Here is a 167,931-nt window from a genome sequence, read left to right on the forward strand (position 1 = left end):
CCGCCGCAAACTGGGACGCGCCGGCAAATACCACCGTACTCATCAGCAGGGCCTGCAGGGGTTCCAGTCCTTCCTGTGTGGCCGCCAGCCCGAAGGCCGCCCCGAAGGCGATGACAAACAGGGAGATGGGCAACAAGCGGAAGAATTCCGCCCGTACCCGGGTCGGCTGCAGGTGATAGGGGTAGCTGGGGGTAGTCATGTTAGGAATCTAACAGAGTTTTCAGATACGGGCAGCGGGTATACGTACATGCCGCAGCCAGCGCTCGTATGGGCCTTTACGGGCGTTGCTAACGGTACTGCAACATGCGTGCTAGACTGAAAAGGTGCACAAATCATGGACTTTATCACCTGAGTGAGGGAGGGTAACACCATGATTAACCAGAAACTTCGGGATTTTCTCGACAGCAATGCCGTGAAGTATGAGGTGGAGGTCCACGAACCAACCATCGATGCCTCGCGGACCGCCCAGGCGGCCCATGTACCGGGCCGCGAATTCGCCAAGACCGTCATCGTCAAGGCCGATGGCAAGCTGTTCATGACGGTACTGCCATCCACGGATCAGGTACACCTTGACCAGTTGAAGCAGTCCATGGGCGCCAGGCAACTGGAACTGGCGGATGAGGACGAGCTGCACGCCGCCTTTCCCGACTGCGAAACCGGCGCCATGCCGCCCTTCGGCAACCTCTACAACATGGACGTGTTCGTCAGCGAGCACCTGCGCGAGGACGACCACATCGTGTTCAATGCCGGCAACCACAGCGATGTGATGCGGATGAGCTACCAGGATTACGACCGTCTGGTGCATCCGCAGGTGCTTCACTTCTGAGGCCTGTACGGCCAGCCCTCCAACAGGGGGCTGGTCGTGTAGGGACACTCATCCGATACCGGCATCTGGCGCGGGTTCATCCGATTGGCCTGAAACCTGCCCAGGATCAATACAGGGCTCGGGGAAACGGTCCATGATGTATGAATACAGGACTGGCTATGGAGTATCGGGATGAAACTGCGCTTTCTTGGGGGCGTCGGCACGGTAACCGGTTCGCGGTACCTGCTCAGTGACGACAGGCATCGGGTCCTGGTGGACTGTGGCATGTACCAGGGCGTGAAGACACTCAGACGTCGTAACTGGGCACCGTTCCAGGTGGATCCCCGCACAATCGACGCCGTGGTACTGACACATGCCCACATCGATCACACCGGCTACCTGCCGGCGCTGGTCAAACAGGGATTTCGAGGCACCATCCATTGCACCAGGGCCACCCACGAACTGTGCAAGGTATTACTGCCCGATGCCGGCTTCCTCCAGGAGGAAGATGCCAGATACGCCCATCGCAAGAAATTCTCCAGGCACGAGAACCCGGAACCCCTGTTTACCGAGAAAGACGCCTATGAGGCCCTGAAGTATTTCGAGTCACGGCACTACCACGAGTCCTTCGAACCCGTGCCCGGGTTCAGCGTGACCTTTACCCCGGCCGGGCATATCCTGGGTTCCGCCTGCGTCCATGTCACCCACACCGGCCATCGCCGGACCGTGGTATTCAGCGGCGATCTGGGGCGCCAGGATGACCTTATAATGCGACCTCCGGAGCCCATCGATCACGCCGATGTGCTGGTGTGTGAATCCACCTATGGCGACCGCCGCCACGCCGACACGGATCCGGAGAAGGCGCTGACTGACATCATCAGCCAGACCGCCGGCCGGGGTGGTGTCGTACTGATGCCGGCATTTGCCGTCGGCCGCGCGCAGATGCTCCTTTACCTGGTGCACAAACTGATGGCTGAAGGCCGGATTCCGAAGCTTCCTGTCTACCTCAACAGCCCCATGGCCATTCGCGCCACCGAAATCTTTTGCCGGCACCACAAGGAACACCGGCTGAGTCAGACACAATGTGAACTGATTGATGAGAACACTGTGTTCGTGCGCTCGGTGGAAGAGTCCATCGAACTTACCGGCAGGAAATTCCCCGCGGTGATTATTTCCGCCAGTGGCATGGCCAGTGGCGGGCGGGTCCTGCACCACCTGAAGACCCTGCTGCCCAATCCCCGCAACAGCATTGTCTTTGCCGGCTTCCAGGCGCCGGGCACCCGTGGCGACGCCATGGTCAACGGCGCGGAGTCGGTCAAGATTCACGGCGAATACTGGCCGGTCAAGGCACAGATCCACAACCTGGACTCCCTGTCGGCCCATGGGGACTACGAGGAAATCCTCACCTGGCTGGAAAAGGGCTCACTGAAACCGGAGCGGGTGTACGTTACCCACGGCGAAATGGTCGCCGCGGATGTGATGCGCAAACACATCCGCGAACGTCTGGGCTGGCACGCCGAGGTACCGGAGCTGTTTGAGGAAGTGGACATCTGAGTCCTACAACTCCTCCGGTTCAGGTGGCCGCCCCACCTTGATCCCGGTCAGGTTCTCCTTCGACAGCCCCCGGAACAGGGCCACCATCATCGAGAACACGAGGATGAACATGGGCAGGCCCACCACGGTGATCACCTGCTGCAGGGCGGTCAGTCCCGCCTCACCGGCCAGCACGATCAGCATCGCCGCCAGGGCCCCCTCGGAGACGCCCCAGAATACCCGCTGATGCCATGGCCCGGGGTCCGGCGTGCCGGTACACAGCATGTCCACCACCAGTGACGCGGAGTCCGAGGACGTGGCGAAGAAGATCGCCACGATCACCACCGCCAGCCCCTGGATCAGGGTGGCCGCCGGGTAGTTGTCGAAGAACGCGAACATGGCCAGGGGAATGCTCTCCTGCACGGCGGCGGAAAGGGAACCCGCCTGGGCGCCGAGGGCGGCCCGGGCCTCGGCGCCGATGCCGTCGATTTCCATGGCCGACCAGCCAAAAATGGCGAACCAGATCAGCGTGAAGATGGACGGCGCGAACAACACCCCCAGGACAAACTCGCGGATCGTGCGCCCCCGGGATATCCGCGCCACGAAAATCCCGATGAAGGGCGACCAGGTGACGGTCCAGGCCCAGTAGAACACCGTCCAGCTTCCCTGCCAGCCCCATCCCCCCTCTTCATGGGTGTACTCCGCCAGGGCATCGTTCCAGAAGGCCATGGGCAGGATATTGGAAATGTAGAGGCCGAATGTCTCCACGATCGCCCGCAGCAGGAACACCGTCGATCCGGCCAGCAGCACGAAGATCATCAGCCCCACCGCCATGCCGATATTGATGTTGGACAGCAGCTTCACACCCTTGTCCAGGCCGGCCACGATCGAACAGACCGCTACCGTGGTAAGCACCACAATAATGACAACCTTGCTGGTCACGGAATCCGGCACCCCCAGCAACTCGCTCAGACCGGCGTTGATCTGCTGGGTGCCCAGGCCGATCGACACCGCCACGCCGAACAGGGTGCCGAGGATGGCAAAAATATCCAGGGTCTTCCCGATCGGGCCATAGATACGATCGCCAATCAGGGAATAGAACACCGAGCTGAAACGCATCGGCAGATCATAACGGTAGATAAAATAGGCGAATGCCAGACCCGGCAGCGTGAAGATGGCCCAGGTGTGCAACCCAAGGTGGTAGATGGCGAAGCTCATGGCATCGTCGGCCGCCTCCACCGTATAGGGGTCCACCTCCGGTCGTGGTGGATTGGCAAAGTGCGATATCGGCTCGGCCACACCCCAGAACATCAGCACGGTGCCAATGCCACCGGCAAACAGCATGGTGAACCAGGAGATATTACCGTAATCCGGCCTGGCGTCGTTGCCGCCCAGTCGGATGGAGCCATAACGACTGATGGCCACCCACAACAGGAAGGCGACCCAACTGGTCACCCCGAAGATAAAGAACCACCCAAGGTTGGTCACGATCCAGGCCCGCCCGGCCCCGAAGGCCTCACCGATGGGCCCCGGTGCCACCAGCAGCGCGACCAGAAAGGCCACCATGATGCCGGCGGACACGAAAAAAATGGTCGGATTGGTCCTGAGCCCGAGCTTTCTCGCCAGTGCTTCCATCACCTGCCCTCCCCTTTGTTATTACAGGCTCTTTGCTGAAAGGTAGGAGTCACAAAGGCAACAGGCCAAATAATGAGCAAAATTTCATATTCTGGATGACGTCATATTATTGCCCACCGGACTCGCCGTTACCCTCCAGCCATTCCCGGAACCACTGTTCACGCAGGTTGACGGTCTGGGAGTACCAGCGATGGTCACGGATAACCGCCTCGTCCATATGATCCCGTGCCGTGGGCATGTGGGCCCGCATGGGGATGCCGGCCTCCACATGGAGACCGATGCGACGCCGGGCCGAGTGGCGGGCGGGACCATAGCTGATCCGGTTGGCCTGGGCAGCCAGGTTCTCCGTGCGCGTGGCGAAACCGATAAACTGCTGGGCCAGGTCCGCCTGGTCCGTACCCCGGGGGATGGCCCAGCTATTGAACCCCACCAGTTGCCCGTCCCAGATCACGGAAATCGGCGCGCCTTCCATCACCTGGGCCTGGAAGAAACGTCCGTTGTAGCCGGAAGCCATGGCCACCCTGCCGCTGGTCAGCAACTCCACCGGTTCGTCACCCCGGGTCCACCAGACGATCTCCGGACGGATCCCGTCCAGTTGCCGGAACGCCAGGTCCAGCCCCCGTCGCGTACTGAGCAGGTCGTAGAGTTGCTCCCGGGGAACCGACAGGGACAGCAACGCCCACTCCAACAGACCCACCGGCGCCCGCCGCAACGCCCGCTTGCCGGGGAAGGTCTCCAGGTCGAAGAAATCCTCCACCCGTCGGGGCTTCACCCCGGGAAAGGCCCGGTCGTCGTAGGCAATGACAGTTGAGAACACGATCTGGGTGATAAAGCAGGGATCGATGGCGCCGGCCATGAAGTCCTGTTCCGGTGGCGTGCCATCCGGGGCCGGTTCCAGGATGTCCGGGGGAATCGGGTCCAGCAATCCTTCATCGCAGGCGGCCCGGGCATCCGACTGGATCATGTCGATGACATCCCATTCCACCCGTCCACTGGCCAGATGATCGCGGAGCACCTGCAGGCCGCCATCGTAGGCCACGGTACGCACCTCGATACCGGTCTGCTCGGTGAACGGTTCGAAGTAGGCCGCCCGCTGGCTGTCCTCGTAGGCCCCGCCCCAGGTGGCCACGGTCAGCACCCGGTCTTCATCAGCCAGTGCCAGGGCGGGCAGGCACAGCAGCGTGGACAGCAACCTAGGCAGCCTCATTCTCCTCCTCCCTCAGGTCATGGACGATTTCCAGGTAGGCCCGGATCACCGCTTCCTCCGGCACCACGCCAATCAGGTGGCCGTCGTTTCCCGTCAACGGCACCGCCTCCCCCAGGAATCCCCGCAGCAGCTCCATGGAGCGCCAGACGGTGGTGTCCTCCCGGAATCGCGTCACATCGGTCATGACGCGAGAGTCTATGGCGATATCGGCGGGCGCGGCCACCAGTTGCTGGAGCCTGACCATCCCCCGGAACAGGCCGGCACTGTCCAGCACCATGGCCTCGGTACGGTCATCGTCCACCAGCCGTTGTCGTACCGCCACCACCGTTTCCCCCAGGCGCGCGGTGGTGAAGGCGCGGGTGTGGTAGTCCCGGATCGGATGGTTTTCCAGGATCGCCTTGTCACGGCCCAGGGACAGGTCAAATCCCCGGGCCCGCAACTGCAGATCAAACAGCGAGCGCCCCATCACCCGGTAGGAAATCAGGTTGGAGAACACCACCGCCACCATGGCTGCGATGGTCAGGTCGTAACTGCGGGTCAACTCGAACACGATCAGGATGGTGGTGAGCGGCGCCCCGATCACCGAACTGGCCAGGGCCATCATGCCGCAGATGGCGTAGACCTCCAGGCCGGAATAAGGCAGCGGTAACAGGTACGGCAGCACCAGGCCATAGAAGGCCCCGAACAGGATGCCGATCAGCAACGCCGGGCTGAACACGCCTCCCACAAAACCGAAACCGATGCACAGGGCGGTCACCAGCAGTTTGGCGGCAATGATCAGGGCCAGCTCCCCCACCCCGAAGGCCCCTTCGATAGTGGCAAAGCGCAGGGTTTCCTGGCCGATGCCCAGCACCTCCGGTATCCACAGGGCCACCAGCCCCAGAATCCCGCCTGCCGTTGCCGGCTTCAGCCACGATGGCACCGGGTAGCGACCGGCCAGGGACGCACTCGCCCGCAACAGCAGCATGAAGGTCACCGCCAGGCCCGCACACAGCACGCCCTCCAGGGCGAACAGCACGAACTCGTAACTGTGTTCCACCCGCTCGAAACTGACCAGGAACAGGGCCGGACGATCGAAGATCACGTTGGCGATGATGTAGCCCGTCGCCGAGGCCACCGTCACCGGCGCAAAGGCCCGCAGGGAGTAATGGCGCAGGATCACCTCATGGGCGAACACCAGCCCGGCAATGGGCGCATTGAACGCGGTGGCAATGGCCGCCGCCACCCCGCAGGCAATGGCGATGGAACGCTGGTGGCGCAGGTTGAGCCGGATCCGGCCGGCAACGTTGCCGAACATGGCCCCCAGGTACACCAGCGGACCGTACTGCCCCACCGATGCCCCACAACCCAGGGACACCAGCGCCGCCAGGGTCGAGGCCAGGCCACTGCGGAACCTGGGGGCGGGACGGCGGGTCTGGGCCGCCAGGATGGCATCCGGCGGGGCCAGCGCCCGGCGCTCGCGCACCAGCCAGCGGACGATCAGCCCCACCAGCAGCCCCCCGACCGTCGGCACCGCAACCGTCGCGGCCACCACCAGGGCGTGATGGTCCTCCGCCTGGATACGGGCATAGGGCGATACCAGCAGGGCATCGTTCAGCCACAGCACGGCATCCACGAATCCGATAGCGGCCAGCGATGCGATGCTGCCCACCACCACCGCAACCACCGTCACCATGGTGATCTGATAGACCGTTCTCTGAACGTCCTGCCTGTCCATCGTACTCGTGTGCCACTCGGGGGAACGCTGTTATTTCAATGTAGCAATGGCAGACGGTCAGGACCACACGGCTCCGGAGGACGGCGGAAAAGCGGATGAACCTTTACCCCACGGGTAATTGCCGCCATGTCCAGGCCTGTAGTATATTTAGTTCACATGTGAAGTATATTGGAGAACCATGGACAAGCGCCTTTTCTACTTGCTCAACATGGCCCGTCACCGGGTCTACCGGGTGGCGGACCAGCAGTGCGAGGAAACCCTGGATGTGTCCGTCACCCAGCTTGGCGCCCTGCTGGTGGTCGCCGGCAATGAAGGCTGCCAGATCAAGGAAGTGGCCCGAAGCCTGAACCTCAACAACTCGGCCCTCACCGGCCTGGCCGGTCGCATGGAACAGCGCGGCCTGCTCGAGCGACGGGCCTGCGAGGAGGATGGCCGCTCCAGTCGCCTTTACCTGACCGACCTGGGGCGACAGAAGATTGATAGCGCCAGACCCATGATCCAGGCGTTGAACGACCACATGACTGAAGGATTCAGCGACGACGAGATCACCGTGATCCTGCGTTTCCTCAATCGCCTCGTCGACGAATTCTGATTGCCACGAAGGAGCCCAGCAATGAGTGCACAGGAATCCGCCTTGCAGGACGTTGTCCGGCAGGATGTCACGCTGACCACCGACGGTGGCCACAAAATCAGCGTCCGGGTGTTCCCGGCACGGGAGGCCCACTCCGTGGTTGTGGTTGCCGGAGCCATGGGCGTCGGCCAGCACTGCTACGAGAAGTTCGCCCGTTTCCTTTGCAACGAAGGATTCACGGCCATCACCTTTGACTACTTCGGTAGCGGTGAGTCCCTCTCGACAACCTTGAAGGACTGCCCGGTCCGCCTCACCGAATGGGGCACCGAGGACTGCCAGGCGGTTCTCCAGTTTGCCCGCGAGCACTACCCCGGCCAGCGCCTGCACTGGATCGGTCACAGCGTCGGCGGGCAACTGCTGGGCCTTACCCCCAGCGTCAATGACCTGGATAACATCATCACCATTGCCTGCGGCAGCGGGTACTGGCGCGAGAACGCGGCTCCCACCCGGCGGGTGGCCTGGTTACTGTGGTTTTTCCTGGCCCCGGTCAGCCTGCGACTGCTGGGCTACTTTCCGGGCAAGCGGCTGAACATCGTCGGTGACCTGCCCCCCAATGTCATGCGCCAGTGGCGGCGTTGGTGCCTCAATCGTGAGTATGCCGTGGGCGCCGAGGGTCCGTCGGTCCGCCAGCAGTACGCCGCCGTGCGGGTTCCCATTACCACCGTGGCCTTTACCGACGACGAAATGATGTCCCGGCGCAATACCGAATCCCTGCACGGGTTCTTCAGCAACGCGCCGGTGACCCTGCGCTTCATTGATCCGGCCGACATCGGCGAGAAGCACATCGGCCACCTGGGCTGGTTCCGGGATCGATACCGGGATTCCCTGTGGCGGGCGCACTTGCTTCCCCTGCTGCAGTAACCGCCACGCCCCCGGGCAGGCGTTACCAGGTAATCAACCGAACACCACGGTATGCATCAGCCGTCCGGGCAATAGCGTAAAAACCCCCGCCCCGATCAGCGCATACACGAACAGCGACGCCATGATGGTTCCATGGCGCCGCCCGTTCCCCCGCCTCAGTTCCAGCATCCCCCAGACCAGGCTGACCAGGGTCACCACTGACAGGATATGCACCGGACTCCATCCTCCAACCAGTTGGATGGAATGGATAAAGAACGAGGATATGGCACCGACGGCCATGGCGGAGATCCAGGTCCAACCCATGATCCGATGCAGGCGCGAGCCTCTTTTCAGGACAAGCAGTTGCAGCAGGCCGACCACGAGCGCAAGGATCACCGCCGCCACGTGGATCTGGATCGGCAAGGTCGTTGCCAGCAGAGCATTCAGGTTCATGGCCCCTCCTATTCATATGCATCTTTTTGCATACTATTGCGGAACCCATAATTATGCAACAATATGCATATTAAATTTTCCGGGAGATTCCATGTCGCTGAAATTCGCCGTGCTCGCCGCCCTTCATGAGCAGCCTGCTACAGGCTACGACCTGACCCGCAACTTTCGCACCCGCATGGCCAACGTGTGGAACGCCAGCCACCAGCAGATCTATCGGGAATTGTCGAAGATGACGGAGGAAGGTCTGCTGGCCATGGAGGACGTCCCCCAGGATGGACGGCCGGACCGCAAGCTCTACCGGCTGTCGGATGCCGGCATCGCCGCCCTGGAAAACTGGCTGTCCACCCCCCAGGGACGCCCACCGACACGGGACCCGCTACTGGTCAAGCTGTTTGGCGGCGACCTGGTGGATCCGGCATCCTTACGGGAAGAGATCGAGCGGCAACGCCGGAACTGGCTGGAAGAACTGGAGCGCTATCGGGACATTGAAGCCGAATACTTCTCGGAACCGGACCAGGTGCCCTACCGCTACCGGCTGCAATACCTGGCCCTGAGAAAGGGCATTGTGTCGATGGAAGCCAACCTGGCCTGGGCGGATGAGGTGATGGCGTTTCTGGAACACTAAGCGGGGAACTGACACAACAGGGGTCACGGCTTCCAGTTCGCCAGCAGCACCCCGGCCATCAGCACGCCAACCCCCAGCCAGATCTCCAGGCCGAAACGCTCACCGAAGAACAGGTACCCCAACAACAACCCCGCCGGGGCGATCACGAATCCGATCTGACTGAGGAATACCGGCGACGAGCGACGCTGGAGCTCGAAGAACCCCAGATAGGCCAGCGCCGACAGAACGGCCTGGGCGACAAGTACCGGCGCAACCTCCCATCCGGAAACCAGGACATCACCGGCACGCCCGGAGGCCATCAGCACCACGCCCAACAGCAACGCACCACTGAGCAACATGCCCGGTGCCAGCTCACGGGCGCCTGCCCCCACCGGCCAGGCCACGGTGCGATAGACATTGCCAATGGCCAGTGACAGTGGCACCAGCAGGCCAAACAGCATCCATGGCAGGGCGTCCACGCTGATACCGTTACTGTCCGGAACCAGGATACGCAGGCATCCCAGCACCCCCAGCAACAGCCCCGTCAGCCGGAGCACACTGACCCGATCCAGGCGGATCATCACCGACAAAGCGTAGGTGATGAGGGACGGCAATGCGTAGAGGGTGGACGTGAGCCCCGAACCCACCTGGGCCACCACCAGGAAAGCGACGGCGTTGGGAATGGCAATTGCGGTCAGACCGCTGACCAGGAAATACCGATAACTACCCGCGGGCAGTCTGCCATGGGTTGGTCGGCTCCACAGCCACAACAACGCACCGCCGCCGAGGGCCTGCCAGAACGCATAGGCCATGGCGGACATACCGGCCTCCATGGCAATTCTCGCCAGGGGCAGCATCAGGGCGATCAGGAAACCGACGGCCACCAGCAGCAGGTAAGCCAGGGGATCTCTTCGGGGTGCGGCGATGGACACGTTGGCCTGCATGGCAATAACTCCGTAGCAAGTGAATGAGCCTCCATTGTCATCGGCACCGGATCCCACATCGCCCCGCTTTTTGGAAAAACACTTTTTACCTGTGGCAGACTTGTCCTCTCCCACCACAGCAGGCAACGCCATGGACCGACTAAAGGGCATCGAATACTTCAGGCGCATCGTGGAGCTGGGCTCCTTCACGGCGGTGGCCGATGAGTTCGGCTGCTCCAATGCGGTGATTTCCAAGTACGTGCGCTTCCTGGAGGACTGGACCGGTGTCCGCCTGGTCAACCGCAACACCCGCACCATCCGCATCACCGAAGAAGGCCTGGCGTTCTACGACTACTGTTTACAGGTGCTGACCGGCACCACCCAGATGCTGGATTCGCTGGGCGAGCAGGACACCCTTGACGGCACCCTGGTGGTGGCCTGCCCCGTCTCCCTGTCGGTCCGGATCCTTGCACCGGCCCTGTTCCGCTTCCAGCAGAAGCACCCGGAACTGGTGGTCAGGCTGCGACTCAGCGATGAAATGACCAACCTCATTGCCGAAGGCGTGGACCTGGCGATCCGGGGAACCGGCACCCTGGACGACTCCACCCTGGTGGCTACCCGGGTAGGCGATATGCCTCGCTGCCTGGTGGCCTCCCCGGATTACCTGAAGCGCCACGGCACACCCCGGTCGGTGCAGGAACTGGCCACGCACCGCTGCCTGATCTTCAGCCTCAGCCAGGACAGCCAGCAGTGGGAATTCGGCGATGGCGAGGAGCGCCAGACGGTTGCCGTCAACGGACCCATCATCGCCGACAATTCACTGATGTTGATTGAAGCCGCCAGGGCCGGCCTGGGGATCGCCATGGTGCCCAGTGGCTACGTGCACTCGGAAATCGCCACCGGGGACCTGGTCAAGGTGGGACTGACCCCGGCGCCCGCCCCAAGGACCATCTACGCGGTCTACCCGGCCCGCCAGCACATGCCCCGCCGGGCCCGGCTGTTTGTCGATCACCTGAAGGAAGAACTGGCGCCAGGCATTTCGTGAAAAGTCCTTTTCCGGATCGGGCCTGTATCCGGGTCCTGTAAACCGTCAGTCTGGCTTCCGACATCGCCGCTTCCCGAGCCGGGTTCACCGCCGGGAAGCGGCATACCCAGACCAAACCGGACAGGAGATTCCCATGCAACTGATCGACGCACTGAACTGGCGCTATGCTGCCAAGCGGATGAATGGCCAGGCCGTACCCGACGACACCGTGGACACCATCGTGGAGGCCGCCCGGCTGGCACCGTCATCCTATGGCCTGCAGCCCTATACCGTGCAGATGGTGAAGGACCCGGCGCTACGGGCCACCATCCAGCAGAAGGCGGCCCCGCAGCCACAGCTCACCGAGGGTTCACACCTGCTGGTGTTCGCCGCCTGGAACCGGATCACCGACCGGGAAGTGGACACGTTCATTGACCTGATCGCCCGCGAGCGGCAGCAGTCCAGCGACGACCTGCAGGGCTACGCCAATACCATCAAGGGCACCGTCAACGGCCTTGCCACCGACACGGAGAAGGCTCACTGGGCCGCCCGCCAGGCCTACCTTGGCCTGGGCATGGCACTGGCGGCCGCCGCCATGGCCCGGGTCGACGCCACCCCCATGGAAGGCTTCGATCCCGATGCCCTGGATCAGGTGCTGGGTCTACCGGAACAGGGCCTGCACAGTGTGGTCATCGCCACCCTGGGCTACCGGGATACGGCACAGGACACCCTGGCCACCGCGAAGAAAGTCCGCTGGCCGCTGGAGCAGTTCCGCCAACAGGTGGGATGAGAACGCCCGGACTCAGGCCAATGCCCCCGCCGGAGAAAAGGCATCAAACCGTTCCGCCAGGAAATCAATCAGCGCATTGAGACGGCGGGGGCGGAACCGGGTGTTGGGATAGACCAGCCAGACGCCACTGTAGGGGTCGTGAAACTCATCCATCACCGACACCAACTGGCCGCTGTCCAGGGCACCCGTCAGGTAGTAGTCCGGGAGCTGGACCAGCCCCAGCCCCCGGATCGCGGCGTCCAGCAACACATCCCCTGAATTGGCCCGGAAGTTCCCGGAGACCGGCAGCCGTTTCCGGTCTCCCCCTTCGTACACATTCCAGAAATCATTGGTGCCCCGCAGGCAGTTGTGCCGGGACAGGTCCTCCAGGGAGGTTGGCACCGGATGACGGTGGAAGTAACCGGGACTGCCACAGATAAACTCACTTCGATCGCACAACCGCCTGGACAGCATGGACGAGTCCTCCAGCTTGCCCATGCGGATGCCCAGGTCAAACCCCTCCTCGATCAGGTCCACGTTGCGGTTGGTGAGGAACAGATCGATTTCAATGCCCGGATGCAGGGCGGCAAACTCGTTGATAAAGGGCCCCAGGAACCGCTGGCCGAACGAGGTGGCGCAGGTTACCCGCAGTTGGCCGGTCAGGCGACCGTGCTCCTGGTTCAGGGTGCCTTCCGCCGCCCTTATGCGGTCGAGGGCGGCGGCGCATTCGGCGTAGAAGGGCTCTGCCTCCCGGCGCAGCCTGACCGTGCGGGTGGTGCGGAACAGCAGGTTGACGCCCAGCTCCTTTTCCAGGGTGGCCACCTGGCGACTGATATGGGAGGCGGATACCCCCAGTTTTGCGGCGGCGGCGCTGAAGCTGCCCTTCTGGACCACCTCCACAAAGGCCTCGATGGATTCCAGGTGTTTCATGGTACGGCTGCCATTGACTGCAAACAGGGGATTATTGTCGCTGAGCAATAATGATAAAGATAGACACACCACCGTGAAAAATGTCACTGGTATTCTTGCATCATGATCTGGCCATGAAAGCCAGCCAGACAACCATTTCCCGGGAGTCGTTTTCATGCAGCAACCTGAACAGATTGCCCAGAACAAAGTGTTTAACGGCGTGGTGACACGCTACCGGCACCCGTCTGACTCCACGAAGACAGACATGACCTTCTCGATCTTCCTGCCGCCCCAGGCCGATCAGCAACCGGTACCGGTGCTCTACTGGCTGTCGGGCCTGACCTGCACCGACGAGAATTTCGTGCAGAAGGCCGGCGCCTTCCGCCTTGCCAGTCAGCTCGGGCTGGCCATTGTCTGCCCGGACACCAGCCCCCGGGGCACCGACCTGCCCGGCGAGCACGACAGTTATGACTTCGGCTCCGGTGCCGGCTTCTACGTCAACGCCACCCAGGCCCCCTGGAACGAGCACTACCGGATGTACGACTATGTGCTGGAGGAGCTGCCGGCCCTGATCAACGAGCACTTCCCGGTCAACGGCAAGCGCTCCATCAGCGGCCACTCCATGGGCGGCCATGGCGCGCTGGTGTGTGCCCTGCGCAATCCCGGCGCCTTCGAATCGGTTTCCGCCTTTGCCCCCATCGCCAACCCAAGCCAGTGCCCCTGGGGCCAGAAAGCCCTGGGCGCCTACCTCTGCCCGGACCGTGACGACTGGCAGCAATGGGACGCCAGCAGCCTGATCCGCCAGGGTGCCAGCAAGCTGCCCCTGCTGGTGGACCAGGGCACCGCCGACCAGTTCCTGGAGGAGCAGCTGTTGCCATCGGCCCTGCAGGAAGCCTGTGCAGAGGCGGAGCATCCGCTGGAGCTGCGGATGCGGGAGGGTTACGACCACAGCTATTTCTTTGTATCCACCTTTATCGACGACCACGTGCGCTATCATTCCAGGGCACTGGGCCTGGAAATTTCCGAACACTGAGGAGACATGCCATGATCAAATCCCGCGCTGCGGTTGCCTTCGGGCCCAACAAACCCCTGGAAATCGTTGAAGTGGACGTCGAGCCCCCCAAGGCCGGCGAGGTGCTGGTTCGCATCGTCGCCACCGGCGTCTGCCATACCGACGCCTACACCCTCTCCGGCGCCGATCCGGAAGGCCTCTTCCCCACCATCCTTGGTCACGAGGGCGGTGGCATCGTGGCAGCCGTGGGCGAAGGCGTCACCTCCGTGGAAGTGGGTGACCACGTGATTCCCCTGTACACCGCCGAATGTGGCGAGTGCAAGTTCTGCACCTCCGGCAAGACCAACCTGTGCGGCTCGGTCCGGGCCACCCAGGGCAAGGGCGTGATGCCGGACGGCACCAGCCGCTTCAGCTACAACGGCGAGCCGCTGTACCACTACATGGGCACCTCCACCTTCTCCGAATACACCGTGCTGCCGGAAGTGTCCCTGGCGAAGATCCCCAAGGAAGCGCCCCTGGACAAGGTCTGCCTGCTGGGCTGCGGCGTTACCACCGGTATCGGTGCCGTGCTCAATACCGCCAAGGTGGAGGAAGGCGCCACCGTGGCCATCTTCGGTCTGGGCGGCATCGGTCTGGCGGCCATTATCGGTGCCAAGATGGCCAAAGCCGGTCGCATCATCGCCATCGATATCAACCCGGCCAAGTTCGAGATTGCCGAAGAGCTGGGCGCGACCGATTTCGTCAACCCGAAGGATTACGACAAGCCGATCCAGGAAGTGATCGTAGACATGACCGACGGTGGCGTGGATTACTCCTTCGAGTGCGTGGGCAACGTCCAGCTGATGCGTTCGGCCCTGGAGTGCTGCCACAAGGGCTGGGGGGAGTCCATCATCATCGGCGTGGCCGGCGCCGGCGAGGAGATCAGTACCCGCCCGTTCCAGCTGGTCACCGGCCGGGTCTGGAAAGGCTCCGCCTTTGGCGGCGTCAAGGGCCGTACCGAGCTGCCGGAATACGTCCGGAAGGCGGAAAGCGGCGAGATCCCCCTAGACACCTTCATCACCCACAACATGAAGCTGGAAGACATCAACGAGGCCTTCGAGCTCATGCATGAGGGCAAGAGTATCCGGACGGTGATCCACTACTGAGCCAACGGTACAAAAAAAGCCGCCGGGCATCCCCACCCGGCGGCTTTTTCATTTCACCCGGTTTTCCGTCTGATCAGTTGGCTGATCGACTGCCTGCCGTCACAAGCCCGCGACGATGGAAGATCAGCGCCACCGCAATCGCCGGAACAATCAGCACCGCACTGATCACCGACAGTTGCAGGTTGCTGAGGGGCACCGGCCCGCCGCCGGGAATCGCCAGCAACAGCCCCCCCACGATCAGGGCCAGCCGCACCGGCCATTGCAGCACACCACTGGCTGCCAGGTTACCTACCCCCAGCAACCAGCCCTGCATGGACCCGGCAATCAGCACCACGCCGGCCAATGCCTGCAGGATGACCACCAGCACCTCATTCCAGCTGCCCTGGAAGATCAGCGCCGGGTTCAGCACGAACAGGAAAGGGATAAAGTAGATCACACTGCCCAGGCGCATGGCCTGGAACCCCGTTTCCATGGCCCGGGAGCCGGCGACAGTCGCGGCCGCAAAGGCCCCCAGGGCCACCGGCGGCGTGATGAAGCTGAGCATGCCCCAGTAGAGGATAAACAGGTGCACCGCCAGCGGGTCCATGCCACCACCGTTAACCAGGGCCGGCGCCAGGGCCACGGCCAGGAAGATGTACGCGGCGGTCACCGTCATGCCAATGCCAAGGATGAAACTGGTCAGCGCGCCCATCATCAGCAGCACCAGCGTATTGCCGCCAGCCAGGTAGATCAGGTCGTTGGCGATGGTGCCGGACAGGCCGGTCACCGACAGCGCACCCACCAGCAGCCCGACCCCCGCCAGGATCGCAATCAGTTCTGCAAACAGCTTGCCCGCATCAAAGAAAAAATCCTTCACGTCTTGCCAGACCCAGCGCTGGTACGGCAGCACCTGGTTGATCACCAGCAGCAGCGCGGTGGCGTAGAACGGGGCGGTGGCCTCCTGGCGCAGGAAGAACAGCATCCAGATCAGCAGCACGAACACGAAGATGAAGTACCAGCCCTCCTTGAGGGTCTCCTTCAGGGACGGCAATTCTTCCACCGCCAGGCCCTTCAGGTCATGGCGCGCGGCGTAGGCGTCGATCTGGATAAACAGGCCCAGGAAATACAGCACCGAGGGCACCACGGCCGCCAGCGCGATGGTGCCATAGGGAATGTTCAGGAACGCCGCCATGATAAAGGCGGTGGCCCCCATCACCGGCGGCATCAGCACGCCCCCGGTGGAGGCGCAGGCCTCGACACCCGCCGCGTAGGACTTGCCGAAACCCACCCGGCGCATGGCGGGAATGGACATCACCCCGGTGGTCATCACATTGGTGATCACGCTGCCGCTCATGGAGCCCATCAGCCCGCTGGAGAACACCGCCACCTTGGCGGGCCCGCCACGGACATGGCCCAGCAGCGCAAAGGCCAGGTTGATAAAGAACTTGCCACCACCGGTTTTCTGCAGGGCCACGCCAAACAGCAGGAAGCCGATCACCAGGTTGGCAAAGGCCTGCAGGGGAATCCCCATGATGCCTTCCCGGCTCATGGCCAGGTAGATGGCGGTCTGCGAAGGCGACGACGGGAAGCCCTGGATCGGCCCCGGCACCATGTCCGCAAAAATCGGGTAGATACTTGCCAGCCCCACGATAATGGCGATGGGTAGCCCCCCGGCCCGACGTATGGCTTCCACCACCGTGATCCAGAACAGGAAACTCATCACCACCGCATACTGGGGTGCGGCGTATTCCCAGCCCCGGTCCAGGATCTGCTCCGCGTTGAACACGAAGAAGCCACAGATACCGGCGGAGGCGAGAAACAGCAGGATGTCGTACCAGGGCACACGATCCCTGGCTGAGTAACGGTTCATGGGCCATAGCAGGAACACCAGCGGCAGCATCAGCGCCACCACTGTGTAAAAGAACTGGCTTTCCACCTGCGTGACCACGTTGATCAGTTGCAGGTTGAACAGGTAATCGATGGTAAACAGGGTCAGCGCCAGGGTGAACAGGCGCGGTACCCACGGCCAGAAGCCGCCCGGTCGCCGGATGCCGGACACATTGTCCTTCTCAGGCGAGGTTGCGGGTGCTTGGGTCATGATGCAGCAACTCCTTGGAGCAAAACCGACGGCAGGCCAACGGACCTGACGCCACCAGGATGGCCATCAGGGACCAGGGCCCCTGATGGCGTTCGACCGCCGGAAAACTCAGCGGAAGATCGGATTCATCCCGGCTTCCTCCAGCGCGGCCGCACGGGCTTCCATCCAGGCACTGCGAAAGGCGTCTTCATCATCCGGCGTATCACCAGCGGTGAAGCTGTCCCAGGTATCCAGCAGGATCTGCTGGCGCTTCACCAGCCTGTCCTGATGCGCCTGCATCTCATCGGTCCAGTGGCCGATCTCCTTGTAGTAATCCACCACGGCGTCGTGGAACGGGATTACCCACTGCATGTTCTGGCTTTCCAGGGCGTAGCCCTCGTTACCCGGGGCGGCGTCCTTGTACTTGTCATAGTCCTCGGTGAAGACCTTCACCATGCTCTTGACCAGGGTGTCGTCGGTGTCGGCGTTGGCCACCACGATGGGATAGGGGTAGCTGGAACCAATCCAGGGATCGTCTTCACTGATACCGGCACCGGAGGTCACCTTATGGGGCTGGAAGTACGGGGCGACTTCCTTCAGCCGTGCCCAGCCTTCCTTGTCCTCCGGATCCAGGGTCAGCCAGGTGATACCACGGGGACTGGCCGCCAGTTGCTGGGGGCCACCGGCCACGCTGACGGTAAACGCAGTGTCACTCTGATCGGCAATAATGCCCTCGAAGGACCGGCCATAGCCCGGGAATTCGACGCGCTCCACGTCATCCCAGTCAAGATCACCGAACGCCAGCATGGCTTCCGTTCCCAGGTTCAGGGCATCGTCACCGCGAATATAGGACACTCGTTTGCCCTTGAGATCGTAGGGTGTTTCAACGCCAATATCGCCGGCAACGGCTATACTCAGACCAAAGCTGGCGATGGAGGTGGTAACCACGCGGATGGGTTGCGGCCCCCAGTTTTCATCGGCGAACAGCAATACACCTTCAGCGCCGTAGAAGGCCGCGATACCGCAGGCACACAGCGGTACCCTCCCCATCTTGAGTGGGGTCATCCGGGACACATCGTTGTCGCCCGGCAGGATGCGCAGGGATACGCCATACTCGTTCTGCAGCAGGTTACCGATGGACACCATCTGGCTGTATCCGGCGGAGCTGGTGCCGTAGGCCGTCATTCCCAGGGTGTTGGGCAGATCAACACCCTCGGCACTGAAAGCCAGGGCGGGGGTTGCCGCAAGGGCGAACGCGAGCAGATGCCGCTTGATGGTAGGCATGGTGTACGTCCTCTTGTTTGTTGTATTTGTGATTTGTATTTTCGCTATGCGAAATGCCATTTTGATAGGCCAAATTCACTTTAGGACGTAATTGGACAAACTTCAATGCAGGGATGGAAAGTCCTGACGGGAACGCCACCGGTGTCAGCAGGTTTCAAGGGCCTCAATAATGGCCTCACACACCGCGTCCTGATCTCGCCCTGAGGCCTGTACCGTGATATCGGCATACTGGCGATACAGCGCCAGGCGTTCATCGAACAGCTCCGGGAAGGACTGATCCGGTCGTCGGGATATGCCACGTTTGCCATGATCACCGATGCGTCGCATGACCTCAGCCAGAGGAATATCCAGAAAAACAACCTTACCGTTTATGGCGAGATGGTCCATGGCGGCCTTGCTGTAGACCGCGCTACCGCCGGTGGACACCACCTGGCGCTGAACGTCCATCTGCAACAGGACATCCTCTTCCACCTGTCTCAGCGCCTGGTAGCCGTGGGCATCCACAATGTCCTGCAGGGTGGCCCCTGCATGCTGCTGGATCAGCAGGTCGGTATCCACAAACCCCAGCCCAAGCCGCTTGGCGAGCAGCACTCCAACAGTGCTCTTGCCGCTCCCTGGCATGCCGATGAGTATGATGTTGGTGTCCGTTGCAGCCATTCGCGCTCCACATCAGGCCCAGTTCAGGGTCTTCGGCTCGTCCAGATGTTCGCAGAACAGGTGCCCCACTTCCGGCACGGCATAGTAGCGGTCACCACGCTGGGGCCGGCGGGCATTGAATTCAGTATGGCTGATGCCCACCTCCCAGAGCTCCTCGCAGGCCCAGCCGTCGGGCTTGAGCTCGATGCGGACTTCCGCCCCGATCACGTTGATCGCCTCGATGCGGAACGGCAGGTGGGCATCCCTGCCGGGTTCCTGGGTCAGGCGCACTTCATGGGGACGCAGGTAGAGCTGGGCATCGTCGTCATCGCAGCCCTGGGGCAGGTTGACCCAGGCGTCGCCCTGGCGGATGGCGCCCTCGGTGATCCGGCCGGACAGCACGTTGACCTGGCCCAGGAAGTCGAACACGAAACGGCTGTCCGGGCGGGCGTAGAGTTCCAATGGTGAATCCACCTGCTCGATATGGCCATTGCTCATCACCACCACCTGGTCCGACAGCTCCAGGGCCTCTTCCTGGTCGTGGGTCACAAACACGCTGGTGAAATGCAGCTCATCGTGCAGACTGCGCAGCCAGCGCCGCAGCTCCTTGCGCACCTTGGCATCCAGTGCGCCAAAGGGCTCGTCCAGCAGCAGGATTTCCGGGCGCATGGCCATGGCCCGGGCCAGGGCGATACGCTGTTTCTGCCCCCCGGAGAGCTGTCCCGGGTAGCGGTTGGCCAGATGATCCAACTGGACCATTTCCAGCAGATCGTTGACTCGCTGCCGGATTTCCCGTTTGCCTGGGCGTTCGTTGCGGGGCAGCACATCCAGGCCGAAAGCCACGTTCTGGGCCACGGTCATATGCCGGAACAGCGCATAGTGCTGGAACACAAAGCCGACGCGGCGGTCACGCACATGCAGCCCGGTTACGTCGCGGCCACTGAACAGGATGTGCCCCTGCTCCGCGTGTTCCAGGCCCGCGATAATCCGCAGCAAGGTGGTCTTGCCGGAGCCGGACGGGCCCAGCAGCGCAGTTAGCTGACCGTCCGGGATCGTCAGGTCGATATCGTGCAACGCCTGGAAGCTGCCGAAAAACTTGTTGATGCCCTGGATTTCAATACTCATGGATAATCCTCAGATGCGACTCTGGCGCCATTCCGCAATGGCCTTGACCGCCAGGGTGATCAGTGCGATGCCCGCCAGCAGCGACGAGGCGGCAAAGGCCCCGACGGCATTGTAGTCCTGGTACAGCAGTTCCACGTGCAGGGGCAGCGTGTTGGTCTCGCCACGGATATTGCCGGACACTACCGACACCGCACCGAACTCCCCCACCGCCCGGGCGTTGGTGAGAATCACGCCGTACAGCAGGGCCCAGCGGATATTGGGCAGGGTGATGCGCCGGAACAGCTGCCAGCCGGAGGCCCCCAGCACCACGCCGGCTTCTTCCTCCTCCCGGCCCTGCTGCTGCATCAGCGGGATCAGTTCCCGGGCCACGAAGGGACAGGTCACGAACACCGTCACCATCACGATGCCGGGCCAGGAGAACATCAACTGGATATCGTACTGCCCCAGCCACTGCCCGACCCAGCCATTGTTGCCATAGAGCAGCAGGTACAGCAGGCCGGCCACCACCGGTGAAACCGCAAACGGAATATCGATCAGCGTGGCCAGCACCTTGCGACCGGGGAAGCGGAAGCGGGTCACCAGCCATGCCAGGAACACGCCAAACACCATGTTCAGCGGCACCGTCAGCAGCGCCACGAACAGCGTCAGGCCGATGGCATGGAGGGTGTACTCATCCAGGATATTACCGATGTACCCGGCCCACCCGTCGGCGAATGCCTGCACGAAAATCACCACCAGCGGCATGAAGAGCAACAGTACGGTCAGCACCACCGCCAGCCCGATAAGCGAACGCCGGACCAGGGGGCTGTCGCCCACGCGACGATGCCTGGGAGTCATACCCTACCCTCCGTGCAGGCGCTTGAGGTAGCGCCCCTGCCAGACGTTGATGACCAGCAGCAACAGCAGCGATACGCCCATCACCACCGCCGCGATGGCGCTGGCGGCCGGGAAGTCATATTCCTCCAGGCGAACGAAGATCATCAGGCTGATCACCTCGCTGACATAGGGCGAGTTGCCGGCAATAAAGATCACCGCACCGTACTCCCCCAGGCTGCGGGCAAAGGACAGCGCGCCCCCGGTGACCACCGCCGGCCACAGCGTGGGGAAAAGGATACGGCGAAACACCGTCCAGTCCGAGGCGCCCAGACTGACCGCGGCTTCCTCATCCTCCGGTGACAGCTCCTCAAGCACCGGCTGCACGGTACGCACCACGAAGGGCACGCTGGTGAAGGCCATGGCCACCACGATCCCCAGTGGCGTATAGGCCACCTCGATACCCACCTGGGCCAGCACCTGACCGTACCAGCCGTTCTCCGAGAACAGGGTGGCCAGGGTGATACCCGCCACCGCCGTGGGCAGGGCGAAGGGCAGGTCCATGATGGCATCCAGCAGGCGTTTGCCAGGGAACTCGTAGCGCACCAGCACCCAGGCCATCAGCAGCCCGAACACGCAGTTGAACAGCGAGGCCGCCAGCGCCGCCAGGGCGGTCACCTTGTAGGATGCCACTACCCGTGGGTCGGAGATCACGAACCAGAACTGCTCCCAGCCCATGCCAGCGGCACGGATCACCAGTCCGGAAATCGGCAGCAGCAGCACCAGGCTGATAAAGAACAGCGAAATGCCGAGGCTCAGACCGAACCCCGGCAATACCCGTTTGGAAACAGGCGCGCCCAGCCGTCTGGCCGGGCGCGCTGTCAGATCAGATGAGGCCATGGTTCAAGCAGGCACCCCTAGCGGCGTTGCAACTGGTCGAGCTTGCCACCGCTGGAGAAATGGGTCTCCATGGCGTTTTCCCAGCTCCCGGCGATGTCCTGGATGGGCATCAGTTTCAGCTCCGGGAACTTGTCCGCCACCTCGGCTTTCACGGCCTCGTTGTGAACCCGGTAGTTGAAGCCGGCCAGCATGCGCTGGGCTTCCTCGGAGTAGAGGTATTCCAGGTAGGCCTTGGCCAGGTCCTCGGTGCCCTGCTTCTCGATATTCTCATCGATCCAGGTGACCGGGAATTCCGCCAGGAAGCTGACCTTCGGCACCACCACCTCGTAGTTGCCTTCCGGGTTCAGTTCCGGAATGTTGTTGACCTCGGATTCGAAGGTCAGCAGTACATCCCCCAGGCCACGCTCCACAAAGGTGGTGGTGGCACCGCGACCGCCGGAGTCGAATACCTTCACCTGACCAAGCAGGTCGCTCAGGAAGGCGTCGATTTTCTCCTGGTCATCGCCAAACTCCTCCTGGGCGTAACCGAGGGCCGCCAGGTAGGTGTAACGACCGTTACCGGAGGTCTTCGGGTTGGGCATGATCAGCTCGACGTCGTCCCGCACCAGGTCGTCCCAGTTCTCGATATTCTTGGGATTCCCCTCTCGCACCAGGAACGCCATGGTGGAGTAGTACGGCGAACTGTTGTTGGGCAGGCGTGACGCCCAGTCCTCCGGAATCAGGTTGCCACGCTCGGCCAGGATGTTGACGTCGGTGACCTGGTTGTAGGTCACCACGTCGGCCCCCAGACCCTGGAGGATGGCGCGGGCCTGCTTGGAGGAACCGGCGTGGGACTGCTGGATGTTGACGGTCTCGCCGGTCTTCTCCTGCCAGTGTTCGGTGAACAGCTCGTTATACTCGGCGAACAGCTCACGGGCGATGTCATAGGAGGAGTTGAGCAACTCCCGCTCCTGGGCGGAAGCCGGGCCGGCCAGGGAAAAGGTCAGCGCCAGGGCGCCAAGCCAAAGGCCCTTTTTTCTGACAGTGGGTACAACAGCGTTCAGCATCATGTTCAGGGCTCCCTGTTAATCCAGATCTCTATATTCAAATGGAGAATAAAGGCGGTACTTTGTTAGAACGGAACGATAAGACACAGCGCACAAAACAGCAATGCCCCGACTAGATGATTTCCGCCTTTTGTTGGAACCGACGGTTATATAAGTAGGTTGCTCACCAGGGTCGTGGGTGAGTGACTACTACTCCCTGAGTACCGTTCGTTACTGAGTGCAGTCACGACATAAGATTTTGCAATCTTCTACAAAACCGGCGAAACCTTTTAACGCATCATCCGTATCATTCGTCCGAACTGTTGCCATTTTCCGGAACAACGTTATCGATAGGGAGAGTTAGATGACCGGGCATTACGATTACGGGCTTGTACTGGTTTCCTACCTGGTTGCCGTGCTGGCCGGATACAGCGCACTTTACTTCGGCGCGCAGATGACCCATGCGGTTTCCGGGCGCCGGCTATGGCTGGGGCTGGGCGCCTTTACCATGGGTACCGGCGTCTGGACCATGCATTTTGTGGGCATGCAGGCCCATAAGATGGAGATGGTACAGAGTTATGATCTGGGGCTGACCGTACTGTCCTGGTTTGCCGCCGTCATTGCCTCGGGTCTGGCCCTCAACCGCATCGGACTGCCCCGCATTTCAGCATTGCAGATCGGTATCAGCAGTGTCTTCATGGCCTCCGGTATCGTGGTCATGCACTACGTGGGGATGGAGGCCATGCGCCTGTCACCGGGCCTGATCTACAACTGGCCGTGGGTGACCGTCTCCGTCGTGATTGCACTGGTTGCATCGGCGGGGGCGATGGTCCTCAGCCGGCAGCTTGCCGATGCCGCAGGCGCCCGGGCACGGGTGCTGCACACGGTAGCGGCGCTGATCATGGGGGCCGCCATCAGCGGCATGCACTATACCGGCATGTTCGCGGTCAGCTATCCACCTGATGCCATGCCGCACCCGGACAACCTGGTCACCGGTGACTGGATGGGCGTGCCCCTGGCCGTCACCATCAGCCTGCTCCTGATACTGGCCATCGCGGTCATCATAATGGACCGTCGCGCCGCCCGGCTGGCCGCTGAACGGGCCGAAGCCGACCGCAAGCGTGTCTCCCGGATGGCCTTCCGGGATTCCGAAACCGGCCTGCCCAACCGTTCCGCGCTGGACCAGCAACTGCTGGATCGCATCGTGAAGTCACAGCAGGACGGCAGCACCTTTGCCCTGATCTACCTGAACATCCGTAACTTCCGGGAACTGACGCCACTTAAGGGTTCCCGGGGGATGCCGGAATGGCTGCCGGGCGTCGCCAAACAGCTCAGCAACCTGGTCCACGAGAATGCCAGGGGTGGCTGGCTTGCCCGATACTCCGAGAGCGCTTTTGCGGTGATTGTGGATGATCCCCTGGCCACGCATCAGCAGGCACTGTTCAGGCGCATCCAGGAACTGGTCACCAATGACCGCTCACTGGGTGACAACCTCCAGTGGGACGCGGGCAAGAGCCGGTTTCCGGACAGCGGCGCCTCCAGCCGCTCTCTGATCCGGGCGGCCATGGTCATCCGCAATCCCGGGGAGTTCGGTGACATTCCGAAAGAGACCACAGGCCGCGACAACCACACAGATACTGAAGAGACGGTTGGCGCCTGACTGTCCCACCGCCGCTGCCTGAACCTGCCGATGGTCAGGCAGCCAGCGACTCCCGCATCATATTCAGCAGCCCACCCTTGAGCACCATGCGGACCTGGCGGTCGCTGAGGTCATGGGTCAGCGGGTAAGTCCTGCCACTGCGCTGGTTCTTCGCCGTGATGGCCTTGCCGGTTTCCAGTGCCGCGGCCAGCTCATCCAGCGTCAGCGTGTCGCCCTGCTCGATGTCGTCGTAATCCTCCGGCGCCTCGAAGCGCAGTGGCATCACCCCGAAGTTGCACAGGTTCTGCCAGTGGATGCGGGAGTAGCTCTTGGCAATCACCGCCCGCACGCCCAGGTACCGTGGCGCCAGGGCGGCGTGTTCGCGGCTTGAGCCCTGGCCGTAGTTGTCGCCGCCCACAATCAGGGAGCCGCTGTCCTGGTAATCCATGGCCCGCTGGGGGTAGGACGCATCCACGCGAACATAGGTGAACTCGCTGATCTTCGGAATATTGCTGCGATAGGGCAGGATCTCCGAGCCGGCGGGCAGGATATCATCGGTGGAGATGTTATCCCCCACCTTGAGCAGCACCGGGGCTTCCAGGCTATCCGGCAGGCCGCCGAAGTCGGGCAGCGTGCTGATGTTCGGCCCCTTCTCCACCACGGTGAGTTCCGGGTGCCGGGCCGGTGGCCGGATATTGCGGTCATCCACATGGAAGGCCTGGCTGTCATCGAAGGCCGGGTAGTCCATGTCCAGGTCCCGGGGATCGGTGATCACCCCGGTCAGTGCGGACGCGGTGGCCGTCTCGGGGCTGCACAGGCAGACCTTGTCCTCCGGTGTGCCGGAACGACCAGCGAAGTTACGGGGCACCGTGCGCAGGCTGATCTGGTCCGTGGCCGGTGCCTGACCCATGCCGATGCAGCCATTGCAGCCGGTCTGGTGCAGGCGGGCCCCGGCCCCGAGCAGGTCCGTCAGGTAGCCGAGCCCGGCCAGGTTCTCCAGTACCTGTCGTGAGGTGGGGTTGATGTCGAAGGACACCCGCTCATGGACCTGTTGCCCCCGGACCATCATCGCCGGCACCACGAAATCCCGCAGGCCGGGATTGGCGGAAGAGCCGATGTAGGCCTGGTAGATGGACTCCCCGGCGACATCGCGCACCGGCACCACCTTGCCCGGACTGCTGGGCAGCGCGATCAGGGGTTCCAGCTTGCCCAGGTCGATCTCCTCGTACTCGTCGTAGGTGGCGCCGGCATCAGCCTCCAGGGGCTCAAAGTCGTCTTCCCGCTCCTGTTGCCGCAGGAAGGTGCGTACGGCGTCATCCGCCGGAAAGACCGTGGCGGTGTGCCCCATCTCCTGTCCCATGTTGGCGATCACATGGCGGTCCATGGCGGACAGGTGCTTCAGGCCCGGACCGTAATACTCGATCACCTTGCCGGCGCCGCCCTTGACGTCGTGGCGACGCAGCATTTCCAGGATCACGTCCTTGGCGCTGACCCAGTCCGGCAGTTTGCCGGTGAGCTTGACACCCATCACGCTGGGCATGTTCAGGTAGAAGGGCTCACCGCAGATGGCCAGGGCCACCGCAAGCCCGCCGGCGCCCATGGCCAGCATGCCCATGGAGCCGGCGGCGCAGGTATGGCTGTCGGACCCCAGCAGCGTCTTGCCAGGCTTGCCGAAGCGCTCCATATGCACCGCGTGGCTCACCCCGGAACCCGGCGGGCTGTACCAGATGCCGAACTTCTCGCAGGCGCTGCGCAGGAACAGGTGGTCGTCGGGGTTGCGGTTATCCGTCTGCAGGAGGTTGTGATCGACGTACTGGGCGGACAGTTCGGTGCGGGCGCGGTCCAGGCCCATGGCCTCCAGTTCCAGCATCACCAGCGTACCGGTGGCGTCCTGGGTCAGTGTCTGGTCGATCTTCAGGCCAATCTCCTGGCCCGCCTTCATCTCGCCAGAGACAAGGTGTGACTCAAACAGTTTCTGGGTCACATTGCGTGGCTGGGTCCTGCTCTGTTTCGACATGGGGTTACCTCCCGGCGCGAATCAGATATAGCCAGATTGCGAACACTGTATTCCTACAATATGTGGGACAAAGCCGCTCCGGACAACCCCTGCTACACCATCGCGACCGGATACCGCCATGAACGCGGGCGTCCCGGTGCCCGGAATTCAGACCCGGAACAGGGGGACCAGCTCGGGCGAAAAATGGGACACGTTGACCCGAAGGCACTCATCCGAGCCCCGGGTCACACTGAACGAGCTGCCCGGCATCAACAGCACATTACGGTCCGCCAGTCGCTGTATAAAGGGGTTCAGGTCGTCCATCGACGGGTGGCGCACCCACAGGAACATGCCGCCCACCGGCTCTATTTCAAAGCGCCAGCCAAGTTCCCGGAGCGCCTGCTGCGTCACTTCCTGCTGCACCATGAGCTTACGCTGGATGGACTGCATGTGCTTGAGGTAGGAGCCGTCCGTCATGATGGTATTGACGAACCGTTCGCAGAAACCGGGCACCGCCACGGAGGTGAGCAGTTTCAGCTCCAGCAGCCCCGCAATGAGATTCAGGTTGCAGGCCAGGTAGCCAATACGCAGGGAGGCCGACAGGGACTTGGAGAAGCTGCCGATATAGATCACCCGCTCCAGTCCGTCCAGCTCCGCAAAGCTCTGGTGGGGGCCGGAGGCGAAGTCGCCGTAGACATCGTCCTCAACGATCATGAAATCATGCTCGATGGCCAGCCGCAGCACATCGAATGCCACCCGGGCACTGACACAGCCGCCGGTCGGATTATGGAAGGTGCTGTTGCAATAGAAAGCCTTGATCCGGTGCTGCTCCGCCAGCCTGCCAAGCTCGGCGACATCCGGCCCATCCAGGCCCCGGGGTACGCCAATGACCCTGCCCCCCGCCATGCTGATCAGTTTGATCAGGTTGCCGTTACCGGGCTCGTCCACCAGCACCACATCCCCCGGCTTGATCAGCAGGCGGGTCACCAGGTCCAGCGCCTGGGTTGCCCCCAGGGTGGTCAGTATCTGCATCGGCGATACATGGAGCCGGATCTTGTTGTTCAGGTGCTGGCACAGCTGCAGTCGCAGGGGGCGATAGCCCTGGATATCGCCGTATTCCACCAGCGAACGGCGTTCCAGGCGGGCGGTACGGCGGATGGAGCGGGTCAGGATATCGGTGTCCCGCCACTTGGTGGGCAGCCAGCCGCAGCCCAGCTTGACCGCATCGGGATGCCCCTGCAGCAGGCGGAACAGTGGATCGCTGGGCATCTCCATGGATGAGGAGAACGGCATCATCACCGCCGAGCCGTCACTGCCGGAGCGGGTAACGAAGTAGCCGCGCCCCTGCTGGGCCTCGATGTACCCTTCGGCCACCAGCCGTTCGTAGAGCTTGACCACGGTGTGGTGACTGGCCCCCTCCGACGTCACGACCTGGCGAATGGACGGTATGCGCTGCCCCAGCTTCCAGTCGCCGTTATCCAACCGCGTTCTGAACTTGTCATAGAGCGCCTGAGTATCCATGTCACTGCCTCTTCCATGCCAGGAGTACGCGCAACAGCGCATCGCCTGGACTGTCGCCCCCCGACGTTAACTGTTCGCGGATTTATCCTAACAGTTGGCGGAAGATTTAGACCACTGTGCGCCTGAAAGGACGATAAAGCTGTCACGCTATAAGCCCGAAGTCAGAACAACAATCAAAGGAAGATGATGCATGGCGAGCCCTGAACAACTCAGTTATTCCAGTCACCCTGGATTTACCAACCGGAACCCGGAGGGAGTCGAACTGAAATGGGAACAGGCAGTTAGCGTTGTCGAACGGCTGATCATGGCGGCACTGATGGAGTGCTGCTCAAGCAGGCTGTACCACTCACTGAAGTACGCGGAGATCATCCATGATCTGACCTCCACGTGTACCCATGATCTGATCACGTTTTCCACCAAGGATCCCTCGGCGGGCAGTGAGATCGAGGTCCTGGCCAGGGCCTCCACGTCCTTCACGGCGGTCCTGCACTACCGCATCGCCAACTGGATCCACAGGAACCTGCAGGAACCCGAGAAAACCATGCTGGCCGCCCTGCTGTCGCGGCGGGGCAAGCTGCTGTCCGGGGCCGAGATCCACTACAAGTGCTCCATCGGCCAGCGCTTCGTGCTGGACCACGGCTACGGCACCGTGATCGGCGAAACCACCCGGATCGGCAACGACTGCTACATCCTCGGCGGTGTCACCCTGGGCAGCCGCGAGATTGCCGACAACCTCCCCACCCCCAGGCATCCGCAACTGGGGGATCGGGTCCAGGTAGGCATGAACGCCACCCTGCTGGGTCCTATCGAGATTGGTGATGACGCCTTCATCGGCACCGGCTGCCTGGTGTCACGGGATGTGCCCCCGGGTCACCGGGTCACGTTGCGGCGCGAACAGAACATCACCGTCATGAAGTAAGGAACAAATCATGAGAACAACACAGAAGCTTTACTACAAAGACCAGTACCTCACGGAATGCCAGGCCAACATCAGCCGGCTGTACACCGAGGCCGTCGAACTGGACCGGACGGTGGCCTTTCCCGAAGGCGGCGGACAGGAGGCGGACCACGGCATCATCCATACCCCGGTCGGTATGCTGCGGTTTGAACAGGTCAAGCGGATGTATGGCACGCCCTGCCATATTGAAGGCTTCAAGGGCGTCAAGACCGGCGGGGTGATCCTGCACCTGATCAATACCGACGACCTGCCCCTGCTGGCCAAGCTGCAGGTGGGCATGCCCGTCACCGTCCGCATCAATGCCCTGCGCCGCGCCAGGCTGACCCTGTCCCACTCGGCGAGCCATTTCCTCTATGCCGCCACCATGAACCATGACTACGAGCTGGAGGAGCGGACCATCGGCTGCCACATCAAGGAAGACTCGGCGCGATTCGATTTTCTCTCGGATGAGAAATTCGACGGTGACAGCCTCCAGAAGATCGAATCGGTGGCCAACTCGCTGATCGAACAGAACCTGCCCATCGAACTGGGGAGTCTTCCGGAGTGTCCCGATGCCCGTTACTGGCGATACGGCGGCCTGGAAATCCCCTGCGGTGGTACCCACCTGGAACGCCCCGGCGCCATCGGTTCCCTGAGGGTCCGTCGCAAGAACGTGGGCAAAGGCAAGGAACGGCTGATCTGTGAGTTTCCGGAAGCCTGCCCGGATGTCTGGAGGTATCACCAGGGAATGATCACCGCATGACAGAACGACTTCCGGTAAAAACCTACCTGTTCTTCGCCGCCCAGTCCATCAACCTGACCACGGCGGTCATGTCGGTGGCCATGGCGGCGGTGGTGGGGTCGCTGCTCACCGACGACCCGGCCATGGCCACCATACCCTACGGCTTCCAGTTCCTGTTCGTGATGCTGGTGACCTATCCGGCGTCCTGGTTCATGAGCCAGTTCGGTCGCAAGGCCGGGTTCATGGTGGGCAATCTTTGCCTGGCCGTCGCGGGGGTACTCGGCTTCCTGAGCATCCAGAAGGACGCCTTTTACCTGCTGGTGGCCGCCCACAGTGCGCTGGGGGCCTTTATCGCCTTCGCCAACTTCTACCGCTTTGCCGCCGCCGATGGCATTCCGGCCTCCCTCAAGCCCCGGGCCATCTCCCTGGTGGTGGCGGGGGGCGTGCTGGCCGCCTTCATAGGCCCGATGCTGTCCGACAACCTGCGGTCCGTGGTGGGCTATCAGGACTTTGCCATCAGCTACGCTTTCTTCGTGGTCCTGGCGCTGATTTCCATGGGCATTGTGCTGATGATTCCCAGCGATCCCGGGACCGCCGGGGATGCGCAGCGCGGGGCCAACGGCCGGATCTCCGCCTCCTCGCTGGCCGGTCTCCTGGGCCAGCGGCAGATCGTCCTGGCCATCGCACTGTCTGCCCTGGGCTACGGCATCATGAACCTGCTGATGGTCCAGGCATCGCTGCATATGAAGACCATCTGCAACGACTTCAGCGACGTCGGCCAGGCCATCCAGTGGCATGTGGTGGCCATGTTCGCCCCCTCCTTCTTTACCGGAAAGCTGATCCGTCTGATGGGGAACCATGCCGTGCTTTACCTGGGGCTGCTCCTGCTGGTGCTCAGCAGTGGCGCCAACCTGCTGAGCCAGGGCTACCCCATGACCGTGACCGGGCTGATCCTGCTTGGCCTGGGCTGGAATTTCACCTATGTGGGCGGTGGCGCCCTGCTGACCACACTCACCGGTTCCCATCCGGACGCTGTGAAGATACAGGGCATCAACGATGTCTGTATTTCAGTGATGGCCACCATCGGCGCCTTCCTGCCATCGCTGCTCCAGTACAGCATCGGCTGGACCGGCACCAATACCCTCAGCATGGCCCTGTGCCTCCTGGCACTGGTGGTATCGGTATCCCTCCTTTCCCTGGGCAACCGCAATCAAATGGTGACCGAGGTATCGCGCTAATGACGGAACTTGCAAGGTACAACGACCGCCTCTTCGCCAAACTCGAACTCAACAACCTGGGGGGCAGCCACAAATTCCGGGCCGCCCGCCACATTGTGCGCCGGGCCATCGAACGGGGCGACATCATCCCGGGCCGGACCACGGTGATCGAAAAGACCGGCGGCAACTTCGGCTTCGGCCTGCTGGCCGCCTGTTACCAGTATGACGTCGAGGTTGACCTGGCGGTTGGCCTGTCATTCAGCCCGCTGAAGAGAAAACTGCTGGAGTGCTTTGGCGCCCGGCTTATCGGCAAGGACATGCTGCGGGAGGGGGCAACGCCCCGCGAGGTCGTGGAGCACTACCTTCACCACCAGCAGGAACTGGGCAGGCACTACTATTACACCGACCAGTTCAACAACCTGGATGGCGTGGAAGCCCACCGTATGGGGACCGGCCCCGAGCTTGCCACCCAGTTGCTTGACCAGGGTGTGGGCAAACGCCTGCTGTTCGTTGGCTGCGCCGGCACCGGCGCGAGCTTTACCGGCATCACCCAGGCGTTGATCGATCACGGGTTCGATGTGGAGGCAGTCCTCGTTGAGCCCGCCGAGTGCGACATTCGCAAGGGTGTCTTCAGGGATCACCGGCTGGAAGGCATGGCCGTGGGCGTGGCACCTCCCTTCCTGGACTGGTCCCTGGTGCACGATGTCTACGGGGTGGACCTGAAGGAAACCCTGGATGCCCAACGCCACTTCTACATGCACAACGGCATCCATATCGGCAACACCTCCGCCGCCTGCTTTGCGGTGGCCAGGCAACTTCTCAACCAGGCCAGGTACAGGAACCGGATACTGGTGACCATGGCCTATGATTCCGGGCTCTGGTATGCGGACATGATCGAGGAAACGCGGGAGAAACGGGTGTCCATTTGAGCTATGGTATTGGCCATGGATACCAACGCCAGACTTCGTAAACAGCTCAACCGCCAACTCTCCGAAGCGACATCGTTCGAGCAGTGGTATGACATTGCCTGGAAGCTGGACGACCTGGACGGCAACCTCCAGTGGCGCGAGGACGGCCACACGGACATGCTGCACGAACCGCTGATCCGGGAACATATCCGCCTGATGCACCGGTACCGGCGGCAGGGCCAGCCCGCCGCCCTGACCCGGGTGCTCCAGGAGAGCCTCTATCGGCACCTGGGTGAGTTGTCCAACCCGGATCTCTACGCCGTGGCCCGCACCGGCACCAAGCGGATCGTGAGCGAGTTCCTGGACGAGGTCCGGCGGGGCATGAACTACATCTGCGACAAACCGCAGCCGGATCTGCCCGTGGAGCAGAAACTGGCCCTGTTCCGGCGGGCGGAGAAAGTGTTCGGGCGCCCGGCACTCATGCTCAGCGGCGGCGCTGCCTTTGGCATCTACCACTTCGGTGTCACCCGGGCGCTGTGGCATCGGAACCTGCTGCCGGACGTGATCGCCGGCTCCAGCATGGGCTCGATTGTGGCCGCCGCCGTGTGCTGCCGCGACGACCGGGAACTGGACGCCCTGTTCGACAACCCCGAGCAGGTCCACCGCCAGGCCCTGCGCTGGCTGAAACCCGGCGACATCTGGCGCCGGGGCCACGCCATGGACCAGTCCCAGCTACATGACCATATCCGCACCAATATCGGCACCCTGAGCTTTCGCGAGGCCTTCGAGCACAGCGGCCGGGCCATGAACATCTCCGTGTCCCCCACCCGCACCCGACAGAAACCCCGCCTGCTGAACGAATTGACGTCGCCGGATGTCACCATCGATTCTGCGGTACTGGCATCCTGCGCCGTGCCGGGCATCTATCCGTCGGTCACCCTGCAGGCACGGGACCTGTCCGGCGACGAGGGGGACGAGATCCCCTACATGCCCACGGAAAAGTGGATCGACGGCAGCGTCCACGGTGACCTGCCCCACCTGCGGATGGCCCGCCTGCACAATATCAACCGGACCATCGTGAGCCAGGCCAACCCCCACGTACTGCCCTTTATCAGCCATCACTTCGAGCGGGGGCTCGGGGCGTCGTTCAGGCAGGCTGCCTCGTCCCTGGTCCATGCCCATGTCTCAACCCTGCTGGAGCTGACCCGCAACACCTGGTCGTCCTCCGTGATCCGCCCCCTGCTCGAACAGGCCCACTCCATGGCCACCCAGTCCTACCTGGGAGACATCAACGTGCAGTTTCCCTTCAAGCCGACGCTGTACCGAAAAGTGCTCGCCAACCCCAGCGCCAGCGATCTGACCATGTACATCCGCACCGGCGAGCACGCCACCTGGCCCATGATGGCCATGATCGAGGACCAGACCCTGGTCAGCCGCACCTTCCGGGACTGTATCAACCGCCTGAAACAGCGGGCCGGGGCCGAGCGGCGGCGGATTGCCTGAGATGAAGTAAACCGGAATAAAAAATACCCTGGACCGGGATGGGACAGGGCCGGACCACCAACGAAAAAAAGCGGCCTCCCCTCAGGGATAGCCGCTTATTCAGCCGTCAACAGACTGATCCATCAACAGCACGGCACTCAGGCCGCATGCTTCTGTTCAAACCAGTCCTTGGTGCCGCCTTCATAGTCATACACATTGGTGAAGCCTTCGTCTTCCAGCTTTTTCGCGGCTTTCGGCGAGGCATCGCAGTCAAAGCTGGCGCAATAGACCACGATCTTGCGGTCTTTGCCACCGGCGACGGCTTCCACCTGTTCAAGGAATGAGGGTTCCTCCACCGGAATATTGATGGAGGTGCGGATATGCTCCCGGTTAAAGGCATCCCGGGGCAGCACGTTAATCAGGACGAAATCCTCGTGATCGGTTTCGTTCATGATCTTCAGGTCATCGCGGCTGATGGTCTTCATAAGTGCCTCCTTTTCAGAAAGCGGGACCAACAGATTGGCCAGATCGGGTAACTTCAACGCCAACCTGGCATTGCACATCAGATCCGACTGCCGGGCCCGTGTATTGACTCTTACCCCTATCCCTCAACCTAGTGTTGCCACACCCGATTTCAAGGCGGTTTAACCAGTTGTAACTCCAGTCTCAGGTACCGGATACCGGGAGAAGCGATTGCAGCCACTGATTGATCTGCCCCTGGTTCATGGCGCCGCTCTGGCGGGCCACTTCCCGGCCATGATGGAAAAGAATGACCGTGGGAATCGAGCGGATGCCGAATGTGCTGGCAGGCCCGGGGGACCGCTCGGTGTCCAGCTTGGCGAAGCGGACTTTCCCCTGCCAGCGGCTGGCCGCCTGCTCGAACTGCGGCGCCATCATCTTGCAGGGCCCACACCAACTGGCCCAGAAGTCCACCAGTACCGGCAGGTCACTGCGGCCGGTATGCACGGCGAAATTCCGGTCAGTCAGTTCCAGGATGCTCCCCGGCCACAGCGGCTGTTTGCAGGCGCCACAGTTGCCCCCGGCCGCCAACTTCTCCCGCGGCACCCGGTTCACCTTATGACAATGGGGACATACGACGTGTTGGGAATCGGTGGTCATTGATCTGCCTTCTTTGAGGTACCTCCGAACGACATAGGGGCGCCCCACGGGAAATCAAGCAGAAAGATCCGTAGCGCTCAAAGCTTGTCAACGGAGGTCAGTGAACCGCCCCATCCGAAGGCAGGTGGTCGACCAGATGGCGTAGTTTGTCCGGGTTGCGGATGATGTACACGGCCTGGATACGACCATCATCAATCTCCACCGTTGTGACCTGGGGAAGGCCATCCTCCTCAATGGTCAACCAGCCAGGCAAGCCGTTCACGTTAACCCGTTTGACCCATGGCGGGTCGACTGATTCCGCCCTGCGGGCCACAGCCGAGAAGAGGCGACAGATCCTGTCGACGCCCTGCAACAGTCGCAAGGCAGCGATGCGTTTGCCGCCGCCATCCGACTGCAGGGTGACATTCTCACTCAGTAGCCTTTGCAGGGCGGCTACATCACCGGTGCGTGCCGCCGTGAAAAAGCGGTCCGCCACTTCCCCATGCTCGTCCGGGGTAACCCGATAGCGCGGGCGCCCGGCCTCAACCCGTTTGCGGGCACGGCTCGCAAGCTGACGGCAGGTTGCCTCGCTACGGTCCAGACTGGCAGCCACCTGGCCGAAATCCAGCCCGAAAACATCGTGCAACAGGAAGGCCACGCGCTCCAGCGGTGAAAGCCGCTCCAGCGCCAGCATCAGGGCATAGGACACATCGCTGGCCAGGGCCTCCAGCTCCATCGGCGTGTCCGGGCTTTCCACCAGCGGCTCCGGCAGCCAGGGACCAATATAGGTTTCCCGCTGGTGCCGGGCCGACCGGAGTCGGTCCAGGCACAGACGGCTGGTGACCGTGGTCAGGTAGGCCCGCGTATCCTCCACCTCCCCATGATCGGTACCGTGCCAGCGCAGGTAGGCGTCCTGCACCACGTCCTCCGCCTCGGTCACCGAGCCCAGCATGCGGTAGGCGACGCCGGTCAGGTAGCGTCGCCACTGTTCAAACTGTTGTGTTGATTCGTCGTTCATCGTCAAGAGCTTCCCGCCCGGACTACTCCAGGACAACCGTCGCGTCCACCTCGAACAGCATGCCATCCAGTGCCAGCCGTGGTACCGGCACCAGGGTCTGGGCCGGCAGCGAGTCGCCGAAGGTCTGCTTCACCTGGCGGGTCATGACCTCAAGCATGGAAGGATCATAGTTCACCACATAGGTGTTGATCCGGGTCACCTGTTGCGGGCTGGCATCCAGCTCCGCCAGCACCGTCCGAAGGTTGCTGTAGGCCTGGGCCACCTGGTCCTCGAACGCTTCCGGCAATGTGCCATTGGCGGTCTCACCACCCTGCCCGGCAACGTGCGCAACCCGACTGCCGCCCGTGGCAACAACGGCGTGGCTGTAGCCATTAGGGGCAGGATCGTACAGGTCTGCCGGATTCACAATGGCGGTTTCCACCCCGCCCGCCTCTGCGGCACCCACTATCATGCTCATGGCTATCACTCCTGTCTGGAAAAACCTGGTGGCTTGGGACGACATAGCTCGAACTCCGGGGCGACGACGATCAGCGCGCATGCCTGGCCTCGTTAGGATGCACCGCTCGAAAACCCACACTGATCCGGTTCCACACGTTGATGGCGCCGATCAGCAGTGTCAGGTTGACGAACTCCTGTTCCGTGAAATGCGCCAGCCCCTGCTCGTAATCCAGCGTGGGTGCGCCGGTGTCCGGCAATCGTGTCAGGGCCTCCGTCCAGCCCAGGGCGGCCCGTTCCCGGGGGGTGTAGAGCGTGGACTCCCGCCAGGCGGACAGCAGGTACAACCGGGCTTCGCTTTCTCCCGCCGCGCGGGCATCGCTGGTGTGCATATTCAGGCAATAGGCACAGCCATTGATCTGCGATGCCCGGGTCTTCACCAGTTCAACCAGGCTGTATTCCAGCCCGCAGTCACGGACATAGTCTTCCAGCTTGACCATGGCGGCAATGGCATCGGGGGCGACCTGGTAGGGGTTCAGTCGTTTTTCCATGGTGGTGCTCCTCATTTTCGGATGGATGTGTTTCTACCAGGGAAGACGAGGCAGCCAACAGGAATGTGACATGGATTGCCAGAGACCCAACTACCTGCCACAGGTATCGCCTGGATTTTCATTGGCGCGAGATTGTTATAACATAACACCTTCATCAGCCACTGATCTGGAATGCCCCCTCATGCATACCCCCCGCATCACGGCGGTTCCCACCAACATCATCACCGGTTTCCTCGGTGTGGGGAAAACCTCCGCCATCCTGAACCTGCTCAGGCACAAGCCCGACAACGAGCGGTGGGCAATCCTGGTGAACGAATTCGGGGAGATCGGTGTGGATGGCAGCCTGCTCCAGGGCAGGCACGCCGAGGCAACCGGCGTCTTTGTGCGGGAGGTACCCGGGGGCTGCATGTGCTGCACCGCAGGCCTGCCCATGCAGATCGCCCTGAACCAGCTACTGGCAAAGGCCAGACCCGATCGCCTGCTGATCGAACCAACCGGCCTTGGGCACCCCTTCGAAGTGTTACAGAGCCTTTCCGCCGAGCATTACCGGGACGTGCTCTCGATCGGCAAAACCGTGACCCTGGTGGACGCCCGCAAGCTCACGGATGCCCGGTATACCGGACACGCCACCTTCAACCAGCAGATTGCCATGGCCGATGTAGTGGTGGGCAACAAGCAGGACCTGTATTCGGCGGAGGACAAACCACGGCTGAAAGCCTACGTGCAGGACCATGGCGCGCCCGGAGCAACAGTCACGTTCACCGAGCAGGGAGCGTTGGAGCCGGCATGGCTGGAAGGACCCACTGCGGCCCTGGCAGACGGCCATCACCACCATCACCATTCGTCCGCCCCCCCGGGAACACCGGTCGGAGCCGGCCCCATTCCCGACGGCGGCTTCCTCAGGGCAACCAATGAAGGCGAAGGCTATGAAAGCGTCGGCTGGCGCTTTGACGCCAACCGACTCTTCGATCACCAGAAACTGTTCGCCTTCCTGAGTGGGCTGGACGCCGAACGCATGAAAGCGGTCTTCATCACCGACAACGGCGTGTTCGGGTATAACCTGACCAGTGACAGCCTCACAGAAATGCCCCTGGATGATACCCTGGAGAGCCGGATCGAGATTATCGCCCCGAAGGTTGATCCGGACTGGGAGCAGCAGTTGCTAGCCTGCTCAGGCATCCCGGACCGGCACTGAGTGACCAACCAACAGACGCAACGCAACCACCCCATGCCCCATCCCTACTTCCTTGGCTGTCCGCAGTGGCAGCACCCGGACTGGAACCGGCTCCTGCCGCCAGGACAGAGCCCTCTCGCCCGTTACAGCCAGGTGTTCAACAGCGTGGAGGGCAACACCACCTTCTACGCCACCCCCTCACCCGAACAGTGTGAACGGTGGCGATCCCAGGTGCCGGACCCTTTCCGGTTCCTGTTCAAGCTCCCCCGCCAGATCACCCACGACCAGATGCTTGCCGGGGTCGACCAGCCGCTGCGGGCGTTCCTGACCCTGCTGGACCCGCTCCAGGACGTGCTGGGGCCCTTGCTGCTCCAGCTTCCTCCAGCGTTTGGGCCGGAGCACCTGAATAACCTCTGGCATTTCATCGATACCCTGCCATCGCCGCTCACCTGTGCCGTGGAGGTGCGACACCCGGCTTTCTTCGACAAAGGCCATGCGGAGCGGGACCTGAACCGGGGGCTGCGGGAACGGACACTGGCCCGTGTCTGCTTCGACACCCGCGCCCTGTTCGCAACCCCGGCTACGGACGAAGCAACCCGCGATGCCCAGCGCAAAAAACCGAGGTTGCCCCTCCACCTGCTGCCCGGCGACGCACCGCCGGTGATCCGCTATATCGGTCACCCGGACCTGCAGGCCAACCGCCCCTTCCTCCAACCCTGGGTTGACCGGTTCGCTGATTGGATCGCGGAAGGCAAGCAGCCGTATATCTTCATGCACATGCCTGACAGCGGCGACGCCCTGGCACTGGCCAGGTTATGGAACGAACTCCTGGGGCAACGGGTGCCTGCGGCGGACTTTCCCGACTTGAGTCAGGAAGCGCCCCAGATAGGGCTGTTCTGAAGGCCGAACCGCGCCAGGCCAAGGAAGGCCCATCGATACGGGCGTCCCTCCCCACTAATCCAACACCACCCCGATGCCTCTCGTACGCCCTATCCACTATATATGTTAGCTTGCTAAATTAAATTCCTGCCGATATTATTGTTAGCACGCTAATCAAACAATCCGCTCCGCTGCACCTCCCGACGCCACCGGAGCCACGAGATCCCGATCATGCCCATTCATACACATACGGGCGCCCTGCCGTCCGATACCGCCACACAAACCGCCCACCACAAACTCAAGCCATCTGTCGGTGGGGCCCTGGGGCGCGTCCACCGGTTGTGGCGCCAGGCCATTACCCATGCGGTATCCCCGCTGGAGCTGACCGAAAGCCGCTGGGCGGTACTGGTGCACCTGGACCACCTGGGTGAAGGCAATAGCCAGCAGGCCCTGGCCCATGCCCTGGCCATCGAGATGCCGTCCCTCACCCGCACCCTCAACCAGCTTGAACAGCAGAAGCTGATCGAGCGCCGCGCCGCCCCCAACGATCGCCGTGCCCATACCCTCTGGTTCACCGCGCAGGGCCGCCACCTCATGGCCGACCTGGAACAGCGTATCCAGGAAGTGAGAACCGCCATCTACGGCAACCTGGACGACCAGCAACTGGACCAGCTCGCCCGGACCATCTGTGCCATGGAGACCAACCTCCACCAGTACCTGGACACCCACAGGGAGGACTGCCAATGACTCCGGATCAGGCCTTTGCCCGCTGGGTGCGGCTGTCGCTGATCGCTTTCGTGATGGTGTTTGTCTATTTCCTGGTGGCCGACCTGTGGATGCCGCTGACACCCCAGGGGCGGGTGATGCACAGCGTGGTGCAGGTGGCGCCGCAGGTCAGTGGCCAGGTGGCCGAGGTACACGTGCGCAACAACCAGCATGTGGAAGCCGGCGACCTGCTGTTTACCCTGGACCAGCGCCCGTTCCGGCTAGCCATCGAGAAAGCCGAACTGGCCCTGGAAGCGGCCAGTGTCCAGAACGACCAGTATGATGCCGGCCTGGCGAACGCCGACGCCGCCCTGGCAGCCGCGAAGGCAAAGGAGGCGCAACTGGCCCGGGATGATGCCCGCATGCAACGGCTGAAGGCGAATGGTGGTGTATCCCACCAACAGGCGGACCAGGTGGCCGCCGAACACGAGGCCGCACAGGCCAACGTGCGGGCGGCGCAGGCCAGGGTGCATCAACTGTCGGTGCAGCGGGGCCTGACGGATGAACAGAACCTGCGCCTGCGACAGGCCCGCAATGACCTGTCCCAGGCACAACTGGACCTGGCCTACACCGAGATCCGGGCCGAACAGGATGGCACGCTCTCCAACCTGCAGGTGCAGACAGGCACCTACGCCCGGGCCGGCACTTCCCTGGCGGCGCTGGTGGGTGACCGGGCGGATGTGGTGGCGGATTTCCGGGAGAAATCCCTGGCCTATGTACGCCCCGGCGACCAGGCTGCCATCGTGTTCGACGCCATTCCCGGGGAGGTGTTCCATGCCAGCGTCGCCACCATCGATGCCGGCACACGACAGGGCCAACTACTGGCCGACGGGACCCTGGCGGCCCCCACCAGCACTGACCGCTGGGTACGGGATGCCCAGCGCGAGCGCCTGCACCTGGATCTGCCGGAGCACCGGGATCTGCTGCAACGCCTGCCCTCCGGTGCCCGCGCCACGGTACAGCTGTTACCGGCCTCCGGACCGGCTGCCTGGCTCGGGGAACTGCAGATCAAGGCCATCGGCCTGATCCACTACATCTACTGAGGTCACCATGGCCCGCTTCAAGCCGATACTGCTGGTCAGCAAGCCGTCGATGAACACCAACGACCTGCGCCAGTGCCTGCGGATCGCCTTTGGCGGTATCCTGGGATTCCTGTTCTGCAAGATCGCCGGCACCAACTACGGCGCATTCTATACTGTAACCCCCATGCTGCTCCTGGGCATGGTCCCGGTCCTGAATCCCCACGTGCTGAGGCAATTCCTGGCCGGCGCGGCCCTGGTGACCGTCATGGTGCTGGTGGTACAGGGTCTGTTTGGCGACAAGCCCGTGCCCCTCACGCTGATCGTGGCCGGGTTGTTTGCGCTGCTGTTCCGGGCCATGGCCCGTGGCCCCAATTTCCTGTTTGGTGCCACCAGCATCGTCAACCTGTCGATGTTGCTGCACTTCGCCAGTTACCCCAGCGCCGACGTGCTGGGCATGGTGACCACCTTCCTGGAGGCGGTGCTCGTCAGCCTGGCCATTGTGGTGCTGATGCACTGGCTGTTTCCCGAGGTGGAACCCCGGCCACCGCGACAGGTACCGCCCAAACCCGCCAGCAACCAGCGCCACGAGGTGATCCTGGCCACCACGGTGGCAACGCTGTCATTCATCGCCTTCCAGGTACTGGACCTGCGGGGATCCCTGTCCGCCCAGGTGGCCACCATACTGGTGCTGTTTCCCCTCAACTGGAAAGGCGCCGGCCCGGCGGGCTGGAACCGGGCCATCGGCACCTTCGTGGGCTGCAACGCGGGACTGGTGCTCCAGCTATTGCTGCTCAACCATTTTGACGTGCTGCCCTTCATCACCTTCGGCCTGTGGCTGAGCCTGATGGTCTTCGCCCGTTACCACATGCTGGAAGGCGGAATCTCCGGCGCGGGTTTCGCGGCACTGACCACCATGGCCATCCTCTTCGGCCAGTACCTGACACCCCAGACCGACCTGGTCTACAGCGACCTCTACCGCTTCAGTTCACTGGCCGTGGCGGTCCTGGTGTCTCTGATGGCGGTGTATGTCATGCACCACGTGTTGAACCGGTTTGCCAGTACCCGGTTGGTGGAATGAGAGAGTGGAGATCGGATGGTATGACGGATTGCGGTGGAAGCGGCCCTGGTCGCCAGGGCCGCGCATCGCAACGGATCACGTCGCAGTCAGGCCGGTCAGTTGGCCTGGGCGCGCCTGACCCGGGGGGTAAGTAACAGGTTGTCGGGCTTGAGCCGATCCTTCAGTGTTGGCAGCGAAAAGCCGACCTTGACGTTACAGGGTGCGGGTCCGGGTTCCCCTGGCAGGGACGCCACCCAAAGCTCCGTCCCATCGGTGTGGAACCCATTGACCGACTGTATGTCGGGGCAGGTTACCCCCTGGCTGGCCGCCTGGTTTTCACGTTCCTGAAGCAACTCGCGGATTGCGGCCTCCTGGAATTGCTCGAAAGCGTACCGGTCCCGGAACTGCTCATCCAGATCGATCTCCGTCCCGTCTGCCAGGTCAAGGTTCAGGAACCCCGACACACGTTCCGGGGACGGCATGGAGGCACACATCCACGAGGCCTCGTACGCCATGCTGAGAACGCCGTTGGCGAGGTGGATCTCCCGGGTATGAAACGCGACATCTCCCATGCCATCGCAACGGAACTGGCCAACCAGTTCCGATATCCGCTCATTGGCAGCGTCGGCCGCCGAGGGGTGGCTGGTGGACAGCACTTCAGGATAAACCCGGGTTATTTCCCAGAAACCAAACGGAAACCGATCATCCTGCATGGAGGTTTCCTCGGTCCGGAGTTTGTACTCGAATTGCCCTTCCAGCTCGGCACGGTTGCGCGTCTCCGCCTTTGCGTTACCAGACCTGAGCGAGGAATCATCCGCACTGGCCGAGGAATCGCACGCTGTCAGCAGGACGCTATTGGCGAGTAATCCAGTTACGAGAACAGCTTTTAGAAAATCCATTTATCGAACTTTGTTTCCAGGGGGACGATGCTACGTCCCGAACCAGTTTAGTGTGACCGCTATTATCCACATCCATGGCACATATGAACACCTTGTGGTCTCGCCCGAGGCCGACAGGTACCCGGCAACCATCAGAAAGTGTCGCTTAGAACCTCCTGCAGGTCGTTTTTCAGTTCTTCCGGCCCGGTGATCCAGAGTTCACTGTCCACGCCCGGGAAAACACCAATCTCCAGTCCGTCTTTGGTCATTCCCGGCACCCACTTCCGGAAGAAGTCCGGCAGAGAAATCGCTTTCGGAGACAGGTCCCCCGCCCCCTTCGCGTACTCGCTGGCAAACTCAGTACCTGGCCAGACCGGCAGATACGCCACACCGTCCTCGTCGGAGACGATCTTCAGGAAGTGGTTATCGGCATTGACCAGAATCCAGATCTCCCGCTCCTCGGCCACCTGGTCCAGAAAATAGTCGTATCGCTCCTCGCCATCCATCTCGAGTATCTGGGTTAACGGGTTGTCGCTCATAGTCGATCCATTGCGCCGTTGGTGTGTGATGTGGAGTCTAACGTAAATTGAGGAGTTGCCCTCTTCTGTCTGGCCGATATAGCGGAATCACCTATCTCACCATATGCCCCACATAGGCGGCGGTAAAGGCGGTTTCCTGAAACGCTTTCAGCCCGGTGTCGACGAACGGGATCGGCAACGGGTTGGCGGCCAGTGTGGACTTGATCAGCGCGGTCGGGAGCAACCTGACCTCCAGTTCGGGGCTGGCGATCAACTGGATGGCGGCCTCCAGCTTGAAGCTGATGGCGCCCCCGGCAAATTTGCCTTTCGCCATCCGCTCCCTGATGACAACGCCGGTTACTCCGTATTCGGCCATCAAGCCAGCAAAAGCCGCCTGGAACTGCTTCAGGTCTTCCCGGGAGTGGTTCTTGCCCAGCGATAGCTTGCGCACCTTGCACTCCGGCAGGCTGAACTGCCCCCGGTCCAGGTTCAGCAGGCAGACCACCGCATCGCTGCCGGTCAGTTCAACACCGCAAATAATCATAGCCTTCCCCTGATGGCTGTCAGCCACAGCACTTCTTGAATTTAACACCACTGCCACAGCTGCATGGGTCATTACGGGACGGACGTTTCGCTGTGGTCACCGGCGTGCCCTTGTTCAGCAGCACGGACAGTTCGGCAATGGATTCAACCGCGCCCTCACGGGTATCCACCGTAATGTTTGCATGCAGACTGGCCTCGGCCACCTGGGCTTCGATCTCCTGCCTGCGAGCCTCACTGGTGACCACGAGAGTGAGCGGGTACTTCCTGCTGCCGGGCTTCTGACTGGCCCTGGTCTCAAAGCCGCCATGGGCGGTGTGGTGCTGGCGCGCGTCCTGGCGGCCCTTGTAGAAAAATTTGTCTGACATGCTGGTGTCCTGGTGAACGGAGGAGTACCCGGGCGCTCAGGGAAATAGCCTGTCGCTGGGCGGAGCACGTTTTAGCATGCCTGTGGGGTTGGTGATATAGGCAGATGTGAAAATACCCGGACTCAGGCCGGTTTCTGTTCCGGCACTCCCTGGACGCTCGAAGAGACACTGAGCACCGTCACCATCACCAATATCAGCCCCATACCGAAGAACTGCAGACCGGCCAGGCTCTCGTCGAACACCACCAGACCGAACAGCGAGGCGGTGACCGGCTCAACCATCGCCAGGACCGAGGCTACGGCCGGCACAGTATGGTTCAGTCCAACCACATAGAGGATGAAGGAAAGCCCTGCCCCCAACACACCCAGCCCCAGGAACAGTGGCCAATCCGACGACATGGGAACCGACAGGGTCTGGCCGATGTCGCCAAACCCGATGAGGGTGGCTGTCAGTACCGCAAACGCAATGGACAGGACCGCCTGTGGACTGCCCCGTGGCGCGGCGTACTTGAATCCGAAGATGAACAGCGCATAGGACACCCCGGACAGCAGACCCGCGCCCACGCCAAGCGCCGTCAGACCACTGCTGCCGATATCATAGACCTGCGTCAGTAACACAATACCCACCATGACCACCGCGATGGCGACCCATTTCAGGACGGTGGGCGTTTCCAGCTTCAGGACAAAGGAGACGAGATAGACGAACACCGGGGCGCAGTACATCAGCGTGGCGGCAACGGTGATGCTGCCCTCGGAGATGCTCACGAAATAGAAGGCAAAATTGCCCGCTACGCCGAGCCCGGCCAGCGCGGACCAGAACCATAACCGTCGATCGGCCAGACCGCTGCGTTGCGGCCTCAGGGCCAGCCAGATGAGGACGAATACCATCCCGATCATCCCCCGGTAAAGGGAGACCACGAACGGATCCCAGCCGTGGGTCAGGAGCATCCCCCCGATCCCACCGGACAGTCCCCAGCAAAAGGCCGCCAGCGCCACAAATGCTGTACTCGCGAACACCATAGGAAACCCACCTGGTGCCGGAAAATGTAGTCAGCCAAGTGGGGAGTATTGCACCTACGCGCCGGGGGCGTATCTACCGGGTTCCCGAAACGGCAGGAGCATGGGAAGCGGATCCTACGCGACCGGTTTCAGCGCCCCGGGGCGGGTAAGCGCCGTACCCAGCACCAGAACAAATGCCGCCAGCACAAACACCTTGTTCACAAACCAGTTGGTGCGCCAGATGGACCACTCCGGGTCCGCCAGGAATCCGATAAACAGGGTGACAATGATCACGATCTCAACCACCGACATACCAATGGCCAGCAGGCGGGTATACCGGGGCCGCATCAGCAACGCCCAGGCCAGCCAGAGATGGGCCAGCGGCCACAGGTCCCAGAAGATGTAGGTGGTCCAGGCCTCACCACTGACCAGCGCAAAGCCAATCGGGAACAGGTATTTGATAAAGACGGTCCAGGCCACGAGGATCAGGAAGAAGTGTGCGAGAAAGGTGCCCCAGGGGCTCCGGGAATGGTCGGTCGATGTCATTGGATATCCTCACCCAGTTGCTTGAGGGCGCGCTGAATGGGACATTGTAACCATCAACCCAACGGACTCGCGAGGTACACGCCAATGGCTGATGAAGACACCCTCACCGCCCTGAAAACCGCCTTCACGTTCATGCCCCAACCCGTGGAAATCAACCGGTTTGACTACGGCGACGACGCTGACAGGGTTCTCGCCCAGGTCAATTTTGTGCGGGAAGTGCTGGTGAGCCACGGTATTGATCCGGACGAAGTGGCCGGGGAAATCAATCCGGACTCGTCACCGAATTCCTGCTACTGAGCCCAAACGGACCCGAGCACCCAGGAGATCCCATGCCCTACCAGTTTGACGACCTCAAACAGGGCTGCCAGACCCAATGGCGCGCCTACATAGAACATGACTTCGTGCAGCAACTGGGCAATGCATCGCTGGCACCGGAAGCGTTCCAGCACTACCTGAAGCAGGACTACCTGTTCCTGATCCAGTTTGCCCGGGCCTTTGCCCTGGCCGCCTACAAAAGTCCCTCCCTGTCGGACCTCCGCCAGGCCAAGGAGGGACTGCAGGCCATCGTGGATGTGGAGCTGGACCTGCACATCCGCTACTGTCGGGAATGGGGTATCACCGAGGATGAGCTGGCCAGCCTGCCGGAAGCACGGGCTACCCTCGCCTACACGCGGTATGTGCTGGACGCCGGCAACCGTGGCGACCTGCTGGACCTGCACGTGGCGCTGTCACCCTGCATGGTGGGTTATGGCGAAATCGCCAACTGGCTGAACAGCCGTCCAGGGACCCTTCGCGGTGACAGCAACCCCTACGACGCCTGGATCGCCATGTACGAAAGCGACGAGTTCCAGGAAGCCATGCAGGCGGAAATCCGCTGGCTGAACGAGAGCCTGGCCGATGTGTCCCCCACCCGGTTCCAGCAGCTCACCCGCATCTTCAGCGACGCCACCCGCCTTGAAATCGATTTCTGGGAGATGGGGCTGAAGCTGAGCGACTGACCCGGAAACCCGGGACGGTCACCCAGCAGCCGTCTTACACCAACGGTAAACCCGCATCGGGGGAATGTTCCGCAGTTCCAGGATACAACTGTCGTGTGGCCCCATAATGGGGTCGGTGATCCGGGCCACATCGCTGCGGAACTGGTAGGCAATGAAGCGACCACCCTCGGCCAGGTTGTCGTTCACCGCCCGGGCGACCCGGGTGCCAACGTCTGCCGGCATCTTTGAGAAGGGGATGCCGGAAATCACCACATCCGCCTTGTCCAACCGGTGCGACGCCAGGATCTCCGCCAGGTTTTCCGCACTGCCCAGGTGATTGATAAAACGCGGGTCGGCGATGTCGCCAAGCAACTCATGGAAGTGCGGGCTCAGTTCGATGGATAGCAGGCGGGCATCCTGGCCGAGGTTCTGGAGGAACGTCCGCGTGGTGCCGCCGGTGCCGGGCCCCAGCTCCACAACCCGTCTGACGTGCGTCAGTTCCGACGCATCGAGTATCCTGCGTTCCAGGTACCGCGAACTGGGAATGACCGAACCCACCTGACGGGGCTCACGCAAGAATCCACGGAAGAAGGCGCCCGGACTCGTTCTCCGGTCTGAATTGTCTTCCGGGCCAATACTTTCCCCGCCCATACGGCTCCCTCTGCCTGATTGTCTGGTTTATGAAACAGTCTTAACCATGAGACCTGTGTCCACTGCCGTCAATCATTACCCGCCTGCAAAGCGCATTTCAGTCATCCATATTGGCCGGTCGACCCATCGGACTCCCAACAGACAGACTCAGGCCGGTTCCAGAACCTGGCGATCCAGCTCCCTCGTCAACGTAGGCGGTAACTGGAGGGCGTTCGCCAACTGATCCAGCCAGGCCCGCTCCATGGGATTCTGGTCGTCAACAATCACAGCACTGACCAGGTAAACCTCCCGGGCCGCCTGGGGCGAGTCCGCCTGTCGGGCCAGAACATCAGCGTCCAGCGGTGCCTCGAACTGCTGCTGGATCCACGCCTGCAGTTCGTCATCGGCGCCAAGCTTCTCGATTTCCTGTGACAGCAGGGCTCGCTCGTTCGCATCAATATGACCATCGGCACGAGCAGCCATGATCATCGCCTGCAGGATTTCCAGGCCCCGTTGTTCCCGGGCCTGCCCCTGCAGTTGTTCCAGCGGCTGCCCCTGTCCGGTCTGGCTGTCCCCTCCAGTGGTGGCCGCGCCACCCTGATAGTTCTGATACGCCTTCCAGGCCAACACGCCGATACCAGCCAGCGCACCATACTTCAAAGCCTTGCCGCCCATTTTCCGGCCCCGTTTGGAGCCTACCAGCAGGCCCAGGGCCCCGCCGCCCAGAAGGCTTTTCAGGTCAACACCGCCAGCGGACCCCGAGGATCCCTTCAATTGGGAGGAAAGGTTGTCGACAACCCGGCCGACATCCAGCCCACTGGCGGCCCCCTTGCCGGAAGACTGGCCCGAAGCCTGGCCGATAAGCTGATTCAGAATCGAGGATACGTTCATGATGCCCGTCCTTCCTGGTGGTTGTGGAATGCGTCGAACCAGACTATGACCACCCCGTGAGACGGATAGTTCCGAAGGCACTGACCGTAAATCTCAATCGCATAAGCCGATCGTTTTTTTAATTGAACCAGCCCCGGTTTTTCGTTCAACATCTTCCATTGCAGGAGTTGAAGCCAGTTCCATTAGCCGAGATAGCGGGAGGTCGACCATGGCAGAAGAATCACTCAAGGACCAACTGAGCAACGCCGTGAAGAACGCGATGCGAAACAAGGACAGGACCCGGCTCGGTACGCTGCGCATGGCCCAGTCCGCCATCAAACAGATCGAGATCGATGAACGCCGGGAACTGACTGACGAAGACGTCCTGAAAGTACTGGACAAGATGCTCAAGCAGCGCCGGGATGCCGCCGCTCAGTACGACGATGCCGGCCGACAGGAGCTGGGCGACAAGGAAAGGGCGGAAATGGTCGTGATGGAGGAATTCATGCCCAGCGCCCTGTCCGAAGATGACCTGGATGCGCTTATCCGCACCACCATCAGCGCGACCGACGCCCAGGGCATGCAGGACATGGGGCGCGTGATGAACGAGCTGAAGCCCCAGGTCGTCGGTCGGGTGGACATGGGGCATTTGAGCAAGAAGGTGCGGGAGGCGTTGGCCGGCTGACTTCGGTCGCCGCAGAGTATGATGCCGGCAATAAGGAGATTTGAAGCTCGACTAGCCAATTACCTATCGCTAAACATTTCAGGGATACGGGCTATGACTATGTCCCTTGAAGGATTTCTATGATCTTTGCGCCTTCTGATCCGGCTTCCTTCTCCTGCAAAAGCCTCGCGAACTCCAGAGGTGTTCGGCCCTGCTCACCCTCTATATCGGGATCAGCACCGTGTTCCAGAAGAAGCTCAACAGCGAATGGATTTCTGTCCAATACCGCCGAATGCAACGCCGAAACACCGGAACCCGTTGCGGTATCGATAGCGTTCACATCAACGCCATTCTCCAGAAAATGCTCCAACAACTCCCTGGCCTGGGATTCATCCGGGTACAGGGCGGCGTAACGGGCACCGGCTTCAGCATTCAGTTGCTGAACCTCCCTCTCCGTCGGATGGAAGCCATACAGTGCCTTTTCAGCACCCCATTTGAGCGCTGCCGGGGAATCGTCGGAACTCATGTAGACGATCAACGTGACAGGGGAAGTATTGGCGAATTTATAGGTGAAGGCACCTGCCACACCAATCACCGCCACAAGCAGAAGAACCAGAAAACCTGCAATAAACTTTCTCATGGAGCCATCCTCAAACCCAGACCAGGTTACCCGCATAGAGGTCTGAAACCGCAAATGAAGGCAGTTCCCTCGGTAGGGATGCAATACCGGCGAGCAGCATCTCAAAGCGGGATTTCTGCTTCAGGGCAATCATCGCTCTCACCGAGTCGTAAATCTTCGCATCCGTCAGATCTTCCTCCGTAGCGTGGTTCCACCAGTGCTTCATGTACTTGCGCGTAATCTTCTTCACCAGCGCCCGAACGCTCGCACCCGGCTTTTTACGAATGATCGCGTTGATCAGAATATCGACAAATCCAACCAGGTAAGAGGCGTCCACAGCGACGATCAGCAACGCCTGTGCGTAGCGCCGGGCATCCAGATTCATGGACATCCCCTCAATAGCGCGCTTACGCTCCGGCCAGAAGAAGACAAAGACTTCCTTTGCCTCCTGATCGGTCAGCACCACATTCTGATCACTAATAACGGGAAGACTGAGCGAAACATCACTCATGCTAATGACTCCTTTCATAGCAGGGACTTCCGTCCGTCTGGAAGCCGTTGATTTGGCGTTGCGCAATGGCCAGACCACCAAGCGCATAGCGGAGATTAGCAAGAGCGGAATAGTGGTTCAATGACCTGGATCACCGAATACTACAAACTTAGCCTGCCCGGATTCCTGCTAACGGTTTTACAAATATTTTCAAACTCGCTTTCCCTTCCACTCTCCAACACCAGATCCCCTGCTACTCTCAATAAGGAACCTACAAAAACAAGGAGTCAGTCAGTGACCACCCGCCCGGATTACCTCGCCAGTGGTGAAGCCGCCCGTCTTATCCCCATCGTCCCCGACAGCGCCAGGGAGAATAAATCAGCGTCTGTCTTGCTCGCCGGCATGCGAGCAGTCCTGGAACTACGACAGTCGCTTCTCAAATCCATCGGCGTGCGTGTGGGCAAGACCTCCCAGCTTGAGGCTTGGACCGAGGTGGTGTTCAAAAGCCATGACAAGAAAGCCCCCTCACCCAAGGACCGGCCCGATGGGCTATTGATCCTGAGAACCGGGAAGCGGGAATGGAAGGCGTTGATCGAGGCCAAGATCGGCAACGATACCGTTAAGGAGGAACAGATCTCCAAGTACCTCCAGCAGGCCAAGGCCCACAATGTGGACGCCGTCATCACCATCACCAACCAGTTCGCCGCCCTTCCCACTCACCACCCGGTCAAGGTACCGAAATCCGCCACCAAATCCGTCGACTTGTATCATTGGTCCTGGGCGTTTATCCGTACCCAATGCCAACTGCTGCTGAAAAACGACGGCGTTGAGGATGAGGACCAAGTGTTCATCCTCTCGGAGTTGTTGCGCTATTTCGAGAGTGATCGTGCCGGCATCAGCAACTTCGATCAGATGAACAGCGAATGGAAGGACGTCGTCAACAAGGTCAAAAGCAACACGCCGCTGTCCAAAACCAGTGACGAAGTGCAGAACACAGTGTCCGCCTGGCATCAGGAACAGCGGGACCTCTGCCTGATCATGGCCCGCCTGACCGGCAGCGAGGTCACCCTCAAACTGAAAAACCAGCACCGCCTGGACGCCGCCAAACGGGTCAAGGACGATTCGGACGACTTCTGCAAGAACCAGGTCCTCACCTGTGCCCTTAATGTGCCCAACGCCGCTGCTGATCTCGAGGTTACGGCAGACGTCCAACGACGCATGATCCACTGCTCCATGAAGCTGGCCGCCCCGAAAGACAAGAAGAGCACCAAGGCGAGGGTGAACTGGCTGGTCCGCCAGCTCAAGAAAACGAACCCTGAGGGCATCTCCATCAAAGCGATCCGACCGGGTACGGCATTGCCGACCCAGAAGCTTCTAAAGGATCTACGGGATATCCCCGAGCTGCTGGAATCCGATACCTCCAAGAGCACCGCGAGCACCTTCGAGGTGGTGTATTCCCTCGACCTGGCCGGCAAATTTGGCGGTAGGAAGGTCTTTATCGAGGAACTGGAAAAGGCTGTACCTCACTTCTATCAGGAAGCCGGACAATGGTTACGGGCCTGGGCACCACCGGCTCCCAAAATTCAGCGGGAACGCGCCCCGGAACAGGAAGTGGAAATGGAGGCAGATTCCCAATAGGAACCAACAGGATACCCGCTTAGCTACATGCCGGTTTGCCTCTATCCTGGGCTACGACATCCTCTCGTTCGATGCTTCCGGAAAGGAACGGTTTATCGAGGTGAAGACCACCGCGTTCACCAAGGAGACGGACTATGAACAATCCCATCATTGCAGACAACAAGCCCCAGAAAGTCACGTTGGAGCAAGGGAAAAAGTACATGTTCTGTGCTTGCGGGCGCTCCAACAACCAACCCTTCTGCGACGGCTCTCACAAAGGTACGGGGTTCAGCCCCAAGAGCTTCGTTGCAGAGGAAGATGGCCACGCGTTTCTCTGCCAGTGCAAACACACTAACGATGCACCCTTCTGTGACGGTACCCACGCCCAGTTCGATAAAGGCCAGGTTGGCACAGAAGGACCAGGTTGAGTCCCGAAACCGGGACAGATCCAAACGACTCCAATTCAATTAAAAGCAAGTAAACGACAGGGCCTGGCGCAAATCATCGTGTTCAAATGCAGAAGCCATATAATCCCGTTGGGTGGCGCCAATGCCATACCGATTGGTCAGATCGCTCCAGGTCTTTACCGCCCCGGCCACCTCGCCAGCGATCTCTTTAGCTCGGTCGGCCGATAACCCATAGTAGCCGGCATTATCCATCGCCAGTTGCAAGCTGGCAGTCCGGTCACCGTACATATCGACGGACAAAGACAGAACCCTGGGCCCCACGTCTGCCGGTACCGGGTTCATGTCATAGGCTGGAGACAGAACCCAACCAGCGGCATCACGCAGGAAGCCATGGTTGCGCAGATGATCATCCGTGTTCGACACCAGAATATTGAATACCAGCTGTTCGTGATCGACTTAACCCTAATCTAAACGAAATTATAATTTCCCCTATAGTTGATAAAGGAAAGTATAGCTTTTTTACTAAGGCATGTTAGCGGGAAATAGGTACATCCGTTGCATCATCACTCTCCGGATTAACGCAAAGCGGGCAAAGCCCTTTTGCGAGAACCATCAGAAGCCACCCCGAAGCCCCACGGGACACAGATCACCTAGCCAGCGGTTACAGATGCCGCCCGGAAGCTCTAGTGATAAAGTTCCATCCCTAGTCTAGGAAGGATACGCATATGCTGCCCCGCTTCCTCCGCCCTTTCGCCTTCCTGACCATCGCCCTGACCTCGGTGGCATGCCAGGCCATCGATAACCCGGATGCACCCAATTATCTTGAAGGGTTCCGGTCCGAGGTTTCCTCCCATGAGAGAGCTATCTACGAGGACGCGCAGACCATGTCGGACTCGGTCGAGGCGTATCGCGGCTACATTGCCTTCCTTGAGGAAGAACTTGCAGCCGCGACGTCCGCACTGGAGGGTGAGCTTGCCGGTTCTGAGGGGGAGGCATTCGCTGAGTCCCAACACGCCTGGGAGACCTACCAGCAATCGGAGAAGGCCTTTGTCTCAAGCGTCTGGACGCCGCGGAATTTTGGCAGTTCATCGGCCTTCTCAAGGCTGGCCTTCTACGCTGACGTTCTCCGTTCCCGTATTGAACCGTTGCTTAAGTACCGGATGCAATTCTAGGGCGGTTGAAAGCGATATGTGCAATGGTTGCAGGGGCGGGTGGTTGAGGGTTCACCCACCCAATTGAGAACGAGTCCAGAGGACCCGAAAAGGTCCTCCGGGTGATTCCCGGGAGTAGAGCCCTCAGATCGCCTGGCCACCCGAAACTTCAATGCGTTGCGCATTGATCCAGCCAGCATCGTCGTCGAGAATGGCGGCGACAGCGCCCCCCACATCCTCTGGCTGGCCAACGCGGCCCAGCGCGGTCATGCTGGCCACATACTCGTTCACTTCCGGGGTATCACGCACGTAACCACCACCAAAATCGGTCTCGATCGCTCCCGGGGCGAGGGTATTCACCGAAATACCTCGTGAGCCCAGTTCTTTCGCCATATACACGGAAAGCGTTTCGACGGCTGCTTTCATCATGGCATAGGCCGAGAAACCGGGAAGCGCGAAACGCGTCAGGCCCGAGGACACATTCAGGATTCGCCCACCCTCTTTCATGACGGGCAGCAACTTCTGAGTTAGGAAGAACGGTGCCTTGGCGTGCTCATTCACCATGCGGTCGAATTCTTCCCCGGTGATGTCCTGATAGTCTTTGAACACCCCGCTGCCAGCATTGTTAATCAGATAGTCGAAGTTCGCTCGCCCCCAGTGCTCACCGAGTACCTCGCTGACCTGAGCGGTAAACCGGGGAAAATTCGCCGAATCGTTCACATCAAGTTGCAACGCCACGGCACTTCGACCCATTGACCTGATGGCTTCAACCACGGCTTCGGCCTCCTCCTTCCCGCTACGGTAGGTCAGGATAATATCCCTGCCTTTTTCAGCCAGATGCAAAGCCATGTTTTTGCCCAGCCCGCGGCTGCCGCCAGTGATCAGTACTATTTTACTCATGGTGTTATCTCCTTGATTCTGATTAAGAAAGCCCTGCTTTTTCCTGGCCTCAGAAGGCGTGACCGTGGGAGGTTACCGTCCGTATGATCATCTCGTTCACGTCCACCCCAGCGGGCTGGGAGATGGCGTAAAGCACCGTACTGGCCACGGCGTCCGGTGAAAGCGACGCGCCCCGCAGCTCCTGCAGAAGGCCTGCTGCACTGGGATCAGTAATATCGTGGCCAAGCTCCGTGGTGGTGACTCCGGGTGAGATAACGGTGACCCGGATACGGTCGGTTTCCTGTCGGAGGCCCTCGCTGATCGCGTGCACTGCGTACTTACTGGCGCAGTACACACCACAGGTTCCGGCAACGGCATGGGCGCCTGTCGATGCAGTATTGATGATCTGGCCGCTGCCCTGTGCTTCCATCACGGGTAATATCGCCGCGATGCCGTTGAGCACGCCTTTTACGTTGATGTCGATAATGTCGTTCCATTCGTCCGTTTTCAGGGCACTCATCGGGGACAATGGCATGATCCCCGCGTTGTTGAAGAGCACATCAACCCGCCCGTATTCACCCTGCGCAAACTCGACAAAGCGCTTTACACTCTGCGCATCGGTGACATCCAGGGCCTGGAAAGCGGCGCTGCCACCGGCCTCGGTAATGTCGCTGGTGATCGCTTCCAGCCTGTCGGTGCGGCGGGCTCCCAGCACAACTTTTGCGCCTTCGCCGGCCAGAAGTCTTGCCGTGGCCTCCCCTATTCCGCTGCTGGCGCCCGTGATGAGAACGACTTTCTCTTGTGGATGTGTCATTGCTCTGCTCCTTTTGACCTATGGCTTGATGGACAAGGCCAGATTAGCGGGACAGCCCGCCTTTGCGGATACACAGAGCTACAACGTTATTGCCTTTTTCTACAACCCCGTGGAGGTTGGTGCAGGCCACTGATAGAGTTAATACCGTCAAAGACGGACTATGACGATCGCCATGAGCCTACACCAGAGAGAAGAGCTAGCCGCCATTATTGCCAGGTTCTCCTGCGGAGACGGCATTCATACCACGGCCATCAAGGGCGTAAACTGCATCCGGTTCAGCGAACTGAATGCGCGCCTGCCCAGCGTCTACAACCCGTCGCTGTGTGTGATCATGCAGGGGCAGAAGCGCGTGTGGCTGGAAAACGAGATCTATGATTACCGGCCTTCCGAGTACCTGGTGGTCTCGGTCGATCTGCCCGTGATCGGAGAAGTCACCCAGGGCAGCGACGAAAAACCCTATCTATGCCTGCAGATCGAACTGGATCTGCATGAACTGACAGAGCTACTGGTGCAATTTGTTACGGTAAAAGAGGGCAGAACCGCGCCTGAACGCGGAATATTCGTCGGCACCATGGACGCTACACTGGAAGATTGTGTCCTGCGCCTGGCGAGGCTGCTGGATACGCCCGGGGACATCCCCTTGCTGGGGCCCATGATCAAGCGTGAAATCTACTATCGCCTGCTGAATAGCCCGTACGGTGAGGTGATCACCCAACTCGCCCGGCCCGGCAGCCATATGCAGCGTATTGCGGTGGCCATAGAGCACCTCAGGTCGAACTTCAACAAGCCTGTCAAGGTAGAGGACCTCGCCAACCAGATCGGTATGAGCGTCTCGTCCTTCCATTCCCACTTCAAAACCGTCACCGCCATGAGCCCGCGTCAGTATCAGAAGCGGTTCCGGTTGCTGGAGGCCCGGCAGATCATGATGGCGGAAATGCAGGACGCCGCCACCACGGCCTACCGTGTCGGCTATGAAAGCCAGTCACACTTCAGCCGCGACTATGCCCGCATGTTCGGCAACCCGCCGGGCCGGGATATCAAACAGCTCTCGGCAGCTACATAAGCATTCAGCCACCTGCCCGGCGGGCAAATACCTGGGTCCAGAACGGGGAGTTATGGACGTCATAGCAGTGCAAACCTGATCTGCTGTGAGATTTGTGAAATCCGTACCTGGAATACCGACTCAGAAATACCCCAATAACCGACCAAGGATCAGTACACTGATCCAGACGACCAAAGACAGCGCGGCCCCTGCCCTCACCGATGACGGCATGGGGGCGTTCATCGGGAGGCTCTGGATACTTTGGCGTTTCAACACCCGCCCGAGAATCAGGGCGTTCAACACACCCAACAGGACAAGAACCATCTTCACCTGGAATAACGGCGACCCGGCGTAGTCCACGGCCGCCGTGGCGAACAGGAGTGCTCCGCTGACAACCGCCAATCCCAGACCCATCGCCGAGGTGATTCGAAGCACATCGACAAACACCATCACCGGATAGTGGCGCCAAAGCCCCAGCAAACGCAGATCCAGCGGCACAATGCCGCCCACCAGTATCGACACCCCGAGAATATGCCCGGCGTTTACCAGCGGATATAGGAACGTGGAGTTGCGCAGGGCCACGACAAGGGCCCAATCCTCAACGGAGACTAACGCCTGCTCAATCATCCCCGGGGTCAGGATGTACGGTCGGGATACAGGTTGTAGTCCTTCCCGTCGATTACAACCCGCTCAGCCTTGACCAGCCGTTCGCCTTCCCTGGCCGAGCGGTGACCATGCACGGTAATCTCCCGGCCCACACTCAACATCTCCTTGGTGAGCCCGACACGGTCGTTACGCCAGGGCTGCCCCACCTCCACGACCCATGCCTCGCCATCCACGGTTATGGTGACCTCACCATGGGGATTGCCAAGGCGCACTGACTCGATAACACCGGTGATTTCAAATTCCTCGTCCGTTGCCCAGGCCCAACCGTGATGGGCGTGGGCGACAGAGGTGGCGAGAAAAGCAAGAACAGCAAACCAGAGCAGGTAAGCAGAACGAAACTGAGGCATAGCCAATCCTCTTATCGCAATGTGGTCCGGGCAATCACTCAAGCACTCGTCAATGCCCATGGCAATGTACGAGATTCCCATCCCTCCAGACTAGGACAGGTAAGTTGGAGATGCATGCCCCTACCATAGCGACAGATCGGTCACACCAATACGGATGGCACCGGGCCGAATTCATCAAACCGGCAGTTCGATGATGTCACCCGCCACACGGTCTTCGCTCACCTCCAGCCGCCCTACCGTGATGGGCAGGGTAAACCGCCGGGGCCCGGCGCCACCCGGATTGAAGTAGAGCACGTCGCCGATCCACTCGTTACGGGGTTTGTGGGAATGGCCGGCGATCACCACGCGGTAGCGACCCTGAGGGTCCACGTCGAGGGTTTTGACGTCGTGGAGCATGTAGAAAGCGTGGCCGAGGAATTCCAGATCCTGGACATCGGGCAGATCCGCTGCACGGCCGGTCTTGTCGATATTGCCGCGGATCGCCACCACCGGCGCAATCGCCTCCAGCGCGTCCAGAACCTCATCCCGCCCGACGTCACCGGCGTGCAGAATCCAGTCCGAGCCTTCCAATACCGCCAGGGCTTCGGGACGCATCTTGCTGTGGGTGTCTGCGATGATGCCGATTTGCATGCTTCAACCTTGCCAATAAGCCTTACTGTGTTCATCCATCGGAAAGAAATGCTCGATCCGCAGATTCTGGGCGGTGACATCCAGGGGCGTGCCGATGGTTGCAATGGTGGAAAAGATCCTGAGTTGCTGGTCACCCAGGTTCAGGGTAAAGGGAATCGCGGGATAGTCCAGGTGTTCCACCACATGGCTTTTCCAGTGTTGCGGGATACCGGGCACCGTCAGTGCCTGCTCCAGCAGTCGATTGGGCTGGTCCCGGAAGGGGCCGGCCAGATGCTCGTGGTAGACCCGTTGCAGCATGTGGCAGGCAATATTCTCCCAGTCGCCCACGAAGGGTTTGATGCCCTGGCTGTCCAGCAGCGACAGCAGGAAATTTGGCCGGGCCGGAAACTGGGCACCCAGCTCCACCATGCGTGCCATCATCGCCTGCATGGCCTGGTTGGCCATCACCAGATAATACTCGTGGTCGAACACCACCGCCGGGTACGGCAGGTGCCCCTGCAACAGGTGCTCAAGCGCCTCCCTGATCATGGCCATGCCGGGCGCGCTCAGATCCTGGTCGGAATAGACCTGGCTGTAACCCGCGGACGACAACAGGCGGTTGGTTCCGGCCAGGTCCGCCTGCAGCATCTGCGCCAGATGCAGGACCATGCCCTTGCTGGGCCTGCTGCGGCCGGTTTCCAGAAAGCTGATGTGTTTTGCCGACACCTCGCACGCCAGGGCGAAATCCATCTGGCTCAGGCGTTTACCCTGCCGCATTTCTCTGAACAGCGTACCAAAGGCGCTCATTGGGTTTCCTGTGAATTCGAAATGTTCATCCAGTATCCCGACCGGGGGTAGGCTGCACCATTACCTCACAGGTAATTGAGACAATCACCGACCGGGTAGAAGCTTCGTAGTGTAGTCCAACCCATTGTGAAACCCGATTGAGGTGATGCTGTGAAAAACTTTGTCCGTCAATTCAGTGTGAAGCAAATCCTCCTGAGCGATGTCTTCCTCTCCACGCCCCTGGCGTTGGCCCTGATTCTGGCCACTGGGCCCATTGCCCAATGGGCGGGAGGCCCCGGCGCCACCTTCTACCTGGTGGTTGGCATCGTGATGCTGCTGTGGTGCGTGGATATGGCCGTCGTGGCCATCAATGAACGGTGGCAGGAGAAATTTCTCAACGTGATGATTGCTGCCGATGTGACCTGGAGCCTGCTGTCCCTGGCCCTGATGGTGTGGTTCGCGGATAACCTGCAGCCCCTGGGCTGGGTACTGTTCGCCCTGAACGTGCTGGTCCCGCTGGACATGGCGTGGATGAAGCGGGTGGCTGGCAGTAAGAAGCCGCAACAGCCTGCGTTCAGTTAATTAATGGCTCTCGACAAGCTGACAGTGTGTGGCTGGGCCTATACCGCCAGCCACACACGCAGGAAAACCCTCTTGCCCCCTGGAACCCGATTTGGGTAAGTTAATACCCCAAATGGGTGGATTGAAACCGCAGGACATTCCCAAAACCGGGACTAAGTTACTTCCACCTGGAAAGGGATGAAAACAGCCAACTACAGTAGATCTTGGACTTCCCCCGGTTTCGTCTAACCCACGCCTTGAGAGCCAGGGTCGAATTCAGGTCTCGCTCCCGGGTACCGCAAGAGACACCACAGCGGTGGAAAACGTCTCAAGCGCGGCCTCCGCCATCTCGTCGTCCCGATCCGCGAGCCAGCTGAGCACCAGCCCATCCATGCCACTGCTCAATAGCCGTGCGAGTACCGGACGAGGTACGGTCCAACCAGTGCCGGTGGCGGTTTCAATGGCCTGGGCCAGCCTCTCACCCTGCTCGGCGTACTGGCGGTATTGCCATGCCGCCAGGTCACTCAACTCCTGGTCACGCAGGATAAAGGTGGTCAGCTCATAGGCGGCCAGCTGCCGGTCCGGATATTCCGTGGCATGCTTCCATACCCGTGAAAGACTCATTCGGATGCATTGTTCCGGGTCATCACCAAAATCCGGAACCGCGACGGCCGCGTCGACCATGTCGACGACCATTACCCGGATCAACTCCCGATACAGTTCCTGTTTGGATCGAAAGCAGTAGTGGAAAATCCCCTGCTGCATACCCGCTTCCGCACAGATCTCGCGAGTGGTTGCACGCCGAATCCCCAACCTGGCTATGGTGCGAAACGCCGCCTCGACAAGCTCCTGGCGTCGCTGATCCACCGGCACTTGTGCCATTTCTGTCCCCTTCTGGTCATTGGGCAAGGCCTCAGCATTTTTACCGGAAATGTTGATGCCTGGCGTCCCATCTAGCCTACCGCACTATCCGGGTACAGACCCTTCTTTGTCAACTGACTTGGTCAATTGACAAACTTCAGACCACTACCTATGTTCAGGAATAAGCTTGCGTCCTCCGGCACAGACAGAACGCAAGCGCTATTCCCCACCGCTGAAGGAGAAGATCATGTCTGTTATCGACCGTAGTGACACGGTGTGTGTCGTTGGCGCGGGGCCCGCAGGGCTCGTCGTGGCCCGCCAGCTTCGCCAGGCCGGTATCCCGTTCCAGGTGTACGAACGTCACAGTGATGTTGGTGGTATCTGGGATCCGGACAACACCGGCAGCCCCATGTACCGGAGTGCCCATTTCATCAGTTCCAAATACAGCAGCGGGTTCGTGGGATTCCCCATGCCCGGGGAATTTCCGGATTACCCCTCCTGGCGACAGATACTCGGGTACATCCGGGATTTCGCCCGGGCTGAGAATCTCTACCCGCACATCGCCTTTAACACAGAAGTGGAGCACGCAGAGCCGCTGAAGGATAACCGCTGGCGAGTCACCGTCGGCAATCAGCGGTATGACTACCGTGCCCTTGTCGTGGCCCCCGGGGTGACCTGGCATCCGAGTCGCCCGAGCATTGCAGGAGAAGACCAGTTTGCCGGCGACATCATACACTCGTCAGAGTACTTTGAGCCGTCCACCTTCAGGGACAAACGCGTACTCATCGTTGGCGCCGGCAACTCGGGTGTCGACATTGCCTGTGACGCCGCCGCCAATGCCGACGCCGCGTTCCTGAGCGTGCGGCGGGGTTACCGCTTCCTGCCCAAGCATGTGTTCGGGGTGCCGCTCGATGTCTTCATCAACCATGGCGGTCAGCCCCCTGCCGGCATCACCATTCCGGAGGACCCCAATGAGCTTGTCGATGCCCTCGTCGGTGACCTGACCCGCTTCGGGTTACCGGCACCGGACCACGATGTCCTCACCTCTCACCCCATCGTCAACGACCAGATCATTCATCACTTCAACCATGGTGACATCGCGGCCAGGCCCAATATTGAACGCCTGGAGGGCAAGGACGTGGTGTTCGCTGACGGTAGCCGGGAACCCATCGACCTGATCGTACTGGCGACGGGTTACGAATACCGCGTCCCCTTCATCGATGAAGCGCTCTTTGAATGGTCAAGCGGGCACCCGCAGCTCTACCTGAACATCTTTCACCGGCGCCTGCCCACCCTGTCGATCGTCGGATTTATCGAGTTTGCCGACGCCGCTTACGAGCGCTTTGAGGAGATGGCGCAACTCGTGGCCATGGACCTGTCGTTGACGGGAAGCGACCTGGAAACGTTTACCGACATGAAGCGCAACCACTCCCCCGATTTACGCGGGGGTGCCGAATACATCGATACACCCCGGCACGCCAACTATGTGGAAACGCACACTTACCAGCAGGTGCTGGGTACCATCCGGGAACAGTTCGGAGTGGCACCCCTGGCATACACGCCAGTTCCTGCGATGTGAATCTCGACGTGGACCTTCAGCGCCAGGCTGTCGCGGTTCAATGGTGCCGGGCACGATCACCCGAGCCTGGCGGGATAGGGGCTTCCTTTCCCCTCAATGGTGCCCACCTGGCCCATGCGCATGGCCGTGGGCCAGCTCTTCCGCATCGGCATCGCGTACTTCAATGATGTCGATATCGAAGGTCAGGGTTCTGCCGGCCATGGGGTGGTTGGTGTCCACATCGGCAAACTTGTGGCCGACCTTGGCGACGACCACATGGCGCGGGCCCTGCTCGGTTTTCACCTGGGCGATCATGCCCGCTTTCCAGCGTTTTGCCCCCATCAGATGCTTGATCGGCACGCGCTGCACGGCATCGGGCTTGCGAGGACCGTAGGCTTTCTCCGGAGAGACCGTCACGCTGAAGCTCTCACCGGCCTCGCGACCTTCCAGGGCTTCTTCCAGGCCCCGGATAATGCCGCCGTGGCCATGCAGGTAGGCGTTCGGCTCGCCGTCACGGGAGTCTTCAACGACGTTGCCCTGTTCATCACTGACACTGTAATGGAACAGGACCACTTGATTCTTTTCGATGGGCATAGGGTTTCCCTGTGACAGTTCAAAGACCGCCATTATAGCCAGCGGCGGCGTTGACTCCAGCGGCCATCGCGATCAGGCCGGCTCAAACCGTTCCTGCAGCCACGCCTTGATCTCGGCAGACTCGTACAGCCAGCGCTCACTGCCATCATCCTGACGAATCTTCAGGCAAGGCACCTTGACGCGACCGCCGCCAGCCTCCAGCGCGGCACGGTGCTGCGGGTCATGCTGGGCATTGCGGGTTTCAATGTTCAGACCCAGCCGGGCGATTTCCTTGCGTACCTTGATACAGAACGGGCAGGCCGTGAACTGGTACAGGGCGAGATCCTTGCTGGCCTCGTCGACGCGGGCCTGATCGTCAGCGGCGCGGGTGATGCCCCTGGGTGTGCTGAGCTTCTCACTGAGCAGCATGAAGGGTGTCAGGACCAGGCGCAGGGTGCGGAAAAAATAGCGAATAATGACTCTCATGGGTAAGGCTCAAACTCCGGATTGACGGTGGCCTGCCGGGTGTCGGCATCCAGGCTGGATTTGTGTACTTGATAGTGGCGCATGAGGATATCACTTCACCCGGTTGATCAGGTACCAACCGGGCCCGGATTGATAGCAAACCGCAAACCGGGACAAATCGATTTCTGACCAGTCCGGTTTTCGGGTTTTGGCCCTGTCCCAGCCCCGGGTCTGTCGAATAAGCTTACACACCGGTTTGGCGCAAAATCCTAACCCGTTAATTGATAACAACAAACAGCATTGGCGCTGAATATGCATTCTGTTCCCTCTACTCAGCGAACGGGAGACAGACCATGTTAAGCCGATCTTCTTTGCTATCGATTTTCGCCGCGATACTGTACCTCGGTTCGATCCAGTCACACGCAATGCCCATAGACCTACTGCTTGAGTCCAATGATGACAGTGATGCCGGCAGTGAACTCTTCCTGGCCAATTTTGACAGTTACCAAAGCCTGATAGATGCCACTATCAACAGTAGTTCGTTTTCTCAGCTGAACCTCAATTCAAACTTCAGTTCTGGCGGCCTGGCCTTCGACGGTTCGTCCTACCAGTTACTGCTTGAATCCGATGTGGACGGCGACGCCGGAAACGAAATCTTCCTGGCCAGTTTCGACAGTTTTCAAAGCCTGCTGGACGGTACTGTCGCCGGCAGTTCGTTTTCACAGCTGAACGTCAATCCAAACTTCAGCGCCGGTGGTTTGGCCTTCGACGGTTCCTCCTACCAGTTACTGCTTGAATCCGATGCGGATGGCGATGCCGGAAACGAAATTTTCCTGGCCAGTTTCGACAGTTTCCAAAGCCTGCTGGACGGTACTGTCGCCAGCAGCTCGTTTTCACAGCTGAACATCAACCCGAACTTCAGTGCGGGTGGTTTGGCCTTCGATGGTTCGTACTATCAGTTACTGCTTGAAGCCGATGCGGACAGCGACGCCGGAAACGAAATCTTCCTGGCCGGCTTCGATGGCTTACAAGACTTGCTGGACGGTACTATCGCTGACAGCTCGTTCTCACAGTTGAACATCAATTCGAACTTCAGCGCCGGCGGTCTTGTCGCCTATGCCCCTGGTGACCCGACGGAGGTGCCAGAGCCAGCCTCATGGGGGGTATTGATGTTCGGACTTGGGGCCCTGATGCTGAGGAGGCGCAGACCCCGTTGAGGGTATCGCGGCAGGAAACAGCTGTGTCCCGGTTTCACCTGGGAGGTCAGGGCAAGCAAAATTCGGGTTAAAAGCGTTCAAGCCCCCCTGAAATCGGCTTCTCATTACTCGGCTGAGAGCCTGATATCGCCGTACCAGGCCGTGGCGGTTTCCCCGGTGTTATCCGAATCCGACATGATGGCAATGCCGACCAGTGGGGGAGGGGCTTCCCCAAACGCCTTCCGGTAATCCGCCACAATATCCCGCTCGACCATTACCCATTTACCGGCCTGCTCACTACCGGAATTCACCGCCACCATCATGGTCTTGTCGGTGTAGGGATTGGGCACCATGCTGTTCTCAGGCAGGGTATTGGCCCAGATGTAGTTGAGGGCGTTGCCAGGCAGGCTCTCGTCAAACAGGACCTCCGCAGCCTTGCGCCTGGCCCGCTCGAAGAACCCGGCTTTGTCCGGCTGGAATTCGAACGCCACGTAGATCCGGGCCGGGTAGTCATCGCCGGATTTTTCCCGGGCGTCGCCCCGTTCGAACACGTTCGACACCTTCCAGCGCCAGCGCAGGATCATCGAGTCTGTGGGTTGCAGATCCAGCCGTGCAATCAGGCCAGAGGCGCCGCCGTCGGTCTGCGCCCGGACCACCTGGGTACCCTCGTCAGTGACCAGCTCGTAGCGGGTATGCCGGTCAATGTTGGGGAATTCCAGGGGCTCCCAGCCATCGGAGATAGAGCTCATTTGCGAGAACGGCACCAATTCCGGCTCCTGGGCAAGGAGCCACGCCGATGGCAGGCAGACAGCCGGAAGAAGGAACAGGATGGCAGTGCTGGTCAGTCGTCGCATCACGGTTCTCTCTATCTGGGACGGCCTGGCGATTGTCGCCCGGCTATACGATATGATGAGGAAGTCCGGGCATGATCACCCGAGCCTGACGAAGTATTGGCTTCTTCTAGCCTTGCGGAGTCAAGCATCACGTCGAGTCACCTGCTCCAGGATGGGCTGCCCCGGGCGCTGGGCCGTTTGTGGGCCTTTCGCCGCCCGTGATGTCGTGCTGGCTGGTGACCACCACCTCCCTTGGCCACCATTCGGGGTGGTTGTCACGGATGAATCCCAACAGCTTTTCCCGGACATTCATTTCGGCTTCCCAGCCGGCAAAGGGTTCGGAGGTCATGAGGTAGAACGAAACCGTCTGGGCCGCCGCGCTCTGCGCGGTGACATAACAGCAGAGCTTGTGGTGCTCGATGACGTTTTTCTCTGCCTCGGCGAACGCCTTGAACTTCTCCCTCAGGCATTCGACGTCGGCATTCAGGTGAAGCGCCAGCTCTATCATTCTGTACATCTTCGCAGTCTTGACCGACAGGTTCTCGAAGGGTTTGGAGGTGAAGTACTGGACGGGTACGATCAGACGGCGTTCATCCCAGGTCCTCAATCGAATGAACGTATAAAAGATGCCTTCCACATAACACCATTGATTTTCGAAGATGACCAGGTCACCAATCCGTATAGGCTTGGCGAGCGAAATCTGAAGTGAGGAGAGGATGTTGCCCAACACTGCCTGGCCGGCGATACCCAGCAGGACGGTCAGAATACTGGCCGACGCCAGGAGAGTCAGGCCCAGCGTCTCGAAGAGCTCGATCTGGGACAGTATGTAAATGGCGACCGCGACAATCGTCACCAGGATGATGCCCCGACGCAACGCCTGAAGCGTGGTCAGTAAGTGGCGCTCATCCCGGGGTTTGGTGTCATCGATTTCGCCCACGAGACGTCGCTGCACCTTTATCAACAGGACATCCACGAAACGCAGCGCGATCATACCGACGCCCCAGGCTGTGATGGCGATCAGCAATATGCGGAAAGAGGTCGTCGCCACGGCCGAGAAGGAGACCACGTAATTCAGCAGAATCTGCGCCACAATCGTCATGACGACCAGCGCCATTGGCACTTTGATCTGGCTGGCAAAGATGCTCGGGGAGCCGGAAGGTAACCATCGCGCACTGAGGCCGACTAAACGGATGACGAGCCATCCCACCAGCCCCGTCACCAGCAGGAAAACCGGAATGGCGATCCACTCCCAGATCTGGAGCATGCCGAACGTGGATTTGAAACGTTGCGGTATACGCTTTTCCAGCCAGGAAGGGCCGTATTCTTCGTACAGCACAGGAACCGGGGCCAGACTGTCCGGCGTGAACAACCAGACGGCGTCCTCGTCGCCCACGCGATAACGGGCCAGACGAATATCATAGGCCTGGCCCTCGGCACTGAGGGAGGCGATCTGGAGGTTGCGTCGTGGCTGCCCTGCCTGGGGATTCTGCCCCGCTGGATCTTCGATAACGGCATCCTTTCGCGCCGGCAAGTCGGAGGTATCGATCCACTCGCCACGCCGGAGCACCGCAGCCAGCTGCCTGGCTAACTCAGGTCCCTTCTCGCGTTGTTCGGCGGGAGGCAGATCGGAAAGATTGAGAAGGTGCGCCGCCGCCGAGAAATTCCGTTGTTTGGTGAGCTCGAGAAAGCCACGAACCGAATCGCGAGGCGTCAGGCGATCGAGCGTCTCGGGAGGCGTATCGAGACCAGTATTCAACGAATCGATGGAAAACCATCGCATCTCCTTGTCGTCTTCCGACGTCTGCGCCATGCACAGACTGGAAAACAGAAGAGCAACGGCCAACAGGCCCCATGTCATGTATTTGTTCATCCGCGCCTCCCTGACATCCGCAACCCTACCCACGTCCCTCACATCGGTGTAGCCGTCGCTTTCAACAGGTAAAGCATAGGAGGCAAGGCGGCGCACAGCCAATGGCGAGCAGGCTGACTTCACAGGTGGGCAGCTAAACCCGATGCTTTACCGGTGATGGATTCGCCACCTACCTTTCCAGTCCCGCCGAGCAGATCACCCGTACAAAACGAAACACCTGAAGCCCATGACGCCATGGAAGCCAGGCTTCACTATTCCAAATCGGAGTCATCACATCGTGTACAAACCCACGGCGATATACCCAAGACCCAAGGGGTATATGTTTCCGTGAATGTAGGGTGAACTCCCTTCCCCATCGATGAAAAGGTTTGGCTTCAGGCTGGGGCGGCCAACCAGCACAATGGATTCGCCATCGGCATGGAGCTCTCCCGCCAGCTTCTCCTTCACTTCATCCGGAACCCACTGGTCGTAAAAGCTTTGATTGACGATCGCGTCGCCGGTCACTTCGTGACCTTCGCTGCTTTGAACGATAGCGTCATAGTCTTCCTGACTAAAACGAAGCACGGCGACCAGCCCGGAATCGCCGTCCCTGCCTGTCGTATCAGTAACCGACCAGGCGACTGACTTTGGTTCGGCAGGCAGCTTTATCAGTTCATCCAGGTTTTCGACTGAATGATGTACAACGGGTTCGGTAGTAGTGTCAGTCATGGCGTTGTTGTCCTCACACCCCGCAAGCACAAAGATACAGAGTAATGTTAGAAGTTGAATTAAGCGTTCCATTGTTTTTACCTGCGACTGGCAACCGGCCTACGTTCAGTAAGCGGAAGATTAAATCCTGAACGCTGTGCGCCCATGTCGAACCCTTCCCAGGAATAACTACGCTGGAAGGTAGATTTATGCCGATACCCGTGGGCCAGTCCTACCACGACTAAGTTGCCGTTCTCCGAATCCGGGATGCCTGTGGCAATATCTTTCTGTCCGGGATTGAAGTTGTACTGGTCTTCTGCATGCAGTGTGAGCCGCATATTGAACTTTGGCCGATCAGCTTGTCGGTTTTCGACTGTCACCAGACCGCTGAGCCAGAGATAGTGAGCCCCAATCGTCTTTTGCCAGTTCTCCGTGGCTGGATAGGGAAATGCCCGCTTAACAGGATCAGGGATGGCCGGGTCGCTGGAACCGCAGGGAAGAGCCGGGCCAGTGAAACTGAATGACTCAGGCTTTCTATTTTCGCGCCATAACTCGATCGACCACCACTGCGCTTCAAGCACTGCATTTCTGAGCGTGGTCTGCCCACTTTTGTCGTTCGAAACATACCGCTCATAGGAGAATTCCCTCTCCTGTCCCTTTCCATTAAGGAAATGAGCATAGGCAGCTGTCGCGTCACTGAGGTCTGGCCTGGTCAATACTGCAAGTTCAAGCTTGGAGACCCATTTGTAGTACGACCAGTAATCGGAGACGCCAGGTTCTCGTTTGGGAAGTTCTGAAAACCCGGAGTCGTGCTGGATACTCTGAGGTCTTGTCGCTGCGCCAATCTTGTACCACTTATACGTGTAGGCGGTTGATGGCAAAAACCGGATAGGTTGGACTGGGGCGTCGTCTGACGTTCGGCGCAGATCCTGAACCGGAATATCGTCTGAAGTACGCTGTACACCACGATGGCTCAACTCCCGGTCTATATCAGATTCATTGGGATTCCCGGACGTGCGCGTCTCACGGGAACCCTTTTCCTCCAACGTCTTGCGAATATCGGCCTTTAGCTGCCGGATTGCTTCAATATCCATATCTACAGTCCGTTGTAGTGGCTTTGTGTTTCTGGAGAGCATGCATCGGCATGCGGGGAGAACGGTGCGGGAACAACAAGCGCTGGTGAGGATGGTGGCTTATCCTTGCCGATACTCCATATACAACCAGCAGCAATCTACCATGATCCGGTTTGACCGTCACGGCCAAAAGGCCACTGACTCTCACCCCTGGCAACCTCCGTTGACAAGCCCGGCGGATCAGGAAAGAATCCAGAGTCCGCTACAGCCATAGGATGGTGATAGGACGTGACCCGATGAACAAACTTCCTGTACTGAAAATCAACGCCAGGCACAGCCAGGTGAGCCGCCTTCAGATGTTATTGAACAATGCCAGCTCGCCGGGGCCAGGCCTGCATGGGCATCCTTGATGCGGTTTGGGGTTATTCGCTAGTTGTGTAACAGTATGACGGAAAATACTGCTCAAGGAGGAGAGCACCATGATTGTTCGCTACACCCTTTTCTATGCTGGCCTAATGATCGCGGCATCCGTTCTGATGTTTACCATCAATACTGTTTTTGACCTGCCGGGCAGCAATGGCGCCAGTATCGCCATGGTCATACTGATCGCCGTTTTCACCGGGCAGATATTCGCCAGGGAACAAAGCCGCGCACCCACCCGGAAGGAACGTCATCAACTCGCTGGCGCCTTCACCGCCGCTGGCGTGGCCATCTCCATTGTTCAAATCAGCCTGATCTTATGGCTGGCTCTCAGCGCCATGGAGCGGCAGCTCCTGCTGGACGACCTCGATAGTGAACTGGTCGATATCATGCTGGGCGTCAGCATTATCGTAACCCTGATCCTTTACGGCGTTACCTGGCTGGGCATTGGCCTCGGGGCCAAGTCGATGTTGAAGAAGCAGGCAAAACAGCGCGCGCAATGAGCCTAATGGAAACAACAGATCAGTTTTCGTCCAAGCTCATCAAAAGCTCCGACAACAGCCAAATCCCTTGTCTTCAGCTGATGAAAGACGATCAGCCGTTCGGCGCCCCGCTAAAAGGCGCTCTGATTGAAGCCCAATACCAGGTAGACGACGGGCGCCACCTGCTGTTTATCACGGATGACGTTCCCTACGAGGAAACCTTGCGCATCTACCTGATAGCCAGCAACGCGGAAGTCCTGGACTCGCTGGAATTCGGTGGCTATTTGGCAAACGGCACACTGGAAGGCCTTAACATCGTTGGCGATCAAACCATTGAGTTCCGCTTCATCCATAAAAAGCGTTGCAGGTTAACTATTGAACGTGACAGGGGTTGGAAAAAACCACTGGCCTTCAAGCCCGGAGTGAATCGGCCTGGTGGGTTAAAGAAGCGATATCTGGCGCTCGATTTCGTCTAATCAAGGAACGAAGACCGCATATTAGAGGTTGCCCAATGAAAACGATGTTAATGCTATTAATCCCATTCGCCGTATTAGCCTGCACCCCGGTATCCGACTCAGCTCCCGACCACCCGGATAACGTTCCGAAATCAGCCGTCTGGGTAGGCGGCACAGACGGTGGTGTTTTCGTTCAGATCGACAAAGGGAACAGCGACTACCGGGGCGTAGTGTATGCCATGGAGACGGGCGCCATATGGTATGAAGGCCCCCTTGAGTACTCGGGCAGCTCAGCGTTCGATTTGGACGACCCGCAAGTCTATGACGGATGGGATGGGGATGACCTGTATCTGACTGACGGCGAGACGCTGAGCGTTCCCGAGTAATTGCGTTGACTTAGAGAGCCCTGACCTTCGTCCTCTAGGGTGTTTGTCCCTGATTGTGGCTTGTCCCTTCCTTTTTCTCCTTTCTGTGGGCGGCTAGGGAGCCAGGTCAAAAATCTCCCTGAGCGCTGATGCATGTTCTCGGGGCCGGACGACCATCAGCATGTGCCATCTGCCATCAAGCTTCTCAAGCGTATCTTCTACCACCTGTTCAATGCCACTGTGATGCAGCTCGTATCTCACCACTGCGCTGTCATCACCTTGAAGCTCTACCGACATGTTGTCGATGTTGTCCACATCAAGGGAGTCCAATATGTATGGCAGATAGGAGGTGAGTGCTTGATCGAACGCCGCCCGTACTTCGAGGTCTGAGGCTTCCCCAGTGTCTTCCAAGGGTATCGTGTCGAAGAAGGATTCCAGAATAGGATGTCCCTTATGCCGAGATGTTCGCCTTGCTTCAATAAGAACGGGCAGAGCAAACTCCCGGAACGCGCCTACATCCCTCGGGTGTAGATAGCCAGCAGCGTCCAGGAACCTGGATTCTGCAAATGCTTGCCGGTATTCCTCAAAGATCATGGTAATCTCAACCACCTCTTTGTCCTCGGCTGAGGCGGGACCAATAAGCGCAAGTGATATCAATACAGCGGCGAGGAATCGGGTCATCCTGTCTTTCCTTGATCAGTGGGGCGGTGCTTAGGCGGCCTCCTGCCTTCGTGGGGTATTCTGCTGGAAAACCATAGGCTGATCAATTGTGTTTTCCTCTCGGGGGTCTGTCCATGATGGCAGAAGCAGTTTCCCCTCCCCCTCAAACCGCTACTGAACTTTTAGGGCGCCGTCAGGAATGAGACCCAACGAGGTATCCTGTTCAGCCTGAGCGATTACCTGGAACTGGTGGACTATACCGGGCGGATCATCCGTCCCAACAAACGGGGCCATATACCAGAGCACCAACCGCCAATCCTGACAAGACTGGGGCTGACCACCGAACAATGGCTTACCGAAGCCACGGAGTTTGAAGACCGGTACCAGAGCAACCGACGGGATCATCTGGATCGACGACGATCAGCGGCCTGACCTGGACCCGACTCCCCCACCCGAACCTATCAGTGGCATCCCCGCCGGGGCCAGACTCGTTCTGAAAACCGCAAAAGCGATCAATATGGGCCCGATTTGCCTGTTACCGAGCGTTTGGACTCCGCCAGCCAGGCTAGTGACCTCTCTATGCCAATCTGCGCCGATGGACGAAGGTGCGCTTCTCTAGCAGTGCCTATCCCTTATTGCCATCCATTTCGAGCAGTTGGGTCAAGGGGGTATCGCTCATGACGGGCCTGCCATGCCGGTGGGTATTGGAGGGGAGTCCAACGTAAAGTCCGGGCGGGCGCGTTGTTGATTTCCGAAGGTCTGTCTTGCAGGATCAAAGGCGGATGGATCATCGCCCGACCAGACACGATGTCTGGCGACACCCGGAGGCACTCATGATCGACGAAGACGATATGAAACACCTGGGGCGCTGCGTTGAGCTGGCGACCCGGGCCCTGGAGACCGGCAATCCACCGTTTGGCTCCGTGCTGGTGGATGAGCACGGCGACGCACGGTTTGAAGATCATAACCACACCGTCGGCGGCGATGACACGCAGCACCCTGAATTCGCCATCGCCCGCTGGGCGGCCGCCAACATGACGCCTGACGAAAGGGCGGCGGCAACGGTGTACACCTCAGGTGAACACTGCCCCATGTGCGCCGCTGCCCACGGCTGGGTCGGGCTCGGCCGCATTGTCTATGCCAGTTCCTCCGAACAACTCGCGGCCTGGCTCGACGACATGCATGCCCCGCCGCCGCCCGTCGCAATGCTTCCCATCCATACGGTTGTGCCCGGTGTGCCCGTGGAAGGTCCGTTCCCGGTGATGGCGGAAGCCGTTCGGGAACTGCACAGGCGGTATCAGGACAGCCAGACGTAAAGCGGTTGCGCCGCTTCCCCTCGTGCCCGGACGTTACTCGGCGGGAGGTGAACTCCCCCGCTAAGCCGCGCCCAACTGCGCGATCAGGTCGTCGCAGGAGCAGTCAATAATACTGACATTGCGGAACCCCATGTTTTCCAGGGCCGCGGCGGCCAGGGCTGCGCGCCCGCCGGTCGCACAGTGCAGCAGGATACGCTGGTCCGGATCCGTCGTATGCTCGGTGATCTTCATCTCCAGCACGCCCCGGGGGATATTGATGGTACCGGACGGGCGCTTCTCGCTAACCTCGCCGGGCTCACGCACATCGATCACCAGGGCATCACTGTTGTCAGCCATCAGCTCCCTGGCCGCCTGGGGTGTCAGGCAGTGCACCGAGGCCTTGGTGGCCGCGACAATCTCCTGCAGGGTTTTCAGGCTCATGATCCTGTCCTCTGTCTTGATGGATTGGTTTTCCAGAATAACAGTGCCAACAACGACCTCCTATAGCGCCGTAACAGACGCCTTTCCCTGATCGCAGCCAGCCATTGACCAACGAGTCTGCTAACCTGCTCATTCCACTGATGCCAACGGAGTACCTGCATGATCACAGTCCATCACCTGAACAATTCCCGCTCACAACGGGTTCTATGGATGCTGGAAGAACTGGGCGTACCCTACGAGATCCGGTTCTACGAGCGCGATCCCGAGACCATGCAGGCTCCGGAAAGCCTCAAGAAGGTACACCCGCTGGGTAAATCGCCGGTCATCACCGACGGTGACCTGGTGGTGGCAGAGTCCGGCCTTATCATCGACTACCTGGCCCGTACCTACGGCAAGGACACCATGCCCCCGCCCGACAGCGGCCAGGCGTGGCTCGACTACAACTATTGGCTGCACTACGCCGAAGGCTCACTGATGCCGCCGCTGCTGATGCGCCTGGTATTCGAAAAGGTCAAAACCAGCCCGATGCCGTTCTTCATCAAGCCCGTGGCCAAGGGCATCGCCGACAAGACCAATCAGTCCTTCATCGGCCCGATGATCGACACCCACATGGACTTTGTGGAAGCCCATCTGGCGCAGCATACCTGGTTCCTGGGTGACGACCTCAGCGCAGCCGATTTCCAGATGAGCTTCCCTCTGGAAGCCTCCGTCGCCCGGGGCATCGTCGGCAACAACCGGCCCAACATCACCGCCTGGGTGGAGCGGGTACATGCCCGGCCGGCATATCAGCGTGGGCTTGAGAAGGGAGGGGAGTATGATTTTGCCTGACGGCTGACCAGGCCGGAGCGGCGGCGAATTCGCAATAGGCAAAGGCCCGTGTACGACCTTCCCCAGTTGTCGATAGCGGCCAGGAACCCACGTCCTGTTTATTGACGACCACGGCAAGCAGTGCCTGAATATAAGGAACACCACCGTTCGGGGAAAACGGACATGAAGTGGCTCATTGTGCTCATCATCATCGCCGGGGTGGCCTATTGGCTCTATCGCGGCCAACGCAGGAACCGCATTGAAGACCCGGATGTCGTCACCATCGAGAAGAAGGACTACTACCTCACCCCGGATGACAATGCGTCCGAGGAAGCGCCGACTCCGGACAAGGACAATCCACGGCATTAAGAGGAGATGGGCCGATCCGCATCAACAGTAGGGCCGTACACTCTGGACACAATAAGGAGGCGGATCATGAGCAACCCTGTTATTGCAGACAACAAGCCCAGCAAGGTCACGCTCGAGCAAGGCAAAAAGTACATGTTCTGCGCCTGCGGGCGTTCCAGTGATCAACCCTTCTGCGATGGTTCCCACAAGGGTACCGGTCTCAGTCCCCAAAGCTTCGTTGCCGAAGAAGACGGCCACGCGTTTCTGTGCCAGTGCAAGCACACCAGCGATGCGCCCTACTGCGACGGTACCCACGCGCAATTCGACAAGGATCAGGTGGGCAAGGAAGGGCCCGGCTGACCCGGCAGGAGTCGCCCCCCCTATCTACTTACACCGCCCCACCCAGGCCTAAAGTCGGACCATCGGGTCCTCCCTGATCGTGCAACCAGCGCGAAACCGGGACAGACCTCTTTCTCACCTTTCGGGCGCCCAGGACCACGCATTTCCACGCGAATACCAGTACGCCGCTCTACCTCATCAATAAATCGTTCACCACCTGTCAATTTGTTTCGATCGATTGCCTGACGAATCAAACCATCGGAAATTGAGTTGGCACCGTCGGCAACAAAGTCACAATAGTTCTGAACCCGATCCTCTGGAGTTTGCCCGAGGCTGGCCAGGGTCGGCGGTTCATCGAGGAACCACTCCGCCCTTCCATACTATTTACGAAACGAGTCTGGCGGCCTGCGAGACGCTTCATCAGTTGGGGAATGGCGGACAGGTCATCCGTCGCGCGGACCACCAGATGGACATGATTGGTCATCAGACAATAGCTGTATACCTCCAGACCAAGCGTTATCTTCCATTCTCTGAGGTTCGTCAGGTAGTACTCATAGTCGCGAGTTTCCACAAACACGGCCTGGCGGTTGTGGCCGCGCTGGACGATATGATGAGGAAGTCCGGGCACGATCACCCGAGCCTGACGGGGCATTTGGCTTCTCCTTGCCTTGTGGAGTCAAGGCACAGGATCCGTCCTGTGCCTGGGGATTTGTGTTCTAGCCTACAGAGAAAGGCTTGAGTGCGAGCGAAGCCAAACTTTCAAGGACCGGCGCGTGGAAAATAGATCTGTCCCGGTTTTCAGTCCCGGTTTTCGGGGCATTTCTGGGAGTCGAGATTCAAGTCACAAGCCTTGCTTTCGGAACAGGCCCTCTTGAGTTGCATGGCTTACGTGGACCTGAATCCGGTCAGGGCAGGCATGGCTGAAACACCGGAAGACTCCGACCACACCAGTATCCAGGAACGGATCGCCCCAAGGTTCAATCTGTCAGAAGCTATCCAGACACAAAGTGAGCAGCTATTCCTGAAGCAGTTTCCCCTCCGCCTCAAACCGCTACTGAACTTTGAGGGCGCCGTCAGGAATGAGACCCAACGAGGTATCCTGTTCGGCCTCACCGATTACCTGGAACTGGTGGACTTCACCGGGCGGATCATCAATCCCAATAAACGGGGCTATATACCGGAGAACCAGCCACCAATCCTGACAAGGCTGGGGCTGACACTACCGAAGAATGGCTTACCGAAGACACCGAGTTTTAAGACCGGTATCAGACCAATCGTCGTGATCATCTGGATCGGCGACGATCCGCGGCCTGACATAAAGCAGCCCCTACCCAACTAACCCCTCTTTTGACTCCTACCAGGGCCAGACTAGACCTGAAAACCGCTAAATTGAGCGCTTTGGGCCGAATCGGCCCGTATTACAGCTATTGGCCTTCACCAGACGGTCAATCCAGCTTCGCCGGGATTCTTCGGCCGACGGATCAAACGGCCTTTCCTCTACGGTGTCTGTCCCTGATTTGATGTTCTGTCCCTGATTTACCTTGATTTATACCAACTATTCTGCGACATGTATATATAAAAAACTAATTATAGCGTCACTGTATTTTACAGTTAGATATCTTTAAAGTTTTTCACCATCAATAAACTACCGAAAAACATCAATAAAACTTATCATGGCATCACTCTTGCTTAAAAGGCCTTGGATCTATGAAAAACACTGACTCCTCGCAGATTTAAGATGTTCCGTGGAGCCGTAAAAACATATATCCAACTCTTATATGCAGGCAGTGCCATAATTATATCGGGAGGAGATATGGAGAGATTTATATTTTTTGCAGTAATTTTATTTACTGGACTTCTTTCCACACAAGCGTGGGCATGTAACGACCCACCTTGTGGGAGCCCAAGCCCTGACGAAGGACCGGGAGGCGACTATAAATATGAAATTACCATCGATACAGTGTATTATTGAGATCGATTGACAACAACTTATAGCCAAAATGATGTATTTTTGTATGCATAAAATTTATTGCTTCTGGCGAGCAGACAAATCTACCAAAGCCTCACATCTTATCGGCTCGCCAGCTTTCCTTTTCTCCATAGCCCAACTCTCATAACTCATCAACGTATCAAATAAATCATTCTGATAATCTCCCTTTTCAGACTGATAGCTATCTAAAAGATTTCTAGCTGACTCAAGGTATGATAACGCCTTTTGCTTTACAGCTAAGGCCGTTGACCTTGGCGCTGAAACAGATCTATGAGCTTCTAAACACGCCATCCCGTATAGTGACCAGCGATCATCTGGAGCTCTCTCTAGAACCCATGAAAAATTTTTCTTGGATGCTTGGTAAAAACTTTCGTTATCCGTTTCTATCCATAATATTAGATTAAGCAATCCTAGATCGTAAATAATGCTCGTTTTTATACTTTCATTCTTATGCAATTTCTCAGAAATTATAGCGTCTAAAGCACGCTCAGTATAATCTAGTGCTTCTCTATATTGGCCGGTAGCATCTAAAGTCATTGCAATTCCATATAGTGGCCTATAATCGTCACCCATAAATTTTAAAACTTTTTCGTAATTTGATCTAGATTCATAAAATCTGCCTTGATAAAATGTGGTTCGCGCCAACCCCAAATACCCTCTATAATTGTTCGGCGACACATTGATTGCCTTCTGATAGAAATCAGACGCCATGCTGAAATTTCTTGAGAGCAAATAATATTCGGCCTCACCCAAATACTTCTCGGTTTCTTCTTTAGATTTACAGTCTGAGGTTGCAATTTTCAAAAAACGAACCCAATTGCATGGTTTAGATATAGAAAAGGCAGAGACCGTAAAAGCTAGAAACAAAGCAAAGGTGATAGTAATACACCATATGATTACAGAAGCCGGAGCTCGTGAAATTTTCTGCTTTTCGAGGCCGATGCAAGAAAGTCCCACTACGACAAAACCGATGCCTGCAAGGGAGACTGCAATTAATGCAGCTCTGCTGGATCCAAGAAGATTAATAGCAAAAGCTGCAGCAATGGAAAGAGCAATTAGACCCCAAGCATATTTGGCCTGAGGAAGATTCTTCGTGGCTTCTTTCAGGGCATTTAGGCTATCCATTTCTCATCATAGTCGTTTGTGGCGTCTTCCAAGTTAAATTAGCACATAACCGAACACCGGGACAGATCCACTTATCTGAGCTGCGTAGTGTATGTCGATCAGAAGCGAATTAGGGCTCCCCTGGCGGAGACACAGGAAAACTCCGATCACACCAGTATCCAGGAACGGATCGCTCCGAGGTTCAATCTGTCAGAAGCGATCCAGACACAGAGCGAACAGCTTTTCCTGAAGCAGTTTCCACTGCCCCTGAAACCGCTGCTGAACTTCGAAGACGCAGTCAGGAACGAGCCGCAAAAGGGCATCCTGTTCAGCCTGAACGATTACCTGGAACTGGTGGACTATACCGGGCGGATCATCCGTCCCAACAAGCGGGGCCATATACCGGAGAACCAACCGCCGATCCTGACAAGGCTGGGGCTGACCACCGAAGAATGGCTTGTCGAAGCTACCGAGTTTGAAGATCGGTATCAGGCCAATCGTCGTGATCATCTGGATCGGCGACGATCGGCGGCCTGATGCCCCTTCCTCTCCCAATTAACTCCCTTCCTTGGCTACCGCCAGGGCTAGACTCGGCCTGACAGCCGCCAAACTAACCATTGTGGGTCGGGATTGGTCCATCACCGAGCTGTTGCCCCTCACCAGACGGTCGATTCAGCGTTCCCCGGGTTCTTGGATCGGTAGATCGAGCGGCTTTTCCTCTGAGGTGTCTATCCTTCTGATTCACTGCTTCTGATTTGTGATCTGTCGACGCCAGTATGAGATCTATTATTGCATGTAATCAAACCGATTTCCCTCGCCCTCTTGTTGCCTCTGACGCATTCGGGAGATCTTCATGAATCCCGGTGTTATTCTGAAACCCTGGCTTGTAATAATGTGCATACACCAGCTTTTCTTGCTTCAAAGTAACTGTCTCTACCTTCGACAAATCACTTTTAATGTCTACCTGAAGGGAGACTTGCTCTTCCACGCCTGAGTAGAACGGAACTATGGTCACTTCTTTGTCCATCCCGGATGACTCATTAGGTTCCCCCATGAAAACTACGCGGCCAACGAACACCTTTCTGCTATCCATGCAGAGTACGATTACAACACCTTTTAAGAAGGATTCAAACAGGCACTCAAGCATTGGCTCATCTCTCACTAATTCACCATAAAGATATATGGTGTATTCCCTGGACGCAGAGTTTCTTATTTTTTTTATATCGGATTCTGAGAGTTTGACGCCATCTTTACTGGCCTTGTCTCTTGCCACCTTCAGGCCTATTGCAAAAGTCTTCATGGTGCCGCGTTTTCTCGAAAAAGCACACCATACATAGGCAGCAATTAGGGAATTAATACTTCCTTCTATGATCCAGGCAAGCTTTGCCGTATCCTTTTCAAGAGCGTAAAGGATGTTCTCCTGAGCTTTATTATTCGCGTTCTCTGGAGCCCAAGCTGAGAATTGTTCTGCCAAATACCTACCTAGATCAATCGAAACATCAAATGGCCCAATAGGTTCTCCGCTACTGGTAAAAGGATTTGAAAAGGTGGGAATGCTGATCTGCGAAGGGACTATCGTTTGCCATAACACAAGTATGGCGAAGCCTGCTGCAACGCAAAGGATACCGTGTCTGGCGCAATGGAGGTAAAGAAGCTGCCCCTCAAATCGATGCAATATAAGGGAATGCCAAGGATGCTTTGTGGCTACGATGTAGCCACAGACCAGTATGGGAACCAGTAGGAGGGCAATCATCCTGTTTGATGGTCTAGTTAGTCCTCGACGCTCATCGGCGTGTCCTGCCCATGAATCCTCGCGGTCTCCCGCCCCTCGGTGGGATCCATAGTTACAGCGTAACACCCAACGGCCCTCATCGTAGGCTGGAAATTCTCTACAACGTCATAAAGGCGCTTGGATTCCTGTTTCTTGGACTCTGATTCAGATCCGATGAACCAGTCTTTGATGCTCATGCTACCTTTCTCCTTTTTCCTGAAGATAGTATGGGTATGAGTATCTGTCCACTTACCATCAACAGCATTTTCTATGCGGGGATACGATTCTCAGATAAGCGTAGACCAACTTCAAGAAAAATCGAAAAGAAACATCGATTCGTGCACATGCAGAGCCAACCATAGCAATTATGCATTAAATATAGGAATTAGATTGTCTCTGTCTATTGATATTTGGACCGGTATAGTCAGGATTCCTGAAGCACGGTCTGTAGCCATAACCTCATAGACTTGTGACGATAGGTCGAACAAGACAAAATCCACAAGCTACCATTGTGTGACATACAGAATGTGCTTTAAGTTCATTATTCGCTAGGACTCTACCGTTTACACGCTTGGTCTTGTACTTCCCTCGATACGTATGACAAACCCCAGCCTCAAACGGAGGCCTGTTCAAAGGCCTCTGGCCTGACGCCACCCAGATGGGTATGACGCCGAAGCCGGTTATAGAACACTTCGATGTAGTCGAACACATCCGCCTTGGCCAGGTCACGGGTTTTGTAGATCCGCTTTCCGATCCGTTCCCTTCTCAGGCTGTTGAAGAAGGACTCGGCCACAGCGTTCTCCCTGCAGTGTAAGCGTTCATTCCGCGACGTTCTGCCACCCCGCTGAGATTCGCCCTACAGTAACCTCACATTTTCCAACACGAGGTTACCCCTATGAGAAAGCACCGCACACCCGAGCAGTGGCAGGCCCTGGTCAATCAGCAGCGTTACAGTGGTCTGTCAGCGCCACAATTTTGCAAACAGGAAGGCATTGACTATGCCAGCTTCTGCAACTGGCGCAAGCGCCTGTCGGACCGATCGAAGGATGGGGCGGCAGGTTCCGATGAACCCGGTTTTCTGGATCTCTCGTCACTGATGGGCAAGCCGTCCTCTTCCGGTCTCCGCTGGAACATTGTGTTGAGCCTTGGCAACTGCGGACCTCTAGCAGTGTCTGATGAGATGGACGCCTCCCCTCTCGACACGGCGTCGCGATGCGCCAAACTTGTGGTGTCATACCCAGTCACTCGAAAGAGGAGGCGTCACAATGCAAGTTAAACTGATAGGTATTGATCTGGCAAAAAACGTCTTTCAGATCTGTGGCGTAAAACAGGCCGGCAAGGTGGTCTTCAACCGCCAACGTACCCGGGAGAAGCTTCTGGCGGAGTTGCGTAAGTATCCAGAAACACCCGTGGTGATGGAGGCTTGCTACAGCGCACACTACTGGGGGCGCACCCTCCGGGAAATAGGCCACCCGGTCCAATTGATTCCGCCCCAGCACGTCAAACCCTTTCTACGAGTCAACAAAACGGATGCCTGCGATGCACGTGCGATCTGCGAAGCGTCTCAACGTCCGGAGATTCACTTCGTTCCGGTGAAATCCGTTGAGCAGCAAGACCTACAGCTGCTCCAGCGCCTACGTAGTAGACACATCCGAAATCGCACGGCACTGGCCAACCAAATCCGTAGCATTGCCGCGGAATACGGTCTGGTATTCTCACCCTCGTTGAGACAGTTGCGCACCCAACTCCCCCGCACTCTGGAGGACGCGGAAAATCAACTGACCCATGTAGCCCGAGAAATGATTGCTGCGATGGCAGACGACCTCCGTGTGCTGGACCGGAAAATCGAGTACCTCACGCAGCGTCTGACCCAACAGGCTGGGCATTCCCCGGAATGGAAGCGCTTACAGAGTGTGCCCGGTATCGGCCCGATCGTAGCGGCAGCTTTACTTGCTGCCGTAGGCTCAGGGAAACAATTCCGGTGCGGACGCGATTTCTCCGCCTGGCTTGGTCTGGTGCCTCGCCAGCACAGCTCAGGGACGACGAAACGATTGTTGGGAATCAGTAAAAACGGGGACCGTGAACTGAGGGCGCTGTTAATTCACGGGGCCAGAGCGATCATGAGACGAGCGAAACACCGTGACGATCCCTTAGCCCGTTGGCTACTTGCCCTTATTAAGAAGCGACGGGGGCATAGGCCATCGTCGCCCTGGCCAACGAAAGCGTGAGAATCGCCTGGCGTGATTCGGTACGACGAGACATTCGACGTTCACAAGGCTGTCACCTGACAGCGAAACCCACAACCAGGATCCAGAACTCACCGGGTTACACCAGCCAACGGATGAAGCAACCGGTTACCCGGCCTTGGCAAGAGCCTGAACATTGGACAAGTCGCGTCGCAGCACGAGTGCCTGTATAGGCTGCCGGGGTCGGATCTCATCAAGGCGCGGGGCGCGTTGCCAAGACGCCCCAGACACGACGCCGGATATATGTCCGTGAACCACTCGCTTCATCGACAGGCAAACTTGACGTCGGGGAAGCGTCCATCTATGTCCACAAAAAGATTCAGCGTGGCATTTAAATTTTGGTCATGTTACCGTTGATGCCACTCTAGGGCACTCCGCATAGCGGAACACCCATCTCTGCCCGAGCGTAGATGGGAGACACTAATACAGAAGTGAAATTTCACTTTTTCGACAATGTCGAAAAGCTTGCACTACGCAGGCGCTAAGCGTCCAAACTAACGTGCCCTAGAGTACTTCAAAACTTAATTTCGCTCTTACGCCAAAGCACTTAAAAAGCGATTAATTCCACCCATGGAATAGCATTCCAACCCTACTTCACAACCAAAACCAAACAATCCTCGTTATGAACACGATAAAAAAAGACTTTGAAAATTCGTTTTCAAAAGAAAACCTTTTACTAATATATAACGAAGAAATTTCAGGAAGTAGATCTACTGGCGTTGATAACATTTCAACTAAAACTTTCGAGACCGACCTAGAGAATAATATAATCGCCGCTCGAAATAGGGTGCTCAACGGAAAATATCAATTTACAAGATACAAGCAAAAATTGATAAGCAAAGGCGAGAACAAGACCCCGCGAGAAGTTTGCATTCCAACAATCCGGGACAGACTAATACTGAAGGCCCTAAACCAATTTCTTCAGAAAAGGCTATCTGATAAGATAGAACAGCCTTTGCCTCAGTCAATCACAAAAAAGATAAAAGCTTCGATAAATGACAACCCGTACGACTGGGTCGTAAAACTTGATGTTGCGGATTTTTATCCTAGCATAAGACATGAAATATTGAACCGAAACCTTCGAAAATTCATCAGGCACGGGCCAGCACTACGCCTGATAGAAAAAGCCATCGAACAAAGCACGAAAAAATCTAGAAAGAATGAGTTAGGTATACCTCAAGGCCTACCAATATCCAACATCTTAGCCGCATTATACCTACGAAACGTAGATAAACACTTTCAGGAAAAAGATAATTTTTTTTACCAAAGATACGTCGATGACGTTTTGATTCTTTGCAGTAGCAAAGACGCTCAGGATATAAGCGAAAATGTAATAAAGCGCTGCAAGAACATTGGACTACAAGTCTATGATCCTCAAAAGAGACCGGATAAGTCTTTAAGCGTCCCTATAACGAATGAGTTTTCATATTTGGGTTATCGCTATAATCCGACAGAAAACCTTAAAGCGCTGGCCACCACAAGCAAAGCCTCTAAACAAAAATTGATCGATTCTCTGGTAGGTTTATTTACCGCTTATCAGAATTCGAAAAGAAAATCGCTAGGCCTTCTACAATGGAAGGTCAACTTAAGAATAACGGGGTGCATATCAGAAAACAAAGGTCGAGGCTGGTTATTTTTCTTTTCAGAAATTGATGATCAGAAAACGTTATTTCATCTAGACAATATTGTGAAATCTTTGTGCAATCATTTCAATGTAAGCATTGAACTGAAAAGATTCGCACGAGCGTGGCATGAGATAAATCACAATAGATGGAGAAATAAGTACTTTCCAAATTTTGATAAATATGACGTTAACGAAATGGCTTTAATAGTTGCCACACACCAAGGCGTAAAACCTGAAGACCTTGACATTAGCGATGAAGAGATAAAGGCAACGTTCTGGACTATCGTACGCAAAGAAATTAGAGAAATGGACGCTGATATCCAGCCCTTTAGCTAAACGATAGAACTTACGTCTCTATTGCGTCGCCATTTAGATATACCGGAAAATAATTAGTGACGCCTATCATGTCAGCAATGAACACCACTTCAATTGCTAAAAGCAAAAAAGGGAGCAAAAAAGGCACCAATCTCTGGAAGTGTGCTAATAAATAAATTTTCAACCTGACAAGCCCAGTGTAAAAATAGTCGCGCTCCATTTCCAAGGTAGCGAGTTGATAATCACTCCTAGTATGATTTTCCGTATCTGTTGTAATATCTGAGTACTTTTCTTGGTAAGAACTCAGATCAGCTTCAGTTAATTGTGCCTTCACTTCTCGATCTTTATCAATCGATCGAATCAGCTCTTTCAGCTTATCTCCACACTCCGTGAGCGTTTCAGCTCTAACGTCATATCTAGCGGTCCCGATAACTACCGAGTACACAAGCACCGAAACGGCGAGAAAAATCTGCATCATGTTAAGAACGTCTGGCTCAAATGCCAAATTTACACCCGAAGTTTGCACCAAAGGAACAAAAATCAAACCCAATGACAGAACCGTTGTAGTAAAGAACGCGAACTTTCCTTGCCATTGGAGACGAACCGCGGCATTGTATCTACACTTTGCAGTTACCCTCATACTCATTTGAAGTTTTTCCGCAGCGTCTTTGACAGGTCTCTCTCGCTCTCCTAACGAGAAAATCCAACTAAGAAATGATCTCAAATAACTCATAAAGTTCCTATAAAAATTGACAGGAAACGGAATGTGGAAAACACCAAAAACCTTTCAAGTAATTCCCGGCATGGGTTAACTATTTCCGAATGATGAAGTCATCTTCTCAGATAGACTTCTAACTCGCGATCTAGTCTTTGATCTCAAGAAGAGTTCGTCTAGAACATAATCTACAATCTCGTAAGAATCTATCAGATCGATTTTCGAAACACTACCAGAGTGGCTTCCCTCATTACCGACAAACCTTATCGCATGTAAAATGCCTTTTAATTCTGGATAATGTTTTTCAAAAAACTCGATCCTATGGTACAAATTTACTTTTTTCCCTTTAGAGTTAACTTTTGCAACCTTTAGGTTATCCAGAAGCAACTCAATAGCACGTCTTACTATATTTGCCGCCGAAGCTGGATCTGAGAATAACAGCGAAAACGATTTCAACAAAAGCTTTCTTACATCTTCTGGATATTGCTCGTTTAAAGTAAAGACAGGGAGGCTTGGAGAAAAGTACTCAGGATACAATCTCGCCGGGTGATCGGGGCCTCCTTGAGAAGTCTTCTTATATATCTCTGCTCGCCCACTAAAGCACACATTATCACCACAGCTGCTACAATCCAAAAAACCAACAAATCTCGACTGAATCCATGACGACTTTTCTATAGCGGTAGATAAAACGCCCAGAAATCCGAGAAATACATTATCTTCAAAATTGTCCATTTTGAAGCTATCGGGATCAAACTGCCTTTTCGACGTTTTAAACTTTATACTTTTGAAGTCAAGACGAAGAGCTTCCTTACCACAAAATGGGCATGGCCACGTTGGCAAAGAGGTAATTGAATAAGGGGCTGATCGCTTCCAAAGATCAGTATTTATCATATCTTAACCTTTTAACAAATAGCAAATCACCCATTAGCCGAAAGCGCCAATTTACATCTTGACTGTCGATAAACGTACAATCTGCAAACTGTTACCGGTCTCCACCACAAAAACCCCATACGGAGACACAATCAGATGATCAATCTGGGTCGTCCCATCCTCAGTGGGCAGGGTCACATTGCGTATCAGATGGTAGGTCTTGCGGTCGAGCAGGAAGTGAGCCGACAGGTTAACGATGGCCTCACCCACCCAGCCCTTGAATCGGGCGGACCTGAGCACAGCAACCAGCAGAAAGAGGGGAACGAGGAACCAGAGGTGTTCCAACAGCGGCTGCAGTACGACGGTCAAGTCCATTTTCTCGTCCAGGTCGGGATTGTTACTTATAGTTCACTCCACTCTAGAACATGTCGCCAGGCCTGTCTGAAAAAAATTGTAAAACGGCAATCAATTTACAGCTTTAGCACCACAAAAAACCCGCCCCAGCAAAGCCAGGACGGGCCAAAACCTCAAAACCGGTTTTCCCAGGCGATCACCCCACCATCAGGTAACCACCCACAGCAGCAAGACCAGCGCCCACACCACGGGCAACCCGGTTGTCAGCCTTCATCAGCAGCGCGCCAAGGCCACGACCAGCAAAGGTAATGCCGAGAGTGGCAATGGAGAACCCGGCCAGGTAAGCCGCCAGCATGGCGCCCGAAGGCATTTCCGTACCGTGGGCATAGCCGTGGAACACCATAAAGGCCATCACCAGGGACGCGCCTACAGCCGTAGGCAGTTTGGCCATGGCGGCAATCAGGATGCCGGCGACGATGACTGACAGGACGATGCCAGTCTCAACGCCCGGCAGGGCGATACCGGCGAACGCCAGGCCGGCGCCCAGGATCATGCCGCCTACCACGAACAGCGGAGTAGCGTTTTTCATGATGTTGCCCTGGCGCACGCTCCAGAAGCCGATGGCGGCCATGGCCAGCAGGTGGTCCAGACCCAGCAGTGGATGCAGCAGGCCGCTGGTGAAGCCGCTGGTGCCGTGGTCGTGGCCCGGGTGGGCGACGGCAGCGGTGGCGGTCAGCAGCAGGGCGGCGGTGGTGAGCAGTTTGGTGGTCAGTTTCATGGTTTACTCCTGGTTATCTGAATTCGTGTCCCGGTTTGGCTTATGCGCTTTCGGCCTGTTTGTTGGGTCTTCTTTCCGGCAGCATGCCTTTCTCGAGAATGAAGCTGATGATTTCTTCCAGCCCTACCCCGTCGTACAGGTTGGTGAAGACGAAGGGGCGTTCGCCGCGCATTTTCTTGCTGTCGCGATCCATGACGTCGAGGGAGGCGTGGACCTGTTCGGCGATGTCGATTTTGTTGATGATCAGCAGGTCGGATTTGGTGATGCCGGGGCCGCCTTTGCGGGGGATTTTGTCGCCGGCGGAGACGTCGATGACGTAGAGGGTCAGGTCGCTCAGTTCGGGGCTGAAGGTGGCGCTGAGGTTGTCGCCGCCGGATTCGACCAGGACGAGTTCCAGGTCCGGGTGGCGGCTCTGGAGGTCGTCGATGGCGGCGAGGTTCATGGAGGCGTCCTCGCGGATGGCGGTGTGGGGGCAGCCGCCGGTTTCCACGCCCAGGATGCGGTCGGCTGACAGGGCCTCGTGTTTTAGGAGGAAGTCGGCGTCTTCTCTGGTGTAGATGTCGTTGGTGACGACGGCGATGTTGTAGTGGTCTCGTAGGGCTAGGCACAGCTGGCGCAGCAGTGCGGTTTTGCCGGAGCCTACCGGGCCCCCTACTCCAACTCTCAAACAATGTTTCATTGTGATGCTCCTAATTCGGTGTTCGTTGTTTGGGATTCGGGGGCTGCTTTTCGAGCTCCGGGCGGGCTGCGACCCGATATCCCTTTCCGGGACACGCCGTGAATCCGTCCATGGAGGCTCTTCAAAAACGTCCTTGTTTTTGAAGGTCCCGGAAAGGGATCTCGGCCCACAGCCTTCGGACTTTGGTGCAGCCCTCCTTCATTGCCTAACTCCGGAATAGCCGGGAGTACTGTGTTTCGTGTAAGGCACTGGCCAGGGCCAGGCCCGGTAATATGGGCCCCAGTTCGTCGTCGGTTCTTGCCAGGGCATTGTCGACGGCGTCCACCAGTTGTGGCCGTAGTTGTTCGGTCAGGCGCTGGGCCGCTGTGTGGCCGAGCGGTAGGGCCTTGCAGGCGACCGCGAGCTGGTTTTCCAGCCAGGACCAGGCGAAGCCGAGCAGGGTCTGGCGGACCGGGACATTGCGTGTGTGGGCGCACCAGGCGAACAGGGTGACGTAGCCCGGGGTGGCCGGTAGCAGGTCCCGTTCCGGGGCCAGGTCCAGGTTGCGCAGCAGGGTGAGCAGCGCGGTGCCCAGGCGGGTGTCTTCGTCTACCAGTTCGGCGGTTTCCCGGGTGGCGTGCAGCCATTGATTCCAGTGGTTAATGGTCGCCACGTCTCCTTCGGCCCAGGCCTGTTGCAGTCGGGTCAGCAGGGGCAGTTCGCAGCGGCTGAGGCCGTCGTCGAGGACGCCTTCCAGCCAGTCTCCCAGTTCTGCCTCGTTGTTGACCCAGCCCAGTTCGAAGGCGCTTTCCAGGCCCTGGGACCAGGCGAAGGCGCCGATGGGCAGGGCCGGGCTGACCAGTTGCATCAGGCCCAGCAGGGCCAGGTCGGCCTGTGGGTCGGTGTCAGTGCGCATGGCTATGGCCGTGTTCATGGCTGTGGTCGTGGTTATGGCCGTGACTGTGTCCATGGTTGTGGCCGTCGCGGCCGGCTTTGTCGTAGGCGCCGGGTTCGGGGTCGAAGGGGGCCTGGTGGTGTTCCAGTTTGGCGCCCAGGCGTTCGGCCAGTTCTTCCAGCACGTGGTCCGGCGGGAAGCGAACCCAGCCTTTGCCGTCGCCCTCGACGCCGATGGCCAGTTGCACGTGGCGGTTGCCCAGGTGGTAGCAGAGCTTGGCCAGGGGCAGGCCCGCGTCGATGTGAGCGGTTACTACCGGCTCGTCGGCTGCTTTTATGCGGATGATTTCGCCGGTGTCGGCTTGCAGGCAGTCGCCGCTGCGCAGCACCGGGCCGCGGTCGAGGAACAGGCCGACGTCGTGGCCGGTGTCGGTGGTGGCCCGTAGGCGGCCGCGGATGCGCAGTTCCAGCGGCAGCGTGAGGGTGTCGTGGATTTCCGCCTGTTCCATGGGTTCGATGCGTTGTGTCAGTTCCAGCATTGGGTCATTCCTCAGAACAGGTGGTAGCGCTGGGCCAGCGGCAGTTCGGTGGCGGGCTCGCAGGTGAGCAGTTCGCCATCGGCGTGCACTTCGTAGGTTTGTGGGTCCACGGTCAGGTGCGGGCAGGCGTCGTTGAGTTTGAGGTCGCCCTTGCGCACGGTGCGGACGTTTTTGCAGGCAGAGAGCATGCTGCGCAGGCCCAGTTCCTTGCCGATACCCGCGTCCAGCGCGGCCTGGCTGACGAAGCTGAGCCGGGTCTGGCTGGCTGCACGGCCGAAGGCGCCGAACATGGGGCGGTAGTGGACCGGCTGCGGTGTAGGGATGGAGGCGTTGGGGTCGCCCATGGGTGCCGCTGCGATCATGCCGCCCTTGATGATGGTGGACGGCTTGGTGCCGAAGAACGCCGGTTTCCACAGTACCAGGTCCGCCAGTTTGCCCACTTCAATGGAGCCCACGTCGTGGGCGATGCCGTGGGTGATGGCGGGGTTGATGGTGTACTTGGCGATGTAGCGTTTGGCGCGGAAGTTGTCGGCGCCCCGCTCTTCATCTTCCGGCAGCAGGCCGCGCTGGGTTTTCATTTTGTGGGCGGTCTGCCACGTGCGGCACACCACTTCGCCCACGCGGCCCATGGCCTGGGAGTCGGAGGCGATCATGGAGATCACGCCCATGTCCTGGAGGATATCCTCGGCGGCGATGGTCTCGCGGCGGATGCGGCTGTCGGCGAAGGCCACGTCTTCCGGGATGTTGGGGTCCAGGTGGTGGCAGACCATGAGCATGTCCAGGTGCTCGTCGATGGTGTTCACGGTGTAGGGCCGCGTGGGGTTGGTGGAGGACGGTAGTACGTAGTCCTTGGCGCATGCGGTGATGATGTCCGGGGCGTGGCCGCCGCCCGCACCTTCGGTGTGGTAGGTGTGGATGCAGCGTTCCTTGAAGGCGGCCAGGGTGTCTTCCACGAAGCCGGACTCGTTGAGGGTGTCGGTGTGGATGGCCACCTGCACGTCGAACTTGTCGGCCACGGTCAGGCAGTTGTCGATGGACGCCGGGGTGGTGCCCCAGTCTTCGTGGAGTTTGAGGCCCATGGCGCCATAGCGGATCTGTTGTTCCAGGGATTCCGGCAGGCTGGCGTTGCCCTTGCCGAGGAAGCCGATGTTCATGGGCATGTCGTCGACGGCCTGGAGCATTTTGCCGATGTGCCAGGGGCCCGGGGTGCAGGTGGTGGCGTTGGTGCCGGTGGCCGGGCCGGTGCCGCCGCCGAGCATGGTGGTGATGCCGCTCATGAGGGCTTCGTCGATCTGCTGGGGGCAGATGAAGTGGATGTGGGCGTCGATGCCGCCGGCGGTGAGGATTTTGCCTTCACCGGCGATAACTTCGGTGCCGGGGCCGATGACGATCTGGACGTCGGGTTGGGTGTCGGGGTTGCCGGCTTTGCCGATGGCGGCGATTCTGCCCTGCTGGATGCCGACGTCGGCTTTGACGATGCCCCACCAGTCGAGTATCAGGGCGTTGGTGATGACGGTGTCCATGACGGTGTCGTCGGCCCGTTGGCTTTGGCCCATGCCGTCGCGGATGACTTTGCCGCCGCCGAATTTGACTTCGTCGCCGTAGTGGGTGGCGTCGCTTTCCACTTCGATCCACAGTTCGGTGTCGCCCAGGCGGACTCGGTCCCCGGTGGTGGGGCCGTACATGTCGGCGTAGGCCTGTCTACTGATTTTCATGTTGTTGCCTCGCTTTCTGGATTCTGGTGCCTGGAGCCGATGGGCTCATAACTCAGGTGCAAGAGCCAATCGGGTATCGCTTTCCGGGACACGCCGTGAATCCGTCCGTGGAGGCTCTTCGAAAACGTCCCTGTTTTCGAAGGTCCCGGAAAGCGATCCCCGATCGTCTCCCCAGGCCTTGGTTGCTGTCCTCAGAGTTTTCCCATCACGTCGCCGCGAAAACCGTAAATTTCTCTGCCGCCGGTGAACGGTATTAAGGTCACTTCCCTCGTCTGGCCGGGTTCGAACCGGATGGCGGTGCCGGCGGCTACGTCGAGGCGATAACCTTTGGCCTTGTCGCGGTCGAACCGGAGCGCCGGGTTGGTTTCGGCGAAGTGGTAGTGGGAGCCGACCTGGATGGGGCGGTCGCCGGTGTTGGCCACTTCGACGGTGATGCGTTCGCGGCCGGCGCAGAGTTCGATGTCGCCGTTCTGGATGTGGTATTCGCCGGGAATCATCGCTCTCTCCTTACACAATCGGGTTGTGGACGGTGACCAGTTTGGTGCCGTCCGGGAAGGTGGCTTCTACCTGGACTTCGTCCACCATTTCCGCCACACCATCCATGACGTCGTCACGGGTGAGCACTTCGCGGCCGGCGCTCATCATGTCGGCGACGCTGCGGCCTTCCCGGGCGCCTTCCATGATTTCGGCGCTGATGAGGGCGACGGCCTCCGGGTAGTTGAGTTTCAGGCCTTTGGCTTTGCGTCGTTCCGCCAGCAGGGCGGCGGTGAAGAGCAGTAGCTTGTCTTTGTCTCTGGGTGTCAGTTCCATCGTTTTGCTCCGATGTGTTCAATGTTCTTTGTTTACTCCCTCTCCCCTGGAGGGAGAGGGTTGGGGAGAGGGGGGAGAGTCCCGCTCCGGAGTTCGCTATCTTGGGCACCTTCGGCGCCTCCCCCTCTCCCCGGCCCTCTCCCTCGTTGGGGAGAGGGAGTGTTTACTCGTCTCTCGGCTCTGCCTCGCCTTGATCCCAGGCTTGCGGCCTTCTTGCTCCCTTTCCCCTGGAGGGGTGAAGGCGGTTAAAGCGAAGCATCGCTTCGCCCGCCTGAACGCCCTTTGCCTCTGGCAAAGGGCCGGGGCGCGGAGCGGGGTTGGGGAGAGGGGGGAGACTCCCACTCCGGAGTTAGCTATCTTGGGCGCCTTCGGCGCCTCCCCCTCTCCCTGGCCCTCTCCCTCGTTGGGGAGAGGGGATGGTGTTTCAGACGCTCTGCCAGGCCCGCTAGCTGCTATGTCAGCCAGATTCTGGGTACATGGGCCGGCTGGCCGGTCAGTCGTGGTCTCAGTATTTCCCAGGCCTGTTGGCAGATGGCCCAGGCTTCGTTGCGTTCGTTGCCCAGGTAGCGCAGCAGAAGCACACCGCCGCGCCGGGTTGCTGCCCAGCGGGGGTTGTCCGGGAGTTCTGCGCGCAGTTGTTCAATGGCGTTCGCCTCGTCTTCCAGCCCTACGGTCCACAGGGTGGCCTGGACGGTGTGGCCGCCCTGGCCCCATTTGCCTTTGAAGCGGCGGTGTTTGGGGTCGAGGGTCTGGCGTTCCTGCCAGACGGGGACGCCGTCGCGGGTCAGGTGGAAGCGTTGTTCCAGTTGGCCGGTGGCGAAGGGCAGTTCGCTGGCCGGGCGGCCGAGGGCGAGGATTTCCCAGCCGATGCACTGGCTGCGGCTGCCCATGTCAATGGTTGTGGTCTGGGTGCCCCGGGAGCCGTCGAAGGCGAGGGTTTCCTGGGGCAGGTATTCCAGGGTGCCGCCGTCTTTCACCGTCAGCCTTGTGTGCTGGGCCCAGGCGACGCCGTTGCGGTCGGCTTTGTAGAGTTTTGCCGCCGCCGGGGTGGTCAGCAGGGTGTGGGCGCCGGTGCCGACGGTGGCGTTGATCTGCAGCGCATCTCCGCTGACCAGTCCGCCCGGGGGATGCAGCAGGTAGACGTGGCAGCAACCGTGGCGGCCTTCCGGGTAGAAGGGGCGCTGTACCCGCAGCGGGCCACTATGGCGCGCTGTGGCCATGCGGGTGACCGGGCGGCCGTCCTGTTGCCGGCCTTCGAAGCCCAGGGTCAGGCTGGCGGCCCAGCGGCGGCCCTGGTCGAATCGGTGGCCGGAGTCGGCCTGTTCTGGCATCGGCTGGTAGATGGTCATACCGTCAGGTATTGCTTGATGAGTTCGTCGGACAGCTCGCCGATCTCGCCTTCGGCCATGCGGCGGCCCCGGTCGAGGATGGCGAAGCGGTCGGCGTATTTGCGGGCGAAGGGCAGTTTCTGCTCCACCAGCAGGACGGTCAGGCCATCCTCTTTGATCAGCCGGCGGATGACTTCGCCGATCTGGGCGACGATGTTGGGCTGGATGCCTTCCCCCGGTTCGTCCAGGATCAGCAGCCGTGGTTCGATGACCAGGGCGCGGCCGATGGCCAGTTGCTGTTGCTGGCCGCCGGATAGGTCGCCGCCGCGGCGGTTTTTCATTTCCTTGAGCACCGGGAACAGTTCGTAGATGCGCTCGGGGATGGCTTTCTGGCCGTCACCCCGGGCGGCGAGGCCGGTGCGCAGGTTTTCTTCCACGGTGAGCAGCGGAAAGATCTGCCGGCCCTGGGGCACGTAGCCGATGCCCAGGCGGGCCCGCTGTTCCAGCGGTTGCTTGATGAGGTCCAGTTCATCGGCAAAGCGGATGCTGCCGTTTTCCACCTTCTCCTCGCCCATGATGCATTTCATCAGGGTGGTCTTGCCCACGCCGTTGCGGCCCATCACGCAGGTGCACTGGCCCTGTGGCACGTCCAGGTCCAGGTCCCACAGGGTGTGGCTTTCGCCGTAGTACTGGTTGAGTTTCTCGATCTGCAGCATCAGGCTTCCTCCCCCAGGTAGACCTTGATCACTTCCGGGTCGTTGGAGACCTGGTCCATGGTGCCTTCCGCCAGCACGCTGCCCTGGTGCAGTACGGTGACCTTGCGGGCGATGGAGCGGACGAAGCCCATGTCGTGTTCCACCACCACCACGGACTGTTTGCCCGCCAGGCTGGTGAGCAGGTCGGCGGTGCGTTCCATTTCCTGTTCGGTCATGCCGGCGACCGGCTCGTCCACCAGCAGCAGGCGCGGGCGCTGCATCAGCAGCATGCCGATCTCCAGCCACTGTTTCTGGCCATGGGAGAGGATGCCGGCGAGCTGGTTGCGCAGGTCCTGCAGGTGGATGGTTTCCAGCACTTCGTCGATGCGCTCCCGGTGTTCCGGTTTCATGGTGGCGGTGAGTGTGGGGAATACCCGCTTGTCCGCCGCCATGGCCAGTTCCAGGTTTTCGAACACGGTCAGGGCCTCGAACACCGTGGGCTTCTGGAACTTGCGGCCGATGCCCAGGCTGGCGATGTCCGGCTCGTTCATGTGCAGCAGGTTGTGGCGACTGCCGAACCAGACCGAGCCGGTGTCCGGGGCGGTCTTGCCGGTGATGATGTCCATCATGGTGGTCTTGCCGGCGCCGTTGGGCCCGATAATACAGCGCAGCTCGCCGTCGTCGATGGTCAGGTTGAGGTTGTTGATGGCCTTGAAGCCGTCAAAGCTGACGTTGACGTCTTCCATGTACAGGATCGGGCCGTGGCGCACGTCCACCGGGGAATCGGTGGGCGTGAGGAAGGTGAAGACCTGATCCCGGTTGGCCAGTTCACTCATGATGCTCATGCGGTGGCCTCCGCCGTGGAATCGTTGGAAGGGGTGTCGTCAGCCTTGCGCCGGCGCTTTTTCAGTAGCCCGGCGATGCCCTGGGGCAGGAACACGGTGACCAGTACAAACAGCGCGCCCAGGGCAAACAGCCAGGCGTCCGGCATGATGCCGGTGAACACGGTCTTGGCGTAGTTCACCAGGATGGCGCCGATCACCGCGCCGTAGAGGGTGGCGCGACCGCCCAGGGCGACCCACACCACGATCTCGATGGAGAACAGGGGCGAGAACTCGCTGGGGTTGATGATGCCCACCTGGGGCACGTAGAGCGCGCCGGCGACGCCCGCCAGCATGGCGGAGACCACGAACACGAACAGTTGCACCCGTTCCACCCGGTAGCCCAGGAAGCGGGTACGAGCCTCGGCGTCGCGGCAGGCCACGCTGACCCGGCCCAGCTTGCTGGTGACGATGCCCCGGCACACCAGGTAGCCGATGGCCAGGGCGATGCCGGTGGCGATAAACAGCCCCAGCCGTGTGGCGTCGGTACGCAGGTTAAAGCCAAGGATGTCGCGGAAGTCGGTGAGGCCGTTGTTACCGCCGAAGCCCATCTCGTTACGGAAGAACGCCAGCATCAGCGCAAAAGTCAGGGCCTGGGTGATGATGGACAGGTACACCCCGGTCACCCGGGAGCGGAACGCCAGCCAGCCGAACACCAGGGCCAGTGCCCCCGGCACCAGCAGCACCATGGCGAAGGCGAACCAGGCCATGTCGAAGCCATGCCAGTACCAGGGCAGCTCCTGCCAGTTCAGGAACACCATGAAGTCCGGCAGGATGGGGTCGCCGTAGGTGCCCCGGTCGCCGATCTGGCGCATCAGGTACATGCCCATGGCGTAGCCGCCGAGGGCGAAGAAGGCACCATGGCCCAGGCTGAGGATACCCAGGTAGCCCCACACCAGGTCCACGGCCACCGCCAGCAGGGCGTAGCACAGGTACTTGCCCAGCAGGGTGACGGTGTAGGCGCTGACGTGCAGCGCGTGCCCTTCCGGCAGGGCCAGGTGCAGCACGCTGACGACCATCAGTGCCATGAAGAGAATGCCCAGGAACAACTGTGTAGAGCGTTCCTGCAGAGGTCTGGTTAGCCACATATCAGGGTGCCCCTTCTGACTGATTTCTTGATCCAATGCGGATTAACGGCGTTAGTGAGTCGGGACACGTCTATGCCTCCGCCGCGCGGCCTTTCTGAGGGAACAATCCCTTCGGCCGTTTCTGGATAAACAGGATGATGAACACCAGCACGATGATCTTGGCCAGGACGGCGCCCGCCCAGGGTTCGAGCAGCTGGTTGATGGTGCCCAGTGACAGGCCCGCCACCAGGGTGCCCCAGAGGTTACCCACGCCGCCGAACACCACCACCATGAACGAGTCGATGATGTAGTTCTGGCCCAGGTTGGGGCCCACGTTGGTGAGCTGGGACAGGGCCACGCCCGCCAGCCCGGCCACGCCGGAGCCCAGGGCGAAGGTCATGATGTCCACGCGGGTGGCCTTGATGCCCATGGAACGGGCCATGGCCCGGTTCTGGGTGACGGCCCGCACTTCCAGCCCCAGGCGGGTGCGTCGCATGATCAGCATCAGCGCGGCGAATACCACCAGGGCGAAGGCCAGCACGTACAGGCGGTTGAGGGTCAGCGACAGGGCGTCGTTGATCACCAGCGAGCCGCTCATCCATTCCGGGCTGACCACGGTGCGGTTCTGGGGCGAGATCACGGTCCGCACCAGTTGCTGCAGGATCAGACTGATGCCGAAGGTGGCCAGCAGGGTTTCCAGGGGGCGCCCCTTGAGGAACTGGATAACGCTGCGCTCGATGGCGATACCCGCCAGCGCCGCCACCAGGAAGCCGGCGGGAATGGACAGGATCAGCGCCAGGCCGGGCTGGCCCGGCAGCAGTTGCTGCATGCCCCAGGTGGTGTAGGCACCCAGCATAATGAGTTCGCCGTGGGCCATGTTGATCACGCCCATCACGCCGAAGGTGATGGCCAGGCCGATGGCGGCGAGGACAAGGACGGAACCCAGGGACAGGCCGAAGTAGAGGGTTTCGGCAGCCTTGTTCATCTTGAGTTTCTGTTCGATGGAGCCCAGGGCTTTTTCCGCCGGGGCCCTGAGTGCGGGATCTTCCGAGGCGACGGCGCTGTTGAGCGCGGCCCGGGCGCGGGGGTGCAGGCTGCCGGCCAGCACGTCGACCGCTGCCACACTGCCCTGCTCTTCCACCTGGTAGATGGCGACGGCCTGTTCCAGGCGGTTGCGGATGTCGGCGTTCGGTTCCTCGTCAATGCGGGCGGTGACGTCGTCCACGATAGCGTCATCCACCTTGCCCAGCAGGTCCAGGGCGGCGGCTTCACGGACATCCAGGTTGCTGTCGTACAGGTCCATCATCGCCATGACGCCTTCCAGCTGACGGCGAATGGCGTTGTTGACGGCGATCCGGTCCAGGCCCCGACGGGACATTTCCCCCAGGTTCTCGCCGGTCACGGCGTCGGCCACTTCCCAGTCACGGCCACGGTTGTTGAGTACGATCACGATCTGGCCGGTGTCTTCCACCCGGCTCAGGCGGTTGTTGCCGTAGGCGTCGAGCCAGTCCCGGGCCCGCTCATGGCCACTGGTGGCGATGGTCTTGATGACGGATTCCGTCTCGCGGGGGGAGGCATCGGCCAGTTGCTCCAGCAGCGCCTCGGCGGAGGTGTCCTGCTGGGCCGTGGCAGTGGCCGCCGGCAGGGTCAGCAGGACGATAAGGAGGAGTGTGAGCCATCGGGGGATGCTCATGGTGTCTTCCTGTCTGGTGTCTGGGTGAATGGAAGGTCGGGGAAGGTAGGCCGGGGCGGCACGCCACCCCGACCGGATACTGCTTACTCGGCAGCCATGGCCTGCTCACCGGCAGACGCACCGCAATTGCCTTCCTTCACGTTGTAGTTGCCGCAGCGCATGGGGGCGCGCCAGTCGGCAATCAGGTCACGGGAACCGGGCAGGAAGTCGGACCAAGCGTCACCGGCGACGGTGGCCGGGGTCTCCCAGACAATGGAGAACTGGCCGTTGTCCTGGATCTCACCGATCAGCACCGGCTTGGTGATGTGGTGGTTCGGCATCATGGTGGCGTAGCCGCCGGTCAGGTTGGGCACGGTGACACCGATGATGGCGTCCTTGACCGCGTCCACGTCGGTGGTTTCCGCTTTTTCAACCGCCTTCACCCACATGTTGAAGCCGATGTAGTGGGCTTCCATGGGATCGTTGGTCACTGCTTCCTCGTCGCCGGTGTACTCGATCCACTGGTCGATGAAGTCGTAGTTGGCGTCGGAATCCACGCTCATGAAGTAGTTCCAGGCGGCCAGGTGGCCCACCAGCGGGCCGGTGTCGATACCGGACAGTTCCTGCTCACCCACGGAGAAGGCAACCACCGGGATATCGGTGGCGTCGATGCCCTGGTTGCCCAGCTCGCGGTAGAAGGGCACGTTGGCGTCACCGTTGATGGTGGATACCACGGCGGTCTTCTTGCCGGCGGAACCGAAGGTCTTGATGTCGGAGACGATGTTCTGCCAGTCGGAGTGGCCGAACGGGGTGTAGTTGATCATGATGTCTTCGGCGGCCACACCACTGTCCTTGAGGTAGGTCTCCAGGATCTTGTTGGTGGTGCGCGGGTAGACGTAGTCGGTGCCCGCCAGTACCCAGCGCTCGACGCCGAGTTCGTTCATCAGGTAGTCCACCGCCGGAATCGCCTGCTGGTTGGGGGCGGCGCCAGTGTAGAAGACGTTCTCGGACGATTCCTCACCTTCATACTGTACCGGGTAGAACAGCAGGCCGTTCAGTTCCTCGACCACCGGCAGTACGGATTTCCGGGAAACGGAGGTCCAGTTGCCGAAGATCACGTCCACTTCTTCCTGGGCCAGCAGCTCGCGGGCCTTCTCCGCGAACAGCGGCCAGTTGGAGGCCGGATCGACCACCACCGCCTCCAGCTCGCGGCCCAGCAGGCCGCCGTTGGCGTTCTGCTCTTCGATCAGCATTTCCACGGTGTCTTTCAGGACGGTCTCACTGATGGCCATGGTGCCGGACAGGGAGTGCAGGATGCCTACTTTGATGGTGTCTTCCTGGGCATGGACCATAGAAGCGCCGGCGCTTAGTGCTGCCGCCGCCACAACGCTGGCCAGTTGTTTCTTGAATGTTGTCACGTGCATATCCTCGCTTTCTCAGTTGTTTGTGCGCTTCTTTGGCGCGGGGCGAATATCGTGCGTTCGCCTTGTGCACTGAGAATTGCAAGCGGTGTGCCATACTGAGGCCTGCATTTTTTATTGTTACATTTCAATCAATTACAGAAGACGGGCCGATCATCGGAAAATCAGGGGTTTCAGATTTGGTGCATTGCGCCCGAAAGATCGCACCGCCATGAAGCACAAAACAACCACAGAGCCCATACTTGGTGCGCTTGATTATCCGGCGCCCCAAATCGACGCAGGGCATGCCCCGGTCACTATCCGCTCTCCCTATGATGACGATAGATGCCCCGATAACTTGACCTGTGTCAGGCGCCACGTATGATCTGATCCGTGCATCTATAAGGAGTCTCAATGATTCTTCAGCCCCGTTCTGCCCAATACCGGCCAATGCCAGGCATGAACCCGGCCCTGTCGCACGTGCCTGCTATACACCTCAGCGGCCGCCTGCCCTATTTTCCCGACCCACCCACTGGTCGGCGGTAAGCCTGTTGGTGCCATGGCACCATGCCTGCAATACTGACGCCGGGGCATCGTAGGGACATGACGGAGCAGCGCGGCTGCCGCGCCCCGACAATAAATCAGAAGAACGGAATAACGAGGTTGCGATGACACTGTCGCTGGTGGTGTTACTACCCTTTCTCGGGGCCATAGCCGCGCCCCTGTTCGCCCAGGCCGGGCGAACGGCCATTGCCATAGCCTCCTCGGTGCCGGCACTACTGGCACTGGCCACCCTGTTCCCCATGTGGAGCACGCTGGCTGAGGGTGGCACCGTTGTGCAGACCCTGGAGTGGCTGCCACAGCTGGGGATCAACCTCAGCTTCCGGCTGGATGGGCTGTCGCTGATGTTCGCGCTGCTGATCCTGGTGATCGGCCTGCTGATCATCCTCTACGCCCGCTACTACCTGAAGCCGCAGGAGAACGTCGGCAAGTTCTACGCCATGCTGCTGTGCTTCAAGGGCTCGATGCTGGGCATTGTGCTGTCCAGCAACCTGCTGCTGATGATGGTGTTCTGGGAGCTGACGAGCCTGACCTCGTTCCTGCTGATCAGTTTCTGGAACCAGAAGCAGGACGCCCGCCGTGGCGCCCGCATGGCCCTGGCGATCACCGGCGGTGGCGGGCTGGCACTGCTGGCCGGCATCCTGCTGATCGGCCGCATTGTCGGCTCCTTCGAGCTGGACGACGTGCTGGCCGCCGGCGACCAGATCAAGGCCCATGCCCTCTACCCCTACGCCCTGACGCTGGTGCTGCTGGGGGCCTTTACCAAGTCCGCCCAGTTCCCGTTCCATTTCTGGCTGCCCCACGCCATGCAGGCACCCACGCCGGTGTCCGCCTACCTGCACTCCGCCACCATGGTGAAGGCGGGCATCTTCCTGATGGCGCGGCTGTACCCGGCGCTGGCGGGCACCGAACAGTGGTTCTACATGGTGACCTTCACCGGTATGGTCACCCTGCTGATCGGCGCCTATGTGGCGCTGTTCAAGCATGACCTGAAGGGCCTGCTGGCCCACTCCACGGTCAGCCACCTGGGCCTGATCACCCTGCTGCTGGGCATGGGCACGGAACTGGCGGCGGTGGCGGCGCTGTTTCATATCATCAACCACGCCACCTTCAAGGCCTCCCTGTTCATGGCCGCCGGTATCATCGACCATGAGACCGGCAGCCGTGATATGCGGCAGATCAACGGCCTGTGGAAGTACATGCCCCATACGGCGACGCTGGCGATGGTGGCGGCGGCCTCCATGGCGGGGGTACCGCTGCTGAACGGGTTCCTGTCCAAGGAGATGTTCTTCGCCGAGGCCCTGAGCCTGAACCTGCCCGGTATCTGGGCGTGGATTCCGCCCATCGTGGCCACCCTGGCGGGCATCTTCGCGGTGGCCTACTCGGCCCGTTTTATCCACGATGTGTTCTTTAATGGTGCGCCCCGCAACCTGCCCATCTTCCCGCCCCACGAGCCGCCCCGTTACATGAAGATTCCGGTGGAGATCCTGGTGGTGGCCTGTGTGCTGGTGGGGCTGTTCCCGGCGTTCTCGGTGGGCCCGCTGCTCTATGCCGCCGCCTCGGCCACCCTGGGCGGTCAGGTGCCGGACTATGGTCTGGCGGTATGGCACGGGTTCAACCTGCCGCTGATGATGAGCTTTGCGGCGTTCATCGGTGGCCTGGTGATGTACCACTACCGTCAGAAGTTCTTTGATTTCCACGACCGCTTCCGGGAGATCGACGAGAAAGCGGTGTTCGAGGCCGCCGTGTCCTGGCTGGTGGACCGGGCCCGCACCCTGACAGTGGTACTGGAGAACGGCTCGCTGCAGCGCTACGCCATGCTGCTGGTGGTCAGCGCGGTGGTGGTGGCCATCGTGCCGCTGGCGGGCATGAACCTGATCGGCAGCAACGGCCTGACCCCCATCGACGCGCCAACCGCCGTCGGTGCCGCCATCCTGATCTTCTGCACCTTCGCCACGGTCTATATCCGGCGGGAGCGGCTGACGTCGCTGATCATGCTGAGCGTGGTGGGGCTGTTCGTGTCCCTGACCTTTGCCCGACTGTCCGCCCCGGACCTGGCCATGACCCAGATCTCGGTGGAGGTGGTGACCATCGTGCTGCTGATGCTGGCGCTGTTCTACCTGCCGTCATGGACACCTTCGGAAGGGTCCACGGCCCGGCACACCCGTGACCTGGTCATTGCGGGCGTGGCGGGCCTGGGCATGGCGGCGGTGACCCTGGCGATGCTGACCAGCCCGTTCAGTTCCATTTCCGACTACTTTATCGAGCACAGCAAACCCGGCGGTGGCGGCACCAACGTGGTGAACGTCATCCTGGTGGACTTCCGGGGCTTCGATACCCTGGGTGAGATTACGGTGCTGGCAATTGCCGCCCTGGGCATCTACGCCATGCTCCGCGGCCGCGAGCTGCAGGCGCCGCCCACCGACGGCCTGGGTCACCCCTGGGCGCTGGACGCCCATCCCACCATGCTGCGGCAGATGTCGCGACCGCTGCTGCCGCTGGCACTGATGGTGTCGGTGTACATCTTCCTGCGCGGGCACAACCTGCCCGGCGGCGGCTTTATCGCCGGCCTGATCACGGCCATTGCCCTGCTGATCCAGTACATTGCCAGCGGCGACAACTGGACCCAGGCGCGGGTGAATGTCCGTTACCACAATATCCTGGCGCTGGGCCTGTTCTTCGCCACCGTCGCCGGCGCCGGCAGCCTGGTGTTCGACTATCCGTTCCTGACCTCCACCTTCACCTATCTCAAGTGGCCGGTGGTGGGCAAGTTCGAGGTGGCCTCGGCACTGGTGTTTGACCTTGGGGTCTACCTGACCGTGGTGGGCGCCACCCTGCTGGCCCTGGTCAGTCTCGGCAAACTGACCCCCGCCGGCCGGCCCATGACCCGAACCGAAGCACGGGAGGAGTCGTAACCCATGGAGATTACCTTCGCACTGATTATCGGGTCGCTGACCTTTGCCGGGGTGTACCTGGTGCTTCGCGCCCGTACCTTCCCGGTGGTGGTGGGGCTGACCCTGCTGTCCTATGGAGTAAACCTGTTCCTGTTCTCCACCGGTCGCCTGGTGACCGGTGGCCAGCCGATCATCGGCAGCACGGAGAACTATTCCGACCCCCTGCCCCAGGCGCTGGTACTGACCGCGATTGTCATCGGCTTTGCCATGACCGCCTTCGTGGTGGTGCTGGCCCTGCGGTCCAAGGCTGATACCGGAGATGACCACGTGGACGGCACCCGACGTACCGACCTGCCCGACGAGGCCACCATTGACCAGCCGCGGGAGGAGACCGGCCAATGAACCACTGGCTTATCGCGCCGATCGTGATTCCGCTGATTGGCGGCTTCCTGCAGGTATTCGTGGGCTACGCGCCCCTGAGCCTGCGCCGTACCCTTGGGCTGGTCACCACCGGCCTGTTGCTGGTCAGCGCCTTCTTCCTGCTGATGCTGGCCGACGACGGCAGTTACCGGGTCTACGCCTTCGGTAACTGGGCACCGCCGTTCGGCATCGTGCTGGTGCTGGACCGCCTGTCGGCGCTGATGGTATTTGTCACCGCGCTGCTGGGGCTGTTCTGCCACCTGTATTCCCTGGGTCGCACGGATGTGGGCAGCCGTCAGTTCCACGCCCTGTTCCTGTTCCAGTTGATGGGGCTGAACATCGCTTTCCTCACCGGTGACCTGTTCAACCTGTTCGTGGCCTTCGAGGTACTGCTGATTGCCTCCTATGGCCTGTTGCTTCACGGCGATGGCACCAAACGTACCGTGCCCGGTTTCCACTATGTGGTACTCAACCTGATCGGTTCGGCCATGTTCCTGATTGCCGTGGGCATGATCTACAGCGTGACCGGCACCCTCAACATGGCGGACCTGGCGGTGACCATCCCCACCCTGGCCGAGGATAACCTGCCCCTGGTGAAAGCCGGCGGCATGATCCTGCTGGTGGTGTTTGCCCTCAAGGCCGCGCTGCTGCCACTGACCTTCTGGCTGCCGAAGGCCTACGCCAGCGCCACGGCACCGGTGGCGGCCCTGTTCGCGGTGATGACCAAGGTGGGCGTGTACGCCATTATCCGTGTGTACACCCTGATATTTGGTGAGGATGCGGGTGCCCTGGCACACCTGGGCATGGACTGGGTATTCCCCCTGGCCCTGCTGACCATGGTGCTGGGCGTGGTCGGCATGATTGGCTCCGGCGGGCTGCGGACCCTGGTCGCCTGGCAAGTGGTGGTGTCGGTGGGCACCATCCTGGCGGCCTTCTCGCTGCTCAACGAGGCGGGCCTGTCATCGGCCCTGTTCTATATGGTGCACACCACCTGGGTGGCCGCCGGCCTGTTCCTGGTGGTGGACATGATCGCCGCCCAGCGGGGCTCCGCCGGCGACCAGATCATCACCGCCCCGCGCATGCCCAACCGGACCTTTATCAGCGTGATGTTCATGCTGGGTGCGGTGGCCGCGGCGGGCCTGCCGCCGCTGAGCGGGTTCTTCGCCAAGCTGCTGATCATGAACGCCGCCACCCCCGGTGTGGACATGGCGGCGCTGTGGTCGGTGATCCTGCTGGCCGGCTTCATGTCACTGGTGGCCTACAGCCGGGCAGGCAGTATCGTGTTCTGGCGTAACGTGCAGGGCCACATCGAGAACCCGGAGAAGCTGACCTTCCCCCACACCGTGGGTGCGGGCGCGCTGATCGCCCTGAGCATCGCCATCGTGGTGGTGGCCGGCCCGCTCAGCGAGTACACCGACGCCACCGCTGAACAGCTGAGGGACACGTCCGCCTATACCAGTATCCTGGAGGCGAAAATGGTCGGGGAGGATGAATCATGACGGCTGAACGTCTGGGCTTTCCGCAGCCCTGGCTGAGTGTTGCCCTGTTCGTGGTCTGGCAGTTCCTGGCGGACGGGGTATCCGGGGCCAGTGTGGTGATGGGTATTATCCTGGCTGTGATCATTCCCCAGATTACCCACCGCTTCTGGCCGGACAGCCCGCGCATGCGCAAGCCGTGGGTGATGATCCGTTACCTGGTGGTGGTGATCTACGACATCATCGTGGCCAGTATTACGGTGGCGATACTGATCCTGAACCCCCGTCGCCCACGACCGGCGTTCGTGTCCTATCCCCTGACGCTGGACCATCCGCTGGCCATTACCATGCTGGCGAGCACCATTTCGCTGACACCGGGTACGGTGAGTGCGGATGTGAGCGACGACGGCGAGTTGCTGCTGATTCACGCCCTGGATGTGGATGACAACGAGGAGCTGATCCGTGCGATCCACCAGCGCTATGAGAAGCCCCTGATGGAGATGTTCCAATGATGACCATCGCTCTCCATATCACCCTGGCCATGGTGGCCATTGCGGCCCTGCTGAACCTGTACCGCCTGGTTCAGGGCCCGGACGCCCCGGACCGGATCCTGGCGCTGGATACGCTGTACATCAACGGCATTGCGCTGATCATATTGCTGGATCTGGTTGTGGGGTCGCGGCTGTATCTTGAGGTCGCCATGTTGATGGCGGTGATGGGCTTTGTCGGCACGGTGGCCCTGGCCAAATACCTGAAGCGCGGCAGCGTTATCGAATAAGGAGTGACACCATGGATCTCACGAGTTTGCATCCCGTTGCCGAGGTGATTATCAGCGTCCTGCTGCTGACCGGCGGTTTCTTTACCCTGGTGGGCGCGATCGGCCTTGTTCGACTACCGGATCTGTACGCACGCCTGCACGCCCCGACCAAGGCGACCACCCTGGGCGTCGGCAGTGTTGTGATTGCCTCGATGATCTATTTCTCCCTGAAGAACGGGGATATCGCCATCACCGAGTTGCTGGTGACGGTGTTCCTGTTCCTCACCGCTCCCGTCAGTGCCAACTTCATAGCCAAGGCAGCCATGCACCTGAGGGTGGAGCGGTCTGAGGAGACTCGGGGGCATCCCTGGGATCAGTGACCTTGTTTATTTTACAGGTAAGACTGCTGGATTGGGTGCCTGGCTGGGGGACCAGGGGGAGCTTTTCTTCGCCGCAATTCAGGGGCCATCCCTGGCACCCGCCTTGCTCCGCGCCATCCATGGCGCTGCTACGAAAAGCTCCCCCAGGTCCCCCATCCGTCAGACTGATTTGCTGGTCGCTTATCGAAGAACGGACACCCGGCGACCTATCCGACAAGCGCTCGCAGACTTACCCCAAAATCCTCAGACCAGTACCTTTGCTTCCTTCCTGGTCTACCCGCTTTCAGAACAAACCACCAGAAAAAACGTTACCCGATAGCTCTGTAAGGTGTGGGGTATAGGGGGTGTTTTTCGCAGCAGCGACAGGGATGTCGCGGAGCAAGGCCGGTCCAGGGATGGACCGTGAATTGCGGCGGAGAAAAACACCCCCTATGCCCCACGCCCAGGCACCACATCATCAGGCTACAAACGAAAACCTCAAAGCCCGGTAAAATCGAAATCCAGTTCAGGAGTCCGGCCGGAAACCACGTCGGCCAATGCAGCCGCAGACCCACAGGAGTGGGTCCACCCCAGAGTCCCATGCCCTGTATTGAGGTACAGGTTGGTCAGCGGACTCTTACCGATATAGGGCACGTTGGAAGGAGTGGCAGGCCGCAACCCGGTCCAGAACTCGCACTGATCCCAGTAGGCCCCCTCCGGCATGATCTCCGCCGCCCGGCGCACAATCGCCTGGCAGCGCACCAGGCTCAGGTCCCGGTCATAGCCGCCAAGCTCGGCGGTACCCGCGATCCGTAAACGGTCACCAAGGCGGGAATAGACCAGCTTGTACTCATCATCCGTCAGGCTCACCTGGAACGCCGCTTCCTCGTTTTTCACCGGCGCCGTGATGGAGTAGCCCTTGGCCGGATAGATATTCAGGAAGAAACCCAGCTTGCGGGCGAAATGGGCGCTGTAGCTGCCCATGCTCAGCACGTAGCTGTCCATGCGCAGGGTACGGTGACAGCCGTCGGGGCCGATCACGCCGACACCCAGGATGCGGTCACGGGTGTTCTCGAACCCCACCACCTCGGTGTCGTAGAGGAACTCCACCCCGGCGGCTTCCGCCTTCTTCGCCAGCTCCTGGGTGAACTTGCGGGCGTCGCCGGATTCATCCTCCTTCGTGTAGGTGGCACCGGCGATCCGGCTGGCAATGGGTTTGAGTGCGGGCTCCAGCTCCAGGGCCTGGTCGGCACCAATCACCTGCCGGTCACAGCCCAGATCCTGCATGATACGGGTGGGCTCCCGGGCGGCGTCGAATTCCTTCTCGTTGGTGTAGAAGTGCAGGATGCCCTTCTCCAGGTGGTCATAGTCCAGATCCAGTTCCTTGCGCAGGGCCTGTAACCGGGTCCGGCTGTAGGTACCCAGGTTCACCATCTGGCGGATGTTCCAGGCCGCGCGTTTGGAGGTGCACTGGGTGAGGAATTTCAGGCCCCAGATCCACTGGGCCGGGTCCAGTTTGAGCCTGAACAGCAGCGGGGCGTCCGGCTGGCTCAGCCACTTGAGGACCTTCAGGGGAGCCGAAGGATTGGCCCAGGGTTCGGCATGGGACACGGAGATCTGGCCACCATTGGCGTAACTGGTCTCGATACCCGCCCGGGGCTGGCGATCCACCACCGTTACGTCATGACCCGACTGTTTCAGATACCAGGCCGTAGTCACACCAACCACACCGGCGCCCATCACCAGTACGTGCATAGTCGATCCCCTGTCTATTCTGGAAGTGTGGAATCCGACGCCTGTGGCGGGCGTCCTGGATCCCGGAAGAAAAGCCTGTTTCTTTATCCGCCGGACCGTTTCACGGTCCAGCCCTGGTCCTGCAGGATCGGGACCAGGATATCCCGCTGGTCACCCTGGATCTCGACGGTGTTGTCCTTGACGGTACCACCGGTGCCACATTTGGCCTTGAGCTTCTTGGCGAAATCCTTGAGGTCCTTGCCCGCCAAGGGGATGCCAGTCACCAGTGTGACGCCCTTGCCCTTGCGGCCCTTGGTTTCGCGGCTGACCCGCACCACGCCGTCGCCAGCCGGTGCGGTCTGCTCCCCGCAGGTGCATTCTTCCACCGGGTTGCGACATTCCGGACACATTCGGCCCTGTTCGGTGGAAAAGACCAGGCCACCGGTTCCGCGCTTCTTCACAGTCTCTCCTGTCAACAATCAGTGACCCGCACGGGGAGTGCCCACCGGGCGGGACGTGGGGTTCAGATCAGTTGCCCGGAGGATAACGGCTGAACATATCCGCGACCACCTCGTTGATCAACTTTTCGCGGGTTTCGGGGGACTGGTTCTGGTTGAGGTAGCGCTTGCTGGTGCCCCGCCAGACCACCTTGTTGGTATCGGTATCCACCAGGTCGACGATCAACTGGCCTTCCTTCACTTCCCGCACCGGGGGCGCTGTGGAGATGCCCCAGCCGAAGCGGTTAAAGCCGTAACCAAAACCATAGGAGAAGCCGGAGGTGTCGAGCCGGTCTACTTCATCAATGTGGTATCCCACCAGCAGGTCCGCGGAATCGGCCCCGGTCCGGGCGAGCCCTTTCGCTTCCAGCGCCCGGCTGACTGCGTCCTCCACCCGGGAACCATCCAGTGAGGTGTAGGCATTGTCGTCGGTCTCGCTGAATGCCCAGGTCTCATAGCTGGCATACGACGCCTGCGAATCATAGTCCGTGACGACATTGGACGCACATCCGGTCATCAACATGGCAACGGCCACCAGCAGCAATGCCGGACCAACCCTTAGTGGTTTCATGGTAGACCTCCCGTTCATAAGTCCTCCAGTATGTCCTTATGGTAGCCGCCCCGGGCGGAAACAGATCATTCAACCCTGTCCGGGTAATGGTAATCCAGTTGATTGGCCTCACAAAATGAGACCAGGGATTCCATCGCCGGTTCAGGCAGGTACACCGTCATGGTGACACCCTCGCCATAGACCGCCTCCGCCGGATCCGCGTCGTGTTGCTGGCACCAGTGCCGCAGGGGCTGCTCCAGGGCGAACGGCAGCGACACCACCACTTCCTCCATGGGCCGGTTCACCTCCCGCCCCACGGCGGACAGTACCGATTCCGCCGCCCCGGCATAGGCCCGCACGAGGCCCCCGGCCCCCAGCTTGATACCGCCGAAGTAGCGAATCACGATGACCGCCACGTCGCCCATGTCCTTGTGCTGGATCACGTTCAGGATCGGCTTGCCGGCGGTGCCCGAGGGCTCGCCGTCGTCGTTCATCGCTGCCTCCGCCGCCGAGCCGGGCTGGCCGATCTGGTAGGCCCAGCAGACATGACGGGCATCCGGATGGTCCTGCCAGGCCTGCTGCACCAGGGCCCTGACCTGGTCCCGGTCGTGGACCGGGGCAACCCGGGCGATAAAGCGACTCTTGCGGATTTCCGTCTCTTTTTCCAGAAAGCCCGCCGGTATCGGATAGCCGACGCTCACGGGCGCCTCCGGGTGGCCCCTTCACCCAGGCCGGGATCGTCGGCGCTGGTGAAGACCGGCAGCCGGATCTCAACCTGCAGGCCGCCGTCTGCCACATTCCGGGCCTCGATCCGGCCGTCATGGGAGGCGATGATGTCCCGGGCGATGGCCAGCCCCAGCCCCCAACCCTTGCCGCTGCGGGCCCGGTCCGCCCGGTAGAAGGGCTCAAACAGTTGGGACAGCATCTCTTCCGGCGCACCGGGGCCCTGGTCGGTAATGGTGCATGAGAGTATGCTTCCCTCCCGGGCCAGCCTGACGGTCACAGTCTTGCCTGGTGGGGTGTAGTCGAGGGCATTCTGGAGGATATTGTCCAGCCCCCGGCGCAACAGTTCGCCGTTGGCCAGCACCGTCACCTGCTGGCAGTCCTCACCCGCCTCGAAGTGGCAGTCCACCCGCTGGTGTTCGGCGTAGTCGGCGGCGTCCCGGAGCACGTCGTTGATGGCCCGCACCATGGTCACCGGTTCCCGCTCCAGGCCGTCGCCACCGCCGGATACCCGGTACAGGGTGAGGATCTGGCCGGTCATTTCCTCCAGGCGTTCGTTCTGGCGCCGGATGCTGGCCAGCAGTTCCGGCTCCATGCCACCACTGTCCGCCGCCAACTCGATAGCGACCCGCTGGCGGGCCAGCGGGGTGCGCAGGTCGTGGGAAATGTCCCGCATCAGCTGTTGCTGCCGGTCCAGCAGGTCACAGAGGCGTTCCGTCATGGCATTGAAGGCCCGGGCGGTGAGGCCGATCTCGTCCCGACGGCGGGCAATGCGCTGGTTGACCCGCAGGCTGAGGTCGCCACCGGCAATGGCCTGGGCAGTGCTTTCCATATGACGCAGGGGACGCGACACCAGGCGTGCGATCCACCAACAGGCGAAGGTCAGCAGGATCACTCCCATGGACAGCTCCAGCGCACGGGCAACACCCGGGGAGATACGCCCTTTCCGGTCCGAACGGGGCCAGGCCACCAGCCGCTGGTTCTCGTTGACCTCGATCACCGCCGGCTTGCGGTGGTACCAGGAACGCATACGCTCCTGCACGGAATCCGGCAGCTCGTCCTCGGCCTGGTCGACATCCACCAGCATCAGGTGCAGGTCCAGTTCATGGCCCTTCTCACGGAGATAGCCCCAGAAGGCGCCACGGTCGGTGCCCCGGTCCAGTCTGGCCGCCTTGATCGCCACGTCCCGCAGGCTTTCCAGGTCCTCGATGGCCTCCCGCTCACGTTCCAGCAGTTCCCGCGTCACCAGGTTACTGAGCACGATGGCGGCCGCCAGCGCCAGCCAGATCAGCAGGAAGATCCGCCAGAACAGCGGGAACATCAAGGGTCGTTTGCCGGTGCTCAAGGAAACTCCTGAAAATCAGTGGGTGGTCGTCTGATCGGTAACCCGGTAGCTGTAACCCAGGCCACGTACGGTTTCAATGCGGGAGGGATCTTCCGGCCCCAGCTTTCGGCGCAGGTTGCTGATGTGCATGTCGAGGGTACGGTCATAGGCAGCCAGACGACGGCCCAGGGCCCACTGCATCAGGTCGGTCTTACGCACCACGCTGCCGGCGTGGGCCAGCAGCACCTGCAACACCTCATACTCGGTGGCGGTCAGGTCCACGGTTTCGCCCCGCAACAATACCCGCCGCTGCTCCGGCTCCACCCGCAGGTCGCCGAATACCCGGTCGGCATCCACGTCTGCCTGGTGGTCCCAGGCCACCCGGCGCAACACGGCCTGGATGCGGGCCACCAGTTCCCGGGGGTTGCAGGGCTTGGGAATATAGTCGTCCGCACCCACTTCAAAGCCCACGATACGGTCGGTCTCATCCCCCCGGGCGGTCAGTAGCAGTACCGGCAGGTGGTTGCGGGCCCGAAGCTCCCGCAGCACCTCCAGCCCGGACATGTCCGGCAGCATGATGTCCAGCACCACGATGTCGGTCAGGCCCTCCGCCGCCAGTGTCAGGCCGTCGCCGCCCGTTTCCGCCTCGCGCACCTCGAAGCCCTGCCCCGTGAGATAACGGGCCAGCAGGGTGCGCAGTTCCTCGTCGTCTTCAACCAGTAGTACCCGGTTCTGCATCCGGTATTCCCCTTTGTGCTCCGGTACAAACCATACCACTCCACCGTACACCCGCGCAGCAGCGCCCGGGCATTTACAGATTTTTTACCACCGTCTGACAGGAGCTTACACCGGATTCCCTATCATGCTCATGCAACTTGCGCGATACCCCTTCGCGCCCAATGACGACACAGGAGTGATTCCATGAAAACACTGAAAACCGGTCTGTTCACCTCCGCCCTGGTTTCCGCCGCCCTGCTCGCCAGCCCCCTGGCCATGGCCGACCACCACGGTGACCGGGACGGCCACCACGGCAAGCGCCATGGCGACTTCTGCGAGAAAATGGAGAGTGGTGACTGGCAGGAAAAGCGCGAGGCAATGCGTGAAAAAGCCGACCAGCGCCACGAGGACATGGCCGAGCGCCTGGAACTGACCGACGAGCAGCGGGAAATCTGGGACGAGATGCGGAACGAGCGTCGGGAGAAGTTTGAAGAGCGGCTCGAACACATGAAGGAACGGTGCGAAAACCGCGACGGGGAGTGATCAGCCCCCGGCTTCTGTCGTAAAGTATCCCGGACAGTCTCACTAACACGGCCTCCCCGGAGGCCGTTTTTCCGGGAACCCCATGACCGAGCACACTCCCGCCCCGTCCGGGCTTGATATCTTGACAGTGGACAGTATCACTACCATTGGCCGCGACCACTGGAACCGGTTCGCCGGCACCGGTAACCCCCTGGTCAGCTACGACTTCCTGGAGGCACTGGAGGCAAGTGGCTCGGTCTCCCGGGACACCGGCTGGCAACCCTGCCACCTGAAATTCCATCTGGACGGCCACTGGATTGGCGTGGCACCCGCCTACCGCAAGTTCCACTCCATGGGCGAGTATGTGTTTGACTGGGCCTGGGCCGATGCCTGGCAGAGCCATGGTCTGCCCTACTATCCCAAGCTGGTGGTGGCGATTCCCTTCACCCCCTGCCAGGGGCCCAGGCTGATGATCCCGGGGCCGGCACGGGCAGATCTGGCGCCGGAGCAACTGCACCAGGCCCTGGACCAGTTGATGGTCAGGAAGGACCTGCATTCCTGGCACCTGCTGTTCCCGGACGAGAGGGACCAGGCCCTGCTGCACCAGGTGGACAGTCTTCACCGCACCGGCTGTCAGTTCCACTGGTTCAACCGGGGTTACCAGAGCTTCGACGACTTCCTGGCGCAGCTTACGTCCCGCAAGCGCAAATCCATCCGCAAGGAACGCCGACAGGTGGCCGAACAGGGCATCACCTTCGAGCACTGGGCCGGTGACGCCCTGCCCGACGATGTGCTGGACGACTTCTTCCTGTTCTACAACGCCACCTACCTCAAGCGGGGCATGCGCCCCTACCTGAACCGGGACGGCTTTCGCCTGCTGGCTGAGCGTCTGGGGAACCGGCTACGCATCATCACCGCGATACGGGAAGGCCAGCGTATTGCCGCAGCGCTGTTCATTATGGGAGAGGACACGCTGTTCGGACGCTACTGGGGCTGCCTGGAGGACTACAACCACCTGCACTTCGAGACCTGCTACTACCAGGGTATCGACCTGGCGATCCACGAGGGACTGGCCCGCTTCGATGCCGGTGCCCAGGGGGAGCACAAGCTGGTGCGGGGCTTCGAGCCGGTGCTGACCCACTCCTGGCACAACGTGGCGCACCCCGGGTTCCGGGATGCCGTGGCGCACTTCTGCCAGGAGGAAGCGGAGGGTGTGGCCCGCTATCGGGACGCCGCGTTGGATGCCTTACCCTACCGGCAGGAATCCTAGAGGCTAGTCGTCCTGATCGCTGTAGTGCCATTCCTGCAGGTGGGCAATGCGCTCCAGGGTACGCACCTGCTGCTGCTTCAGGGATTCGCTGAAACGGACCGGGTAGGCCTCCCGTGCCGGCGCCAGCCGCTTCTGTTCCTGTGGCAGCGCCGCCACCGCCCCCCGGGCATGGGTCACCTGATCTTCCAGGCTGGCGATGGCGCCTTCCACCAGCCGGCCATCGGTCATCAGCGGTTGTAACAGCGGTTGTAACAGCGGCGTTCCGTCCCCCGCTTCATGGGCCTCGGCAATCAGGTCGCCCTGCATGCAACCGCTGGCATCCACCTGCCGGAAGACCTGTTTGGGGCAGGGCCAGGAGCGTTTGCCGGTGGATTTCTTCATGCGGGGTTCGCCCCGGTAGGCGGTCAGCTTGTAGGCCAGCTCGATGGCCGGGGCATCGTTGGCCACCCCGATGGCGGTGCCGACACCGAAGCCATCTATGGGCGCGCCGGCTGAGACCAGCGCCTCGATCTGGTATTCGTCCAGCCCGCCGCTGGCCATGATGCGGATCCGGTCCAGGCCCGCCTCATCCAGCAGACGGCGGCACGCCCGGGCCTCGTCCCCGAGGTTGCCGGAATCCAGCCGGATACCGCCGATGTCCACCTCCGGGTTTTCCTTCAGCCAGCGGATGATGTTCCGCACGGCGCCCTGGGTATCGTAGGTATCCACCAGCAGCGTGGTGCCGGGATAGAGCTCGGCGTACATGCGGAAGGCGGCCATTTCGTCCTCGCAGGCCTGCACGAAACTGTGGGCCATGGTGCCCTTGACCGGCAGACCGAAATCCAGCCCGGCCTGGATGTTACTGGTGCCCGCCAGCCCGGCAACGCGATAGGCCCGCACGCCCCGCCAGGCGGAATCCAGCCCGTGCATGCGCCGCATGCCGAAGTCCACCACCGGGCGACCCTCCGCCGCCAGCACATGCCGCACTGCCTTGGACGCCAGGGCGGATTCCAGGTGCACATAGTTCATCACCAGGCTTTCCAGGATCTGGGCCTCGATCACCGGGGCACGGACTTCCAGCAGGGGTTCCTGGGGAAACACCGGGGTACCCTCGGGCACCGCCTGCACACTGCCGGTGAACCGCCAATGGCGGAGCCAGTCCAGGAAGCGGTCGTCGAAGCGTTCCAGTTGCCGCAGGCGTCCGATGTGTTCTTCCGTGAACCGCAGCGACTCGATCACCCGCGCCACCTGCTGCTGACCACAGGCCAGGATGAAGTTGCGGTGCTCCGGCAGCTTGCGGAAGAACAGGCTGAAGACGGCTTCGCCGTCCATGCCGGAACGCCAGTAGGCCTGGGCCATGGCCAGTTCATACAGGTCGACAAACAGGGGCAGGTCCTGCTCCCTGGGCATCAGTGGCTGCTCGGCCATTCCGTTACTCCTTTACAGGGGATAGACACAGGCTCCCGGTGTTCCCTGGAAACCGGGCGCCTTGGGGACAGGGTGTCCGGTGTTACTCCCGGACCAGATGGACGCCATCATCCTCCAGCGTCTGCAGTACCCTGGGGCCTTCCGCCTTGTCCACGGCACGGGTACCGTCCACCAGCAGGTCCACATCGAACCCCAGTTTGCGGGCGTCACGCACGCTGGCCTGCACACAGACATCCAGGGCCAGGCCCGCCACCACCAGCTTCCGGATGCCATGGCGGCGGAAGTAGTGCTCCAGCTCGGTGCCGTCGAAGGCGGAGTAGGCATCGGTTTCGAAGGAGGTGCCCTTGCTCACCCGGACGGTTTCGGGCGGCAACTGCATATGGGGATGGAACTCGGCACCGTGGGTGTCCTGGACGCAGTGTTCCGGCCAGGGCCCGCCACGAGCCTCAAAGCTGCAGTGCTCCCGCGGGTGCCAGTCACGGCTGGCGACAATCGGCCAGCCACGACCATGGGCCAGCGCGATCCACTGGTTAACGGTATCAAAGATGGCGTTACTGTCCGGGACCGCCAGGCTTCCGCCCTCGCAGAAGTCATTCTGGATATCCACCAGTAACAGCGCGGTATCGTGATCACTCATGGCAACCTCCTTTATCCATATCAACGAATATGGCAAGGATGTACTACTTAGGATGAGGGTGAATCCGTCAATGCTCAACCCCCAGTAGCCCCCTTTGATCCCGAGGCGGAAAAAGCTCACCTGGAACGTTTTTCTGCCGGATGCACTCCGTTTTCCGGATATTTCCGGCTACCGGCAATAATTTTACAATTACCTGTTTTAAAAGGACATTTTTATATAATGAGGTTGTTTTTTCGCTCCCTCACAACCGGCACGGCCCGATGCTTACAGATCTGTAAGCTTTTTCCTACACGCCATGGCGAGGATGTCTTATTTGACGAAACCGGTCGATGCGTAGAATAGATCCTGTACACGGAAGTCACCAAGGGAATGCAAGGGACTGACCGACGTAGGGAAAGCGTAGTCAAGGAGTGAGGGCTACTGCAGGGAGTGTAGCAGCGGATTGAGCAGGGAACCGCTTACCGCCGGCCAGGATGGCCAGCGAAGCATGGAGGCTCAAGGGATTGCCGACAGGGACTGTCGCCCAGGGATTTGGGCAATGCCGAAGGAACCGGCATCGGGTCTGGTCGCGGACAGGGGTCACAGGGAGCGTGGCCCCAGCCGTGGACCGGCTTTTTCCTTCCCCGTATCCGCCATGGCCGCCGCAAGACAGGGCGCCGCAGGTAGTTGCACGATTTTCCCGTCAGGCCATAACCCCGTCATCCGAGACGGAAGGCCCAGATTCGTAGTACATGGTTGGCAATCTTTATCAGTGGTGGTTTGTCGTGGTTCCGTGATGATGCAGCCCGGGAGCGCTCTCCGTCGGTCAGGCCGGCATTCGAAACCATCACCAATCAACACAATGCGAGCCATGAAACAGACACAACGACTTTTTGCATCACTGGTACTGATTTTCAGCCTTTTCGCCATGCAGGCACCGGCCTGGGCCGAGGAGCCTGCCGAAACCCAGGCTCCGGTGGTTAACATCAACACCGCTACGGCCGCCGAACTGACGGCACTGGATGGCATCGGCGAAACCAAGGCACTGGCCATTGTCGCAGACCGCGACACCAATGGTCCCTTCGAATCCGGGGACGATCTCACCCGAGTGCGTGGCATAGGTGATGTCACGGTGGAGAAAAACGCCGACCGTATCACCACACGCTGATCTCTTGCCCCGCCTTCCGGCGGGGCTTTTTTATTTCATCATGACTCCAGCACCGGACGTTGCCGGGCTACGTCTGAACCTGATATAGCAATTTTATCAATAGATTAGATGAACCCACCTTATGCTGGAGTTTTCCAAAACCTGGATCGACTACCGATGCTACTGTCCACGGCATACCGGCAGGAAGGTGCGTGTTATGTCCCGCCGTCTCCGTCCCCTCACACTCCTGACGTATGGTTGGCGACCTGCCACCTATCAGAGGATAGACAGATATACCCGTTACGGGTATAGTTTTGGAGACTGCCGGATATGAACGTCTTTAAGCGAAAAGACTTTGCACGATGGCAAGCAGGAGAGAAATTATCCGATACGGCCCTCTGCAATGCGGTCCGTGAAATGGAAAGCGGACTGATTGATGCCGAGTTGGGCGGCCAACTTTACAAGAAGCGGGTCGCCCGTCCAGGTGCAGGCAAGAGCGGCGGCTATCGTACGATATTATCGGCCCGTGTTGGTCACCGCTATGTGTTCCTGCATGGGTTTTCGAAAAGCGACAAGGCAAACATCACGCGGGACGAGAAAAAAGCGCTGCAGTATGCCGGCAAAGTGTTTCTGGATCTCTCGAACCAGGAGTTGGCGAAGGCATTGCAGGCTGGTGTATTACTGGAGGTGTGTTGTGGCGAGCAAAATCATTGAATCCCTGCGCGGTGACTTGGCCGCATTGCACGACGCAGGCGCAATCAGCAAGGTGACAATGCGCGAGTTCGACGCGATTTGTCCGCCGCCGGTGCGCGAGTTCAGTGCAGACGACATTAAACGCCTGCGTGAAGGGCTGCACGTCAGCCAGCCAGTGTTCGCCCATCACCTACACACCACCGCCTCGACGGTACGCAAGTGGGAACAGGGCGAAACGCGTCCTGCCGGACCAGCACTCAAACTGCTCAACATCATCGCCGACAAGGGGCTGGAAGCCATTATCTGATGCGTGTAAGGCGGAGGCATGCCCAGGCCATCTCCAGCCCACTTGAGAATATCAGATGCAATACCTGTAATGCCGAAGCCCGACAGGGCCACACTATTGCCGGGTGCCGGCTTTGAGTTCCAGATAGCCGCAGTACGCATTAAACCCGAAGGCGGAAAAGAAAAGCAGATAGAAAAGAGCACTGTTCAATTCCGGGCCTGAGAGGAACCAGACGATGCCCAGCGCGAGCAGAACGCTATAGAACAGAACGAGTACCAGCTTAGGTTTCATCGAGTTGGCAACTTTGAATGAGTTTTGTAACGGCTTCAACGCTTTGGGCATTTGAGGGTACTGAGCCCGTCTCTGTACCGGCATCGATACCAGAAACGTTAAACACCTGCACACTGTCCCCATACCGTCTCGCATGGAATCCATAGGTAAAGGGCAAGGACTCGTCCACTGCATCAAACGTCACCACTAATCCTTGCTTTGTACTGGACTGGCGGGGCGCCTCCAACACGGCATGCGCTCCCGACTCAACAAGCAACTTTCTATAGTTTTCCGCAATGACTTCAGTGAGATCGCCGACGCCCGCCTGCTCAATACCGTCCAGCAATGAATTATCAGAAGTAGGAGAATGAAATTCGTATGCTGTTCCCTCCCAATGGTAACCCTCCTGATCGTACGACAGCTGATATCGCACGTAGGAGTCACCTTCGGAATAGCTGATATCCGCGCTGGGTACTACGTTGGAGACATTTGAGCAATCAAGCGGATCTGCCATAGCCGTCATTGAGGACAACGTCAGAAGAAAACTGGCCAAACAACTCTGCCGTATTCCCCGCGACACCATTCCCAGAGCACTATTGCGGGTCATGGTTGCGCTTGTTGTATTTGAAGAACAGGAAGCTGCCATTGATCAGTGCCACGGTCCAAACACACCAAAAAAGCAACCCCTGCTGGTCCAAAGGTCTGGTCTCCCACACCCAGATCACAAACGCAAATATTGCACTGTATTTAGCGCAGACCAGCAGGATTCGCAGGCTCATTGAAAGTAAGGGGAGTCTTTGATTTGGGACCGTCTCTGCTGTTCCTGAATCGAGGCGTCAAGCTCGGAGCTGTTACCAGCGAATGCGACACCGATAACAAGCAAGGCCACACCTTTGGGCCCTAATCTGCCATTCCTGAGAATCTCAGTAATCACATCCTTGCCTGAACTGAGGGACAGAGTGGCCCCGGTTATGGCACCAATTTTGTTGACCGTCTGATGAAACCGGATGTCGTCAGCCAATTCTTCGTTGGTCAATGACCAAAGACCCCACTGGGGATTAACGAAGGTGGTATCCAGGGTAACTTTCACCAGCTTTGCGACAAACGCTTTGTTTGGCAACGACTTGATCTTCTCCATTGCCTCGATACGTTGCCTACGGTCCAAGTGCCTGTACAGGATAGTTGCACACATGGCCTCCACACCCGCCTCACCGGATTGCTCTGCAACAGTCGGAGATACATCAAGTATTCTGGCGAGGACTCTTAGCTGGCCTTGGGTATCGGTAGGCAGATGGTAAGGCAGATCTGAAACGCTTGGCATGTCAGTCATGTCGAATTTCCTTATTCGGTGTCTGAGCGCCCAAAGTAGCAGAGTGTTTCCGAAAACGGAATCTGACACACCTATGAATCGTGAACATCCTCACGGCTCGGGGTTAGCCAGTGATTCCTTGATAGACAGATTGTGTGAATGCAAAGGCTCCGCAGTTTCCTCGATCCTAGCATACAACCTCCTCCCAAAGTCGCCTGGACAGAGCCATGGGGTACCCCTATCGTTGTCATCAACGATTCACCGTCAGATGTTCCGCCATGGCCGATACCCTCAAGTTGTATCCAAGCAAGCCCGACAAAGTCTATTTCTACGGCACCTGCCTGGTGGACCTGTTCTACCCGGAGGCCGGCATGGCCGGTATCCGCCTGCTGGAGCGGGAGGGAATCGAGGTGATCTTTCCCCAGGACCAGACCTGCTGCGGCCAGCCCGCCTGGACCTCGGGATACCATGACGAAGCCCGTGCCGTGGCCCGGCGGCAACTGGACCTGTTCCCGGAGGATTATCCCATCGTGGTGCCCTCCGGCTCCTGTGGCGGCATGATGCGACAGCATTATCCCCAACTGTTCCGGGACACCCCGGAACTGGAAGCCGCCAGGGAGGTTGCCGGACGCGTCTGGGAGCTGACGGATTTCCTGCTGAATGTCTGCCATATCCAGCTTCAGGACCTGGGCGAGCCGGTGACCGTGGCCATGCATACCTCCTGCTCCGCCCGCCGGGAACTGGGGCTTGGCGGTACCGGTCCGGCGCTGCTGTCACAGCTGGACAAGGTCACGGTGGTGGAGCAGGCCCGGGCCGAGGAATGCTGTGGCTTCGGCGGTACCTTTGCGGTGCGGCACCCGGAAATCTCCGGCGCCATGGTATCCGAGAAGGTGGCCACCCTCACCGACACCGGCGCCCGTGAGTTCGTCACCACCGACTGCGGCTGCCTGATGAATATCGACGGTTACGCGGAAAAACAGGGTGCCCCCCTGAAAGGTCAGCATATCCTCAGTTTCCTGTGGCAACGTACATCCGGCGAGGACGGAGGGCCGGCATGAGCGGGCAGCCGACCCACGATCCGGACGTGCGGGAGTTCCATCCCCGCGCCCGGGCCGCCATCGACGACCCGCAGATCCGCCAGAACTTCCGTCGCGCCATGGACGGCCTGATGGGCAAGCGCAAGACCGCGTTTGAGGGTTGGGACCTGGAAGCGCTGAGAACCCTGGGGGCCGATGTACGCCGCAATGCCCTCGCCAACCTGCCGGATCTGCTGGAGCAGCTTGAGGAAAAACTCACCGCCAATGGCGTTCGCGTGCACTGGGCCCTGGATGGCGACGAGGCCTGCCGGATTGTCACCGACATCTGCCGGGCCCGGGATGCCCGCACCGTGATCAAGGGCAAGTCCATGGTGAGCGAGGAAATGCACCTCAACCACCACCTGGAAAAACATGGCATCGAGGCCCTGGAGTCCGACCTTGGCGAGTACATCGTCCAGCTGGCCGGGGAAACGCCCTCCCACATCATCATGCCCGCCATCCACAAGAACACCGGCGAGATTTCCGACCTGATGCATGAGCGCACCGGCACCGAGCGCTCCACGGATGTGGAATACCTCACCGCCAGCGCCCGCCAGCAACTGCGGGAGAAGTTCATGGGGGCGGATGTCGGCATCTCCGGCGTCAACTTCGCGGTGGCGGAAACCGGTACCCTGTGCCTGGTAGAGAACGAGGGCAATGGCCGCATGACAACCACGGTGCCGCCCTGCCATATCGCCGTTACCGGCATCGAGAAGGTGGTGCCGACGCTGGAAGACATGTCCGCCCTGCTCGCCCTGCTGACCCGGTCCGCCACCGGCCAGCACATCACCACCTACGTCAACATGATTTCCGGCCCCCGCCGGGGTGAGGAACTGGACGGCCCGGAAGAGGTGCACCTGGTGCTGGTGGACAATGGCCGCTCCGGCATCTATCAGGACGATGAACTGGTGGATACCCTGCGCTGCATCCGCTGCGGCGCCTGCATGAACCACTGCCCGGTGTATACCCGGGTGGGCGGCCACACCTACGGCACCACCTACCCGGGGCCCATCGGCAAGATCCTGATGCCCCACCTGGTGGGCCTGGACGAGGGTCGACACCTTCCCAGCGCCTCCAGCCTGTGTGGCGCCTGCGGTGAAGTCTGCCCGGTGAAGATCCCGATTCCGGACCTGCTGGTGCGGCTGCGCCAGGAATCGGTGGACGGCGACCGGCTGCATCCGGCGGTGGTCGACGGCCATGGCGCCAAACGGAACACCGCCGAGGCCCTGGCCTGGAAGACCTGGCAGTTTGTCCACGCCCATCCCCTGGCCTACCGCATGGGGACTGCTGTGGGCAGCCAGCTCAGGGCCCTGCAACCTTCCCGACTCGGCGCCTGGACCCGCTACCGGACGGCCCCGAAGCTGGCGGCCCGCACCCTGCACCAGCAGATGAAGGACCGACGCCCATGAACGCCCGGGACACCATCCTGCAGCGCCTGCGGAACCGCACCGGCGATGCCTTGCCAACCGCAGAGCGGGATTTTGCTGCCATGGAACGGCCAGACTGGAGCACGGACGAGAAACTGGCCCGGTTCCGCCAGGCCATGGAACCGGTACATGGGGAAATCCACGACTGCCGTGGCGGCGATTGGGTGGCATGCTTGTCCACTTTGCTGGCCCAACGTCAGGTTGACCTGATGCTGGTCGGCAATGGCGCAGAGCCACTGGCCACCCTGAAGGCGTCGCGGCAGGACCTGCCGGAACTGCTGATCTACGACGAACCGGTGGAAAGCTGGCAGGAGCACCTGTTCAATCAGGTGGGCGCGGGCCTGACCACCACCCGTGGTGGCATTGCGGAGACCGGGTCACTGATCCTCTGGCCCTCGGCGGAGGAACCCCGGCTCACGAGCCTGGTGCCCCCGATCCACGTTGCCCTGCTACAGGCTTCCCACCTCCACGGCACCCTGCGGGATGCCATGGCGGCGCAGGACTGGTCCGGTGGCATGCCCACCAACGCCCTGCTGGTGTCCGGACCGTCCAAGACCGCCGACATTGAGCAGACACTCGCTTACGGGGTCCACGGCCCCCGGGAACTGATCGTACTGGTAGTAGAATGATCCGAGGCGCCCTGCTCATTGCCTTTACCTCACTGCTGTGGGGTACCACCAGCATTGTGGCCAAATTCCTGTTCGCCGACACCGACCTGCAACCCCTGACCCTGGGGCTGTTACGGCTGGTGGTGGCCCTGCCCTTCTTCTGGCTGCTGATGAAGGGGGAGCTGGACCGGGCTGCAAAGGCATCGGGGGAACGCAAACGCCTGTGGCCCAAGCTGACCACCCGGGGCCTGCTGGTACTGGCCAGCCTGGGCCTGTTCCAGGCCTTTTACCAGGGCAGCTACCTGATGGCGGTGGACATGATCGGCGCCGGTATCGCGACGCTGATCGCCCTGTGCCTGCCGCCAGTGATGGTGGCCATCCTGGCGACACCGCTGCTGGGGGAGAAGCCCCGGCTGGTGACGGTGATCGCCCTGCTGGCGGCCATCGCCGGCACCGGCATGCTGGTGGCCAGCGATATTGATACCGCCGGCAGCTTCCGGCTGGCGGGCATCCTGATGGCCCTGCTGGCGGCCACCGTCTATACCGGCTTCAACATGACCAGCCGCTACAACTCGGCGGGCACGCCGGTGTTCACCACCGCCTTTGTCTGCTTCCTGGTGGCCGCCCTCCTGCTGTTGCCGCCGGTGTGGCTAAGCGGCGGATTTGCCGACCTGGCCAGCCTGGGGCTGAAACAATGGCTGATGGTCATCTATATTGGTGTGGTACCCACGTGCCTGGGCTATGTCTGTTTCTTTACCGGGATGAAGACCACGCCGGCCACCCTGGCGAGCATTATCGTTACCCTGGAGCCACTGTTCGTGGCGCTGCTGGCGTGGCTGATCCTGGGTGAGATCCTGGGCGTTATCGGCATTGCCGGCGCCATAATCCTGACCCTGGCGGTGATCGTTGCCTCCGCCAGCAGTCGTACCGCATCAACGGGAAAGGAGGACACCAACTGACCATGCAGTCCGGACCAGAGCAGGACCCCGAAGGCATCGCCTTCCCCCGGGACCCATCCAGCGGCCGCCGCAGCACGTCCGAGGCGTCTCGGCATATCCTGGCGGCGGCGGCCGGCGCCGTATCGGAGGACGCTGCCGAGGCTATCCGGCAGACCCGGAACTGGCGCAAGGGTTATGCGGATCATTTCCATCGCCTGGTGGAACTGGGCCTGGCCAGCCCGGAGGCAGCGGTGGCCATTGCCCGGGCGGCACTGGACGCCACCCGGCGGGAGTTCGTCTTCCACGGTGCCGATGGTGACCTGGGTATCGACGACGCCATGGCCCGGCCCAGGGATGAACTGACCACCCTGACCATCGACGGACGCAGCACCGAAGGGCCAGCCCCGTGGGCCGTGCCCGTGGATGGCGAATGGCTGTCCGGCGACCGCCTGCGGGTGCAGCTGGAACGCTGGGTGGTCCGGGGCGTGATGGAGCCTTCCGCCGCCGATGCCCTGCACCGGTGCCTGGACAACCCGGACTGGTTTGACCTGTCGGACCGTACCTTTGCCCTGCTCGGGGCCGCGTCCGAGGCGGGCCCCCTGGGCTGGCTGGCCCGCTGGCGGGCACGCCTGGTGGCCATCGATGTGCCTGCGACCGGGCCCTGGAACCGTATCCTTCAGGAAGTCCGCCAGGGCAACGGCGTGCTCCACGCTCCCGTCGCCGCCAGTGCCAGGGTGACTGAACAGGACCTGCACAATGGCTGGCAGGAGGGCCTCGGGGCCAACCTGCTGACCCAGGCCCCGGCCATTGCCCGCTGGCTCGCCGGGTTCGGGACGCCGCTGGATGTGGGCTGCCTGGCCTATCTGGATGGCGAGAAGCACACCCGGGTATCGGTGGCCATGGATACCATTGCCGAAGCACTACAGCAGGACAATCCTGATACCACCATCGCCTATATGGCCACGCCGACGGACAGCTTCGCGGTGCCGGACGCCGTGGCGAACCGGGTGATGACCGCGTGGCGGGAACGTTCCATACTGAAGAAGGCCGTGCAATGGCCCCTGGGTCGCCATGCCTTTGCCCCGGGCGTCACCCGGAAGTACGAGTGCAGCAACGGCAAGCGCTACGGCATTGTCGACAGCACCATTACCCAGCAGGGACCCAACTACGCCCTGGCGAAACGGCTCCAGCAATGGCGGGCCACGGTGGCCCGGGCCGACGGGCGCCATGCGGTGATGAATATCGCGCCCTCCACCACCACCCGCTCCGTGACCAGCAATCCGGCTCTGGCGGCGGGTTTTGCAGGGGCGGACCTGTTCAACGTGGAAGTGTTCGCGCCGGAAACCACCAATGCCCTGATGGCGGCGCTATGGGTGCATGAACTGAGGCACGGGAAGGCGGCATCCAGGCCGGACACCGCCCTGGACCATCCGTTCGAACTGTTCATGGACAACGCCATCCATGGCGGCCTGTGGTCGGTGCCCTACCTGCCGCGTACGGTGCTGCCCTTCGCGGCGGCCGCTGGCTTCATGCGGCAGCACCTGCAGGGCCGAAAACGCTAACGATGGCAGCAAGCCGGGGGCATCTCCGGCCCCCGGCGAAAGGGCAGCTATCGCGGATCAGTTGTCCTTGCGCTGGCGCTCCATCATGTCCGGCTGCAGAATCTCGATCCAGTAGCCGTCCGGGTCTTTGATAAACGCGAGACCTTTCATCTTGCCGTCATCCGGGCGCTTGACGAAATCCACACCCAGTTTCTCGAAGCGCTCGCAGGCCGCATAGACATCCGGCACGGCGACGCCGATATGGCCAAACCCCTGGGGCTCGTCGTTGCCATTGTGGTAACGGAAGTCGTCGTCGTTCTCGGTTCCCCAGTTGTGGGTCAGCTCCAGCATCGCCTCACGGCCAAAGGTGAAGGTGGTCCGGTGACCGTCGTCCCCGGGCACCATCTGCGCCTGGCGATCGTCCAGGTAACCCAGGAAATACAGGGTGAACTCCATTTCCGGGAAGTCCAGCTTGCGCACCAGGCGCATGCCCATGACACGGGTGTAGAAATCCATGGACGCTTCGGGATTGCGGATGCGCATCATGGTCTGGTTGAAGACATAACCTTCGGTCTCCGGCACCAGCTCGTCATGCAAACCGGGCGCCTGCTCAAAATGTCGGGACATGGGGGGCTCCATTTGGGCGGTGGGTTTGAATTATCCATTATACCTGCGATTGCAACCGGCGGATTTCAAGGGTGTCGGTGGTGCGCCTGGAGTCTGTGCGCTGGAAATCCCGTAGACTCCTGGCCTCCACCATCCCGGCGGGGCTACACTATGCCCTGTTTTTTCTACGGAAACGCTGACAGGGTCCCAGGCCCGGGCCGCCGCCCGCCGGATGATCCCAGCGACTCCCCAATGGATCCGGAACCATGGCGAACCCACAGCAACCTTCCACCTCCGGCCGGCGCCTGCTTGTCTTTTCCCTGTTGTTCCTGGCACTCACCGGCGCGGGACTGTGGGTGGTCTACCAGCAGTTCGCCGACCGCAGCCTGACCTTTGACTGGCGGCTGTTCTCACCCTGGACGCTGGCCACCGTAGGGGGACTGCTGCTGGTCTATTTCGCCAGCGACGGCCTGCGCCTCTACTTTACCCTGCGGGCCCTGGGCTACCGGGTCCGCCCGAGGGCTATTGCCCGCCTGGTGTTTATCAATATCTTCTTTTCCAACGTCACGCCCATGGCCACCGGCGGAGGTTTTGCCCAGATCTGGTACCTGCAACGGGAGGGGGTGCCCCTGGGCTTTGCCACGGCGGCGACCACCATACGCACGGTGCTGGCGGTCGCGTTTATTTTCTCGCTGGCGCCGGTGTTCCTGATGACCCTGCCGGCCCTGAAGAACCAGCCCCTGCTGGGCCAGATCACCTGGATACTGTCGCTGCTGATCGTGCTCTACCTGGGATTCTTCGCGGTGGTGCTGTTCCGCACCCGCTGGCTGATCCGGCCACTGACCGGGCTGCTTAGCCTGCTGGACCGGTGGCACCTGATCAGCCCGGCCAGGCACCGGCGCTGGCAGTTCAAGGCCCGGCGGGAAATGATGCGCTTCTCCCGGAGTTTCGGTTTCTACGTGAAGGGCGACCGCCGCTGGGTAGGGTTGTCAGTGGCATGCACCGCGGTGTTCCTGCTGAGCCTGTTCAGTTTCCCCTGGCTGCTGATGACCGGGCTGGATTACGATGTGTCATGGCTGAACTCCCTGGGCCTGCTGGTGGTCACCACCTTTATCATGTATTTCTCACCCACGCCGGGGGCATCGGGAATCTCGGAAGGGGTATTCGGCAGTTTCTTCCGGGACATCCTCAGCGGTAATCACCTGGTACTGGTGACCATCGCCTGGCGGGTGGTCACCATCTACCTGGGCATGCTGATCGGACTGGTGCTGTTGCAGAGGGATCTGGCGAGGAGTCACAGGAAATGATCCGCAATCCGCTGAAATGGCTGTTCTACCTCAACATCACGGTGGTGGCCCTGCTGTTGGGCTACAAGGCCTACCTGAACTACTTCCTGCCGGAATTCGAGGGGGTCCACACCCAACAGCTGGAAGCCATCCACCGCGCCGTTGACGACAGTGACCGGTTCCGGTTCGCGGTGGTGGGCAATATCAACAACTCCGTCGGCATGTTCGAGAATCGCATCATCCCGCGCATCAACGCCAGCGATGCCAGCTTCCTGATCTCCGCCGGCAACGCCGTGAATAATGGTGGTGAAGACAAGTACCAGGCGCTCTACGGCACCCTGGGGAAGCTGGAGATCCCCTACCTGCTGACCTTTGGCGAGAATGAACACAGCACCTTCGGCAGCTACCGGTTCTACGAGCACTTCGGCCCCCACTACTTCAGTTTCCGGGTGGCCGACACCCGGTTCATCTTCCTGGACAGTACCGGCAAGACCCCCTGGCGCTGGCAGATACGATGGCTGACCGACCTGCTGAAGGAGGACAGCTCGAAACACCGGATGGTATTCGTGGGCCATCCGCTGTTCCAGGTGGACGATGCCCTGCTGTTCGATGACGAGGACGACTACCTGCACCCGGAGGCCTTCCGGGAGGCCCTGCTGTCGCTGTTCCGCAAGCATCGGGTGGACACGGTGTTCTCGGCCAACATCGCCACCTGGTCCGAAACCGAGGTGGACGGTACCCGCTTTATCACCACCGGCGGTGCCGGCGGCCTGGTACTCAATACCGACAACAGTTTCTACCACTACCTGATGGTGACCGTGTCGGATGAGGGGGTCAGCACCGAACTGGAGCTGATCGAGACCCGCCAGCACCCGCTGCTGAAACACCTGGAGGCGTTCTGGTTCTTTATCTATTCCCTGTTCTACACCGGCTTCCTGAACTTCGTGCTGATTGTCAGCGTGCTGACTATCCTTGCCATCAAACTCTACACGGTGGTGTTCCGGGGCCGGGACTACTACCCCAACTATGACCTGGACCCGACCCCGTTTCTGGACCGCCCCCTGAAGGTCACCATGTTCACCAACAACTACCTGCCGTTCATTGGTGGCGTGCCCATTTCCATCGACCGCCTGCGTCGGGGCCTGATCGCCCTGGGAGATGAGGTGCAGGTGGTGGCCCCCGCCTACCAGGACCAGCCGGACCGGGAGGAACGGGTGCTGCGGGTGCCATCGCTGCTGTCCATGGGGGCCCGCAGCGAGTTCCGCATGGCCAACATCTTCCTGGGGCGGATCCGTCGCGGGGTGCGCGACTTCCGGCCGGATGTGATCCACCTGCATCACCCCTTCTGGCTGGGGTCCCTGGGCCTGTTCATGGCCCGTGTGCTCAACGTACCGGCGGTATACACCTACCACACCCGCCTGGAGCACTACGCCCACTTTGTGCCCCTGCCGGGCCTGCTGTTCCGCAACCTGATCTCCCATGCCCTGATCAAGCGCTTTGCCAGCCGCTGTGACGGGGTGATCGTGCCCACCTACTCCACCGAGGAATACCTGCGCATGATCGGGGTCAAGACCCCGTCCTATGTCCAGCCGACGGGGATCGAGTACGAGCGCTTCCGACAGGTGGGAGCGGAGGAGATCGAGGCCCTGCGTGAACGCCTTGGGCTGCCGGCGGACACCCGCGTCTTTGTCAGCGTGGCCCGGCTGTCCAACGAGAAGAACATCGATTTCATGATTGATGCCCTGGCCGGGTTGCGCCAGCAGTCCGACACGCCCTTCCACTTCCTGATGATCGGCGACGGCCACCAGCGTGACCGCCTGCAGGCACGTATCCGGGAGTTGGACATGGACGACTGCATCAGCCTGGTGGGGGCCGTGCCGCCGGACGAGATGGCGGTCTGGTACCGGCTGGGGGACGCCTTCCTGTTTGCCTCCAAGTCGGAAACCCAGGGCATGGTGATCCTGGAGGCCATGGCCGCGGGCCTGCCGGTGGTGGCGGTGCGCTCCAGTGGTATCGACGACGTCATCCACCATGGCGTTAACGGCTATAAGACTCCGGAACGTCACGACCTCTGGTGCGAGCGGGTCAGGCAGCTGCTGGACGATGACGGCCTCAGGCGGACGCTCTCGGACAATGCCCTGGCCTTTGCCCGGGACTACTCGGTGGAAAACTTCGCCGGCAACGTCCGGGAAATCTACGCCACCCTGCTGGCAGCCCGGCTCGACCAGGAGAAACAGCGGCGATTCGGTCGCGGATCCGGGGCCTGAGAGGGCCGGAAATGGCGTCTCGGTGATCGACCCGCGACCAGCGCTCGTATACTCTGGAACAGAGTTCGGCCCACGATTCCAAAGAGCCTGTCGGCATGAGCAAGATTCCCGTTGGCATCAGTACCTGCCTGCTTGGCAGGGAGGTCCGCCATGATGGCGGCCATAAGCATTCCCGCTACTGCACCCAGGTGTTGTCACGCTACTTTGATTTCCGTTCCATCTGCCCCGAACTGGAAGCCGGCCTGGGCGTCCCCCGCCCCGCCATCCACTTGCGGGAGGTCGATGACGGTCTGAAACTGGTGGAGGTGAAGGGTGGTGACGACCACACTGTGGCCATGCAGGGCTTTATCGACCAGGTCCTGCCCTCCCTGGCGGAGCTGAGGGGGTATATCCTGATGGCCAAGTCCCCGTCCTGCGGCATGGAGCGAATCAAGGTTCACAACGCCGATGGCAATGTCACCCGCCGGGACGGTCGTGGCATGTTCGCGGAGGCACTGATCCGGGAATATCCGCTCATGCCGGTGGAGGAAGAGGGCCGCCTCAACGACGACCAGTTGCGGGAAAATTTCATTGAGCGGGTCTTCGCCTACGATGACTGGATGCAGAATGTGGCCGGTGACCGGCTGACACCCCAGGCGCTGATCGAATTCCATACCCGCCACAAGTTCCAGTTACTGGCCCATTCGGAGAAGATCTACCGCCAGCTTGGCCCCATGCTGGGGGACCTGAAATCCGCCCCCCTGGAGGATATCGCGGGCCGCTACATCCACCGGTTCATGGAAGCCATGACCCAGCGTGTCAGCCGGGGCTCCCACGTCAATGCCATGCAGCACCTGATGGGCTACCTGAGAGAGGTGCTTGAGGACGAGGAACGCAAGGTGCTGCTGGAGCAGATTGATGCCTACCACCGCGGCGAAGTACCCCTGATCGTGCCGATGACGCTGTTGCGCATGGCCCAGCGCCGGGAACCCATCGATTACCTCAGCAGCCAGCATTACCTGTCGCCATACCCGGATGATCTGGGCCTGAGGAACCGGATCTAGTGCCGCCCTGTGGCGTGATGCCCAGCCTGGGCTATAGTTCAAGAGTCCGGATGTGAGTAGCACACCCGGTCACCCCCAAACCAATAACAAGGCTCCAGTACCAACCATGCGCCACTGTGTCATTGCCCTCATGCTACTGATGTGGGCACACACCGCTGTCAGTGACGACGTCCCGGACACGCTGACCTTTAACGTCAGCACCGGGGGGTACCCACCCTTCACCATTGTCCACGAGAACGGCACCGTCTCCGGTATCTTCTGGGACACACTTGTAGTTATCAGCCAACGGCTGGATATACGGCTGGATTCCATCGAGATACCGCCCAAGCGCAGTGACAACCTGCTTCGGGAAGGCTACTCGGATGTCACCATGAGGGCCATCGAGTGGACCACCACCCCGGATGAGTTTGTCTTCTCCGATCCGGTGATGATGACCCGTGATGCCATATTCGTACATGACGAAAGCCCCCATGCCATCGAGGACCTCAGCGACCTGAAGGGCACGTTACTGACCCGACTGGGTTTCCGGTATCCCTGGCTGACGGAGCACCTGGACACCGGAACGGTGACCACCATACCGGTGCAGAAACAGCGCCCCCTGTTCAAGCGCCTGTACCATGGCGGCGACCGCTTTGCGGGGGCGGTCAGCAACGCCCACGCCGGCTACTGGGTGCTGAAGAACCATCCCTCCTGGGACGATCACATCAGCGAGGCGCCCATTCGCCTGGACGAGGTCGCCTACCGCCTGATGTTCCCACCCCGCCACGCGGAGCTGGTTCCCCTCATCAACCGGGAGCTGGCCAGGATGCGGGAATCCGGGGAGCTGGCCGGGATTATCGAGTCCTATCAGTGAGGCAACCGGCATCGGGAGAGCGCGGGACTCAGAACCCGTAAAGAATGGAAACCGATGTCTCGGTATCGGTGCTCTCGGAATCCTGTGGCGGGTCGGACACGTGGGTGACGCGGTAGGCGATTTTCAGGGACAGGTCGCCAACCACGCTGGCCTGGACAGAGGTTTCCGATTCGGTGATGGTGTTGTTGTTCTCGAAACCAAACTCGGTACTGAGTTTCTGGCGGAACAGGGCATTCTCCGACAGGGCGAAATCAAGCTGCCCGGCCAGCCGGCCAATCACCTCTTCCTCATGCCGTTCGCCATCCTCATCCGGCTCGGCAAGCCGGTTATAACGGTAACCGGCACCCGCGGACAGGTCCAGGAAAGACAACTCGTCCAGTTGCCAGACCCGATGGCCATAGCCGGTGGTTGCGGAGGAGCGGAAATCGTAGCCTGAAAACCGGTCGTCCTCGTAATACCCGCGCAGGAAAAAGAAGCTGTTTTCCGAGAACTTGAGATTGGTCTCCGCCTCGCCCCGATACCGCTCGGCGGTGGTTTCGTCCTCGGCTTCGGTGTACGCCGAACGCACCTCGACCAGATTGCGCCAGCGTTCGCCGTCCTCCTTGAGCGCCAGCCGGCCCTTGAGGTTGGTTTCCTCGGTATTGCCCGTGGTGATGAGCACCCCGAGTTCCGCTTCCCCCTGCCAGCCTGCTTCCTGACCGGAAGCAGCCAGGGGGACCGCCGCCAGGATCAGGATGCTTACCGCTCTGCTCAGCTTCATGAATGCTCCGTTTCAGGAATGTGTGCCGGCCGGGGCCTCCCCCTGCGCGCTGAGGGCGGCCTGACGCTCGCGTTCCGCTTTCTTGCGGGCCTTACGCTCGGCAATGATACGCGCCGCCTCGCCACCAACATGAGCCTCGCCACGCTCCCGGGCCAGCTGGATCTGCCGTTCACGTTCCGCGAAGCGGGCCCGCTGCTCGTCGGTCAGACTGTCGATGCACTGGTGGCAGCTCACGCCCTGCTCGTACTCCGGTCGCTGCTTGTCCTGCCCGGTTATCGGACGGCGGCAGGCATGACACTGATCATACTCGCCACGTTCGAGACGGTGGTTGACTGTGACCCGGTCATCAAAGACAAAGCATTCCCCCTGCCACAGGCTGTTCTCTTCCGGCACTTCCTCCAGGTATTTCAGGATGCCGCCCTTGAGGTGGTAGACCTCCTCGAACCCCTGCTCCTTGAGAAAGGCGGTGGATTTCTCGCAGCGGATGCCGCCAGTGCAGAACATGGCGACCTTGCGGTGCTTTTCCGGGTCCAGGTTCTGTTTGACGTAATCGGGGAACTCCCGAAACGTATCCGTGGCGGGATTGACGGCATTGCGGAAGGTTCCGATTTCCACCTCATACTGGTTGCGGGTGTCGATCAGCAGTACCTCCGGGTCGGCAATCAGGTCGTTCCACTCGCCGGGCTCCACATAGGTTCCCACGGTCTGCTTGGGGTCGATGCCCTCGACACCCATGGTGACAATTTCCTTCTTGAGCTTGACCTTGGTGCGCTTGAACGGCTGGATGTCGACAAAGGACTCCTTGTAGTCGATACCCTCAAAGCGCGAATCCCTTGCCAGCCATTCCTTGATGGCGTCAATGCCTTCCCGGCTACCGGCAATGGTGCCATTGATCCCTTCCCGGGCCAGCAGCAACGTGCCGTGTACGTCTTTCGCCAGCATCCGATCCAGCAGTGGCTGGCGGAGTTGGCGGTAATCATCCAGTTCCGCGAACTTGTAGAGTGCGCAGACAACAACCGTCTGGGTCATGGTTTCTCCTTGCGGGCCGGAGCGTAAATCCGGAGCAATAAACGACAACACCGGGGACAGGCCCCGGTGCATTCAATAGCGGGCAGATTCTAACCAATCGCGATGGGAAGGCCAACGGCCATGGCGCGATGGTAACTCAGCGCTCACTCAGTCCTCGCCCAGCTCCCGCTCAACCACGGCGGACAACTGGCCCCAGTGCGGGCTGTTCAGGGGAATATTGTCCACCAGTACCGTGGGCGTACTGGCAACCTTCAACTGCCTGGCCACCTGCCGGCTGTCCTCGATGGCTTCCCGGTGCAGCTCCGACTCCAGGCAGCGGTCAAAACGACGGGTATCCAGCCCCAGGTCACTGGCGTAGCCGGAGAACATCTCACCGGGGTTGTCGCTGGTCTCCCAACGGTTCTGCTCCGCAAAGAGGCGGTCGTGCATGGTCCAGTACTGGTCCTGGTCCCCGGCACACCGCGCGGCCATGGCAGCCCGCACTGAATAGGTGTGCTGGGGCAGCGGCAGGTCGAAGAACACAAAACGGACCTTGCCCGGATCGACATATTCCGTTTTCAGCCGCTGGCTGACATCGGCAAACCGGGCACAGGCGGGGCACTGGTAGTCGGCAAACTCCCTGACCACCACCTCGGCGTCCTCAGGCCCCACCGAAATACCGTAGCGATCAAGTTCAGCGGGAAAGGCCGGTGTATCGGCCGACACATCGGGCAGGCTGTCCGAGTCCGGCGTCGGCGGGCGGGTCATGTAGTACAGGGCGGCGACCACTGCCACCACGACCACAACCAGTCCGATGTAGATAACGGATTTTCCGGAACCCTTGCGGGGCGATGGGCTCCCGGCGCTCTGGCGTCGTTTGGCTTCACCCATGGGCGATCTCCTGATCTCGGTAGCAGACGAACGGTGCGTTTTTCAGAAGCGCTATTGTGAGGCGTTTGGTAAAGGGGAACAACATTCCTTTGCCAGACTCGCGCTTCCTCAAGGAAAAACGGACAGGACGCCGCCAGGATACTCAGTCGTCGTTATCGCTGTCCGTTTCATTCTCGCTTTCGATCTCCTCCGCAATATATTCACCATTCACTTCCCTGTATTCCACTTCGACCCTTTCGCCCTCCAGGTCTGCAAAGGCAAGGCCTTCAAACCCGGTACCGGCATCAACCCGGATCACGGCTCCCAGTATGGTCAGGGTTCTGGTCCCAGGCTCATCGTTCAACGCGGTAACCCGGCCCTCAATCTCATACCCGGAGTCATCCGCCTCGCTCTCGCACTCGATTTCCAGTGCCTCCAGATACCCTCCGTCCGCAGAACGCTGGATACCCGAGACTTCCAACTGGATACGGCCAACATGTTCGGGCCCGAACCGGACCGGACAGGCCTCATCGTCATCATCGCCTCCGCGAATGGTGAAGGCGGTCAGGAGGATCTCGACGCCGCCGGACTGGAGCACATCACTGTCAATGCCATCGAGCCGTCCCTCGAGTTCCGCATCCGTGTCCCGGTACTCAATCTCGTCGGCCCGAAGCGTGAGCACACCATTGTCGTTGATGTAGTCGCCCTCCACCTGCAGCAGTACGCCCGGATTGATGTCCGATGACATCAAATCACCAAACTCAGTGCCTCCGTGGGTAGCCACTGGAATACCATTCAGAGCGAAGCTCCCACTGTCAACTTCCCTGGCGGCAAAGGCCCGGGTCACTACGCCGGCGATCTGCACATCGTCATTCAGCGATGCATCCAGGAAAGCCGATGGGCCGCCGTTACAGATACGACTCACGGTGAACGGGGCTCCGCTGACATACTCACCTTCCACATCCACTGGCATTCCGTCAGCCAGTTGCAGTGGGTCGCAGACCGCTCCCGACAGGATCTGTAATTCCAGCCCATCCACGAAATAACGTTGATTGGGCTCATCGCCGGTGACTGACAGGTTGCCCTCAAGCTCCTCACCGGTGTCCTCCGCTGTAACAGGCCCCACATAACTTGCCCGGAAACGCCCATCCGCCCGCAACCAGCCACTGACACGCAGAGTCTGGCCGACGCTGATCGTCGCCAGGTCCGCCAGCGTGGTCTGTGTCAGCGCATCGAGATTCACCTCGAAGCCCATGACCTCAATGCGCCCCTGCCGGGTTGTCTCATCCCAGGGCTGCGGAATCCCCGTTACCGGCCCGCGCAGAGTGTCATCGTAGCGGACCGAATCGGCTTCACCCTCGCCACTATCCCGCCATTCGCCATGGATCTGCAGGATCATGCCTCTTTCCAGGTCTTCTTCGGTGGAGACGCCGGCTTCTCCCTGAAAGTCGTCCATGCCCAGATTCTCGGTCACAAAGCGGATACCGTTGACAATAACGCTGCCAAAGCCGGATACGGGCCCGACACTCGAACCTGTTCCGCGGATACCGCCTTCGGCGACACTGCCGCCACCCGCGCCGCCACAACTGGCCAGCAACATCGTCAGTGACAGCAGTAACGGTATGGAAACCCGAGATTTCATGTTCATGATGGTCCCTCTCCATCCGGTCCGTTCTGGACAGGCTCTTCGAAATAGAACACGCTGATGCCAGTACGCACGGCCCCTGGGTCATCCCCATGCCCACCGCTCACATCCCGGTCTCGGGGCCCCAGCCAGCCATCGAGCTGTTCCAGGAATTGCTGGGCCTCATGACCCGCCACCTCGCGCCACTGCTCAATGGCTTCTGGTGGAATGTTGTTATAGCTCAGCGTCCGCTGGAAAAGCGGTGATTGTCCCTGCCTGGCGCTCACCAGATTGTAATCGATGGTTGATATCAGGTCGGATACATCTTCGCCGAAGATATGGAGCATCTCGGCATCATCCCCGGCAGGCACATAGGCACGCTTGCGAAGCACCAGCCCTTCAGAGCCTCCGGCGCCCTGGCTGACCACCCCCACCCGCAACAACTCATCCAGTACGGCCTTTGGCGTCATATCACCGCTGTACAGCCGAACCAGTTCACTGAAGCTGGCATTGCCCTCGAGTGGCAGCACCGAGGGGCGGCCTTCCGCATCCTGGAAACGGGTATCGTGCACCCAACCGGCAACCACCCGGGAGGCACGGTTGCCCTGGCGACTCTCCCGCGGCTGTAGTGGCTGGCCGGACAGTATTTCACGCTGCCGCTTGACCTCCTTGCGGGTCAGTCCGGTGAGTACCGCCGCCCGGGAGTCGGTCATTTTTCTGCGCTGGTCCCTGAAGTCTTCCAGTGCAGCCTCCACATACGCTCGCCGCATCAGCTCGGCAAAATCGCCAAATGGAATGCCATTGCGAAGAAGCAGACGGGCCAGTGGCCGAAGGATCCGGTAAAGGGCCCGGTGCAACGGGGTCGGGGTATGATCGGTCATGTTTGGGATTGTATTCCCATCACAGGGGAAACTGCCAGAGAGGGGCCGTGACCGGCCCCTCAATTACCCGCCTGGCTCAGTCATCGTCGTCATCGTCTTCGATATCGATCTCAGTGATGATATAGCTGCCGCCGGATCCCCCGAATTCGATTTCAACCAGGGTATCCGCGGAGATTCCGCCAAAGCTGGCACTGCCCCGGTTCAGGGTCAGCCCCATAATGCTGAGGGTGTCACCGGAAATCTCATCCACCCGGCCTTTCACTTCGAAGTCGCTGTTGTCGTCATCATCACGCTCGATTCTGAAGGCTTCCAGAAAACTGCCGGAGCTGTCGGACCGCTGACGCCCCTCGATTTCCACATACTGTCCCTGCGACAGGGACTCAAGGTCCTGGGTACGTCTACGGGCATCATCGTCATCATCGTCGTCTTCGATGAGGGAATTGACGGTAATGGCCACTGCCACACCGGACACCTGCATCCTGTTTTCCGCAAGATTGACGGAATCGATTACACCTTCCAGTTCCGCATCGCCGTCCCGGGGCTCAATTTCCTCGGCCGCAAGCAGGCCATCGCGATACCTGCCTTCCACTTTCACATACAGACCATCAGCCAGCTGGCTCTCGCGGAGACCATCATCAAATTCGGTATCGCCGGTGACCTGAACCGTCACACCATTGAGCGTAAATCGCCGGGCGCCCGCATCGTAGTCACCCACGATCGCGCCGGACAACTCCACGTCATCGTCGTCATCGAACCAGTCGTCGTCCCCTTCGATTTCCCGGGCGATCAACACGCCGTCACTGAGATAACCCTCGACCTCCACGACCAGGCCATTGCGGAGATCGTCGGCCCCCTCCAGGTCGTCATCGAATTCAGCCAACCCATAGTCCACCTGTAATCCATTGATGGTGAACGTCCGGGCCTCACGGTCCAGATCAGCGATGACACCCTCGACCTCTGTTTCGAGCTCATCATCATCGGTGAAACGGTCACCGATCGGGCGGATACCCACGAAGCTTGCCCGGAAGCTGCCGTCCCCCTGACGCCAGGCACTGACACGGACGCGGTAGTTCCCCGGTGCCCCGGACACGGTGGCGAGATCAGCGCCACTCCTGATCACGGTACGCCCATCCAGAACCACGGTCTGGCCAGCCACGGTCAACGAGCCGGTATTCTCGACATCGTCCCAGCTAAACGCCGTCAGGGCACCGCGAAGGGTGTCGTCGTACTCCACACTGCGGGCGCGGCCTTCATTCAGGTCATCGTCCCAGTCGGCCTTCACCAGAAGGATCATGCCTTTTTCCAGTTCGCTTTCCAGGGCGAGGCCGTCATCGCTGGTGATGCTGCCGCCCAGGTCGTCGGTATTGAAATAGGTTCCGTTGACGTAAACGCTGCCAAAACCGGATACCGGCCCTACGCTGGTGCCACTGGCCGAAGTGCTGCTATCACCAGAACCACCGCTCGAACCGGAGCCACCGCCTCCGCCGCAGGCGGCCAGGGAGCCCGCGAGCGCTCCGATCATCAGGGCCTTTACTGCCATTGTCAGCTTATTGCGTTCCATTATTCTCTCCACCGGTCTCGAGGTTGTTTTGCTTACCAGGCAGTACCGCCGAACCCGCCCTGCAGTTTGGGATTATTTTCCCATGCGTTATTGGGATTTTATTCCCAAAAAATAAAATGTCCAGCCATGGGACATGAACCTTTTGTTAACCTGGTATTCCCGGCGCTTTAACGCGCTGAACACACAATCCATCGGAAAGAACGACGCTGGGATTGCTAAAAGTCGGTCGAGGAAAACAGGGAAAGGCGAGAAAACTCACCAGGGTCTGGAGCCCCGGAGGAGTGGGGATTGACGGGGCCCGCACCGGCCCCGGGGTATCAGTCAGTGCGACACAAAGCCGTGCAACAGGCGATTCAGACGGTCCACTTCCCGACGCATGTCCTGGAGTTCGTCCAGCAGGTCCAGTGACATGGCAAGCCCGGGCAGGTTGATCTTCAGGTCCCGCTGCAGTCGTTGGGCCTTGCGCAGACGGGCCAGGGCCTGCAGGTCAAAGGCCCAGTCACGGGTATCGCCACTTTCCTCAACCGGCGCGATGATACCGTAACTCACCAGCTTGATGACAAACTCGGCATGGCATTCGCCACGCTCGCAGAACTCCCTCAGGGTGAAGGTGCCTTCCGCATCTTCAAGCTCAACGCTGACAATCGTTTCCGTGGTTTTCATCCTGCCCCCCTGTCAAACGTGCAGCTTCTGGCGTGGATTGAAGTGACTCTCCTCCTCGGCCAACTTTTCATACAATGAACGCGCTTCATGACTGTGTTGTTCCGGCATAACCACCTGCAGCACCACAATCTGATCCCCCGGATGCTTACCGGGCAGCCCCTTGCCCTTGAGGCGCAACCTGCGTCCGCTGTTGGAGCCCGGGGGGACCTTGAGCTTCACCTTGCCACCCACCGTAGGCACAGTCACCGTGGCGCCAAGTGCGGCCTCCCATGGCGCTACCGGAACGGTGATCAACAGGTCCCGACCCTCCACGGTAAAGTGCGGGTGGGGGGCCAACTCCACCTCAATAAACAGATCGCCATCGGGGCCACCGCCAATGCCGGGCGAGCCCTGCCCCTTGAGCCGGATATGCTGGCCCTCCTTCATGCCCGCCGGTATCTTCACCTTCAGGTTTTTCGGGCGGGCGATCATCCGACCGCGGTCGTCAAACTCATGGACAGTGTAGCTCAGCTGCTTTTCACAGCCATGAAAGGCTTCCTCAAGGAACAGCGCCACCCGGGCGTGGACATCCTCCCCCCGGCTGCGCATGGTCTGCTGGCGGAAGCCACCGCCAAAGCCACGGCCACCACCGAAGATCTCCTCGAAGAAATCACTGAACTGCCGGGCGTCGGCATCGGTGTAACCACCCCCGCCAAAGCCGGACGCACTCTGCCAGCCGGGCGGTGGTTCGAAGGAGCCGTCTTTCCGGGCGCCGTATTTGCGAAGCTCGTCGTACTCGGCCCGTTTTTCCGGGTCCTTGAGCACTTCGTAGGCTTCGCCCACATCCTTGAACCTGGCGTCCGCATCCGATTCCTTGCTGACATCCGGATGGTATTTCCGTGCCAGCTTGCGGTAGGCCTTCTTGATCTCCTCCGGGGTGGCAGACTCACTTACCCCGAGTACGGCATAGTAGTCCTTGAAGTCCATGTAACCCCTCGCTTGTGCTCAACCACGGTTTCTACCGTTCTATAGTTGACGCAAACGGAGAAATTACAAGTCGGTACAGGAAGGGAAATTGACGGGGATCAGGTTCGCCCCTTGCCGGCGACGGGACACGGGCAAGGGGCAGATAGCGGGTTACTTCCTGGCGGTGTAGTCCTGGTAGGACTTCTCTTCCACGAAACGGGACCCCAGGGCCAGGTTAACGTCCTTCTTGATGGCGGCGCGTTTGTCGTTGGTCACATAGACCGCGCGGGCCAGCTCGATAAAACGGTCACCGAAGTCCTGCGCCGCTTCCTGGTCGCGGATGTCATCCTCGATCTCCCAGAGCTGCTCGTTCACCGACTTGAGCTGGGCGCGCAGATCGGCAATGGCGGACTGGTCCGGCACCGCTTCATTCCAGGTGGCGGTCAGTTCATCCAGTTCCAGGCGCACGTTCCTGACCTTGGCCTCATCCTGGATGCGTTCGGACTTGATTTCCAGGATGGTGATCTTGTCCAGCACTTCTCCGAAGGACACGGGAACCTTGATAACGTCTGCCATGATGATTTTTCCTGTCGAATCAGGTTGGAAACCATAAAGCCGCCGCGCTGTTGACCAGCAGACGGCGGCTCGTGTGTCACGCTGGCGCGATCAGCCCTGGACGGGGGTCAGCCAGTCGCTGTGCTCGGGCAGTTTGCCCTTGACGGCATCGAAGTACCGGCTCTGCAGCTTCTCGGTCAGCGGACCGCGCTTGCCCTCGCCGATGATCCGGCCGTCCAGTTCGCGGATGGGCAGTACTTCCGCTGCGGTGCCGGTGAAGAAGGCCTCTTCGGCGATGTAAACCTCGTCCCGGGTGATACGACGCTCCTTCACCGGAATGCCCTCATCCTTGCAGAAGTCGAGGATGGTCTGGCGGGTGATGCCTTCCAGGCAGGAGGTCAGTTCCGGGGTGTGCAGCACACCATCACGGTAGATGAAGATGTTCTCGCCGGAGCCCTCCGCCACGTAGCCTTCGTTATCCAGCAGCAGGGCTTCTTCCGCACCACCGGAGATGGCTTCGTTCAGGGCCAGCATGGAGTTGATGTAGTTGCCGTTGGCCTTCGCCTTGCACATGGTGATGTTGACGTGGTGCCGGGTATAGGACGACGTGCGTACCTTGATGCCCAGTTCCTTGGCCTCCGGCGACATGTAGGAGGGCCAGCTCCAGGCCGCCACCATCACGTGCACCTGCAGGTTGTCGGCCCGCAGGCCCATCCCCTCGGAGCCCAGGAACACCATCGGACGGATATAGGCTTCGTCCAGGTTGTTTTCCCGCACCGCGCGGCGCTGGGCCTCGTTGAGCTGCGCCTTGGTGAAGGGCATCTTCAGGTTCAGGATATGGGCGGAGCGGAACAGGCGATCGGTGTGATCCTCCAGCCGGAAAATGGCCGGGCCCCGGTCGGTGCTGTAGGCCCGCACGCCCTCGAAACAGCCCAGACCATAGTGGAGGGTATGGGTAAGGACATGGGTCTTGGCATCGCGCCAGGGAACCATCTCTCCATCCAGCCAGATCAGGCCATCACGATCTGCCATCGACATTGTTGCTGCTCCTGGAAAAGGTTTTTCGGAAAAACGGCAGTTTATCAGGAAAAATCCCCGAACAGAAGTGTAGGATGCTAACCATAGCGACCATCCAGCATTACCTGCTGCCACATGTGTCGTACATACTCCCGCTCCTGGGGAAACGCATCCCCCGCCACCTGGCTGTTGAGGTTCTGCAGGGCCCGCCGGTGGATAGTGGAGCGCAGGGTAATGAAGGTTTCCCGCAGTTTCTCCGTATCTTCCCCGGGCAGCACGCCGGCACGGCCCAGCTCTTCAAGCTGGCGGATATTGTCGGACCACTGGGTCAGTTCCGGATGGGCCTCGCTGCAGGCCAGCATCAGGTACTGCACCAGGAACTCGATATCCACCAGGCCGCCGGTGTCGTGCTTGATGTGGAAGACCTTGTTCTGTTTTGATTCCGGGGTACCCAGGCTGGCCCGCATCTTCTCGCGCATCTCCACCACGTCGTTGCGCAACCGGTCCCGGTCACGGTGCTGGCAGAGGATGTCGTGCCGCAGACTCTCGAAGGCCTCCAGCGTACGGGGACAGCCGGCCACGCCCCGGGCCAGGGCCTGATGCTCCCAGGTCCAGGCATCGTTGCGCTGGTACTTTTCGAACGCCGGCAGGGTACTCACCAGCAGACCGGAGTTGCCGGACGGCCGCAGGCGCATGTCCACCTCATAGAGCTGGCCCGACGGTGTCTGGGTATTGAGGATATGGACGATACGCTGCCCCAGACGGGTATAGAAAACGGCATTATCAATGGGCCTGTCACCGTCGGTGGCCAGCTCCGGGTCGGCATCGTGCACGAACACCAGATCCAGGTCCGAGGTATAGCCCAGCTCAAGCCCGCCCAGCTTGCCATAGCCGATAATGGCAAAATCCTTGTCGCAGGCGGAACCATCCGACCGCAGCGGGTAACCGTGACGGCTCACCAGGTTGGCGAAGGCCACATCCACCACATGGTCCAGCACCACCTCGGCGATCCAGGTCAGGTAATCGCTCACTTTCATCAGCGGCAGTGTGCCTCGCAGCTCCGAGGCCGCCACCCGCAGGATGTGGGCCTTCTTGAAATGCCGCAGCGACTCCATCTGCTCTTCCAGGTCCTCATAGGGAATCCGCAGCATCTGCTGGCGCAGGTCGTCCTCCAGCTCCGCCTTGGCCGGCGGGTGGTAGAGGCTTTCCGCGTTCAGCAGTTCGTCCAGCAGCAGCGGCGTTTCCGCGAGCTGGCGGGCAATCCAGGGGCTTTCACTGCACAGGCGCACCAACTGGGCCCGGGCCCCGGGGTTTTCCAGCAACAGCACCATGTAGGCGGTACGGCGCAGGATGGCCTCCACCAGTTGCAGCACCCGGGACAGGGTTTCCGACGGCTGCTCCACATGGCCAAGGGCCTCCAGCAGCACCGGCATGAACTGGTTGAGGCGTTGCCGTCCCTGGGTCTGCATGATCTGGACGGTGCGGCTGTCCCGCAACTCATCCAGCAGGGCGAGGCTGGCCTTCGGATCCTCGAACTGGTGGCTGTCGAGCCACTGGATGGCGGCCTGGTCGTCCATTTCCGCCAGCCAGAGTTCGTGCCAGCCCTCGTCCAGGTCGGAGGCTTCCTCGTCGTCCTCGTCCAGGGCGATGATATCCGCGAAATGGCGGGAGACCCGTGCCCGGTGCTGGTCGAGTGCCTCCAGGCACGATGCCCAGTCCTCGAAGCCCATGATCAGTGCCACCCGGGCCTGCCCCAACTCGTCGTCCGGCAGCAACTGGGTCTGTTTGTCCTCCATGCCCTGAAGGGCATGTTCCAGGTTACGCAGGAACACATAGGCTTCCCGCAGCTCCACCACCACTGGCGAGGGCAGCAGTTCCAGTTCCTCCAGCTCCCGGAGGATGGCCAGCAGTTCCCGCTGCTGCAGCTCCCGGTCGCGACCACCACGGATGAGCTGGAACGCCTGCACCACAAACTCGATCTCGCGGATGCCACCGCCGCCCAGCTTGATGTTGTTCTCCAGCCCCTGGCGCCGGACCTCCCGGTTGATCATGGCCTTCATGGAACGTAGTGACTCGAAGGCGCTGAAGTCGATGTACTTGCGGTAGACAAAGGGGCGCAGGCTTTCCATCAGCACTCCACCCGCGTCGGGGTCGCCAGCCACCACTCGGGCCTTGACCATGGCATAACGCTCCCACTCACGGCCCTGGTCCTGGTAGTAGGTTTCCAGGGCGGCAAAGCTCAGGGCCAGGGCGCCACTCTGGCCATACGGTCGCAGGCGCATGTCCACCCGGAACACGAAGCCATCGGCGGTGATCTGGTCCAGGGCCTGGATCAATTTCTGGCCCAGGCGGATAAAGAACTGCTGATTGTCCAGGGAGCGGCGACCTCCCCGGGTCTCGCCCTTGCCCGGGAAGGCGAAGATCAGGTCAATGTCCGAGGAAATATTGAGCTCATGCCCACCCAGCTTGCCCATTCCCAGCACGATCAGGGGTTGCGGTGTCTCCTCCCCGGTCACCGGGTCGGTGCCGTAGGGGGTGCCCAGTTCCTCGCAGGCGCGGGGATACAGCCAGTCCAGCGCCGCCTGGATGCCGATATCGGCGAAGTCACTGGCCGCCGCCACGGTCTCGTGGTAGTCCGCCAGTTTCATGGCGTCCCGCCAGATCATGCGGAACTGGCTTTCCCGCCGGAAACGCCGCAGGGCCCGATGCAACGAGGGCTCGTCGGTAACATCGGCCAGGTACTGCTGCCAGCGTTGCCGCAGGCTGTCCTCCGTGGTCGGCTGGTTCAGGGGATGCGCTTCCACCGCTTCGCGGACCAGGTCGCCGTGCCGTTGCAGGGTCTCCCTAAGGAACGGGCTGCGGGCCATGGCACCGGCCAGGTCCGCTTCCCCCAGGCCGACGGACTCGTCGGCCCAGGCAGGCACGCCCTCCGGAAACACATGCCGCCAGGCGCCGGACACCTCATCCGCCAGTACTGCCGGCAGACCGCTCCACGGCTCTGTCATAACGCAACCCCCTGTATCTCTGTTATATTCAGTGGTGAGTCCCTGAATAAATCCTGGTGCGGGCAAGGCTGGCCAGGGTTTATTCAGGGGCTCCTTTACTGTATACGGAAGGAGCCCTCGCACAAGCCCCGGTTCCGGGGACGATAACAGGGTCCTCGTGTCCATCCCACAGGAGCTGCCGGGAATCCATCCAGAATGCTGCCCAATCGCCGCCCGCTGAACCCGGAACACCAACTGACCCATCTGCCGATGTCGGGCATCATCCGCAGTCGCCTGAAGCGGCTTTTCCTGTTCCTGATCGGACTGGTACTGACACAGACCCTGATCCTGTGGGCCGTGGAGCCATTGTCCCTGTGGAATTCCCTCTGGCTGACCATGACCACGCTGACCACGGTCGGCTATGGCGACCTGGCACCAACCACGGTCATCGGTCGCATCAGCACCATGGCGCTGATGTTTATCACCGCCATCACCCTGCTGACACTGATCATCAGTGACTACATCGAATACCGCTTCTATCGCCGGGAACGTATCCTGACCGGCCGCTGGAGATACAACATGAAAAACCACGTACTGATCATCAACACGCCCCGCCGGGGCGGCGAGCAGTATTTCATGCGGGTCGCCACCCAGTTGCGGGCGATTCCCGGCTACGAGAGCGTGCCGATCATGATCCTCACCCAGAAGTACGCCAATGGTCTGCCACCGGAGCTGAAGGACATTGGCCTGGTCCACTACCACGGCACCGGCGCCAGTGAAGAGGATCTCAAGGCGGCCCATGCCGGACAGGCACGGCATATCCTGCTACTGGCGCTGGACGAGACCGATCCCTCCTCCGACAGCTACACCTTCGACATTGCCCACCGGCTCAGCGAACTGAACCTGGCCAGCAAGATCACCGCGGAATGCGTCAGCGATAGCAACCGGCAGCGGTTCCGTGCCATTGGCGTCCGCTCGGTGATCCGACCGGTCCGGACCTATCCGGAAATCATGGTACGGGCAGTGGTGGCCCCGGGCACCGAAAAGGTGTTGGAGGATATGTTCAATTACGAGCAGGATCATCCACATAGGTATAACCTGACACTGGACGACCTGACCTGGTCTGATATAGTCAGCGCGCTGATCCGCCACGGTATCGGCACCGCGCTGGCCTACATCGACGACAACGACGATGTGGTCTGCCATCCGGAGCCGAATATTGAGGTGGAGGGCCGGGGCCTGATTGTCCTGGTCAAGTCCAGTGAGACACCCGATCTGTCCGTTGTCGAGGAGGCCCTGGAGCGCTACCGCCAATTCCTCGACAAATGGCAGGCCATGCACGAACACCCCGAGGAGCCCGCGCGATAGACGTTCGGCCGGCCCCTGACCTGATCCCGGACGGCGCCCATAGGCATTAACAACGAGGCTGCAGCGTGTCATTCCTTGATTCCGAGTTCTTCCAACCGCTCTACGAAGCCCTGGAAAACGACCAGACGGACGAGATCCGGGCGGCTGTCTCGGCCTTCAACGCCGCTGACCTCGCGGAATTTATCGAACATACCACCGGTGAGGACGACGACACCGGCCTGCGCGTGCTGCGGAGCCTGCCGGTGGAGCAGCAGGCCAAGATTTTCGGCTACATCAGCCCCGAGACACAGCTCACCTTTTCCCGCCTCATCCCCAAACGGGAACTGGCCGGCATCGTTACCGACATGTCGGCGGACGAACGGGCCGACTTCTTCAACATCCTCGACGAAAACCAGCAGCACGCCCTGTTCCAGTCCCTGGCCAGCCGGGAGCGGGAAGACCTGCGTCGCCTGGCCAGCTTTGAGGAGGGTACCGCCGGCGCCCTGATGACCTCCGACTATGCCGTGGTCAGTGCCGGCATGACCGTGGCCTCGGCCCTGGCCCTGCTGCGCAATACCGCACCGGACAAGGAGACCATCTACCAGGCCTATGTGGTGGACAGGGATCACCGGCTGCAGGGGGCCATTTCCCTGCGCAACCTGATCACCAGTGCCCCCGGTGCCATGGTGGACTCACTTATGGCCACCGGCCTGGTGTCCGCCCACACCCATACCGAACAGGAAGAGGTGGCCCGGCTGATCTCCCGCTACGACCTGCTGGCATTGCCGATTGTCGACGATGACGAGCGCCTGGTGGGCATCGTGACCTACGATGACGCCATGGACGTGGCCGAAGCCGAAGCCACCGAGGACATGCACAAGGGTGCCACGGTCGGCCGGCTGGAAACGGGCCTGAAGACGGCATCACCCTTTTCGCTGTACCGTTCACGGGTGCAGTGGCTGGTGATCCTGGTGTTCGCCAACATCTTCACCGGCGCCAGCATCGATCATTTCCAGCAGACCATCTCCAGCCACATCGCCCTGCTGTTCTTCATGCCGCTGCTGATCGCCAGTGGCGGTAACGCCGGCGCCCAGTCCGCCACCCTGATGGTGCGGGGCCTGGCCACCGGTGACGTCACCGCAAAGGACTGGGGCATGCTGCTGGGCAAGGATATCCTGGTGGCCACAGGTCTGGGCCTGACCATGGCGGCGGCGGTCACCGTGGTGGGCGTGGTCAAGGCGGGCCCGGATATCGCGACCGTGGTGGCGATTTCGATGCTGATTGTTGTGCTGATGGGCAGCATCATCGGCATGCTGCTGCCCTTCCTGCTGGATAAACTGCAGTTCGACCCGGCGACGGCCAGCATGCCGCTGATCACCACCATTGCGGACGTCAGCGGGGTGCTGATCTATTTCACCGTTGCCTCGGTGGTGCTGGGTCTGTGACGGCCCGCCCCGTCATCCTGTTACTCTTCGGGCAGCTCCAGCAGAGCGAGCTGTAGTTGCCCGAGCCTGGTGGTGCCGGCGGCCAGATCAGCCACATTCTCGCCCGAGTCCAGCGCGCCCTTCAACCAGGCCAGTTCACCGGCGAGCGTGTCTGGCAGCGCGTCCCGATCCGAAAGCCCCCGCAGGTCCGCCGTCAACGCCTCATCCACGGCCCCCGACAACCACGCCCGTGACAGACCGTGCAACACGCGGTTCACCAACGGATCCTGCTCCGCCAGCGGGACCGGCTGATGCAGCCCCGCGAGCGCATAACCCTGCTCCGCCTTGCTGATCAGGTTCAGGAACACAGGCACCCTGCCCGCCAGTGCCCGCGCCCAGTCCAGCAACGGCCCCGGGTCGCCCTGTTTCAGCTCAAGTTCCAGCTCGCACAGATCCCGACGCTGCCCGCCGGCCAGGATGCTGCCCTGATCGAGGGCGCATTCGATGGTGGTACCGCTCCCCTCCAGCATCCGTATGCGCCGCACAAAATTGGTCTCGAACACCGGCTGCAGTGCCGCCAGGTTCACATCCTGGCCCACCGGGGTGTCGGCAATCAGGCCGATGTTGAGCTCCCTGCCCATCAGGGGCCATTCCCACTCCTGACGCCGATGAGCACCATCCACGAACTCACCCTTGGTTTTCAGGGTCTGGATATACTTGTCACCTGCCTGACGAACGCGCAGGGCCACTTTCTGGTGGTTGAGGTCTCCGGCCGGGGTATCGTAGTAACGGTTAATCAGCGTCTTCTCAGCGCCTATACTGACACCGGTCTGGGCCGACAGCCACTCTGCGGCCTGGTTCAGGGCAACCGGGGTAAGACTCAGCTTGATTTCCAGTTCTTCTGCCATCTTTTCCACCACTCAAGAGAAAACCGAAGTCTATCGCCGATCGCCAGACTACCAGAGAAGGCAAGCCACGACCTGAATTTGGAGGAGAGGTGTCAATCAAACATTAAAGGCATGCCGGACCTACCAACCATGCATTGGCAGATCGACCAACAAACATCTATAGTCTAACGATATTTTTTTCGGAGCCTGACGTAATGAGTCATGATCACACCCACATTGATCCGTCTTCCCGAGACAAACGGGTTGCGCTGGCCATCTGGGCGAACGCCACCCTGACTCTGGCACAGATCGCTGGCGGTATCTTTGCCGGCAGCCTGGCTTTGATTGCCGACGCCCTGCATAATTTTTCCGACATGGCATCGCTCGTGATCGCCTATGCCGCCCGGAAAATCGCACGCCGTCCGGCTGACGCACGCATGACCTTCGGATACGGTCGGATCGAGATCGTCGCGGCCCTCATCAACTACACGTCATTGATCATTATCGGACTCTACCTGGTCTACGAAGGCGGCATGCGCATCATCGACCCACCGGATATCAAGGGCTGGTGGGTCGTCTGGCTCGGCTGTGTCGCTCTGGTGGTGGACACACTGACCGCCTTGCTGACTTATTCCATGCAGAAGGACAGCATCAATATCCGGGCGCTGTTCCTCCACAACCTCTCGGATGCTCTCGCCTCGGTTGCCGTGGTTATTGCCGGGGTCCTTATCCTGCTCTATGACATGAGATGGGTTGATCCTGCCATCACCATAGGAATCGCCGGCTATATTCTCTATCTCGGTCTGACGGAAATCGGAGGCACGATCAGAACGCTTATGCTGGCCAGTCCCACGAACATTGATACCGATGCGGTGATCCAGACGCTCTTGGACATTGAGGGTGTCATCGACCTCCACCATGTACACTTCTGGCAGATGGGAGAACATGATTCCTCGCTGGAGGCCCATGTGGTCGTGGAAGACAGCCTGTGGGACCAGCTCGAGAACACCAAATACCGGATAAAGCGGGTACTTGAGCAGGAGTTCGACATAAACCATTCAACACTGGAGTTTGAACATTCCGACCATATCCACAAGGACGCGAGAATCTATGGCCACGGCTGACCGCCCCAACACCACCTGCGGTGGACGCTAGCGGTCCGGGACAATTCCCCCTGTCCGGAACCGTAAAATCAGGGTCGAGGTTGCATAGGCCGAAAGGTTGCAATACCATGCTTTTCGCTCATAGCGCCGAAACGCAAACAGGATAGTTTGACCGTGCGACACAGACTCCCAGTAATTCTCTTATGTTTCTTCTTGCTGGTGTCAGCCATGGGCTGGGCAACTGACCTGGCGTCAGGACATGTGTCTCCTGTTGAGCACTCAAGTATTGAGTTGAGCGAAAACGCCGACAATACAGATTACTCGAAAGCCAAAACCGGACACGACCAGAACTGCCATTCAGTGATTCATGGTCTTGCACTCCCCTCGTCCAGGCTGACGACAACGTGTCGCGGTGCGAATCCATCCCCCGTGATTTACACCAGTTACCTTTTCTCACGCTTCATCGCGCCCCCCGAACGGCCTCCCAGAGCCTGACGCGCTCTCTCTGCACAGAATTCCAAAACCACGTCTCAGGTAATATACCCAGGAGTCATCCATGTCATATCGAACATGGCTCGCAACCATAGGCCTCGCCTGCGGATTGGCGAGCCCATGGTCTGCGGTCGCTTCCCAGACTACAAGCCCGGAAACAACCCTGCTCGAATTTGCCGAATCGGTGACGGCAGAACACTTCGATGTCCGTGCCGCGCGCGAAGAAGTAGATGCCGCCATCAGCCGACAAAACGCGGCTTCCCAGCCTCTCTACAACCCCGAGCTAAACTTCGAGGCCGAAAGCGGAGGCGAACAGGCGGCTTTCGGTAACGAAGTCAGCAAACTGGGCGTCGGTATCAGCCAAACCATTGACTGGAGCGACAAACGCGAGGTTCGTGCTCTGGCCGCTCAAGGCGATGTTCTGAGCGCGAAGGCGGAGCTTTCTCTGGTAGAACAGCAGATTGCGGCTAAGGCACTGAAGGCGCTGATTAGCTACCGCACATCCCAGCACCTTGTCGACCTTGCCCAGAGCCGGGTCGATGTACTGCAACGCTTTGTCGATCTGTCTGAGGACCGCAAGCGGGCGGGCGATATTGGCCAGACAGATCTCGACCTGGCACGCCTTGCACTGGCGGAAGGCCAAAGCACCCTGGCCGAGCAGAGAGTTCAGGCCAACGAGGCATTGCAGTCCGTTCGAGAACTTTCGAGCGGTACGCCGCGGGGCTGGCCCGGATTACCGGAAGATCTGCCACCACCGATAGAAAGCACCCGGCTGGACGAGCTCGCTAAGCGCCACCCCCGCATTGCTGCCCTGCGCAGCAAGCTAGCCGCTGCTCAGGCCGAAATCGATGTTGCCAAAAGCAACCGTAACGCTGACCCGGTTATTGGCGCCAGCGTCTCGAGAGACGGCGAGAACGACATCGTGGGCCTCAGTTTCAGCATTCCCCTGTACGTTCGCAATGACTATAGCGACGAAGTGGACAGCGCCGCCAGTAACGCCCTCGCGGTGGAAGCTCGCATGCACGCCGAATACGAACGTCTGCAGGCCCAACTGAAAACAGCGCTGGAAAACTACCAGAGCAGCCGAAATGCCCTGCAAGACTGGAACCAGGCCGTTAGTGGACGCCTGGACGAAGGTCTGGATCTTCTGGAGCGGCTCTGGCAGGTGGGTGAGCTCAATGCCACCGAGTACCTGTTGCAGATTCAACAACGCCTGGATACCCGCGCCTCCGGTTTACGCCTGCAGGCACAGACCTGGAGCAGCTGGACCAACTGGCTTGTTGTCAGTGGCGACTGGCAGGCCGGATTGAGCGAACTTGGGCTTTAACGTTTAACGGAGATTTGCATGAACATGCCGTTTCAGTTTTTTACATTGACACTCGTAGCAATGCTTGCAGGCGCTCCGGTCGGGGCTCAAACCAATCACGAAGAAAACGGCGAGCACGATCATGCCGCCGAGGAGGGCCAGCGCCAGGCTAGCGCCCAAATGTCCGAAGAAACCCATGAGGAGCCCGGCCATGAGGGGTCAGGCCACGAAGAGGAGGGCGAACACGAAGGTGAGGGGCACGAGCAAAGGGCCTCAGAAGAAGGGCATGACGCCGATGGACATGAAGAAGAACATAAAGAGGAAGGACATGCCGAAGAAGGCCACAATGAGGCCCCCCCGGGCGTGGTGGAGCTGAGCAGCGAATCGCAGCGCATGGCCAATATCGAGGCCAGAAAGCTTGAACTTCAGCCAGTGCCGGAAATCGTCACGGCCCCCGGTGAAGTCCAGCTGAACGACTACCGGTCCGCTCGCGTGAGTACAAGGATTCCGGCGCAAGTCGTTTCACGGATGGCGGAACTGGGCGACGTGGTCGAAAAAGGCGCTCCCCTTGTACTGTTGACCAGTGTTGAAATGGCCGAAGCCCAGGGCGCGCTCCAGATCGCTGCCCGTGAATGGTACCGCGTTCGCGAATTAGGCAAGTCCGTGGTCGGAGAGGCGCGCTATATAGAGGCCCGTGTCGCGTTCCAGCAGGCACAGTCCAGACTCCAGGCCTACGGCATGACCGAAACCCAGGTTACTCAGTTTTTGCGCGGCGAAGACGAGCTTCAACTTGGTCAGTTCAGGCTGCTTGCGTCAGTGGCGGGCACCATTATCGAGGATGATTTCGTGGTGGGTCAGTATGTGGAGACCGGAACACCGCTCTTCATGATCACTGATGAATCCAGCGTCTGGGTAGAAGCGACGGTTCAGGCCTCGGCCGCGCGCGCCATCGAACCCGGCGAACCGGCGAGGGTCCGCATAGGGGACGAGTGGCACCAGGGCACGGTCGTTCAGAAACATCATCGACTGGACGAAAGTACTCGCACAATGGGCGTGCGCATTGAGCTTGAGCTTGACGAGGAGCACTCACCGCACCCTGGTGAATTTGTTGAAGTGGCCATAGAAGCGGATCAGGGTGAACCCGGCCTGCTGGTTCCTGAACGGGCACTGAATCGTAACAGCGCCGGTGAATGGGTGGTATTCATACAGGAAGCTCCGGGCAAGTATCGGCAGGTCGATATCCGGAGATTGAAAGAGCTCTCCGGAAAAGTACAGATCGCTGGCGTTGAACCTGGCACCACCGTCGTGACTGACGGTTCGTTCTACCTTAATTCCGAAATTGCCAAGGGCGGTTTCTCCGTACACAACCACTAAAGGGGACCTCATGCTTAACGCCATTGTCGACTGGGCGGTGAGAAGCCGCCTGTTGGTTGTGATCGGCCTGTTCGCGGCCGTCATAGTAGCTGTTTTCACCATCCCCCGACTTAACCTGGATGCATTCCCGGACGTATCCAATGTCCAGGTCGTCATAAACACGGAGGCGCCGGGGCTGGCCGCCGAGGAGGTGGAGCAGCTTATCAGCTTCCCCATCGAAGCGACCATCTACTCGCTGCCAAGCGTCGAGGAGGTCCGGTCGATCTCACGTACGGGGCTGTCAGTGATCACCGTTGTCTTCGAGGAAGGCACCGACATCTACTTCGCCCGACAGCTTGTCTTTGAACAGCTTCAGGCTGCCCGGGAGCAGATTCCCGAAGGCGTGGGACAGCCCGAGATGGGCCCGAATACCAGTGGCCTCAGCCAGGTCTATGAGTATGTGCTGACCAGCGAGAATCCGGAAAAGTACGGCCCCATGGAACTGAGGAGCCTCAATGACTGGGTGGTGAAACTGCTGATGATGCCGGTCGAAGGTGTCACGGGGCTGCTTTCATACGGTGGAGAAGTCCGCCAGTACCAGGTCAAGCTGAATCCGGCCAAGCTGCTTTCCTACGACCTGACCGCTGATGACGTCACCGAAGCCATCAATGCGGGTAACCGCAATGCCGGCGGCTGGTATGTCAACCGCGGCAGCGAACAGTTGGTCATTCGCGGCGTTGGCTGGGTCCGGAGCGGTAAAGATGGCCTGCGGGATATCTCAAACGTACCGGTCAAGGAAGTTGATGGTACAGCCATCACCGTCGGGGACGTTGCCGAGGTGGCCTACGGCGGTGAGATACGTCAGGGCGCTGTCACCATGACCAAGAGAACCGCCGATGGCGAGGTTCAGGCCATGGGCGAAGTGGTCGCCGGCATCGTGCTCAAACGTTTCGGGGCCAACACCGCGGAAACGATTACCGATATTGAAGAACTGCTTCCCACCATCCAGAAGGCACTGCCCGAAGGTGTCAGGATCGAGCCCTACTACAACCAATCGGATCTGGTGTTCAGTGCCGTTGACACCGTGGTGGATGCACTGCTGCAGGCATTCGTCTTTATCGTCATCATCCTGGCCCTGTTCCTGCTGAATCTTCGGGCCTCTCTGCTGGTGCTGCTATCGATTCCCATTTCGGTAGGTCTGGCACTGATGGTCATGAGCTATTTCGGCATGTCGGCGAACCTCATGTCCCTCGGAGGGCTGGCCATTGCCATCGGTATGATGGTGGATGGCTCCATCGTGGTCATGGAAAACATCTTCAGCCATATATCCCGCCCGGACCGGTTCCACGACTCCGAACGGAGGCGAGAGCTCACCCCTGACGACAGCGGAACGGAAATCGACCACGACCAGGCTGAGCAGGACGATCCGCAAGGTGTATCGCTACGTATCGCGGAAGCCACCAAGGAGGTCGCCAGATCGGTGTTTTTCGCCGTCATGATTATCGTCGTGGTGTTCCTGCCACTGTTTACCCTCCAGGGAGTGGAAGGGAAAATGTTCACGCCGATGGCAATCAGCATTGTACTCGCGGAGCTCGCCGCACTGGGTACAGCGCTGGTGGTTGTGCCGGCACTGGCCAGCTACTTCTTCCGCCGGGGCATCCATTATCGTCCGAGTCCGATATTGAAGCCGCTGGAAGCCGGTTATCGCTGGTTGCTGGACCGCGCCATACGGTTTCGGAGCATTGTCGCAGGTACAGCAATCGTCATGCTGGCGTTTGCCATCTTCCTCATTCCCAGGCTCGGTACCGAATTCATGCCGGAGATGGAGGAAGGCACCATGATGGTGCGGGTGACGCTTGCTCCCTCGGTCAACGTCGATGCCGCGGTGGAAATTGCGCCCAAGCTGGAAAAGCGAATCATGAAATTCCCGGAGGTGACCTATGTGACCAGCCGCATTGGTCGTGCCGAGTTGGGCGGTGACCCCGAACCCGTATCCAACATCGCGATGTATATCGGGTTAAAGCCCGCGGAACAGTGGGAGTCGGCCGAGGACCGGGAAGGGCTCCAGGCACTGATACAGGAGGAGCTCTCAGTTCATCCGGGGCTTATCCTTAACTTTTCCCAGCCCATTGCCAACCGCGTGGACGAACTGCTCTCTGGCGTAAAGGCGCAGCTGGCCATCAAGCTGTTCGGGCCCGACCTGGACATTCTTGCCGAGAAGGGCCAGGCCATCGAAACCCTTGCCAAGTCCGTTGAAGGCACCCGCGATGTTCAGATGGAACAGATCGCCGGGGAGGCTCAACTGATCGTCCGCCCGGACCGGGATCGCCTCGCCCGCTATGGCATTTCAGTCGCACAGGTCATGGAACTGGTGTCTGACGCGATCGGTGGCCAGAGTGCCGGCCAGGTGATCAAGGGCAATGAACGGTACGACATCTACGTGCGCCTGGCTGAGCAGTACCGAAACAGTGCGGAGAGCATTCGCTCACTGATCCTTCAGGCACCCAACGGTGCCTGGGTCAGGCTGGAAGACGTCGCTGAAGTGGCGATTGAGGAAGGTCCGCCGCAGATCCGCAGGGATGACGTTCAGCGCCGGGTAGTCGTTCAGGCAAATATCGAGGGTCGTGACATGGGCGGCGTGGTAGCCGAACTTGACCGCCGGATTGCGGAAGAGGTGGACCTGCCGGCGGGCTACTCGGTGGTGTTCGGCGGTCAGTTCGAGAACCAGCGTCGGGCTCAGCAGACATTGATGATTGTTGTTCCCATTTCACTGGCGCTGATTTTCCTGTTCCTCTACTTTGCCTTCGGCTCAGTGGGGCAGGCGCTACTGATCATGCTAAACGTACCCCTTGCCCTGATCGGCGGGGTGGTGAGCCTCTGGATAACGGGGCAGTACCTGTCTGTACCGAGCTCTATCGGCTTCATCACGCTTTTCGGCCTGGCTGTACTCAATGGCGTGGTCATGATCAGCGCGATCAACCAGCGAGTCGAGGGAGGGTTACCTCCAGCGGAAGCTGCCTTTGAGGGAGCCCTTACAAGGTTACGGCCGGTGATGATGACAGCCTTCACCTCTGCACTGGGCCTGATACCGATGCTGATGGCGTCAGGGATTGGCTCTGACGTTCAGCGCCCGCTGGCATCCGTCGTGGTGGGGGGACTGGTTTCGGCAACGCTGTTGACGCTCGTGGTTCTGCCAGCGCTGTACCAGACCTTCTCACGGGGATGGATCAGGGACCACACACACGAGGTCTGACAGGCCTGACAGTCCGTGAGTGCTCGACAGTTTCCAGCCATGGATACGGAGCCTCACGGACACCCTGCTTTTCTCGCCGGGCCCCAGGGTCCGGCCACTTCCCGAAGCAACATTACCTGACTGGCGTCCGAAAGACGTAAAGGCCAAGCATTTCCGTCTTATCACTTACGCCCTGCAGAACCCCCCTCCAGAGATCTGCTCCGACAAGGGAGCCTTTTCACAAAAATGAAATATTAAGTTAACCATTTATTCATATTCTCTCCGCATAGTAGGCACCACGAACTCAATACTGATCGGTAACGATCGAATCTGGAGAGAAAGCGAATGAAAAAACAATTGCTTGCAGCAGCTATCGGCACACTGGTTGCCGCACCGTCCATCGCACTGGCGGATAAGGGCCCGACGGTATACGGCAAGGTCAATGTCTCTTACGAGAACTACGATAACGGCACCGACGACCAGTGGGAATTGAACAGCAATGCTTCCCGTATCGGCGTCAAGGGCGCCCTTGACCTGGACTTCCAGAATGTTCAGGCCATTTATCAGGCCGAGTTCGAAATCGATGTCGATAACGGCGACTCCGGCGGTGGCGAAACCTTCGATCAGCGGAACATCTACGGCGGTTTCACGCACGCCAATCTGGGTACGCTGATTGCTGGCAAGTTCGATACGCCGTTCAAGAAAGCACAGTTGGACGTGGACCTGTTCGACAATCTGGGCGGCGATATCAGTTCGATCCTTGGTGGCGAAGAGCGGGTCAGCAACATTATCCAGTACAGCACACCGAAACTCGCTGACGTCATCACCCTGAACCTGGCCATGATCCCAGGAGAAGGCGACGATAAGGCCGGTGAAACCAGGGACAACGCCGCCGACGCGTTCTCCTCTTCCGTGGTATTCGATAATGGAACTATCTTCGGCGCTGTGGCATACGATTCGGAAGTCACCACCAACATCTATGATGCTGACTTTGCCGGTATCGGCGAAGATCTCTACCTGGTAGACGCGGTGCGCGTCTCCGGCGGTGCCCGCATTCAGAACTTCGAGTTAGGGGCGATTTACCAGAAATCCGAAACCTCTGATGACGTGGCGGGCATGAGCTACGAGGACAGCTCCTACATTCTCAGTGGCGCCTTCAGCCTGAACCGTTTGAAGCTGAAGGCGCAGTATGGTCTGACCAGCATGGACCAGACTGACGACGACCTCACGCTGATGGCTCTGGGGGCCGACTACAAGGTGGGTGACAAGAGCAAGATCTTTGGCTACTACGCCAATGCGGAAGCGGATGAGAATACGTCTTCCCTGGAAGACACCTACTTCGGTGTCGGTTTCGAGCACAAATTCTCTATGTAACCGCCGGAACGTGAAGTCAGAATACAACTGCAGGCGCTACAGCGAAGCCTGACATGAGTTAACACAGGTGTTGCCGGGATCTTCCGATCCCGGCTTTTTCGTACTCACGCTAAAGGGGTTCTACCCTGTTACTGCGGACATTCCTAAAAAGAGGCACACTGTGCCAAAGGAGTGTTCATGTCCAGACGCAGAAAATATAGCCCAGAGTTCAAACGCGAAGCCATCGCTTTAACCCGTCAACCCGGTGTGAGTTGTCGCCAAATAGCATTGGAGATCGGCATCAATCCCAATCTCCTGTCTCGTTGGCGCAGAGAAGCGGATGAGGAGACAGACAAGGCCTTCAAAGGCTCTGGTTCTCCCAGAGACGAGGAGGTTGCCCGTCTCAAGCGAGAATTGGCTCGCGTGAAGAAGGAGCGTGATTTTTTGCGCGAAGCGGCAGTGTTCTTCGCAAAGGAGTCGTCCTGAGGTATCAGGCGATTCAACGTTGTCGCAATCATTTCCCGATACGTCTTATGTGCCGATGCCTGAAGGTGTCGGCCAGCGGTTATTACGCTTGGGTATCTCGCCCGCAGTCCGCCAGGGCAAAGGCGAATCAGCACTTGCTGTCACGCATCAGAGAGATTCATGACGATAGCGGTGGCATGATTGGCTCACCCCGAATGCACGAGGACCTGGTTGCCGAAGGCACGTCAACCAGTCTGAACCGTGTTGCTCGGTTGATGGCCAAACACGGCATTCAGGGTTGGCCACGCAAGAAGCGCGGACGCTTGGGGCGTCGATCTCATCGGCCACCGGGAATCCGGAATCATCTGGAGCGAAATTTGTCCGCTCTGGAGCCAGACACCAAGTGGGTGACGGATATTACGGAGATACCCACGCAGGAAGGAAAGCTCTTTCTCTGCGTGGTTCTCGACCTGTTCAGCAAGCTGATCGTTGGCTGGTCGATGCATCACCGACAGGATCGGCATATGGTGATAAGAGCGGTTGAGATGGCCGTTTGGCAGCGCCAGGGGAAAGTCCCGGTGATATTGCATTCAGATCGAGGCAGTCAATTTACCAGCGGAGACTATCAACGATATCTCGGCAGCAACCGCCTGGTGAGCAGCATGAGTGCAGTCGGCCACTGTGGCGATAACGCGGCCTGTGAGGGATTCTTCGGAATGCTCAAGCGTGAGCGCATTCACCATCGACATTACCGCACTCAGAACGAAGCGAGAGCTGATGTATTCGACTACATTGAGCGGTTCCATAATCCCAGGATGCGACGTAGGGTTGCCGTTCAGGATCAGAAGTTATCAGCCGTTTTAAAACCGTCCGTGGAAACGGGGTAGAACCCTTGCAGATGGCCCGGAATTCAGACTTATGGGGTTTCGCTGGAATCAGCAAGCGGAGTGGTAGTTGATGGGGACCGTTTGGTTACAGGGCGAGCAAAGGATTTACCCGAAACATACGGCAATAAATTTGCCTTCCAAGCAACGCCTTAGCAGCTGGAACCTTTAGCACAAGGCGCATCAGGTTCCAGCTACCAGGTTACTGCACTACATTATGAGGGTGACACACGCCTCCCTACATATTAAAAGAGGTAAGCGCCACCGATATTCAGCTCATTGTAAGCGGAATCGTAAACGTCACCTTCTTCGTCGTTACGATGAAGGCCTTCAACATACACATAGAGGTTGTCGGAAACGTTATGCAGGGCCTGGGCGGTGATGTTAGACGACTCCCTTTTACCGTCACCAGCACCGTCCACATCGTCTTCTTCCATTTCGTAAGACAGCGTGAAACGCGAGGCGCCCATGGTGTAAATCCCCTGAACGCCGATCAACTCCTCGCCCAGACCGGTGTTTTCTGCCACGTTACCAAACGACTCCGCAGACTCAACCGGGTCAGCGCCGAACGATTCACCAGCGGCTGCCACAGACTCATCCCCTTCCTGGGTGGAATAGAACGCATTCAGCGACAGTGCATCCGTTACAAAAAAGTCAACTCGGACACCATAGGTGTTTTCGTTGTTTGCGGCGCCATCATTTGAGTCCATAGCCAGCGCCACGGCAAACCGGTCATGCTGATATTTCATGCCCAACTGGTACGGATACTTGTTGTCACGGCTCTGGCCGTTTTCGTCCCGCTCGCTTTTGCCGTCAACCTGCATAACACCATGCAGGGTCAGCCCGCCGAAGCTCGGTGACACGTACTGAATCAGGTCGTCTTCGCCGGTAGTCCAGTTGGCATAAAAATTCCCGTTACCAACTTCATAGTACCAGTTGCCATAACCACCAATCAGGGTTTCATACTGGGAATCGTCGGAACCAACCCACACTTCACCGAAATTCCCGCGAACACCAAGATAGGCTTCGTCGGTTTCGATAGTTTCATTGGTCTCGCCTTCAGTTGGAAAGAAACCTTCCAGCTCAAGCTTTCCGAAAGCTTCGACTCCCGGCATGATTTCGTGGCTGCCACGAATCCCCAGAGTAGAATAAGTGTAGTCTGTCAGTTGACTTCCTGAACCCTCGAAATCCTCATGATCCGAGTTGGTGTACATCATCTGGACGTTACCGTAAATCTCCGGCATGGCGTCCAGGCGAGCGTTCAGCTCGGAGTACTCTTTGCTGGTCGCGGCCGACACGACTGTCGGAGCAGCGACCATGGCAAAGGCGATGGCTGATGCAATAGCTGTTTTTTTCATCTTATAGCTTCCTTTTGAGTTAACTCAGGTTTTTAGCGACGGGCCTGACCCGCCTGTCAGTCTCAGTACACCCGCCATCGCCAGCTCACGCTGTGAAAGCGGGGTGATGACGTCAGGCTTCTTCTCGCGGAGCCCTTCACAGTCAATCACTTACAAATCCTTCTTAAAGGATTATCTGGTTAAAGATTGTTGTAATACACTTTCCAGAATTTTGCAAATTTTTAACCAACATTTATTGGCAAATGATGGTAATTTCAGGTAAGGCATGTAAGTTTCGGCTTTACGTCCTTAAACAAGATCAAGGCCACTACCTGGAAAGGGTCTACAATTCAGAGAATTAGGGACTAAAGAATTGTGGGAGCCCTTCTGCCTCCACCCTAACCGCACCAGTTTAGAGCACCTTTTGCCGTTCCGCCTTGTTCCCGCACATTAAGTGAGCGAATCCAGAAGTGACGAGACTGTAACGTTAACACTTCGCAATCACAAGTTGGCTCAGACACTCAACAAAAAAGTCACCGGCCCGTCATTCACCAGGGCCACTTTCATATCCGCCCCGAACCGGCCCTTTCCTACCCGGGGCTCGCCCAGCTCGGCAACGGACTGGCGCACGAACTCGTCCACCAGGCGGCTCGCCACCTCGGGCGCAGCCGCGTCGGAAAACCCCGGTCTTGTTCCCGACCCGGTATCCGCCGCTAGCGTGAACTGGGGAACAATCAGGAGAGCGCCGCCACAATCCACCAGGCTGCGGTTCATACGGCCCTGTCCGTCGGGAAACACCCGATATCGAAGGATCTTGCGGAGCAGGGTTTCGACCTCGCCGGTTGTATCCTTGCGCTCAACCCCGAGTAACAGCAACAGTCCTTTGTCGATGCTGGCGATCGCCTCGCCGTCCACCGACACACTGGCCTGGGTTACCCTCTGGATCAGTCCCTTCATGACGTCCTTGAAACGGGGTTGGTTTGAAGACGGACCGGATTCTATAGACGGAGTTATCCGGGCGCAAGTGGCGTCACGGTCGGTGCTCTGATTTTGAAACTCGCGTGACCCAGATCACAACAAAGAGCCTCAGGCCAGCCGCGGCTCCGCCTGACGGGAGACGGTTTCCACCGCTCTTATCAGCGCGTCGACAATCGGTGGCTCCGAAGCCGAATGCCCGGCGTCCCGGATTACGCGCAGCTCGGCCTGCGGCCACGCTTCGCTGAGGGCAAAGGCGTTATCCAGTGGGCAGACCATGTCGTAGCGCCCATGAACAATCACCCCGGGTATATCCGCCAGCCGGTGCGCATTCGCCAGTAACTGGCCGGGCGCCAGGAAGGCGTTGTTCATGAAGTAGTGGCACTCGATGCGGGCAAGCGCAATGGCCGTGTGGGGATGGGCAAAATGCTCCACCACCCTCGGGTTGGGGTGCAGGGTCGCACACCGCCCTTCCCACACCGACCAGGCCTTGGCGGCCTGGATCTGCTCCAGCTCGTTGTCGCTGGTCAGCCGGCGGTAATAGGCAGACACCATGTCGGCCCGCTCGTCTTCCGGAATCGGGGCCACGTAGTCCCGCCAGTAATCCGGAAAAACGCGACCGGCACCGTGCTGATAGAACCACTGGATATCGTCAGGGCGACACAGGAAGATCCCCCTCAGCACCAGTCCCAGCACCTGCTCAGGGTGGGCCTGGGCATAGGCCAGGCTAAGGGTTGAGCCCCAGCTGCCCCCGAACAGCATCCAGCGATCGATGCCCAGGAATTCCCGCACCCGTTCCAGATCCTGCACCAGTGCCTGGGTGCTATTCCCCTCCAGTTCCGCCAGGGGCGTCGACCGGCCCGCCCCGCGCTGGTCAAGCAGGATAATGCGGAAACGCTCGGCATCGAAAAAGCGCCGGTACCAGTCCTCGCAGCCGCCACCGGGACCGCCGTGGATAACGATGACAGGTATGCCGTCGGGATTACCGGATTCTTCCAGGTACAGCTCGTGGGGAGGCTCCACCGCCAGCCGGTGGCGGGCATAGGGTTCGATGTCCGGGTAGAGGGTCAGCATGGGGGCTCCTTTTGGCACTACAAGGAGTCTAGCCGAGATTGGCGGGGGGATTCATTTTTATAAGCCTCTCGCCCTTGAGGGGGCCAGCCTGCGTCTGTTCTGCGCTTCGCTGGCCCCGTCAAGGGCGAGGGTGTCGACGTCACTAGCCGGGAATAACCCGGGGCTCAGCTCTTCTTGCCGGCCCGCTTGCGGTCGTTCTCGGTCAGCAGCTTCTTGCGCAGCCGGAGAGACTTGGGCGTCACCTCGACCAGTTCATCCTCATCGATGAACTCCAGGGCCTGCTCCAGGGTGTGGCGGATCGGAGGCACCAGGCCGATGACCTCGTCCTTGCCGGACGCACGCATGTTGTCGAGCTTCTTGGCCTTGGTTGGGTTGACCACAATGTCGTTGTCGCGGCTGTGAATACCGCACAACTGCCCCTCGTAGATCTCGTCACCCGGTGACAGGAACAGCTTGCCCCGGCTTTGCAGGGTTTCCAGCGAATAGGTCATCGCCGTGCCCTTGGCCATGGAGATAAGCACACCGTTCTGACGGCTGCCCATGGCACCTTCTTTCAGCGGTCCGTAGTGGCTGAAGGTCGAGGTCAGGATACCGCTGCCGGACGTCATGGTGAGGAAGGCGTTACGGAAGCCGATCAGGCCACGGGCCGGAATCACGTATTCAACACGCATGCGGCCCTTGCCGTCCGGGATCATGTTGGTCATGTCGCCCTTGCGCAGACCCAGTTGCTCCATCACCGGCCCCTGATGCTGCTCTTCGATGTCGACGATAACGTTTTCGTAGGGCTCCTGCTTGACACCGTCGATTTCACGAATCACCACTTCCGGGCGACCGACCGCCAGCTCGAAATTCTCACGACGCATGTTCTCGATCAGCACCGACAGGTGCAGTTCGCCACGACCGGAAACCTTGAACTTGTCGGCGGACTCGCCATCCTCGACCCGCAGGGCCACGTTGTGCAGCAATTCCTTCTCCAGGCGCTCCTTGATGTTGCGGCTGGTGATGTACTTGCCTTCCTTGCCGGCGAACGGGGAGTCGTTGACCTGGAAGGTCATGGACACGGTGGGCTCGTCCACGGTCAGGGCCGGCAGGGCCTCAACCGCGTTCTGATCGCACAGGGTGTCGGAGATGAAGAGCTGATCCAGGCCGCTGATGCAGACAATATCGCCGGCCTGGGCCTCGTCCACTTCCACCCGCTGGAGACCGGAGTGGCCCATGATCTTGAGGATACGACCGTTGCGCTTGTTGCCATCGGCACCAATCGCGGTCACCGGCGTATTGGTCTTCACCTTGCCGCGAGTAATACGACCGATACCGATAACACCCAGGAAGCTGCTGTAGTCCAGCTGGGAGATCTGCATCTGGAAGGTACCATCCGGATCCACCGCAGGCGCCGGTACGTGATCGACAATGGCCTGGAATACGGCATCCATGTTGTCGTCCATGGCCTCGTGCTCCATGCCGGCGATGCCGTTCAGGGCGCTGGCGTAGACCACCGGGAAATCGAGTTGCTCCTCGGTGGCGCCCAGGTTGTCGAACAGGTCGAAGACCTGATCCACCACCCAGTCCGGACGGGCGCCCGGACGGTCAATCTTGTTGACCACCACGATGGGGCGCAGGCCGGCATCGAAGGCCTTCTGGGTCACGAAACGGGTCTGGGGCATGGGGCCGTCGATGGAATCCACCACCAGCAACACACTGTCCACCATGCTCATGACTCGCTCGACTTCACCACCGAAGTCGGCGTGGCCCGGGGTGTCCACGATGTTGATGTTGTAATCGTGCCACTTCAGGGCCGTGTTCTTGGCCAGGATGGTGATACCGCGTTCCTTTTCCTGGTCATTGGAGTCCATGACCCGCTCGTTCTCAAGTTCCTTGCGGTCCAGGGTGCCGGACTGGCGCAGCAACTGGTCGACGAGGGTGGTCTTCCCATGGTCAACGTGGGCAATAATGGCAACATTTCTTAGCTTATCAATCACAACAGGTTTCCTGAGGCATGTCGGGCGACCTGAGAGGGTCCACAATGCGCGCCCGACCTGTCGGCCGGCCCACATACCGTCTCAAATCCGGAAAATGAATGCTTGTCACCGGCAGTGAGGCCGGTATCCTGCACTTGGAGTCTTCAACGAGTCTTTAGCAGGCGCGCGAAGTATATAGGAAACAGGGTGTCGTTAATATGAAGAAAAACGCCTATTCTGTTTCGGTGCACCTTAATGCCAGATGCACCACAAGTGATCACCCAGACCCTGATTTGCACCACTATAGTGCACAACAAAGGTCCCTCGACCAGGGCCTGCCCCAGCGGAGAGCGTAAAGAGCCCTCCCAGAGGCCGTGGTTGCGCTGTTCTGGCGCGCCAACAAAAAACTGGCAAGCAGTTTGCATTTACTTACGCAGCCGACTATCAGGGCGGTACGGAACCGCTGACACCGCTGATACCAACGATCGGACCGCAGCAACGCTGAACGATCCGGCACAACGAACACCGAAAATCGCCCGCAATCCGGGTTAACTTACGGAGTAAGCACAATGTCCAAAACGATTGATCTGATCAAAGAACACGAAGTCAAATGGGTCGACCTGCGATTCACTGACAGCCGTGGTAAAGAGCAGCACGTCACCCTGCCGGCCACCGAAGTGGACGAGGATTTCTTCACTGACGGCAAGATGTTCGATGGCTCTTCAATTTCCGGCTGGAAGGGCATTAACGAGTCCGACATGATCCTGATGCCGGACGACAGCACCTCCGTACTGGACCCGTTCACCGAGGAAACCACCCTCAACATCACCTGTGACATCGTGGAGCCCTCCACCATGCAGGGCTACGAGCGTGACCCGCGTTCCGTTGCCAAGCGTGCCGAGGAATACCTGAAGTCCACCGGCATTGCCGATGGCGCCCTGTTCGGCCCGGAGCCTGAATTCTTCGTGTTCGACTCCGCCCGCTGGAGCGTTGACATGAAAGGCGCCATGTACGAGCTGTACTCCGAGGAAGCCGCCTGGGTATCCGGCGAAGACTTCGAGCGCAACAACATCGGCCACCGTCCCGGCGTGAAAGGCGGCTACTTCCCGGTTCCCCCGGTGGACAGCCTGCATGACCTGCGTGGCGCCATGTGTGCCGCCATGGAGTCCATGGGCCTGGAAATCGAGGTTCACCACCACGAAGTGGGCACCGCCGGCCAGTGTGAAATCGGCGTTGGCGCCAACACTCTGACCCGCAAGGCCGACGAAGTACAGATCCTCAAGTACTGCGTGCACAACGTGGCCCACGCCTACGGCAAGACTGCCACCTTCATGCCCAAGCCCGTGGTTGGCGACAACGGTTCCGGCATGCACGTACACATGTCCCTGAACAAGGACGGCAAGAACCTGTTCGCCGGTGACGGCTATGCCGGCCTGAGCGAAGCCGCCCTGTACTACATCGGCGGTGTCATCAAGCACGCCAAGACCATCAATGCCTTCACCAACGCCTCCACCAACAGCTACAAGCGTCTGGTTCCGGGCTTTGAAGCACCGGTTATGCTGGCCTACTCCGCCCGTAACCGTTCCGCTTCCATCCGGATCCCGTATGTGAACAGCCCCAAGGCCCGTCGTATCGAGGTACGCTTCCCGGATGCGTCCGCCAACCCGTACCTGGCTTTCGCCGCCCTGATGATGGCCGGCCTGGACGGCATCCAGAACAAGATCCACCCGGGCGACGCCATGGACAAGGATCTGTACGACCTGCCGAAGGAAGAGGCCCTGAACATCCCGACCGTTGCCGAGACTTTCCAGGAAGCCCTGGACAGCCTGGAAGCGGACCACGAGTTCCTGACCCGTGGCGGCGTGTTCACCGAAGACATGATCGCCGGCTACATTGACCTGAAGCGTGGTGAAGTGGAAAAGCTGAACATGACCACCCACCCGGTCGAGTTCGAGATGTACTACTCTGTCTGATCCGCACCCGCGGAACAGCTGAGTCCGAGAAAGCCCCGCCCCGGCGGGGCTTTTTTGTGACTTTTACCTCACCGTAACCCGAGGCGACGTATGGCACATTGCATTGCCTTTCCGCTCTGTCGATAATCCCGTTATGGTCCATCACAAGGTTCTGCCCATGAAAGCATTGTTCCTGATTGCCGCCACGACGTCGGCATTGATCGCCCTTCCGGTCCAGGCCGAGATCTACCGCCAGGTGGATGCCGACGGCAACGTGACCTTTACCGACGAGCCGGACGATAGTGCCGAGCGTGTCAACGTGAAGCCGGCCACCACCATCACCATGCCAAAGCCTGAAACCGTCAAGGAACAGCTTGAGGAAGAGGAAGACGGCATTGGCGATCAGGATGCCTACGAGTCCGTCAGCTTTACATCCCCGGCGGATGAAGAGGCGTTCCACAGTGGCAGCGGCAACGTGGAGTTCCGGGTGACCAGCGACCCGGCCCTGCGCCAGGGCCACAAGTTTGAAATCACCCTGGACGGCCAGCCGGTGGGGCAGACCAGTTCCGGTTCCGTCACCGTCAACAATGTCTTCCGGGGCACTCACAACGCCGGTGTCAACGTGATCAACCCGGAAGGCAAGCGCATCTACACCGGCGACAAGATCACCTTTACCGTCCATCGCCCATCCGTGCTTAACTGATATCCTCCGTCTGGTCCAGGCCCATTGATCCGCCGGGCCAGACGGCACGCCAGCCCTGTTTTGACCCCACCCTCGAGAGCCGCACCATTTTAGTGCGCTCGCACCAATAAACAGCCATACTCTGTTCCGACAGGGGGCGTTTCCAGCCGCCAATAAGCACAGGTCGTCCCCGTCCGCACCAGGCTACAGCGGACAGCCAGCGGGCTGGCGGCACCCCTGCCCGCAAATGGCGCATCATCGAAAGAAATCGCGACGCGATCTCAATTCTGGATCGGTTTTTGCAGCAGCCAGCCCATCAACCGAGGGAGATTCATGTCAGCCGTTACGGAATACAAGAGCATACTCGACAGCCTGACCACCGCCGTGATCGTTGTGGACAACAACCTGCGAATCGACTATCTGAACCCCGCCGCCGAGAGCATGCTGGAGACCAGCCTCTCCCGGGTTCAGCACGTCCGTCTGGCCGACCTTCTGCTTGAGACCAACCAGTCCCTGGATACCCTCCAGGCCGCTGCCGAAACCGGCCAGACCTACACCCGTCGTGAGGCGGAGTTCCTGCTGGCTACTGGCAACCGCCTGATTGTGGACTACTCGGTAACCACCTTCGGCGCGGACAGTAGCCACCTGCTACTGGAAATACAGCCCCGGGACCGCCTGCTGCGCATCAGCCGGGAAGAGGACCTGCTGACCCAGCAGGAAACCACCCGCATCCTGGTCCGCGGCATGGCCCACGAGATCAAGAATCCCCTGGGGGGCATCCGTGGCGCCGCCCAACTGCTGGACCGGGAACTGTCCGACGACAGCCAGAAGGAATACACCCAGGTCATCATTGACGAGGCGGACCGGCTTCGTGGCCTGGTGGACCGCATGTTGGGCCCCAACCGGGCACTGAAGCTGGCCGACACCAATGTCCACGAGGTCCTGGAGCGGGTGCGCACGCTGCTGGAGGCGGAGAGCCGGGGCCGGCTCAACTTCCGCCGCGACTACGATGTCAGCCTGCCGGAGTTCCCCGGCGACAAGGAACAGCTTATCCAGGCCTTCCTGAACATCGCCCGCAATGCCATGGAGGCCGCCTTCGAGTACCGCGACGGGCCCTGTAGCGACGAGCCTCCCACCATTACCTTCCGCACCCGGGTGCTGCGCCAGTTCACTATTGGCCAGAAACGCCACCGGCTGGTGTGCCGGGTGGATATTATCGACAACGGACCGGGCATCCCCCCGGACCTGTTACAGAACATCTTCTATCCCATGATCAGCGGTCGGGCCAATGGCACCGGCCTGGGGCTGTCCATAACCCAGAGCATTATCGGGCAGCACCACGGCCTGGTGGAGTGTGAGAGCGAGCCGGGCTCGACCGACTTTATTATCTTTCTGCCGCTGGAGGAGACCACGCGATGAGTCAACCGGCAAACATCTGGATCATTGATGATGACCGCAGTATACGCTGGGTGCTGGAACGTGCCCTGACCCAGGCCGGCATGGAGCCCCGGGTGTTCGAGAATGGCGACAACGTCATGATGCGCCTGGAACACGAGGAGCCGGATGCCATCATCAGTGACATCCGCATGCCGGGTATCGACGGTATTGCCCTGCTCTCCCGGGTGGTGGAGGATCACCCGGATGTACCGGTGATCATCATGACCGCCCACTCCGACCTGGAGAGCGCCGTCACCAGTTACCAGAGCGGCGCCTTCGAATACCTGCCCAAGCCGTTTGACGTGGACGACGCCGTGGCCCTGGTCAAACGTGCCGTGGCCCACAGCCACGAACGCCGGGCCAGTGCCGAACCCAGCACCGAGTCCCCCCACCGCAACGCCGAGATCATTGGCGAGGCGCCGGCCATGCAGGAGGTCTTCCGGGCCATCGGCCGGCTGTCCCACTCCAACATCACGGTGCTGATCAACGGTGAAAGTGGTACCGGCAAGGAACTGGTGGCCCAGGCGCTGCATAACCACAGCCCCCGGTCCAGTCATCCGTTCATTGCCCTGAACATGGCCGCCATCCCCAAGGACCTGATCGAATCGGAACTCTTCGGCCACGAGAAGGGTGCCTTCACCGGCGCCGCAGCCGCCCGTCAGGGGCGGTTCGAGCAGTCCAACGGCGGCACCCTGTTCCTGGACGAAATCGGCGATATGCCAGCGGATACCCAGACCCGGCTGCTGCGGGTACTGGCGGATGGCGAGTTCTATCGGGTGGGTGGCACCACGCCCATCAAGGTGGATGTGCGCATCATCGCCGCCACCCACCAGGACCTGGAAAAGCTGGTGGACGCCGGGGGATTCCGGGAAGACCTGTTCCACCGCCTCAATGTCATCCGGGTGCACCTGCCCAAACTGGCGGAGCGCCGGGAGGACATCCCGCGCCTGATGCAGCACTTCCTGAAGCGTGCGGCCAAGGAACTGGCGGTGGAACCCAAGGTACTGCGCCCGGAGGCGGAGGAATACCTCACCACCCTGCCCTGGCCTGGCAACGTGCGCCAGCTCGAGAATACCTGCCGCTGGCTCACCGTCATGGCCAGTGGCCGCGAAGTCCATATCGACGACCTGCCACCGGAACTGATGCAGCAGGCGGAAGCCCCCGCCACCGGCCAGACCTGGCAGGAAGGCCTGCGCAACTGGGCGGAACAGGAACTACGCCGGGGCAAGAAGGGCATCCTCGACACCGCCGTGCCGGAGTTCGAGAAAATCATGATCGAGACCGCCCTCAAGCACACTGGCGGCCGCCGGCGGGACGCCTCCATCCTGCTGGGCTGGGGCCGCAACACCCTGACCCGCAAGATCAACGAGCTGGGGATGGATCATGAGGAGGTGGACGAGCACTGATCCCGGAACCACGCCTGCCCGCATAGCGTAACACCAGTCACAAAAAAGCCTCCATACAATGGAGGCTCTTTTGGTCCGGCTTAAGGATGGGCCGTTTGTCTGGCCCGTTACCCGTTGTTTTCAGAACGGAATATCGTCATCAAAGTCATCCACCGGTTCCGGCATGCTGCCCTGACCGCCACCAGGCTGGCTGTAACCACCGCCCTGGTTGCCGGCGGGAGCCCCATAGCCGCCGCCCTGGGGATTACCCTGGGCCGCCGGCTGCGGTTGTGACTGAGGACGCCCCTGGGGAGCACCCTGATTCATCCCGCTGTTGTCACCGCCCCGGCTGTCCAGCATCTGCATCTGACCGTTGATGTCCACCACCACTTCCGTGGTGTAGCGGTCCTGGCCATCCTGACCCTGCCATTTGCGGGTCTGCAGCTTGCCTTCGATATAGACCTTGGAGCCCTTGCGAAGGTACTGACCCGCAATCTCGGCAATCTTGCCGAACATGACAATCCGGTGCCATTCGGTCTTGGGGACCAGTTGACCGGTCTGCCTGTCCTTGTAGCTCTCGTCGGTGGCCAGGTTCAGGTTGACCACCGCGTTGCCGTTTGGCGTATAGCGGGTTTCGGGGTCCTGCCCCAGGTTCCCGATCAGTATGACTTTATTCACAGACCTATTGCCCATATCTTTTGTTTCCCATTTAAGAACAAAGGGTTATGGCAACACCTCAACAGTTTTACTATACTTTTGGCGTCGCCCGCAATTTTTTCACACTTGGCGCCTTCGGTAGGCGACGAAACTAGAGCGGTTGATCTCGGCCATGTAGCGCTCAACCTCAGCCTCAGACCTTCGAAGCCGCGGGTCATTCCGATACTTCAAAGAGTAGCGTCGAGACTGCTTCTCAAAATCATCAACAGCCCCACCAGTGAGCCGATTGATCATGGTAGCAAGAACGTACAGCTCGTCCTCTTGAGCAGCAATAGTATTTTTGTCACCACGACGATCTGTAGACACTCCTTGAAGCATTGATTCTTGCTCAACAATCTGATCCACGAGCTTACCGTTCTCTTCTTTCAACTCAGCAATGGTTTTCCTTAAACTCGCCAAAGTTTCGGAGCGAATCTTTCGACCTGCCTTCCTAAGCTGACCAGCAGCAGCTGCGTCAATCATGCGCAACAAGTTTGCGTGAACGAACTCTTTAGTATTCGTATTCCGCCTGTAGAGCGTTGTCTTACCAACAGGTTTTCCATCGTCGAACCGAGCGTTCTCAATGACAGCACTTTTCGTGATTTTCTTCCCCTCTTTTTCGAGGAACTGCAACGATTCAACTATGGCTCGCTGAAACCGTTCTTTTCTGCTCATTTGCCCGGCTTTCTCAAAGGTGATAAAGGAAAACAACCGAAAATGCTATGATTTCAAGACCCTAAACAATCCATCAAGTACCAATCGTGAGTTCCAAATGGTACCTGAAAAACTGACCTTCTAGCCACTCTCCTGCCGCCACATTGAAGCCGGTTCCTCCGTTGGTCCTAATATTCCTGGGAAAACAGTGTGATTCTGTACCGGTGTCAGCATCCGAAGGGCTTGCCGAATCGCTGGCATCAGTGACTCTGTGTACCGGTATCGGCCGGACTCCTCCCGTGATGAACCTGTGTTTGCAGCGCTTCAAAGCGCGACTGAGAGCCATCCAGACTACGGCTTCAGCAAACTGTTCAAGGTGCTGCGACGCTGGAGTCATGGATGGAATCCCAAGCGGGTCCACCGGCTGTAGTGTGCACTCAACCTGAATAAACGACGACAGGGCAAGAAACGACTCCCGACACGAAACCCGGAGCCATTGAGCGTACCAACTACCGTCAATCGATGCTGGTCCATGGATTTCATGAGCGACAGTCTGTTCTGTAGTCGCCGGTTCCGGACGTTTAACGTAGTGTACGACTTTAACCGGGGGTACTGGCTATCGAGGTTGACCTGAACCTGCCAGCACTGAGGGTCATAAGGGTTCTAGAACGCATCATTGCTTGGCTAGGCTACCCGGCCAAACTACGCATGAATAACGGTCCTGAGTTCATCTCGATTGCTTTGGCAGATTTGGGCTGAACAACACGGTATCGAACTGGAGTTTATCAAGCTTGGTACCACAACCCAAAATTCGTATGTTGAGCGCTTCAATCGGACTTACCGGGACGAGATCCTGAACATGTCTGTATTCCGGAACCTCACCGAGGCCCGAGAACTGACCGAATCCTGGATGATAGAATACAACTATGAGCGCCCCAACGATTCACTGGAAGGCCTGACGCCATGGGAATACCTGGCGAAACACCAACGGGCGGAAAACTCTAATCAGCAGTGAAACTGTAACAGGGATGTTTACAACGCCACTGTGGAGTCATTCAACGGCCGACTCCACCAGGAATGCTTGAACGAGACCTGGTTCATGTCACTGACCGATGCCGAACAGAAGATTGAGGCCTGGATAACGCTCTATAATCAAGTCAAACCCCAGTCCGCACTGGGGTGGTCTTACGCCGGCTGGCTACGCCCGAAAACACGCGGTTGGCAAGCCCCCGATATCCTAGACGCCTGACAGCTGCTTAAAATACTGCTTTTC

The 167,931-nt window shown here is 59.9% G+C and carries 171 protein-coding genes and 3 pseudogenes (1 of these 174 running past the window's edge); 76 read left to right on the plus strand and 98 right to left on the minus strand.

Annotated features, from left to right (window positions below):
- Window positions 1-199 carry the start of an AzlC family ABC transporter permease gene (locus RO069_RS05910; RefSeq protein ID WP_328185924.1) on the minus strand. 539 nt of this gene lie to the left of the window's left edge, so 199 of the gene's 738 nt are visible here — the first part of the coding sequence; its start codon is at window positions 197-199; the stop codon falls past the left edge of the window.
- 171 nt (window positions 200-370) lie between these two features.
- Between RO069_RS05910 and RO069_RS05915 the strand changes: the two genes are divergently transcribed.
- Together RO069_RS05915 and RO069_RS05920 are read left to right on the plus strand one after the other, a co-directional pair.
- Window positions 371-826 carry an aminoacyl-tRNA deacylase gene (locus tag RO069_RS05915; protein WP_328185926.1) on the plus strand — a complete coding sequence of 152 codons (456 nt, stop codon included), beginning with the start codon at window positions 371-373 and terminating at the stop codon, window positions 824-826.
- 171 nt (window positions 827-997) lie between these two features.
- Window positions 998-2,359 carry an MBL fold metallo-hydrolase gene (locus tag RO069_RS05920; RefSeq protein WP_328185928.1) on the plus strand — a complete coding sequence of 454 codons (1,362 nt, stop codon included), beginning with the start codon at window positions 998-1,000 and terminating at the stop codon, window positions 2,357-2,359.
- Window positions 2,360-2,362: 3 nt separating this feature from the next.
- Here the strand turns inward: RO069_RS05920 and RO069_RS05925 are convergent, their stop codons facing one another.
- The 3 genes from RO069_RS05925 to RO069_RS05935 form a co-directional block, all read right to left on the minus strand.
- On the minus strand, window positions 2,363-3,973 hold the full coding sequence (locus RO069_RS05925; protein WP_328185930.1) for a BCCT family transporter: 1,611 nt from the start codon (window positions 3,971-3,973) through the stop codon (window positions 2,363-2,365).
- 106 nt (window positions 3,974-4,079) lie between these two features.
- Window positions 4,080-5,180, minus strand: a complete 1,101-nt coding sequence (locus tag RO069_RS05930; protein WP_328185931.1) for an ABC transporter substrate-binding protein — start codon at window positions 5,178-5,180, stop codon at window positions 4,080-4,082.
- Entirely contained in the window at window positions 5,167-6,897 is a 1,731-nt protein-coding gene (locus tag RO069_RS05935) for a chloride channel protein (protein ID WP_328185932.1), read from the minus strand. Before RO069_RS05935 ends, RO069_RS05930 begins: the two co-directional genes overlap by 14 nt.
- A 178-nt stretch (window positions 6,898-7,075) precedes the next feature.
- Here RO069_RS05935 and RO069_RS05940 point away from each other — a divergent pair, with 178 nt between their 5' ends.
- Both RO069_RS05940 and RO069_RS05945 read left to right on the plus strand, forming a co-directional pair.
- On the plus strand, window positions 7,076-7,489 hold the full coding sequence (locus RO069_RS05940; RefSeq protein ID WP_328185933.1) for a MarR family winged helix-turn-helix transcriptional regulator: 414 nt from the start codon (window positions 7,076-7,078) through the stop codon (window positions 7,487-7,489).
- 21 nt (window positions 7,490-7,510) lie between these two features.
- Entirely contained in the window at window positions 7,511-8,389 is an 879-nt protein-coding gene (locus RO069_RS05945) for an alpha/beta hydrolase family protein (RefSeq protein ID WP_328185935.1), read from the plus strand.
- Between the two features lie 33 nt (window positions 8,390-8,422).
- Here RO069_RS05945 and RO069_RS05950 read toward each other — a convergent pair whose 3' ends face one another.
- A complete protein-coding gene (locus RO069_RS05950; RefSeq protein ID WP_328185936.1) occupies window positions 8,423-8,821 on the minus strand; it encodes a DUF2306 domain-containing protein in 399 nt (132 codons plus the stop codon).
- A gap of 91 nt (window positions 8,822-8,912) precedes the next feature.
- Between RO069_RS05950 and RO069_RS05955 the strand changes: the two genes are divergently transcribed.
- Window positions 8,913-9,446, plus strand: a complete 534-nt coding sequence (locus tag RO069_RS05955; RefSeq protein ID WP_328185938.1) for a PadR family transcriptional regulator — start codon at window positions 8,913-8,915, stop codon at window positions 9,444-9,446.
- A gap of 23 nt (window positions 9,447-9,469) precedes the next feature.
- On the opposite strand, the gene RO069_RS05960 is transcribed toward RO069_RS05955, so the two are convergent.
- Window positions 9,470-10,369: a DMT family transporter gene (locus tag RO069_RS05960; RefSeq protein ID WP_328185941.1), complete on the minus strand. Its 900-nt coding sequence runs from the start codon at window positions 10,367-10,369 to the stop codon at window positions 9,470-9,472.
- Between the two features lie 130 nt (window positions 10,370-10,499).
- On the opposite strand from RO069_RS05960, the gene RO069_RS05965 reads away from it, so the two are divergent.
- Window positions 10,500-11,393, plus strand: coding sequence for a LysR family transcriptional regulator (locus RO069_RS05965; RefSeq protein WP_328185943.1), 894 nt, complete (start codon window positions 10,500-10,502; stop codon window positions 11,391-11,393).
- A 133-nt stretch (window positions 11,394-11,526) separates the two neighbouring features.
- Complete coding sequence (locus RO069_RS05970) at window positions 11,527-12,162, plus strand: nitroreductase family protein (RefSeq protein ID WP_328185944.1); 636 nt, start codon at window positions 11,527-11,529, stop codon at window positions 12,160-12,162.
- Between the two features lie 12 nt (window positions 12,163-12,174).
- Here the strand turns inward: RO069_RS05970 and RO069_RS05975 are convergent, their stop codons facing one another.
- Window positions 12,175-13,071, minus strand: a complete 897-nt coding sequence (locus tag RO069_RS05975) for a LysR family transcriptional regulator (protein WP_328185946.1) — start codon at window positions 13,069-13,071, stop codon at window positions 12,175-12,177.
- Between the two features lie 154 nt (window positions 13,072-13,225).
- Between RO069_RS05975 and fghA the strand changes: the two genes are divergently transcribed.
- Together fghA and RO069_RS05985 are read left to right on the plus strand one after the other, a co-directional pair.
- The gene (gene fghA, locus RO069_RS05980; protein ID WP_328185948.1) at window positions 13,226-14,083 is read left to right on the plus strand and encodes an S-formylglutathione hydrolase; all 858 of its coding nucleotides are present in this window, start codon (window positions 13,226-13,228) and stop codon (window positions 14,081-14,083) included.
- A gap of 11 nt (window positions 14,084-14,094) precedes the next feature.
- A complete protein-coding gene (locus tag RO069_RS05985; protein ID WP_328185950.1) occupies window positions 14,095-15,207 on the plus strand; it encodes an S-(hydroxymethyl)glutathione dehydrogenase/class III alcohol dehydrogenase in 1,113 nt (370 codons plus the stop codon).
- A 73-nt stretch (window positions 15,208-15,280) separates the two neighbouring features.
- Here RO069_RS05985 and RO069_RS05990 read toward each other — a convergent pair whose 3' ends face one another.
- From RO069_RS05990 to cysP, 7 genes are all read right to left on the minus strand, one after another.
- A complete protein-coding gene (locus RO069_RS05990) occupies window positions 15,281-17,284 on the minus strand; it encodes a TRAP transporter permease (protein WP_328185952.1) in 2,004 nt (667 codons plus the stop codon).
- Window positions 17,285-17,392: 108 nt separating this feature from the next.
- The gene (locus RO069_RS05995; RefSeq protein WP_328185953.1) at window positions 17,393-18,547 is read right to left on the minus strand and encodes a TAXI family TRAP transporter solute-binding subunit; all 1,155 of its coding nucleotides are present in this window, start codon (window positions 18,545-18,547) and stop codon (window positions 17,393-17,395) included.
- A 144-nt stretch (window positions 18,548-18,691) separates the two neighbouring features.
- Complete coding sequence (locus tag RO069_RS06000) at window positions 18,692-19,204, minus strand: shikimate kinase (protein ID WP_328185954.1); 513 nt, start codon at window positions 19,202-19,204, stop codon at window positions 18,692-18,694.
- A 12-nt stretch (window positions 19,205-19,216) separates the two neighbouring features.
- Window positions 19,217-20,308: a sulfate/molybdate ABC transporter ATP-binding protein gene (locus RO069_RS06005; RefSeq protein WP_328185956.1), complete on the minus strand. Its 1,092-nt coding sequence runs from the start codon at window positions 20,306-20,308 to the stop codon at window positions 19,217-19,219.
- 9 nt (window positions 20,309-20,317) lie between these two features.
- Window positions 20,318-21,145: a sulfate ABC transporter permease subunit CysW gene (gene cysW, locus RO069_RS06010; RefSeq protein WP_328185957.1), complete on the minus strand. Its 828-nt coding sequence runs from the start codon at window positions 21,143-21,145 to the stop codon at window positions 20,318-20,320.
- Window positions 21,146-21,148: 3 nt separating this feature from the next.
- Window positions 21,149-22,021 carry a sulfate/thiosulfate ABC transporter permease CysT gene (cysT, locus tag RO069_RS06015; protein ID WP_328185958.1) on the minus strand — a complete coding sequence of 291 codons (873 nt, stop codon included), beginning with the start codon at window positions 22,019-22,021 and terminating at the stop codon, window positions 21,149-21,151.
- A 17-nt stretch (window positions 22,022-22,038) separates the two neighbouring features.
- A complete protein-coding gene (gene cysP, locus RO069_RS06020; protein ID WP_442915342.1) occupies window positions 22,039-23,070 on the minus strand; it encodes a thiosulfate ABC transporter substrate-binding protein CysP in 1,032 nt (343 codons plus the stop codon).
- 340 nt (window positions 23,071-23,410) lie between these two features.
- Here cysP and RO069_RS06025 point away from each other — a divergent pair, with 340 nt between their 5' ends.
- Window positions 23,411-24,706 (plus strand): MHYT domain-containing protein, encoded by a 1,296-nt coding sequence (locus tag RO069_RS06025; RefSeq protein WP_328185960.1) that lies wholly within the window; start codon window positions 23,411-23,413, stop codon window positions 24,704-24,706.
- 34 nt (window positions 24,707-24,740) lie between these two features.
- Here the strand turns inward: RO069_RS06025 and RO069_RS06030 are convergent, their stop codons facing one another.
- Entirely contained in the window at window positions 24,741-26,702 is a 1,962-nt protein-coding gene (locus RO069_RS06030; protein ID WP_328185961.1) for an aconitate hydratase, read from the minus strand.
- Window positions 26,703-26,849: 147 nt separating this feature from the next.
- Entirely contained in the window at window positions 26,850-28,202 is a 1,353-nt protein-coding gene (locus RO069_RS06035) for an aminotransferase-like domain-containing protein (RefSeq protein WP_328185962.1), read from the minus strand.
- 190 nt (window positions 28,203-28,392) lie between these two features.
- Here RO069_RS06035 and RO069_RS06040 point away from each other — a divergent pair, with 190 nt between their 5' ends.
- Genes RO069_RS06040 through RO069_RS06060 form a run of 5 tightly spaced genes read left to right on the plus strand, consistent with a single transcriptional unit; the run spans window position 28,393 to window position 33,509 of the window.
- On the plus strand, window positions 28,393-29,121 hold the full coding sequence (locus RO069_RS06040; RefSeq protein ID WP_328185964.1) for a serine O-acetyltransferase: 729 nt from the start codon (window positions 28,393-28,395) through the stop codon (window positions 29,119-29,121).
- Window positions 29,122-29,131: 10 nt separating this feature from the next.
- Window positions 29,132-29,902 carry an alanyl-tRNA editing protein gene (locus tag RO069_RS06045; protein ID WP_328185966.1) on the plus strand — a complete coding sequence of 257 codons (771 nt, stop codon included), beginning with the start codon at window positions 29,132-29,134 and terminating at the stop codon, window positions 29,900-29,902.
- A complete protein-coding gene (locus RO069_RS06050) occupies window positions 29,899-31,119 on the plus strand; it encodes an MFS transporter (protein WP_328185967.1) in 1,221 nt (406 codons plus the stop codon). Before RO069_RS06045 ends, RO069_RS06050 begins: the two co-directional genes overlap by 4 nt.
- Window positions 31,119-32,027 (plus strand): PLP-dependent cysteine synthase family protein, encoded by a 909-nt coding sequence (locus tag RO069_RS06055; protein WP_328185969.1) that lies wholly within the window; start codon window positions 31,119-31,121, stop codon window positions 32,025-32,027. Before RO069_RS06050 ends, RO069_RS06055 begins: the two co-directional genes overlap by 1 nt.
- Before the next feature lie 15 nt (window positions 32,028-32,042).
- Window positions 32,043-33,509: a DUF3336 domain-containing protein gene (locus RO069_RS06060; protein WP_328185971.1), complete on the plus strand. Its 1,467-nt coding sequence runs from the start codon at window positions 32,043-32,045 to the stop codon at window positions 33,507-33,509.
- A gap of 137 nt (window positions 33,510-33,646) precedes the next feature.
- Here the strand turns inward: RO069_RS06060 and RO069_RS06065 are convergent, their stop codons facing one another.
- From RO069_RS06065 to RO069_RS06085, 5 genes are all read right to left on the minus strand, one after another.
- Entirely contained in the window at window positions 33,647-33,973 is a 327-nt protein-coding gene (locus tag RO069_RS06065) for a rhodanese-like domain-containing protein (protein ID WP_328185973.1), read from the minus strand.
- Window positions 33,974-34,154: 181 nt separating this feature from the next.
- The gene (gene trxC / locus RO069_RS06070; RefSeq protein WP_328185974.1) at window positions 34,155-34,607 is read right to left on the minus strand and encodes a thioredoxin TrxC; all 453 of its coding nucleotides are present in this window, start codon (window positions 34,605-34,607) and stop codon (window positions 34,155-34,157) included.
- 97 nt (window positions 34,608-34,704) lie between these two features.
- A complete protein-coding gene (locus tag RO069_RS06075; RefSeq protein WP_328185976.1) occupies window positions 34,705-35,604 on the minus strand; it encodes a sigma-70 family RNA polymerase sigma factor in 900 nt (299 codons plus the stop codon).
- A gap of 22 nt (window positions 35,605-35,626) precedes the next feature.
- A complete protein-coding gene (locus RO069_RS06080; RefSeq protein ID WP_328185978.1) occupies window positions 35,627-36,061 on the minus strand; it encodes a RidA family protein in 435 nt (144 codons plus the stop codon).
- Between the two features lie 70 nt (window positions 36,062-36,131).
- Window positions 36,132-36,590 (minus strand): carboxymuconolactone decarboxylase family protein, encoded by a 459-nt coding sequence (locus RO069_RS06085; protein WP_328185979.1) that lies wholly within the window; start codon window positions 36,588-36,590, stop codon window positions 36,132-36,134.
- A gap of 181 nt (window positions 36,591-36,771) precedes the next feature.
- Between RO069_RS06085 and RO069_RS06090 the strand changes: the two genes are divergently transcribed.
- From RO069_RS06090 to RO069_RS06110, 5 genes are all read left to right on the plus strand, one after another.
- Window positions 36,772-37,785 carry a CobW family GTP-binding protein gene (locus RO069_RS06090; protein ID WP_328185981.1) on the plus strand — a complete coding sequence of 338 codons (1,014 nt, stop codon included), beginning with the start codon at window positions 36,772-36,774 and terminating at the stop codon, window positions 37,783-37,785.
- Window positions 37,786-38,664, plus strand: coding sequence for a DUF72 domain-containing protein (locus tag RO069_RS06095; RefSeq protein ID WP_328185983.1), 879 nt, complete (start codon window positions 37,786-37,788; stop codon window positions 38,662-38,664).
- Between the two features lie 210 nt (window positions 38,665-38,874).
- Complete coding sequence (locus tag RO069_RS06100) at window positions 38,875-39,390, plus strand: MarR family transcriptional regulator (RefSeq protein ID WP_328185985.1); 516 nt, start codon at window positions 38,875-38,877, stop codon at window positions 39,388-39,390.
- Window positions 39,387-40,451, plus strand: a complete 1,065-nt coding sequence (locus RO069_RS06105; RefSeq protein ID WP_328185987.1) for an HlyD family secretion protein — start codon at window positions 39,387-39,389, stop codon at window positions 40,449-40,451. Before RO069_RS06100 ends, RO069_RS06105 begins: the two co-directional genes overlap by 4 nt.
- Window positions 40,452-40,458: 7 nt before the next feature.
- A complete protein-coding gene (locus tag RO069_RS06110; protein WP_328185989.1) occupies window positions 40,459-41,508 on the plus strand; it encodes a DUF2955 domain-containing protein in 1,050 nt (349 codons plus the stop codon).
- 95 nt (window positions 41,509-41,603) lie between these two features.
- Here RO069_RS06110 and RO069_RS06115 read toward each other — a convergent pair whose 3' ends face one another.
- The 6 genes from RO069_RS06115 to RO069_RS06140 form a co-directional block, all read right to left on the minus strand.
- On the minus strand, window positions 41,604-42,200 hold the full coding sequence (locus RO069_RS06115; protein ID WP_328185991.1) for a hypothetical protein: 597 nt from the start codon (window positions 42,198-42,200) through the stop codon (window positions 41,604-41,606).
- A gap of 317 nt (window positions 42,201-42,517) precedes the next feature.
- A complete protein-coding gene (locus RO069_RS06120) occupies window positions 42,518-42,904 on the minus strand; it encodes a DUF2750 domain-containing protein (RefSeq protein WP_328185993.1) in 387 nt (128 codons plus the stop codon).
- Between the two features lie 91 nt (window positions 42,905-42,995).
- Window positions 42,996-43,427 (minus strand): DUF3010 family protein, encoded by a 432-nt coding sequence (locus RO069_RS06125; protein WP_328185995.1) that lies wholly within the window; start codon window positions 43,425-43,427, stop codon window positions 42,996-42,998.
- Window positions 43,428-43,446: 19 nt separating this feature from the next.
- The gene (locus RO069_RS06130; protein ID WP_328185997.1) at window positions 43,447-43,791 is read right to left on the minus strand and encodes a PBPRA1643 family SWIM/SEC-C metal-binding motif protein; all 345 of its coding nucleotides are present in this window, start codon (window positions 43,789-43,791) and stop codon (window positions 43,447-43,449) included.
- A gap of 122 nt (window positions 43,792-43,913) precedes the next feature.
- Window positions 43,914-44,810 (minus strand): DMT family transporter, encoded by an 897-nt coding sequence (locus tag RO069_RS06135; RefSeq protein WP_328185999.1) that lies wholly within the window; start codon window positions 44,808-44,810, stop codon window positions 43,914-43,916.
- A gap of 114 nt (window positions 44,811-44,924) precedes the next feature.
- A complete protein-coding gene (locus RO069_RS06140) occupies window positions 44,925-45,335 on the minus strand; it encodes a hypothetical protein (RefSeq protein WP_328186001.1) in 411 nt (136 codons plus the stop codon).
- A gap of 84 nt (window positions 45,336-45,419) precedes the next feature.
- Here RO069_RS06140 and RO069_RS06145 point away from each other — a divergent pair, with 84 nt between their 5' ends.
- Both RO069_RS06145 and tenA read left to right on the plus strand, forming a co-directional pair.
- Window positions 45,420-45,632 (plus strand): penicillin-binding protein, encoded by a 213-nt coding sequence (locus tag RO069_RS06145; RefSeq protein ID WP_328186003.1) that lies wholly within the window; start codon window positions 45,420-45,422, stop codon window positions 45,630-45,632.
- Between the two features lie 32 nt (window positions 45,633-45,664).
- Window positions 45,665-46,333, plus strand: a complete 669-nt coding sequence (gene tenA, locus RO069_RS06150; protein ID WP_328186004.1) for a thiaminase II — start codon at window positions 45,665-45,667, stop codon at window positions 46,331-46,333.
- A gap of 18 nt (window positions 46,334-46,351) precedes the next feature.
- On the opposite strand, the gene RO069_RS06155 is transcribed toward tenA, so the two are convergent.
- Window positions 46,352-46,888 (minus strand): class I SAM-dependent methyltransferase, encoded by a 537-nt coding sequence (locus RO069_RS06155; protein ID WP_328186005.1) that lies wholly within the window; start codon window positions 46,886-46,888, stop codon window positions 46,352-46,354.
- Between the two features lie 222 nt (window positions 46,889-47,110).
- A complete protein-coding gene (locus RO069_RS06160; protein ID WP_328186007.1) occupies window positions 47,111-47,833 on the minus strand; it encodes a tellurite resistance TerB family protein in 723 nt (240 codons plus the stop codon).
- 208 nt (window positions 47,834-48,041) lie between these two features.
- On the opposite strand from RO069_RS06160, the gene RO069_RS06165 reads away from it, so the two are divergent.
- On the plus strand, window positions 48,042-48,497 hold the full coding sequence (locus RO069_RS06165; protein ID WP_328186009.1) for a GatB/YqeY domain-containing protein: 456 nt from the start codon (window positions 48,042-48,044) through the stop codon (window positions 48,495-48,497).
- Between the two features lie 97 nt (window positions 48,498-48,594).
- Here the strand turns inward: RO069_RS06165 and RO069_RS06170 are convergent, their stop codons facing one another.
- Both RO069_RS06170 and RO069_RS06175 read right to left on the minus strand, forming a co-directional pair.
- Window positions 48,595-49,116 carry an ankyrin repeat domain-containing protein gene (locus RO069_RS06170; protein ID WP_328186010.1) on the minus strand — a complete coding sequence of 174 codons (522 nt, stop codon included), beginning with the start codon at window positions 49,114-49,116 and terminating at the stop codon, window positions 48,595-48,597.
- Between the two features lie 10 nt (window positions 49,117-49,126).
- A complete protein-coding gene (locus tag RO069_RS06175) occupies window positions 49,127-49,606 on the minus strand; it encodes a hypothetical protein (protein WP_328186012.1) in 480 nt (159 codons plus the stop codon).
- Between the two features lie 273 nt (window positions 49,607-49,879).
- On the opposite strand from RO069_RS06175, the gene RO069_RS06180 reads away from it, so the two are divergent.
- Window positions 49,880-51,223 carry a hypothetical protein gene (locus RO069_RS06180; RefSeq protein ID WP_328186013.1) on the plus strand — a complete coding sequence of 448 codons (1,344 nt, stop codon included), beginning with the start codon at window positions 49,880-49,882 and terminating at the stop codon, window positions 51,221-51,223.
- Between the two features lie 134 nt (window positions 51,224-51,357).
- Window positions 51,358-51,630: a CDGSH iron-sulfur domain-containing protein gene (locus tag RO069_RS06185; protein WP_328186015.1), complete on the plus strand. Its 273-nt coding sequence runs from the start codon at window positions 51,358-51,360 to the stop codon at window positions 51,628-51,630.
- Window positions 51,631-51,669: 39 nt separating this feature from the next.
- Here RO069_RS06185 and RO069_RS06190 read toward each other — a convergent pair whose 3' ends face one another.
- A complete protein-coding gene (locus RO069_RS06190) occupies window positions 51,670-52,050 on the minus strand; it encodes a HipA domain-containing protein (RefSeq protein ID WP_328186202.1) in 381 nt (126 codons plus the stop codon).
- A gap of 284 nt (window positions 52,051-52,334) precedes the next feature.
- Between RO069_RS06190 and RO069_RS06195 the strand changes: the two genes are divergently transcribed.
- Entirely contained in the window at window positions 52,335-52,781 is a 447-nt protein-coding gene (locus RO069_RS06195; protein WP_328186016.1) for a lysozyme inhibitor LprI family protein, read from the plus strand.
- Between the two features lie 123 nt (window positions 52,782-52,904).
- Here the strand turns inward: RO069_RS06195 and RO069_RS06200 are convergent, their stop codons facing one another.
- Both RO069_RS06200 and RO069_RS06205 read right to left on the minus strand, forming a co-directional pair.
- Window positions 52,905-53,660, minus strand: a complete 756-nt coding sequence (locus RO069_RS06200) for an SDR family NAD(P)-dependent oxidoreductase (RefSeq protein WP_328186017.1) — start codon at window positions 53,658-53,660, stop codon at window positions 52,905-52,907.
- 49 nt (window positions 53,661-53,709) lie between these two features.
- Window positions 53,710-54,453, minus strand: coding sequence for an SDR family oxidoreductase (locus tag RO069_RS06205; RefSeq protein WP_328186019.1), 744 nt, complete (start codon window positions 54,451-54,453; stop codon window positions 53,710-53,712).
- Between the two features lie 172 nt (window positions 54,454-54,625).
- Between RO069_RS06205 and RO069_RS06210 the strand changes: the two genes are divergently transcribed.
- The gene (locus RO069_RS06210; RefSeq protein ID WP_328186020.1) at window positions 54,626-55,516 is read left to right on the plus strand and encodes an AraC family transcriptional regulator; all 891 of its coding nucleotides are present in this window, start codon (window positions 54,626-54,628) and stop codon (window positions 55,514-55,516) included.
- A 120-nt stretch (window positions 55,517-55,636) separates the two neighbouring features.
- Here RO069_RS06210 and RO069_RS06215 read toward each other — a convergent pair whose 3' ends face one another.
- The 4 genes from RO069_RS06215 to RO069_RS06230 all read right to left on the minus strand — a co-directional run bounded on the left by RO069_RS06215 (window position 55,637) and on the right by RO069_RS06230 (window position 57,924).
- Window positions 55,637-56,122 carry a DUF6644 family protein gene (locus RO069_RS06215; RefSeq protein ID WP_328186021.1) on the minus strand — a complete coding sequence of 162 codons (486 nt, stop codon included), beginning with the start codon at window positions 56,120-56,122 and terminating at the stop codon, window positions 55,637-55,639.
- 8 nt (window positions 56,123-56,130) lie between these two features.
- Window positions 56,131-56,508 carry a DUF6152 family protein gene (locus RO069_RS06220; RefSeq protein ID WP_328186022.1) on the minus strand — a complete coding sequence of 126 codons (378 nt, stop codon included), beginning with the start codon at window positions 56,506-56,508 and terminating at the stop codon, window positions 56,131-56,133.
- Window positions 56,509-56,682: 174 nt separating this feature from the next.
- Window positions 56,683-57,138: a metallophosphoesterase family protein gene (locus RO069_RS06225; protein ID WP_328186024.1), complete on the minus strand. Its 456-nt coding sequence runs from the start codon at window positions 57,136-57,138 to the stop codon at window positions 56,683-56,685.
- Between the two features lie 3 nt (window positions 57,139-57,141).
- The gene (locus tag RO069_RS06230) at window positions 57,142-57,924 is read right to left on the minus strand and encodes a helix-turn-helix domain-containing protein (RefSeq protein WP_328186026.1); all 783 of its coding nucleotides are present in this window, start codon (window positions 57,922-57,924) and stop codon (window positions 57,142-57,144) included.
- A 150-nt stretch (window positions 57,925-58,074) separates the two neighbouring features.
- Here RO069_RS06230 and RO069_RS06235 point away from each other — a divergent pair, with 150 nt between their 5' ends.
- A complete protein-coding gene (locus RO069_RS06235) occupies window positions 58,075-58,485 on the plus strand; it encodes a hypothetical protein (protein ID WP_328186027.1) in 411 nt (136 codons plus the stop codon).
- A 255-nt stretch (window positions 58,486-58,740) separates the two neighbouring features.
- On the opposite strand, the gene RO069_RS06240 is transcribed toward RO069_RS06235, so the two are convergent.
- Window positions 58,741-59,346: a TetR/AcrR family transcriptional regulator gene (locus tag RO069_RS06240; protein WP_328186028.1), complete on the minus strand. Its 606-nt coding sequence runs from the start codon at window positions 59,344-59,346 to the stop codon at window positions 58,741-58,743.
- Between the two features lie 226 nt (window positions 59,347-59,572).
- Between RO069_RS06240 and RO069_RS06245 the strand changes: the two genes are divergently transcribed.
- Window positions 59,573-60,904: a flavin-containing monooxygenase gene (locus RO069_RS06245; RefSeq protein WP_328186029.1), complete on the plus strand. Its 1,332-nt coding sequence runs from the start codon at window positions 59,573-59,575 to the stop codon at window positions 60,902-60,904.
- 93 nt (window positions 60,905-60,997) lie between these two features.
- Here the strand turns inward: RO069_RS06245 and RO069_RS06250 are convergent, their stop codons facing one another.
- A complete protein-coding gene (locus tag RO069_RS06250) occupies window positions 60,998-61,477 on the minus strand; it encodes an FKBP-type peptidyl-prolyl cis-trans isomerase (protein ID WP_328186031.1) in 480 nt (159 codons plus the stop codon).
- Window positions 61,478-61,549: 72 nt separating this feature from the next.
- A complete protein-coding gene (locus RO069_RS06255) occupies window positions 61,550-61,942 on the minus strand; it encodes a glutaredoxin family protein (protein WP_328186033.1) in 393 nt (130 codons plus the stop codon).
- 332 nt (window positions 61,943-62,274) lie between these two features.
- Here RO069_RS06255 and RO069_RS06260 point away from each other — a divergent pair, with 332 nt between their 5' ends.
- Window positions 62,275-63,138, plus strand: a complete 864-nt coding sequence (locus RO069_RS06260) for a PEP-CTERM sorting domain-containing protein (protein WP_328186034.1) — start codon at window positions 62,275-62,277, stop codon at window positions 63,136-63,138.
- Between the two features lie 104 nt (window positions 63,139-63,242).
- Here RO069_RS06260 and RO069_RS06265 read toward each other — a convergent pair whose 3' ends face one another.
- The 4 genes from RO069_RS06265 to RO069_RS06280 all read right to left on the minus strand — a co-directional run bounded on the left by RO069_RS06265 (window position 63,243) and on the right by RO069_RS06280 (window position 67,601).
- Window positions 63,243-63,971, minus strand: a complete 729-nt coding sequence (locus tag RO069_RS06265; RefSeq protein WP_442915343.1) for a DUF3047 domain-containing protein — start codon at window positions 63,969-63,971, stop codon at window positions 63,243-63,245.
- A gap of 127 nt (window positions 63,972-64,098) precedes the next feature.
- Entirely contained in the window at window positions 64,099-65,820 is a 1,722-nt protein-coding gene (locus RO069_RS06270) for a mechanosensitive ion channel family protein (protein ID WP_328186035.1), read from the minus strand.
- Between the two features lie 270 nt (window positions 65,821-66,090).
- Window positions 66,091-66,528 (minus strand): hypothetical protein, encoded by a 438-nt coding sequence (locus RO069_RS06275; protein ID WP_328186037.1) that lies wholly within the window; start codon window positions 66,526-66,528, stop codon window positions 66,091-66,093.
- Window positions 66,529-66,605: 77 nt separating this feature from the next.
- On the minus strand, window positions 66,606-67,601 hold the full coding sequence (locus tag RO069_RS06280; protein WP_328186039.1) for a hypothetical protein: 996 nt from the start codon (window positions 67,599-67,601) through the stop codon (window positions 66,606-66,608).
- Window positions 67,602-68,059: 458 nt separating this feature from the next.
- Here RO069_RS06280 and RO069_RS06285 point away from each other — a divergent pair, with 458 nt between their 5' ends.
- Genes RO069_RS06285 through RO069_RS06295 form a run of 3 tightly spaced genes read left to right on the plus strand, consistent with a single transcriptional unit; the run spans window position 68,060 to window position 69,323 of the window.
- Window positions 68,060-68,503: an ABZJ_00895 family protein gene (locus tag RO069_RS06285; protein ID WP_328186040.1), complete on the plus strand. Its 444-nt coding sequence runs from the start codon at window positions 68,060-68,062 to the stop codon at window positions 68,501-68,503.
- Between the two features lie 5 nt (window positions 68,504-68,508).
- The gene (locus tag RO069_RS06290) at window positions 68,509-68,958 is read left to right on the plus strand and encodes a hypothetical protein (RefSeq protein WP_328186041.1); all 450 of its coding nucleotides are present in this window, start codon (window positions 68,509-68,511) and stop codon (window positions 68,956-68,958) included.
- A 35-nt stretch (window positions 68,959-68,993) separates the two neighbouring features.
- Window positions 68,994-69,323, plus strand: a complete 330-nt coding sequence (locus RO069_RS06295) for a hypothetical protein (RefSeq protein WP_328186042.1) — start codon at window positions 68,994-68,996, stop codon at window positions 69,321-69,323.
- A gap of 93 nt (window positions 69,324-69,416) precedes the next feature.
- Here the strand turns inward: RO069_RS06295 and RO069_RS06300 are convergent, their stop codons facing one another.
- Window positions 69,417-69,983, minus strand: coding sequence for a hypothetical protein (locus RO069_RS06300; protein ID WP_328186044.1), 567 nt, complete (start codon window positions 69,981-69,983; stop codon window positions 69,417-69,419).
- Between the two features lie 812 nt (window positions 69,984-70,795).
- Between RO069_RS06300 and RO069_RS06305 the strand changes: the two genes are divergently transcribed.
- On the plus strand, window positions 70,796-71,278 hold the full coding sequence (locus tag RO069_RS06305) for a nucleoside deaminase (RefSeq protein ID WP_328186045.1): 483 nt from the start codon (window positions 70,796-70,798) through the stop codon (window positions 71,276-71,278).
- A gap of 60 nt (window positions 71,279-71,338) precedes the next feature.
- On the opposite strand, the gene RO069_RS06310 is transcribed toward RO069_RS06305, so the two are convergent.
- Window positions 71,339-71,698 (minus strand): rhodanese-like domain-containing protein, encoded by a 360-nt coding sequence (locus RO069_RS06310; RefSeq protein WP_328186047.1) that lies wholly within the window; start codon window positions 71,696-71,698, stop codon window positions 71,339-71,341.
- 159 nt (window positions 71,699-71,857) lie between these two features.
- Between RO069_RS06310 and RO069_RS06315 the strand changes: the two genes are divergently transcribed.
- From RO069_RS06315 to RO069_RS06325, 3 genes are all read left to right on the plus strand, one after another.
- Window positions 71,858-72,526 (plus strand): glutathione S-transferase, encoded by a 669-nt coding sequence (locus tag RO069_RS06315; RefSeq protein ID WP_328186049.1) that lies wholly within the window; start codon window positions 71,858-71,860, stop codon window positions 72,524-72,526.
- Between the two features lie 162 nt (window positions 72,527-72,688).
- Entirely contained in the window at window positions 72,689-72,874 is a 186-nt protein-coding gene (locus RO069_RS06320) for a hypothetical protein (protein ID WP_328186050.1), read from the plus strand.
- A gap of 66 nt (window positions 72,875-72,940) precedes the next feature.
- On the plus strand, window positions 72,941-73,213 hold the full coding sequence (locus tag RO069_RS06325) for a CDGSH iron-sulfur domain-containing protein (protein ID WP_328186051.1): 273 nt from the start codon (window positions 72,941-72,943) through the stop codon (window positions 73,211-73,213).
- A gap of 229 nt (window positions 73,214-73,442) precedes the next feature.
- Here the strand turns inward: RO069_RS06325 and RO069_RS06330 are convergent, their stop codons facing one another.
- A complete protein-coding gene (locus tag RO069_RS06330) occupies window positions 73,443-73,844 on the minus strand; it encodes a transposase (protein ID WP_328186053.1) in 402 nt (133 codons plus the stop codon).
- A 228-nt stretch (window positions 73,845-74,072) separates the two neighbouring features.
- Between RO069_RS06330 and RO069_RS06335 the strand changes: the two genes are divergently transcribed.
- On the plus strand, window positions 74,073-74,531 hold the full coding sequence (locus RO069_RS06335) for a hypothetical protein (protein ID WP_328186054.1): 459 nt from the start codon (window positions 74,073-74,075) through the stop codon (window positions 74,529-74,531).
- Window positions 74,532-75,218: 687 nt separating this feature from the next.
- Here the strand turns inward: RO069_RS06335 and RO069_RS06340 are convergent.
- Window positions 75,219-76,307, minus strand: coding sequence for a tetratricopeptide repeat protein (locus tag RO069_RS06340; protein ID WP_328186055.1), 1,089 nt, complete (start codon window positions 76,305-76,307; stop codon window positions 75,219-75,221).
- A gap of 87 nt (window positions 76,308-76,394) precedes the next feature.
- Between RO069_RS06340 and RO069_RS06345 the strand changes: the two genes are divergently transcribed.
- The gene (locus RO069_RS06345; RefSeq protein WP_328186057.1) at window positions 76,395-76,823 is read left to right on the plus strand and encodes a hypothetical protein; all 429 of its coding nucleotides are present in this window, start codon (window positions 76,395-76,397) and stop codon (window positions 76,821-76,823) included.
- A 262-nt stretch (window positions 76,824-77,085) separates the two neighbouring features.
- On the opposite strand, the gene RO069_RS06350 is transcribed toward RO069_RS06345, so the two are convergent.
- From RO069_RS06350 to RO069_RS06360, 3 genes and pseudogenes are all read right to left on the minus strand, one after another.
- Entirely contained in the window at window positions 77,086-77,760 is a 675-nt protein-coding gene (locus RO069_RS06350) for a hypothetical protein (protein WP_328186059.1), read from the minus strand.
- A gap of 296 nt (window positions 77,761-78,056) precedes the next feature.
- Window positions 78,057-78,254 carry a hypothetical protein gene (locus RO069_RS06355; RefSeq protein WP_328186061.1) on the minus strand — a complete coding sequence of 66 codons (198 nt, stop codon included), beginning with the start codon at window positions 78,252-78,254 and terminating at the stop codon, window positions 78,057-78,059.
- A 416-nt stretch (window positions 78,255-78,670) separates the two neighbouring features.
- Window positions 78,671-78,880 (minus strand): annotated as a pseudogene (locus RO069_RS06360) (IS3 family transposase); the annotation flags it as partial.
- Between the two features lie 72 nt (window positions 78,881-78,952).
- Here RO069_RS06360 and tnpA point away from each other — a divergent pair.
- The 3 genes and pseudogenes from tnpA (at window position 78,953) to RO069_RS06375 (ending at window position 82,263) form a co-directional block, all read left to right on the plus strand.
- Complete coding sequence (gene tnpA / locus RO069_RS06365) at window positions 78,953-79,333, plus strand: IS66 family insertion sequence element accessory protein TnpA (protein ID WP_328186063.1); 381 nt, start codon at window positions 78,953-78,955, stop codon at window positions 79,331-79,333.
- Window positions 79,323-80,345: pseudogene (locus tag RO069_RS06370) on the plus strand (IS110 family transposase). Before tnpA ends, RO069_RS06370 begins: the two are co-directional and overlap by 11 nt.
- A 580-nt stretch (window positions 80,346-80,925) precedes the next feature.
- Window positions 80,926-82,263, plus strand: a complete 1,338-nt coding sequence (locus RO069_RS06375; protein ID WP_328186064.1) for a reverse transcriptase domain-containing protein — start codon at window positions 80,926-80,928, stop codon at window positions 82,261-82,263.
- A gap of 10 nt (window positions 82,264-82,273) precedes the next feature.
- Here the strand turns inward: RO069_RS06375 and RO069_RS06380 are convergent, their stop codons facing one another.
- The 16 genes from RO069_RS06380 to urtA form a co-directional block, all read right to left on the minus strand.
- Window positions 82,274-82,975, minus strand: a complete 702-nt coding sequence (locus tag RO069_RS06380) for an SLATT domain-containing protein (RefSeq protein WP_328186065.1) — start codon at window positions 82,973-82,975, stop codon at window positions 82,274-82,276.
- 75 nt (window positions 82,976-83,050) lie between these two features.
- A complete protein-coding gene (locus RO069_RS06385) occupies window positions 83,051-83,848 on the minus strand; it encodes a DUF4145 domain-containing protein (protein WP_328186067.1) in 798 nt (265 codons plus the stop codon).
- Window positions 83,849-83,899: 51 nt separating this feature from the next.
- Window positions 83,900-84,202: a nuclease-related domain-containing protein gene (locus RO069_RS06390; RefSeq protein ID WP_328186068.1), complete on the minus strand. Its 303-nt coding sequence runs from the start codon at window positions 84,200-84,202 to the stop codon at window positions 83,900-83,902.
- A 175-nt stretch (window positions 84,203-84,377) separates the two neighbouring features.
- Window positions 84,378-84,959, minus strand: a complete 582-nt coding sequence (locus RO069_RS06395) for a HupE/UreJ family protein (protein WP_328186069.1) — start codon at window positions 84,957-84,959, stop codon at window positions 84,378-84,380.
- 40 nt (window positions 84,960-84,999) lie between these two features.
- Window positions 85,000-85,638 (minus strand): urease accessory protein UreG, encoded by a 639-nt coding sequence (gene ureG, locus RO069_RS06400; protein ID WP_328186070.1) that lies wholly within the window; start codon window positions 85,636-85,638, stop codon window positions 85,000-85,002.
- A 205-nt stretch (window positions 85,639-85,843) separates the two neighbouring features.
- Window positions 85,844-86,551 carry an urease accessory protein UreF gene (locus tag RO069_RS06405; RefSeq protein WP_442915344.1) on the minus strand — a complete coding sequence of 236 codons (708 nt, stop codon included), beginning with the start codon at window positions 86,549-86,551 and terminating at the stop codon, window positions 85,844-85,846.
- Entirely contained in the window at window positions 86,523-87,050 is a 528-nt protein-coding gene (ureE, locus tag RO069_RS06410; protein WP_328186071.1) for an urease accessory protein UreE, read from the minus strand. The genes RO069_RS06405 and ureE overlap by 29 nt, the downstream gene beginning before the upstream one ends.
- Before the next feature lie 11 nt (window positions 87,051-87,061).
- Window positions 87,062-88,765, minus strand: coding sequence for an urease subunit alpha (gene ureC, locus RO069_RS06415; protein ID WP_328186072.1), 1,704 nt, complete (start codon window positions 88,763-88,765; stop codon window positions 87,062-87,064).
- A gap of 191 nt (window positions 88,766-88,956) precedes the next feature.
- The gene (locus RO069_RS06420; RefSeq protein ID WP_328186074.1) at window positions 88,957-89,262 is read right to left on the minus strand and encodes an urease subunit beta; all 306 of its coding nucleotides are present in this window, start codon (window positions 89,260-89,262) and stop codon (window positions 88,957-88,959) included.
- A 10-nt stretch (window positions 89,263-89,272) separates the two neighbouring features.
- Window positions 89,273-89,575: an urease subunit gamma gene (gene ureA / locus RO069_RS06425; protein ID WP_328186076.1), complete on the minus strand. Its 303-nt coding sequence runs from the start codon at window positions 89,573-89,575 to the stop codon at window positions 89,273-89,275.
- Between the two features lie 452 nt (window positions 89,576-90,027).
- Window positions 90,028-90,924: an urease accessory protein UreD gene (locus RO069_RS06430; RefSeq protein WP_328186078.1), complete on the minus strand. Its 897-nt coding sequence runs from the start codon at window positions 90,922-90,924 to the stop codon at window positions 90,028-90,030.
- Entirely contained in the window at window positions 90,921-91,619 is a 699-nt protein-coding gene (urtE, locus tag RO069_RS06435; protein ID WP_328186080.1) for an urea ABC transporter ATP-binding subunit UrtE, read from the minus strand. Before urtE ends, RO069_RS06430 begins: the two co-directional genes overlap by 4 nt.
- On the minus strand, window positions 91,619-92,443 hold the full coding sequence (urtD, locus tag RO069_RS06440) for an urea ABC transporter ATP-binding protein UrtD (RefSeq protein ID WP_328186081.1): 825 nt from the start codon (window positions 92,441-92,443) through the stop codon (window positions 91,619-91,621). Before urtD ends, urtE begins: the two co-directional genes overlap by 1 nt.
- Window positions 92,440-93,567 (minus strand): urea ABC transporter permease subunit UrtC, encoded by a 1,128-nt coding sequence (gene urtC / locus RO069_RS06445; protein ID WP_442915345.1) that lies wholly within the window; start codon window positions 93,565-93,567, stop codon window positions 92,440-92,442. The genes urtD and urtC overlap by 4 nt, the downstream gene beginning before the upstream one ends.
- 70 nt (window positions 93,568-93,637) lie before the next feature.
- A complete protein-coding gene (gene urtB, locus RO069_RS06450; RefSeq protein WP_328186083.1) occupies window positions 93,638-95,239 on the minus strand; it encodes an urea ABC transporter permease subunit UrtB in 1,602 nt (533 codons plus the stop codon).
- Window positions 95,240-95,322: 83 nt separating this feature from the next.
- On the minus strand, window positions 95,323-96,570 hold the full coding sequence (urtA, locus tag RO069_RS06455; RefSeq protein ID WP_328186207.1) for an urea ABC transporter substrate-binding protein: 1,248 nt from the start codon (window positions 96,568-96,570) through the stop codon (window positions 95,323-95,325).
- A 716-nt stretch (window positions 96,571-97,286) separates the two neighbouring features.
- On the opposite strand from urtA, the gene RO069_RS06460 reads away from it, so the two are divergent.
- From RO069_RS06460 to RO069_RS06485, 6 genes are read left to right on the plus strand one after another with little or no spacing between them, the layout of a single operon-like run.
- On the plus strand, window positions 97,287-100,094 hold the full coding sequence (locus RO069_RS06460) for a monovalent cation/H+ antiporter subunit A (RefSeq protein ID WP_328186085.1): 2,808 nt from the start codon (window positions 97,287-97,289) through the stop codon (window positions 100,092-100,094).
- A gap of 3 nt (window positions 100,095-100,097) precedes the next feature.
- Window positions 100,098-100,475 carry a Na+/H+ antiporter subunit C gene (locus tag RO069_RS06465; RefSeq protein ID WP_328186087.1) on the plus strand — a complete coding sequence of 126 codons (378 nt, stop codon included), beginning with the start codon at window positions 100,098-100,100 and terminating at the stop codon, window positions 100,473-100,475.
- Window positions 100,472-101,992: a monovalent cation/H+ antiporter subunit D gene (locus tag RO069_RS06470; protein ID WP_328186089.1), complete on the plus strand. Its 1,521-nt coding sequence runs from the start codon at window positions 100,472-100,474 to the stop codon at window positions 101,990-101,992. The genes RO069_RS06465 and RO069_RS06470 overlap by 4 nt, the downstream gene beginning before the upstream one ends.
- Window positions 101,989-102,480: a Na+/H+ antiporter subunit E gene (locus RO069_RS06475; protein WP_328186091.1), complete on the plus strand. Its 492-nt coding sequence runs from the start codon at window positions 101,989-101,991 to the stop codon at window positions 102,478-102,480. The genes RO069_RS06470 and RO069_RS06475 overlap by 4 nt, the downstream gene beginning before the upstream one ends.
- Window positions 102,477-102,746 (plus strand): K+/H+ antiporter subunit F, encoded by a 270-nt coding sequence (locus RO069_RS06480; RefSeq protein ID WP_328186093.1) that lies wholly within the window; start codon window positions 102,477-102,479, stop codon window positions 102,744-102,746. The genes RO069_RS06475 and RO069_RS06480 overlap by 4 nt, the downstream gene beginning before the upstream one ends.
- Before the next feature lie 11 nt (window positions 102,747-102,757).
- On the plus strand, window positions 102,758-103,105 hold the full coding sequence (locus RO069_RS06485; protein ID WP_328186095.1) for a Na+/H+ antiporter subunit G: 348 nt from the start codon (window positions 102,758-102,760) through the stop codon (window positions 103,103-103,105).
- Between the two features lie 477 nt (window positions 103,106-103,582).
- Here RO069_RS06485 and RO069_RS06490 read toward each other — a convergent pair whose 3' ends face one another.
- The 6 genes from RO069_RS06490 to RO069_RS06515 form a co-directional block, all read right to left on the minus strand.
- A complete protein-coding gene (locus RO069_RS06490; protein ID WP_442915347.1) occupies window positions 103,583-104,857 on the minus strand; it encodes a D-amino acid dehydrogenase in 1,275 nt (424 codons plus the stop codon).
- Between the two features lie 65 nt (window positions 104,858-104,922).
- Complete coding sequence (locus RO069_RS06495) at window positions 104,923-105,279, minus strand: translation initiation factor Sui1 (RefSeq protein WP_328186098.1); 357 nt, start codon at window positions 105,277-105,279, stop codon at window positions 104,923-104,925.
- Window positions 105,280-105,346: 67 nt separating this feature from the next.
- The gene (locus RO069_RS06500; RefSeq protein ID WP_328186100.1) at window positions 105,347-105,886 is read right to left on the minus strand and encodes a DUF4136 domain-containing protein; all 540 of its coding nucleotides are present in this window, start codon (window positions 105,884-105,886) and stop codon (window positions 105,347-105,349) included.
- Window positions 105,887-105,951: 65 nt separating this feature from the next.
- Window positions 105,952-106,566, minus strand: a complete 615-nt coding sequence (locus tag RO069_RS06505; protein ID WP_328186102.1) for a YigZ family protein — start codon at window positions 106,564-106,566, stop codon at window positions 105,952-105,954.
- Complete coding sequence (locus RO069_RS06510) at window positions 106,563-107,933, minus strand: sensor histidine kinase (protein WP_328186104.1); 1,371 nt, start codon at window positions 107,931-107,933, stop codon at window positions 106,563-106,565. The genes RO069_RS06505 and RO069_RS06510 overlap by 4 nt, the downstream gene beginning before the upstream one ends.
- 15 nt (window positions 107,934-107,948) lie before the next feature.
- Window positions 107,949-108,650, minus strand: a complete 702-nt coding sequence (locus RO069_RS06515) for a response regulator transcription factor (RefSeq protein WP_328186106.1) — start codon at window positions 108,648-108,650, stop codon at window positions 107,949-107,951.
- A 183-nt stretch (window positions 108,651-108,833) separates the two neighbouring features.
- On the opposite strand from RO069_RS06515, the gene RO069_RS06520 reads away from it, so the two are divergent.
- Window positions 108,834-109,172: a hypothetical protein gene (locus RO069_RS06520; protein ID WP_328186108.1), complete on the plus strand. Its 339-nt coding sequence runs from the start codon at window positions 108,834-108,836 to the stop codon at window positions 109,170-109,172.
- Window positions 109,173-109,254: 82 nt separating this feature from the next.
- On the plus strand, window positions 109,255-110,421 hold the full coding sequence (locus RO069_RS06525) for a GNAT family N-acetyltransferase (RefSeq protein ID WP_328186110.1): 1,167 nt from the start codon (window positions 109,255-109,257) through the stop codon (window positions 110,419-110,421).
- Between the two features lie 3 nt (window positions 110,422-110,424).
- On the opposite strand, the gene RO069_RS06530 is transcribed toward RO069_RS06525, so the two are convergent.
- Window positions 110,425-111,828, minus strand: a complete 1,404-nt coding sequence (locus tag RO069_RS06530) for a nicotinate phosphoribosyltransferase (RefSeq protein WP_328186112.1) — start codon at window positions 111,826-111,828, stop codon at window positions 110,425-110,427.
- 82 nt (window positions 111,829-111,910) lie between these two features.
- Window positions 111,911-112,465, minus strand: coding sequence for an isochorismatase family protein (locus RO069_RS06535; RefSeq protein WP_328186114.1), 555 nt, complete (start codon window positions 112,463-112,465; stop codon window positions 111,911-111,913).
- Window positions 112,466-113,315: 850 nt separating this feature from the next.
- Between RO069_RS06535 and RO069_RS06540 the strand changes: the two genes are divergently transcribed.
- The 3 genes from RO069_RS06540 to RO069_RS06550 all read left to right on the plus strand — a co-directional run bounded on the left by RO069_RS06540 (window position 113,316) and on the right by RO069_RS06550 (window position 114,591).
- On the plus strand, window positions 113,316-113,612 hold the full coding sequence (locus RO069_RS06540; protein WP_328186116.1) for a ComEA family DNA-binding protein: 297 nt from the start codon (window positions 113,316-113,318) through the stop codon (window positions 113,610-113,612).
- Between the two features lie 309 nt (window positions 113,613-113,921).
- Window positions 113,922-114,305, plus strand: coding sequence for a type II toxin-antitoxin system RelE/ParE family toxin (locus tag RO069_RS06545; protein WP_328186118.1), 384 nt, complete (start codon window positions 113,922-113,924; stop codon window positions 114,303-114,305).
- The gene (locus RO069_RS06550; protein ID WP_328186120.1) at window positions 114,286-114,591 is read left to right on the plus strand and encodes a helix-turn-helix domain-containing protein; all 306 of its coding nucleotides are present in this window, start codon (window positions 114,286-114,288) and stop codon (window positions 114,589-114,591) included. Before RO069_RS06545 ends, RO069_RS06550 begins: the two co-directional genes overlap by 20 nt.
- Before the next feature lie 93 nt (window positions 114,592-114,684).
- Here RO069_RS06550 and RO069_RS06555 read toward each other — a convergent pair whose 3' ends face one another.
- From RO069_RS06555 to RO069_RS06565, 3 genes are all read right to left on the minus strand, one after another.
- The gene (locus RO069_RS06555) at window positions 114,685-114,861 is read right to left on the minus strand and encodes a hypothetical protein (RefSeq protein ID WP_328186122.1); all 177 of its coding nucleotides are present in this window, start codon (window positions 114,859-114,861) and stop codon (window positions 114,685-114,687) included.
- A complete protein-coding gene (locus tag RO069_RS06560; protein WP_328186124.1) occupies window positions 114,851-115,447 on the minus strand; it encodes a hypothetical protein in 597 nt (198 codons plus the stop codon). The genes RO069_RS06555 and RO069_RS06560 overlap by 11 nt, the downstream gene beginning before the upstream one ends.
- 168 nt (window positions 115,448-115,615) lie before the next feature.
- Window positions 115,616-116,170 carry a hypothetical protein gene (locus tag RO069_RS06565; protein ID WP_328186126.1) on the minus strand — a complete coding sequence of 185 codons (555 nt, stop codon included), beginning with the start codon at window positions 116,168-116,170 and terminating at the stop codon, window positions 115,616-115,618.
- A 257-nt stretch (window positions 116,171-116,427) separates the two neighbouring features.
- On the opposite strand from RO069_RS06565, the gene RO069_RS06570 reads away from it, so the two are divergent.
- The 5 genes from RO069_RS06570 to RO069_RS06590 are packed head-to-tail and all read left to right on the plus strand — an operon-like array spanning window position 116,428 to window position 121,760.
- On the plus strand, window positions 116,428-117,207 hold the full coding sequence (locus tag RO069_RS06570) for a (Fe-S)-binding protein (protein WP_328186128.1): 780 nt from the start codon (window positions 116,428-116,430) through the stop codon (window positions 117,205-117,207).
- Window positions 117,204-118,634, plus strand: coding sequence for a LutB/LldF family L-lactate oxidation iron-sulfur protein (locus RO069_RS06575; protein WP_328186130.1), 1,431 nt, complete (start codon window positions 117,204-117,206; stop codon window positions 118,632-118,634). The genes RO069_RS06570 and RO069_RS06575 overlap by 4 nt, the downstream gene beginning before the upstream one ends.
- Window positions 118,631-119,281: a LutC/YkgG family protein gene (locus RO069_RS06580; RefSeq protein ID WP_328186132.1), complete on the plus strand. Its 651-nt coding sequence runs from the start codon at window positions 118,631-118,633 to the stop codon at window positions 119,279-119,281. Before RO069_RS06575 ends, RO069_RS06580 begins: the two co-directional genes overlap by 4 nt.
- Window positions 119,278-120,219 carry a DMT family transporter gene (locus RO069_RS06585; RefSeq protein WP_328186134.1) on the plus strand — a complete coding sequence of 314 codons (942 nt, stop codon included), beginning with the start codon at window positions 119,278-119,280 and terminating at the stop codon, window positions 120,217-120,219. The genes RO069_RS06580 and RO069_RS06585 overlap by 4 nt, the downstream gene beginning before the upstream one ends.
- 2 nt (window positions 120,220-120,221) lie before the next feature.
- Window positions 120,222-121,760: a hypothetical protein gene (locus tag RO069_RS06590; RefSeq protein WP_328186136.1), complete on the plus strand. Its 1,539-nt coding sequence runs from the start codon at window positions 120,222-120,224 to the stop codon at window positions 121,758-121,760.
- Window positions 121,761-121,817: 57 nt separating this feature from the next.
- On the opposite strand, the gene gloA is transcribed toward RO069_RS06590, so the two are convergent.
- Window positions 121,818-122,366, minus strand: a complete 549-nt coding sequence (gloA, locus tag RO069_RS06595) for a lactoylglutathione lyase (protein ID WP_328186138.1) — start codon at window positions 122,364-122,366, stop codon at window positions 121,818-121,820.
- Window positions 122,367-122,611: 245 nt separating this feature from the next.
- Here gloA and RO069_RS06600 point away from each other — a divergent pair, with 245 nt between their 5' ends.
- From RO069_RS06600 to RO069_RS06615, 4 genes are all read left to right on the plus strand, one after another.
- On the plus strand, window positions 122,612-123,652 hold the full coding sequence (locus RO069_RS06600) for a lysylphosphatidylglycerol synthase transmembrane domain-containing protein (protein ID WP_328186140.1): 1,041 nt from the start codon (window positions 122,612-122,614) through the stop codon (window positions 123,650-123,652).
- Window positions 123,649-125,898, plus strand: coding sequence for a glycosyltransferase (locus RO069_RS06605; RefSeq protein WP_328186142.1), 2,250 nt, complete (start codon window positions 123,649-123,651; stop codon window positions 125,896-125,898). The genes RO069_RS06600 and RO069_RS06605 overlap by 4 nt, the downstream gene beginning before the upstream one ends.
- 95 nt (window positions 125,899-125,993) lie before the next feature.
- On the plus strand, window positions 125,994-126,941 hold the full coding sequence (locus tag RO069_RS06610) for a YbgA family protein (RefSeq protein WP_328186143.1): 948 nt from the start codon (window positions 125,994-125,996) through the stop codon (window positions 126,939-126,941).
- Between the two features lie 52 nt (window positions 126,942-126,993).
- Window positions 126,994-127,794 carry a substrate-binding periplasmic protein gene (locus RO069_RS06615; protein ID WP_328186145.1) on the plus strand — a complete coding sequence of 267 codons (801 nt, stop codon included), beginning with the start codon at window positions 126,994-126,996 and terminating at the stop codon, window positions 127,792-127,794.
- A gap of 28 nt (window positions 127,795-127,822) precedes the next feature.
- Here RO069_RS06615 and RO069_RS06620 read toward each other — a convergent pair whose 3' ends face one another.
- The 11 genes from RO069_RS06620 to glnE all read right to left on the minus strand — a co-directional run bounded on the left by RO069_RS06620 (window position 127,823) and on the right by glnE (window position 140,683).
- Window positions 127,823-128,554 (minus strand): DUF481 domain-containing protein, encoded by a 732-nt coding sequence (locus RO069_RS06620; protein ID WP_328186147.1) that lies wholly within the window; start codon window positions 128,552-128,554, stop codon window positions 127,823-127,825.
- A 12-nt stretch (window positions 128,555-128,566) separates the two neighbouring features.
- Window positions 128,567-129,583 (minus strand): oxygen-dependent tRNA uridine(34) hydroxylase TrhO, encoded by a 1,017-nt coding sequence (gene trhO, locus RO069_RS06625; protein ID WP_328186149.1) that lies wholly within the window; start codon window positions 129,581-129,583, stop codon window positions 128,567-128,569.
- A 147-nt stretch (window positions 129,584-129,730) separates the two neighbouring features.
- Window positions 129,731-130,453 carry a DsbA family protein gene (locus tag RO069_RS06630; protein WP_328186151.1) on the minus strand — a complete coding sequence of 241 codons (723 nt, stop codon included), beginning with the start codon at window positions 130,451-130,453 and terminating at the stop codon, window positions 129,731-129,733.
- Window positions 130,454-130,595: 142 nt separating this feature from the next.
- Complete coding sequence (locus tag RO069_RS06635) at window positions 130,596-132,080, minus strand: DUF5666 domain-containing protein (RefSeq protein ID WP_328186153.1); 1,485 nt, start codon at window positions 132,078-132,080, stop codon at window positions 130,596-130,598.
- Window positions 132,077-132,937 carry a DUF6502 family protein gene (locus RO069_RS06640; RefSeq protein WP_328186155.1) on the minus strand — a complete coding sequence of 287 codons (861 nt, stop codon included), beginning with the start codon at window positions 132,935-132,937 and terminating at the stop codon, window positions 132,077-132,079. Before RO069_RS06640 ends, RO069_RS06635 begins: the two co-directional genes overlap by 4 nt.
- Window positions 132,938-133,013: 76 nt before the next feature.
- Window positions 133,014-134,498, minus strand: a complete 1,485-nt coding sequence (locus tag RO069_RS06645; protein ID WP_328186157.1) for a DUF5666 domain-containing protein — start codon at window positions 134,496-134,498, stop codon at window positions 133,014-133,016.
- 321 nt (window positions 134,499-134,819) lie between these two features.
- Complete coding sequence (locus RO069_RS06650; protein WP_328186158.1) at window positions 134,820-135,161, minus strand: chaperone modulator CbpM; 342 nt, start codon at window positions 135,159-135,161, stop codon at window positions 134,820-134,822.
- 12 nt (window positions 135,162-135,173) lie between these two features.
- Entirely contained in the window at window positions 135,174-136,127 is a 954-nt protein-coding gene (locus RO069_RS06655) for a DnaJ C-terminal domain-containing protein (RefSeq protein WP_328186160.1), read from the minus strand.
- A gap of 150 nt (window positions 136,128-136,277) precedes the next feature.
- The gene (locus tag RO069_RS06660; RefSeq protein ID WP_328186162.1) at window positions 136,278-136,682 is read right to left on the minus strand and encodes a DUF6165 family protein; all 405 of its coding nucleotides are present in this window, start codon (window positions 136,680-136,682) and stop codon (window positions 136,278-136,280) included.
- Window positions 136,683-136,772: 90 nt separating this feature from the next.
- Complete coding sequence (locus RO069_RS06665) at window positions 136,773-137,699, minus strand: branched-chain amino acid transaminase (protein WP_328186164.1); 927 nt, start codon at window positions 137,697-137,699, stop codon at window positions 136,773-136,775.
- A 77-nt stretch (window positions 137,700-137,776) separates the two neighbouring features.
- Complete coding sequence (gene glnE, locus RO069_RS06670; RefSeq protein WP_328186166.1) at window positions 137,777-140,683, minus strand: bifunctional [glutamate--ammonia ligase]-adenylyl-L-tyrosine phosphorylase/[glutamate--ammonia-ligase] adenylyltransferase; 2,907 nt, start codon at window positions 140,681-140,683, stop codon at window positions 137,777-137,779.
- A gap of 195 nt (window positions 140,684-140,878) precedes the next feature.
- Between glnE and RO069_RS06675 the strand changes: the two genes are divergently transcribed.
- Together RO069_RS06675 and mgtE are read left to right on the plus strand one after the other, a co-directional pair.
- Window positions 140,879-142,030 (plus strand): potassium channel family protein, encoded by a 1,152-nt coding sequence (locus RO069_RS06675; protein ID WP_328186168.1) that lies wholly within the window; start codon window positions 140,879-140,881, stop codon window positions 142,028-142,030.
- Between the two features lie 65 nt (window positions 142,031-142,095).
- Window positions 142,096-143,454 carry a magnesium transporter gene (gene mgtE / locus RO069_RS06680; RefSeq protein WP_328186169.1) on the plus strand — a complete coding sequence of 453 codons (1,359 nt, stop codon included), beginning with the start codon at window positions 142,096-142,098 and terminating at the stop codon, window positions 143,452-143,454.
- Between the two features lie 20 nt (window positions 143,455-143,474).
- On the opposite strand, the gene RO069_RS06685 is transcribed toward mgtE, so the two are convergent.
- A complete protein-coding gene (locus RO069_RS06685; protein ID WP_091851170.1) occupies window positions 143,475-144,341 on the minus strand; it encodes a CYTH domain-containing protein in 867 nt (288 codons plus the stop codon).
- A gap of 194 nt (window positions 144,342-144,535) precedes the next feature.
- On the opposite strand from RO069_RS06685, the gene RO069_RS06690 reads away from it, so the two are divergent.
- The 6 genes from RO069_RS06690 to RO069_RS06715 all read left to right on the plus strand — a co-directional run bounded on the left by RO069_RS06690 (window position 144,536) and on the right by RO069_RS06715 (window position 154,511).
- Complete coding sequence (locus tag RO069_RS06690) at window positions 144,536-145,444, plus strand: cation diffusion facilitator family transporter (protein WP_328186170.1); 909 nt, start codon at window positions 144,536-144,538, stop codon at window positions 145,442-145,444.
- Between the two features lie 535 nt (window positions 145,445-145,979).
- The gene (locus RO069_RS06695) at window positions 145,980-147,242 is read left to right on the plus strand and encodes a TolC family protein (protein WP_091851164.1); all 1,263 of its coding nucleotides are present in this window, start codon (window positions 145,980-145,982) and stop codon (window positions 147,240-147,242) included.
- Window positions 147,243-147,260: 18 nt separating this feature from the next.
- Window positions 147,261-148,595: an efflux RND transporter periplasmic adaptor subunit gene (locus RO069_RS06700; protein WP_091851161.1), complete on the plus strand. Its 1,335-nt coding sequence runs from the start codon at window positions 147,261-147,263 to the stop codon at window positions 148,593-148,595.
- 10 nt (window positions 148,596-148,605) lie between these two features.
- A complete protein-coding gene (locus RO069_RS06705; RefSeq protein ID WP_248234398.1) occupies window positions 148,606-151,827 on the plus strand; it encodes an efflux RND transporter permease subunit in 3,222 nt (1,073 codons plus the stop codon).
- A 324-nt stretch (window positions 151,828-152,151) separates the two neighbouring features.
- Window positions 152,152-153,180, plus strand: a complete 1,029-nt coding sequence (locus tag RO069_RS06710) for a porin (RefSeq protein ID WP_328186172.1) — start codon at window positions 152,152-152,154, stop codon at window positions 153,178-153,180.
- A gap of 177 nt (window positions 153,181-153,357) precedes the next feature.
- A protein-coding gene (locus tag RO069_RS06715) for an IS3 family transposase (RefSeq protein WP_264995412.1) occupies window positions 153,358-154,511 on the plus strand; the annotation gives its coding sequence in 2 pieces (ribosomal slippage) (window positions 153,358-153,598 and window positions 153,598-154,511; 1,155 coding nt in all).
- Between the two features lie 242 nt (window positions 154,512-154,753).
- Here the strand turns inward: RO069_RS06715 and RO069_RS06720 are convergent.
- From RO069_RS06720 to typA, 4 genes are all read right to left on the minus strand, one after another.
- Window positions 154,754-155,866: a porin gene (locus RO069_RS06720; protein WP_264995411.1), complete on the minus strand. Its 1,113-nt coding sequence runs from the start codon at window positions 155,864-155,866 to the stop codon at window positions 154,754-154,756.
- A 492-nt stretch (window positions 155,867-156,358) separates the two neighbouring features.
- Window positions 156,359-156,802 (minus strand): D-aminoacyl-tRNA deacylase, encoded by a 444-nt coding sequence (dtd, locus tag RO069_RS06725; RefSeq protein ID WP_328186174.1) that lies wholly within the window; start codon window positions 156,800-156,802, stop codon window positions 156,359-156,361.
- 129 nt (window positions 156,803-156,931) lie between these two features.
- Window positions 156,932-157,894 (minus strand): prolyl aminopeptidase, encoded by a 963-nt coding sequence (gene pip / locus RO069_RS06730; protein WP_328186175.1) that lies wholly within the window; start codon window positions 157,892-157,894, stop codon window positions 156,932-156,934.
- Window positions 157,895-158,058: 164 nt separating this feature from the next.
- On the minus strand, window positions 158,059-159,873 hold the full coding sequence (gene typA, locus RO069_RS06735) for a translational GTPase TypA (protein ID WP_328186176.1): 1,815 nt from the start codon (window positions 159,871-159,873) through the stop codon (window positions 158,059-158,061).
- 548 nt (window positions 159,874-160,421) lie between these two features.
- Between typA and glnA the strand changes: the two genes are divergently transcribed.
- From glnA to ntrC, 4 genes are all read left to right on the plus strand, one after another.
- Window positions 160,422-161,825, plus strand: a complete 1,404-nt coding sequence (gene glnA / locus RO069_RS06740; RefSeq protein ID WP_328186177.1) for a glutamate--ammonia ligase — start codon at window positions 160,422-160,424, stop codon at window positions 161,823-161,825.
- Window positions 161,826-161,982: 157 nt separating this feature from the next.
- Entirely contained in the window at window positions 161,983-162,507 is a 525-nt protein-coding gene (locus RO069_RS06745) for a DUF4124 domain-containing protein (RefSeq protein WP_328186179.1), read from the plus strand.
- Between the two features lie 312 nt (window positions 162,508-162,819).
- Window positions 162,820-163,905 carry a nitrogen regulation protein NR(II) gene (gene glnL / locus RO069_RS06750; protein ID WP_328186180.1) on the plus strand — a complete coding sequence of 362 codons (1,086 nt, stop codon included), beginning with the start codon at window positions 162,820-162,822 and terminating at the stop codon, window positions 163,903-163,905.
- Complete coding sequence (ntrC, locus tag RO069_RS06755) at window positions 163,902-165,329, plus strand: nitrogen regulation protein NR(I) (protein ID WP_328186182.1); 1,428 nt, start codon at window positions 163,902-163,904, stop codon at window positions 165,327-165,329. Before glnL ends, ntrC begins: the two co-directional genes overlap by 4 nt.
- 120 nt (window positions 165,330-165,449) lie before the next feature.
- On the opposite strand, the gene ssb is transcribed toward ntrC, so the two are convergent.
- The gene (gene ssb, locus RO069_RS06760) at window positions 165,450-166,001 is read right to left on the minus strand and encodes a single-stranded DNA-binding protein (protein ID WP_328186184.1); all 552 of its coding nucleotides are present in this window, start codon (window positions 165,999-166,001) and stop codon (window positions 165,450-165,452) included.
- Between the two features lie 84 nt (window positions 166,002-166,085).
- On the minus strand, window positions 166,086-166,679 hold the full coding sequence (locus tag RO069_RS06765; protein WP_328186186.1) for a hypothetical protein: 594 nt from the start codon (window positions 166,677-166,679) through the stop codon (window positions 166,086-166,088).
- 205 nt (window positions 166,680-166,884) lie between these two features.
- On the opposite strand from RO069_RS06765, the pseudogene RO069_RS06770 reads away from it, so the two are divergent.
- Window positions 166,885-167,673: pseudogene (locus RO069_RS06770) on the plus strand (IS3 family transposase); the annotation flags it as partial.
- 30 nt (window positions 167,674-167,703) lie between these two features.
- Window positions 167,704-167,907 carry an integrase core domain-containing protein gene (locus tag RO069_RS06775; RefSeq protein ID WP_442915346.1) on the plus strand — a complete coding sequence of 68 codons (204 nt, stop codon included), beginning with the start codon at window positions 167,704-167,706 and terminating at the stop codon, window positions 167,905-167,907.
- Window positions 167,908-167,931 lie beyond the last annotated feature (24 nt).

The sequence above is a fragment of the Marinobacter sp. OP 3.4 genome (assembly GCF_036224885.1).
Classification (GTDB): domain Bacteria; phylum Pseudomonadota; class Gammaproteobacteria; order Pseudomonadales; family Oleiphilaceae; genus Marinobacter.

Coding starts and splice junctions, on each gene's coding strand:
- RO069_RS06080 (WP_328185978.1), bottom strand. CDS start 36,061: ATGAGCATGATAGTGGGTGCCGCAGAGGCGGGCGGGGTGGAAACCGCC.
- ureG (WP_328186070.1), bottom strand. CDS start 85,638: ATGAAACATTGTTTGAGAGTTGGAGTAGGGGGCCCGGTAGGCTCCGGC.
- RO069_RS06280 (WP_328186039.1), bottom strand. CDS start 67,601: ATGGATATTGAAGCAATCCGGCAGCTAAAGGCCGATATTCGCAAGACG.
- RO069_RS05925 (WP_328185930.1), bottom strand. CDS start 3,973: ATGGAAGCACTGGCGAGAAAGCTCGGGCTCAGGACCAATCCGACCATT.
- RO069_RS06210 (WP_328186020.1), top strand. CDS start 54,626: ATGAGCCTACACCAGAGAGAAGAGCTAGCCGCCATTATTGCCAGGTTC.
- RO069_RS06215 (WP_328186021.1), bottom strand. CDS start 56,122: ATGATTGAGCAGGCGTTAGTCTCCGTTGAGGATTGGGCCCTTGTCGTG.
- RO069_RS06320 (WP_328186050.1), top strand. CDS start 72,689: ATGAAGTGGCTCATTGTGCTCATCATCATCGCCGGGGTGGCCTATTGG.
- RO069_RS06300 (WP_328186044.1), bottom strand. CDS start 69,983: ATGACCCGATTCCTCGCCGCTGTATTGATATCACTTGCGCTTATTGGT.
- RO069_RS06620 (WP_328186147.1), bottom strand. CDS start 128,554: ATGAAGCTGAGCAGAGCGGTAAGCATCCTGATCCTGGCGGCGGTCCCC.
- RO069_RS05935 (WP_328185932.1), bottom strand. CDS start 6,897: ATGGACAGGCAGGACGTTCAGAGAACGGTCTATCAGATCACCATGGTG.
- RO069_RS06240 (WP_328186028.1), bottom strand. CDS start 59,346: ATGGCACAAGTGCCGGTGGATCAGCGACGCCAGGAGCTTGTCGAGGCG.
- RO069_RS06395 (WP_328186069.1), bottom strand. CDS start 84,959: ATGAAACTGACCACCAAACTGCTCACCACCGCCGCCCTGCTGCTGACC.
- RO069_RS05930 (WP_328185931.1), bottom strand. CDS start 5,180: ATGAGGCTGCCTAGGTTGCTGTCCACGCTGCTGTGCCTGCCCGCCCTG.
- RO069_RS06055 (WP_328185969.1), top strand. CDS start 31,119: ATGACGGAACTTGCAAGGTACAACGACCGCCTCTTCGCCAAACTCGAA.
- RO069_RS06650 (WP_328186158.1), bottom strand. CDS start 135,161: ATGAAAACCACGGAAACGATTGTCAGCGTTGAGCTTGAAGATGCGGAA.
- RO069_RS06555 (WP_328186122.1), bottom strand. CDS start 114,861: ATGAAACCTAAGCTGGTACTCGTTCTGTTCTATAGCGTTCTGCTCGCG.
- RO069_RS06220 (WP_328186022.1), bottom strand. CDS start 56,508: ATGCCTCAGTTTCGTTCTGCTTACCTGCTCTGGTTTGCTGTTCTTGCT.
- RO069_RS06200 (WP_328186017.1), bottom strand. CDS start 53,660: ATGAGTAAAATAGTACTGATCACTGGCGGCAGCCGCGGGCTGGGCAAA.
- RO069_RS06185 (WP_328186015.1), top strand. CDS start 51,358: ATGAACAATCCCATCATTGCAGACAACAAGCCCCAGAAAGTCACGTTG.
- RO069_RS05950 (WP_328185936.1), bottom strand. CDS start 8,821: ATGAACCTGAATGCTCTGCTGGCAACGACCTTGCCGATCCAGATCCAC.
- RO069_RS06660 (WP_328186162.1), bottom strand. CDS start 136,682: ATGGCAGACGTTATCAAGGTTCCCGTGTCCTTCGGAGAAGTGCTGGAC.
- RO069_RS05995 (WP_328185953.1), bottom strand. CDS start 18,547: ATGCCTACCATCAAGCGGCATCTGCTCGCGTTCGCCCTTGCGGCAACC.
- RO069_RS06290 (WP_328186041.1), top strand. CDS start 68,509: ATGGAAACAACAGATCAGTTTTCGTCCAAGCTCATCAAAAGCTCCGAC.
- trhO (WP_328186149.1), bottom strand. CDS start 129,583: ATGACCCAGACGGTTGTTGTCTGCGCACTCTACAAGTTCGCGGAACTG.
- RO069_RS06065 (WP_328185973.1), bottom strand. CDS start 33,973: ATGAAGACCATCAGCCGCGATGACCTGAAGATCATGAACGAAACCGAT.
- RO069_RS06140 (WP_328186001.1), bottom strand. CDS start 45,335: ATGACATCGACCGACCATTCCCGGAGCCCCTGGGGCACCTTTCTCGCA.
- RO069_RS06135 (WP_328185999.1), bottom strand. CDS start 44,810: ATGGTGTTCGCGAGTACAGCATTTGTGGCGCTGGCGGCCTTTTGCTGG.
- RO069_RS06655 (WP_328186160.1), bottom strand. CDS start 136,127: ATGGACTTCAAGGACTACTATGCCGTACTCGGGGTAAGTGAGTCTGCC.
- glnL (WP_328186180.1), top strand. CDS start 162,820: ATGTCAGCCGTTACGGAATACAAGAGCATACTCGACAGCCTGACCACC.
- dtd (WP_328186174.1), bottom strand. CDS start 156,802: ATGAAGGGACTGATCCAGAGGGTAACCCAGGCCAGTGTGTCGGTGGAC.
- RO069_RS05985 (WP_328185950.1), top strand. CDS start 14,095: ATGATCAAATCCCGCGCTGCGGTTGCCTTCGGGCCCAACAAACCCCTG.
- gloA (WP_328186138.1), bottom strand. CDS start 122,366: ATGTCCCGACATTTTGAGCAGGCGCCCGGTTTGCATGACGAGCTGGTG.
- RO069_RS06160 (WP_328186007.1), bottom strand. CDS start 47,833: ATGAACGTATCCTCGATTCTGAATCAGCTTATCGGCCAGGCTTCGGGC.
- RO069_RS06265 (WP_442915343.1), bottom strand. CDS start 63,971: ATGCGACGACTGACCAGCACTGCCATCCTGTTCCTTCTTCCGGCTGTC.
- ntrC (WP_328186182.1), top strand. CDS start 163,902: ATGAGTCAACCGGCAAACATCTGGATCATTGATGATGACCGCAGTATA.
- RO069_RS06465 (WP_328186087.1), top strand. CDS start 100,098: ATGGAGATTACCTTCGCACTGATTATCGGGTCGCTGACCTTTGCCGGG.
- RO069_RS06560 (WP_328186124.1), bottom strand. CDS start 115,447: ATGACCCGCAATAGTGCTCTGGGAATGGTGTCGCGGGGAATACGGCAG.
- RO069_RS06765 (WP_328186186.1), bottom strand. CDS start 166,679: ATGAGCAGAAAAGAACGGTTTCAGCGAGCCATAGTTGAATCGTTGCAG.
- RO069_RS06205 (WP_328186019.1), bottom strand. CDS start 54,453: ATGACACATCCACAAGAGAAAGTCGTTCTCATCACGGGCGCCAGCAGC.
- RO069_RS06340 (WP_328186055.1), bottom strand. CDS start 76,307: ATGGATAGCCTAAATGCCCTGAAAGAAGCCACGAAGAATCTTCCTCAG.
- RO069_RS06035 (WP_328185962.1), bottom strand. CDS start 28,202: ATGGATACTCAGGCGCTCTATGACAAGTTCAGAACGCGGTTGGATAAC.
- RO069_RS06260 (WP_328186034.1), top strand. CDS start 62,275: ATGTTAAGCCGATCTTCTTTGCTATCGATTTTCGCCGCGATACTGTAC.
- RO069_RS06575 (WP_328186130.1), top strand. CDS start 117,204: ATGAGCGGGCAGCCGACCCACGATCCGGACGTGCGGGAGTTCCATCCC.
- urtB (WP_328186083.1), bottom strand. CDS start 95,239: ATGAGCATCCCCCGATGGCTCACACTCCTCCTTATCGTCCTGCTGACC.
- RO069_RS06310 (WP_328186047.1), bottom strand. CDS start 71,698: ATGAGCCTGAAAACCCTGCAGGAGATTGTCGCGGCCACCAAGGCCTCG.
- RO069_RS06245 (WP_328186029.1), top strand. CDS start 59,573: ATGTCTGTTATCGACCGTAGTGACACGGTGTGTGTCGTTGGCGCGGGG.
- RO069_RS06585 (WP_328186134.1), top strand. CDS start 119,278: ATGATCCGAGGCGCCCTGCTCATTGCCTTTACCTCACTGCTGTGGGGT.
- RO069_RS06460 (WP_328186085.1), top strand. CDS start 97,287: ATGACACTGTCGCTGGTGGTGTTACTACCCTTTCTCGGGGCCATAGCC.
- cysP (WP_442915342.1), bottom strand. CDS start 23,070: ATGATGCTGAACGCTGTTGTACCCACTGTCAGAAAAAAGGGCCTTTGG.
- RO069_RS06175 (WP_328186012.1), bottom strand. CDS start 49,606: ATGAGTGATGTTTCGCTCAGTCTTCCCGTTATTAGTGATCAGAATGTG.
- RO069_RS06295 (WP_328186042.1), top strand. CDS start 68,994: ATGAAAACGATGTTAATGCTATTAATCCCATTCGCCGTATTAGCCTGC.
- RO069_RS05915 (WP_328185926.1), top strand. CDS start 371: ATGATTAACCAGAAACTTCGGGATTTTCTCGACAGCAATGCCGTGAAG.
- RO069_RS06705 (WP_248234398.1), top strand. CDS start 148,606: ATGCTTAACGCCATTGTCGACTGGGCGGTGAGAAGCCGCCTGTTGGTT.
- RO069_RS06525 (WP_328186110.1), top strand. CDS start 109,255: ATGACCGAGCACACTCCCGCCCCGTCCGGGCTTGATATCTTGACAGTG.
- RO069_RS06545 (WP_328186118.1), top strand. CDS start 113,922: ATGAACGTCTTTAAGCGAAAAGACTTTGCACGATGGCAAGCAGGAGAG.
- tenA (WP_328186004.1), top strand. CDS start 45,665: ATGCCCTACCAGTTTGACGACCTCAAACAGGGCTGCCAGACCCAATGG.
- RO069_RS06480 (WP_328186093.1), top strand. CDS start 102,477: ATGATGACCATCGCTCTCCATATCACCCTGGCCATGGTGGCCATTGCG.
- RO069_RS06225 (WP_328186024.1), bottom strand. CDS start 57,138: ATGCAAATCGGCATCATCGCAGACACCCACAGCAAGATGCGTCCCGAA.
- RO069_RS05970 (WP_328185944.1), top strand. CDS start 11,527: ATGCAACTGATCGACGCACTGAACTGGCGCTATGCTGCCAAGCGGATG.
- RO069_RS06720 (WP_264995411.1), bottom strand. CDS start 155,866: ATGAAAAAAACAGCTATTGCATCAGCCATCGCCTTTGCCATGGTCGCT.
- RO069_RS06380 (WP_328186065.1), bottom strand. CDS start 82,975: ATGAGTTATTTGAGATCATTTCTTAGTTGGATTTTCTCGTTAGGAGAG.
- RO069_RS06125 (WP_328185995.1), bottom strand. CDS start 43,427: ATGATTATTTGCGGTGTTGAACTGACCGGCAGCGATGCGGTGGTCTGC.
- RO069_RS06170 (WP_328186010.1), bottom strand. CDS start 49,116: ATGAGAAAGTTTATTGCAGGTTTTCTGGTTCTTCTGCTTGTGGCGGTG.
- glnA (WP_328186177.1), top strand. CDS start 160,422: ATGTCCAAAACGATTGATCTGATCAAAGAACACGAAGTCAAATGGGTC.
- RO069_RS05920 (WP_328185928.1), top strand. CDS start 998: ATGAAACTGCGCTTTCTTGGGGGCGTCGGCACGGTAACCGGTTCGCGG.
- RO069_RS06515 (WP_328186106.1), bottom strand. CDS start 108,650: ATGCAGAACCGGGTACTACTGGTTGAAGACGACGAGGAACTGCGCACC.
- RO069_RS06630 (WP_328186151.1), bottom strand. CDS start 130,453: ATGGGTGAAGCCAAACGACGCCAGAGCGCCGGGAGCCCATCGCCCCGC.
- RO069_RS06255 (WP_328186033.1), bottom strand. CDS start 61,942: ATGAGAGTCATTATTCGCTATTTTTTCCGCACCCTGCGCCTGGTCCTG.
- RO069_RS06075 (WP_328185976.1), bottom strand. CDS start 35,604: ATGAACGACGAATCAACACAACAGTTTGAACAGTGGCGACGCTACCTG.
- RO069_RS06570 (WP_328186128.1), top strand. CDS start 116,428: ATGGCCGATACCCTCAAGTTGTATCCAAGCAAGCCCGACAAAGTCTAT.
- RO069_RS06275 (WP_328186037.1), bottom strand. CDS start 66,528: ATGACTGACACTACTACCGAACCCGTTGTACATCATTCAGTCGAAAAC.
- RO069_RS05960 (WP_328185941.1), bottom strand. CDS start 10,369: ATGCAGGCCAACGTGTCCATCGCCGCACCCCGAAGAGATCCCCTGGCT.
- glnE (WP_328186166.1), bottom strand. CDS start 140,683: ATGACAGAGCCGTGGAGCGGTCTGCCGGCAGTACTGGCGGATGAGGTG.
- RO069_RS06050 (WP_328185967.1), top strand. CDS start 29,899: ATGACAGAACGACTTCCGGTAAAAACCTACCTGTTCTTCGCCGCCCAG.
- RO069_RS06635 (WP_328186153.1), bottom strand. CDS start 132,080: ATGAACATGAAATCTCGGGTTTCCATACCGTTACTGCTGTCACTGACG.
- RO069_RS06385 (WP_328186067.1), bottom strand. CDS start 83,848: ATGATAAATACTGATCTTTGGAAGCGATCAGCCCCTTATTCAATTACC.
- RO069_RS06535 (WP_328186114.1), bottom strand. CDS start 112,465: ATGAGTGATCACGATACCGCGCTGTTACTGGTGGATATCCAGAATGAC.
- RO069_RS05945 (WP_328185935.1), top strand. CDS start 7,511: ATGAGTGCACAGGAATCCGCCTTGCAGGACGTTGTCCGGCAGGATGTC.
- ureC (WP_328186072.1), bottom strand. CDS start 88,765: ATGAAAATCAGTAGACAGGCCTACGCCGACATGTACGGCCCCACCACC.
- urtD (WP_328186081.1), bottom strand. CDS start 92,443: ATGAGCATCATGAGTGAACTGGCCAACCGGGATCAGGTCTTCACCTTC.
- RO069_RS06105 (WP_328185987.1), top strand. CDS start 39,387: ATGACTCCGGATCAGGCCTTTGCCCGCTGGGTGCGGCTGTCGCTGATC.
- RO069_RS05975 (WP_328185946.1), bottom strand. CDS start 13,071: ATGAAACACCTGGAATCCATCGAGGCCTTTGTGGAGGTGGTCCAGAAG.
- RO069_RS06580 (WP_328186132.1), top strand. CDS start 118,631: ATGAACGCCCGGGACACCATCCTGCAGCGCCTGCGGAACCGCACCGGC.
- RO069_RS06045 (WP_328185966.1), top strand. CDS start 29,132: ATGAGAACAACACAGAAGCTTTACTACAAAGACCAGTACCTCACGGAA.
- RO069_RS06500 (WP_328186100.1), bottom strand. CDS start 105,886: ATGAAACCACTAAGGGTTGGTCCGGCATTGCTGCTGGTGGCCGTTGCC.
- RO069_RS06675 (WP_328186168.1), top strand. CDS start 140,879: ATGCTGCCCAATCGCCGCCCGCTGAACCCGGAACACCAACTGACCCAT.
- RO069_RS06040 (WP_328185964.1), top strand. CDS start 28,393: ATGGCGAGCCCTGAACAACTCAGTTATTCCAGTCACCCTGGATTTACC.
- RO069_RS05955 (WP_328185938.1), top strand. CDS start 8,913: ATGTCGCTGAAATTCGCCGTGCTCGCCGCCCTTCATGAGCAGCCTGCT.
- RO069_RS06520 (WP_328186108.1), top strand. CDS start 108,834: ATGAAAACACTGAAAACCGGTCTGTTCACCTCCGCCCTGGTTTCCGCC.
- cysW (WP_328185957.1), bottom strand. CDS start 21,145: ATGACTCCCAGGCATCGTCGCGTGGGCGACAGCCCCCTGGTCCGGCGT.
- RO069_RS06355 (WP_328186061.1), bottom strand. CDS start 78,254: ATGAGCATCAAAGACTGGTTCATCGGATCTGAATCAGAGTCCAAGAAA.
- RO069_RS06005 (WP_328185956.1), bottom strand. CDS start 20,308: ATGAGTATTGAAATCCAGGGCATCAACAAGTTTTTCGGCAGCTTCCAG.
- RO069_RS06335 (WP_328186054.1), top strand. CDS start 74,073: ATGGCTTACGTGGACCTGAATCCGGTCAGGGCAGGCATGGCTGAAACA.
- RO069_RS06285 (WP_328186040.1), top strand. CDS start 68,060: ATGATTGTTCGCTACACCCTTTTCTATGCTGGCCTAATGATCGCGGCA.
- RO069_RS06130 (WP_328185997.1), bottom strand. CDS start 43,791: ATGTCAGACAAATTTTTCTACAAGGGCCGCCAGGACGCGCGCCAGCAC.
- RO069_RS06030 (WP_328185961.1), bottom strand. CDS start 26,702: ATGTCGAAACAGAGCAGGACCCAGCCACGCAATGTGACCCAGAAACTG.
- RO069_RS06060 (WP_328185971.1), top strand. CDS start 32,043: ATGGATACCAACGCCAGACTTCGTAAACAGCTCAACCGCCAACTCTCC.
- RO069_RS06420 (WP_328186074.1), bottom strand. CDS start 89,262: ATGATTCCCGGCGAATACCACATCCAGAACGGCGACATCGAACTCTGC.
- RO069_RS05990 (WP_328185952.1), bottom strand. CDS start 17,284: ATGACCCAAGCACCCGCAACCTCGCCTGAGAAGGACAATGTGTCCGGC.
- cysT (WP_328185958.1), bottom strand. CDS start 22,021: ATGGCCTCATCTGATCTGACAGCGCGCCCGGCCAGACGGCTGGGCGCG.
- RO069_RS06230 (WP_328186026.1), bottom strand. CDS start 57,924: ATGAGCGCCTTTGGTACGCTGTTCAGAGAAATGCGGCAGGGTAAACGC.
- RO069_RS06745 (WP_328186179.1), top strand. CDS start 161,983: ATGAAAGCATTGTTCCTGATTGCCGCCACGACGTCGGCATTGATCGCC.
- RO069_RS06165 (WP_328186009.1), top strand. CDS start 48,042: ATGGCAGAAGAATCACTCAAGGACCAACTGAGCAACGCCGTGAAGAAC.
- RO069_RS06590 (WP_328186136.1), top strand. CDS start 120,222: ATGCAGTCCGGACCAGAGCAGGACCCCGAAGGCATCGCCTTCCCCCGG.
- urtC (WP_442915345.1), bottom strand. CDS start 93,567: ATGTGGCTAACCAGACCTCTGCAGGAACGCTCTACACAGTTGTTCCTG.
- RO069_RS06605 (WP_328186142.1), top strand. CDS start 123,649: ATGATCCGCAATCCGCTGAAATGGCTGTTCTACCTCAACATCACGGTG.
- RO069_RS06710 (WP_328186172.1), top strand. CDS start 152,152: ATGAAAAAACAATTGCTTGCAGCAGCTATCGGCACACTGGTTGCCGCA.
- RO069_RS06690 (WP_328186170.1), top strand. CDS start 144,536: ATGAGTCATGATCACACCCACATTGATCCGTCTTCCCGAGACAAACGG.
- RO069_RS06665 (WP_328186164.1), bottom strand. CDS start 137,699: ATGTCGATGGCAGATCGTGATGGCCTGATCTGGCTGGATGGAGAGATG.
- urtA (WP_328186207.1), bottom strand. CDS start 96,570: ATGGTCCATGCCCAGGAAGACACCATCAAAGTAGGCATCCTGCACTCC.
- RO069_RS06540 (WP_328186116.1), top strand. CDS start 113,316: ATGAAACAGACACAACGACTTTTTGCATCACTGGTACTGATTTTCAGC.
- RO069_RS06000 (WP_328185954.1), bottom strand. CDS start 19,204: ATGGCTGCAACGGACACCAACATCATACTCATCGGCATGCCAGGGAGC.
- RO069_RS06470 (WP_328186089.1), top strand. CDS start 100,472: ATGAACCACTGGCTTATCGCGCCGATCGTGATTCCGCTGATTGGCGGC.
- RO069_RS06120 (WP_328185993.1), bottom strand. CDS start 42,904: ATGAGCGACAACCCGTTAACCCAGATACTCGAGATGGATGGCGAGGAG.
- RO069_RS06640 (WP_328186155.1), bottom strand. CDS start 132,937: ATGACCGATCATACCCCGACCCCGTTGCACCGGGCCCTTTACCGGATC.
- RO069_RS06375 (WP_328186064.1), top strand. CDS start 80,926: ATGAACACGATAAAAAAAGACTTTGAAAATTCGTTTTCAAAAGAAAAC.
- RO069_RS06110 (WP_328185989.1), top strand. CDS start 40,459: ATGGCCCGCTTCAAGCCGATACTGCTGGTCAGCAAGCCGTCGATGAAC.
- trxC (WP_328185974.1), bottom strand. CDS start 34,607: ATGACCACCGATTCCCAACACGTCGTATGTCCCCATTGTCATAAGGTG.
- RO069_RS06390 (WP_328186068.1), bottom strand. CDS start 84,202: ATGGACTTGACCGTCGTACTGCAGCCGCTGTTGGAACACCTCTGGTTC.
- RO069_RS06025 (WP_328185960.1), top strand. CDS start 23,411: ATGACCGGGCATTACGATTACGGGCTTGTACTGGTTTCCTACCTGGTT.
- fghA (WP_328185948.1), top strand. CDS start 13,226: ATGCAGCAACCTGAACAGATTGCCCAGAACAAAGTGTTTAACGGCGTG.
- RO069_RS06475 (WP_328186091.1), top strand. CDS start 101,989: ATGACGGCTGAACGTCTGGGCTTTCCGCAGCCCTGGCTGAGTGTTGCC.
- RO069_RS06645 (WP_328186157.1), bottom strand. CDS start 134,498: ATGGAACGCAATAAGCTGACAATGGCAGTAAAGGCCCTGATGATCGGA.
- RO069_RS06685 (WP_091851170.1), bottom strand. CDS start 144,341: ATGGCAGAAGAACTGGAAATCAAGCTGAGTCTTACCCCGGTTGCCCTG.
- tnpA (WP_328186063.1), top strand. CDS start 78,953: ATGAGAAAGCACCGCACACCCGAGCAGTGGCAGGCCCTGGTCAATCAG.
- RO069_RS06530 (WP_328186112.1), bottom strand. CDS start 111,828: ATGGCCGAGCAGCCACTGATGCCCAGGGAGCAGGACCTGCCCCTGTTT.
- RO069_RS06405 (WP_442915344.1), bottom strand. CDS start 86,551: ATGAACACGGCCATAGCCATGCGCACTGACACCGACCCACAGGCCGAC.
- RO069_RS06330 (WP_328186053.1), bottom strand. CDS start 73,844: ATGCCCCGTCAGGCTCGGGTGATCGTGCCCGGACTTCCTCATCATATC.
- urtE (WP_328186080.1), bottom strand. CDS start 91,619: ATGCTGCAGATCGAGAAACTCAACCAGTACTACGGCGAAAGCCACACC.
- RO069_RS06325 (WP_328186051.1), top strand. CDS start 72,941: ATGAGCAACCCTGTTATTGCAGACAACAAGCCCAGCAAGGTCACGCTC.
- RO069_RS06305 (WP_328186045.1), top strand. CDS start 70,796: ATGATCGACGAAGACGATATGAAACACCTGGGGCGCTGCGTTGAGCTG.
- RO069_RS06565 (WP_328186126.1), bottom strand. CDS start 116,170: ATGACTGACATGCCAAGCGTTTCAGATCTGCCTTACCATCTGCCTACC.
- RO069_RS06600 (WP_328186140.1), top strand. CDS start 122,612: ATGGCGAACCCACAGCAACCTTCCACCTCCGGCCGGCGCCTGCTTGTC.
- ureE (WP_328186071.1), bottom strand. CDS start 87,050: ATGCTGGAACTGACACAACGCATCGAACCCATGGAACAGGCGGAAATC.
- RO069_RS05965 (WP_328185943.1), top strand. CDS start 10,500: ATGGACCGACTAAAGGGCATCGAATACTTCAGGCGCATCGTGGAGCTG.
- ureA (WP_328186076.1), bottom strand. CDS start 89,575: ATGGAACTGACACCCAGAGACAAAGACAAGCTACTGCTCTTCACCGCC.
- RO069_RS06315 (WP_328186049.1), top strand. CDS start 71,858: ATGATCACAGTCCATCACCTGAACAATTCCCGCTCACAACGGGTTCTA.
- RO069_RS06145 (WP_328186003.1), top strand. CDS start 45,420: ATGGCTGATGAAGACACCCTCACCGCCCTGAAAACCGCCTTCACGTTC.
- RO069_RS06250 (WP_328186031.1), bottom strand. CDS start 61,477: ATGCCCATCGAAAAGAATCAAGTGGTCCTGTTCCATTACAGTGTCAGT.
- ssb (WP_328186184.1), bottom strand. CDS start 166,001: ATGGGCAATAGGTCTGTGAATAAAGTCATACTGATCGGGAACCTGGGG.
- RO069_RS06195 (WP_328186016.1), top strand. CDS start 52,335: ATGCTGCCCCGCTTCCTCCGCCCTTTCGCCTTCCTGACCATCGCCCTG.
- RO069_RS06700 (WP_091851161.1), top strand. CDS start 147,261: ATGAACATGCCGTTTCAGTTTTTTACATTGACACTCGTAGCAATGCTT.
- RO069_RS06695 (WP_091851164.1), top strand. CDS start 145,980: ATGTCATATCGAACATGGCTCGCAACCATAGGCCTCGCCTGCGGATTG.
- RO069_RS06085 (WP_328185979.1), bottom strand. CDS start 36,590: ATGGAAAAACGACTGAACCCCTACCAGGTCGCCCCCGATGCCATTGCC.
- pip (WP_328186175.1), bottom strand. CDS start 157,894: ATGCTGACCCTCTACCCGGACATCGAACCCTATGCCCGCCACCGGCTG.
- RO069_RS05940 (WP_328185933.1), top strand. CDS start 7,076: ATGGACAAGCGCCTTTTCTACTTGCTCAACATGGCCCGTCACCGGGTC.
- RO069_RS06485 (WP_328186095.1), top strand. CDS start 102,758: ATGGATCTCACGAGTTTGCATCCCGTTGCCGAGGTGATTATCAGCGTC.
- RO069_RS06115 (WP_328185991.1), bottom strand. CDS start 42,200: ATGCAGGATGATCGGTTTCCGTTTGGTTTCTGGGAAATAACCCGGGTT.
- RO069_RS06610 (WP_328186143.1), top strand. CDS start 125,994: ATGAGCAAGATTCCCGTTGGCATCAGTACCTGCCTGCTTGGCAGGGAG.
- RO069_RS06100 (WP_328185985.1), top strand. CDS start 38,875: ATGCCCATTCATACACATACGGGCGCCCTGCCGTCCGATACCGCCACA.
- RO069_RS06090 (WP_328185981.1), top strand. CDS start 36,772: ATGCATACCCCCCGCATCACGGCGGTTCCCACCAACATCATCACCGGT.
- RO069_RS06270 (WP_328186035.1), bottom strand. CDS start 65,820: ATGAACAAATACATGACATGGGGCCTGTTGGCCGTTGCTCTTCTGTTT.
- RO069_RS06430 (WP_328186078.1), bottom strand. CDS start 90,924: ATGACCATCTACCAGCCGATGCCAGAACAGGCCGACTCCGGCCACCGA.